Annotated in this window: 185 protein-coding genes, 7 tRNA genes, 3 rRNA genes and 8 pseudogenes (2 of these 203 cut by a window edge); 116 read left to right on the top strand and 87 right to left on the bottom strand. The window is 47.7% G+C overall.

Annotated elements, in window-relative coordinates:
- On the bottom strand, nt 1-989 hold the 5' portion of the coding sequence (gene pbpG / locus EJO50_RS09370; protein ID WP_125973596.1) for a D-alanyl-D-alanine endopeptidase. It extends 94 nt beyond the left edge of the window; only the first 989 of its 1,083 coding nucleotides appear in the window; its start codon is at nt 987-989; its stop codon lies beyond the left edge, outside the window.
- Between the two features lie 242 nt (nt 990-1,231).
- Here pbpG and EJO50_RS09365 point away from each other — a divergent pair, with 242 nt between their 5' ends.
- The 3 genes from EJO50_RS09365 to aceK all read left to right on the top strand — a co-directional run bounded on the left by EJO50_RS09365 (nt 1,232) and on the right by aceK (nt 6,289).
- Nucleotides 1,232-2,953 carry a PHA/PHB synthase family protein gene (locus EJO50_RS09365; RefSeq protein WP_125973594.1) on the top strand — a complete coding sequence of 574 codons (1,722 nt, stop codon included), beginning with the start codon at nt 1,232-1,234 and terminating at the stop codon, nt 2,951-2,953.
- A gap of 159 nt (nt 2,954-3,112) precedes the next feature.
- Nucleotides 3,113-4,294 carry an acetyl-CoA C-acetyltransferase gene (locus EJO50_RS09360; protein ID WP_125973592.1) on the top strand — a complete coding sequence of 394 codons (1,182 nt, stop codon included), beginning with the start codon at nt 3,113-3,115 and terminating at the stop codon, nt 4,292-4,294.
- A gap of 213 nt (nt 4,295-4,507) precedes the next feature.
- A complete protein-coding gene (gene aceK / locus EJO50_RS09355; protein ID WP_233702029.1) occupies nt 4,508-6,289 on the top strand; it encodes a bifunctional isocitrate dehydrogenase kinase/phosphatase in 1,782 nt (593 codons plus the stop codon).
- Nucleotides 6,290-6,362: 73 nt separating this feature from the next.
- Here aceK and EJO50_RS09350 read toward each other — a convergent pair whose 3' ends face one another.
- Nucleotides 6,363-6,788 carry an FKBP-type peptidyl-prolyl cis-trans isomerase gene (locus EJO50_RS09350; RefSeq protein WP_206434354.1) on the bottom strand — a complete coding sequence of 142 codons (426 nt, stop codon included), beginning with the start codon at nt 6,786-6,788 and terminating at the stop codon, nt 6,363-6,365.
- 319 nt (nt 6,789-7,107) lie between these two features.
- On the opposite strand from EJO50_RS09350, the gene EJO50_RS09345 reads away from it, so the two are divergent.
- The 3 genes from EJO50_RS09345 to EJO50_RS09335 are packed head-to-tail and all read left to right on the top strand — an operon-like array spanning nt 7,108 to nt 10,876.
- Nucleotides 7,108-8,382 (top strand): sensor domain-containing diguanylate cyclase, encoded by a 1,275-nt coding sequence (locus EJO50_RS09345; RefSeq protein WP_125973588.1) that lies wholly within the window; start codon nt 7,108-7,110, stop codon nt 8,380-8,382.
- Nucleotides 8,379-10,382 (top strand): TonB-dependent receptor plug domain-containing protein, encoded by a 2,004-nt coding sequence (locus tag EJO50_RS09340; RefSeq protein ID WP_125973586.1) that lies wholly within the window; start codon nt 8,379-8,381, stop codon nt 10,380-10,382. The genes EJO50_RS09345 and EJO50_RS09340 overlap by 4 nt, the downstream gene beginning before the upstream one ends.
- 2 nt (nt 10,383-10,384) lie before the next feature.
- Nucleotides 10,385-10,876, top strand: coding sequence for a YfiR family protein (locus EJO50_RS09335; RefSeq protein ID WP_125973584.1), 492 nt, complete (start codon nt 10,385-10,387; stop codon nt 10,874-10,876).
- Nucleotides 10,877-10,972: 96 nt separating this feature from the next.
- Here EJO50_RS09335 and hrpA read toward each other — a convergent pair whose 3' ends face one another.
- The 3 genes from hrpA to EJO50_RS09320 all read right to left on the bottom strand — a co-directional run bounded on the left by hrpA (nt 10,973) and on the right by EJO50_RS09320 (nt 19,773).
- Nucleotides 10,973-14,878 carry an ATP-dependent RNA helicase HrpA gene (gene hrpA, locus EJO50_RS09330; RefSeq protein ID WP_233702027.1) on the bottom strand — a complete coding sequence of 1,302 codons (3,906 nt, stop codon included), beginning with the start codon at nt 14,876-14,878 and terminating at the stop codon, nt 10,973-10,975.
- Between the two features lie 461 nt (nt 14,879-15,339).
- Entirely contained in the window at nt 15,340-17,793 is a 2,454-nt protein-coding gene (locus tag EJO50_RS09325; RefSeq protein WP_125973580.1) for an adenosylcobalamin-dependent ribonucleoside-diphosphate reductase, read from the bottom strand.
- A gap of 363 nt (nt 17,794-18,156) precedes the next feature.
- Entirely contained in the window at nt 18,157-19,773 is a 1,617-nt protein-coding gene (locus EJO50_RS09320; RefSeq protein WP_125973577.1) for a glycoside hydrolase family 19 protein, read from the bottom strand.
- Between the two features lie 497 nt (nt 19,774-20,270).
- On the opposite strand from EJO50_RS09320, the gene EJO50_RS09315 reads away from it, so the two are divergent.
- Together EJO50_RS09315 and EJO50_RS09310 are read left to right on the top strand one after the other, a co-directional pair.
- Nucleotides 20,271-20,675, top strand: coding sequence for a hypothetical protein (locus tag EJO50_RS09315; protein ID WP_125973575.1), 405 nt, complete (start codon nt 20,271-20,273; stop codon nt 20,673-20,675).
- Between the two features lie 161 nt (nt 20,676-20,836).
- A complete protein-coding gene (locus tag EJO50_RS09310) occupies nt 20,837-21,556 on the top strand; it encodes a substrate-binding periplasmic protein (RefSeq protein ID WP_164521469.1) in 720 nt (239 codons plus the stop codon).
- Nucleotides 21,557-21,690: 134 nt separating this feature from the next.
- Here EJO50_RS09310 and aroA read toward each other — a convergent pair whose 3' ends face one another.
- The 5 genes from aroA to EJO50_RS09285 all read right to left on the bottom strand — a co-directional run bounded on the left by aroA (nt 21,691) and on the right by EJO50_RS09285 (nt 26,054).
- A complete protein-coding gene (gene aroA, locus EJO50_RS09305) occupies nt 21,691-22,980 on the bottom strand; it encodes a 3-phosphoshikimate 1-carboxyvinyltransferase (RefSeq protein ID WP_125973571.1) in 1,290 nt (429 codons plus the stop codon).
- A 221-nt stretch (nt 22,981-23,201) separates the two neighbouring features.
- The gene (locus tag EJO50_RS09300) at nt 23,202-23,609 is read right to left on the bottom strand and encodes a hypothetical protein (protein ID WP_125973569.1); all 408 of its coding nucleotides are present in this window, start codon (nt 23,607-23,609) and stop codon (nt 23,202-23,204) included.
- 52 nt (nt 23,610-23,661) lie between these two features.
- The gene (waaF, locus tag EJO50_RS09295; protein ID WP_125973567.1) at nt 23,662-24,669 is read right to left on the bottom strand and encodes a lipopolysaccharide heptosyltransferase II; all 1,008 of its coding nucleotides are present in this window, start codon (nt 24,667-24,669) and stop codon (nt 23,662-23,664) included.
- Nucleotides 24,670-24,820: 151 nt separating this feature from the next.
- A complete protein-coding gene (locus tag EJO50_RS09290; protein ID WP_125973565.1) occupies nt 24,821-25,021 on the bottom strand; it encodes a zinc-finger domain-containing protein in 201 nt (66 codons plus the stop codon).
- Nucleotides 25,022-25,133: 112 nt separating this feature from the next.
- Entirely contained in the window at nt 25,134-26,054 is a 921-nt protein-coding gene (locus EJO50_RS09285) for a branched-chain amino acid transaminase (protein WP_125973563.1), read from the bottom strand.
- Between the two features lie 352 nt (nt 26,055-26,406).
- Between EJO50_RS09285 and EJO50_RS09280 the strand changes: the two genes are divergently transcribed.
- Both EJO50_RS09280 and EJO50_RS09275 read left to right on the top strand, forming a co-directional pair.
- Nucleotides 26,407-28,158, top strand: coding sequence for a DUF1800 domain-containing protein (locus tag EJO50_RS09280; protein WP_164521468.1), 1,752 nt, complete (start codon nt 26,407-26,409; stop codon nt 28,156-28,158).
- Between the two features lie 9 nt (nt 28,159-28,167).
- A complete protein-coding gene (locus EJO50_RS09275; protein WP_125973559.1) occupies nt 28,168-29,532 on the top strand; it encodes a DUF1501 domain-containing protein in 1,365 nt (454 codons plus the stop codon).
- Nucleotides 29,533-29,592: 60 nt separating this feature from the next.
- Here EJO50_RS09275 and EJO50_RS09270 read toward each other — a convergent pair whose 3' ends face one another.
- The 4 genes from EJO50_RS09270 to grxC all read right to left on the bottom strand — a co-directional run bounded on the left by EJO50_RS09270 (nt 29,593) and on the right by grxC (nt 31,841).
- Nucleotides 29,593-30,585: an NAD(P)H-dependent glycerol-3-phosphate dehydrogenase gene (locus EJO50_RS09270; RefSeq protein WP_125973557.1), complete on the bottom strand. Its 993-nt coding sequence runs from the start codon at nt 30,583-30,585 to the stop codon at nt 29,593-29,595.
- The gene (locus tag EJO50_RS09265) at nt 30,582-31,028 is read right to left on the bottom strand and encodes an SH3 domain-containing protein (protein WP_125973555.1); all 447 of its coding nucleotides are present in this window, start codon (nt 31,026-31,028) and stop codon (nt 30,582-30,584) included. The genes EJO50_RS09270 and EJO50_RS09265 overlap by 4 nt, the downstream gene beginning before the upstream one ends.
- Nucleotides 31,009-31,479, bottom strand: a complete 471-nt coding sequence (gene secB / locus EJO50_RS09260) for a protein-export chaperone SecB (protein ID WP_125973553.1) — start codon at nt 31,477-31,479, stop codon at nt 31,009-31,011. The genes EJO50_RS09265 and secB overlap by 20 nt, the downstream gene beginning before the upstream one ends.
- A gap of 104 nt (nt 31,480-31,583) precedes the next feature.
- Entirely contained in the window at nt 31,584-31,841 is a 258-nt protein-coding gene (gene grxC, locus EJO50_RS09255) for a glutaredoxin 3 (RefSeq protein WP_125973551.1), read from the bottom strand.
- Nucleotides 31,842-32,195: 354 nt separating this feature from the next.
- On the opposite strand from grxC, the gene EJO50_RS09250 reads away from it, so the two are divergent.
- From EJO50_RS09250 to EJO50_RS09220, 7 genes and pseudogenes are all read left to right on the top strand, one after another.
- Nucleotides 32,196-33,729, top strand: a 16S ribosomal RNA gene (locus EJO50_RS09250).
- 130 nt (nt 33,730-33,859) lie between these two features.
- Nucleotides 33,860-33,936: transfer RNA gene (locus tag EJO50_RS09245), tRNA-Ile, on the top strand.
- Between the two features lie 248 nt (nt 33,937-34,184).
- Nucleotides 34,185-34,260 (top strand) — tRNA-Ala (locus EJO50_RS09240).
- Nucleotides 34,261-34,546: 286 nt separating this feature from the next.
- A 23S ribosomal RNA gene (locus tag EJO50_RS09235) occupies nt 34,547-37,840 on the top strand.
- Nucleotides 37,841-37,973: 133 nt separating this feature from the next.
- Nucleotides 37,974-38,087: ribosomal RNA gene (gene rrf / locus EJO50_RS09230) — 5S ribosomal RNA — on the top strand.
- The 16S, 23S and 5S rRNA genes sit together here with 2 tRNA genes alongside, the layout of an rRNA operon.
- A gap of 390 nt (nt 38,088-38,477) precedes the next feature.
- Nucleotides 38,478-39,568: pseudogene (locus EJO50_RS09225) on the top strand (IS3 family transposase).
- Between the two features lie 91 nt (nt 39,569-39,659).
- Nucleotides 39,660-40,409 (top strand): IS5 family transposase, encoded by a 750-nt coding sequence (locus EJO50_RS09220; protein ID WP_125971449.1) that lies wholly within the window; start codon nt 39,660-39,662, stop codon nt 40,407-40,409.
- 77 nt (nt 40,410-40,486) lie between these two features.
- Here the strand turns inward: EJO50_RS09220 and EJO50_RS09215 are convergent, their stop codons facing one another.
- From EJO50_RS09215 to EJO50_RS09190, 6 genes are all read right to left on the bottom strand, one after another.
- Entirely contained in the window at nt 40,487-41,053 is a 567-nt protein-coding gene (locus EJO50_RS09215; RefSeq protein ID WP_125973549.1) for a YceI family protein, read from the bottom strand.
- Between the two features lie 27 nt (nt 41,054-41,080).
- Complete coding sequence (locus tag EJO50_RS09210; protein WP_233702025.1) at nt 41,081-41,641, bottom strand: YceI family protein; 561 nt, start codon at nt 41,639-41,641, stop codon at nt 41,081-41,083.
- Between the two features lie 51 nt (nt 41,642-41,692).
- Nucleotides 41,693-42,235 (bottom strand): cytochrome b, encoded by a 543-nt coding sequence (locus tag EJO50_RS09205; protein ID WP_125973547.1) that lies wholly within the window; start codon nt 42,233-42,235, stop codon nt 41,693-41,695.
- Between the two features lie 45 nt (nt 42,236-42,280).
- On the bottom strand, nt 42,281-42,703 hold the full coding sequence (locus EJO50_RS09200) for a MarR family winged helix-turn-helix transcriptional regulator (protein ID WP_125973545.1): 423 nt from the start codon (nt 42,701-42,703) through the stop codon (nt 42,281-42,283).
- Between the two features lie 202 nt (nt 42,704-42,905).
- Entirely contained in the window at nt 42,906-43,706 is an 801-nt protein-coding gene (locus EJO50_RS09195; protein ID WP_125973543.1) for a Cof-type HAD-IIB family hydrolase, read from the bottom strand.
- 87 nt (nt 43,707-43,793) lie between these two features.
- Entirely contained in the window at nt 43,794-44,351 is a 558-nt protein-coding gene (locus EJO50_RS09190; RefSeq protein ID WP_125973541.1) for a DUF924 family protein, read from the bottom strand.
- Nucleotides 44,352-44,422: 71 nt separating this feature from the next.
- Here EJO50_RS09190 and EJO50_RS09185 point away from each other — a divergent pair, with 71 nt between their 5' ends.
- Nucleotides 44,423-45,592, top strand: coding sequence for a BaiN/RdsA family NAD(P)/FAD-dependent oxidoreductase (locus EJO50_RS09185; RefSeq protein ID WP_125973538.1), 1,170 nt, complete (start codon nt 44,423-44,425; stop codon nt 45,590-45,592).
- A gap of 464 nt (nt 45,593-46,056) precedes the next feature.
- Here the strand turns inward: EJO50_RS09185 and ypfJ are convergent, their stop codons facing one another.
- The 3 genes from ypfJ to EJO50_RS09170 are packed head-to-tail and all read right to left on the bottom strand — an operon-like array spanning nt 46,057 to nt 48,172.
- The gene (gene ypfJ, locus EJO50_RS09180) at nt 46,057-46,929 is read right to left on the bottom strand and encodes a KPN_02809 family neutral zinc metallopeptidase (RefSeq protein WP_125973536.1); all 873 of its coding nucleotides are present in this window, start codon (nt 46,927-46,929) and stop codon (nt 46,057-46,059) included.
- Between the two features lie 21 nt (nt 46,930-46,950).
- A complete protein-coding gene (gene dapB, locus EJO50_RS09175) occupies nt 46,951-47,751 on the bottom strand; it encodes a 4-hydroxy-tetrahydrodipicolinate reductase (RefSeq protein WP_125973534.1) in 801 nt (266 codons plus the stop codon).
- 4 nt (nt 47,752-47,755) lie between these two features.
- Nucleotides 47,756-48,172 carry an outer membrane protein assembly factor BamE gene (locus EJO50_RS09170; RefSeq protein ID WP_125973532.1) on the bottom strand — a complete coding sequence of 139 codons (417 nt, stop codon included), beginning with the start codon at nt 48,170-48,172 and terminating at the stop codon, nt 47,756-47,758.
- A 106-nt stretch (nt 48,173-48,278) separates the two neighbouring features.
- Between EJO50_RS09170 and fur the strand changes: the two genes are divergently transcribed.
- From fur to EJO50_RS09145, 5 genes and pseudogenes are all read left to right on the top strand, one after another.
- Nucleotides 48,279-48,695 (top strand): ferric iron uptake transcriptional regulator, encoded by a 417-nt coding sequence (gene fur, locus EJO50_RS09165; RefSeq protein ID WP_125973530.1) that lies wholly within the window; start codon nt 48,279-48,281, stop codon nt 48,693-48,695.
- A 3-nt stretch (nt 48,696-48,698) separates the two neighbouring features.
- A pseudogene (gene aat / locus EJO50_RS09160) lies at nt 48,699-49,375 on the top strand (leucyl/phenylalanyl-tRNA--protein transferase).
- Nucleotides 49,376-49,389: 14 nt separating this feature from the next.
- Nucleotides 49,390-50,118 (top strand): arginyltransferase, encoded by a 729-nt coding sequence (locus tag EJO50_RS09155; RefSeq protein WP_125973528.1) that lies wholly within the window; start codon nt 49,390-49,392, stop codon nt 50,116-50,118.
- Between the two features lie 146 nt (nt 50,119-50,264).
- Nucleotides 50,265-51,032: a ParA family protein gene (locus tag EJO50_RS09150; protein ID WP_125973526.1), complete on the top strand. Its 768-nt coding sequence runs from the start codon at nt 50,265-50,267 to the stop codon at nt 51,030-51,032.
- A 190-nt stretch (nt 51,033-51,222) separates the two neighbouring features.
- Nucleotides 51,223-52,125, top strand: a complete 903-nt coding sequence (locus tag EJO50_RS09145; RefSeq protein WP_125973524.1) for a response regulator — start codon at nt 51,223-51,225, stop codon at nt 52,123-52,125.
- 213 nt (nt 52,126-52,338) lie between these two features.
- Here the strand turns inward: EJO50_RS09145 and EJO50_RS09140 are convergent, their stop codons facing one another.
- Entirely contained in the window at nt 52,339-53,124 is a 786-nt protein-coding gene (locus EJO50_RS09140; protein ID WP_125973522.1) for an MOSC domain-containing protein, read from the bottom strand.
- Nucleotides 53,125-53,189: 65 nt separating this feature from the next.
- Nucleotides 53,190-55,520 carry a DNA internalization-related competence protein ComEC/Rec2 gene (locus EJO50_RS09135; protein ID WP_125973520.1) on the bottom strand — a complete coding sequence of 777 codons (2,331 nt, stop codon included), beginning with the start codon at nt 55,518-55,520 and terminating at the stop codon, nt 53,190-53,192.
- Nucleotides 55,521-55,687: 167 nt separating this feature from the next.
- Here EJO50_RS09135 and EJO50_RS09130 point away from each other — a divergent pair, with 167 nt between their 5' ends.
- The 3 genes from EJO50_RS09130 (at nt 55,688) to EJO50_RS09120 (ending at nt 58,328) form a co-directional block, all read left to right on the top strand.
- Complete coding sequence (locus EJO50_RS09130; protein WP_125973518.1) at nt 55,688-56,344, top strand: glutathione S-transferase; 657 nt, start codon at nt 55,688-55,690, stop codon at nt 56,342-56,344.
- Between the two features lie 72 nt (nt 56,345-56,416).
- A complete protein-coding gene (locus EJO50_RS09125; RefSeq protein WP_125973516.1) occupies nt 56,417-57,592 on the top strand; it encodes a UbiH/UbiF family hydroxylase in 1,176 nt (391 codons plus the stop codon).
- Between the two features lie 7 nt (nt 57,593-57,599).
- Nucleotides 57,600-58,328, top strand: a complete 729-nt coding sequence (locus tag EJO50_RS09120; protein WP_125973514.1) for a DsbC family protein — start codon at nt 57,600-57,602, stop codon at nt 58,326-58,328.
- 58 nt (nt 58,329-58,386) lie between these two features.
- Here EJO50_RS09120 and EJO50_RS09115 read toward each other — a convergent pair whose 3' ends face one another.
- Entirely contained in the window at nt 58,387-59,166 is a 780-nt protein-coding gene (locus tag EJO50_RS09115) for a DUF3025 domain-containing protein (RefSeq protein ID WP_125973512.1), read from the bottom strand.
- A gap of 334 nt (nt 59,167-59,500) precedes the next feature.
- Here EJO50_RS09115 and EJO50_RS09110 point away from each other — a divergent pair, with 334 nt between their 5' ends.
- The 3 genes from EJO50_RS09110 to EJO50_RS09100 are packed head-to-tail and all read left to right on the top strand — an operon-like array spanning nt 59,501 to nt 62,516.
- On the top strand, nt 59,501-59,971 hold the full coding sequence (locus tag EJO50_RS09110; protein WP_206434353.1) for a DUF3302 domain-containing protein: 471 nt from the start codon (nt 59,501-59,503) through the stop codon (nt 59,969-59,971).
- Complete coding sequence (locus EJO50_RS09105) at nt 59,964-61,115, top strand: HlyD family secretion protein (RefSeq protein ID WP_164521467.1); 1,152 nt, start codon at nt 59,964-59,966, stop codon at nt 61,113-61,115. The genes EJO50_RS09110 and EJO50_RS09105 overlap by 8 nt, the downstream gene beginning before the upstream one ends.
- 12 nt (nt 61,116-61,127) lie before the next feature.
- Complete coding sequence (locus tag EJO50_RS09100) at nt 61,128-62,516, top strand: TolC family protein (RefSeq protein ID WP_164521466.1); 1,389 nt, start codon at nt 61,128-61,130, stop codon at nt 62,514-62,516.
- 157 nt (nt 62,517-62,673) lie between these two features.
- On the opposite strand, the gene tpx (EJO50_RS09095) is transcribed toward EJO50_RS09100, so the two are convergent.
- From tpx (EJO50_RS09095) to prmA, 4 genes are all read right to left on the bottom strand, one after another.
- A complete protein-coding gene (gene tpx, locus EJO50_RS09095) occupies nt 62,674-63,171 on the bottom strand; it encodes a thiol peroxidase (protein WP_125973504.1) in 498 nt (165 codons plus the stop codon).
- A 65-nt stretch (nt 63,172-63,236) separates the two neighbouring features.
- Nucleotides 63,237-63,818 (bottom strand): thiol peroxidase, encoded by a 582-nt coding sequence (tpx, locus tag EJO50_RS09090; protein ID WP_125973502.1) that lies wholly within the window; start codon nt 63,816-63,818, stop codon nt 63,237-63,239.
- A gap of 76 nt (nt 63,819-63,894) precedes the next feature.
- Complete coding sequence (locus EJO50_RS09085; protein WP_125976396.1) at nt 63,895-64,836, bottom strand: DUF3426 domain-containing protein; 942 nt, start codon at nt 64,834-64,836, stop codon at nt 63,895-63,897.
- A gap of 5 nt (nt 64,837-64,841) precedes the next feature.
- Nucleotides 64,842-65,729, bottom strand: a complete 888-nt coding sequence (gene prmA, locus EJO50_RS09080) for a 50S ribosomal protein L11 methyltransferase (RefSeq protein ID WP_125973500.1) — start codon at nt 65,727-65,729, stop codon at nt 64,842-64,844.
- Between the two features lie 259 nt (nt 65,730-65,988).
- On the opposite strand from prmA, the gene EJO50_RS09075 reads away from it, so the two are divergent.
- The 9 genes from EJO50_RS09075 (at nt 65,989) to EJO50_RS09035 (ending at nt 73,759) form a co-directional block, all read left to right on the top strand.
- A complete protein-coding gene (locus EJO50_RS09075) occupies nt 65,989-66,453 on the top strand; it encodes a bacteriohemerythrin (protein ID WP_125973498.1) in 465 nt (154 codons plus the stop codon).
- A 257-nt stretch (nt 66,454-66,710) separates the two neighbouring features.
- Complete coding sequence (gene yajC / locus EJO50_RS09070) at nt 66,711-67,037, top strand: preprotein translocase subunit YajC (RefSeq protein WP_125973496.1); 327 nt, start codon at nt 66,711-66,713, stop codon at nt 67,035-67,037.
- A gap of 68 nt (nt 67,038-67,105) precedes the next feature.
- Complete coding sequence (gene secD / locus EJO50_RS09065; RefSeq protein WP_125973494.1) at nt 67,106-68,917, top strand: protein translocase subunit SecD; 1,812 nt, start codon at nt 67,106-67,108, stop codon at nt 68,915-68,917.
- A 15-nt stretch (nt 68,918-68,932) separates the two neighbouring features.
- Nucleotides 68,933-69,868, top strand: a complete 936-nt coding sequence (gene secF, locus EJO50_RS09060; RefSeq protein ID WP_125976394.1) for a protein translocase subunit SecF — start codon at nt 68,933-68,935, stop codon at nt 69,866-69,868.
- Between the two features lie 203 nt (nt 69,869-70,071).
- A complete protein-coding gene (locus EJO50_RS09055) occupies nt 70,072-70,713 on the top strand; it encodes a DedA family protein (RefSeq protein ID WP_125973492.1) in 642 nt (213 codons plus the stop codon).
- An 82-nt stretch (nt 70,714-70,795) separates the two neighbouring features.
- Nucleotides 70,796-71,692 (top strand): malonyl-ACP O-methyltransferase BioC, encoded by an 897-nt coding sequence (bioC, locus tag EJO50_RS09050; RefSeq protein ID WP_125973490.1) that lies wholly within the window; start codon nt 70,796-70,798, stop codon nt 71,690-71,692.
- 8 nt (nt 71,693-71,700) lie between these two features.
- Nucleotides 71,701-72,420 (top strand): dethiobiotin synthase, encoded by a 720-nt coding sequence (gene bioD, locus EJO50_RS09045; protein ID WP_233702022.1) that lies wholly within the window; start codon nt 71,701-71,703, stop codon nt 72,418-72,420.
- Nucleotides 72,414-72,983, top strand: coding sequence for an SCO family protein (locus EJO50_RS09040; protein WP_125973486.1), 570 nt, complete (start codon nt 72,414-72,416; stop codon nt 72,981-72,983). Before bioD ends, EJO50_RS09040 begins: the two co-directional genes overlap by 7 nt.
- Nucleotides 72,984-73,003: 20 nt before the next feature.
- Complete coding sequence (locus tag EJO50_RS09035) at nt 73,004-73,759, top strand: flagellar brake protein (RefSeq protein WP_125973484.1); 756 nt, start codon at nt 73,004-73,006, stop codon at nt 73,757-73,759.
- 46 nt (nt 73,760-73,805) lie between these two features.
- Here EJO50_RS09035 and EJO50_RS09030 read toward each other — a convergent pair whose 3' ends face one another.
- Nucleotides 73,806-74,696 (bottom strand): NAD-dependent epimerase/dehydratase family protein, encoded by an 891-nt coding sequence (locus EJO50_RS09030; RefSeq protein ID WP_125973482.1) that lies wholly within the window; start codon nt 74,694-74,696, stop codon nt 73,806-73,808.
- 11 nt (nt 74,697-74,707) lie between these two features.
- Here EJO50_RS09030 and EJO50_RS09025 point away from each other — a divergent pair, with 11 nt between their 5' ends.
- The 4 genes from EJO50_RS09025 to EJO50_RS09010 all read left to right on the top strand — a co-directional run bounded on the left by EJO50_RS09025 (nt 74,708) and on the right by EJO50_RS09010 (nt 76,495).
- Nucleotides 74,708-75,730: a CDP-6-deoxy-delta-3,4-glucoseen reductase gene (locus EJO50_RS09025; protein ID WP_125973480.1), complete on the top strand. Its 1,023-nt coding sequence runs from the start codon at nt 74,708-74,710 to the stop codon at nt 75,728-75,730.
- Nucleotides 75,731-75,782: 52 nt separating this feature from the next.
- Nucleotides 75,783-75,858: transfer RNA gene (locus EJO50_RS09020), tRNA-Thr, on the top strand.
- A gap of 61 nt (nt 75,859-75,919) precedes the next feature.
- Nucleotides 75,920-75,995: transfer RNA gene (locus EJO50_RS09015), tRNA-Thr, on the top strand.
- Between the two features lie 308 nt (nt 75,996-76,303).
- Entirely contained in the window at nt 76,304-76,495 is a 192-nt protein-coding gene (locus EJO50_RS09010) for a helix-turn-helix transcriptional regulator (RefSeq protein WP_125973478.1), read from the top strand.
- Nucleotides 76,496-77,188: 693 nt separating this feature from the next.
- Here EJO50_RS09010 and EJO50_RS09005 read toward each other — a convergent pair.
- Both EJO50_RS09005 and EJO50_RS09000 read right to left on the bottom strand, forming a co-directional pair.
- Entirely contained in the window at nt 77,189-77,896 is a 708-nt protein-coding gene (locus tag EJO50_RS09005) for a hypothetical protein (protein ID WP_125973476.1), read from the bottom strand.
- A 1,608-nt stretch (nt 77,897-79,504) separates the two neighbouring features.
- Complete coding sequence (locus EJO50_RS09000; protein ID WP_125973474.1) at nt 79,505-80,389, bottom strand: MBL fold metallo-hydrolase; 885 nt, start codon at nt 80,387-80,389, stop codon at nt 79,505-79,507.
- A 123-nt stretch (nt 80,390-80,512) separates the two neighbouring features.
- On the opposite strand from EJO50_RS09000, the gene EJO50_RS08995 reads away from it, so the two are divergent.
- Nucleotides 80,513-81,484 carry a GlxA family transcriptional regulator gene (locus EJO50_RS08995; protein ID WP_206434352.1) on the top strand — a complete coding sequence of 324 codons (972 nt, stop codon included), beginning with the start codon at nt 80,513-80,515 and terminating at the stop codon, nt 81,482-81,484.
- A gap of 343 nt (nt 81,485-81,827) precedes the next feature.
- Here EJO50_RS08995 and EJO50_RS08990 read toward each other — a convergent pair whose 3' ends face one another.
- Nucleotides 81,828-84,065 carry a heavy metal translocating P-type ATPase gene (locus tag EJO50_RS08990; protein WP_206434351.1) on the bottom strand — a complete coding sequence of 746 codons (2,238 nt, stop codon included), beginning with the start codon at nt 84,063-84,065 and terminating at the stop codon, nt 81,828-81,830.
- Nucleotides 84,066-84,146: 81 nt separating this feature from the next.
- Between EJO50_RS08990 and cadR the strand changes: the two genes are divergently transcribed.
- The 3 genes from cadR to cueR all read left to right on the top strand — a co-directional run bounded on the left by cadR (nt 84,147) and on the right by cueR (nt 87,409).
- Nucleotides 84,147-84,581 carry a Cd(II)/Pb(II)-responsive transcriptional regulator gene (gene cadR, locus EJO50_RS08985; RefSeq protein ID WP_125973472.1) on the top strand — a complete coding sequence of 145 codons (435 nt, stop codon included), beginning with the start codon at nt 84,147-84,149 and terminating at the stop codon, nt 84,579-84,581.
- Nucleotides 84,582-84,780: 199 nt separating this feature from the next.
- Nucleotides 84,781-86,967, top strand: a complete 2,187-nt coding sequence (locus EJO50_RS08980; protein WP_206434350.1) for a heavy metal translocating P-type ATPase — start codon at nt 84,781-84,783, stop codon at nt 86,965-86,967.
- A gap of 49 nt (nt 86,968-87,016) precedes the next feature.
- Entirely contained in the window at nt 87,017-87,409 is a 393-nt protein-coding gene (cueR, locus tag EJO50_RS08975) for a Cu(I)-responsive transcriptional regulator (protein WP_125973468.1), read from the top strand.
- A 234-nt stretch (nt 87,410-87,643) separates the two neighbouring features.
- Here the strand turns inward: cueR and EJO50_RS08970 are convergent, their stop codons facing one another.
- Nucleotides 87,644-88,849, bottom strand: a complete 1,206-nt coding sequence (locus EJO50_RS08970) for a tyrosine-type recombinase/integrase (protein ID WP_125973466.1) — start codon at nt 88,847-88,849, stop codon at nt 87,644-87,646.
- 315 nt (nt 88,850-89,164) lie between these two features.
- On the opposite strand from EJO50_RS08970, the pseudogene EJO50_RS08965 reads away from it, so the two are divergent.
- Nucleotides 89,165-90,245: pseudogene (locus EJO50_RS08965) on the top strand (IS3 family transposase).
- A gap of 504 nt (nt 90,246-90,749) precedes the next feature.
- Here the strand turns inward: EJO50_RS08965 and EJO50_RS08960 are convergent.
- On the bottom strand, nt 90,750-91,172 hold the full coding sequence (locus EJO50_RS08960; RefSeq protein WP_125973464.1) for a hypothetical protein: 423 nt from the start codon (nt 91,170-91,172) through the stop codon (nt 90,750-90,752).
- A gap of 580 nt (nt 91,173-91,752) precedes the next feature.
- On the opposite strand from EJO50_RS08960, the gene def reads away from it, so the two are divergent.
- Together def and EJO50_RS08950 are read left to right on the top strand one after the other, a co-directional pair.
- Complete coding sequence (gene def, locus EJO50_RS08955) at nt 91,753-92,277, top strand: peptide deformylase (protein ID WP_125973462.1); 525 nt, start codon at nt 91,753-91,755, stop codon at nt 92,275-92,277.
- Nucleotides 92,278-92,305: 28 nt separating this feature from the next.
- Nucleotides 92,306-93,436, top strand: coding sequence for a hypothetical protein (locus EJO50_RS08950; protein ID WP_125973460.1), 1,131 nt, complete (start codon nt 92,306-92,308; stop codon nt 93,434-93,436).
- Nucleotides 93,437-93,516: 80 nt separating this feature from the next.
- On the opposite strand, the gene EJO50_RS08945 is transcribed toward EJO50_RS08950, so the two are convergent.
- On the bottom strand, nt 93,517-94,374 hold the full coding sequence (locus EJO50_RS08945; protein WP_125973458.1) for a DMT family transporter: 858 nt from the start codon (nt 94,372-94,374) through the stop codon (nt 93,517-93,519).
- 455 nt (nt 94,375-94,829) lie between these two features.
- Here EJO50_RS08945 and EJO50_RS17740 point away from each other — a divergent pair.
- Nucleotides 94,830-94,958: pseudogene (locus EJO50_RS17740) on the top strand (methyl-accepting chemotaxis protein); the annotation flags it as partial.
- Between the two features lie 20 nt (nt 94,959-94,978).
- Here EJO50_RS17740 and EJO50_RS08935 read toward each other — a convergent pair.
- Together EJO50_RS08935 and EJO50_RS08930 are read right to left on the bottom strand one after the other, a co-directional pair.
- On the bottom strand, nt 94,979-95,893 hold the full coding sequence (locus EJO50_RS08935; protein ID WP_125973456.1) for a 5'-nucleotidase: 915 nt from the start codon (nt 95,891-95,893) through the stop codon (nt 94,979-94,981).
- 352 nt (nt 95,894-96,245) lie between these two features.
- Nucleotides 96,246-97,190: a DegV family protein gene (locus EJO50_RS08930; RefSeq protein ID WP_125973454.1), complete on the bottom strand. Its 945-nt coding sequence runs from the start codon at nt 97,188-97,190 to the stop codon at nt 96,246-96,248.
- 317 nt (nt 97,191-97,507) lie between these two features.
- On the opposite strand from EJO50_RS08930, the gene argJ reads away from it, so the two are divergent.
- Nucleotides 97,508-98,737, top strand: a complete 1,230-nt coding sequence (gene argJ, locus EJO50_RS08925) for a bifunctional glutamate N-acetyltransferase/amino-acid acetyltransferase ArgJ (RefSeq protein WP_125973452.1) — start codon at nt 97,508-97,510, stop codon at nt 98,735-98,737.
- A gap of 68 nt (nt 98,738-98,805) precedes the next feature.
- On the opposite strand, the gene EJO50_RS08920 is transcribed toward argJ, so the two are convergent.
- The 6 genes from EJO50_RS08920 to EJO50_RS08895 form a co-directional block, all read right to left on the bottom strand.
- Nucleotides 98,806-99,147, bottom strand: a complete 342-nt coding sequence (locus EJO50_RS08920; RefSeq protein WP_125973450.1) for a zinc ribbon domain-containing protein YjdM — start codon at nt 99,145-99,147, stop codon at nt 98,806-98,808.
- Between the two features lie 52 nt (nt 99,148-99,199).
- On the bottom strand, nt 99,200-100,405 hold the full coding sequence (locus tag EJO50_RS08915; RefSeq protein ID WP_125973448.1) for a cupin domain-containing protein: 1,206 nt from the start codon (nt 100,403-100,405) through the stop codon (nt 99,200-99,202).
- Nucleotides 100,406-100,747: 342 nt separating this feature from the next.
- The gene (locus EJO50_RS08910; protein ID WP_125973446.1) at nt 100,748-101,521 is read right to left on the bottom strand and encodes a MetQ/NlpA family ABC transporter substrate-binding protein; all 774 of its coding nucleotides are present in this window, start codon (nt 101,519-101,521) and stop codon (nt 100,748-100,750) included.
- A gap of 83 nt (nt 101,522-101,604) precedes the next feature.
- Nucleotides 101,605-102,279: a methionine ABC transporter permease gene (locus EJO50_RS08905; RefSeq protein WP_125973444.1), complete on the bottom strand. Its 675-nt coding sequence runs from the start codon at nt 102,277-102,279 to the stop codon at nt 101,605-101,607.
- The gene (locus EJO50_RS08900; protein ID WP_125973442.1) at nt 102,279-103,286 is read right to left on the bottom strand and encodes a methionine ABC transporter ATP-binding protein; all 1,008 of its coding nucleotides are present in this window, start codon (nt 103,284-103,286) and stop codon (nt 102,279-102,281) included. Before EJO50_RS08900 ends, EJO50_RS08905 begins: the two co-directional genes overlap by 1 nt.
- Before the next feature lie 590 nt (nt 103,287-103,876).
- Nucleotides 103,877-105,751, bottom strand: coding sequence for a B12-binding domain-containing radical SAM protein (locus EJO50_RS08895; RefSeq protein ID WP_206434513.1), 1,875 nt, complete (start codon nt 105,749-105,751; stop codon nt 103,877-103,879).
- A gap of 470 nt (nt 105,752-106,221) precedes the next feature.
- Between EJO50_RS08895 and rarD the strand changes: the two genes are divergently transcribed.
- The 4 genes from rarD (at nt 106,222) to EJO50_RS08875 (ending at nt 111,820) form a co-directional block, all read left to right on the top strand.
- Complete coding sequence (gene rarD / locus EJO50_RS08890; RefSeq protein ID WP_125973440.1) at nt 106,222-107,130, top strand: EamA family transporter RarD; 909 nt, start codon at nt 106,222-106,224, stop codon at nt 107,128-107,130.
- A 347-nt stretch (nt 107,131-107,477) separates the two neighbouring features.
- Nucleotides 107,478-109,166, top strand: coding sequence for a sensor histidine kinase (locus EJO50_RS08885; protein WP_125973438.1), 1,689 nt, complete (start codon nt 107,478-107,480; stop codon nt 109,164-109,166).
- Nucleotides 109,167-109,180: 14 nt separating this feature from the next.
- Nucleotides 109,181-109,900, top strand: coding sequence for a two-component system response regulator BtsR (btsR, locus tag EJO50_RS08880; RefSeq protein ID WP_233702018.1), 720 nt, complete (start codon nt 109,181-109,183; stop codon nt 109,898-109,900).
- Nucleotides 109,901-110,026: 126 nt separating this feature from the next.
- The gene (locus EJO50_RS08875; protein ID WP_125973436.1) at nt 110,027-111,820 is read left to right on the top strand and encodes a carbon starvation CstA family protein; all 1,794 of its coding nucleotides are present in this window, start codon (nt 110,027-110,029) and stop codon (nt 111,818-111,820) included.
- Between the two features lie 33 nt (nt 111,821-111,853).
- Here the strand turns inward: EJO50_RS08875 and mutY are convergent, their stop codons facing one another.
- A complete protein-coding gene (mutY, locus tag EJO50_RS08870; protein WP_125973434.1) occupies nt 111,854-112,888 on the bottom strand; it encodes an A/G-specific adenine glycosylase in 1,035 nt (344 codons plus the stop codon).
- Nucleotides 112,885-115,206 carry an AsmA family protein gene (locus EJO50_RS08865; protein WP_164521465.1) on the bottom strand — a complete coding sequence of 774 codons (2,322 nt, stop codon included), beginning with the start codon at nt 115,204-115,206 and terminating at the stop codon, nt 112,885-112,887. Before EJO50_RS08865 ends, mutY begins: the two co-directional genes overlap by 4 nt.
- 75 nt (nt 115,207-115,281) lie before the next feature.
- Here EJO50_RS08865 and EJO50_RS08860 point away from each other — a divergent pair, with 75 nt between their 5' ends.
- From EJO50_RS08860 to EJO50_RS08850, 3 genes are all read left to right on the top strand, one after another.
- Nucleotides 115,282-115,689 carry an acyl-CoA thioesterase gene (locus EJO50_RS08860; protein WP_233702016.1) on the top strand — a complete coding sequence of 136 codons (408 nt, stop codon included), beginning with the start codon at nt 115,282-115,284 and terminating at the stop codon, nt 115,687-115,689.
- Nucleotides 115,682-116,134 carry an LEA/WHy family protein gene (locus tag EJO50_RS08855; RefSeq protein WP_125973428.1) on the top strand — a complete coding sequence of 151 codons (453 nt, stop codon included), beginning with the start codon at nt 115,682-115,684 and terminating at the stop codon, nt 116,132-116,134. The genes EJO50_RS08860 and EJO50_RS08855 overlap by 8 nt, the downstream gene beginning before the upstream one ends.
- A 107-nt stretch (nt 116,135-116,241) precedes the next feature.
- A complete protein-coding gene (locus EJO50_RS08850) occupies nt 116,242-116,820 on the top strand; it encodes a hypothetical protein (RefSeq protein WP_125973426.1) in 579 nt (192 codons plus the stop codon).
- 343 nt (nt 116,821-117,163) lie between these two features.
- On the opposite strand, the gene EJO50_RS08845 is transcribed toward EJO50_RS08850, so the two are convergent.
- Complete coding sequence (locus EJO50_RS08845; protein WP_125973425.1) at nt 117,164-117,631, bottom strand: NanQ anomerase/TabA/YiaL family protein; 468 nt, start codon at nt 117,629-117,631, stop codon at nt 117,164-117,166.
- A gap of 241 nt (nt 117,632-117,872) precedes the next feature.
- On the opposite strand from EJO50_RS08845, the gene EJO50_RS08840 reads away from it, so the two are divergent.
- The 7 genes from EJO50_RS08840 (at nt 117,873) to EJO50_RS08810 (ending at nt 127,265) form a co-directional block, all read left to right on the top strand.
- Nucleotides 117,873-118,721: a PA4780 family RIO1-like protein kinase gene (locus EJO50_RS08840; protein WP_125973423.1), complete on the top strand. Its 849-nt coding sequence runs from the start codon at nt 117,873-117,875 to the stop codon at nt 118,719-118,721.
- A 215-nt stretch (nt 118,722-118,936) separates the two neighbouring features.
- Nucleotides 118,937-119,935, top strand: coding sequence for a hypothetical protein (locus EJO50_RS08835; protein ID WP_125973421.1), 999 nt, complete (start codon nt 118,937-118,939; stop codon nt 119,933-119,935).
- A 353-nt stretch (nt 119,936-120,288) separates the two neighbouring features.
- Nucleotides 120,289-121,977, top strand: a complete 1,689-nt coding sequence (gene recJ / locus EJO50_RS08830) for a single-stranded-DNA-specific exonuclease RecJ (RefSeq protein ID WP_125973419.1) — start codon at nt 120,289-120,291, stop codon at nt 121,975-121,977.
- Between the two features lie 335 nt (nt 121,978-122,312).
- Nucleotides 122,313-123,413 (top strand): lamin tail domain-containing protein, encoded by a 1,101-nt coding sequence (locus EJO50_RS08825; RefSeq protein WP_125973417.1) that lies wholly within the window; start codon nt 122,313-122,315, stop codon nt 123,411-123,413.
- Entirely contained in the window at nt 123,410-124,285 is an 876-nt protein-coding gene (locus EJO50_RS08820) for a zinc-dependent metalloprotease family protein (RefSeq protein WP_125973415.1), read from the top strand. Before EJO50_RS08825 ends, EJO50_RS08820 begins: the two co-directional genes overlap by 4 nt.
- A gap of 519 nt (nt 124,286-124,804) precedes the next feature.
- Nucleotides 124,805-126,715 carry a lamin tail domain-containing protein gene (locus EJO50_RS08815; protein ID WP_125973413.1) on the top strand — a complete coding sequence of 637 codons (1,911 nt, stop codon included), beginning with the start codon at nt 124,805-124,807 and terminating at the stop codon, nt 126,713-126,715.
- The gene (locus EJO50_RS08810; protein ID WP_125973411.1) at nt 126,687-127,265 is read left to right on the top strand and encodes a hypothetical protein; all 579 of its coding nucleotides are present in this window, start codon (nt 126,687-126,689) and stop codon (nt 127,263-127,265) included. Before EJO50_RS08815 ends, EJO50_RS08810 begins: the two co-directional genes overlap by 29 nt.
- A 102-nt stretch (nt 127,266-127,367) precedes the next feature.
- Here EJO50_RS08810 and serB read toward each other — a convergent pair whose 3' ends face one another.
- From serB to mfd, 4 genes are all read right to left on the bottom strand, one after another.
- Nucleotides 127,368-128,207 (bottom strand): phosphoserine phosphatase SerB, encoded by an 840-nt coding sequence (serB, locus tag EJO50_RS08805; protein WP_125973409.1) that lies wholly within the window; start codon nt 128,205-128,207, stop codon nt 127,368-127,370.
- Between the two features lie 77 nt (nt 128,208-128,284).
- On the bottom strand, nt 128,285-128,980 hold the full coding sequence (locus tag EJO50_RS08800) for a YecA/YgfB family protein (RefSeq protein WP_125973407.1): 696 nt from the start codon (nt 128,978-128,980) through the stop codon (nt 128,285-128,287).
- Between the two features lie 53 nt (nt 128,981-129,033).
- Nucleotides 129,034-133,098: a DEAD/DEAH box helicase gene (locus tag EJO50_RS08795; protein ID WP_125973405.1), complete on the bottom strand. Its 4,065-nt coding sequence runs from the start codon at nt 133,096-133,098 to the stop codon at nt 129,034-129,036.
- Nucleotides 133,099-133,270: 172 nt separating this feature from the next.
- Nucleotides 133,271-136,672 (bottom strand): transcription-repair coupling factor, encoded by a 3,402-nt coding sequence (gene mfd / locus EJO50_RS08790; RefSeq protein WP_125973403.1) that lies wholly within the window; start codon nt 136,670-136,672, stop codon nt 133,271-133,273.
- A gap of 170 nt (nt 136,673-136,842) precedes the next feature.
- Here mfd and EJO50_RS08785 point away from each other — a divergent pair, with 170 nt between their 5' ends.
- Both EJO50_RS08785 and rlmB read left to right on the top strand, forming a co-directional pair.
- Nucleotides 136,843-139,347: a bifunctional diguanylate cyclase/phosphodiesterase gene (locus EJO50_RS08785; protein WP_125973401.1), complete on the top strand. Its 2,505-nt coding sequence runs from the start codon at nt 136,843-136,845 to the stop codon at nt 139,345-139,347.
- A gap of 85 nt (nt 139,348-139,432) precedes the next feature.
- Entirely contained in the window at nt 139,433-140,173 is a 741-nt protein-coding gene (gene rlmB / locus EJO50_RS08780) for a 23S rRNA (guanosine(2251)-2'-O)-methyltransferase RlmB (RefSeq protein WP_125973399.1), read from the top strand.
- Between the two features lie 451 nt (nt 140,174-140,624).
- Here rlmB and EJO50_RS08775 read toward each other — a convergent pair whose 3' ends face one another.
- From EJO50_RS08775 to hrcA, 4 genes are all read right to left on the bottom strand, one after another.
- On the bottom strand, nt 140,625-141,974 hold the full coding sequence (locus EJO50_RS08775) for a DUF3999 domain-containing protein (protein WP_125973397.1): 1,350 nt from the start codon (nt 141,972-141,974) through the stop codon (nt 140,625-140,627).
- Nucleotides 141,971-145,759, bottom strand: a complete 3,789-nt coding sequence (locus EJO50_RS08770) for a DUF2339 domain-containing protein (protein ID WP_125973395.1) — start codon at nt 145,757-145,759, stop codon at nt 141,971-141,973. The genes EJO50_RS08775 and EJO50_RS08770 overlap by 4 nt, the downstream gene beginning before the upstream one ends.
- 288 nt (nt 145,760-146,047) lie before the next feature.
- Complete coding sequence (mltB, locus tag EJO50_RS08765; RefSeq protein WP_125973393.1) at nt 146,048-147,094, bottom strand: lytic murein transglycosylase B; 1,047 nt, start codon at nt 147,092-147,094, stop codon at nt 146,048-146,050.
- 90 nt (nt 147,095-147,184) lie between these two features.
- The gene (gene hrcA, locus EJO50_RS08760; RefSeq protein ID WP_125973391.1) at nt 147,185-148,192 is read right to left on the bottom strand and encodes a heat-inducible transcriptional repressor HrcA; all 1,008 of its coding nucleotides are present in this window, start codon (nt 148,190-148,192) and stop codon (nt 147,185-147,187) included.
- A gap of 156 nt (nt 148,193-148,348) precedes the next feature.
- Here hrcA and EJO50_RS08755 point away from each other — a divergent pair, with 156 nt between their 5' ends.
- The 3 genes from EJO50_RS08755 to tadA all read left to right on the top strand — a co-directional run bounded on the left by EJO50_RS08755 (nt 148,349) and on the right by tadA (nt 151,760).
- A complete protein-coding gene (locus EJO50_RS08755; protein WP_125973389.1) occupies nt 148,349-149,224 on the top strand; it encodes an NAD kinase in 876 nt (291 codons plus the stop codon).
- A 176-nt stretch (nt 149,225-149,400) separates the two neighbouring features.
- Nucleotides 149,401-151,056, top strand: a complete 1,656-nt coding sequence (recN, locus tag EJO50_RS08750) for a DNA repair protein RecN (protein WP_125973387.1) — start codon at nt 149,401-149,403, stop codon at nt 151,054-151,056.
- Between the two features lie 224 nt (nt 151,057-151,280).
- Entirely contained in the window at nt 151,281-151,760 is a 480-nt protein-coding gene (tadA, locus tag EJO50_RS08745; protein ID WP_125973385.1) for a tRNA adenosine(34) deaminase TadA, read from the top strand.
- A 248-nt stretch (nt 151,761-152,008) separates the two neighbouring features.
- Here the strand turns inward: tadA and EJO50_RS08740 are convergent, their stop codons facing one another.
- Nucleotides 152,009-152,896, bottom strand: a complete 888-nt coding sequence (locus EJO50_RS08740; protein ID WP_125973383.1) for a LysR family transcriptional regulator — start codon at nt 152,894-152,896, stop codon at nt 152,009-152,011.
- A gap of 135 nt (nt 152,897-153,031) precedes the next feature.
- On the opposite strand from EJO50_RS08740, the gene EJO50_RS08735 reads away from it, so the two are divergent.
- A complete protein-coding gene (locus tag EJO50_RS08735) occupies nt 153,032-153,490 on the top strand; it encodes a lactoylglutathione lyase family protein (protein WP_206434348.1) in 459 nt (152 codons plus the stop codon).
- A 160-nt stretch (nt 153,491-153,650) separates the two neighbouring features.
- Here EJO50_RS08735 and EJO50_RS08730 read toward each other — a convergent pair whose 3' ends face one another.
- The 5 genes and pseudogenes from EJO50_RS08730 to gspL form a co-directional block, all read right to left on the bottom strand.
- Nucleotides 153,651-153,989 carry a P-II family nitrogen regulator gene (locus tag EJO50_RS08730; protein WP_125973379.1) on the bottom strand — a complete coding sequence of 113 codons (339 nt, stop codon included), beginning with the start codon at nt 153,987-153,989 and terminating at the stop codon, nt 153,651-153,653.
- 49 nt (nt 153,990-154,038) lie between these two features.
- On the bottom strand, nt 154,039-154,758 hold the full coding sequence (gspN, locus tag EJO50_RS08725) for a type II secretion system protein N (RefSeq protein ID WP_125973377.1): 720 nt from the start codon (nt 154,756-154,758) through the stop codon (nt 154,039-154,041).
- Nucleotides 154,755-155,066 (bottom strand): type II secretion system protein GspM, encoded by a 312-nt coding sequence (gene gspM / locus EJO50_RS08720; protein ID WP_505712051.1) that lies wholly within the window; start codon nt 155,064-155,066, stop codon nt 154,755-154,757. The genes gspN and gspM overlap by 4 nt, the downstream gene beginning before the upstream one ends.
- Before the next feature lie 9 nt (nt 155,067-155,075).
- Nucleotides 155,076-155,165 (bottom strand): annotated as a pseudogene (locus EJO50_RS17865) (hypothetical protein); the annotation flags it as partial.
- A 64-nt stretch (nt 155,166-155,229) separates the two neighbouring features.
- Entirely contained in the window at nt 155,230-156,285 is a 1,056-nt protein-coding gene (gene gspL, locus EJO50_RS08715; RefSeq protein WP_125973373.1) for a type II secretion system protein GspL, read from the bottom strand.
- Nucleotides 156,286-156,519: 234 nt separating this feature from the next.
- On the opposite strand from gspL, the gene EJO50_RS08710 reads away from it, so the two are divergent.
- From EJO50_RS08710 to EJO50_RS08675, 9 genes are all read left to right on the top strand, one after another.
- Nucleotides 156,520-156,604, top strand: a tRNA-Leu gene (locus EJO50_RS08710).
- A gap of 200 nt (nt 156,605-156,804) precedes the next feature.
- Nucleotides 156,805-156,969, top strand: a complete 165-nt coding sequence (locus EJO50_RS17155) for a hypothetical protein (protein ID WP_164521464.1) — start codon at nt 156,805-156,807, stop codon at nt 156,967-156,969.
- Nucleotides 156,970-157,011: 42 nt separating this feature from the next.
- The gene (gene tig / locus EJO50_RS08705; protein WP_125973371.1) at nt 157,012-158,319 is read left to right on the top strand and encodes a trigger factor; all 1,308 of its coding nucleotides are present in this window, start codon (nt 157,012-157,014) and stop codon (nt 158,317-158,319) included.
- A gap of 89 nt (nt 158,320-158,408) precedes the next feature.
- A complete protein-coding gene (gene clpP, locus EJO50_RS08700) occupies nt 158,409-159,041 on the top strand; it encodes an ATP-dependent Clp endopeptidase proteolytic subunit ClpP (RefSeq protein WP_125973369.1) in 633 nt (210 codons plus the stop codon).
- A gap of 127 nt (nt 159,042-159,168) precedes the next feature.
- A complete protein-coding gene (gene clpX, locus EJO50_RS08695) occupies nt 159,169-160,419 on the top strand; it encodes an ATP-dependent Clp protease ATP-binding subunit ClpX (protein ID WP_125973367.1) in 1,251 nt (416 codons plus the stop codon).
- 171 nt (nt 160,420-160,590) lie between these two features.
- Nucleotides 160,591-163,005 (top strand): endopeptidase La, encoded by a 2,415-nt coding sequence (gene lon, locus EJO50_RS08690; RefSeq protein ID WP_206434347.1) that lies wholly within the window; start codon nt 160,591-160,593, stop codon nt 163,003-163,005.
- An 85-nt stretch (nt 163,006-163,090) separates the two neighbouring features.
- Nucleotides 163,091-163,363, top strand: coding sequence for an HU family DNA-binding protein (locus EJO50_RS08685; protein WP_046352775.1), 273 nt, complete (start codon nt 163,091-163,093; stop codon nt 163,361-163,363).
- A 157-nt stretch (nt 163,364-163,520) separates the two neighbouring features.
- Nucleotides 163,521-163,596, top strand: a tRNA-Val gene (locus tag EJO50_RS08680).
- 31 nt (nt 163,597-163,627) lie between these two features.
- Nucleotides 163,628-163,704: transfer RNA gene (locus tag EJO50_RS08675), tRNA-Asp, on the top strand.
- Nucleotides 163,705-163,971: 267 nt separating this feature from the next.
- Here EJO50_RS08675 and EJO50_RS08670 read toward each other — a convergent pair.
- The 4 genes from EJO50_RS08670 to EJO50_RS08655 all read right to left on the bottom strand — a co-directional run bounded on the left by EJO50_RS08670 (nt 163,972) and on the right by EJO50_RS08655 (nt 167,302).
- Nucleotides 163,972-165,294, bottom strand: a complete 1,323-nt coding sequence (locus tag EJO50_RS08670; RefSeq protein WP_125973365.1) for an RCC1 domain-containing protein — start codon at nt 165,292-165,294, stop codon at nt 163,972-163,974.
- Nucleotides 165,295-165,371: 77 nt separating this feature from the next.
- A complete protein-coding gene (locus EJO50_RS08665) occupies nt 165,372-166,646 on the bottom strand; it encodes an Ig-like domain-containing protein (RefSeq protein WP_125973363.1) in 1,275 nt (424 codons plus the stop codon).
- 78 nt (nt 166,647-166,724) lie between these two features.
- Nucleotides 166,725-166,937 carry a hypothetical protein gene (locus EJO50_RS17735; protein ID WP_164521463.1) on the bottom strand — a complete coding sequence of 71 codons (213 nt, stop codon included), beginning with the start codon at nt 166,935-166,937 and terminating at the stop codon, nt 166,725-166,727.
- 185 nt (nt 166,938-167,122) lie between these two features.
- Complete coding sequence (locus tag EJO50_RS08655; protein ID WP_125973361.1) at nt 167,123-167,302, bottom strand: hypothetical protein; 180 nt, start codon at nt 167,300-167,302, stop codon at nt 167,123-167,125.
- A gap of 1,156 nt (nt 167,303-168,458) precedes the next feature.
- Here EJO50_RS08655 and EJO50_RS08650 point away from each other — a divergent pair.
- The 7 genes from EJO50_RS08650 (at nt 168,459) to EJO50_RS08620 (ending at nt 176,387) form a co-directional block, all read left to right on the top strand.
- A complete protein-coding gene (locus tag EJO50_RS08650; RefSeq protein ID WP_164521462.1) occupies nt 168,459-170,291 on the top strand; it encodes a SurA N-terminal domain-containing protein in 1,833 nt (610 codons plus the stop codon).
- 141 nt (nt 170,292-170,432) lie between these two features.
- Entirely contained in the window at nt 170,433-170,615 is a 183-nt protein-coding gene (locus EJO50_RS08645; protein WP_125973357.1) for a hypothetical protein, read from the top strand.
- Nucleotides 170,616-171,543: 928 nt separating this feature from the next.
- A complete protein-coding gene (locus EJO50_RS08640; RefSeq protein ID WP_125973355.1) occupies nt 171,544-172,413 on the top strand; it encodes a dienelactone hydrolase family protein in 870 nt (289 codons plus the stop codon).
- A gap of 181 nt (nt 172,414-172,594) precedes the next feature.
- Nucleotides 172,595-173,014: a MaoC family dehydratase gene (locus EJO50_RS08635; RefSeq protein ID WP_125973353.1), complete on the top strand. Its 420-nt coding sequence runs from the start codon at nt 172,595-172,597 to the stop codon at nt 173,012-173,014.
- 38 nt (nt 173,015-173,052) lie between these two features.
- The gene (locus EJO50_RS08630; RefSeq protein ID WP_125973351.1) at nt 173,053-173,952 is read left to right on the top strand and encodes a D-hexose-6-phosphate mutarotase; all 900 of its coding nucleotides are present in this window, start codon (nt 173,053-173,055) and stop codon (nt 173,950-173,952) included.
- A 25-nt stretch (nt 173,953-173,977) separates the two neighbouring features.
- Entirely contained in the window at nt 173,978-175,501 is a 1,524-nt protein-coding gene (ubiD, locus tag EJO50_RS08625) for a 4-hydroxy-3-polyprenylbenzoate decarboxylase (protein WP_125973349.1), read from the top strand.
- A 70-nt stretch (nt 175,502-175,571) separates the two neighbouring features.
- Entirely contained in the window at nt 175,572-176,387 is an 816-nt protein-coding gene (locus tag EJO50_RS08620) for a CheR family methyltransferase (RefSeq protein WP_125973347.1), read from the top strand.
- Between the two features lie 66 nt (nt 176,388-176,453).
- On the opposite strand, the gene EJO50_RS08615 is transcribed toward EJO50_RS08620, so the two are convergent.
- The 3 genes from EJO50_RS08615 to EJO50_RS08605 all read right to left on the bottom strand — a co-directional run bounded on the left by EJO50_RS08615 (nt 176,454) and on the right by EJO50_RS08605 (nt 178,687).
- Nucleotides 176,454-177,008, bottom strand: a complete 555-nt coding sequence (locus tag EJO50_RS08615; protein WP_125973345.1) for a DJ-1 family glyoxalase III — start codon at nt 177,006-177,008, stop codon at nt 176,454-176,456.
- Between the two features lie 145 nt (nt 177,009-177,153).
- Nucleotides 177,154-177,819 carry an HAD family hydrolase gene (locus tag EJO50_RS08610; protein ID WP_125973343.1) on the bottom strand — a complete coding sequence of 222 codons (666 nt, stop codon included), beginning with the start codon at nt 177,817-177,819 and terminating at the stop codon, nt 177,154-177,156.
- A 118-nt stretch (nt 177,820-177,937) separates the two neighbouring features.
- Complete coding sequence (locus tag EJO50_RS08605; RefSeq protein WP_125971449.1) at nt 177,938-178,687, bottom strand: IS5 family transposase; 750 nt, start codon at nt 178,685-178,687, stop codon at nt 177,938-177,940.
- Nucleotides 178,688-178,843: 156 nt separating this feature from the next.
- Here EJO50_RS08605 and EJO50_RS08600 point away from each other — a divergent pair, with 156 nt between their 5' ends.
- The 9 genes from EJO50_RS08600 (at nt 178,844) to EJO50_RS08560 (ending at nt 194,983) form a co-directional block, all read left to right on the top strand.
- Nucleotides 178,844-179,212, top strand: a complete 369-nt coding sequence (locus EJO50_RS08600) for a YchJ family protein (protein WP_125973341.1) — start codon at nt 178,844-178,846, stop codon at nt 179,210-179,212.
- A gap of 150 nt (nt 179,213-179,362) precedes the next feature.
- Entirely contained in the window at nt 179,363-180,010 is a 648-nt protein-coding gene (locus tag EJO50_RS08595) for a TetR/AcrR family transcriptional regulator (protein ID WP_125973339.1), read from the top strand.
- A 12-nt stretch (nt 180,011-180,022) separates the two neighbouring features.
- The gene (locus tag EJO50_RS08590) at nt 180,023-182,572 is read left to right on the top strand and encodes an acyl-CoA dehydrogenase (RefSeq protein WP_125973337.1); all 2,550 of its coding nucleotides are present in this window, start codon (nt 180,023-180,025) and stop codon (nt 182,570-182,572) included.
- Between the two features lie 234 nt (nt 182,573-182,806).
- On the top strand, nt 182,807-184,114 hold the full coding sequence (locus tag EJO50_RS08585; protein ID WP_125973335.1) for an OmpP1/FadL family transporter: 1,308 nt from the start codon (nt 182,807-182,809) through the stop codon (nt 184,112-184,114).
- Nucleotides 184,115-184,198: 84 nt separating this feature from the next.
- Nucleotides 184,199-186,568: a 3-hydroxyacyl-CoA dehydrogenase/enoyl-CoA hydratase family protein gene (locus EJO50_RS08580; RefSeq protein WP_125973333.1), complete on the top strand. Its 2,370-nt coding sequence runs from the start codon at nt 184,199-184,201 to the stop codon at nt 186,566-186,568.
- A 138-nt stretch (nt 186,569-186,706) separates the two neighbouring features.
- Complete coding sequence (locus tag EJO50_RS08575; RefSeq protein WP_125973331.1) at nt 186,707-187,912, top strand: acetyl-CoA C-acyltransferase; 1,206 nt, start codon at nt 186,707-186,709, stop codon at nt 187,910-187,912.
- A gap of 73 nt (nt 187,913-187,985) precedes the next feature.
- Nucleotides 187,986-188,549, top strand: a complete 564-nt coding sequence (locus tag EJO50_RS08570) for a chalcone isomerase family protein (protein WP_125973329.1) — start codon at nt 187,986-187,988, stop codon at nt 188,547-188,549.
- 796 nt (nt 188,550-189,345) lie between these two features.
- Nucleotides 189,346-191,097: an autotransporter assembly complex protein TamA gene (locus EJO50_RS08565; protein WP_164521461.1), complete on the top strand. Its 1,752-nt coding sequence runs from the start codon at nt 189,346-189,348 to the stop codon at nt 191,095-191,097.
- 1 nt (nt 191,098) lies between these two features.
- Nucleotides 191,099-194,983, top strand: a complete 3,885-nt coding sequence (locus tag EJO50_RS08560) for a translocation/assembly module TamB domain-containing protein (RefSeq protein ID WP_125973325.1) — start codon at nt 191,099-191,101, stop codon at nt 194,981-194,983.
- A gap of 178 nt (nt 194,984-195,161) precedes the next feature.
- Here EJO50_RS08560 and EJO50_RS08555 read toward each other — a convergent pair whose 3' ends face one another.
- Complete coding sequence (locus EJO50_RS08555) at nt 195,162-195,443, bottom strand: barstar family protein (RefSeq protein WP_125973323.1); 282 nt, start codon at nt 195,441-195,443, stop codon at nt 195,162-195,164.
- On the bottom strand, nt 195,434-195,865 hold the full coding sequence (locus tag EJO50_RS08550) for a ribonuclease domain-containing protein (protein WP_125973321.1): 432 nt from the start codon (nt 195,863-195,865) through the stop codon (nt 195,434-195,436). The genes EJO50_RS08555 and EJO50_RS08550 overlap by 10 nt, the downstream gene beginning before the upstream one ends.
- Nucleotides 195,866-196,003: 138 nt before the next feature.
- Between EJO50_RS08550 and leuC the strand changes: the two genes are divergently transcribed.
- The 6 genes from leuC to EJO50_RS08520 all read left to right on the top strand — a co-directional run bounded on the left by leuC (nt 196,004) and on the right by EJO50_RS08520 (nt 200,159).
- The gene (leuC, locus tag EJO50_RS08545) at nt 196,004-197,410 is read left to right on the top strand and encodes a 3-isopropylmalate dehydratase large subunit (protein ID WP_125973319.1); all 1,407 of its coding nucleotides are present in this window, start codon (nt 196,004-196,006) and stop codon (nt 197,408-197,410) included.
- A gap of 12 nt (nt 197,411-197,422) precedes the next feature.
- The gene (locus EJO50_RS08540; RefSeq protein WP_125973317.1) at nt 197,423-197,551 is read left to right on the top strand and encodes an entericidin A/B family lipoprotein; all 129 of its coding nucleotides are present in this window, start codon (nt 197,423-197,425) and stop codon (nt 197,549-197,551) included.
- A complete protein-coding gene (gene leuD / locus EJO50_RS08535) occupies nt 197,548-198,186 on the top strand; it encodes a 3-isopropylmalate dehydratase small subunit (RefSeq protein WP_125973315.1) in 639 nt (212 codons plus the stop codon). The genes EJO50_RS08540 and leuD overlap by 4 nt, the downstream gene beginning before the upstream one ends.
- A 94-nt stretch (nt 198,187-198,280) precedes the next feature.
- Nucleotides 198,281-199,015: a glucosamine-6-phosphate deaminase gene (nagB, locus tag EJO50_RS08530; protein ID WP_125973314.1), complete on the top strand. Its 735-nt coding sequence runs from the start codon at nt 198,281-198,283 to the stop codon at nt 199,013-199,015.
- A gap of 95 nt (nt 199,016-199,110) precedes the next feature.
- Complete coding sequence (locus EJO50_RS08525) at nt 199,111-199,632, top strand: GNAT family N-acetyltransferase (protein WP_125973312.1); 522 nt, start codon at nt 199,111-199,113, stop codon at nt 199,630-199,632.
- 26 nt (nt 199,633-199,658) lie between these two features.
- Entirely contained in the window at nt 199,659-200,159 is a 501-nt protein-coding gene (locus tag EJO50_RS08520; RefSeq protein ID WP_125973310.1) for a C40 family peptidase, read from the top strand.
- Here EJO50_RS08520 and EJO50_RS08515 read toward each other — a convergent pair.
- Together EJO50_RS08515 and flgM are read right to left on the bottom strand one after the other, a co-directional pair.
- Nucleotides 200,156-200,620 carry a flagella synthesis protein FlgN gene (locus EJO50_RS08515; RefSeq protein WP_125973308.1) on the bottom strand — a complete coding sequence of 155 codons (465 nt, stop codon included), beginning with the start codon at nt 200,618-200,620 and terminating at the stop codon, nt 200,156-200,158. The genes EJO50_RS08520 and EJO50_RS08515 overlap by 4 nt on opposite strands.
- A 1-nt stretch (nt 200,621) precedes the next feature.
- Nucleotides 200,622-200,906, bottom strand: a complete 285-nt coding sequence (flgM, locus tag EJO50_RS08510) for a flagellar biosynthesis anti-sigma factor FlgM (protein ID WP_125973306.1) — start codon at nt 200,904-200,906, stop codon at nt 200,622-200,624.
- Between the two features lie 327 nt (nt 200,907-201,233).
- On the opposite strand from flgM, the pseudogene EJO50_RS08505 reads away from it, so the two are divergent.
- The 8 genes and pseudogenes from EJO50_RS08505 to mltG form a co-directional block, all read left to right on the top strand.
- Nucleotides 201,234-202,011: pseudogene (locus tag EJO50_RS08505) on the top strand (IS3 family transposase); the annotation flags it as partial.
- Between the two features lie 247 nt (nt 202,012-202,258).
- Nucleotides 202,259-203,359: a chorismate synthase gene (aroC, locus tag EJO50_RS08500; RefSeq protein WP_125973304.1), complete on the top strand. Its 1,101-nt coding sequence runs from the start codon at nt 202,259-202,261 to the stop codon at nt 203,357-203,359.
- Nucleotides 203,360-203,361: 2 nt separating this feature from the next.
- Nucleotides 203,362-203,994, top strand: coding sequence for a DUF4136 domain-containing protein (locus EJO50_RS08495; RefSeq protein ID WP_125973302.1), 633 nt, complete (start codon nt 203,362-203,364; stop codon nt 203,992-203,994).
- Nucleotides 203,995-204,085: 91 nt separating this feature from the next.
- Entirely contained in the window at nt 204,086-204,922 is an 837-nt protein-coding gene (hpnD, locus tag EJO50_RS08490; RefSeq protein WP_125973300.1) for a presqualene diphosphate synthase HpnD, read from the top strand.
- Nucleotides 204,910-206,223, top strand: coding sequence for a hydroxysqualene dehydroxylase HpnE (hpnE, locus tag EJO50_RS08485; RefSeq protein ID WP_308418413.1), 1,314 nt, complete (start codon nt 204,910-204,912; stop codon nt 206,221-206,223). Before hpnD ends, hpnE begins: the two co-directional genes overlap by 13 nt.
- A gap of 22 nt (nt 206,224-206,245) precedes the next feature.
- Nucleotides 206,246-207,043 carry an SDR family NAD(P)-dependent oxidoreductase gene (locus EJO50_RS08480; protein ID WP_125973296.1) on the top strand — a complete coding sequence of 266 codons (798 nt, stop codon included), beginning with the start codon at nt 206,246-206,248 and terminating at the stop codon, nt 207,041-207,043.
- Nucleotides 207,044-207,198: 155 nt separating this feature from the next.
- The gene (yoaA, locus tag EJO50_RS08475; protein WP_125973294.1) at nt 207,199-209,175 is read left to right on the top strand and encodes a DNA repair helicase YoaA; all 1,977 of its coding nucleotides are present in this window, start codon (nt 207,199-207,201) and stop codon (nt 209,173-209,175) included.
- A 71-nt stretch (nt 209,176-209,246) separates the two neighbouring features.
- On the top strand, nt 209,247-210,263 hold the full coding sequence (gene mltG, locus EJO50_RS08470) for an endolytic transglycosylase MltG (protein ID WP_125973292.1): 1,017 nt from the start codon (nt 209,247-209,249) through the stop codon (nt 210,261-210,263).
- A gap of 153 nt (nt 210,264-210,416) precedes the next feature.
- Here the strand turns inward: mltG and EJO50_RS08465 are convergent, their stop codons facing one another.
- The 5 genes from EJO50_RS08465 to EJO50_RS08445 all read right to left on the bottom strand — a co-directional run bounded on the left by EJO50_RS08465 (nt 210,417) and on the right by EJO50_RS08445 (nt 215,057).
- Entirely contained in the window at nt 210,417-211,592 is a 1,176-nt protein-coding gene (locus EJO50_RS08465; RefSeq protein ID WP_164521460.1) for a porin, read from the bottom strand.
- A 228-nt stretch (nt 211,593-211,820) separates the two neighbouring features.
- Entirely contained in the window at nt 211,821-212,636 is an 816-nt protein-coding gene (gene trpC / locus EJO50_RS08460; protein ID WP_125973288.1) for an indole-3-glycerol phosphate synthase TrpC, read from the bottom strand.
- Between the two features lie 110 nt (nt 212,637-212,746).
- The gene (gene trpD, locus EJO50_RS08455) at nt 212,747-213,769 is read right to left on the bottom strand and encodes an anthranilate phosphoribosyltransferase (RefSeq protein ID WP_125973286.1); all 1,023 of its coding nucleotides are present in this window, start codon (nt 213,767-213,769) and stop codon (nt 212,747-212,749) included.
- Nucleotides 213,770-213,997: 228 nt separating this feature from the next.
- A complete protein-coding gene (locus EJO50_RS08450) occupies nt 213,998-214,393 on the bottom strand; it encodes a lysozyme inhibitor LprI family protein (RefSeq protein ID WP_164521459.1) in 396 nt (131 codons plus the stop codon).
- Between the two features lie 94 nt (nt 214,394-214,487).
- Nucleotides 214,488-215,057, bottom strand: a complete 570-nt coding sequence (locus EJO50_RS08445) for an aminodeoxychorismate/anthranilate synthase component II (RefSeq protein WP_125973282.1) — start codon at nt 215,055-215,057, stop codon at nt 214,488-214,490.
- A 549-nt stretch (nt 215,058-215,606) separates the two neighbouring features.
- Between EJO50_RS08445 and EJO50_RS08440 the strand changes: the two genes are divergently transcribed.
- Nucleotides 215,607-215,969, top strand: a complete 363-nt coding sequence (locus tag EJO50_RS08440) for a T6SS amidase immunity protein Tai4 family protein (protein ID WP_125973280.1) — start codon at nt 215,607-215,609, stop codon at nt 215,967-215,969.
- Between the two features lie 303 nt (nt 215,970-216,272).
- On the opposite strand, the gene EJO50_RS08435 is transcribed toward EJO50_RS08440, so the two are convergent.
- The 3 genes from EJO50_RS08435 to EJO50_RS08420 form a co-directional block, all read right to left on the bottom strand.
- The gene (locus EJO50_RS08435; protein WP_125973278.1) at nt 216,273-217,124 is read right to left on the bottom strand and encodes a hypothetical protein; all 852 of its coding nucleotides are present in this window, start codon (nt 217,122-217,124) and stop codon (nt 216,273-216,275) included.
- A 185-nt stretch (nt 217,125-217,309) separates the two neighbouring features.
- A protein-coding gene (locus EJO50_RS08430; protein ID WP_125973276.1) for an IS3 family transposase occupies nt 217,310-218,409 on the bottom strand; the annotation gives its coding sequence in 2 pieces (ribosomal slippage) (nt 217,310-218,157 and nt 218,157-218,409; 1,101 coding nt in all).
- A gap of 406 nt (nt 218,410-218,815) precedes the next feature.
- On the bottom strand, nt 218,816-219,280 hold the full coding sequence (locus tag EJO50_RS08420; RefSeq protein WP_125973274.1) for a hypothetical protein: 465 nt from the start codon (nt 219,278-219,280) through the stop codon (nt 218,816-218,818).
- A 300-nt stretch (nt 219,281-219,580) separates the two neighbouring features.
- Between EJO50_RS08420 and EJO50_RS08415 the strand changes: the two genes are divergently transcribed.
- From EJO50_RS08415 to EJO50_RS17835, 3 genes and pseudogenes are all read left to right on the top strand, one after another.
- Nucleotides 219,581-220,486 (top strand): LysR family transcriptional regulator, encoded by a 906-nt coding sequence (locus EJO50_RS08415; RefSeq protein ID WP_125973272.1) that lies wholly within the window; start codon nt 219,581-219,583, stop codon nt 220,484-220,486.
- Between the two features lie 128 nt (nt 220,487-220,614).
- Nucleotides 220,615-220,772, top strand: a pseudogene (locus EJO50_RS17840) (IS3 family transposase); the annotation flags it as partial.
- A gap of 162 nt (nt 220,773-220,934) precedes the next feature.
- Nucleotides 220,935-221,346 (top strand): annotated as a pseudogene (locus tag EJO50_RS17835) (integrase core domain-containing protein); the annotation flags it as partial.
- A gap of 294 nt (nt 221,347-221,640) precedes the next feature.
- On the opposite strand, the gene EJO50_RS08405 reads toward EJO50_RS17835, so the two are convergent.
- The 6 genes from EJO50_RS08405 to EJO50_RS08380 form a co-directional block, all read right to left on the bottom strand.
- Nucleotides 221,641-222,918, bottom strand: coding sequence for an SLC13 family permease (locus EJO50_RS08405; RefSeq protein ID WP_125973270.1), 1,278 nt, complete (start codon nt 222,916-222,918; stop codon nt 221,641-221,643).
- A 94-nt stretch (nt 222,919-223,012) separates the two neighbouring features.
- The gene (locus EJO50_RS08400; protein WP_125973268.1) at nt 223,013-224,146 is read right to left on the bottom strand and encodes a 2-methylaconitate cis-trans isomerase PrpF family protein; all 1,134 of its coding nucleotides are present in this window, start codon (nt 224,144-224,146) and stop codon (nt 223,013-223,015) included.
- A gap of 4 nt (nt 224,147-224,150) precedes the next feature.
- Nucleotides 224,151-224,636: a LeuD/DmdB family oxidoreductase small subunit gene (locus EJO50_RS08395; protein ID WP_125973266.1), complete on the bottom strand. Its 486-nt coding sequence runs from the start codon at nt 224,634-224,636 to the stop codon at nt 224,151-224,153.
- 3 nt (nt 224,637-224,639) lie between these two features.
- Nucleotides 224,640-225,899: a 3-isopropylmalate dehydratase large subunit gene (locus tag EJO50_RS08390; RefSeq protein ID WP_125973264.1), complete on the bottom strand. Its 1,260-nt coding sequence runs from the start codon at nt 225,897-225,899 to the stop codon at nt 224,640-224,642.
- Nucleotides 225,892-226,836: a hydroxymethylglutaryl-CoA lyase gene (locus tag EJO50_RS08385; RefSeq protein ID WP_125973262.1), complete on the bottom strand. Its 945-nt coding sequence runs from the start codon at nt 226,834-226,836 to the stop codon at nt 225,892-225,894. Before EJO50_RS08385 ends, EJO50_RS08390 begins: the two co-directional genes overlap by 8 nt.
- A gap of 4 nt (nt 226,837-226,840) precedes the next feature.
- Complete coding sequence (locus tag EJO50_RS08380; protein ID WP_125973260.1) at nt 226,841-228,028, bottom strand: CaiB/BaiF CoA transferase family protein; 1,188 nt, start codon at nt 228,026-228,028, stop codon at nt 226,841-226,843.
- A 788-nt stretch (nt 228,029-228,816) separates the two neighbouring features.
- On the opposite strand from EJO50_RS08380, the gene EJO50_RS17150 reads away from it, so the two are divergent.
- Together EJO50_RS17150 and EJO50_RS08370 are read left to right on the top strand one after the other, a co-directional pair.
- Nucleotides 228,817-228,963 (top strand): hypothetical protein, encoded by a 147-nt coding sequence (locus EJO50_RS17150; RefSeq protein WP_164521458.1) that lies wholly within the window; start codon nt 228,817-228,819, stop codon nt 228,961-228,963.
- A gap of 664 nt (nt 228,964-229,627) precedes the next feature.
- A protein-coding gene (locus tag EJO50_RS08370; RefSeq protein WP_125973258.1) for a type I restriction-modification system subunit M crosses the window boundary here: on the top strand, nt 229,628-230,686 show its 5' end (the start). Its footprint extends 1,278 nt past the window's final position; 1,059 of the gene's 2,337 nt are visible here — the first part of the coding sequence; the start codon lies at nt 229,628-229,630; its stop codon lies beyond the right edge, outside the window.

The raw sequence follows: 230,686 nt of genomic DNA, 5'->3' as shown, positions 1-230,686 counted from the left end.
AGTAATACAATCACTACAGGCGTGCCATTAATGGTGGCCTGCATGACTAGGCAGCGCCCGGCCTCGTTAATAAAGCCTGTTTTGGATACCCCAATATTCCAATCGACTTCTTTTACCAGCGGATTGGTGTTATGAAATGCCATATTTCTACCTGACTGATTAGAGATAAAGGTGTATTCGCTGCTGGTGGTGAAATCATGGATTTCAGGATAACGATGCGCCGCCTTCACCATTAAAGCTAATTCACGCGGTGTGGATATATTATTGGGGGTCAGGCCGGTTGAGTCATAAAAACGGCTATTTCTCATTCCTAAAGACTGTGCTTTTTCATTCATTTTGCGAATAAAAACGGCTTGGCCTGCCGGAAAAGTACGGGCCAATGCGGCAGCAGCGCGGTTTTCGGAAGCCATCAGTGCCAGCAGCAGCAGCTCGCCGCGAGTAAGCGTCGTGCCTACAGTAAGGCGAGAGCTGGTGTTTTTCAGTGTATCAACATCAGCCTGGCTGATGGTGAGTAGCTCATTCAATGGTAACTGCGCATCAAGGGTCACCATTGCCGTCATCAGTTTGGTGATCGACGCGATAGGGGTAAGGGTATCGGCATTTTTTTCATACATGATTTCGCCGTTTTGCTCATTAAGCACCAGTACGCCTACCGATTGCACACCAGGGTTATCCAGCGTGGTGGATAGGGCTAAAGTGCGCGAAATCGAGATATCTTTACGTGCATTGGCAATTGCACGGCTTGTTACCTGTTTGTTACCTGATTTGGCGACACTTGCAGATTTGCTGGGTGATCTGGAGGATTTGCTGGTTTTTGTTACTTTGGCGGTTTTAGTTTTTAGAGTACTTTTTTTGGATGCGCTGGCGGTGGATTTTTTTGCTGACGATTTTGTGACCGTTTTATGGTCAGCATGCGCCGCCGCAAAGGCTGGTGCTGTTAGGCCCAGCGCTGCAACAAGGGTGCAGCAGGAAAAAATGCGGTACAGCATGAGGTAGTGACTCCAAGGCTAGGGATGACCGATGCATAGCATCGTCATCCTTCATAATTGTGCTTTTATTTTACGCAATGATTTTTAAAATGTCATGTTAAATCAAATAGTACGGTACGATTTGATAGAAATGAGATTAGAGTATTTTTTACGCCTTTGATTTTTTGTTCTAGTTTGTTGTTGCGGTGCAGCAATAACTTGCTAGAATGGTGCCCCTTTCGAGTTGCTTTCAGAGAAAACCGATGTTTAATAACAAATCGATGGACGAATTTTTCCAGCAGCTTACTGAAACCAATCAGAAACTGTTGCAAAGCTGGGTCAATCTTTCCCAACCAGGTGAGCCTGTGGCAGATCTGGCCCCTATGCAGCAGTTGATGGCGGGTCTGACACAAAGTAATCCTTTTCTCGCACAACACAGCGATTTCTATCAGCAGCAGCTTGATCTGTGGCTGGGGCTGATTGGTGCTAAAGAAAAAGCACCTGTGGCTGTTCCTGAAAAAGGAGACCGCCGTTTTAATGCGCCGGAATGGGAGCAACCACTGTTTGATTATATCAAGCAAAATTATCTGGTGACTTCCCGCTGGCTGTTGCAGATGGTTGAGCAAGCCCATACCGATGATGCTGCTCGCGAAAAAATGAGTTTTTTTACCCGCCAGTATGTTGATGCGATGAGCCCGGCAAACTTTGCTTTTACTAATCCTGAAGTCATGAAACTGGCTTTAGAGACTAAAGGGGAAAGTCTGCAGGAAGGCATGAAGAAGTTAATGGCTGATATGCAGAAAGGCACTATCACCATGACTGACGAATCTCAGTTTGAAGTCGGAAAAAACCTGGGGATTAGCCCCGGGCAGGTTGTTTTCGAAAACGAGCTTTTTCAATTATTGCAATACACCCCTTCTACAGCCAAAGTTTACTCTCGGCCCCTCCTGATTGTGCCGCCATGTGTGAATAAGTACTACATCATGGATCTGCAGCCTGATAATTCCCTTGTCGCCTATGCTGTTAGCCAGGGTTTTAAAACCTTTTTGGTGTCATGGAAATCCGTGACGCCGGAAATGGGCCATTTGAAGTGGGATGATTATGTTGAAAACGGCGTCATTACCGCTTGCGATGTGGTGCGCAAGATTGGCAAGGCGGAAAAAATCAATGTGCTGTCCTTTTGTATTGGTGGAGAGCTGGTTTCTACTGCCATGCCGGTGATGCAGGCGCGTGGTTTGGATTGGATTGAATCGGTTACTTTAATGACCGTGATGATTGATCACACCGAGCCGGGTGATATCAAACACTTTATTGACTGGAATCTGATTCGTAAACGCGAAGCACTTTTGAATGAAGGAGGTGTGATTGGCGGTAAAGAATTATCACGTACTTTCTCGGCTTTGCGCTCGAATGATTTGATCTGGAATTATGTGGTCAATAATTATCTAAAGGGTAAAACGCCAGCACCCTTCGATTTACTTTATTGGAATAATGATTCGGCCAATTTGGCCTTGCCGATGCATACCTTCTTTTTGCGTAATATGTATCTGGAAAACAATCTTATTAAGCCCAATTCATTCAGCCTTTGCGGTGTGCCGATTGATTTAACAACGATCACTACGCCAACATATATCTTTGCAGCACGTGAAGATCATATTGTGCCATGGCAATCTGCTTATTTAAGTACGCGTATTTTCAAGGGGCCGCTACGTTATGTGCTGGGGGCTTCCGGGCATATTGCCGGTGCAATTAATCCGGTAAAAGCCAATAAGCGTAATTACTGGGTAAATGAAGATTTATCCGGCGATTCAGAAGCATGGTTTCACGGGGCTCAATCCCGCCCAGGCAGCTGGTGGCAGGACTGGAGCCAATGGCTTATTCCTTTTTCTGGAGAGGAAATTGCTGCGCCTAAAACGCATGGTAATGCTGCTTTTAAACCTATTGAGCCAGCGCCGGGTCGTTATGTTAAAGAGCGCTTGGATTAATGGATGATTGCTTCATTTTTGGCAAATGCCTAGTTCGTTAAAATAATGAAATAGCATATGTCTGCTGTTTATAGCCACCGGCAGGCACTGCCAGTGTATTGCTTAATCTGAGCTGCCGGGCGAGCGCCTGAACCAGCTTTCTAAAAAAGGAAATACCGCATGACTGAGATCGTGATTGTTGCTGCTGGTCGTACTGCACTGGGTAATTTTGGTGGCGGGCTGGCTAAGGTGCCGGCAGCAGAATTGGGAGCGACGGTAATTCGTGGCCTGCTGGCCAAAACCGGTGTAGCAGCAGAGCAAATCAGCGAAGTAATTTTAGGCAATGTACTTACTGCAGGCCTGGGTCAGAATCCGGCACGCCAGGCTTTGCGCCGTGCGGGTTTGCCAGATGCTATCCCTGCATTAACTATTAATCAGGTCTGTGGTTCGGGCCTGAAGGCTGTGGCTTTGGGTGTTCAGGCGATTTTGTCCGGTGAAAGCGAGATTGTGATTGCTGGCGGTCAGGAAAATATGTCAGCTTCAGCACATATTCTGCCGGGCAGCCGTGATGGCTTTCGCATGGGCAATACCGCTCTGGTTGACACCATGGTGTATGACGGTTTAACCGATGCTTATAACAATTACCATATGGGCGTAACTGCTGAAAATATTGCTAAAAAATATAGTATTAGCCGTGAAGAGCAGGATGCCCTGGCATTGTCTTCACAAATGAAAGCAGTTGCTGCCCAGAAATCTGGCCGTTTTGCAGAAGAAATTTTCCCTGTTGTTATTCCACAAAAGAAGGGCGAGCCTCTTGTGTTTGATAAAGATGAATTTATCAAACCCACCACAACCGCAGAATCTTTAGCTAAATTGCGAGCAGCTTTTGATAAGGAAGGCACCGTTACTGCAGGCAATGCATCGGGGATTAACGATGGTGCTGCGGCTGTGATGCTGATGAGTGCAGCAAAAGCCAAAGAGCTGGGTTTAACTCCACTGGCTACGATTCGCGCGGCCGCTTCTGCCGGTGTAGATCCAACCATTATGGGCATGGGCCCGGTGCCAGCAACGCAACGTGTGTTAGCGCGTTTAGGGTGGAGTGTTGAAGATCTGGATTTAATTGAAGCCAATGAGGCATTTGCTGCACAGGCCATTGGTGTGGCACGGGAAATGAAATGGGATGCAAATAAAGTAAATGTGAATGGTGGTGCAATTGCCCTTGGCCATCCAATTGGTGCATCTGGCTGTCGTGTCTTGGTTACCCTATTGCATGAAATGCAGCGCCGCGATGTTAAAAAAGGCCTGGCCACATTATGTATTGGTGGTGGTATGGGGGTTGCACTGGCAGTAGAGCGCTCTTAATTGATTTAATCCCCGGTTTAAGCCCCCGAATTATTTGGGGGCTTTTTTTGATTTAAAAATAGCAATGGTGAGTGAAAGTATAAATAATGTATGTTGTTTAAACATATTATTTTACTTAATAAGCCGGATAAAAGCATTTATTGTCTATAAATAAGTATGAGCCTGATGAATTTGCCACCAGTAAAATGATCTTCATTTCTAAGGGGTATATCGATGCCAATGAATAGCGTAAGACTAGAATCCAGCCTAGATAGCCCCAATCCTGATCACTGGGCTGTTGCTGCAATTGCTTTAGCTTTGCAAGAAGGTTTTGACCTGCATTATCGCTTATTCAGGGAATCCAGTCGTAGGGCCAAAATTCATTTTATAGATGGTGATTTTCATGCCCAGCGTGCAGAAGTGCGTGACCGGATTGCTTTTTATGATTTACGGGTAATAGAAACAGCAGATAGGCTAAAGCAGGACTTTAATGCAGATAGTCTGCCGGATGCAACCTGGTCAAAGGTTAAACTTTATTTTATTGGCTTATTAATTAATCATCATCAGCCGGAGCTTGCTGAAACTTTTTTTAATTCAGTATGTTGCCGTATTTTGCACCGTACTTATTTTCATAATGATTTTATTTTTTATCGCCCTGCCGTATCTACAGAATATATAGAATCTGAGCCACCAATTTATCGTAGTTATTACCCCATTCAGACAGGATTAAATACAACGTTAGCCTGCATGTTTACTGATTTTAATTTTGAGCTACCTTTTACCAATTTAGAACGTGATGTACGGCGCTTATTGCGGGCTTTACATAAATTCTTAGGCCGCTGGCCAGAGTTTGCACTTAATACCCAGATCCAGGTATTAGCGTCCCCTTTTTATCGCAATAAAGCGGTTTATATTATTGGCAAAGCGATTCATGAGGATTTAGAAATACCCTTTGCATTGCCGCTTTGCCGCGATGCGGAAGGAAAATTATTTCTGGATGCTGCTTTATTCGAGCCTTGGCAAATCAGCCATCTTTTTTCATTGTCCCGCGCTTATTTTTTAGTGGATATGGAGGTGCCATCAGCTTATGTGCGTTATTTGCAAAAATTAATGCCTGATAAATCACGGGCCGAACTTTATACCATGCTGGGCTTGGGTAAGCAGGGTAAAACTATGTTTTACCGCGAGCTATTTCATCATTTACGCCATTCTACAGATTCTTTTGTTTTTGCGCCTGGCACCAAGGGCATGGTGATGATTGTATTTACTCTGCCTTCATTTCCCTTTGTGTTTAAAATTATTAAAGATGTAATTGCGCCACCTAAAGAAGTAGATCGCTCCATTGTTAAAGCAAAATATTTACTGGTAAAGCAGCATGATCGGGTAGGGCGTATGGCAGATTCACTAGAGTTTTCCGATGTGGCATTGCCTCGGGAACGTTTTAATGAAGAGTTATTAGAGGAGATCCGTCAATTAGCACCTTCAATTTTAGAAGAGAGCGAAGACAAAGTGATCTTGCGTCATCTTTATATTGAAAGACGGATGATTCCATTGAATATTTTTATTGAAAAACGCCACGATGAAGAAATCGCCAGCGTTATTGAAGATTACGGAAATGCACTGCGTGAATTAGCGATTGCCAATATTTTTCCAGGCGATATGCTGTTTAAGAATTTTGGTGTTACCCGCGAAGGTCGGGTGGTTTTTTATGATTATGATGAAATCGAGTATATGAGTGATTGTGACTTTCGCCGCATTCCACCACCACCCGCCCCTGAGTTTGAAATGAGCAGTGACACATGGTTTAGTGGCAATCCGAATGAGGTGTATCCGGAGGAATTTGGCACTTTTTTGCTTGGAAGACCTGATGTTAAAAAAATATTTATGCAGCACCATGCTGATTTACTCACGGTACGTTTTTGGCAGCATGCAAAAGATCGAATTAAGCAGGGGTTTTTTGAGGATTTCTACCCTTATCCGCAAAGCGAGCGATTTGCAAAGCGTTATCCTGACTGATTAAAGTTATTGGTTAAACTAAATAAAAACCAGGGTAGCCATAATTGCTAGCCTGGTTTTTTTTATTAGAGTATTACTTTACGTCCAGTAGTTCAATATCAAATACCAGTGCTGCATTAGCTGGAATAACATTACCTGCGCCACGTGTACCGTAGGCTAATTCTGAAGGAATAATCAGAGTACGCTTGCCTCCTATTTTCATTCCTGTCACTCCTGTATCCCAGCCCTTAATGACGCGTTTTGCTCCAAGAGGAAAGTTAAAAGGGGATTTGCCTATTGAGCTATCAAATTGTGCGCCACGGTTTTTACTGGCCTTTGCATCAAAAAGCCAGCCGGTGTAATGCACGGTAACCGTGCTGCCTGCTATGGCTTCTTTACCACTTCCGGCTTTTACATCAATGATTTCAAGTTTGGTGATAGGGCTGGCGGGTGTTGTATCTGCCTGAGCATAAGCTACGCTGGCAAAACAAAGTGCAATTGCAAATAAACGGGTTTTCATTGTTATCATTCTCCTTACAGTGTTTTGACTATATCACGCACTTGTTACTTAATTTAAGTAATATGGTGGGTATATTTGTACACGCCGGATTTGTGTCTGTCAGTTGCAGGTAGAAGAAAAAATGGTGAAATTCAATTTGTTTGCTGGTATTTCACTAGATATAGTGGCAGTTACCAGAAAATGGCGCTCAGATTATTCAATATATTTTCAAAAACTGGATAGGATGAAGTTGCCTGTGCACTATATTTCAGCATTGATAGTCTCTTTGTGTGAAAATAAGCTGACCACAGTATGTTTTGGTACATCAATAAGGTTTTAAATGGAAAAGAGCAAAGTACAAAATCTACCACTTGCAAAAAAATTACTGCTGCTGAACGTGGTTGGTATAGCAACAACTTTGCTGGTATGCCTTGCGTTGTTTTCAATTTCTTATACTTATATTGCAGTGCAGCGTTTAAAAAGTGAGGCCATGGTCAATGCCAATATTCTGGCTGCTAATATTGCACCGATATTGGTCTTTAACGATCAGAAAGCCGCTAGAATTTTAGCCCACTCTTTTGTTGGCATGCCTGATCTTGTGTATCTAGGTATTGTGAATGCACAAAACCAGATCTTTACTGATTGGAGGTCTTTGCATCGAAAGTATCAGCTCTCTTCTGTGATTCATATTTCGAATCATCCACAGACTGACATGTATCTTGATCATATTACTGTGTGGGCGCCGGTATTGCTGGATGGCGAATTACTTGGTACGGTGCAATTACAAATTGGTTTTGACTCTGTTTACAGATCAACAATGCAATTCTTTTTGCTTGGCTTGGCGTTAATGGCTATTGCGATTATAATTGCTTCATTAATTTTGAACCGCTTACAGGTAAGGGCATTGGCCCCTATTTTTGAGTTGTCGTCGATTGCTGAAAATGTAGCATTACTACGTGATTATAGCCTGCGTTCTAGTTATATCAGCAATAATGAGCTGGGCAGATTGTCTTTTCATTTTAACCAAATGTTGGCAAAAATAGAAAAATGGGAAAATGATATTAAAGAAGAGTTGAATCAAAGTAAGGAATCGGAGCGTTATTTAGATCTGTTGGCAAATTATGATAATTTAACCCAGCTGGCAAATCGTCATTATTTTCATCAGGCCCTGGCTGCAACTATAGGGCGAACCATTTTGGAAAAACAATTTTCTGCATTGATATTCATTGATTTAGATAACTTTAAATATGTAAATGACCATTATGGGCATGAAGCGGGGGATTTAGTTTTGACTATTATTGCTCAGCGCTTAAAAGCTATTTTGCGTAGTACAGATATCCCCTGTCGTCTGGGGGGAGATGAGTTTGCCGCAATTTTGCCGCAGATTGCCGATGTAGAAGTTGCCAAAATGTTAGCAGGCAGATTGGTAGCAGGAGTGAAACAAGAGATTATTGTTCATGGTAAGGTCATGCCTGTGGGGGCAAGTATTGGAATTGCATGTTGTCCTTTGCATGCGGAAGATCCTAAAACATTGCTGCATTATGCGGATTTAGCGATGTATCAGGCTAAAAAGGCCGGCAAAAATACTTTTTGTGTTTATTCTGAAAAAAAATGAAATATCTATTCCTGTTTTTCTTTTTATCAAGCACGGCATGGGCGGAGTCTGATTCTGCAATTCTTAGCCTTGAGGATTTACTGGATTCACCATTAATTAATCCGCCAAATAATGTAGATGTGTCTACTGCATCTAAGTTTTCCCAGACAATTAAAAATGCGCCATCTGCCGTTCGTGTAATGAGCCGTGATGATATTCAGCTATTTGGTTATCGTACCTTGGGTGAAATATTGCGCAGTATGCCGGGCTTATTTACCAGCTATGATGGACAAAATACATTTTTAGGTGCTCGTGGCATCGCTATTCCGGGGGATTTTAATACCCGTGTGCTAATTTTAATTGATGGCATTCGTTTAAATAACAATGTATTTGATAGTGCCCTGGTAGGAAATGAGTTTCCTCTGGATGTGGATTTAATTGATAGAGTTGAATATGTACCTGGACCGGGATCGGCTATATATGGCAATAATGCTTTTTTAGGGGTGGTTAATGTATTAACGCGAGGTGCCGCGAGTTTACGCGGGGCTGAAGCCTCTCTTGAATATGGTAGTTTTAATACCAGTAAATTACGCGCCAGCATGGCAAGCCGTTTAGATAATGGAATGGAGTATTTGGTTTCGGCGACTCAGTTTCGCAGGGGTGGGCCTGATCACCCTGTTTATATGGACTATGCTATTGCTGCTCCGGAATTTAAGGGAAACCCTGCTACAGATAGCGATTTAAGCCGTTATCTTTTTGCTAAACTCTCTATGGGGGGGCTGCAGATGACAGGGGCATTTGCAAGTAGAGAAAAAGCAAATCCGGTTTTAATTGGTTCAGTTAATTCTGATGAAAGTGTTGCGGTGATGATAAAAAATGGGAAAACACTGAATGACAGCCTGCATTCTTTTATCGGCTTAACCTATGATTTTGAAGCATTTAGTGATTGGAATATGCAGGCGCGTCTGAATTATCATGAGGAAGAATATAAAGGCCATTTTCCTGAATATTTTTTCTCCGAAGATTTAAACACTGAAAAAATGATTGTATTTAAAGAAAATTATAAAGGCCGTTGGTGGGATGGCGAATTACACGCACTGTATAATCAGCTGCCTGAACATAAAATTCTGCTGGGTGTAGAAGGCAGAGTGAATGCAGAGCAATTCTGGCACAGTTATGCAGAAGGATTTAATACTGAAAAGCCGATGCAGCAGTCTAGCAGCTATTATGCATTTTTTGCCCAGGATGAATATAAGTTTGCAGATCATTTCACTTTAATTGCCGGTGCCAGGTACGATTATACCGAGTATGGTAATCACTTTAACCCCAGGCTGGGCTTGCTATGGGACCCGTTGGATAAAACATATATAAAATTGTTGTATGGTTCTGCATTTAGAAATCCTAATTTTTTTGAGCAGTCTCAAAATAAAGCGAGCAATTTTCGTGACGCAGGTGCAGAAAAAATAACAACGCTTGAATTGGTGGCAGAGCATTATTTAACACCTGCTGCCAAGTTAAATGGCTCTGTGTATCATTATAAAATGAATAATTTAATCGGGCAGTCATATATAGGGAATAATCTAATTTATACTAACTTACAGAAAATAAGGAGTACTGGTTTTGAAACCGAGTTTGAACAGTGGTTTGATTCTGGCATTCAGGCAAAATTAGCTTATTCATTACAAAAGACTACTATTGGTAATGGTACGGAGCTTTTTAATTCGCCACGCCATATGCTGAATTTTAAATTTTTGTTGCCATTTGCAGATTCTCGCTGGAAATTAGCAACCGAGCTGCGTTATCTCAGTAGCGTGGATATTTTTTATGGAATGTTGCCGAAGCAATGGCTGGCAGATATGGTGTTAAATGGTGATATAAATAAAAATTGTTCTTTATCACTTTCTATTCATAATCTTGCGGATACATCTTCTTTTGAAGCAACAAGGTATTTGAATTTTGATCGTTATTCAATAAAACAAGATGGCCGCGATATTCGGCTTAAAATAAATTTTAGGTATTAGCAATGGTTAAGCTGATATTTTTTTTGCTTTCTTTTATTTTTCCTTCCCATGTGTTTGCCGCTACAGATGAGGTGGAATTAAAAGCAAATTTTATTTTTCGCTTTGCCCAGTTTACAACCTGGCCACCGCCGCCAAATAAAGAAACCTTGCTCTGTGTTTTAGGTTCAAGAGGTATTTATGATGAACTGGATAAATTTAAAGATCGGAAAATTAATGGAAACTCGGTTAGGGTTCTTAATATTTCATCCATTAAATCAGTAGCAGATTGTCATGTACTCTTTGTTGGCGCACAGGAGCGGATTAATTTATCAATGGTGCTGGCTTTGCCTATTTTAGTGATTGGTGAAAGTGCTGAAGCATTTGACAAAAAAGTGATTATTGTACTGGTCACCGAACCTAATCGAATTAGCTTTAAAATCAACCGCTCACAGGCCAGTAATGTGGGCCTGGTGATGAGTGCTCAATTATTGAAACTGGCAAAAGAAGTACGGTGATCAAGCAGGAAAAGTCTTTATTATTAAAGCGCCACAAAAAAAGCACCGCATGACAGGCTGGCTGAATCGTATTAATGCATCAGCCGGCCTGTATTATTAATGCTTGGTCAAATCCTCGAATACCTTGGTCAGGCGCTTTACCGATACCGGATAAGGCGTTTTTAGCTCCTGGGCAAATAGCCCAACACGCAGCTCTTCAATCATCCAGCGAAATGGAGCCAGCGGCGTGGTGTCTCTGCCGTCTTTTTCCCATTTCAGCATCTCTGCTTCCCAGCGCTTATACAACTCGTTGATTTCTGCACCGCGCTGGCCGTCTCTTTGTGGATTGGCAACGCGTTTTTCGGCGCGAATGCGCATGGCTTTTACGTAGATGGGCAGGCGTGGCAATTGCTCCCACGGGGTATTATGTAAAAAGCCTTTGAATACCAGTTGGCCAAGCAGCTCTGTCATTGCATTGGCAAAGGGCGATGGTTTGGCGATCAGTTTATTTAGCGCTACGTATTCCTGGGCGAGCTCGGCCAGGATACGCATTACGGCATCGCGCACTGAGGGCAGGCGAACTTTGGCGCGGGATTTCTGGCCATCGAACTCTTTAGGCTTACGCGGCGCATCATCTTCGCCAATAAAGGCGCGATCGCAAATGCAGGCCACGATGTCATCCATCAGCTCGTCGCCATTGCATATACCGCGCAGCTGTAAAGCCAGCGGGTTAAAGGTGGGCAGTGATTTAGGCAGCTGTTTGACATGGTCTTTTAGCTCGAATTTCAGCAGGCAAATCACCCCGTCCCGATGCGCTCTGGCTGCAGCGTATTCGGTATCAAACAGGCGAATCGCAACCGCGTCTTCTTCAGGCACGAGGCCAGGGAAGCCAGTAATCGAGCGGCCCTGGCGTTTAAAGTTGATCTTGGCTGGCAGATCGCCGAAATCCCATTTCATAATGCCGGTTTTTTCGATGCTGACGCTGTCATCTGCAGCATCGCGGAAAGTTATTTGGGCCGCTTCACCCAGCTGGGCACGCAGCGCAATCAGGTCGCGGCCTTGCGCCAGCTCTTGGCCTGCGTCGTCCACAATTTTAAAGTTCATTTGCAGATGGGGTGGCAGATCCCTGGGGTTAAAAGCGTCGCTTGGTACAATCAGCCCCGCGCCACGGCCCACGGCTTGTGCCAGTTGCGGTAGTAGTGGTTCGGTTCTGGAGGCATTATCCAGCTCAACTAGCATCTTGGTGGCAAATTCCGGTACCGGCACGCAGATACGGCGGATTGCTTTGGGCAAAGACTTAATCAGCAGGGTAATTTTTTCACGGATCATGCCCGGCACCAGCCAGTCAAAAATAGCGTGATTCACACGATTTAAAAGATGCAGCGGCAGGGTGATGGTTACGCCATCGAGCGGGTGGGCTGGCTCAAAACGGTAAGAGAGCGGCAGCTTGGCATCGTTCAGGCGGAAAAATTCCGGGAATTGCTCTTCCGTCACCGCAGCTGCGCCGTGCTGCATTAAATCATCGCGGGCGAGGAACAGGTGCCGGGCGTTGTCTCGTTCTATCAGCTTACGCCATGCTTCAAAGCCTGCGCCATTCACAATATCGGCTGGAATTTTGGCGTCAAAAAACGCAAACAGCGCGTCATCATCCACCAGCACATCCTGACGACGGGCTTTATGTTCTAAATCCTGCACATCCAGAATCAGCGCCTTATTATGTTCAAAAAATTTGGCGCGGCTATTGTAATTAAAGTTGACCAAGGCTTCGCGAATAAAAATCTCGCGCGAGGCCACCGGATCAATCTTGCCAAAATGCACGCGGCGCTTGGGCACAATCGGCAGGCCGTACAGGGTAACGCGCTCGCTGGCATTCACTTGCGCCGAGGTTTTTTCCCAGTGTGGATCAAAATAATGGCGGTTCACCAAGTGGGCGGCGATGCGCTCCACCCATTCAGGCTCGATGGCAGCCACGCAGCGGCCGTAGATCTTGGTGGTTTCAACCACTTCAGCGGCGATAATCCACTTTGGCCGTGCTTTTTTCAGGCCAGAGCCGGGGAAAATATTAAATTTAATCCCGCGTGCGCCAAGGTATTCGTCGTTTTCTGGTTGTTTAAAGCCGATATTGCCAAGTAATCCCGTCATTAGCGCTTTTAAAATCTGCTCTGGCGTGCCCGGCGCAGTTTTCAAGTCATTGACTTGTAAATCGAGATCCTGACAGATTTCACTCAGCTGTCGATGCAAATCACGCCATTCACGTAAGCGCAGATAAGATAAGAAGTGCTCATGGCAGAGGTTAATCAGCTGACGATTGCTGGTTTTATTCTCCAGCGCTTCGCTAAAGAATTCCCACATGCGCAGGAAAGATAAAAAGTCGGATTTGTCATCCACAAACTTGGCTTGGGCACGGGCAGCGGCTTCTTTGGCGTCGAAAGGGCGCTCGCGCGGATCTTGCGCGGATAGAGCCGAGGCAATAATCAGAATCTCGGCTAAGCAATGCTCATCACGCCCGGCCAGCAACATGCGGCCTATGCGCGGGTCGACCGGCAGGCGGGCGAGTTGTTTACCAATGGGCGTGAGCTGATCTGCCACATCGACTGCACCCAGCTCACGCAGCTGCTGATAGCCGTCGCTGATTAAACGGCTGGATGGCGCTTCTAAGAAAGGGAAGTTGTCGATATGCCCCAGCTTGAGTGCTGCCATACGCAAGATCACCGCTGCTAAAGACGAGCGAACGATTTCCGGATCGGTAAACTCGGAGCGGTTATTAAAGTCAGCTTCATCATAAAGCCGCACGCAAATACCGGAAGCCACCCGGCCGCAACGGCCAGAGCGCTGGCGGGCCGATGCCTGGGAGATTTTCTCTACCAGTAATTGTTCGACTTTTGCGCGCGGCGAATAGCGTTTAATCCGTGCCTGGCCAGAATCCACCACATAGCGGATACCCGGCACGGTGAGCGAGGTTTCGGCCACGTTGGTGGCCAGTACAATACGGCGGCCACTGCTGGAGCTTCTAAAAATCCGCTGCTGATCTTCGTTCGACAAGCGTGCAAACAGCGGCAGAATTTCGGCGTCGCGCAGCTTGGCTTTGCGCAGCTCTTCTGCGGTTTCACGAATCTCGCGCTCACCAGGCAAAAACACCAGCACATCGCCACTGCCATCGTGTCGCCACAGATTTTCAATGGCCTGGACAATGGCTTCTTCCATTTCCAGCTCCTGATCGTCTTCATCTACGGCGTGCAGTGGCTGATAGCGCACTTCCACGGGGAAGGTGCGGCCAGAGACTTCCATGACAGGTGCACCGGCAAAATGCTGACTAAAGCGATCGGCATCGATGGTGGCGGAGGTAACGATGACTTTTAACTCGGGGCGCTTAGGCAGCAGCTGCTTGATATAGCCGAGTAAGAAATCAATATTCAGACTGCGCTCGTGCGCCTCGTCGATAATAATCGTGTCGTATTTCAGAAGGTAAGGGTCAGACAGCGTTTCAGCTAGCAAAATCCCGTCGGTCATCAGCTTGATATAGCTGGCGTCAGTGGTTTTATCGGTAAAGCGCACCTTAAAACCAACAGCGTTTTCGGATTTTAATTCTTGCCCGATACGTGTTGCGACCGATCTGGCGGCAAGGCGGCGCGGCTGGGTGTGGCCAATCAGGCCATGCACACCACGGCCCAATTCCAGACAAATTTTCGGTAGCTGCGTGGTTTTTCCCGAGCCGGTTTCACCGCAAACAATCACCACCTGATGCTTGGCAATCGCCTCGCTTAGCTCGTCTTTACGCTGATTTACTGGCAGATTTTCATCGAATTCCGGGCGGGGCAGGCGGCTTCTGCGCAGCTCGCTTTTGGCCAGTGATTTGGCAATGCCCGCTTCCAGCTCACGTAATTCTTTATCGCAAGGCTGCTGTTTGGCTTGCCGCTGATTCAGGCGATGCAGTAGGCGCTCCAGATTGCCTCTGTCGGCCAATTGTGTGTCGGCAATTTGCTGCAGATAGTTTTGCTCTGAGCTTGGAATGGGACTAGACACCGTGGGGTTCATCGCTGGGGGTAAGCTTGTACAGATAGGAAGGCGGTGATTTTACCATGCGGGCCCCATGATGCTAAGACGATAAATCAGGTAATGGATGATTAAAGCACCGGCTTGATATGAGCACCAATAGCTAAGGACACGCTTTCGGGATTCTTTCTTGGTATGTATTGCTGTTTTGTGAAAATAAGGCAGGGGCCGGTTGTTAAAGTGCGGGGGCGATCAGTGGGGCATGAGTGCGCTCCGTTGCTTATTTACTGCAAAGCACAGGGTGTGTTTCTTAAAAAGGCCTGTCTGTTTATTTTTGCTGGAGTTGTTTTAGTTGAATTTATCAAGCGCTTGGCCGAATCAGAGCCTGCCAGCGTATATGTTCTAGCATCGGCAAAGATGCAATTACTGTCATTTTCAGAGTAATTGCATCTTTGCCGAGGGATTAAAGCTGTGATGTAAGGGCAGGTAGATTAACCGCAAGCGCCTACATAGCCGCAGGATACGCAGCGGCTGCATCCGTCTATTTTCTGTAAGGCATAAGCGCCGCATTCTGGACATTTTTTACCGGTGGCGATATAGCTGATCGGGCTGTTATCTGCGCTGTGGCTCAAATCATCCATAGCATGATCCTGATACTTCTGTTTAAAGCGCCCGGCCAGTACCGGTGTGGGCACCTGATTGCCGGATGCATCCAAAAAGCCGCGTTTCATGAGTGTGCGCTGTAATGAGTAGGCGATGGCAGCCACTTCGGAGTCATGAAATAGCGGTGCCTGGCTGCCGTCATCTTTGGTGATCATGCCGCAGCGCACCGGGCCTTTATCCCAGACTACCTCGCGTAAATCAGCCAGAGCCTTGGCGATAGAGCCGCCGGAGCGGGCCGCCATGGATAACAGCCGCATGCTGGCGGTGATCCACTGCTGATCTTCGCTCTTTTGACCTGCTGGCATAAAGAATTCAAAGGGGCGCTCGATGGTGACTAACTCGCCGCCGACCATGCCGCTGATATGAATAAAGCTGACGGTGAGGTAAACAATTTTTTTGCCTTCGTAAGTCATGTACTGCACTTTGGAAGTAACCGATTCCAAGTCTCCGAGCGGGCGGCGGTCAAATTGCTTACGTAGTAAATCATCATCAGGCACAACGGTTTCAACAACCGCCGGCGCTTCGCTGGCCACCGACAACACACTGCCTAAAATGCTGTTCGGGCGGTAGGTTGCCAGGCCTTTTAGCCCTGCGCGCCATGCATCCATATATAAATTCTGGAAGTCGCTGTAAGGATAATCGGCAGGCACATTGACGGTTTTAGAAATGGCTGAATCTACAAAGGGCTGCACGACTTCCAGCATCTTCATGTGATCGCTGGCTGACATATTCAGGGCAGTGACAAAGGGCTCAGGCAATTTGCTGTCATCCGATACATCGTGCCCCATATGGCGATACAGGCGCCAGGCGTGATCGGCTACTTCATAAGTTTGCGTGGTGCCGTCCTGCATGCGTTTTTTGCGGTTATAAACCCAGGAGAAAGCTGGCTCGATTCCGTTGGAGGCATTGTCGGCAAAGGCCAGTGTAATGGTACCGGTGGGGGCAATCGATAGCAGATGAGAGTTGCGCAAACCATGCTTGGCAATTGCCGCACGAATTGCTTTTGGCAGGCGTTTGGCGAAGTTGCCTGCCAGATATTTATCACTGTCAAACAGGGTGAATGTGCCTTTTTCTTTGGCTAAATCCACTGATGCCAGGTAAGACGCATCGCGCATGACTTCAGAGATTTTTTTTGCCAGAGCGCGGCCCGCATCAGAATCGTAACGCAGACCCATCATCACCAGTGTGCTGCCCAGGCCTAAATAGCCCAGGCCAATCCGGCGCTTGGACATGGCCTCGGCTTTTTGCTGTGGCAGTGGCCAGGCGGTGGCTTCCAGTACGTTATCCAGCATGCGGATGGCGATGCTGACCACCTCCTGAAAGCCTTCAAAATCAAAATTCACATCGCAGGAAAACGGTGATTTTACAAAGCGGGTAAGGTTGATCGAGCCTAAGCAGCAGCAGCCGTAATCGGGCAAAGGTTGCTCGGCGCAAGGGTTGGTCGCTTCGATGGTTTCGCAGTAATACAGATTATTATCTGCATTCATGCGGGACAAAAACAGGATGCCCGGCTCGGCGTGATCGTAAGTGGATTTCATCACTTCTTCCCACAACTCACGGGCACGGATGGTCTGGTGTACCCACAGCCCGTCTTCGCGCTGATAAGCTCCTGCGGTAACTTTCTCTTCGCAAGGCTCGGCTTTGTGTACCAGGCAGAAGTCTTTATCGTTATTGACCGCTTCCATAAATTCGTCGGTGACACCGATCGAGATATTAAAATTGGTCAGTCCGCCCTGATCTTTAGAGCGGATAAATTCCAGAATATCCGGGTGGTCTCCGCGCAATACGCCCATCTGCGCGCCACGCCGTGCACCGGCAGATTCTACTGTCGAGCATGATGCATTAAACACCTGCATGAATGAAACCGGGCCGGACGCGCGTGAGCGTGTGCCGCGCACCAGCGAATCTTTGGGACGGATGGTCGAGAAGTCGTAGCCTACGCCGCCGCCACGGCGCATGGTTTCTGCTGCATCAGAGAGTGCGGTATAAATGCTTGGCTTACCGTCGGTGCTGCCGGAAACCGAATCGCCCACGGGCTGCACAAAGCAGTTAATCAGCGTGGCACGTAAATCCATTCCGGCTGCGGAGTTGATGCGGCCAGCCGGTACAAAACCATTTTGCTGTGCCCACAAAAATTTCTCTTGAAAGTAAGCTTTAAAATCGGGCTGCTCTACACTGGCCAAAGCGCTGGCGACGCGCGCCTGCACATCGGCAATGGAGGCTTCTTCGCCCTTGGCATACTTTTCCAGTAATACATCCAGAGAAATTTCTTGCGGAGCCATATGGGTATTTCCTAAATAATTGATCGTGTTCGGTATCGTGTGGCTGATGCATAAAGTGCACGGTGGGGTATTTTTAATTAATATCTGCTTCTGCTGGTCGAGGACGCTGGCCCTTTATTGGAGTCGCGCGCGCGAGAGGGCGAGATTTTAAGCGAAATGCGCTTATGCTGTGTGGAATTTAAAACATCTGGTAATAGTTTTGCTTTACCTTTGCATTACGCCGATAAAAAAACAGGAAGCTCGTTGCTTCCTGTTTTTTTATCGCCAGTGCCCTGGCCGCTTGCTTTATAAACTATGCCGAGCCCCGGGATTGCCGCCAGCGCAGCCATAAATCAGGCCTTGGCCGTCGCCAGAGTATTTTGTTTATTTCAGTTTTATATTCCAGTTTTTTTCCACGCACTTTACATAATTTCCTTCGATCAGTGCGTTATATGGTGTTTGGTAATCGACCAGCTGGCACTGATTATCCTGCCCCGCATTCCAGGTTTTTTCCCAGAAAATAGGGTAGGCGGCGGAGCTGCCTTTTTCGAAGCGCTGCATACTGGTGCAGATCATTGATTCTTGCTTGATATCCCAGCCTAAATCACGCGCAAACTCGGTGTAGTAGTCGATGCGGTTTTTAGCTGCGGGTTTGAGGGTGGCATCCTGGCATTCGGCGTTAATAATTTGAATGGTGGTTGGGAAATCATTGCCAAGGCCTCGTGCCTTATCCTGATCATTTGGCACCCAGCTGCCATCAATCACGTGCAGCATTGATGGTTTTGGGGGCTGTGGATACACAAAGAAGAATGTGGCGGAAGCCATATTTAACCAGCTTTCAGCAACCTGATCAGGGTCATTTAAAAGCTTGGTTTGATCTCCACTAAACATCACTTGCGAGAACGGGCCGTAATTGTAGTTGTAAGAAAGCTGCTTGGCGCCACGGCCAAAGTATTTTTTAAAGCTGCCGTCAGCGTTTTTGCCGCAGGTCCATACGCCGTTAAAGACCGGATCGGTGCATTCGGTGTTGTAGCCGCAGCCTGTGCCGGTTTCGGTGCAGCCCATTTCGCGGACATGCACCAGCGCCTGACGCCATTCATCAATGCCATACTGGGTGACGCTGTGGCCACCGGTTTCCTGGGCAAAGTGCGCAAACATCGTTGCCAGCGAGCGGCGGCAGATCTGGTCTGCATTGCGGCCATCGCTGTAGTCATCACAAATTCCCGGGAATTTGGCGATGGCTTGCAAGAAGCGCTGATAGGTGTAGCTTGGGTGACGCACCGAGAAATAGTATTGAAACTTTTGCTCGGGCACGAGCGCCTCAACCCGCTTTACATTTAGCGGGTTATCGCTTTTGCCGGGAGCAACGGCATCCACAATGGCATTGCTGGCTGTGCGTACCGATGCTTTTACTTTACGGAAAAAATCGTTATTGGTTAGCTCGGTTTCACGTGCCAGAGCCTGGCCGAGGGTTGGGGCGCTATCTGTAGGAGGCGGCGTTGTGCCGCCTGTGCTTGTGCCGCTGCAGGCATCGTTATCGGCCCAGGTTGCACTTTTGCCTGGTTCTTCGGCGGCATTTGCCCACCATTTGGCGGTGTAGTTACGGTTTGCATAGCTCACTACACTGCCACCGGCATAGCTGCTGCTCGATACCCATGCGGCTTTGCAGGCAATTGCTCCTGGAACTGGTGCGGCAGTAGGAGCAGGCGTTGAGGGGGCTGTTGGTGCGGGGGGTGGGGCGGGTGTTGGCACTTGAGTTGGAACGGGGCTTGGTGCGGCAGTAGGCACAGGCGTTGCGTCACTCACTAATTCCCAGGGGCCCCATTGCTCTGCCCCTGGCACATTGCCCTGAGTCCACCATTTTGCTCTCCAGCTCTGGCCTTTGTAGCTTGTGGTTACGCCTGCTGCATAGGAGTTGCTGGCACTCCAGTCTGCGGCCATCAGGGAAGCACTCATCAACATCGCGGCCAGCAAAGCCGTGATTCGGTTTTTTACTTTCATCTCTCTTGCTCCATCCAGAAATAAAGTCTGTTGGCTGATATCAAGGCATCAGCGCAGATCAGGTTTAGAAATGCAGGCTTTAGCCTGTCTGTTTTTGTATGAAGTGGTATCTTCATTTGTGATTGTAAGGTTTTTGGATAGTAGCATTTGTAGTTGCGGTGTCAATGACAACGGATCGATATCTGATTATTAATTCAGGCTTTGTTTCATTTTGATGGCAGGGCGCAATTTTACGCAATATTCTGCTGATTTTAATGAGTATTTTGTTTTTATAAAAAGGGTATTTAGCTGGGAAATATTACAAATATAAGCTTTGAGCTGGATGGCGATAATGATTTAAACAGGTAATTGCCCCCGGTTAAGGCAATAAATATGCTCATAATTGGTATTGCTAATTACTGTTTTCTGGTTGTTGCTTAATTGGTTTGGGCAGGCGTTGCTTAGGAGGGGAATCCGGTATACTTACCCCTGTTGATTTTTTTGCTGACGAGATGTTCATGCGTGTTTTTTTTCTGGTTTTATTCTTTGCCGCATTATTGCCTTTTTGTGTTTATGCCGAAGATGCTCCTCTGCCCTTTGATGTGCCATCTGCTGCACCTGTGATTCAACGTGCCCCCGCTGCGAACAAGGCTGTGCCATCTACAACAAAGCCTGCAGTAAAGGCGCATCGTAATCAGCGCTCTGCACGCACATCTGCTGGTAAAAAAACATCTGCCAGCGTGAGCAAAAAGCGTAATTCGACAACTGTTGCAGCTAAGAGTAAAGGAGTGCGCCCGCGTGAGGCGGTGAATAAAAAAAGGGGCGCACAGCAACGTAGGAAAGCCTCTTCGGCTAAACCCAAGGTGGCTAAACCCGGCAAGCCGCCTGCCCATAAGCAACAAGTTACACGCAAAAAACATTGAAATGATGTCATTTGGGCGCTGCCGTTCATAAATTGAAAGAGGGTATTTGACTACACCTTTGCTTTCGGGTCGATTCAGTAAATTATAAGTAAAGTGCTATGATTTAGCTTTGATGAGTTCTTCTTCAACTGATTTGCTCTGTCCTATGGTTGATGCCCCGTATGCTCCGCTGCCGCTTACTTTTTGCCCTGTTATTTTGCCCCCTTTCTTTGCTGCAAGCAGCCGAATTAAAAGTGCTGGTTTTAGATGGCGATGCCATGCCCTGGGCCGAGGTGAGGAATAATCAGCTGGTTGCCGGTTTGTATTTTGATCTTGGGCAGGCACTGGCTGCACAAATGGGGCGCAAAGCCCGCTTTGTGCTTTTACCTCGTAAGCGTCTGGTGCACTCTATAGAAAGTGGTGGCTCCGATGTCTTGTGCAATTATCTGCCTGCCTGGCTGCCAGGCAAATTTGATTGGAGCACGCCGTTTATTCCGAATGCAGAGTTATTGATTAGTGACCAGAGAGCCAGCAAGCCAGCTTCGCTGGATGGTTTTGCCAATGTTCGTATTGGTACGGTTTTAGGTTATGTTTATGCCGAGCTTGACCGGGTATTGGGAGAACGCTTTTTGCGTGATGATGCGCCAAGTATGCGCAATAATTTGCGCAAAATGATGGTTGGGCGGGTGCAGCATATGGTGACTAATCAGTTTGAGCTGGAGTATTTGCAAAGGCAGGGGCTGTTTAAAATGCCTTTACATCCCTTTACGATACTGCGAAGCTTTAAAGGGCAGTGTGCGGTTTCGCGTTCGGGGCAGGTGAGGGTTGCTGAAGTGGATCGGGCAATTGCCGCGTTGCAGGCTCAGTATACTTTGCGAAAAATACTGGAGCGCTATCGCTAGTCCGCCGATAGTTGATTTTTTGGCGGAGTCGCTGCCGTTTATTTTTAATGCGGCCCGGGTTGTCAGGCTGCAAAAAACAGAGAGGGCGCGGATTTCTTAAAGAAATACCGCGTCCTGTTGTTGATTGATACGTCTTATGCAGAAATCTTGGCCAGCTCTTCAAAGTAGGTCGGAAAGGTTTTTGCCGTGCATTGCGGATCGTTAATCTGTACTGCCACTCCTTTAATGGCAACCAGCGAGAAGCACATTGCCATGCGGTGATCATCGTAAGTATCAATCGCGGCATCTGCAATCAGTGATTCAGGTGGCGTGACGGTAATAAAGTCTTTCCCCTCAATCACACTTGCACCCACTTTACGCAGTTCGGTAGCCATGGCGCTAAGGCGGTCGGTTTCTTTCACGCGCCAGCTGGCGATATTTCTGAGTGTGGTCGGGCCTTTGGCAAAGAGTGCCACCACCGCGAGAGTCATGGCGGCATCGGGGATATGGTTCATGTCAGCATCAATGCCTGTCAGCTGGCCGTTCTTGGGCGGTGCTGCTTCAATAAAATGGCTGCCCCAGGTGATTTCTGCGCCCATTAAAGCCAGTGCTTCGGCAAAGCGTTTATCGCCCTGAATACTGTCGCTGCCCATGCCGGTCACACGTACTTTGCCTCCGCCTATTGCGCCTGCCGCTAAAAAGTAAGATGCAGATGAAGCATCGCCTTCTACTTCAATGGTTCCGGGGCTTTGGTAAGCTTGGCCTTTTGCAATGCTAAAGCTGCCCCAGCCTTTTTGCTCAACCTGCACGCCAAATTTCGCCATCAGCTTGAGGGTGATGTCGATATACGGCTTGGATATTAACTCGCCGATCACTTCGATGGTGACCGCCTGACCGGTAAGGGGCAGAGCCATTAAGAGCGCGGTCAAAAACTGGCTGGATACATTCCCTTTTACTTTGATGACCTGCCCGTTGAATGTGGCAGGTTGAATGGCCAGCGGCGGGTAGCCTTCTGTGCCGGTGCATGTAATATCTGCACCGGCTTCACGCAGAGCATTGACCAGATCACCAATTGGGCGCTCGTGCATGCGGGCCACGCCGCTCAGGGTGTAGTGCCCCTGGCAAAGTGCCAGCGCAGCAGTCAGCGGGCGAAACGCTGTGCCTGCATTGCCCAAGAATAATTCTGCGGTTTTAACCGGAAAAGCCCCTGCCGCGCCATGCACAATAAAATCACGGCTCTCCCCGGTTTGCTCCCACTTAATTTCTAGTGCTTTTAGGGCTTCCAGCATGTAGTGAATATCATCTGCGGCCAGCAGGCCTTTTACGGTTGTAGTGCCTTTTGCCAATGCGGCCAGCAGCAAAGTGCGGTTTGAAATGCTTTTGGAGCCGGGCAGCGCAACAGTGCCGTTGACGCGGGCGATAGGGGCAAGGGTGATGTGTTCCATAAGGCGTTCCGTGTTAAAGGTTTTTGGCAGGCCGGGGAAGGGACGTTTCAGTTTGTTTTTTTGTTTGAAAAATATCCAAGTCAGTAGGTCCATAATGAACCGTGCTGCCCAGCAGAAAGGCTGTGGCATACCATGGTGGCCGGTGCAAAAAATGGTCATTAAAATCATTTCCTGCCGCTGGTTGCCTATCAGTTTAGGAATGCTTTCAAGCTTAAAACGCTCTAGTTGTACTTATGCCCATGCCCTTTTCCATGCCCATGGTGTTTATTGTGATCTCGGTCGTTGTTACGATTTTCTTGATAACGAGGGACTACTTCCGAGTTGTACCAGCTTTCTTGGACAAAATAGACGGGGCGACTGCAGGCGTTATATCGGCTGCAGTGTTTGGACCAGTTTTTGGCATGGCCCGGTGGCACGATCAGATACACTGGAGGTTGGGTAACAGCAGGCCGTTGAATGATTTTTGGCTGGCGATAAATAAGCCGTGGCGGTTGAAAGTCGCCAATATTGAAGCTGCCATAAAAACCGGGCTGCCCAAATTGCACCGATATACCTACATCGGCCGCATGGGTGGCTGATGAGATCAGAAAGGCAAATAGCAGACTCGCTTTGCTGAAATGTTTTTTCATGATAATCCCTCTTCAGGCAAGGCCTTATATCTATGACTAAAGCATCGAAAAATTAAGCCAGTAGTTGATCCAAGGCGATCAGGACCTTATCAGGCTTAAGCAGGTTAAGGCAGTCCATGTGTTTGAGCGGGCAGAGGCGTTCAAAGCAAGGGCTGCATTCTAAGTCAAGAGTGACCACTTTGGCCCTGGCTGACAAGGGCGGGGTAAATTCGGGCGAGCTGGAGCCATAAATTGCCACCAGAGGGCGCTCCAGCGCAGCGGCTACATGCATCAGACCGGAGTCATTACTGACCACCGCCCGGGCGAGTGACATCATGTCAATAGCTTCAGCCAGCGAGGTTTTGCCACAGTAATCAATTGTGCCAGGTGCACCAGCCAGAATCTCGTCAGCTATTTCACGATCTTTATTCGAACCAAAAATGCATACCTGAAAGCTACGTTCCTGCATGCTCTGGGCAAGGGCTGCCATATGGCGGCCCGGCCAGCGCTTGGCGGGGCCGTATTCTGCCCCGGGGCAAAGTGCGATCATTGGTTTACTGGTATCAAAGCCTAATTTTGTGGCACTGGCTGCCCGGTCCTGATCGTTTACCACTAAATGTGGGAAGGGGACGGGACGCACGATGGCCTGATTGGCGTCTTCGGCCAGTGCAGCAAAGCGCTCGACCATTTGCGGTAAGGCCAGCGGATCAAGTATCCGGGTGTCATTTAAAAGTCCGTAGCGTGATTCGCCCACCCAGCCAGTGCGGGTTTTAATGCCACTAAAAAATGGCAGGAGTGCAGACTTAAGCGAGTTGGGTAGTACGATCACCTGATCATAGCCACGCTTTTTCATTTGCCGTGCTAATGTCCAGCGCGTGCCCAGCTTCAGCTCGCCATGGCCAAAAGGCGTATCAAAGGATTCGCTCACTTCGGGCATGCGGGCGTGGAGCGGGCGGGTCCAGGCGGGGGCGAGTACATCTAGAATCAGGCCGGGGTGGCGCTGATGCAGACGCCGGTAAAGAGGCTGAGCCATAATGGCGTCGCCAACCCATGCCGGGGCGATAATCAGAATTTTTTTCATAAGCTCAGAGGATCAACTGAGCAGGTGATGATTTCAGTGTTTGCGAGACCATACCTGCACAGCATCAATGACACGTTTTTATTTGCCAATAGTTGCAGCGGGTGAGACGGCGGGAATGCAATCAGCCCCAAGGGAGATGACTCACTATCTATTAGTGCCCTCTGGCTACTTCACCGGCCTTTAGGCGGTAGTGCGTGCCGCAGTAAGGGCAAAGTGCTTCGCCATTTTTGGCAACAGGCAGAAATACACGCGGGTGTGAATTCCAGCTTGGCATATTGGGCATCGGGCAATGCAGCGGTAAATCGCTTGCCAGCACTTCGATTTCACGCTGGGTATTTTCTTTGAGTTCCATGGGTTTTCTCTTTCATGCGTGGTGATTCAGTCACCATAGATCAAGGGAGTGGATGTGCTCCACCCCCTGCTTGAATATTTATATAGGGCTATCTGCAGCCGGATCCATATTCTTAAATCAGAGCCAGCCAGTCTTCATGTTTAGGATCTAAGCCTTTTACACAGTCAAAATAGCGCTTTTGCAGGCGTTCGGTAATCGGGCCGCGGCTGCCGGAGCCAATAGGGCGGTTGTCGAGTTCACGAATCGGCGTTACTTCGGCGGCGGTGCCGGTAAAGAATGCTTCATCTGCGGTATAGACTTCATCGCGGGTGATGCGTTTTTCGATGACTTCAATTCCTTCTTCTTTTGCCAGTGTGATGACGGTGTTGCGGGTAATACCATCAAGGCAGCTTGATACATCCGGGGTATAGAGCTTGCTTTTTTTAACAATGAATAAATTTTCGCCCGCGCCTTCGGATACATAGCCTTCGGTATCGAGCAGCATGGCTTCATCGTAGCCGTCGGCGGCGGCTTCCTGATGTGCCAGAATGGAGTTGACGTAATAGCCGCTGGCTTTGGCCCGCACCATGGATACATTTACATGATGGCGTGTGAAGCTGGAAATTTTTACACGGATGCCTTTTTCCAGGCCTTCCGTGCCTAGATAGGCACCCCATGGCCACGCAGCAACGATCACATTGATTGCGTTACCTGTTGCTGCGATACCCAGTTTTTCCGATCCTACAAAGGCTAGCGGGCGCAGGTAGCAGGAAGCCAGCTTGTTTTCACGCACCACCGTTTTTTGCGCTTCGAAGACTTCTTCAAAGCTGAACGGGATGTTCATCTGGAAAATTTTGGCTGAGTTAAATAAGCGCTCTGTGTGCTCGTGCAGCCGAAAGATCGCGGTGCCCTTTGGGGTTTCGTAAGCGCGTACACCTTCAAACACGCCCATGCCGTAGTGCAGGGTATGAGTTAAGACGTGTGTGGTCGCATCGCGCCACGGTACCAATTTACCGTCATACCAGATCAGGCCATCGCGGTCAGACATCGACATATTGCAAACTCCTACCCAAAGCATTGATGAAAAAAGTGAGTACTGATTGTAACTGAAAAAGAGGGGATTTTTGGCTGGGGGTTCAATGGCTTGTAAAAAAACAAGCGCTGATTTTATCCCCTGGTGATAAGGGGGGAAGGAGTGTGCCTTATTTACACCGTGGTGAATATGCCTTACATCTTAGGCTCACTTGCATGAAGGTTGCGTTTACGGGAAGTGAAATCTGGTTCCGTGATGCTGATGGGCTTAAAGCGCAAGATAATATGTCTATTTGATATTGTTGCCCGAATTTTTGTGAAATTTAGCCATGTGCATAAGAAAAGTCCAATATTTTAATAGAGTGAGAGGCGTTGTGAATACTGATGAAATTGCTGCATCTTCTAGGGAAAGTGCAGAGCTGGCGGCGGTGCTCGCCGCAAGTTTGGCTCTTGCTGCCTGTGGCGGTTCGCAAAAGGATCCTGCTCCCTCCAACAGGCAGGTGGCTGTACTTAAACCGCAGAGCGATGCAGAAGCCGCTCGCTTTCTGGCGCAAGCTGGCTTTGGTGGTCGTCAGATTGAAATAAATATGTTGAAAGAAATTGGTTACGAGGCATGGCTTACACAGCAGTTTAAGACATCACCACAGCCCTCCCGCTGGACCTATGCTAACGATTTGCGTGTCAAGGATTTAGCTGCTTACCAAAATTGGCAGGGTCTTCCCAATATTTTATGGCAAAGCATGTTTACGGGAAATGATGTATTGCAGCAGCGCATGACCTTGGCTTTGTCTGAAATTTTTGTGATCAGCTATGCAGGGGTTGATGTGCCGGAGACGATTAAGTCGCTGGTTATGGCTGATTTTATGGATATTTTGCAAAGAAATGCATTTGGCAATTTTTATAATTTGCTTCGTGAAGTGACGCTAAGTATCGCAATGGGGCGGATGCTGGGGACACTGGGTAATTTAAAGGAAGACAATAAAGGCCGGCGTCCAGATGAAAATTATGCTCGTGAAGTGATGCAGCTTTTTACGATCGGACTTTATGAATTAAATATAGACGGCTCGCTTAAGAAAGATGCTCAGGGCCAGGCGATTGAAACCTATAACCTTGATACGGTTTCAAATTTAGCCCGTGTTTTTACTGGCTGGAGTGCCCCTTTGCAATTTGGCGTTCCCAACCCAGATGTCGAATTATCAAGAAAGCCGATGACCTTGCAAAATGCCGATCACTCTGCTCTAGAAAAGAGTTTTCTGGGGGTGACCATTCCGGCTGGTACTGATGGGCATGCATCGTTGAAAACGGCATTGACAACTTTATTTAACCATCCCAATGTCGGGCCTTTTATTGGTAAACAATTAATTCAGCGTTTTGTATGCAGTAACCCGAGTCCTGCATATATAGCTAGGGTGGCTACTGCCTTTAATGGTGGCGGGGCAAGTAGCAGGGGCGACATGAAAAATGTGATCTCGGCTATTTTGATGGACCCTGAAGCCAGGCAGGCTCCCGACGGTAATGCATTTGCAGGTAAGCATCGTGAACCGATGATCCGTTTGGTTCAATTGATTAGAACGCTGGATTACAGAAGCCCGGATGGGGTATGGCGGCTGGGTAATACCACGGATCCGAGTACGCGTTTGGGCCAGGGGCCGTTGGGGGCCAGCAGCGTATTTAATTTTTTCAGGCCAGGCTACGTGCCGCCAGGCTCCGAGCTTGCGAAGCAGGGACTGGTCGCTCCTGAAATGCAGATCGTTTCGGAAATTTCAACCATTGTGCAGCTTAACTACTTGTATAGCTTGTTGACGGCTCCGGAAAACAGCACCTTGCGCACTTATAACGACAGCAATGGTAATAATCAGAACGATAGAAAAGAAACGGGGCTATCACTTTTTTTGCATGAGGAAAAAGCACTGGCTGATCAGCCCTTGCTCCTGGTTGAGCGCTTTAACCTTTTATTTGTTTGCGGTCAGCTTAGCGAGGCAGTGAAATCTGCGATCGTGGCTAGTGTCAGTAAATTGGCGATCGGTGACCCCAATCCTGCAAAGCTTGACATCCAAAAACAGAATCGTGTCTTTGCGGCATTGTTGATGATACTGAGTAACCCCGAATATCTGGTTTTAAAATAAGGAACTCCGATGGATAAGCATCTTTCACGTCGCGAGTTTTTGCGTCGCGCAGGAATATTGGCAGCCACGGGCGCTGCCGCTCCGATGGCATTTAACTTGTCATTAATGGGTGAAGCCGCAGCTGCGGCGATGCCGGGTGATTATAAGGCTTTGGTTTGTGTATTTTTGTCTGGCGGTAATGATCATCAAAATACGTTAATTCCTTATGATCTGGCTAATTACAATGCTTATGCTGCTATTCGACAATCATTAGCAATACCGCGAGCACAGCTGAGTGCTTTGCCCAATGCTTTGAGCGATGGCAGGCAAATGGCGTTGGCTCCGCAGCTGTCAGGATTGTCTTCCTTGTACACTGCCGGGCGTTTGGCTGTGGTTGCAAATATGGGGCCACTGATTCAGCCGACGACCAAATTGCAGTATCAAAATCGTAGTGTCCCTTTGCCACCCAAGTTGTTCTCGCATAATGATCAGCAGAGTTACTGGATGTCTTCCATGGCAGAGGGCGCTGATTCGGGCTGGGGAGGGCGGGTTGGGGATTTATTTTTAAATAGTAATGCCAGCGCAGCGCTTAGCTGTATTTCAGTTGGCGGAATTGGGCTTTATTTAAGTGGCAAGGAGGCGAGAAGTTTTTCGGTTGGCGTAAGTGGCAATCCTCAGCTTTTGTGGGGTTCTAATTATGTCTTCGGGCCTGATTTTATGACTGATTTAAAAACGATGATGACAAATAATAAAAGTAATCATCTTGAAAATGAGTATGTAAAAGTGACTCAGCGCGGTTTGAATACATCTTCAAAGCTTGATGCTGTTTTAAAAGCTGCACCTGCTTTAAATACGGTGTTCCCATGGGGGAATGCCCTGGCAGATTCACTGAAGATGGTGGCTAAGTTAATCAGCGTGAAGGGGCAGCTTGGTAATCAGCGGCAGGTTTTCATGGTGCAGCTGAGTGGTTTTGATTTGCATGATGGTTTGATTGCCAAGCACCCTGTGCTGCTTAAAATGCTGAATGATGCTTTGATGGCTTTTGATAGTGCACTCAGTGAGCTGGGTTTGCAGGATCAGGTTACTACATTTACCGGGTCGGAATTTGGCCGTACTCTGAGCAGTAATGGCGGCGGTTCGGATCACGGCTGGGCGAGTCATCATTTTGTGATGGGGGGGGCCGTGGCAGGCGGGCAGATTTATGGCCGCGTACCGATGCCTGTACTGGGGGGGAGTGACGATGTGGGGCAGGGGCGTCATATCCCTGACTTATCCGTTGAGCAGTTTGCCTGGCCTCTGGCTAAATGGTTTGGTGTAGCCGATGCTGATCGTTATCTGGTGCTGCCAACGTTGGCACGATTTGATGAAAATGTGCTCAACATAATGAAAGTCTAGTTCGAACTCTGGGCAGGTTTGTTGGCTTATTTGCTGACAAACCTGCTGTGATGGGCTTTGCTAGATCTCCGATTCCATTTTGGGGCTGCGCCCCATGAGCTCGGATAAAATATCTTGCACTGGCATTCGTTCAAACAGCATTTTGCACACGGCCGCTGTAATCGGCATTTCAATACCCAGCTCATTGGCCTGACGCAATACTTCACGGGCGGTTGGTACGCCTTCAGCGACGTGGCCTAGATTTTTTAGGATATCATCAAGGCTTAAGCCTTGTGCCAGTAGCAGGCCCACGCGGCGGTTACGTGATAAATCACCGGTTGCAGTCAGCATCAGGTCGCCAATCCCGGCAAGACCCATCATGGTTTCGGTTTTACCGCCCAGGGCCGCTGCAAAGCGCGCCATTTCGGCAAGGCCACGGGTGAGTAATGCGGCCCTTGCATTAAGCCCCAGATTTAGTCCGTCGCACACACCTGCAGCAATTGCAATCACGTTTTTAACTGCAGCGCCAATTTCTACTCCGATTAAATCATCACTGGCATAGAGGCGTAACACTGAGGTGTTCAGCTCTTCTACCGTGTGGCGGGCAAATTGTGCATCGCTTGCCGCAATAGTAACCGCAGCGGGCAGGCCTTTAGCTACTTCCTGGGCAAAGCTGGGCCCAGATAGCATACCGCGTGAGACATTGCCGACCATTTCCTGCTCGGCAATCTGGTGTGGCAGTAGCATTGTGCCGGCTTCCAGGCCTTTGCAGGCCCATAGCACGGCCGCTTTGCAATCTAAATCACGCAATGCTTTTAGTGAGGTGCGTAAACCTGACATCGGTGTCACAATCAGAACCAGTTCGGTATTAAGTACCGCGTTCGCAAGATCATGAGTGACTGTGAGTGAGGTCGGGAAAAGGGAGTCACTCAGATAGCGAGGATTGGCGCGGGCGAGTTGCATCTCTTTAACTTGCTCAATATCGCGTGACCAGAGGGTGACCTGATGGCGGTCAGCAAAACGAACGGCGAGCGCAGTGCCCCAAGAGCCTGCACCTAAGACAGCTAATTTCATATGCCCCATACTTCCTCAATACGAATAAACCCAGACACACCGTCACGATGCTTTACTTTTAGCCAGCCAGTGCGGGTGTTTTCTTGCAGATCAAGCAGTAAATCTTTGCCTGCACGGTAAAGAATGGCTGATTTAGCATCGGCTACTTTGTAGATTATCGCCTCTCTCAATACTTGTACGGTGTGTCTGGTACTGAGGTCTTTTTTTCTGAGCCAGGCTAAGCTGCCTGCTCTGTCTCTTACCCTGGCCCAGTCCCCCTGTTCGGCGAGTAGCTCAAGTGGTATGCCCTTACTCATCAAAAACAGCTTTTTAGCTTCATCGGCCGGTGCTTCAGATAAAACAACGCCATGGCGGGCGATGGATCGATATTCAAGGGCAAAAGCTGCGTTGACCAACAACGCCAACGCAGCGATTACACTCAGCTTAATGAGTGGTTTGTGCATTTGCGGCCTGCTCTTCTGCTTGCTGACGCTGTTGCAAGTAGATTGCTTCAAAATTGATCGGTTGCAACATCAGCGGCGGAAAGCCAGCACGTGTTGTCAAATCAGAAACTGCTTCACGCAGGTAAGGGAACAGAATGCTTGGGCAACCAATACCCAGGAGCGGATCCATTTCTTCTGCAGCTACGTTTTCGATATTGAATAAGCCATTCTGGGTTACTTCAACCAGAAAGATGGTGCGCTCTTCCACGGTGGCCTGTGCTGTAACAGTCAGAGATACTTCATAAAAACCATTATCAAAGCTACGGGCCTGATTGCGAAACTGAATATTAAATTCAGGCTCGGCTTGTTCCAGAAAGGCTTGCGGCGAGTTCGGGGACTCAAGAGAAATATCTTTTACATACAGTTTTTGAATGGCAAAAACGGGCTGGAGCTCTTGGTTCTGTTCGCTCATGGCAAATCCTTATTTTCTATTTTATATAGGTGGGTAAAACATGAAGGCGAAATCATCGCACGATTTATGCGTGAATGACTATCGTCTAGCTTTGTGTGATTGTATTACGGGGTCAATAAAGCATCTAGCTCGCCAGCATGATCTAGCGCAGCTAAATCATCAAAACCACCGACATGATGCTCGCCAATATAAATTTGCGGCACGGTGCGGCGGCCAGTGCGACTCATCATTTCATCGCGACGTTCAGGATTCAAATCAATACGTACTTTTTCAATCTCTGTGATGCCTTTCTTATTTAATAAACGTTCAGCCATCACGCAGTAAGGGCAGACCCCGGTGCTGTACATTAAAATATGGGCCATTTTTGGATCCTTGGAATTGTTATCAGATGTAGTTAGTAAGTGAGGGCAGTTTTTGATTCTACAAGGAGGAGAACTGCATGCTGGTTTGGATTTATATAAATCAATAACTTAGCTACTTTGCGGGGTTTTGCTACTAGCAGAGTATTGACCTGATGCGCTGAGATCGGTATATTTCGGCCTCTCGCTGCAGCACACACGGCAACACAGTGTTTGGGCAAGCGAAACGATCTTTAAAAAAATACAGTCGATGAGTGTGAGTGCTTGATTCGGAAGCGAAACAAGTGCTTGCATAGTAAGAGTCATTTTTCGGAATGGCTTGAGTTTTGTAAGCCAGTAAGTACTAGCTTAGCGATTAAACTAAAGAGTTTGATCCTGGCTCAGATTGAACGCTGGCGGCATGCTTTACACATGCAAGTCGAACGGTAACAGGCTGCTTGCAGCGCTGACGAGTGGCGAACGGGTGAGTAATATATCGGAACGTACCTAGTAATGGGGGATAACTATCCGAAAGGATAGCTAATACCGCATACGCCCTGAGGGGGAAAGAGGGGGATCGCAAGACCTCTCGTTATTAGAGCGGCCGATATCAGATTAGCTAGTTGGTGAGGTAAAGGCTCACCAAGGCGACGATCTGTAGCGGGTCTTAGAGGACGATCCGCCACACTGGAACTGAGACACGGTCCAGACTCCTACGGGAGGCAGCAGTGGGGAATCTTGGACAATGGGCGCAAGCCTGATCCAGCAATGCCGCGTGCGTGAAGAAGGCCTTCGGGTTGTAAAGCGCTTTTGTCCGGGAGGAAATCCTAAGAGCTAATATCTTTTGGGGATGACAGTACCGGAAGAATAAGGACCGGCTAACTACGTGCCAGCAGCCGCGGTAATACGTAGGGTCCAAGCGTTAATCGGAATTACTGGGCGTAAAGGGTGCGCAGGTGGTTGATTAAGTGTGATGTGAAAGCCCCGGGCTCAACCTGGGAATTGCATTGCAAACTGGTGAACTAGAGTATGGCAGAGGGGGGTGGAATTCCGCGTGTAGCAGTGAAATGCGTAGAGATGCGGAGGAACACCGATGGCGAAGGCAACCCCCTGGGCTAATACTGACACTCATGCACGAAAGCGTGGGGAGCAAACAGGATTAGATACCCTGGTAGTCCACGCCCTAAACGATGTCTACTAGTTGTTGGGGAATTCGTTCCTTAGTAACGCAGCTAACGCGTGAAGTAGACCGCCTGGGGAGTACGGCCGCAAGGCTAAAACTCAAAGGAATTGACGGGGGCCCGCACAAGCGGTGGATGATGTGGATTAATTCGATGCAACGCGAAAAACCTTACCTAGCCTTGACATGTCAAGAACCTCTGAGAGATTGGGGGGTGCCGCAAGGAACTTGAACACAGGTGCTGCATGGCTGTCGTCAGCTCGTGTCGTGAGATGTTGGGTTAAGTCCCGCAACGAGCGCAACCCTTGTCCTTAGTTGCCATCATTTGGTTGGGCACTTTAAGGAGACTGCCGGTGACAAACCGGAGGAAGGTGGGGATGACGTCAAGTCCTCATGGCCCTTATGGCTAGGGCTTCACACGTCATACAATGGTCGGTACAGAGGGTTGCCAAGCCGCGAGGTGGAGCTAATCTCATAAAACCGATCGTAGTCCGGATTGGAGTCTGCAACTCGACTCCATGAAGTCGGAATCGCTAGTAATCGCGGATCAGCATGTCGCGGTGAATACGTTCCCGGGCCTTGTACACACCGCCCGTCACACCATGGGAATGGGTTTCACCAGAAGTAGGTAGGCTAACCTTCGGGAGGCCGCTTACCACGGTGGGATTCATGACTGGGGTGAAGTCGTAACAAGGTAGCCGTAGGGGAACCTGCGGCTGGATCACCTCCTTTCAAGAGAAGACTTTTGGATTGAGTACTCACACTCATCGACTGTAGAAAAGAAGATACGAGAAGTTTTCGTAAAAATCAGATTGCTCAGTTGCTCAGGCGGCGTAGATTAGCTACCTGAATATTCTGAAATGGGTCAGTAGCTCAGTCGGTTAGAGCACCGTCTTGATAAGGCGGGGGTCACAGGTTCGATTCCTGTCTGACCCACCATTCTAATCCGCACTAGCCTGCGTGATGCGTCGTCATAAAATAATTTGTGTACTGAAACGTACACTGCGTTATTTTATTTCTAGCCTCACTTGACTATTGCGGCCAGAGAGGTGATTGCTTAATGAATTTATTGAGCAGGCAATTTGATTTTAAATTGCAATAATTTATTGCGAGCTAGACGAGAAATAAAATCTCGATGTTTACTAAGGTAAACGAGAGATTGAGTGACGAAGTATAGCGAAGTAACTGGGGGCTTAGCTCATCTGGTAGAGCACCTGCTTTGCAAGCAGGGGGTGAACGGTTCGAGTCCGTTAGCCTCCACCACTCCTTTGAGTGGTGGAATGAAGTAAGAAACTAGAAATAACATATTGTCTCAAGAGAGATTTAAAGCTTGGGACGATGTTTTATTTCTGATTTCTAAAATCAGCAATATGTATCTTTGATCTTTAAAAAAATAGAAGAAGTAATACTCAAGTTTAGAAATAAATAAGGGTAGATTGTATAAAAATCGATTATTCGAAGTCAGAACTGAATAATCGATGTCGCAAACAAAGCGAAATCAGATACTTCGAATTGTATTAACTTTGTTGATACGTGTTTGAGGTTATAGGATCAAGCGACTAAGTGCATCTGGTGGATGCCTTGGCGATGATAGGCGAAGAAGGACGCGTTAGCCTGCGAAAAGCGATGGGGAGCTGGCAAATAAGCTTTGATCCATCGATATCCGAATGGGGAAACCCGGCCCTTTTGGGTCACTCATCACTGAATACATAGGTGGTGTAGAGCGAACTCGGCGAACTGAAACATCTAAGTAGCCGAAGGAAAAGAAATCAACCGAGATTCCCAAAGTAGTGGCGAGCGAAATGGGAAGAGCCTGCATGTGATAGATCAAACTTTAGTGGAACAGTCTGGAAAGTCTGGCGATAGTGGGTGATAGCCCCGTACACGAAAGAGATTGGTTGGTACTAAGCATGCGAGAAGTAGGGCGGGACACGAGAAATCCTGTTTGAAGATGGGGGGACCATCCTCCAAGGCTAAATACTCATCATCGACCGATAGTGAACCAGTACCGTGAGGGAAAGGCGAAAAGAACCCCGGGAGGGGAGTGAAATAGAACCTGAAACCGGATGCATACAAACAGTGGGAGCCCTTGCAAAATGGGGTGACTGCGTACCTTTTGTATAATGGGTCAGCGACTTACGTTCAGTAGCGAGCTTAACCGAGTAGGGGAGGCGTAGGGAAACCGAGTCCGAATAGGGCGCATAGTTGCTGGGCGTAGACCCGAAACCAAGTGATCTATCCATGGCCAGGATGAAGCTGCGGTAATACGCAGTGGAGGTCCGAACCCACTAATGTTGCAAAATTAGGGGATGAGCTGTGGATAGGGGTGAAAGGCTAAACAAACTTGGAAATAGCTGGTTCTCCTCGAAAACTATTTAGGTAGTGCCTCATGTATCACTGACGGGGGTAAAGCACTGTTATGGCTAGGGGGTCATCGCGACTTACCAAACCATGGCAAACTCTGAATACCGTCAAGTGCGAGCATGGGAGACAGACTGTGGGTGCTAACGTCCATGGTCAAGAGGGAAACAACCCAGATCGCCGTCTAAGGTCCCAAATAATCAGTTAAGTGGAAAACGAGGTGGGAAGGCATAGACAGCCAGGATGTTGGCTTAGAAGCAGCCATCATTTAAAGAAAGCGTAATAGCTCACTGGTCGAGTCGTCCTGCGCGGAAGATGTAACGGGGCTCAAACTGATAACCGAAGACGCGAATTTAGGAGTCAGCTTTCAGGCTTCAGGAGTCAAACGATGGTTCAACGTGTAGAAGAATTGGACGTGTTTAAGAAAGCCTATGTGGTCTCCTTAGAGATTCATCGGATGAGCTTAAGCTTTCCAAAGATTGAACAATACGCGTTGGGTGATCAAATACGACGATCGAGTAAAAGCATTGTTGCAAATCTTGCAGAAGGATTTGGCAAACAAGGCTACTTGAAAGGAGAATTTTTACGCTTCATTTTTATTGCCTTAGGCAGTGCAGATGAAGTGCGAGTTTGGCTACGATATAGCATGGATTTAGGATACATCAGTGAAACAGACTGGCAACGTTGGCGCGATCAATATGAAGAGATCGCCAAGATGCTGCATGGTTTAGGCAAATCACTGAAACCCGAACCCTGAAAGCTGGCTCCTAAATGGTAGAGGAGCGTTCCGTAGGCCTGCGAAGGTGTCTTGAGAAGGATGCTGGAGGTATCGGAAGTGCGAATGCTGACATGAGTAGCGATAATGCGGGTGAAAAGCCCGCACACCGAAAACCCAAGGTTTCCTGCGCAACGTTCATCGGCGCAGGGTGAGTCGGCCCCTAAGGCGAGGCAGAAATGCGTAGTCGATGGACAACGGGTTAATATTCCCGTACCGATATGAAGTGCGATGGGGGGACGGAGAAAGGTAGGTCAGCCATCTGTTGGAATAGGTGGTTTAAGCGAGTAGGCGTGTGGCTTAGGCAAATCCGGGCTGCTTTAACGCTGAGACGTGATGACGAGGACTTCGGTCTGAAGTGATTGATCCTATGCTTCCAAGAAAAGCCTCTAAGCTTCAGCTTTATATTGACCGTACCGCAAACCGACACAGGTGGGTAGGAAGAGAATTCTAAGGTGCTTGAGAGAACTCAGGAGAAGGAACTCGGCAAATTATCACCGTAACTTCGGGAGAAGGTGAGCCCAGAGTATGTGAAGTTCTTCGCGAATGGAGCAGAAATGGGTCGCAGAGAAATGGGGGCTGCGACTGTTTATCAAAAACACAGCACTCTGCAAAGTCGAAAGACGACGTATAGGGTGTGACGCCTGCCCGGTGCTGGAAGATTAAATGATGGGGTGCAAGCTCTTGACTGAAGTCCCAGTAAACGGCGGCCGTAACTATAACGGTCCTAAGGTAGCGAAATTCCTTGTCGGGTAAGTTCCGACCCGCACGAATGGCGTAACGATGGCCCTACTGTCTCCTCCTGAGACTCAGCGAAGTTGAAATGTTTGTGAAGATGCAATCTCCCCGCTGCTAGACGGAAAGACCCCGTGAACCTTTACTGTAGCTTTGCATTGGACTTTGAAGTGGTTTGTGTAGGATAGGTGGGAGGCTATGAAGCGTGGACGCTAGTCTGCGTGGAGCCGACCTTGAAATACCACCCTGACCCCTTTGAGGTTCTAACCTTGGTCCGTTATCCGGATCGGGGACCGTGCATGGTAGGCAGTTTGACTGGGGCGGTCTCCTCCCAAATTGTAACGGAGGAGCTCGAAGGTCGCCTAGGTACGGTCGGACATCGTACTGATAGTGTAATGGCATAAGGCGGCTTAACTGCGAGACAGACAAGTCGAGCAGGTGCGAAAGCAGGACATAGTGATCCGGTGGTTCTGAATGGAAGGGCCATCGCTCAACGGATAAAAGGTACTCCGGGGATAACAGGCTGATTCCGCCCAAGAGTTCACATCGACGGCGGAGTTTGGCACCTCGATGTCGGCTCATCACATCCTGGGGCTGTAGCCGGTCCCAAGGGTATGGCTGTTCGCCATTTAAAGTGGTACGTGAGCTGGGTTCAAAACGTCGTGAGACAGTTTGGTCCCTATCTGCAGTGGGCGTTGGAAATTTGAGGGGGGCTGCTCCTAGTACGAGAGGACCGGAGTGGACAGATCTCTGGTGTACCGGTTGTCACGCCAGTGGCATCGCCGGGTAGCTAAATCTGGAAGAGATAAGCGCTGAAAGCATCTAAGCGCGAAACTCGCCTCAAGATGAGATTTCCCCAAGGCTTTAAGCCTTTTAAAGGGTCGTTCGAGACCAGGACGTTGATAGGTCGGGTGTGGAAGTGCAGTAATGCATTAAGCTAACCGATACTAATTGCCCGTAAGGCTTGATCCTATAACCTGAGACGCGTGTGTGCGACGGTATATAATCTACCCGGATTAAGAGTTAAGTTTGAGTATTGAATTACTTCTTCTATTGAACTGAACGCGTTGTGGAGCAATACACACGACGAGTTACCCCGTTAAAGTCTGGCGACCATAGCGAGGTGGTCCCACTCCTTCCCATCCCGAACAGGACAGTGAAACACCTTAGCGCCGATGATAGTGCAGATTACCTGTGTGAAAGTAGGTCATTGCCAGACACCTTTACTGAGCGAATCAAAGATTCGCACGTGATGTAAACAAGACCCCCGTACTCGAAAGAGGCGGGGGTTTTGCTTTGCGTGGAAGAAAATCAAGTATCAGTGCAATTGAGAAAATTTGGGCAGCGCAAGTAACTTCCTTACTTATTCGTGTTATTTCGTGGCAGTGCTGTGGAAATGAGTGATGCGATTATTATAAATATCGCAGAAATCCATAAATATGCTATGAGACTTTCTTGTTCCAGTAGTTATGGATAGTTGATAACTGCAATTTATTGGACTGTGTCCATGCAGGGAAAGTAGTATTACTAATACCTGAATGGGTAATCCCCCCACAAAACCAGCTCATTTTTAAGTAGAATTTTCTCGCAGTCTTTGAGCAGCTTCTACATGAAAGCAGCATGTTATTCTGATAGCCAGATTATGGCGATTTTAAAGCAAGCCGAAGCCGGTTCGACCGTTCCCGATCTGTGCCGCGAGCACGGCATGAGCGCCGCATCATTCTATAAGTGGCGCGCTAAGTTTGGTGGCGGTATGGACGTCTCGATGATGACGCGAATGAAAGAGCTGGAGGATGAAAATAAGGGCCTTAAAAAGATGTATATCGAAGCCCAAATGCAGGCGGACATCATCAAGGAAGCCATGTCAAAAAAGTGGTGAAGCCATCTCAGCGCCGCGAGATGGCTCACTGGGCCGTTGAAACCAGGGCCGTTTCTATTCGTACGGCTTGCGCTAGCTTTGCAATTAGCACGACTTGCTATCGCTATATTCGCAAACTAGATGCGGAAAATGCAAAAATTGCGGATTCGCTGATTCAGCTTACTGAGACGAATCTAAGCTGGGGCTTTGGCCTCTGCTTTTTGCATCTGCGCAACGTCAAGAAAAAACACTGGAGCCATAAACGCGTCTACAGAATTTACTGTGATTTAGAGTTAAATCTGAGGAATAAAGCAAAAAAGCGCTTAGAACGCGAAACGCCAGCGCCATTAGCCGTGCCGGCAGCAAAAAATGAAACGTGGTCGATGGATTTTATGCACGATCAATTAGCTAATAGCCGTAGCATTCGCTTATTTAACGTGATTGATGATTTTAATTGTGAAGGCTTGGGTATTGAAGTCGATTTCTCTTTGCCGGCAGAGCGCGTAATACGCAGCTTGAATCAAATCATCGAATAGCGCGGCAAGCCTAAGCGAATCAGGTCCGATAATGGCCCTGAATATATTAGCCATCTGCTAAAGAATTGGGCAGAGCAACAATCGATTGAATTGGCTTATATTCAGCCTGGCAATCCGCAGCAAAATGCATATATTGAGCGTTATAATCGTACCGTACGTTATGAATGGCTGGCCTGTGATGACTTTGAAAGCCTTGCCGAAGTGCAAGAAACTGCAACGCAATGGCTTTGGACTTACAATAACGAGCGCCCGCATATGGGATTGGGCGGCATCACCCCGAAACAAAAACTGGCATTACATGCCTAGGGTCTGTTGACGTTTCAAGCTAAAGTCATGCAATGATGGATGCAAACCCGCAGAATTCAGGTTCCTACACCATTTCCCCTGCAGGTTTGCGATGCCCCGATTAATGCTCAGTAACGAGCTTTGGTCGAAGCTAGAAAAGATTCTGCTTCAACACACCATTTACAACAAGCCTGATTTACGAATTACCGTCGAAGGAATGTTTTACCGCATGCGCGTTGGCTGCCCATGGCGGGATTTACCCAGCGCCTTTGGTGAATGGAATTCCGTCTATAAACGCTTTAATGCTTGGTCTGTAGCTGGGAAATGGCTCAATATTTTCAAAGCCTTACTGATCGACCCCGATTTTGAATGGGTATTCATTGATGGTAGCTATGCCAAGGCGCATCAACACAGCGCCGGGGCGGCCAGCGATCAATCTGAAGCGATTGGCAAAAGCCGTGCAGGGAACACCAGCAAAATTCATTTGGCGGTAGATGCTTATGGTTTGCCGATTGCCTTCGAAATTACCGGAGGCGAGATTAATGATTGTACTGCCGCCCCAGAACTGATTGCCCAACTGCCTTCAGCCGAAGTGATCATCGCAGATAAGGGGTACGATAGTGAGTACCTTCGAGGACTGATTTCTGCGCAGGGTGCGCGATCAGTGATTCCCAGAAAACGTAATTCAATCAAAGGGAATGTGGATCTAGATCGTGGGCTGTATTGCTATCGACATTTGGTCGAGAATGCTTTTGCGCGATTGAAGCATTACCGCGCAGTGGCATTCCGATATGACAAGTTGAAGCGAAATTATGAAAGTGTCATAGCCATGGCGTGCGCATTTTTATGGCTACCGATGTGAAACGTCAACAGACCCTAGGGTAGGCAAAAAAATGGCTTCCCAGGTAGGAAGCCATTTTTATTGAATATAATCTTTGTTTATTTCTGAACAGCTTCTACAGCAATGCTGAGTTTAACATCGTCACCGATATTGGGTACATAAGTGCTCATACCAAATTCACTACGTTTGATTGTTGCTGTTGCATTGGCACCGCAAGCTGGTTTTTTCATCATCGGATGCATATCACATTTGAAATTGCTGACTGCTAATGTGAGTGGTTTGGTTACACCTAAAAGGGTAAAGTTGCCATCAACAGCTACTAATTTTTCGCCTTCAAATACCAATTTATTGGATTTAAAAGTCATTGTTGGAAATTTTTCTGTATTAAAAAAATCGGGGCCTTTAACGTGGGCATCGCGTTTTTCCCAACCGCTATTTAAGCTGCGGGTATCAATGCTGATATCTACGCTACCGGTTTTCTTTTCTGCATCTAATGTAATGGTGCCACTTGATTTATCAAAGCGGCCATTTTGAATTGAAAAACCCAGGTGGCTTAATTCAAAGCTTGGGTAGGTGTGGGATGGATCTAACTGATATACAACGGGTGCGGCAAATGCAGTGCTGCTTAAGCCTGCTAATAATGCTGTGGCGATAAAACGCTTCATCTTCTGACTCCGGTGGGTGGGTGAAACTTATTTGCCAGCTGTGCCAGCGAGGGTGATTTTATATTTAATAGTAACTTGATCTGCAACGGTATCCGTATCCGCCCACATGCCATCACCTAATTTATATTGCAATCGTAAAATAGGGAGTGTGCCTTCAACGATCAAATTGCCTGCTTCTGGCTTGGCAGTGAGTTGAGTTGTTATATCTCGACTAATGCCTTTAATGGTTAATTTGCCTTTCGCCTCAAATTTATTATTACCTAGCGTTTTAATACTGCTGGCAATAAAGGTGGCCTTAGGAAAGCTGGCAACGTCAAACCAGGCTTTCTTTTTGGCTTCGGTATTACCATCGCTGCCCCCCACATCAATGCTAGCTAGATCGACGGTAATTTCAGCTTGGGCTTTTTCTGGCTTGGCTGGATCAAAATCTACTTTGGCGGCAAAGCTTTTAAAGCCACCATCAACCGACACGCCCATTTGTTTAAAAGTGAAATCAATTTTACTTTTTTGCGGAACGAGAGTCTGGGCGGCACTTGCCGAGAGGCTAAGTGCCGTGAGTAGTGTAGCGCTAAGAATATGACGAATCACTGTGTTCTCCAGTGGGAAAGCTAAACAAGCTTAGATGAGTGAATTTATACTTTATTTTTTACGTAAAAATGGCAGCATACGGGCAAGGATGGTGTCCTTATCAATAAAGTGATGTTTGAGTGCAGCAGCAGCGTGTAGGCCAATCAAGATTAATAGCGCAGTGGCAAACAGGCCGTGGCTATTACCAAAGAAATCAGCTTGTTCTGGATTTTTTGCAATAAGATCAGGTAATTTCCACAGGCCCAGGTAAACAACCGGGAAGCCTTTGGCCGAACTCATTAGCCAGCCGGAAATAGGCATGGCAAACATTAAAAGATAAAGCAGATGATGTACGCCGATTGATAGCCTACTTTGCCATGCTGGTAGGCCAGGATCAGCAGCGGGAGCACCTTTGATTTTTAACCAGATAAGACGAATAGCAACTAAACCAAGAACGGTGATACCTGCCCATTTATGCCATGAGATCATTTTGAATTTAGCGGGGGAAAGTGGCATATCCTCCATGGTCCATGCGAGACCAAAGGCGGCACAGATAAGAAGAGCCATTAGCCAGTGCAATAGAATCTGGACGCTATCGTATTGTGTTTTACTCATTTGATTCACTATTAGGTGTGTCTAAATCAACTAAATGATAATCACTTAGTCATTAAATTTGCTTCGAAGTTCAGCAAGCACACTGGTTATTTCAGCCAGTTTTTGCTCAGGCAGATCAGAAAAAAAGGGGCGGATGTATTCAAGATGCTGAATAAATGTATTTTCAAATAATGTTTCACCTTTGGGGCTTAGATAAACCCGAAAACTACGTCTGTCTTCATTGGTTGTTTCTCGGTTTATTATCCCGCGCATTTCCAGGCGATCTAGCACCCCAGTGAGTGTTCCTTTTGTGATGAGCGTTTTCTCCCCCAGCTCCCGGCAATTCATACCCTGTGTATTACCTAGTGTGGCGATAATGTCAAACTGGGCGGGTGTTAAATCCATGCTTCGAATATGCCGGTTGGATAGTTGCTCAAAAGCTTGGTAGCAGCGAACCAGTTCACGGATTGTGACTTGGAAGTTTTCCATGACGTATGGCTTTTATTGTTCGTGTTAGTACTATTTATATCAGATCAAAAAAAATGCTGCAAGCAAGGTGGATTACTTACTATGTGTCAAGATAAGCATTGATTGAAATATTTGTATTTCAGGCCTGGGATCAGAGAAACAGAAAACTGTCGACAAATCATTAGTAAGGGCTGCAAGCAGCCCTTTGTGATGGCTGAGTGGATTAATGCGCCATTTTAAATGCGGTGCGTAGATGCCTGGCCACACCGGATTCTTCATTACTACCAATTGTTAATACGCCTGGCAGGGCAGCTACAAGGCGCGGATTAGCATTACTCATTAGTCGTGGATGCCCTGCAGTTTGGAGTAATTCCAGATCATTTTGTCCGTCGCCAAAAGCAATACATTGCTCAGCCAAGAGGCCCAGGCGCGCTAAGACAACTTGCAGAGCGTGGCCTTTGGAAACGCCTGCTGCCATAACTTCCAGGCAATCTGGCATGGAAAAAGTGATATAGAGTGTGTCGCTAAAACGTTCACGCAGTTTTTTTTCTACATCTAGTAGATGTTCATGCTCGCCAATATAAAGTACTTTGGCGACGCCTTTTCCGTGATGGTTGGCAAGATCACTGATTTGATAGGTAAAGCCGGAATCCTGATGCATATCGAGTAAATACTGGCTGTGTTGATCAATTAGCCAGGCATCATCAAGATAAAAACTTAACAGGGTGCCTGTTGCAAATTCGGCTTGTGATAATTCCTGTACTGCAGATGCCGGAATATTCTCTGCATGGATGAGTTGATTTTCAGGGCTATGAATACGCGCGCCATTGGATGTAATCAGGTGAGCGCGGACACCTAATACATCACGAATGCCCATTACGTCTAAATAATGACGGCCCGTGGCAATGACAAATTGAACGCCACTTTTTTCTAGTTGCTGCAAGGTGTCTGCGGTATAGGCATCGACCATATGTGCATTATTGAGTAAGGTGCCATCAAGATCGGAGGCGATAAGTTGATACATCGTGGGCAATCCGGTTGATTTTGGGAGCCTTGATTCTAACTTCTATCATATGGGTTTTGTGCTTGTAAAAATGCCAAATAAAATAAATTAAAACCCTGCTCCCGGTAAAGAAAGATAGTTTAATTCTTCCATTGTCGAATTTCGGCCTAAAAGAGTATTGCGGTGAGGGAAGCGGCCAAAGCGCTGAATTACGGCGTGATGCTTGATTGCGTAATCATAAAAACCTTGTAGTTGCGGTTCATTTTGCCATTGCTTCATTAGGGAAAGTGTTAATTCTTGGTCGGCTAAATTTTCAGAATGTTCCAGGGGCAAATAGATAAATAGCTGCTCCAATGCATGAAACTGGGTATTAAATCCTGCATTAATTATATCTTTGGCTGCTTGTAAAGCCAGATGATCATAGGCAAAAGAGCGAGCGCTATTTCTAAAAATATTGCGGGGAAATTGGTCAAGTAAAATAATATAGGCCAGGCAGTGACGAGGAGTTTTTAGCCAGTGATTGAGCTTGCCTTGTGCTGCCATTTCAACAAAAGCTAGAAATTTTGTATTAATTTGAGCATCAAATTCCGCATCTTTATGAAACCATTGTGCACGGATTTCTAGCTGCTCGCCAAACCAAAAAGAGAGAACATCATCAGGATTCATTGTTGTACCGTAAGCGGTTTAGATAGTGGGCTACAATACGCCATTTTAGCCCAGCTTGTACGGGGAGTTTTATGCATAGTGTGGTCGATGTGATTGTAATTGGAGCTGGTGCAGCCGGGATGATGTGTGCAGCAACAGCCGGACAGAGGGGCCGCAGTGTTGTGCTGATTGATCATGCTGCTAAGCTTGCCGAGAAAATTCGTATCTCGGGTGGCGGGCGCTGTAATTTTACTAATTTGAATACATTGCCCAGCTGTTATCAATCGGAAAACCCACATTTCGTAAAATCAGCGCTTAAACAATACAGCCCATTTGATTTTATCAAGATGGTTGAGTCGTACGGCCTTGGCTATCACGAAAAGACATTAGGCCAGCTATTTTGCGATCAAGGCTCACAAGCCATTATTGATATGTTAAAAGCCGAAGTAGATTTGGGGGGGGCGATCTGGCGTATGGATACAGGTATTGTGGCCATTCAAAAAACCGACCTTGGTTTTGAGGTAGCAACAAGCAAAGAAACCTGGCTTTGTAGCTCCTTAGTCATAGCCTGTGGCGGCTTATCGATTCCACCTATTGGGGCAACGGGCTTGGGATACGAGATTGCGAAGCAATTTGATATCCCGGTACTGCCTTTAGCTGCCGCACTGGTGCCGCTCACTTTTCAGCCACAGGATTTATGGGCTGATTTAGCCGGGGTGGCGATCGAAGACACGATTGTGAGCTGTGGTGATATGCAGTTCAGAGAGGCAATCTTGCTCACTCATAAGGGTTTATCTGGTCCTGCCATTTTGCAAATATCCAGCTACTGGCGGGCAGGCGATACTCTGGAAATTGATCTGCTACCTGATGTTGACTTTGATGAAATTTGGGTGGCTGTAAATCGTGATGCTTTAATCAGCAATATTCTTTCCGAGTATTTGCCCAAGCGTCTGGTGCAGGCATGGCTCATGCAATGGGGTGAAATCAAGCCACTTAAGCAATATACGGCTAAAGAGCTGGCTGCTATTGAAGAGAGCTTGCATCACTGGTGCATTATGCCGTCCGGTACCGTCGGGTATAAAAAAGCGGAGGTGACACGCGGTGGTGTTGATACCCTGGCGTTATCGTCTAAAACTATGGAGTCACGCCAGGTTGCGGGTTTATTTTTTATTGGTGAGGTGGTGGATGTGACCGGCTGGCTGGGCGGATATAACTTTCAATGGGCTTGGTCATCAGGTTATGTTGCGGGATTAAATTCCTAGGTATATAACGAGATTTCCAGTAATGGCAAAAGGAGATTGAATGAATGGTTTCCAAGAAGTGCTGTTTGCGGAGATGAAGTCTGGCTCCGTTGCGACGCGCGATGTGTCGCTTTGCTGGTACCTGTAGTGGCAGTGATGGCGTGCAAGTCGTCACATGAAAGCCTTCAGGTATCGTTGTAAATGCCCTTTGCATTATGTTAGAAGTGAGTACTGTTAGGTTGTTTTAGCTGTAGATGTGGCCGTACTGTTTTGTACGTCTTTTCCCTGTAGCTGCTGTTGAAGTAACAGCTGTTTTTATAAACATTAACCTGCAGTTAACATTTCATCTGTTTTTTCGTTAGAAGCAACGGAGTGCATTTGCACTCCGTTGTTATTGCTTCTTTCTTTAAAAATTCTATAACGCACGGTTGTTTACGTGTCAGTCAAGATTATTTCAATTTGCATGCCGCAGTGCTACGCGTTACCTAAGATTTAAATGTATTACAGCTACTCACAGCGCCACTTTCCAGGCCTTGTTTAAACCAGTGCATGCGTTGTGCTGAGCTGCCGTGGGTGAATGCATCCGGTGTAATGGCTTGGCCCGCGCTGCGTTGTAATGTGTCGTCCCCAATGGCATTGGCTGCGGCCAAGCCTGCTTCGATATCCCCTGGCTCAAGTATTTTTTGCTGAGCGGCATAGTGGCCCCATACTCCAGCCAAGCAATCTGCCTGTAGCTCAAGCTTTACTGATAAAGCATTGCCTTGCTTTTTGGATAGCTGCTGCTGTTTTTGGTGTACTTTGCCAGAAATGCCCGCTAAGTTTTGCACATGATGGCCAATTTCATGGGCAAGTACGTAGGCATTAGCAAAATCACCCGGTGCACCAAAGCGTTTGGCTAGCTCATCATAAAAGCTGAGATCGATATAAACTTTTTGATCGGCGGAGCAATAAAATGGTCCCATTGCAGAAGATGCACTGCCGCAAGCAGATTTTACCTGCCCCCTGAATAAATAAAGTTTAGCGGGGGTATATTCTGTGCCAAACGCGGCAGGGTAGGCTTTGCCCCAGACTTCCTCTGTTGAGGCCAAGATTGCCCTGGAAAACTCGCTAGCAGGATCTTTTGCATGCTCGCGTTTACCGGGTGTTTGCTGTGCATTGGGTGTGCTAACACCGTGGTCTGGGATGAGTCCCAATACTTGCAGCGGGTTTTGCCCAAGCAACAGGCTGATGACGCCGACAATCATAACGCCACCAATTCCCAGCTGCCCTATGGGTAAGCGAGCCGAATGACCACTACTGGCATCATCATTACGATGATCTTCGACATTATCGCTACGTCTTAAATCTTGCCAGCGCATTGTAATCTCCGTTTTTGTGTTTTAGCTCAGTCCAAGCACGTCCTGCATATCAAACAGGCCTGGTTTTTGTCCCTTTAAAAAGCGGGCGGCACGAACCGAGCCTTGAGCGTAAATGTTACGGTTTGAGGCTTTATGTGAAATTTCGATGCGCTCGCCCATCCCCGCAAAAATTACGGTGTGATCTCCAATGACATCTCCGCCTCGCAGTGTGGCAAAACCGATGCTGGAAGGATCTCGTTCACCGGTAATGCCTTGCCTATCATAGATGGCACAATCTTTGAGCTGATGACCCAAGGCACCAGCAACGGCTTCACCCAGCATTAAGGCTGTTCCGGAAGGCGCATCGACTTTCATACGATGGTGCATTTCCAGAATTTCGATGTCATAACCGGTATTGAGTGTTTTTGCAGCGACTTCGAGTAGTTTTACCAGCAAATTTACGCCTGTACTCATATTGTAAGCATGAACAATAGCGATATGGTTTGCGGCGGCCCGAATGGCGGTCTTTCCAGCTTCTTCGAACCCTGTGGTGCCAATAATCATATTCACACCATATTGCTGGCAGGCCATCAGGTGTTGCAGCGTGCCCTCGGGGCGGGTGAAATCGATTAAAACATCAGCACCTGTCAGACTTTCAAAATTGGCACAAATGTTTACACCACAATTTTTACCAAGAAAAGCCGATGCATCCTGCCCGATTGCGGGGCTGTTTTCACGATCCAGAGCGGCAAAAAGCTGGCAATCACTCTGTGCAAGCACTGCTTCGATCAGCATACGGCCCATGCGGCCGCTGCTACCGGCAATGGCAATTTTGATGCTCATTGGCTTATTCCTTGCTGACCGGTACAGCAGTTATACTACCCGCAGCCGAAGCGGCTGCAGGTAGTTCTGTGGATTTGAATTTGGCTGGGGCTGGTAGTGTTTCACCGCTGAAGCTGGCCAGGCTGTCTCCTTCAAAAATAAGGACAAAGCTTTTCTTTTCTTTAAGCTCACCAGCACGAGCATCACTGTGAACGTAATCCCAGCGGTTGGCATGAAAGGGATCGTTCAGCAGGGGCGTGCCTAAAAGAAAGCGGACTTGGGAGCGTGTCATCCCTGTTTTGAGCTTAGCAACCTGATCTGCTGTAATCTCGTTTCCCTGAGGGATGTCGAGCTTATAAGGTGTAAGAAAATTTGCAACACTGCACGCCGAGGTCATCAGCGCGATAGGGAGCAACAAAATGAGTACTTTTGCCTTCAACATGAGCGATATTCTTCCAGAGCGGGTTGGAGTGACCAACTTAAACGCTATATCATAACCTGATCTGGCCGCTTGCCGAAGTACATAGCTTAAATCAGGGAGATTACATATGAGTAAAGCTAACGAATTAAAAGAAATGGGTCTGAAAGCAACAGGCCCACGCCTGAAAATCTTGAACTTGTTCGAGACTGGCGAGCAGCGGCATATGACAGCAGAAGATGTCTATCGTCTGCTGCTTGCTGATAATTTAGATATTGGCCTGGCCACGGTTTACCGGGTTCTGACTCAGTTCGAGCAGGCAGGGATTTTGGTTCGCCATCACTTTGAAACAGGTAAATCCGTGTTTGAGCTGAGCGCGGGTGGACATCATGATCACCTGGTCTGTGTGAAATGTGGTGAGGTTGAAGAGTTTTACGATTCGGAAATCGAAAAGCGCCAGGATGCGATTGCAAAAGAGCATCATTTTGAGATTCAGGATCATGAAATGTATTTGTATGGCATCTGTGCAAAATGTAAGGCCACATAGTTTGTGATTTCATGGCTGGATAACAGTTTGCAATTTCCCTCGCTTTCCAAGGCCTTGCGGGAGCCAAATGGTTTGTTGGCAGCTGGTGGTGATTTATCACCCCGGCGGGTGCTGGCTGCGTACGCGGAAGGTATTTTCCCCTGGTTTATGCCGGGTGAGCCTATTTTGTGGTGGAGCCCTGATCCGCGAATGGTGCTCTTTCCTGAAGAGCTGCATATTCCAAAGTCTTTGAATAAAGTTTTACGCAACCGTGCCTACGAAGTGCGTTTTGATACCGCTTTTAACCAGGTTATGCAGGGCTGTGCGGCACCTCGGGATGGGGAGCCTGCCACATGGATCAGCCACGAGGTCTGCGCCAGTTATGGGGCATTGCATCGGGCTGGCTGGGCACATTCTGCAGAGTGCTGGATTGATGGAGAATTAGCAGGTGGTTTATATGGAATCGCTATTGGTAAAATGTTCTACGGTGAATCCATGTTTGCAAGAAAACCGGATGCTTCTAAAATTGCTTTTGTACATTTGGTGCGCTATTTACATCAGCAGGGGTTTGGATTGATTGTCAGATGCGTACAGATCATTTGGCCCGTTTTGGCGCACGAGAAATTTTACGTGATGAATTTATGGCACAACTTAAGCTGCTGACTCAACAAGAGCATCTTGCCGGGCCTTGGTCTTATTAAAACAGGGTAGATAGATGAATGATTCGCTACGTACGCGCACCACACCATTGCAATTTTATACAACAGCCCCTTATGAATGCAGCTACCTGGAAAACCAGCTCGCCAGATCACAGGTTGCTGTGCCTGCCGAGCTGATTGACAGCCATGCGTACAGTCAGCTGGTGCAGCACGGATTTCGGCGTAGCGGCTCATTTGTATACCGCCCCTGGTGTGATTATTGCAAAGCATGCATACCGGTCAGATTACCTGTTGCCCAGTTTAAGCCCGACCGGGCCCAGCGCCGGGCACAAAAGCGACACGCGGGCTTGCAAGTACGGGTAATGGCTTTGGAATACAAAGAATCCCATTATTTGCTTTATCAGCGATATCAGCTTGCACGCCATGCAGGCGGTGGGATGGATAAGGATAATCGGGAGCAATATCAGAATTTTATTTTAAAAAGTAATGTTGGTAGTTTTCTGGCTGAATTTAGTCTGGATAATGAAATTCAGATGGTAAGCTTGATTGATCAGCTGGATGACGGCATTTCTTCTGTTTATACCTTTTATAATCCGGATCTGCCCAATAGCAGCCTGGGTGTGTTTAATATTCTTTGGCAAATTTCATTGGCTGCAGAAATGCAGTTATCTTATGTTTATCTGGGTTACTGGATTGATCAGTGTCGTAAAATGGCTTACAAAGCACGCTATAGGCCGATTGAGGGTTTATTTAATGGCTGCTGGCAATCTTTGCCAATTGAATGATAAATAGAAACAGCCGGTTTTTTTCTGCTATTACACCACAGCTTTAATCTTTAACATAATTGCCACATCTAATTGTGCGATGCAATACAAGTCGAATCAGAGCTGCTAACATCTATTGCATGATGATGCGGTGAAGAGACGAAAAAATGAAAATTAGAGTGGTGTTTAATCAGAAAGGCGGTGTAGGTAAATCAACAATTACTGTTAATTTAGCTGCAGCAGCTGCTAAGGCAGGTTGCCGTGTGCTGGTTGTTGATCTCGATCCACAGGGGAATTCAAGCCATTATCTATTGGGCTCTGGGCTTGATTTGGCTAAACCGGGTTTATTTGAGTTTTTTGATCAAGTGCTTAACTTCAGCATGTATGCCAAAGCGCCTCGGGAATTTGTTCACCCTACGCCTTTTGAGCTGCTGTCAATTATGCCCTCGGATCCTTTGATTGCAGAATTAGAATCAAAATTAGAATCAAGGCATAAAATTTATAAGTTACGCGAAGTACTTCATGAATTAACGGATGATTTTGATGAAGTTTGGCTGGATACACCTCCTGCATTAAACTTTTTTACACTTTCAGCATTGATTGCTGCTCAGGGATGTTTAATTCCATTTGATTGTGATGAGTTTTCCCGCCATGCCTTATTGGGCCTGATCGATCGGGTGGCTGAAATACGCAATGATCACAATGCTGATTTAGTAGTAGAAGGCATTATTGTGAACCAGTATCAGGCCCGCGCCAGCTTACCTGCACGTATGGTGGCAGAGCTGCAGGCGCAGGGCCTACCTGTGCTGGATGTTTTTCTGGGGGCTTCAGTTAAGGTGAGAGAATCTCATGAACGGGCGATACCCCTCTTATTACTTGATCCTGGCCATAAATTATCCCAGCAGTTTAGTGCGTTATACGCGCTGCTTCGCTGACGTTAGGCAGGCAAACGAGCGTAATGCGGGCTCCTGATTGTTTTTGTTTCTCTAATATAAGGATAAGTAAGATAAAGATATGATTAGCTGTGATTAAGTCCAGGTTTTACTTGTGTTACAGCAAGCATGCCAATGGGCTAGTTAGAAAGTTTGAGTAAAAACTTTATATACCGATAAGAAAGGAGACGTCATGCAAGAGCGGGCTAGGGTACTTATTGTCGATGATGAGCCCTTTAATCTGGAAATATTGTCCGAGCACTTATCTGACGCAGGTTACGAAGTGGTAATCGCCGAAGATGGCGAAGTTGCTTGGCAGATTTTGTCGCAGGACCGGGCTTTTAGCACGGTCCTGCTTGATCGCATGATGCCTCGTATGGACGGAATGTCGCTGCTTGCACGCCTGCGGCAGCAAGCAGAATTTGAGCACCTGCCCGTAATTATGCAAACTGCAGTAGGTGCTGCGGAGAATGTGCGTGAAGGCCTGGCTGCCGGTGCCTATTACTATCTGATTAAGCCATTTCAGCGCGATATGTTGCTGGCTATTGTGGCTGCAGCGGTTAATTTTCATCGGGAAAAAAGTCAGCTTGATGCGCAACTGGCCGCTCAGGCCAACTCCTATCATCTGTTGATGAAAGGGGAGTTTCATTTTCAAACGTTGGAAGAAGCCCGTCATCTTACTTTACTTTTATCTAACGCCTGTCCGGAGCCACAGCGCGTTGCACTGGGTCTGTCAGAATTGTTGGTGAATGCTGTAGAACATGGTAATTTAGCAATCAGTTACGCTGAAAAAACAAAGTTACTACAGCATGGTTGCTGGCAAGATGAAGTAGAAACTCGCTTAACTTTGCCTGAATATGAAAGTCGGAAAGTGAAAGTTGCTTTTTATCGGGAAGGTGCAGATATTATTTTCACTATCACAGATGAAGGCAAGGGGTTTGAGTGGCAACCGTTTTTAGAAATGTCGCCAGAGCGTGCTTTTGATCCGCATGGGCGGGGTATTTCTATGGCGAGGATGTTGTCGTTTCAATCGGTGGAATACAAAGGCTGTGGCAACCAGGTCATTGCGCGGGTGCGGTCAGTTATTATGGAGTAAGGATTTATCATCTAAAAAAATAAACTTGATAAAACTACTTTGTTTTGCTACTTAGCCCTCTAGTGCAGCACAAGTACCTGTGTTTGATCAGATTGCCTAAGTAGAAGTCGCTTATTTGCTTTAACCAGGAAATTTTCTGAGCATGGCTTGCAGCTGCAGGGCGGCTTGCTATACATCGTCAGAGGGTTAATGGCGAGCTTGCCCCTTAGGCGGTTATTCCAGTACCTCCACAGTCATTCCTTCGCTAATTATCCCGCTTTTCTCGACATTAATATTTTGGCCAAATAAAACACCTGCTGCAGTTTTACGGTATTGGGCCAAAGTGCGTAATGGTTCTTGATCATGTGATTTTTCACCGGTTTTAGGGTTTACCGTAGTAAAAGCACAGCGTTCACAGGGCTTTACAAAGTTAAAGATTGCTTCACCAATGCGGATTTTTTTCCAGCTATCTTCTACAAAAGCGCTGCCACCATCCACAATTAAATTAGGGCGAAAGCGTTGCATTGATAAGCTACGGCCAACACGCTCGCTAATATCCCCGAGAGACGCTTCACTGATTAGCAGTAAAGGATGACCATCCACAAAGGCAATGGGCACATTTGTGGTGCTGCGGCGGTTAAGCTCAAAGCCTGACCAAAGCAGGATGACTTGCTCCTCCAAATAGGCAGATAGCCACGCATCTGCATCGCTTGCACCATGATGGGCGGTGAAGTCGTTTTTCCATACGCTTGCAGGATGAGGCTGGCTAAATAGCGAAGTGGCAATAAATAGGGCAGGCATGCCGGGGGCATTCAAGGTTAATCCATCATGATCTGGTGTTGCAGATAGCAATACCAGTTTGGGAAACTCCCGGCCTGTGACGAGTCGTCCATTGGGCCGGGCTATCATCCAGGTGCGGTCAAAAGGCATACCACTACTAAGCAGCTCTGTTTGCTGCAAGCGTTGCCCCTGGCCGGATTTAATGGGGTAGCGATAAAGCCCCGTGAGCTGGGTTGGCATAGCGTAAGCCCTAGGAAATTACTTACGTTAACTGAATACAAGTTAATAAACAAATTATGTTTATCTTATCGGGGGGCCTGGGAAAGGGGCTTTATGCGGGGAGAGAGATAAGAGGCAATATCAGTTACCACTTTCGCATCCGTAGACCAGTAGTGCGGACTGTTTTGCCGCCAGCTGCTCAGCTTGATTTCTTGGCCTACGTCAAAAATTAGTGCGCCTGATTGATCTGTCCGTAAGTTTTGCGCCTGGGCCGCAGCGTAGCGCGCGATGATTTCTGGCTTGGGGTGGCCGAACCGGTTTAAATAACCTACTGAAAAAATGGCATATTGCGGCATAGTTTGCTCAACAAATTGCAGAGATGATGAGGTTTTGCTGCCATGGTGGGGTACCAGCAGAATATCGATTTTCCCTAAGCCCTGCTCGATCAGGCGGGCTTCTTCATGAACGCCAATATCAGCAGGGATGAGTAGTTTGTGCAGGCCATTATCGACCAGTAACACGCAGCCTTTTGCGTTATCAGTGTTGCCCCTAAATTGTGGATCGGGCCAAATCAAACTAAAGCGGACCTGATCCCAAAGCCAGGTTTTGCCCGTCTGGCAGGCTTGCCTGGGAAATTTGTCTGTGGGGTGCTGCTCCCAGAGCAGGTGTTTATCTGGCAGGCTATGCCAAATTATGTTTGTTGGTATATTGCTTAGTAGCGGTACGGCTGCGCCAATATGATCCTGATCGTTATGAGACAAAATCAGCCCGTCCAGCTGGTGAATCTGGCTGCTCCGCAGGGCGGGTAACAGAACGCGGTCTCCATTGGGAAGCTGGCCAGTATCAAACAGGAGTCGGTGGTTTGTGGTTTGCACAAGGACAGCCAGCCCCTGGCCTACATCCAGGACCGTAACGCGATACTGGCCCTGCAAAACAGAATTGGGACTGCTTATAAACAGAGGCAGGCAGCAGATGATGCCTAAATACCTTGCTGGCATGCCTCGGGGCAGAAGTAAAAGCATCACCCCAAAGGCCGCAGGCAGCAGTGTGAGTGTATTGGGCATATTGAAAGTAAGGCCTGGCAGCGTTGCACACCATTTCAACAGATAATCTGTTGCTGCAAATAAACGCTCTGCCCCGTAAAGTAAATAGCCGCTGGGGTCAAGCAAGCCAGCCAGGGCAAGTGGGGTAACGAAGATACTTACAATTGGTATTGCAAAGGCATTGGCTAGTGGGGAAACCAGCGGTAATTGGCCAAATATCACTAATAAAATCGGGGCAGAGGCTAAAGTTGCAGTGGTCTGTGCGCTGATCCATGTTTTCCATTTAGTTTCCATTCCAAGCTGATTGCTTCCGGCCCAGAGTAAAGCGCCCACTGTGAGATAGGAAAGCCAAAAGCCAATGGATAAAACGGCAAAAGGATCGATGATTACGGTGACTAATAGTGCGGTGGCCCAGATTGCACTGAGGGCACTGGGCTGGGTCCGCCATAAGCAGGCCGCAGTAATCGCTAGCATGAAGAGAGTGCGCTGTGTTGGCACAGCCATACCCGCCAGGAGGCAATAGCAAAAAGCAGTGATGACACCTGCAATCAAAGCAGCTCGTTGCGCAGCAAAGCGGGCAGCCAGATAGGGAAGGCGTCGCCAGATCCAGCTGCAGATTGCCGCAGCAATAGCTGCCAGCAAAGTAATATGAAGGCCGGAAATACTGATTAAGTGTGTAATACCTGTCGCCGCAAAGCGTTGCCATTGCTCTTGCAAAATTGCGCCTTGATCACCTACGGTCAGCGCAATCATCACCCCCCGATAAGGTGCATCGGGCAGGGCGTGCAGAATATGTGTTCGTAAATGAGCACGAATCCGATGTAGCCAAGCCCCTTGCCCTGGGAGGAGAGTGCCCGATTTTACTGTTCCTGTTGCACCTATGCCCTGCTGTAAAAACCAGCTTTCCAGATCAAAACTGCCGGGGTTACTCTGGCCGTGAACCTGTTTTAATTTTACTAAAAAATGCCAGCGCTCACCTGCATTAACCCGATCGGGTAAGCCATACCATTGCAATTGAATTTTGCGGGGTAGACGTTGCCGGGGTGCTGGGTCAGGGATAAACAAAAAGCGTGTACCGAAGCGTGTGCTTTGGGGTAAGTCGGTAATCAAGCCCTTGATTTCAATGACTTGCTGCTCCAGCTCAGGATTTAACCGATCAGCCATGCGGCTATGGGCATGCCAGCTGGCCCAGGAGAAACCGATGGTTAAAGCGATGAATACAGAAAGTATTTTTCTGAAATACCAATGGCTTAGTACAAAAAAACATATGGGCAGGCAAAGAGCAGGCCAAAGTGGTGGTAAAGCTGGCTGGCTTTGCAATAAGCACACACCGCATACAAAACCAGCAATTAAAAATAGGTAGGAAGTCAGCATAAATCAGCTTAGCACCTGATCCTGATCTTTTTTGTTAGTAGCTTACAAAAGTTACAGGTAGTTTTATAAGCAATTGCAAGTTTGGTTTGGCAATAAATAAGGTGATGGCATAGTCTGGTTGGGTAGGCGGCTTTGAGGTGCCGCCAGATATTTAAAGGAGTGTTGGGATGTATCAATTGCATATCGGGAGTAAAAACTATTCGTCATGGTCATTACGTCCCTGGATATTACTGAAACATTTTAATATTGAATTTTTAGAAAAAAATGCACCACTGGATGAGGAACAAGCTTATCGGGAATATATTGAAAATGGCCTGCTTCCTTGTCTTTATGATGAAGGCTTTAATGTCTGGGATAGCTTGGCAATTGCAGAATACTTAGCCGAAAAGTACCCTCAAATGTGGCCTGAAAATATCAAAGCCAGAGCACGCGCGCGTTGTATTTCGGCAGAAATGCATTCGGGTTTTTCAAATTTGCGCTGCACAATGCCGATGAATATCAAGTTGCGTGCTCAAGGGGGGGATTTGGCCTTTAGCGTTAAACAGGATATAGAGCGAATTTGTAGTATCTGGCGAGAAGCTCGCCAGTTTGCGGTAACAGGCCCCTATTTATTTGGGGCCTTTTCGATTGCTGATGCTATGTATGCGCCTGTGGTTTGGCGTTTGCACTGTTATAACGTACCACTGCCTGATGATGCAGCTATTTACCGTGATGTGATGCTAGCTCATCCTGCCATGCAGGAATGGGAGCAGGGGGCATTCACAGAGAAACTGGTTCTGTCGCAGGAAGATATGCTGCTTGAAGCATTTGGTGGGCGAAGGTAGTTTGGTAGCTTAAGTGCTTATAGAGGCTTTCTCGGGTTTCCAAAGCGTAAAGCAGCCTGATAAACTCTTGCTATGGAAAATTTTGACGCAGATGTCATCATCGTCGGTGGCGGTTTAGTTGGCAGTGCCTTGGCTTTGGCTCTGAAAGAAACAAATCTTTCGGTTTTGCTGATTGAAGGTCGCCGCCCTGTTTTTGAATGGCAGCAAGATTCCTGGGACCAGCGAATTTACGCTATTAGCCGTGCCAGTGGAAAAATGTTAAAGCGTATCGGTGCCTGGCAGCGTATGGATGCGGATCGTTTGCAGGCCACATCTGCCATGGAAATTTTTGGTGATGCTCATGGCACTGCTCTGCAATTTAACGCACTGGAAGCGGGTGTCGATGAACTGGCATTTATGCTGGAAAATCGTGAGCTGCAAAAAGCACTGTGGTGTGGTTTGCAAGAGGAAAAGCAGATTCGTATTCTGTCTCCTGCCAGCCCCGTCAGGCTGGTTACAGATCAAACAGGCGCAACGCTGACGCTTGCAGATGGCCAGACGCTCCGCGCCCGCTTGGTAGTTGGTGCTGATGGGGCAAACTCGTGGGTGCGCAGCCAGCTTGCGATCGAGCCACAGGTTATGCCCTATCAGCAGTTTGGTGTGGTCGCTAATTTTGAGATTGAAAAACCTCATTTAGGAGTGGCACATCAATGGTTTATGAGCGATGGTATTCTGGCCTGGCTGCCCCTGGCAGGTCATCGCATGTCAATGGTTTGGTCTTGCAATGACAAGGAACGTGCTGAGCTTATGGCTCTTTCACCAGAAAAACTGTGCGAATATGTTGTGGCAGCAGGTGGTGCCCGCTTAGGTGCATTGCAACTGATTACTGCTCCTGCCGCGTTTCCCTTGCGGTTGAACCATTTACCTGAAACGGTCAGAGATAAAGTGGTGCTGATCGGTGATGCTGCACATACTGTTCATCCTTTGGCCGGGCAGGGTGTCAATTTAGGTTTCGGGGATGTGATCGAGCTGGCGGCATTATTAACCAATACACCGGTTAAGCAAATCGGCGACTATTTGCTGTTACGTCGCTATGAGCGTAGTAGACGCGAAGCGGTGTATACCATGCAAGGCGTGTGTCATGGTCTGCAAAAGTTATTTAATAATTCAAACCCCCTGTTAAAAAACTTGAGAAATCTCGGTTTGGGGGCCACTAACCAATTACCATGGCTTAAAAGACAATTAATTCGCCATGCCATGGATGCTTGAGGTTGTTATGATTATGAAATCTATTTCCCGTGTTTTGATTGCAGCGGGCTTTATCGCGCTGACTGCTTGTTCTGCTTCTGCTGATAATTCAACTAATCAGCTTAAACAGAAGCTGGCCAAACAATTGCCGGATCGCGAAATTACTTCGATCAGTACCACGCCTATGAAGGGGATTTATGAAGTGGTCATCGGTAAACGTCAGATTGTTTATACCGATATTAAAGGTGAATATATTTTAGCCGGTGATATGATTGATCTGGCTAAAAAATCGAGTTTAACTGAGCAGCGTACTGCAGAATTACAAAAAACTGATTTCAGCAAACTACCGTTAGACCAGGCTATTAAAGATGTGCGTGGTGATGGTTCACGTGTTCTGGTTGTGTTTTCTGATCCGGATTGCCCTTATTGCAAACGCTTGGAGCGTGAAAGTTTAAACGGTATTAATAATGTCACCATTTATACTTTCCTGATGCCTCTAAGTATCCATCCCGATGCTGAGCGTAAGTCAAAAGTAATCTGGTGTGCTGCAGATAAGCACGCTGCCTGGAGCAATTTCATGCTTAAAGATCAGATGGCAGAAGGTGCCGGAACATGTGAAAATCCGATTGAAAAAAATATGAAACTGGCTGAAAGCCTGGGCATTAGCGGTACACCGGCTCTGATTTTTAAATCCGGTCAAATTGTGTCTGGTGCAATTCCTAAAGAGCAGATTGAGCAATTGCTTGCTGCTAAGTAATTAATCTGTATGAAAAAAGCCAGGCGATAAAAGCCTGGCTTTTTTTGTTTCTATATATTTATTTTTTTGGAATTATTTTTCTAACCGGTCTGAAATAGTCTGTATTTGAATAAAAGGCTTCATTTTGTTCTGGCCACCAGAGAGGAATTCCCAAATAAGGAAGTGGGGGGAGCTGGCGGGGTTTTTGCAATTGTTCGCTATCCAAAAAACAGGCAAGTTTATGATCAAGCAGCGCGCACTGCTCTATGATATTTTTTTCAAAAAAATCTGCTGTTACTTTAATGGGCAAGCATTTGCCTGTTAATCCCAAAAAGGGGGCTAATAAGTTTTCGTAATTTGCATGACCAAAGCAAATAGCACTTATTTTTACCCCCCAGTCATTTTTATGGGCCTGAAACAGGTTTTGCCATTGATGATCTACCAATAGCTGTAAAAGTGCATCATCGCAATAGGGCAGAATCAGTCCGCATTCATCGAATAATGTAGCTGCATCCCGCACTGGGCCGCGTGGGTGATCAGGGGTGTAGTGCCGCATATGTAAGGCGGTAATAGCCGCTTTACTGTGGGGAAAAGCACACCATACCAGCGCATTAAAGCAATCGTGCCAGTTGTTTGGGCGGGTGGCAACACGGCCTTTTCGGGCGATTTCTACTTCGTAATAATCACTGAGCGTTTCGGGCGCAACAAAGCGGATTGGCAAGCCTTGCTGATTATGGATTGAGCAGGCTTTTTCCCAATCAAGATGGCTGGGGAAGCGCTCAAATTGTCTGATCTGGCTAAGTAGGGGGGCGTAAGGTGCTTGCCGGGAAAAATAATCAAGTGGCCACATTGAAGTCATTATGTGCAATAGCAAAAAAATTGTTGGGCATTAAAACACAGACTCTCCGTGGCTGTGATCTTTTTTTGCAAAATACATTTGCTGCATGGCTTGCCGTAAATGCTTTTTAGTGCTGCTTACCACTTTTTGCAGGTTTTGCGCATCAGCTTGCCGTAATGTTATGTACAACTTCAATATTTCCAAGCCAGGCCCTTGGTGACAGCCAGATTTCAATTAAACCTATGCTTAAATTTAATTAGGCCTATGCTGGTATTTTAATCAGAACTGTAACGGGGAAGCCATAATGCAGCCACAACGATGGGGCTCCTTCATGGGGAGAGGGCTGGTTTTATGTTTGTTGCCCGGTTCCGTTTGGGCCATGGCAGGGATGGAAGAAGCGATTGCGGATGTAATGGTTTGGGTTGTGCTGCTTGTTATGCCCGTTGTGGCGCTGTATTTATTCTGGAAAGTCCACGTATTGCCCGAAGTTTTTGCCGAAAAATATAATCATCCTCAAAAGCACGCGATTCAGGTGCTCTGCCTGTTATCTCTTGCTGTTGGCGGTCTGCTTTGGCCGCTTGCCTGGCTATGGGCATTTACAAAACCAACCGCATACAAGCGGGCTTATGGTACAGATAAACATGATGATTTTTTCAGAAAACCCGATGGCGAACACAGTAATAAACCGATAGATCTGGCGATAGTGGATGATGAATTATTACTGTTAAAAGAAAAAATGGAAGGCCTAAGCCAGCAACGGGAATTAATTCTGGCTAAACGAGCCTCTGTCATCCTTCCGGCTACAGAGGAGGGTACCCGTGCTTGAAATTATCATTGGCGGCTATGCTTTTTTAGTTTGGTTATTTTGTATCAAACTTAAAATTATCCCCTGGAATATTAAAACTCAGGTAGGGGCAGTAACCGGTGCGATTGCCCTGGCTGCAACTATCATTTTTACAATTAATGTAGTGACTCCCTCATCAAGTGATGTGCGTGTGATTAATTATGTGGTTGAGGTTATTCCCCGCGTGCAGGGTATCGTTACCCGGGTGGCCATTGAGGGTAATCAGCTGATCAAAAAAGGAGATGTGCTGCTGGAAATTGACAACACGCCTTATCGGCTTAAAGTAAAGGAAATCGAAGCCAAACTGGCTGATGTTACGGCAAGCTCAAAAACCTTATGGCAAGATCTGGATAGTGCCAGGAGTAATATAATTGCAATGCAGGCGCATCTTGATTTGATGAATAAGCGGCTGATTGAGTCGCGTGAATTAGCTAAAAATGGGGCAGGCCCGCAGTTTGATGTTGAAAACTTTGTCGCCGAAGTGAAAAAAGCCGAGTCTGCTGTGGCGAGTGCCAAAATGGGCAAGGCCAAAATTCAGACTAGGCTGGAAGGCGTAGTTGGGCCTGATCTGGCCAGTGTGGCACAAATTAAGGCCCAGCTTGAAGCTGCTCTCTACGATCTGGAGTCAACTGTAGTGCGTGCACCGGCAGATGGTTATGCGGTGAATGTGTCAGTACGCCCCGGTAATTATCTGGTGAGTATGCCATTTAAGCCGGCACTTAGTTTTGTTGAGCATGAGCAGCGCGTTATGGCGTTTTTGGAGCAAAACGAGCTGCGATATATCAAGCCGGGTGATAGGGCTGAAATCGCTTTTAAAAGCCTGCCTGGGGATCTTGTGCATGCAAGGGTAGATTCTATTGTCTGGGCTAATGGCCAGGGGCAGCTTGTTCAGGCCGGGGTTGTTCCCAATACGCCAGCTGAGCATATACCAGCTCCTCTGGCACAAAAATATGCGGTAAAACTGACGATTGAGCACCGTGAGGGGGATGAGGCGCTGTTTATCCCGATGGGCGCACGTGGTGGCGCTGCGATTTACACCGATAAACTCGCTGCGCTGCATTTGCTGCGAATGGTGATGATTCGTGCGCAATCAAAGGTGAATTATCTTGTGCTGAAATTGCATTAAGGAATGCACCCGATGAGAAAAAAAATAGCCCGATTGAGCACCGGCATGATGTCAATGCTGATACTGGCATCCTGTACGATCCTGCCGGCTCCGGATCACGCCGTCCTCATGCAGGCGGCTTTATCACAGGTGAGGTTCCCGGCTAACTGGACGTATGCTCGAAGTGCCGGAGAGTTTGATGCCGCTACACTTGGTTTTGCGTTACCGCCTGAAGTACTGCTGCTGATTCATGAAGCGCAGGCTCATAACCCTGATTTGCACCTAGCCGCTTTACGTGTGGAGCAGTCCCACAGCGCAGTTAAAGCAGCAGGTGCAGCGCTGTATCCGACACTGGGGCTGGGCGGACAGACGGGAGATGCTGCAATTCCTACTTCGTCCCTGGCAATGAATGGCCTGGCAGTGGTTTCAAACTGGGAAGTTGATATTTGGGGTAAAGCACGCAGTAGTCAGGCGGCCAGTCGTGAGTTGTCACTGGCTGCTGAACTGGATGCGCTTTACGCGCGTCAGTCTATTGCTGCCACGGTGGTCAGAGGCTGGCTGGTTGCCATTGAAGCACAGCAGCAGATTAAGCAGGTGCAAGTGATGGCGGGGCTGGCTGAAAAACAACTGGCTCTGATTCAGAACTCCAGAAAAATAGGACGTAATACAAAGCAAGATGTGGTGATGAACCAGATTGTGCTGAAAAATTATCGCCTGCAGTTGCTGCAAAGTGAGCAAGCTTTCAACTCGGCACGGCGTGCACTGGAAATTTTGCTTGGCCGTTACCCGGCAGCAGAAGTGGCTGTTGCACACGCTTTACCTCGTGAGCTTCAGCCGATTCCAGCTGGATTGCCCTCGGCTCTGGCGGAGCGGCGGCCTGATTTGCGCGCTGCCGAAAATCGATTTCGTGCGGCTTTTTATCAAGTTGAAGTGGCTAAAAAAGCCAGACTTCCTTCTATTAGTTTAATGGCTGGTTTGGGGGTCGTGGATAACAGTCTGCTGATTTTACAAAAGGATCTGAGTAACCCTCTCTGGGGTGTTAATGGTCGCCTGCTTGCCCCGGTTTTTATGGGGGGGGTACTTGATGCACAGGTTGAAGTAAAAACAGCACAGCAGCAGGAAAGTGCGGTGGGTTATGCTAAGGCTGTACTTAATGCACTGGCCGAAATTGAAGGCGGACTTTATGCCGAGCTGAAGCTGGCAGAGTGCAGTACGCTCATAAATACACTTATTGCGGATCAGCAGCAGCTAATTGATTTGCAGCATGTGCTTATTAAAGTTGGCAAAGGTGATCAGTATCAGTTGCAGCAGCAGCAACTTAATCTGGCTGCTAGCCAGATGTCACTGTTTCGCTTGCAAAGTGAACGCTTGATTCAGCGTGTTAATCTTCATCTTGCCTTGGGGGGTATTTACCCTTTGTAAGTGCTTATTATCAGCGCATCATCTGGGGCCATGGCAACGGGGTGCTCAGAAGATAAAAAAAACACAAAGCCGCATCGTGCGGCTTTGTGTTTTTAATGCAGCTTTGTTGATGTTTGAATCAGTACGCTTATAGTTATGTAGATTTTGCAGCAGGAACTTATAGCGCGGCAAGCGCGGCTGTGTAGTCTGGCTCTTCCTTGATTTCGGAAACTAATTCCGCATGCAGAACCTGATTGTTTTCGTCCAAAACAACAACTGCCCTGGCCGATACTCCCGCCAGCGGGCCGCTGATAATTTCAACACCATAATGGCTTAAAAATTCACGGCCACGCATGGTAGATAAGCTCACTACATTTTCCAGGCCTTCGGCACCGCAAAAACGGCTTTGTGCAAATGGCAGGTCAGCTGAGATGCAAAGCACAACTGTATTTTTTAAGCTGGAAGCTGTTTCGTTAAAACGGCGAACCGAGGCAGCACATACGCCGGTATCAACGCTTGGGAAAATGTTCAGTATTTTTCTTTTACCCGCAAATGTGGCTAGCGTGGCATCGGATAAATCTTTTGCAACCAGGCTGAAATCCTGAGCCTTGTCGCCTACTTTAGGAAAAGTACCTTTGATTTGGATGGTGTTGCCGCCAAGCGTTACTGCAGACATAGGTAATCTCCGTTTTGTGGTCATTGATTTTTTAATTGCAATGCAAGGTGCTGAGTTGGCTTTGATCAGTTATCAGGAGTGTAGCGTTCCAGCTTGGTTATTTGTTCTGCATCGTCAACGATTTGTTCTGCTTCTTCCTCAACGGGCGGGAATAAACATTCTGCCATCGCGCCGTAATCTGGCTCAGAGCTTAAATCAGAAACCAGCTCGCTATAGGTAACAATATCGTAAGTGTTCAAGCCAATCAGCGCTGTGGCCATAAAGCCGGAAAGCGGTATATCGGTAATCATTACGCCATAGTCTTTATGAAAATCCCGGCCACGTAATGTGCACAGCAGCTGAACCCGGCGAAAGCGCTCTTGTTCCATTGCACGGCTCAGGGCATAAGGCGTGTCTACAGATACCACTAAAATGACACAATCCGGCCAGTCGGCAGATAGGCGATCTAGCTGGCGGGCAATCATCAGGCCGACTTCACTATCAATACTCGGAATGACTGCGATGACTTTGGGTTTACCGGCGAAACGCGAAAGCGGCACATCGATCATGCCTGAGTCGACTAATAAAAAACTATGAGCGTATTCGCCAACAACGGGGAACTGTCCCCCGACATTGATTTCAGTATGGTTTAAATAGACTGTAGCCATGACCGGTCCCGTATATTTATTGAGTTATACAGATTGGTTTTAAATGCGATGCCCTGTTATTTATACAGGACAATGGCTAGGGATAAAACCAATATATAGAGTAGGCAGTGGAGTGCAGCTCACCTAAATCGATTTGTAGAAAAGCCCGTAAATCATCTTGCGCATCAAACTTTAGCTGTTTTTTTTCATGTCCGTTCAGGTATTCAGCAGGTTTAAATATTTTTTTAAGCACCGTTCTTTCCTGATCATCTGTGAGCGTCACCTCAAGCATAGGCAGTGCCTGCTCGTACTGGGCAAGATTACGTAATGTGGCATTGAGCTGGATGATGTTTGGAAACTCGGGCACATAACTGAGTTCCGACCATTCGGAGCGCAGCATTTCTGTATTTTCGGGTAAGGGCATGCTGCAGCCAAGTGCCTGGCAGAGCGTAATAAGCTTGGGGCGCATCCAGGGGAATTCCATCGATATCTTGGTGCGCTGCTGATAAGCGAGCTGTGCGGCAAAGCTAAAAATCAGAATAAGGCAGGCGGCGATCCACAGCCCTTGCCAGCGCGAGCGGGCAGGAGTCGGCATTTCATCGACTTCGGCGTAGATAGGGCGATAGTTCTGACTCGTGTTTGCTGCCGAAGGCGCTTTGATCCGGTTTGGGCCTGGGGGCGTTGCAACCTTGGCTGTTTTGGGTTGTGCCACAAAGCTCGCTTCAGGTTCCGTGACAGGCGTATCTGGCACAATCAGCTTAGAGCGGGCACGCTCTGCTGGCTGAGGCTGAGGCTGAGGCTGAGGCTGAGGCTGAGCCGGGCTGGCCTTTGGTGTGGCAGGGGGCCTTACCCCAGAGACGGCTGGCGCAGGCGCTACCGTTAAAGTGATGGCAGGCTCTGTTTCGCTTTCCAGGCTCTTGGTCGCATTAAAAATAAAGGCGCAACGCCCGCAGCGAACCTTGCCCCGGTGGGCTTGCAACTGTGCTGCCGTTACACGAAAAGCGGTTTGGCAGTTTGGGCAACGGGTAATATCGTTCATGCGGTTTATTTACGAATACCTGATAAGCAAACCCAGCCCTCTTCGGCTTGCGGAGCGTTCATTGCAAACCATTGGCTGTAGATAGTGATCACATCATCAGCTTGCTCGGCCAGAATACCGGACAACGTAATGCGACCGTTCATTTTTACTTTAGCAGCCAGCATAGGGGCTAAAGCTTTGAGTGGATTGGTTAGAATATTGGCAATCACGACATCATAGGTCTCGGCGGGTTCTGCGTCTGGCAGATAAAACTGCACTTCAACTGTATTTTGTTCTGCATTCTGTCTGGATGCGGTCATGGCCTGTGGATCAATATCTACACCCGCTGCCGAGGCGGCACCGAGTTTCATGGCTGCAATGGCTAAAATTCCAGAGCCGCAGCCATAATCGAGTAAGGTTTCGCCCCTTGTAAGGTGATTATCCAGCCATTTCAGGCAAAGACGTGTTGTAGGATGACTACCCGTACCAAAAGCCAGACCTGGATCGAGCTGAATGCTGATCGCCCCGGTATTCGGGCACTCGTGCCAGGTCGGGGTGATCCAAAGCCGCTCGGAAATGGGGATGGGATTAAATTGTGATTGGGTGAGGCGAACCCAGTCCTGCTCTTCAACGCGCACCACATCGTGGGGTGGAATAGCTATCTTCAAAGTATTACTTGCTGCGGTGACAATCAGGCTGGTGTCGATATCTTCATCAAAAAGGGCGAGCACCACGCTGTTTTCCCACATTTGATCGACCGGCTCTCCCGGCTCACCAAAGATCGGCTTTTCTGCATCGGTCCCTGCTGCGGCATCTTCAACACTTACGGACAATGCGCCCAGCTCAAAAAGTGCGTCGGAAAGGCGTTCTGCCTGGGATGATTCAGTGGTGATACGTAGTTCTTGCCAGGGCATTTTTTCTTACCTAATGGGATTCTCCCCCGTATTGTCGCATTCTCGCCTTCTTTTGAGAATGCTTTTGCTGCCTGTGGTGGTTATTTAGCGGAATTTTTTGCTTGAAGGGTGCTTGGCTTTGAATCTTTGAGGTGGAATTATTGACTGAATAATTATTCAGGCTTTCCCTAGTCTTGCGTGAGGTTTGATGTGGGTCAATGTTACAATGGTACTTCGTTAAGTAATGTACCGCATACAGATAAACAAGGATAAACACGAAATGCCTGTCTTTTTTGAGTGGAGTGATGAGTTATCGGTCGGTATTCAGGAAATTGATGAGCAGCATAAAGTACTCATTGATCTGCTCAATGTATTGCACGATGCGATTCGTTTGCACCATGGCAGCGAGGCGTCGGGGCATATTTTAGGCAGGCTGGCCGATTACACCCGGTCTCATTTTATGGTGGAAGAAAGCTTAATGCGTATTTTGGGCTACCCCGATTACGATGAGCACAAGCGGTGTCACGAAGATTTAATAAAACAGATGAACGATTTACAGGCTCGTTTACTTGGTGGTGAGGCGATTACTTTTGAATTAATGCATTTCTTAAGAAACTGGCTGATCAATCATATTATGGAAGGTGACAAGCGCTACACCAAGCATTTTTTATCGTGCAGCGCGCAAGCGACGAGTCATAAAAAAAGCTGGATGGAGCGTTTCTGGGCCAAGCAGATGGCGTTCTGATTGGTATTTGATTGTGTGGCAAGCTTTTGCCCTTTCACCTTTGGGATTCCCGAAAATTTGCTGTTTTTTGGCCAGACTATTTTGCCAGGCGAAAGTTCCCTTTGCTTTTTACGAAATGCAAAGCCGTTCCGGTCAAAGAGCATATGATGCCGTTTTAAAGTCGCGTTGATGCTCAAGGCAACAAAACCGGGTAGATTTTGTGCGGTTCACCGGCTAGAATGGGGCGCTTTGCATTATTGACACGGAACCGACTCGATATGTTCATTGCACCCGCATTTGCTCAAGGTGCCGCACCGGCGGCAGGAATGGACTTTATGTCTTTTCTTCCCATGATCGTGATTTTTGTTTTGTTTTATTTTATGTTGATTCGTCCACAACAAAAACGCGCTAAAGAACAGCAAGCCATGCTGGCTGCCCTGGCTAAAGGCGATGAAGTTGTGACCAGTGGTGGCATGGCTGGCCGCATTGCCAAGGTGAATGAGCAGTATGTCACTCTTGAGCTGGCTGATGGCGTAGAAATCCTGTTCCAACGTGCTGCTGTTGCTGCGCGTCTGGAAAAAGGCACTATTAAAAATAACAAGTAAAGCCCAATTAGGCGGCAATGGTTGTGTTGAACAACTGTGCCGCCTTTTGTGCATTTCTGGGTCCTGCCATGAATCGCTACCCGATTTGGAAATACCTATTAATTATTCTGAGTGTTGCTTTGGCAGCGCTCTACACCTTGCCTAATCTGTTTGGTGAAAGCCCGGCAGTACAAATTGCCAGCGTTCGCGCTACGGTGAAGGTCGATGCCGCGCTTCAGCAAAATGCCGAGGCTGTTTTGAAGGGGGCTGGTATTAAAACCGAAGATGTCTTCTTTGATGGCACATCGGTAAAGTTTCGCTTTAAAGACACGGAAGTTCAGCTTAAGGCCAAAGATCTTTTACAGGCCAGGCTGGGTGATGATTACAGCGTGGCTTTAAATCTTTTGTCAGACACGCCGTCCTGGTTGACAAAACTGGGCGCTAAGCCCATGTCACTGGGTCTGGATTTACGTGGTGGTGTGCACTTTTTGCTTGAAGTGGATATGAAAGCGGCTGTTGATAAGGCGCTGGAAAAAACAGCAGGTGATGTTCGCCGTGAGCTCAAAGAAAAGAAAATTCGCTATGGCCGTATTGTGGCTACCCGTGACAGCGTTGAAGTTCAGCTGCGTGACGAGGAAACTACTCAGGCAGCTGCCAAGGCTTTACGCCAGGTCCTGCAACAGAGCCAGATTGATGTTCGCGAGAACAAAATTGTGATTTCGTATTCTGCTGTCGCATTGCAGCAGTTGAAAAACGATGCCGTGAAGCAAAATATCACCACCTTGCATAATCGTGTGAACGAGCTGGGCGTGGCTGAACCCGTGATTCAGCAGCAAGGCGAAGGCCGTATCGTGGTGCAATTGCCGGGCGTGCAGGATACCTCCAAGGCTAAAGATATTCTGGGCCGTACTGCCACACTGGAAGTACGGATGGTGGAAGATGATCAGGCCAAAATGTCCGAAGCACTCAATGGCAATGTGCCTGCGGGCTTTGAGCTATTAAGTGAGCGCGGTAGTGATGGTCAGAACCGTCCGATCTTGCTGAAAAAAGAAGTCGAGCTGACGGGGGATAATATCAATGATGCACAGGCGGGTTTTGATGATCAGAACTCGGCAGCGGTGCATATCAACCTTGATTCTACCGGTGCTGCCATTTTTAAAACGTTAACCAAAGAAAGTATTGGTAAGCGTATGGCGATGGTGCTGGTTGAAAAGGGCAAGGGCGAAGTAGTGACTGCGCCTGTGATTCGTTCTGAAATTGGCGGCGGCCGTGTACAGATTTCTGGCTCGATGGGCGTTGCCGAAGCCAACGATACCGCTCTGCTATTACGTGCTGGCTCCTTGGCTGCACCGATGAATATCGTGGAAGAGCGTACTATTGGCCCTAGCCTGGGCAAGGACAATATCAGCAAGGGTTTTAACTCGACGCTTTATGGTTTCTTTGCGATTGCCGTCTTTATGATGATCTATTACCGTGTATTCGGTGTGGTATCGGCGATTTCACTTGCGGGTAATTTATTATTCCTGCTGGCGATGCTGTCTTTACTTGGTGTGACATTAACACTGCCGGGTATTGCAGCGATTGCTTTAACGCTGGGTATGGCAATTGATGCCAATGTGCTGATTAATGAGCGTATTCGGGAAGAGCTACGTTTGGGCATGACACCCCAGGCTGCAATCAGTAATGGTTATGATCATGCTTTTGCGACGATTCTGGATTCCAACGTCACAACCTTGATTGCCGGTCTTGCACTGCTGATTTTTGGTTCGGGTGCAGTACGCGGTTTTGCATGGGTTCATTGCATCGGGATCCTAACGTCAATGTATAGCGCGGTGTTTGTTTCTCGCGGCGTTATTAACCTCATTTATGGCGGCCGTCGTGTTTCGACGCTGGCCGTGTAAGGGTGCATCGCAATGATTGAATTTTTTCATATAAAGCGTGATATCCCGTTTATGAGCTATGGCAAGCTCACAACGGCGATTTCTCTGGCAACCTTTGTTCTGGCTGTGGCGTTTTTGGTGATGAAAGGCCTGAATCTGGGCGTGGAATTTACCGGTGGTACGGTGATGGAGCTGCGTTATGCCCAGTCTGTCGATTTAAACCAGGTACGTGAAAAGGTAGACAGTTTAAAGTATGGCGAGGCCCAGGTTCAGTCACTGGGTACTACGCGCGATGTGATGGTGCGTTTGCCAAACATCAAGACCAAAACCAGTGCCCAGCTATCGAATGAAGTGCTGAATCTGCTTAAGGCGGACAACTCTGCTGTTGAGTTGCGTAAGGTTGAGTTTATCGGCCCATCAGTTGGCAGCGAGCTGGTTACCCATGGTGCAACGGCGATCTTGCTGGTATGCGTCGGGATTATTGCCTACCTGGCTGTTCGTTTTGAATGGCGTTTTGCGGTATCGGCTGTGATCGCCAATATGCACGATGTGATTATTATTCTGGGCTGCTTTGCATTGTTTCAATGGGAATTCAGCCTGACTGTGCTGGCGGGTATTCTGGCTGTGCTGGGGTATTCCGTGAATGAATCGGTGGTTGTGTTTGACCGGATCCGTGAGAATTTCCGCAAGCCCAATCTGCGTGGTAAAACGGTGCCGGAAGTGATTGATAATGCGATTACAGCAACGATTAGCCGTACAATCATTACCCACGGCTCGACCGAGTGCATGGTGTTATCGATGCTGATTTTCGGTGGGGCAGCCCTGCACGGTTTTGCTATGGCTCTTACGATTGGTATCGTGTTCGGTATCTATTCATCAGTTCTGGTGGCGTCCCCGCTTTTACTGATGCTGGGTGTTACACGTGAAAATATGATTAAGCCGGTCAGAATCAAAGAAGAAGCCGTAGTTTAAGTTTTTTACTCTGTGCTTAGCCCTAAGCCGACGAGCATCTCGTCGGCGTTTTTATGCTTGCTAGGTTGTTGAAAAATGGATTGCGCCGCAGGCTCTGGTTTAAATAAAAGGTTTTAAAGTATTTCGGGGTCATCCATCAATTGTGGGGCGGCTCACCCTTTTAATCTCGTAGTCTTTTTCAACAGCCTGTTTGGAGAGAAAAGATGGAATTTAATCCCATTGATGTGTTTTTACATCTTGATATGTATTTAGCCCAGATTATTGCCCAATATGGCAATTGGGTTTATGCACTTTTGTTTTCGGTGATTTTTGTAGAAACCGGCGTGGTGATCATGCCTTTTTTGCCGGGTGATTCATTATTGTTTGTGGCCGGTATGCTGGCAGGTGGCGGACATATGAATTTATATGTTCTGATGGGCTTGCTATTTACTGCTGCAGTTTTGGGAGATGCAGTTAATTACACGATTGGCCGTTATTTTGGTCATAAGCTTTTTGCCAATAAAGATTCCAAAATTTTTCGCCAGGATTATTTGCAAAAGACCCACGCTTTTTATGAAAGGCATGGTGGTAAAACCATTATTCTGGCGCGTTTTGTACCTATTGTGCGCACCTTTGCGCCTTTTGTGGCGGGTATGGCCGAGATGAGTTATCACCGCTTTTTAATGTTTAATCTGATTGGTGCTGCGGTCTGGGTGGTTTCCTTGCTTTACGCAGGTTATTTCCTTGGTGGTATTCCTTTTATTGCAAAAAATATTGGTTCAATTGCAATTGCACTGGTGTTGATTCCTGCTATGCCGGTGGTGATTGAATTTATTAAAATGAAGCTCGCTAAGGCTGAGGTATAAATCAGCTACTTTCGGTAAAGCATCACTCGGATGCCTTAAGGGCATTCGAGGCAATCTCGCTGGAGCAGGTTATTCCCTATCTATGAGTAAATCTTTTCATACCGAAAAGGCAGCCATGCGGGCTGCTTTTGATAAAGCAGCCACAAGCTATGATGCTGCGGCGATTTTGCAGCGCGAAGTGGCTGATCGTATGTTTGAGCGGCTGGATTACATCAAGGTTACTCCTGCTACCGTATTGGATGCGGGTTGTGGCACGGGTTATTGTGCGCCGCAATTAAAAATGCTTTACAAAAATGCCCGGTTGATTGAGCTGGATTTAGCGCCGGGCATGTTACAAGTGGCTAAGGCCAAAGAGGGCGGAGGCTTAAAAAAGCTGTGGGCAAATTTACGTGGCCAGGGTGCAGACTATCTTTGTGCTGATATCGAATCCTTGCCGCTGGCAAATGAATCGGTGGATGTAATCTGGTCCAGCCTTACCTTGCAATGGTGTAATGAGCCGGATGCTGTATTTGCAGAATTTAGCCGGGTTTTAAAGCCCGGCGGGCTATTGATGTTTTCTACTCTTGGCCCGGATACCTTAAAAGAGTTACGCGCATCATTTGCTGAGGTTGATGACAAAGAGCATGTAAACCGTTTTATCGATATGCATGATCTTGGTGATGCCTTACTCAAAAATGGTCTGAGTATGCCGGTGATGGATATGGAATACCTTACCATGACTTACGATAGTGCCAAAGCGATCATGCAGGATTTAAAAGACATCGGAGCGCACAATGTTGCGACAGGGCGATCGCGGGGCATGCTGGGTAAAGCCGCCTGGCAAAAGATGGTGGCAAAATACGAAACATTCAGGCGCGATGGTTTACTGCCATGCACCTATGAAGTGCTTTACGGTCATGCCTGGAAGCCTTTAACGCCGCCTGCCAGAAAGAATGCAGATGGCAGCCAGATTATTGAATTCAGGCCACGGCAAGCATGAGCGGGCAAATGTTTTTTATAACCGGCACGGATACCGATGTGGGCAAAACCATCGCCACAGCGCAGCTTTTGCGTGGTTTTGTGTCAGCGGGCCAATCAGCAGCAGGGATGAAGCCCGTTGCTGCGGGCTGTGAATGGCGGGACGGTAAGCTCTGGAATAGCGATGTGGCTGCGCATGCTGACGCGTCAAATGTCCCGGTACCGGCTCATCTGGCTTGCCCCTATTTGTTTGAAGCACCCATCTCACCCCATTTGGCTGCCAGAGATGCCGGGCAAGTTTTAGATTTGGATTTGATTGTCAATGCGGCTAAACAGCTGCAAACGCTGGCTGATGTGGTGCTGGTGGAAGGGGCGGGTGGCTGGTTTGCCCCTTTGTCAGAAGAGGCGTCCATGGCTGACTTGGCAAGGCGTCTGCAAGCTCCTGTGATCCTGGTGGTGGGGATGCGTTTAGGTTGCCTGAACCATGCCATGCTGAGTGCCGGGGCTATTTTAGCGGCAGGTTTGCCTCTGGCAGGGTGGATTGCTAACCAGCTTGATTCAGAAATGCCGCGCTATGCCGATAATGTGCAATATCTGCAAACACATTTGCCTGCACCATTACTGGCAGAAATAGCACATAACCCAGAGGCTCAGTATTTGGCTTTGCCTTCACAAACAATAGCAGTACTTGCTTGTGAAGCAGGAGCAAAGCAAACTATAAATAATCGAAGGGATAATTGCAGATGTTAAGAATCCTTTGTTTTGTTGTGTGTTTGGTTTTATTGACCTCTTGCTCTAAGCCTCAGTTTCAGGGTAGTGATATTAGTGGCGGTGCATTGGGCGGCGAATTTACTTTAAGCGATCACATGGGCAAAACCCGTTCTTTGGCTGATTTTAAAGACAAAATTGTAGTCATTTTTTTTGGCTATACCCATTGCCCTGATGTTTGCCCCACGACCATGATTGAATTAAAAAACGCAATGAAGCAATTGGGGAAAAAAGCGGATCAGGTGCAAGTATTATTTGTTTCGGTTGATCCAGAGAGAGATACTAAAGAGGTATTAAGCCAGTATGTACCTGTTTTTGATTCACGATTTTTAGGGCTGAGTGGTACGCCTGCGCAATTAGCAGAGGTGGCGGGGCGCTATAAAATTATTTACCAGAAACAAATAAGCGGTAGTGGTGATTACACGGTTGACCATAGCGCGGGTAGTTATTTGCTGGATAAAAATGGCAAGCCGCGTGTAATGGTAAGCTATGGTGCAGGTACAAGTGTATTTGTGCATGACTTAACACTTTTGCTTAATGAATAATTAATGAAGGCGAGAAATCTGTGGGTGAAAGCGAGCAAGTAAGTCCGATTTCGGACGGAGAGGATATTGAGGCTTACCGGATCACCGCACCGATGGAAATTGGTGCCGTGTTGCGCACGCTAGCTCAGCGCGGAACTTTTATTACTATTTATGTTAATGAAGGACGGGAGCTGATTTTATCCCGTATTTTGGACGTCGATATGAAGGGCAAAACCTTCATTTTTGATATTGGCGGGCATTCAGAAACTAATCAGGTTTTACTTAATTCTCCCCGATCTTTAGTGCTGGCCATTCCCGATGGTGTAAAAATACAATTTGCAATGGGCATCGTTCGTAATTGCAAACATGAAGATGGCCCGGCCTTAACTACAGCTTTTCCTGCTGATTTAATCAAATTGCAGCGCCGCGAATATTATCGTTTGCCAACACCTGTTGCCCGGCCTTATCGTTGTCAGATGGTCTTTGCAAATGGTGCACGCGAATGGGTGAATTTGCATGATATATCTTTAGGCGGAATTGGGGCGTGGATGCCTAATGAACTTAAACCCTTAATTGAAAAGGGAAGTGTTCATAACGAGATTTCTTTTGATTTTGGTCCTGCCGGAATCATGAAGCTTAATTTTGAAGTGCGCTCATTACGCCAGCTTGAGCAGCGCCCAGGGCAATTTGCCTGGATGATGGGGTGTCAGTTTGTTAATCTGCCAAGGCAAACTGAAGCAAATATTCAAAGATTAATGGCACAGCTAGAGGCGGAAAGAAAAGCACTCACCGGCTGATAGCCTGGATTAAAACAAAAGAGGGCGAAATTATTCGCCCCTCTTTTTATTTCTGTTTTAGAAAAAAATCAACACTAGGCCATTTTAGCTTTAGCCTTAATTCTTTTTTTAAACGTATATTTCTCAGCCGCCGTGATTCATTTAAAAAAGACATCAGGCTTGCCGATAACGCTGCCGGCGCATCCTGGCGGCTAATTCTGGGTGGATGGGGCTGGCCAATAAAATCTGCTACCTGGTCAAAATAATCGCCCATTTTATGCGGCTGATCGTCCACTACATTAATCGCCCTTAATGGCTTTCCGCGAAATAGAGCAATGCTCACGGCTTTAGCTAAATCATCGGCATGAATATGATTTGACCAGCTGTCTTCATTACTGATTAATGCAGGTGTGGCTTGCATAATACGCTGCACGGGTAAGCGTTCACGCGCGTAAATCCCCGGGGCGCGTAAAATAGCCAGCTTGATTTTTTGTGATCTGGCCCACGCTTTCAAGCTGTTTTCTGCCGCAACCCTGCGAATGGCTCTGGCCGATTGTGCAAAGAGGGGCCGGGTTTCTGCCACCCATTCACCCTTGCAATCGCCATAAACGCCACTGGTGCTGATGTAAGCCAGGTGACGAGGTGTTAGAATCGCTGACTTATCAAAGCCCGTGTAGCGCTCCATTTTGGCGATAAAGCGCTTGCAGCGTATATCATCATTACCCTCGCCTGCTGGCGGCGCACTATAAATAATCCAGCGGGCAAGGCCGGATAAACGGTGCAGGCTCGCGGCCTGATCCAGGTCGCACAGTACAGGGATAAGTCCAAGCTTACGCAGCTTGCCTGCCGCTTCAGCGCTACGTGCGGTGGCATAGACTTTGAAACGTTGAGTTAACCAAGGCAGGGCGCGGATAACAACATCGCCGCACCCTATAATAAGTAATCGATTTTTTCGCATAGCGGATCGCAATGAGCAAGCAACTTACTATTCTACCAAGTGGCCAGCAAATCGCCATGAATGATAATGAAACTATTTTAGACGCGGCTATGCGTGGTGGTTTTAATATGGCTTACGGCTGTAAAAACGGCGCGTGTGGCTCGTGTAAAGGCCGGGTGATTACTGGTGAGGTCACTCACGGCGATTACGCTGAAAGTGCTTTATCCGAGATGGAGCGGGAAAACGGCTATGCGTTGTTTTGCTGCGCCAGTACCGATGCAGACATCACGATTGAATGCAAAGAAGTCACCGCCAGCAAAGATATTCAAATTAAAACCCTGCCATGCCGTGTGCAGACCATGGACAAAGTTTCGCATGACGTGGTTGTGTTATCGCTTAAATTGCCAAGCAGCGAAAAACTGGCTTTTCTAGCGGGGCAATATATTGATATTCATACCAAAAATGGTAAAAAACGCTCGTTCTCGATCGCCAATGCACCGCACGATGCCGAATACCTGCAATTGCATATTCGTCATGTAGCAGGTGGCGAGTTTTCTGATTATGTCTGGAACAGCATGAAAGAGCGCGAAATCATGCGCTTTACCGGCCCGCTGGGCTCGTTCTTTTTGCGTGAAGACAGTGATAAGCCGATTTTGCTGATTGCTACCGGTACCGGCTTTGCGCCGATCAAGGGGATTTTAGAGTACGCCTTTAATAAGGGCATTGAGCGCGAAATTGTTTTGTACTGGGGGGCACGCACTTTGGCCGACATTTATATGCCTGAGCTGCCGTCCCAATGGCAGCAAGCACACCCCAACTTCACCTTTATCCCTGTTTTGTCTGAGCCAAGCGATGCGGATGCCTGGAGTGGCCGCACAGGGCTGGTGCATGAAGCGGTGATGAATGACTTTACTAACCTTGCCGGCTACCAGGTTTATGCCTGCGGTGCGCCCGTAATGGTGGAGGCGGCCTACACCCATTGTGTTTCTCGCGGTTTGCCAAATGATGAATTTTTCTCTGATGCCTTCTTTACTTCCAAGGACTTAGCGAAATAGTTGAGATAAAGGCTTGCCTTAATAAGCCCGATGAATTATTCTGCGTGCCGTTGCCGATGTAGCTCAGTTGGTAGAGCACCTGACTTGTAATCAGGGGGTCGCGAGTTCGATTCCTGCCGTCGGCACCAGAAAATATTTAAGGGTAGGCCTCGCTTACCTGGCAGCAAGATGTGGTTTGTAAAGTTTTACGCCGATGTAGCTCAGTTGGTAGAGCACCTGACTTGTAATCAGGGGGTCGCGAGTTCGATTCCTGCCGTCGGCACCAAACAGAAGAAAAAAGCCCTTGATTTTCAAGGGCTTTTTTCTTTTCTGCTGCAGTATCCCCCCACATTTCTACCCCACATCTCAATGGGTTTTGCGACCGCTACTTTTTAAAGTCGCTCATCTTAAAATCAAAATATTTCCAGCGAAACTGAAATTTCGGTCATTCATGGACCTTCTGGCTCCCTATACTACTGCAGGCATCAATTGATGCCACCGGATGCTGGCGTTTCCCCACGCTTAGCAAAGTATAGAAGATTGAAAGATTGAGGACACATTGCCGGACTTCTTCATGGGGAATGGAGCTCTGCAATGATTTACACGGATACGCTTTTGCGTTTACCCGAAGTACTGCAAATTATCCCTGTATCGCGCGCAACATGGTACGCCGGCATTAAAACAGGCCGTTACCCCGCGCAGGTCAAACTTGGCCCACGTATCGTCGCTTGGCGTCGTAGTGACATCGTCAATCTGCTGGCATCGCTAAGCAATGAAAGCGACTGATTATGAGGCAAGCTTGCGGCGCGAGCATTGCCAAGAGGAATCGCAATAGCTTATAGTCGCCTCGCCGCTGTCAATCCAGCGGCCGGGCGTAGGAACCCGGTTTGGACAAAGGCGCATTTGCGCCGCTTTGCGTTTGCTTGGCGGTTAGATGCGTCAGCATGACTTCGCCTATGGGTGGGTCGTGTGGGCAGCCTTGTGCTGGCCGGTCCCTTTGTCCCGGTATTCCTACCCCGCACGTTCCTGCCCACCTTCCGTAGGAAGAAGGTTTGCGGGTTGCTTAAACTGACAAAGGTAACACCAGCATGTCCACCCCATCACATCATTTACCGTATTTATCACCAGAGCTGGCTAGAAGTATCAAGCGACTGCCTTCGATTGAAATGCAGACCCAAGCGTTTTTTCTGCAAGCGAAGCAAATCGGCGCGCAGTACCAATCCATAAATCTCCAATGGAATGGTTTTCGAGTCCGGCTGAGCTATTGGCGACATCAACATGCCGAATATACGCAGCATAACTTAGCGATTGACGATGCGTATGTCCCATACCAATATCGCAACCGAGGTTGGTTTACGCAGTACAGCCATTTTTGCGCTAATTTGACTCGGCCACTCGTTCATATTTCGTACGAATAAATCAATGCAAAGCAACAGGCATGTCAGGCACATGCCTTTGCTTGCTATGCACTTAAAGCATTCATAAAGCCACCTCACACAGAGCACTCAGCGTTTTAGCTGGCTCAGTATAAATACTCATACGCGTCATATAGGGCAGCGTCGGCACGGCGACCTCTCCCTGTTTGAATTTCAGGCCAAGTTTTTTAGTTTCAGCAAACAACTTGAGCACTTGCCCACGCACCCCACTAAATTGCGGCATCGCAGCCAGAGCTGTCAATTCTGTATTGAGGCCATCCATATCCCGCTGTCGGATAAGCTGCACGATAAATGCCTCATGCTCTTTGACGCGTTGCGGCGCAATGCGCCAAGTCCATGTGGTATCGCGAACTTGCTTGATGCGTTTTTCTGCATGCAGCAACTCATAGTGCTTGAAACGCAAATGCTGGCCTGCCAGACGCGAATCGTAAATCGTGCCGATGTCTGCTTGCTCCGGGTCGATTAAACCGCCTTTCCCCGCTGTGCCGACAAGAAACCAAAGCAACTCATCGTCACCTTGTTCGAACACGACAAGGTGCGTAGACGCCAAACCTTTTGCTTTGTCATACGCTCGCCCTGGGGCATCTCGCGTAATCCGAAATGCGTTCAATTTGGCAACCAAGCGATGCAGTTTAGTCCGCGCGACAACCCCACTTATCCAATAGTAATGGCCAGATTGCATATACAACTGCAGCAGCTGCATTGCAGCAGTTTGATTTTTTGGGATTTTGATATTGCGAGCGGCAAGCATAGCGTCACACATGAGTTTAGATTTCTTGTATAGCGCTAAACCCAATGGAGATGCATGCGATTAGAAAGGGGCTCAGTGAATAAATGAACTGGGAATTTAGAAGCAAAAAATCAAATTTCCGCGCAACGATCAGCAATGCGGCGCTATACCGAGCGTGGACAAACCAAAAGTAATCTGTAGCGAAGATGCGCCAACATCGAACACCGTTCGACGAGGGGCGCGCCAACGCCCCCGTCAATCATCTCTGGCTGTGCCAGAATCCGCTTGCCAGCGGAGAGTCTTGTGGCGCCGAATGCTCGTAATGGAGCTTGTTCGGTGCGAGGCGGAGGACAAAGACTAATCCAAGCCACGGCTTGAGTAACCCTTTGTCTTTATGCCATGGCCAGTCAGCAGCCTCATGCTGACGAACAGGTGCGAACACGAAACGGGTCTGGGGAGCAAATGCCCCAGTGTCCCTGACTATTTGAAAATCGGGTGAGAGTCCCGACCGGTTTGCCGCAAGTAATTGCGGAAGTCGTGCTGAACAGGATGGCTGCGAAATCGCATACAGTGATGTATGCCTCGAACCGACAAAGCAAGTGCGTTGGACGGTTCGGGCCAGCGGGCAAGTCACTCAGAGTAGCGTCTGAGAAGCTGCCAGCGGCGCTGAGAGCTTAAACCTGTAACGGCGCCCATCGGGGTGCTGTTCAGAAAGTGCAAGTGCAATCTAGGGCCTACAGTGCCTGCGAAAATGGTGGAAACAACAAGGGTACAAATCGATTAAAGAGTAAGGCAGGGGCTTCTCCCGGTTCGCCCGCCCAAACACGGTATCCAGCCCGTTTCGATTTGCTTGCTTGTGAGCCAGTTGCGTACTGCATGAACGTAAGAAGATAGTCTAAGTGGTGCGAAATGCGCTCGGAAGTACGGTACGGTTGGCCCTGTATCGTAACGGAAGTAACGACTCCGCAAACCTCGAGAGCGTATGAGCGTGTCTTTTCGGCCATGATGCCTGATCGAAAGTCAGGAGGAGCTGTGAAGACGACAAGACGCAAAGATGATGCAATAAACGGTGGAATGGCGATGTGCGTTGGCGCGTACATCGCATGGGGAAATCAGTTTGGCGACTGAAATCCTCCGGACGCCCGCATGTGGGCGAATCATTATCGGTACTGACTGTGTCAGTGCCACAAAATAAGGAACAATAAATAGGGAAACCACGAGTGGCGTGCAAACTCCAAGGTCATTCGGCACGCCGACTAGGCAATCAACGAGGTAATCATAGAACTCAGCCCCCTTCGTTTGAAGGGGGCTGTCACGGCTAACTGCTAACCATAAGGTAACCACCAACATCATTTGAGCATCGTGCCCGAGCTGCACAAGCATGCCCCACGAATACTAAAGGCCGCAAACTAATGGTTAGCCGCCACTCTTTTTTAACCGTATACATCAACACATCGGCCTTAGCGGACTCTCCAAACCTCTTTGCTAGAGCCAAAAAGGAGTGAAGATGCCCAAATTTAGTAGCCAACCTCAAAACCGTGTCGGTGCGAACAGCAGTAGTCTAGATACCATTTTGTGAAATGCTGAATGGATTGCTCAATAGCTATTCTGAGGATAGACAGTTCTAAGTTAAAAACTCAGCGTTTCGCCATCCGCAGGAATGCGAACGCGATCCTGAATGCCATGTTCTTGGACAAAAGCTCGTAACATTTTCCGGCTGAGCGTCATATGATTAATCGCATCCATATGTGTGGCGATAATGGTAGCCGTTGGCGCGGCTTGGTAGGCGCGTAATACATCCTCTTCGCCCATAATAATTGTCCCGGCGAGTCCCACCATGCGCGCTGCACCGGTATTAATAACGATTACCTCTGGATTAAATTTGGCCAAAGTTTGATCCACCTCGCTGCGCCATAGGGTGTCACCAACGACATAGACGGATTTCGAGCCTGTCGCCTGGAATACCACGCCCATCGCCTCGCCTAAAACTGCTGCTAACTGGCTATTAGCGTACATTTCATCTGTACCATGCTGTCCGCCGGTTTTCGTTAAGCGCACGCCATTAAACTTCGTGTTTTCTCCCAAAATGCGAACATCGGTGAAGCCCTGCGCTCGAATTATTTTGGCATCAGCTTCATGCTGCGCAAACAAAGGGATATTCCGTGGAATTATCTGCTCTTTGTCACCATCCCAATGGTCAAGATGCGTATGAGTGACGATTATCGCATCGACTCCTTTGATGACCTCATTAGCCGGCATTGGTAGTTCGACTAGGGGGTTGCGTAGATTACTATGAAACGTACCCTCAAAGCCTGGATAGCTGCCTTTCTTAACTAAAAATGGATCAAGCAAGAAAGTCTGCCCTGCATAGCTAATTTTGGCTGTGGCATTGCGAATTTGCTGTATGTGTACTGCCGAATCAGACGGCGCTGGATTTGTTGCGTGGGCCGGAACGCCGATGACGAGAAGACTCAAAGAGAGGGTGATAGCGCGTAAGGTGGCGATTTGCTTCATTGTACAACTCCAAAACGATGTTGAATGGGAAGCGACTATTGTGAACGCAGTACAGATTAGATAAAATTGACCCGAAAGCCATATATCGAAAGATTTAGGCCAAACAATCAAAGAGTTCGCATCATGACAATCCTGCCTCCGGTCGTGGTTTTACTAACCTACCCGCATTTCAGCCCGTTTCACTTTTCAGTACCCTATATGGTGTTCAATAGTACGCTAGCAGGGCTGCCGCTATTTGATCTTAAGATTATCTCGTCGGATGCTCAGTCAATGATGGCGGAACGTGCCTTGACGGTCATTCCGGACGGGGGGCTAGAACTTGCTGACACCGCCGACATTGTGGTAGTTCCGGGCTGGCATGATTTGAGTTTGCCGCCCAGCGCTAATTTAATCATGACATTAATTCGTGCTCATGCTCGGGGCGCGCATGTGGTGGGACTATGTTATGGCGCCTATGTCCTCGCTTATGCGGGGTTGCTTGATGGTAAGCGTGCTTCAACACATTGGATGGCCGAACAGGATTTCTGCTTGCGCTTTCCGAGCGTCCAGCTTGATATGAATGCGCTATATGTTGAAGAAGAACGGCTGATTACCTCCGCGGGGACAGGTGCGGGGCTAGACTGTTGCTTATATATCGTTCGTAAGTATTACGGTGCGCAAATCGCGAACAAAGTCGCACGAACCATGGTCATAGCTCCGCATCGTGAGGGCGGTCAAGCGCAATACATAGAACAGCCAATGCCCGTATCCACCAAGGATGCGCAAATTAATCGGCTGTTAGATTACTTGCGAGAACATATTGCCGAACAACACACTATTGACGCACTAGCCGCACGAACCTTGATGAGTCGGCGAACCTTCACGCGCCATTTCTATAAGGCAACAGGCATGACAGTGATCGATTGGCTGATCAATGAACGGTTACGAAGAAGCCGCGAGTTACTTGAAACCACCACGCTGTCGATAGACCGAATCGCAGAGTGCGCAGGGTTTCAAACCCCAGTGTCATTTCGGCAGCATTTCAAGCAACGCTTTCAAGTTAGTCCACGCGATTGGCGCCGCACGTTTGGACAAGATGCCACGGATTCTGCTTAACATCACTTAAATTGATTCGTTTGCTCGCCTCATTGAGGTTGAACAAACGGCTTATTCTGACCAAAACAAAAAGAACTGCGGCGTACCGACGTTTGTTGACACAAAAAAGCATTTTCACCGCCATGTAACTCTGCCGTGTGTTATTGAAGTACCGCAGAGCGATTATGATCTGTGTGAAGTGCTGAAATATCTAGGCGATCTGGTTTTGTGCCAGCATCGACGAGCAGCAGGCGTTGGTTGATACATTTCGCTATGACGCTCGGACGACAGAGCAAAAAGTAGCGCATCAATTGTTTGCACTGCAGAGTACGCTACTCCTCCATAAAATGGATTTTGCATTGATCTATCGGCGCAATAAACGCAAACCATTCGCAACAACCAGTAAGCTAGCGCCGACATCGGCAAAGACTGCCATCCACATCGTGCCATAGCCCGTAAGAGTGAGAACTAAAAAGAACAGCTTAATGCCTAAAGCCAGCGCAATGTTTTGCAACAATATGGCGTGAGTTTGTCGCGATAAACGAATAAAGCGCGGTATTTTGCGCAGGTCATCATCCATCAGTGCCACATCTGCCGTTTCAATTGCCGTGCCAGTGCCCGCAGCCCCCATTGCAAAACCAATATCAGCGCGTGCTAAAGCCGGTGCATCATTTATGCCATCGCCCACCATGCCGACTTTGCCATCTGCACTGGCCAGCTTATCTTCAATTAATTGCAATTTATCCATCGGCAACAAATCGCCGCGGGCTTCGTCAATGCCCACCTGATTTGCAATTGCAAGTGCAGTATGAACATTATCCCCCGTTAACATCATGGTTTTGAGACCCAAAGCATGTAGCTCAGCAATCGCCTGACGGCTACTGTCTTTGATTGTATCGGCCACGGCAAACATGGCCATTACGCCCTCGTCATTGGCGAGCAAAACCACTGTTTTCCCTTGCTGCTCTAGCGCAAATAACTGCGCTTCTAGTTCGGGAGAACACCAACCTAGTTCATGGACTAAGCGATGATTACCAAGATAATATTGCTTACCGTTAATAAGCCCCTTGGTACCGCGCCCAGGTAGCGCCTCAAAATCATTGACGGGTTGAACTACGGAATCGTTTTTTGCTGTGGCCACAGCACGTGAAACGGGATGGTCTGAGCGGCTAGCAAGACTGATGGCAAGGCGGTATGCTTCGGTTTGGTTGTGTGAACCCCACACAATAAAATCGGTTTGCACTGGTTTGCCATGCGTAATCGTGCCGGTTTTATCGAGCGCCAAGCAAGTTAATTTGCGACCTAATTCTAGATGCACGCCGCCTTTGACCAAAATTCCTTGGCGCGCAGCTTTAGCAAGGCCGCTAACAATGGTCACTGGTGTTGAAATTACCAACGCGCATGGGCAAGCGATGACCAACAAGACCAGCGCTTTATAAATCCACGCCAACCATTCACCACCGAAAAATAACGGTGGCAGCACGGCAATCGCAAGTGCAATTGCAAACACAATCGGGGTATATATCCGAGCAAATTGATCAACGAAACGTTGCGTGGGTGCGCGCGCACCTTGCGCAGCTTCAATCGCATGAATAATCCGCGCCAACGTGCTGTCACTGGCTACCGCCGTAACGGTATATTCAAACGAGCCTGATTCATTGATCGTGCCAGCAAATACCGCATCGCCAATGGTTTTCTCAACCGGCAAGCTCTCACCGGTAATCGGCGCTTGATTGATACTCGATTGCCCGCTCACGATGACGCCATCGAGCGCAATCTTTTCGCCCGGTTTGATCCGCACACGCGCTTGTATCGCCACTGACTTTGCGTCGACTTCCTGCCAGCGGCCATCGGGCAGCTGCACCGTCGCTCTTTCGGGGGTTAATTGCACCAACTCCGAGATCGCATTACGCGCACGATCAAGGGATTTGGCCTCAATCAGCTCGGCAATCGTAAACAGCACCATCACCATCGCCGCTTCAGGCCACTGGCCGATCAAAAAAGCGCCAGTTACGGCGATACTCATCAAGGCATTGATATTTAAATTGCCATTACGGACAGCGACCCAGCCCTTTTTATAGGTGGTGATGCCACAAGCCAAGACCGCAACAATGGCCAATGCAGCAATACTCCACTGGGGTAGTCCAATCCAGTGCGCTATTTCAGAAGAGATGGCAGCAATACCCGCCAAGGCTAATGGCCACCAAGGTTTACTGACCTCAGCTGCGGGCGCTGTATCGTTCGCGAGTTCAGGTGTAAAGCCCAAAGATCGAATTGCATCCATCACCACACCTAGCTGGCCTGGCTGATGGGTGACTGTTAGCACGCGCTGCATTAAATTAAACTCCATGCCACTCACACTGGGCATGCTGCCGAGTTTTTTGCGCAGCAAACCTTCTTCGGTTGGGCAATCCATTTGCATGATTCTAATCGGCGTATTAATGCCATTTTGATCGATTTTCGCTACTCCGAGCGGAGCTAAATCGGCGCTAAAATCTTTACTTTCGTGCGGGTGTGTGTGTCCACCACAACAAGTGGTCACGTGTGGTTTTTCATTGAAATGGAACTGTGGTGCGTGTTGAGAACGCTGATACTTGGACATTGTTGATACCTAGGGTTATGATGTCCGGACATTAAAAACCCTGAAGTAACTATAGAGTCAAGCCTATTTTAGGAGTGCACAATGAAAATCGGTGAATTAGCCCGTATCGCGCAATGCTCGGTTGAAACCATCCGATTCTATGAAAAAGAAGCCTTATTAGCTGCGCCGGCTCGTACCTCGGGAAATTTTCGCCATTACAACGCCGAGCATGTTGAACGGCTGCGCTTTATTCGAAACTGTCGTGCGCTCGATATGAGTCATGAAGAGATTCATACATTGATACGATTAGCGGATCAACCAATTGATAGCTGTAATGCTATCAATTCGGTTTTTGATCAACACATTCAACATGTTGAGACACGAATTCAGCAGTTGGAGCAACTCAAACAGCAATTAGCTCATTTACGCCAACAGTGCCAAATTGAGCATGCTGTCGACCCTTGCGGCATCCTACAAGGCCTTGCCGGCATGCCGTTTGAAGCGAAGCTGGACAAGGCAAAAACACATTTGGGTTAGCCATTTAATCAATAAATACATGCTTCTGCTCGCATAACTTTGTTATGTACCGTGACTTGTCTTGTCTTTCATTTGATTGGCCCCTCGAATCTTCTTGAAGCCTAGGCCAAAACCCAAAGATCCCAAACAGAGAGACTTGAGCTTCCCATAATGGGAAGGCTCAGACTGCATGCATCGACAACAAATATGGAGCCTCCATATGATGAGCTCTACTTTAGTGTTAAATGCAGATCGGGAATTTCAACTCAACATTGTTGGCATGAGCTGCGCAAGTTGCGTAGGGCGGATTGAAAGCACTTTGCTCGCTACAAGCGGTGTGGTTTCAGCCTCAGTGAATTTAGCCACTGAAACCGCCCAAGTCGTACTTCAATCAGGCGTTGATCCTGTCGTACTGCTTGAGGCCGTCGCGGGAGCGGGCTATGAAGCCAGTTTGATTTCAGCAGATACAGAAAAGACACAATCACACGCGAAGTCTTCTCCTTTATGGCCGATCGCTGTAGGTGCTTTACTGTCATTGCCAATGGTTTTACCGATGTTGGCCGAGCCTTTTGGTGTGCATTGGATGTTGCCGGCATGGGTGCAGTTCTTGCTCGCTACCCCTGTTCAATTCTGGCTAGGCGCACGCTTTTATCGCTCAGCCTGGCTGGCTGTACGCAATCTGCGCGGTAATATGGATTTGCTGGTATCAATCGGTACTAGTGCTGCATATGGTTTGTCGTTATACCACTGGTTGTTTGATGCTAGCCAAGGTGCATTGTACTTCGAAGCGGGGGCGGTGATCGTCACGCTGGTGTTACTCGGTAAATGGTTGGAGGCCCGTGCCAAACAGGCAACTACGGCGGCGATTAAGGCCTTGCAGGCATTGCGCCCTTCGGTTGCACGAGTGCGTAAAAACGGACGTGATATTGAAGTACCGCTTGAACATGTACAGTTGGGTGATCTGGTTGTAATCCTGCCTGGTGAACAAGTGCCTGTCGATGGCGTGGTGCTTAAAGGTGAAAGCCAACACGACGAATCGATGCTCACAGGTGAAAGTGTACTGGTCACCAAGGAAGTTGGCAGCAAAGTAACCGGTGGTGCGATTAACCATGATGGCGTGTTAGTGGTTGAGACCAGTGCTTTAAGTGGTGAAAGTACGCTATCTCGCATTATTCGCATGGTAGAAGATGCACAAGCCGGTAAAGCAGCAATTCAGCGTCTGGTCGATCAAGTTAGCGCGGTCTTTGTACCCGTTGTGTTAGTGATTGCGCTGTTGACTTTACTAGGCTGGTGGTATTGGACTGGTAGTGTTGAAAGCGGCATCTTGTATGCAGTGGCGGTACTGGTGATTGCATGTCCTTGCGCGTTGGGTTTGGCAACGCCGACAGCGATTATGGCAGGTACGGGAGTGGCAGCCAAATTCGGGATCTTGATTAAAGACGCCGAAGCACTGGAACTAGCTCATAAAGTACAAGTGGTGGTGTTTGATAAAACGGGTACTTTGACCGAGGGTAAACCTCACCTCGCTGAACTTATTGCTCAAGATGGCGAGCAGGCTGAAATGCTGGAATTGGCCGCCGCGTTGCAACGAGGTAGTCAGCACCCATTGGCCAAAGCCGTGTTTGCCAATGCCGATGCCGCTCAACCACACCAAGCCGATAATCTGCAAGCATTGCCTGGACGCGGCATTGCAGGTGATATTGCTGGTACACACTACTTACTGGGCAATCAGCGCCTGATGCAAGAAAAAGGGGTTGATTTGAGCATCATGCAAACCGCTCATGATCAGGCACTGAGCAATGGTTATACCGTGTCATGGTTGGCGCGTGAACACGATTTGGCCTTGATCGGGATGCTGGCCTTTAGTGATGGCATCAAAGCCACAGCCAAAGAAGCAATTTCGCAACTGCGGGCCTTGGGGGTGAAAACGGTGATGCTGTCGGGGGATAATCGCGCTGCTGCACAACGGGTTGCTGAGCAATTGAACCTTGATGAAGTGATTGCCGAAGTTTTGCCAAATGAAAAAGCCGCGCACATCGAAGCGATTCGTGCGCAAGGTAAAGTGGTAGCAATGGTCGGCGATGGTGTGAATGATGCGCCTGCACTGGCAGCAGCCGATGTCGGGATTGCAATGGGTACCGGTGCCGATGTGGCGATGCATGTAGCAGGTGTCACGCTGATGCGAGGAGATCCGCAACTGGTGAGTCAAACGATTGAAATATCACGTTTGACTTACCGTAAAATTCGCCAAAATCTGTTTTGGGCATTCATCTTTAATGTAATCGGTATTCCTCTGGCTGCGTTTGGATTGCTCAATCCGATGATTGCAGGTGGGGCGATGGCATTCTCAAGTGTGAGCGTGGTATCCAATGCCTTATTATTAAGGAACTGGAAACCCAAAGCCTAAGGAGAACAGAAAGGTGGCTTAGCCACCTTTTTTATGTAAAGGATTTGCAATGAATATCGGGCAAGCCGCCCAGCTCAGTGGGCTTAGCAGCAAAATGATTAGGCACTATGAAAGTCTTGGCCTCATCAAACCCCAAGGTCGTAGTTCCGCAGGGTACCGGATGTTTAGCGACTTTGATCTTAGCCAGCTTAAATTTATCCACCAGTCGCGCGTTTTGGGGTTCTCACTCGAACAAATCGGCCAATTAATGCAGCTATGGAAACAGGAAGATCGCGCCAGTATTGACGTGAAAATGCTTGCAGAGTTGCACATCAAAGAACTTAACGCCAAAATTGAATCAATGCAGCAAATGAAACAAACCTTAGAGCAATTAATCGATATCTGCCCAGGGAGCGAAGATCCGAACTGCCCGATTTTAAAGTCACTATCGGCTTCACGATAATGACCACAATTTCAAAGCACGCAAAATAACCGCGATGTTTTGAAATTCAGAGCCTAGCCAAATGTCTGCTAAGGCCGAATTGCTGACTCACAAGCACGACGCAGCAAAGGCTGCTATCCAACGGATTGCAGTCTTTGCTAAGTGCAAAATGAAAGGGCATTTTCACTTTCCTTTCATTCTATTTATTTGGGCTTTTCGATGAGGACGGTCGGGGTTTGGGCAGCCCTAATACGTTTACACCTTTTGCATCACAAAATCTGACCATTTTTGCATTAGTTTTCTGCGCAAATTCAGTTGTGACGTTCTTGCATATGCACGTCGAACACGACTGCCAACTGCGTGGCCTAGTGCGGCTTCGCTAAGTTCATCGGCATAATCAGTTTCTTCGAGCGCCCAGTCTTTAAAACTCGACCTGAACCCATGCAGCGTAGCAACGCGTCCTGCAACATCACTGGGCGCTTTGCGTGCCCTCAGAAAGGACGTCGTGCTCATATCGGATAGCGCGACCTCTTTACGCGGGCTTGGAAAAATCAAAACAGGGTGTGCGCCACGCATAAGTTCAAGTAGCGATAAAGCATGAGAGCTCAAGGGGACTTCAAGCGCTGCGCCCTCATTTTTTTTCGATTTCATCGCCGTCGCCGGTATCGTCCAGACCTTGCGCTTAAAATCGACTTGCTCCCAGGTGGCAAGTCTCGCGTTGGCAGACCGTACCGCCGTCAGAATGACAAACAAGATGAGGTGTTGCGTGACGCTGTCGGCGGGGTACAGGTGCTCTTCGACAAAAGCGGGGATATGCGAGTAGGGCATGGCTGGCTGGTGCACCGTCGCCACAGTGCAGACATCGCCCAGTTGCTTTAATGCCTTAGGCATTGGAGAGGCTTTGATATAGTCATGCGCCTCTGACCAATCCAAAATCTGTGCAATTGCAGTCTTCAGTTTCCGCGCTGTGTCAGGTTGCGTTACCCAAATCGGCTGGAGTACCGCTTTGATATGCTCCGGTTCAATGTCATGAACCTGCATCGCTAATAATGCCGAGGCGTGTTTCAGAATTCTGCCGCGCCAGCGCACCGCAGCTGAGGCTTCATTTTTCCAAGTTACACGCCGAACCTTGAGTGTCGCATCCATGGCCTGCTCAAAGGTCGGAGATTCTTTTTTGGTCACCAGCGCGGTTTTGGCTTCTTCAAGTGGATCGCCGCCCAAAGCAATGCACTCGCGCATCGCTTCGGCTTTGTCTCTTGCTTCTGCTAGGCCAACGGCAGGGTAACTGCCCAGACCCGCATCCCGACGTTTGCCGGTTACCGGCGAAACGAATCGCAATTCCCAGCGACCCTGTCCTTTCGTTTTCGATGGCATCAAGCGCAAACCAGGTACCCCGCCATGAGCGACTGGCTTGTCGGTGGGTTTGATATTTCGTGCCTTTGCATCAGTCAGAATTGCCATGTTTACCCCACATGCTACCCCACATGTACAGTCGGAACACCCCACACGTAACTAGACGTGGTTATACAACACGTTAGCATGAAACATAGATAAATAAAGGATTTCTGAATTCTGCTGAATGTCATTGGACGCTATATTAGTGCCTGCCGTCGGCACCAAAAAAGATAAGGGTTCCAGCTTTTAGCTGGAACCCTTTTCCGTTGGCGCTCGAAAAAAGCCGTTTTATGGTTACACTTGGCGAAGGCTAGGGTAATCCCCCACAAAACCAGCTCATTTTTAAGTAGAATTTTCTCGCAGTCTTTGAGGAGCTTCTACATGAAAGCAGCACGTTATTCTGATAGCCAGATTATGGCGATTTTAAAGCAAGCCGAAGCCGGCTCGACCGTCCCCGATCTGTGCCGCGAGCACGGCATGAGTTCGGCCTCTTTTTATAAATGGCGCGCTAAATTTGGCCGTATGGACGCCTTGATGATGACGCGAATGAAAGAGTTGGAGGATGAAAATAAACGCCTTAAAAAGATGTATATCGAAGCCCAAATGCAGGCGGACATCATCAAGGAAGCCATAATCCTCTGAAACATCTCAGCGCCGCGAGATGGCTCACTGGGCCGTTGAAACCAGGGCCGTTTCTATTCGTACGGCTTGTGCCAGTTTTGTAATCAGCACGACATGCTATCGTTACGTGGCCAAGCTGGATGCAGAAAATGCTCAAATCGCTGATTCATTGCTCCAGCTCACGGAAACTCATCGCAACTGGGGCTTTGGCCTTTGTTTTTTACATCTGCGCAACGTCAAGAAAAAACACTGGAACCATAAACGCGTCTACAGAATTTACTGTGATTTAGAGTTAAATCTGCGGATTAAACCTAAAAAGCGCTTAGAACGCGAAACGCCAGCGCCATTAGCAGTGCCGGCAGCAAAAAATGAAACGTGGTCGATGGATTTTATGCATGATCAATTAGCCGATGGACGTAGTATTCGCTTATTCAATGTGATTGATGATTTTAATCGAGAAGGATTAGGCATTGAAGTTGATTTCTCTTTGCCGGCAGAGCGTGTAATACGCAGCCTGAATCAAATCATTGAATGGCGCGGCAAGCCTAAGCGAATCAGGTCCGATAATGGCCCTGAATATATTAGTCATCTGCTAAAGAATTGGGCAGAGCAACAATCGATTGAATTGGCTTATATTCAGCCTGGCAATCCACAGCAAAATGCATATATTGAGCGCTATAATCGCACCGTACGTTATGAATGGCTGGCCTGTGATGATTTTGAAAGCCTTGCCGAAGTGCAAGAAACTGCAACGCAATGGCTTTGGACATACAATAACGAGCGCCCGCATATGGGATTGGGCGGCATCACCCCGAAGCAAAAACTGGCATTACATGCCTAGCCTCTACTTTTAAGTGAGCTTAAAAACGGGGGGATTACCGAACGGCCACTACAGCCTTGATTGTAAATCTGTGCCGTATCGAAGAAAATATCTTCTCTGCACACCCGTATCTGGCCGCCGGTAGGGTGTTCGATTTTTGCAGTCGGCGCCAAATATATATAAGGGTTCCAGCTTTTAGCTGGAACCCTTTTCCATTCTATTTGAAAAACATTGTTTTAAGGCCCATTTTGCCGGAAAAGTAATGGGCTGGGTGGCCTGATCAAGCCTTAGGCGGGGTCTATATATTGAAGGTCGATAGAATATTGGCATTCATTGCATGATGGTAAAATAACGCCTTTTTTTATCGCATGGTTATTTGTGCTGGCACAGCCAAACAAAATAAGTACACAGATAAAAACTGCAATTTTCAGCATAAAATAGTGCCTATAGTTGCCAATCATTGTTTCTTAAAAGGATTGTAACTATTCCAATTTTCAAGAGAGATTAACCATCATTTTTTTGATACTAATGAATGCTTACTTGTATAACATAGCTAAATTTTTCGCCTCTGCGCGCAAAAGCTCTTGGCTGTAAAATACGAATTTGATAAGCACCGGAATGAGGTAAAACATAATTGCCATTGGTATCCAAGGATAATGAGCCAGTGCTTAAATCTACAGAGTCAGGTAATTCTTTATTAAATAGATAAACGCCCATATTCTTGCTGGCACTGGTTGCCGTTATTTTTAACAACTGGCCTTTTTTAGCTTTTAAATGATATTGATCATAACCATAGCCAGAGATTTTTCCCTTGTATGTTGCACTATATGCGTTCTGTTTAAATTGAACATTGATGTTTTTTACTTCGGAGCTACTTGTCTTTGCGATTGCAGAAACACTGAAAATGCCTAAACTTAAGGCGAATACTATAGATTTTAAGTAGTTCATAAAATTTGCCTCTGTATTCTGTTTATAATAAATTGATCTTACCTGATTGTGTGAATTTAATGTAGGTGCTTTTTAATCTTTTACATTTTTAATGGATAATTTAAGTAAATTATTTAATGCTTATTAATTATGTCCAGCAGGAAGCCTATAAAATATCGCTGAATTGGCAATTATTCCATTTTGAAGTAAGGGTTCAGTAAAATCTTGGTTTGCTAAAGATACTTCAATAGACTTGATGGGGGGATATAAGGGCTTTATGATCGAAGCTGGAGCTACTTTTAATATATATAAATTACCTTATTAACTCATTCTAAGGAGATTAATTTTTGTTCTGCTCTGGTTGACGTAACTCATATATTCAGGGGCATTGATTTAAAATCATTAGAGTCATGCGTGTGATGGTGCGCGGCCTTATGTGGAATAGCCTTAAAGGCGTAGGAAAATTATGCTTAAAAATATGCTGGCCTTGTGGGGAATTACTCCGGGGTATTTTTTTTACGCTGATCTAAAGTTTGGACAGCAAGCTGGCTAGGGATAGAATTGATTTATTCCAAATTTAATTAAATAAGAGAAGAAAAAAATGGCTATACGCACGGTAATTAAAATGGGTGACCCGCTGCTGCTGGAGAAAGCCAGCCCGGTGCAGGCTTTCGGTACGCCAGAGCTGCAAAGTTTGCTTGTTGATATGTATGACACCATGCAGGCCATAGGGGGTGTAGGGATTGCTGCGCCGCAAATTGGTGTAAGCCTGCAGGTGGTAATTTTTGGCTTTGATGTCAGTGATCGTTATCCCGAGGCCGAAGCCGTACCGGTGACGGTGCTGATTAATCCGGTGCTTACGACACTTGGTGATGAAATGGTCGATGGCTGGGAAGGCTGCTTGTCTGTGCCCGGTTTGCGTGGTGAAGTGCCGCGCTATACCCGGCTGCGCTATCAGGGCTTTGATGCCGAAGGGCAGCTGATTGATCGCAGTGTCAGCGGCTTTCATGCGCGGGTGGTGCAGCATGAGTGCGATCATTTAAACGGTATTTTATATCCGCAACGCATCAGGGATTTGCGGCGCTTTGGTTATACCGACACGATGTTCCCTGAGCTGGCCAAATAAGTAATTTTTTGAAAATTTGAAAGGATGAATGATGCGTTTTCTCTTTCTTTTATTATTATGCACCCATGCCCTGGCTGGCCCTTTGCAGCTTGAATCCCGTACGATGACAAGCAATACGCTAAAACAAGCACCTGCTTACACTTCTGCTCCGGCAGAGGGAGCTATTACAATGCCGTATGTTGCTGGCGGGAGCGATGTAGCAAGCAGGATCAATGATGCTTTGTATTTAGCGGTGATCGGCATCGCCACGCCACTTAAATCCGGAAAAACCTTTCCCCTTACTGAAGGTAGTGGCGAGCTGAATGGCATGGCATCACTGGATTTTAACGTGCAGCGCAATGATGGACGTATCCTCTCGCTGGATATTGAGGCGGAAGGCTGTGGTGCTTATTGCGAAGCCTATGTGCGCAGCTACAGCTTTGATGCCGCAACGGGCAGAGCACTGAGTGCCATCGACTTGTTTACTCCAGGTGGTTTATCTGTGGTGGCAAAAGAGGTGCTGGTAGAGCGTAAGCGCAGCTATTCAGAGGAAATTAAATCCTTAAAGCGGCAACAGGCGGAGTTAAAGCGTAAAAAAGCTAAGGCCGATGATTTAGCCGATATCGATGAGCGAATTGATTTTAATAAGCGCTGTCTTGAGAGGGAAAAAGAAAATCAACAAAGCAGCCCTCAGCAAGATGTGCTTTCTTATGCACGTTTTTCTTTGCCGCAGAATAAAGCCGTATTTACGACAGGGCGCTGTAGCGCACATGTAAACCGTGCTTTAGACGATGTGGGTGACATTAGCCTGGCGATTTTGCCCAAGGATTTAACTGCCTTGCTTAACCCCTATGGCAAGTTTCTTTTGCTGGGACAGGCTGCTGCAGTACCCGCAGATTCGCTATTTGCTCAGGTTTTACATGGAAAAATAGGCAGTGCAGCGATTACGATGCGGCTTGAAATTCCTAATGGTGACGGCTCTTTTTCAGGCGTCTATTTTTATGATAAATACCGTAAAGTGATTGCTTTACGTGGGATGAAAAAAGGTGCAACGCTAGAGCTGATCGAGCAGGTCGCAGAGAAAGATCAGGCAAAACTTAGTTTAAATATCAAAGGGAATCAGCTTGTCGGGCAGTGGCAGGGCAATAGTAAGCAAATACCTGCAATATTAGGCTGGTAAACAGGGCCGTTTATTTGATGCCATGCGGGGTGATGTGATTCTGAATAAGCATTCAGCCGGCATGGCGCGCTGGCATTATTTTAATTTTTTATTTGCCATGCCGGTTTATTAATCAATAGCGCCAGCAGCATAATTCCCCCGCCAATGATCAAACGTGGTATATCCTGCGCTTGATGCCAGAAGATTAAATTAATTATCAGCCCTGCCGGAATATGCATATTATTCATTGCACCTAAAGTACCGGCATCTACTAAACAAGCGCCTTTATTCCACCAGTAAAAGCCTAAGGCTGATGAGGCAAGGCCTAAAAAGGCTAATACGGCGAATTCCTCTATATGCTGAGGTAATTTGCTGATATTGCCAAAAATTAAAAATGAAGGCAGAGCAACAAGCAGTGCACCTAAAAAGAAATAGCCGAAGCTTGCTGATTGCGGTTGTTGATCCGGATGATACTTATTTAAATAGCGATAGCCAACCTGGCCTGCGGCAAAGGTGATATTGGCCAGTTGTAATAATAAAAAACCATTCAAAGCATTACTGTCAATCTGGTTATAGCGAATTACTAAAGAGCCCAATACGGCAATAAGGGCCGCAGCTAAGGCACGGGGATTAAAATGCTTTTGCAATAAATCATCAAGCAAGGTGATATAAATGGGCGTGAAAATAGTAAATAATAAAACTTCGGCCACACTTAAAAACTGGAATGACCGGTAGAGGCATAAATAGGTTACGCCAAATTGCAGCGCACCTGCAGCCATTGTGCCCAATTTGCGCGCCTTGCTGATACCTGTCCAGCGGGTAAAAGGTAGGAAAACCAGTCCTGCAATCGCAACGCGGCTAAGTACGGCAAAATCGCTGTCTACATGGCCTGCTAAAAATACGCCAATAAGATTAAATGATAATGCCCAGACAACAGTGATAAAGGCGAGATAGGGCAAGAATTATATCCTTTTAAATAAAGGCGCAGATTTTAACTGTTTATGAGTATGTAAGCTGTATTATCATGATTTTTTACACTCGATGATTCAGTAATAGCGACTATCATCGGTAAAGTGATGCGCATGCTGCTTCTTGGTTTTTTAATCGCCAAGTGCTTAAAGTCACCTGCTTAACCAGTTGTTTGTCTATTATAGTGAATAATAAAATTTCCTATATTTTAAAAGAGTTTAATTGTTTTTTTATAAACTATGCAGATTGCGATTGGTAAAGTAAAAAGTAACTTGGTGTTAGTAAAATAAAATACGGTATTGATTTTAAATGTGGCAAACCAGACTTCAGGGCGCTTGCAAGTACCGCTGTAATCATCACCATCATAAAAAACAGAGCAGTGTGGTTTGGGTTCTCTATTCTATAAAATGGCTGGTGAAATAAATAATATGAGCAGGCAACTAATGAATTCGCTAAATTAAGCCAGAATATTGAATTCATTCTATCGGTTGAAATCAGTATTTCGGATCAGGTAAATACACTGGCTTTAAATGTAGCCTTGGCAGCGGCCCGCACCGGGAAAGCGGGGCGATGAAGTGCGTAAATTGGCATCATCTAGCTGCCTGCGGTGGATTTTGTGTTAGAAATCCCCGCTGCCACATGGGCAGTTGGTGCAACGCTGGCTGCTGAGTCGCAATGGCCGGTTTGATCGTCAAAAAATAAATCAGGTGCGAATACTTTAAGAAAAGGGCCTTTTTCTAAGCCGCCTAAAAAGTAAGCTTCATCAACCTGAATATTCCAGCTCATCAGGGTGCGAATCGCCCGCTCATGCGCAGGTGCGCTGCGGGCTGTTACAAGGGCTGTGCGGATTTTCATCGGTGCGTCGCCAGCATCTTGCTGCAAGCGGTGCAAGGCTTGTAAAAAGGATTTAAACGGGCCGGGTGGCAAAGGCTGCTGAACTTTGGCGCTTTCGTGTGCCTGAAAAGCATGCAGGCCATCCTGCTGGTAAACACGTTCGGCTTCATCCGAAAACAGCACGGCATCACCATCAAAAGCGATGCGAATTTCATCTGGGTGCTGCTCGGTACTGGCCGATTTTGGATAAACCCGTGCCGCAGCAAAATCAGCTGTCAGTGCATCGCGCACATCGGCCTCGTTTGCAGAAAGAAATAAATTAGCCTGCAATGGCTCTAAAAAAGACCAGGCAGGGCGCCCACGGGTAAACACACCGCGCAGTAATGGCAGGCCGTGGGCATAGCAGGATTTAAATACCCGCAAGCCGCTGACCGGATCATTACGGGAAAGAATCACTACTTCTACCCGTTGATGCGCCGGGCTATTAAAGGCCAGCAGTTTTTTGACCAGTGAATAGGCCATGCCGGGCACAGCGGGCTCATCAATCTTTTCAAGTTGCAAAGCCATATAGGGTAGATCGTCAGCTTTATTAAAAATTTGATTTTCGGCTTCAAAATCAAACAGGGCACGGGACGAAATGGCAATAACTAACTGGCCGTCTAACGATGCTGGCATGGGTTTTCTTTTTGGGAGGAGGGATTGAACTTAGGCAAAAATGTAAGTGCTACGATTATTTTTTGCAAGTTAGCTATGAGGCTTGGGTAGTCGGAATTGTTTGCGATAGCGTGCGGGAGAGAGGCCTTTTAGCTCGGTAAATTTACGGCAAAACTGGCTAAGGCCAAAATCGACTCTTCGTTATTGAGCAAAGTTCTGTGATTGATTACTTTTGAAGAGCGCCAGCAGGTGCCGCCAGCGCTGCAGTGCAGATTGGCAAGGTGTTGCCATGGAGGTTGATTATGGCTGCGTATTTCTGAGCCTTTCGAGAATGGGTGCTTTGAATTAGCCGGGTTTTTCCGCATCAAACACTCTAATCCAGCACCGCTTCAATCTCGGATGCAAAGGCAAGACCCACTCCGCCAGGGCCAATATTCACCCCTGCGGTGGTGCCCATTTCGCCAAGCAGTAATTGCACATCATGGTTTTTACAGGCCTGTTTTAATTTTTGATAGGCAGGCATGTTTTCTACGACAGCGGGATCGCCGCCGTAGCTGACGCAAATGGTGGGGGCAAAGAGGCCCCGTTCCAGCTGGGCTTGGGCAAACAAAAAGAGCTTTTCTACGCCGTTATGAAAGCCATGAATACGTGCAACTGATGTGGTTTCGCCGCGATAAACCCGTACAACCGGCTTAATATCTAGTGCACTGCCCAGGGCATAGGATAAAAAGCCGACACTTTTATCGCCTTTACGCCTTGCCTGATGACGCAATTGGCTTAAATCGGCAGGCATTAAAAAGCCCTGTGTAGTCTGTGTTAAGCGTTCAATGTACTTGGTGATTTCCGAGTTGGAAGCCTGCTGGCTAATTAAACGGGCAACTTCAGCCACAACTAATCCCTGGGCCGCAAAAATATTGGCACTATCAAAAACGCGCAATGTAAAGGGCTTGGTTAGATTAGCCTGCTCACGAATGGGGCGGTATTCGGTAATAATCGCTCTGGCAGCCTGAGTGCAGTGATTAAAAATTTGGCTGCGAGATTGCATTACTGTCAGGCAGAATACTGAATCAAATTCTAAAACAAGGCGGGATAAAAACAATTCACGGATTTGCTCTACCGAGAAAGGTTCTGATTCAAAATTAGTGACACCTGCTTCTGCTTGGTGGCGATAAAAATTGCGCGTGGCAACGGGGTCCCGGCTATCAATAAACGTGCCGTCATAGCCATGAATAGTAATTGGCAAAATGACAATCTGATGTTGATCTAAAAAATCACGGGGCAAATCGCAGCATGAATCCGTTACTAAGCCAATACGCATTATTATCTTCTCAAGGACATGATTTAGAATGACCGTCTTATGTGGCCTTTGTTCAAAATAAGGCAGAGTATTTTAAAAACATGATTTATAAATGTTTGCACATGATTATATCACCATAATCTTAATATCTATTGCAGGGATAAACCCGTATAGAGATCAGCTATTTGTAAGTACTTTTTTGTAGTATATGGGTTTTGAATTTTCTTTTTAAATCAAGGCCAATTCACCTGCGCTAAATTTAGTCCCTATATTTTCTCCAGTAGCAATGCGCAGGTGATTTACAATAACCGCTTTTGCACCGCACGGAGATTCCTGTCATGCCCGTTAATCTGCCTACACTTGATCCCAGCCAGCTTTTCCCTGTTGCCGGGGTAGAGCTTGGTATTGCCTCTGCAGGCGTTAAAACTGCAGGCCGTAAAGATGTGCTGGTGATGCGGTTAGCTAAGGGCAGCCGTGCTGCCGGGGTGTTTACGCTGAATAAATTTTGCGCGGCGCCTGTGCGCATCTGTCGCAGCCATCTTGCTGACATGGGTGAGATTCGTGCTTTGGTGGTGAATACCGGCAATGCCAATGCAGGTACAGGCCTGGATGGCTATGAGCGCGCTAAAGAAATCTGTTTTGCTCTGGCCGAACGTCTGGATATCAGCCCGGCGCAAGTGCTGCCGTTTTCTACCGGCGTAATTTTAGAGCCGTTGCCTGCTGCTAAGATTATTAGTGCGCTGGATGCGGCTATTGGCGATCTAAAACCGGCTAACTGGTTTGAGGCAGCCAATGCCATCATGACTACGGATGTGGCACCCAAAGCTGCGAGTAAGAAAATTGTGCTTGACGGTAAAACCGTAACCCTGACTGGTATCAGCAAGGGTGCGGGCATGATCCACCCGAATATGGCAACGATGCTGGGCTATCTGGCAACGGACGCTGCCGTATCGCAAACCGTGCTGCAAGAGTTAGTCAGCTGGTCTGCAGATCGTTCGTTTAATTCGATTACGGTGGATGGCGACACCAGCACCAATGACAGCTTTATTCTGATGGCCACAGGGCAAGCGGGTAACACCGAAGTGGCTGATACCGGCAGTGCAGATTTTATAATTCTGCGCGATGCTATTTTAGAAATCAGCCAGACGCTGGCTAAAGCGATTATTCGTGATGGCGAAGGCGCAACTAAATTTATTACGATTAATGTGGAAGGCGGTATTGATCGCGCAGAATGTAAAGCCGTTGGCTATGCCATTGGCAGATCGCCACTGGTTAAAACGGCCTTCTTTGCCTCTGATCCAAACTTGGGCCGTATTCTTTGTGCAATTGGTTATTCGCAGGTTGAAAATCTGGACGTGGATAAGCTGGAAGTGTGGCTGGATGACGTGCTGGTGGCCAAAGACGGTGGTCGCTATGCGGGATACAAGGAAGAAAACGGTCAGCGCGTGCTGAAGCAATCTGAAATCAGTATCACTGTAAAATTAAACCGTGGGAATGAATCTGCAACGATCTGGACTTGTGATTTTTCTTATGATTACGTAAAAATTAATGCGGATTATCGTAGTTAAAAGCCTGGGAGTGGGGACTCGGGAGCAGGGGCAGGCTTTCCGATTCCCCACTCCCTATCTCCCCCGTATTAAGCCTTCTTCAAAAAACAAGCCTTCAGCATAAAGTTGCCTGCATCCATGCGGCAATCTACTTCATGATCTCCGCCGGATACCAGACGAATACTCTTCACTTTAGAGCCTTGTTTCAGCACGGTGGATGTGCCTTTTACTTTTAAATCTTTAATTAATACAACCGCATCGCCATCAACCAGCACAGTGCCGTTGGCGTCTTTAACGATGCTGTCGTCACCGTCATCACTGGCCGTTTCTTGCATAGGCCATTCAAAACCACAGTCTGCACAGATGTAGTTTTCTGCATCCGGATAGGTGTTTTCTAATGTGCATTGCGGGCAAGCCGGAATATGAGCCATGATATTTTTTCTACAGAGTTGATTCAGATTGGCCGGATTATAACAGCTGCCATCATTTAAGGCCTTGCAAGGGAGCTTGCTCCTCTTTTGCCGTGCCTGCAGACTTTTGCCACTCTTCACGAATTTTTGCTTTAAAGTCTAGATAGTTCCAGTCAGAATCAGGGTCAAACTGCTTAATCTGCCCATCTTCAATGTAATCAAAGTATTCATAGTGCTGGGTATTATTGGCTTCGTAGCGATATGACTGGATTGTTGCGCAAAATTGATCTCCCCTGGGTTTGGGGTTAAATAATTGATGAACCTGATAATAATCCGGCGTCAGAAAGGTGACTTCTTCAGTTTGAACAATGACAGTTCCCCATGGTGTTAAAAGCTGCGGGCTGAGGGTAGCAAACCAGGATACCTGAATTTGCCCGTATAGCACTTTGATCACCGCACATGCATCGCCATGATCATGAATGGGAGAGCCATTGCCGGCTGGCCATATTTCCAATACATAGGGCTGGCCGGGGGAATCTCCCCGGTTGGTGTCAATAGTGACGCGCAAATAACCAAACTCACCTGATTTTTCGGCCAGTTTTTTGTAGCAAATGCAACCGGGCGTCAGGATGGAATGCTGGATCGCTTCGGGGAAGTCCGGGAAGTCGGCTGGGCGCAAGTTGATATTTTTGCCGGCAATATTTGAATAAAGGCGCTGGCAGGCTTCGGGCAGATCGGAAATGACGCTGATTTTGTTTTCAGCCAGTAGTTCCAGCGTGACAGAATCCATCGCTGCGATATGCGGGGATGGATCAAGGTTGACAGGGATAGAGTGAAGCTGCAGCTTGCTCGGCCCGGCGCTTTGGATCTCAATAATATGGATTTCTGCGGTATCGAGCTGCTGGTCTGATGCTTTTTCCCAGCTGTATTCAAATAGCATGAGTGTGCGCAGCATTTCACCCTTGCCGTAGCGAATCCGTTGGTTATTGCTATCCAGGCTGAGCCAATGGGGCTGGATCTCTTCCTCCGGGTTGAGCCCTATGTTTGATTCTCTGGCAATCTTTGCGCCGTTATAAAGAAGACAAATCTCGTAGGTTTTAATCTCAAGGCAGATGATATGGCCATTGTCACTTTTGAGCTCAATGGAAAATGGATCGGGCGTGCCGGGCAGAACAGATATGGTTCCCTGTCCTTTTACTGGAAACCTGGCTGTATTACTGCCTTCAAACGAGCTATGGATCTGATGCTGTACCTGCTGATGTGCATTAGCGAGCTTCATTTTAATCTCTCAAATGTTATTTTCACTTAGAGCTTAAGTGTGGAGTAGTTTTAAGTTTTTTTAAAAAGTGAGAAATTTAGCTGATATTTTATTTTTTTGAAAGATACAGTTAACTATTGGTAAGTATTTGTGTTAAATATTTACAAAAAACTTACTTTTTGTGGGCTTGATCTGCGTTTGCTGAAATGAGGGGCAGATTTCGGGCACGGCAAGCCGATTCAAGCCGATTGATTCTTGATTTGTAGCCAGGCCTGGTTTAAGGGCAGATCGTTTTTAAAAAAGGGCGTAAAAAAACCCCAGGCTTTGTAGCTTGGGGTTTTGTCAGGGAATGCTATTTGAGCATTAAAACGCTGGAACAATCGCTCCTTTGTATTTTTCTGTAATAAATGCTTTGACAGATGGGCTATTTAAGGCTGCGATGAGTTTTTTCATGGCCGGGCTGGCTGCGTTATCCGGGCGGGCTACGAGGATATTGGCGTAAGGTGATTGCGCTCCCTCGATAGCCAGTGCATCTTTGCTTGGATTAAGGTTGGCAGCAAGGGCGTAGTTGGTATTGATCAGGGCTAAATCAACCTGAGTTAGTACGCGTGGCAGGGTGGCAGCTTCCAGTTCGCGAAATTTGAGCTTCTTGCGATTTTCTACGATATCGCGGGTGGTAGAGAGGATATTTTTGCTGTCTTTTAGCTTGATAATACCTGCTTTTTCCAGCAGCAAGAGTGCCCGGCCGCTATTGGTGGCATCGTTAGGAATGGTGACGGTTGCGCCTTCGCTCAGATCTTTCAGCGATTTTATTTTGCTTGAATAAGCGCCAAACGGCTCTACATGAACCAGTGCCACGCTTTGCAGGTGAGTGCCTTTACCTTTATTGAATTCATCCAGGTAAGGTTTGTGCTGGAAAAAATTAGCATCCAGGCGCTTTTCTGCCAATTGCATATTAGGCTGCACGTAATCGGTAAATACTTTGATTTTCAGTTCTACGCCTTCTTTTGCCAGCTGTGGTTTTACAAATTCCAGCAGCTCGGCATGAGGAACGGCGGTTGCGCCAACTGTGAGCTTGTCTGCGGCTTGGGAGTTGAAAGCTAAGGCCGCAGCCAGTAGTGCAATTATCTTTTTCATAAAGGTTTTTTCCCTGAAAAGGTAAACACGGAAAAAGCAGCCCGTGTTTTAAGGTTTGAAGGTATTGTTAAGTTGTTCTGGGTTTATTTACGGCTGAAGTGCGCTACTAAATGATCACCTGTCATTTGTAAAATCTGTACCAGGATCAGCAGCAAGACTACCGTGACTACCATTACATCGGTTTGAAAGCGCTGATAGCCAAAGCGAATTGCCAGATCACCCAGGCCGCCGCCACCGATAACACCTGACATGGCAGCATAGGAAACAAGGGTAATCGCTGTTACCGTAATGGCCGCTAAAATACCCGGAAGTGCTTCAGGCAGTAAGGCGCCAAATACAATTTGTCTGGTGTTGGCTCCCATGGACTGGGTAGCTTCGATAATGCCACGGTCTACTTCGCGCAGTGCAGTTTCAACCAGGCGGGCGAAGAAAGGGGTTGCGCCGACGACCAAAGGCGGAATCGCTCCGCCTACACCAAGTGAGGTACCTGCAATCAGTACGGTAAACGGGATCATGATAATCAGTAAGATCACAAATGGCACGGAGCGTAGTACATTTACAACAAAGGATAAAATCCCGTAAACCGCAGGCTGATCGAGGAGCTGGCGTTTACCGGTTAAAAACAGCAACACCCCCAGCGGCAGGCCAAGCACCAGCGTAAAGGCTAAGGAGCCTGCTAGCATTAGCAACGTGTCTTGCCCGGCCAGCCAGATTTCTGCCCAGTCGATATTGGCGGTCAGTTGATTAAAGAATTCCATTAACGTAATACCTCTATATCGATTCCTGTCGCGGCAAAGCGTGCCAGGGCAGCATCTACATCACGGCCGCTTAGAGCAAGGGTAAGCTGGCCACAGGGGGTATCTTTAATGCGTTCGATACGGCCAGCCAAAATACTGAAATCTACCGCGCAATCACGAGCCACAGAGCCAAGAATGGGCTGATAGGTTGATTCACCAATAAAGGTGAGGCGCACGATTTTGCCTTCTACATGCTGGTAGTCATCGTACTGCGTGTTTTCATCAATATGCTCGGCTTCGAATACAAAGCGGCGGGTAGTGGGGTGCTTGGGGTGCAAGAAGACTTGTGTCACAGGGCCTTCTTCTACAATCGAGCCGCCATCAATCACCGCCACACGATCGCAAATGCTGCGGATCACGTCCATTTCATGGGTAATCAGAACAATCGTCAGGCCAAGCTGCTTATTAATATCGAGCAATAATTGCAACACAGATTGTGTTGTTTGCGGGTCAAGCGCGCTGGTGGCTTCGTCGCAAAGCAGTACTTTAGGCCGATTAGCCAGTGCACGGGCAATACCAACACGCTGTTTTTGCCCACCTGATAATTGCGCCGGGTACTTATCGCGATGATCAGAAAGGCCAACAAGCGCCAGCAGCTCACTAACACGCTGTGCGATTTGTGCTTTGTTGAGTACGCCGGCAATTTTTAGCGGGAAAGCTACGTTTTCAGCAACGGTTTTGGAGCCCAGCAAATTAAAGTGCTGGAAAATCATGCCCACCTGCTGGCGCAGACCACGCAGGCCCGAAGCAGTAAGCCCGGTAACATCGTCACCATCAAGCAAAATACGCCCGCCAGTGGGGCGCTCTAAAAGGTTGATCAGGCGGATAAGGGTTGATTTACCCGCACCGGAGTGACCAATAATACCAAATACAGAGCCTGCTGTAATCGATAACGACACACCAGCAAGAGCGGGAATATCCTGTCCATCGACCCGATATGCCTTGCTGACATTTTCAAGTTTAATCACGGTATTGCAAACCTTGTGGGTCAGCAGCCTGCTGGACTGAAGATTGATTTGCTGCGGAAAAGCTAGTCTTTTTCCTCTGTAATCACTTAAGTGCAAACTGGCTGGCAGATTTAAAAAAATAGCAGGGGATTTTAAAGCCCAAACATATAATCCCAAAAGCTTTAATCAGCTAAGTTAAGTCTTATAAAGTATTAAACGGCCAGACAGGGCGCTGTCGAGCCGTTTAATCAGTATCTTTGGTCTGGGCGATTCCAGTGTTTTAGCGTGGTAAACCGGCAGATTAATATCACAACAAACCAATCACCCAGACCGAAGGATTATACCTGTTTCTTCGCCTTTCTCCGCCATGGAATTTACCTTCCTTACGCAGGGCTAAAACCGGGTTTGATTAGAAAGGATACGGCCTTGGTATATGTATATGGCTTAAGTCAATACGCCTTCTCGAACCGGACAAGTAATATTGAGAAATGCTTGTAAACGGGGGGAGTGCATATGCGTAATCGCTGAAAGCATTACACCGCATGCAGTGCAAAGATCGTATTCTGAAAATTGAACCATCACACTTAATTATCTGCGGCTAATTGGCCCTACTAGCCTTTAGCCGCTAATGCCCTGGCAATCTTGTTTCTTGGCACGGTGGTGCGTGGTACCTTTTGAATAAGTCCGCTGAACCACACCCGCACATCGTCATCCAGGCCAATGCCGTGCATATAGTTGTATAGCGCTTTATTCAGGGCTACGCCAAGGGCGTCGTGGTCGACGCCCGTTGGGTCGATAAATCCCACATCATTTTTAGCAAACGTCACTTCGGGTAGTGGCAGCAGCTCGATGCCGTATTCTTCCGGCTTCTGGCCCACTGGCGAGTGCACGGTGCAGGCGAAGCGGTGAAAAAAGCCCGATTGAATACAGCCTTCGGCAAAGAGCTGACGCACGTATTCCAGTGCATCGACGGTATCTTGCACGGTTTGCGTGGGAAAGCCATACATCAGGTAAGCGTGCACCAGAATACCGGCGTCGGTAAACGAGCGGGTGACGCGGGCGACCTGATCAATTGATACGCCTTTTTTCATGAGCGTCAGCAATCGATCCGAGGCGACTTCCAGCCCGCCAGAGATGGCGATACAGCCGCTATCGGCCAGCGATTGGCATAGCTCGGGGCTGAATGATTTTTCAAAGCGGATATTGCCCCACCAGGAAATCGCCAGATTGCGTTTTTGTAATTCTGCCGCCAGTGTTTTCAGTGTTTTGGGCGGGGCGGCTTCGTCAACAAAGTGAAAGCCGGTCTGGCCGGTCTCCAGAATGATTTCTTCGATGCGATCGACCAAGGTCGCCGCCGATGCGCCGTCGTAGCGCGAGATGTAATCGAGGCTGACATCGCAAAAGCTGCATTTTTTCCAGTAGCAACCATGGGCCACCGTCAGCTTATTCCAGCGCCCGTCTGACCACAGCCTGTGCATGGGGTTCAGCATATCTAAGAGCGACAGGTAGCGATCAATCGGCAAGCCATCCCAGGTTGGGGTTCCGACTTCGGCAAAGGCGATATCAGGCTCTACAAAGTTGATATATTTGACCAACCCGTCGTTTCGGACAAAGGTGCGCACCAGGCGCTGCTGGCTGCGTTTGCCTGCCAGATGGTCGAGCAGGGCAAGAAGCGGGCGCTCGCCATCGTCCAGCGTTACATAATCAAAATAATCAAATACGCGCGGGTCAGACATTTCGCGCAGCTCGGTATTTACAAAGCCACCGCCCAGTGCCAGCACTATGTCTGGAAACTCTGCCTTAATCGCCTGGGCAATTCTGAATGCCGCGTACACCGCGCCGGGGAAAGGCACGGATACCAAGACGATGGTGGGTTGGTGTTTTTTAACCGAGGCCAGGGTGAGCTCCAGCAGCGTGGCATCAACCAGATTCAGCGGCTCGCTTAAGGCTTTAGCTAGCGGATCAAAGCTTGGCTGGCTGGATGCCAGCGATTCGGCGTAGCGCACAAATTCAAAACGCGGGTCGACCGCATCGCGCAATACATCAGAAATATCGTTTAGATACAGCGTTGCCAGATGCCGTGCTCTATCTTGCATACCCAGCGCGCCAAAGGCCCAGGCCAGCGGGTCGCCCCCTTCGTCGTCCACATACACGTCTAAGGATTCAAAGCGCGAACCTTCAGGCAGAAACTGGCGCGAGCAAATTCGGTGGCCCACGGTGGAATCTCGGCCTTGCAAAAAGGCAATGGCGGGGCCGATGGTGGCGAGGTAGAGATCAAATTGCTCATAAAAAGCCTGCACCTGATAGCTGCGATGACGCACCGGCAGGGTTTCGATACAGTTTTTAACCTCCAGTAAACCCTGCTTGGAAAACAGCCTCAACACCAGCGCCAGCGCCAGGTCTTCCTGCACCGCATCGATATTTCTGGAGCGCAAAAAACCGGTGATATAGGCGGTGGAAGGGTAGGGAGTATTGAGCTGGGTCATTGGCGGGATAACAGACAGCACGCGGGGCGTAGGCATAGCAATATCCAGATAGGGTAAATCGGTTGCCAGCACAGACTGACAGCCGCAACCTGCCATTGTAACCCGCCTGCGGCTTGCTATCGATAGTGATAGCTAAGGGCAAAAAAGCTCTGCAGAGACAGAGCTCAATAAGAGCACAGAGAAAAACTAAACCATGGGTGCTTATTTCATTTTGCGAGCATCCTTTTTTTATAGCCGCCAGGGCAGAGGAGGGAAAAGTTAGTGGCTGAGCTAATTAATCTTTGAATGGCACAAGCTTGCTTTAGGTTTTTTTGAGTGATCTATGTTCTTATTGATTACTGCACCTGCAGATTTTAGGGGGCTAATCTTTTAAAGCTACAGTTTGTTGCGTAATTATGCTTGAGTACGCAATCTGCTATCCATTAAAGTAGCTCTTTGCTGCAGTTCCGGCGCTTTCTTCTGGTTTTTCTATGTCTACCCCCAATACATCACGTGGCGTTTTGTTTACTGTGCTGGCCTTTATTATCTGGGGCTTGTTTCCACTGTATTGGAAATCTTTGCATGGCATTGATGCTTTGCAAATTATCTCGCACCGTATTGTCTGGTCTGGTGTTTTTGTGGCGGTGATTTTAATGCTGCAAAAAAACTGGAGCTGGCTCCTGCCCAGTATTAAAAATCCTCGTGTGCTGGGTGTATTTGCGTTGTCGTCACTGCTGCTGTCACTTAACTGGCTGTTGTATATCTGGGCGGTGAATGAAAACCGCGTGGTGGATGCCAGCCTGGGCTATTTTATCAATCCGCTGATTAATGTCTTGCTGGGTAGGCTGTTTCTGGGCGAGCAGCTTAAGCGCTCGCAAAGTTTTGCTGTGGGGCTGGCGGCCTTGGGTGTGCTGTGGATTACCATTGCCGCAGGTACTTTGCCGTGGATTGCACTTTGTTTAGGCCTGAGTTTTGGGGTATATGGCTTACTGCGTAAAAGGGCCAGCCTGCCTTCCTTGGAAGGACTTGCTCTAGAGACGTTTCTAATGGCCCCATTTGCGCTGTCTGCCCTATTATGGTTTCAGTTTCATGGGCAGGGCGCGCTGGGGAATATCAGCTGGCGTATTGATGCTTTATTGATGGGTGCAGGTGTTGTAACAGCCCTGCCACTTTTGATGTTTGCCTCGGGGGCCAGAACACTGAAGCTCGCTACTGTGGGAGTCATCCAGTATATCGGTCCTAGTTTGCAATTATTACTGGGGGTATGGCTGTATCGGGAGCCTTTTGGAACGGATCGTATGATCGGCTTTTCACTGATCTGGACGGCTCTGATTATTTATTCTGCAGCGGGTCTGATCAACTATTGGAAGTCGGGCCGTTTGGCGGATCAGGCGGTTTAGAATATATATAGCGTGGGCATATGCCGGGTTTATACGTATTAGGCAAATTAAAAAAAACTTATGTGTGTTGTCAATTAAAAGCTAATCAGCCTCTATAGACAGCGCCATGCTGGTGCTGATAAGTGTGTTTTATTTTTTATAAAACAGAGTTAATCGCGTATTCTGACATTTGTTTAATCTTATATTTATATACTGTGTAATTTAAATCTGTTTATGATTTATTTAAAATAAACCATAAAAGTAATTAATCTGATAATTGTTTTTTATCAGATTACAGTCAAAAGTTGGCCAAAATTGCAATTGGATTAGCGCTATAATCCATTTTTTGCATAAGCCAAGCCTGCACCATGCTTACCGAGCAGTTAAATCTGATTTTATTGTTGTTGCAGCAAATGTGCGTGTATTTGCTGATCGCCTATTTATTGTCGAAAACTCCCCTGTTTACCCCCTTAATGCAGGTCACTATTCGCTTACCGCATAAGCTGACCTGCTATGCAGTTTTTTCTATATTTTGTGTGCTTGGCACTTATTTAGGGCTGAATATATTAGGCTCGATTGCCAATACCAGGGCGATTGGTGCGGTGTTAGGTGGCTTACTTGGTGGGCCTGCGGTGGGGCTGGCGATTGGCTTTACCGGTGGTTTGCACCGCTATTTGCTGGGCGGGCCAACAGCGCTGGCTTGCATGATTTCTACTATCAGCGAAGGGCTGTTAAGTGGCATGGTACATCGCTACTTAATGAAACGAGGGCGGGTCGATTTATTATTCAAGCCTTTTCTGGTGGCATCGGTTGCGCTGATTGCAGAAATCATGCAGATGCTGATTATCCTCGCGGTGGCCCAGCCTTTTTCTAAATCGCTTGCCCTGGTAGAAAATATCGGCATTCCCATGATGATTGCCAATACGCTGGGCTCGGCGATGTTTATGCGTATATTACTGGACAGGCGCGAGATGCTTGAGAAGTACTCGAACGCATTTTCCGCCAAAGTGCTACAGATTGCCGCCAGAAGTGAGGGGGCTTTACGTGCCGGATTTGATGAAGACAACACTCTTAAAGTGGCAAAGATCATCTTGGAAGAGCTGAGTGTCAGTGCCGTTTCAATTACCGATCGAAATAAAGTTTTGGCTTTTATTGGTAGTGGTGCTGATCATCATTTGCCAGGCTCTCCTATTACTTCGGAGCATACTTTTGCGGCTATCCGCGATAATCGGGTGGTATATGCCGATGGTAATGAAGTGCCCTATATTTGCTCGATTAGCCCACGCTGTCCGTTGGGCTCTACCTTGGTGATTCCTTTATGGGGCGAGGATGGGCAGGTGATTGGAACAATTAAATTATATGAAAATAGTGGTAAGTTGTTTTTAAGATTAAATCGTACTTTGGGTGAGGGTATTGCACGTTTATTGTCTACGCAGATTTTATCCGGCCGGATAGAGGCCCAGCAGCTGTTGTTAGCGCAAACAGAAGTAAAGCTGTTACATGCACAGGTTAATCCTCATTTTTTATTTAACGCGCTTAATACCATTAGTGCGGTGATCCGAAATGATCCGGACAGAGCCAGAAAACTGATCCAGTATCTGTCCGTTTTTTTCCGTAAAAACCTGAAGCGCTCGCTAGATGAAGTTACGCTGGCGGATGAAATTGAGCATGTGAATGCCTATCTGCAAATTGAACTTGCACGTTTTTCCGATCATTTAAAGGTAGATATTGATCTGAGCGAAGCGATTTTACAGGCTAAATTACCGGCTTTCTCTTTGCAGCCTGTGGTGGAAAACGCCATAAAACACGGTACATCTCAATTATTTGATCAGGGTCATATTCGCATTTATGCAGAACAAAACAGGGAGGAATTGGCATTGCATATTGAGGATAATGCAGGGCTTTATCCCGCTGAAATTCATTCAGAAGGATTAGGAATGAAGCTGGTTGACCGGCGAATTAAAGCTATTTATGGTGCAGAATATGGCGTTTCCGTGCATTGTGTTTTTGAAAAATACACTCGGATTAGCCTGCACTTACCGGTGCATAATGTTTAACTTGGTCTGAAATTATGATGTTAACTGCCCTGATTATTGATGATGAACCTTTAGCCAGAGATGAGTTGCGTGCTTTGCTGGCAGCAGATACCCAGATTGAGATTGTTGGCGAAGCGGCTAATGCCATTGATGCCATGGCAGGCATTCATCGCTGGCATCCGGATATTATTTTTCTGGATATTCAGATGCCAAAGATTAATGGCCTGGAACTGGTGGCTATGCTGGACCCCGAGTGCTTGCCGCATATTGTTTTTGTGACTGCATTTGATGAGTTTGCGCTGAGGGCATTTGAAGAGCACGCCTTTGATTATTTACTTAAGCCGGTTGAAGCCGCACGTTTGAGCAAAACTCTGGAGCGGTTGCATAAAGTGCGTTTACCGCAAAATATTGCGGCACTTACGCCGGTATTAAATCAGCTACCTTGCCACGGGCATAATCGGATTTGTCTGATGCCCACTGCGGAAGTGGAATATGCATGCTCGAAATTAAGCGGTGTTTATCTGGTTGGGCAGGACGCTCAGGAGCATTTTACTGTGCTCACGCTGAAAACATTGGAACTTAAAACAGTTTTATTGCGCTGCCACCGCCAGTACTTGGTGAACCCAGAGCGAATTTCAGAAATTGTATTTTCTGAAAATGGAGCTGCCGAAATTCTTACTCGATCCCAACAGCGTATTCCGGTAAGCCGGCGCTATCTGAAAGTACTAAAAGATGCCCTGGGGATTGATAGCTAGGCTGTCACCGCTTAACTCTTCTGCCTTACCGCTTACAACGGCAGGCTGCCGCTTAATGACAATAGCAAGCCGTATACAGGTGCGGTTCCGTACAGTGATGGAATTCTTTCCAGGAGCGGTACTGTTATGGATCATGCACTCACTTTTGTGATTAGCACACTCTGTATTCTGATGATTTGCTATCGGTTTTACGGTGTATTTTTTGTACGTAAAGTACTTAATATCAATGATGAAGATACGACACCCGCGCATGAGTTTAAAGACGGGAAAGATTATTTGCCGACCAAAAAATGGGTCACATTTGGCGGGCATTTTGCAGCAATTGCTGCTGCCGGGCCGCTGGTAGGGCCGGTACTGGCTGCTCAGTATGGCTATTTACCAGGCTTTTTATGGCTGCTGATAGGCTGTGTAATTGGTGGCGCGGTGCATGATACGGTGGTGCTGTTTGCTTCGATGTCGCATCAGGGTAAATCACTGTCTGAAGTCGCTAAGGAAGAGCTTGGGCCGGTAGCTGGCTGGTGTACGGGCCTTGCTATGATGTTTATTATCACCATTACCATGGCCGGTTTATCGATGGTGGTGGTGCATGCTCTGGAGCGTAATCCCTGGGGTGCATTTGCGGTCTTTATGACCATTCCCATCGCGATTTGTATTGGCTTATGGGAGCGCGTTACGGGGAATATGAAAAATGCCTCTTATCTTGGCGTGGTTGCCATTATGGCCTGTGTATTTGCAGGCCCCTATATTCAGAATACATTTCTGGGTGAATGGTTTTCACTGAATGCTAAAACCGTTTCTTTGGTTTTACCGGTATATGCCTTTTTTGCAACCGCGCTGCCTGTGTGGCTGCTGCTTACGCCCAGAGCCGCTTTATCCAGCTTTATGAAGATTGGTGTATTTGGCTTACTTATTGTGGGTGTGGTGTTTGTTAATCCACAAATTCAGTTCCCAGCCGTAACCGAATTTATTCATGGCGGTGGCCCCGTATTGGCCGGACCAGTGTGGCCATTTATTTCAATTACAATTGCCTGTGGTGCAATATCAGGCTTTCATGCCTTTATTGGCTCAGGTACGACACCTAAGCAAATTGATAAATGGAGTGATATTCTGCCGGTCGGTTTTGGCGCTATGCTGGCCGAATGTATGATTGGGGTGATGGCTTTAATTGCTGCAACTTCATTACATCCTGCCGATTATTTTGCTATTAACTCCAGCCCTGAGGTATTCAAGACTTTGGGTATGGATGTCATTAATTTACCGGCTTTAAGCTCTGCCATTGGTCTTGATTTGCACGGGCGTACCGGTGGAGCTGTTACTCTGGCTGTTGGGATGACTGATATTTTTACCCGTATTCCTTTACTAAATAAGCTGGCTTCCTATTTCTTTCAATTTATGGTGATGTTTGAAGCTGTATTTATTCTGACTGCGATTGATTCTGGCACCCGTGTTGCCCGTTATTTATTACAGGATTTCCTGGGTGACTTCTGGACGCCATTAAAACGGACAGATTGGATGCCCGGTGCAATTGGTACATCGATTGTAGCTTGTTCGCTGTGGGGCTATTTATTGAATTCAGGCGATATTAATTCGGTATGGGCGTTGTTTGGTGTATCTAATCAATTGATGGCATCTATTGGATTGATTATTGGTGCAACAATTATTTTACGTTTAAGTAAAAATCGTAGCTATATGCTGACTTGTTTGATTCCTTTGGCATATTTATTTGTAACCGTTAATTATGCGGGCTACTGGATGATAGAACATGTGTATTTTAACCCTGTATCTAAAGGATATAATATTTTTAATGGCCTGATTTCCATTGCAATGATGTGTCTTGGTGTAGCGATATTGATTTCTGCACTGATCAAATGGAAAGAAATGCTAGGCAGTCTTCGCCGTTTAGAGTTAAAAACAGCGTAAATTAAATAAGAAAAAAAGCCCGGCATGCCGGGCTTAGCCACGTCTGGAAGCGATCAGCTTTCGTATTGGGGTGGGCAGGCCTAGCTGAAGGGCTTCTGCTTGGCTAAACCAGCCCAAATGATCTTCATGGGCGAGGGCTGTCTGGCTGATGACGCTGCCGGGCAGGGGAGTGATGGTGAGGCGAAAATGGGTGAAAACATGGACAAAATCTTCCTCTGCATTATCAAACTCTACATTTAAGCCAAAGCGCTGTTGGCAGGCCTGGCTGGCCTCTAGCGTGGAGGAGGCTTCCGGCAGGCTCCACAAGCCTCCCCAGATACCACTGGGCGGGCGGCGCTCCAGCAGGATTTTGCCGCTCTTCTCCACCATCATCAGCACGGTTTGTCGCTCTGGTGATACTTTTCTTGGCTTAGGCGTGGGCAGCTCGGCTTGCCGGCCTTGCTGGCGGGCGATGCAATCAGCCTGCACCGGGCAAGCCATGCAGGCTGGTTTTTTGGGCGTGCAAATGGTGGCGCCTAAATCCATCAGGCTCTGGGTGTAGCGCTCAATGCCATGATCGGGCAGCAGGTTTGTTGCGAGTTGCCACAGCTCTCTTTCAATTACCTTGGTGCCTGGATAGCCGTTAATGCCAGCCCATCGGGCCAGTACGCGTTTTACATTGCCATCTAAAATGGCGGCTTGCTCACCAAAGCTAAATGCTGCAATGGCCGCTGCCGTAGATGGCCCCACGCCGGGTAGCTCGGCCAGCAGTGTCGGCGTGCGTGGAAACTGGCCATTAAAGCGCTCCATCACCATTTTTGCGGCTTTATGCAGATTGCGGGCGCGGCTGTAGTAGCCAAGGCCGCTCCATCGGGCCAGTACATCGTCCGGGCTGGCTGCGGCCAGGCTGGCTACATCGGGGAAATGCCCCAGAAACTGCTGGTAATAAGGGATGACGGTGGTGACCTGCGTTTGCTGCAGCATAATTTCGCTCAGCCAGACGCGGTAAGGATCAGACACCTGCCAGGGCAGATTGTGGCGGCCATGTATGGCTTGCCAAGCGATTAAACGCCGGGAAAAATCGCTCATTTATGGGGTTTTTCTGCCTTTGGGGAGGTGGTTTTTTTAGCCGTGGCTTTTGTGCCTGCGGCAGCTTTGAGCCCTGCAGCTTTGCGGGGCTGCGCTGCTTTTTGTGCCGGTGCTTTACTTACGGGAGCCTGGGCTTCAGATGCGGTCTTTTGCTTGAGCAGAATCTGCTCTTTCAGGCTGGCGTAATCGATATGGTATTCGGGGGCGCTTAGGGCACCGGTCAGCTTGATAGGTAAGCTGAGGCCTGATAAACCCTTGAGCGCAGGTACCTTAGGGTTTGCGCTGGCATTCATATTGTAATCAATGGCATTGCTGTTTAAATCCAGAGTACCACCACCAGTAAGTCTAAGTATGCCTGCGGTAACAGCCAGATCACTATTGCTGGCGACACCATGCTTCAGCGTGAGCGTGGAGCGCAGCTCGCTAAAAGAGGTTTTTGCATCAAGATTGAGTGAAGGGCTGGTTTCACCATTCATCAGGCTGATCTGGCGGCTGGCGGTGCGCAGCAAGGCTTCCAGGTCAATCCCCCTGACCGCTCCCTGATTCAGTAGCAATCTGACATTACCGCCTGCAGTCCGGCGTAAATGGCTGAGCTGGTTTCCTACCGCGGCCACATCTAAATCCAGATGGCCACGGCCCTCAAAGCGGCTGTTATCGATAACATCGGTAAGCAGTGCATTGATATTCATATTGGCAAGTTTTTGCTGTATACGGAACGAGGGCGTTTTTTTGCTGGCATCCACCTTCAGGCTGCCTGTAAGCTGGCCTCCGTAGAGTGTTGCAGCTAAAGGCTCCAGGTTAAGCTTGCGGTTTTTTGCGGCAAATTCCAGCGATATATTGTTAATATGCAGTTTTTGCATTGCCAGCTCGCCAATTTTAAGCTTGCCGCTGGCATCCAGATTATCAAGCCACCAGAAATCAAAAGGCTTATCCGGATTAACTGTTTTTGCTCCTGCAGCAACTACAGGCAGATAGGGCGATAAATCAAGCTTATTAAGGTCAACATCCACCGCGTAATGGGGGCGCACAAAGTCTGTTACTTCGATTTGTGCTTTTACCGGTGATTTATCCAGCTGCCCTTGGCTGCTCAGGCTTAGTGATTCTGCTTGTAAATTGAGCGCCCCTGCGCCATTCAGATCCAGGCCAATCGCGCCCCTTGGTAAATTGCGGTTGGTGTAGGTTCCGGTAAGGCGATAAGCAGGTAACCTTGCAATACTGCCATTGAGTAATTCCAGCGGGCTGGCAAAAGTGAGTGCCAGGTTTTGTTCCGGACTATGAAGTTTTACTTCGAAGCTGGCTGTTTCGGTGCGCAGCAGACCCTGTTTCAGGCCTGTAAGATTCGGGATCGTCGCTTTTGCACTCAGTTGCCCGCTGGGGCTTTGCATATCTACATTTAATTTCAAATGGTTCAAATTAACTGCTTCTTTGGATAGCAGAATTTCAGGCACATCCAGCTCGCCCTTCCAGTGCTGTCCTGCGCGCTGTCCGGATATATTGAGTTTAAGCTCACCACCTTTAAAACGTAGCGGCTGCCAGCCATAGACCAGATTACCCACCGTGCTTACCTTTACATTCTGTAAGCGCAGCTCGGGCGAGCTGCCTCCTTTTTGCTCTAATTCCAGTAGTAAGTCAGCGACCAGCAAACGATGGTCTGCCTCATGGTAGCGCATGGCTGCGCTGGCACTGAGTGCGCCCTGCCATTGCACCGGCCTGCCGTTGTCACCAATCAGCAGCATGCCATCCAGATCAAGATGCCCGGCTTTGGGGTCGGATAAGTTTTTCATGGTGAGATTAAGCCGTGACAGACGCAGGCTCTCACCTAAAAATTCATCGGAAAGCTTAAACGAAGCTTCGGTAAAATGAACGGTGTCGAGCGAGAAACTTAGCTCTTTGGTATGTGATTTTGGAGTAAGCAAGTCTTCAAAATTATATGTACCATCTTCGCGGCGTATGACATTGAGTGCGGGTTTTTCAAAATCGAGTGCTTTGATTTTTCCCTTACCAATAAGTAATGGCCATGGGCTCAATTCAATTCGCACACGATCTGCATGCGAGAAAATTGTTGTTTCGCCAGGCTCGGTCAGCGTGACATCATCTAAAAGTAGTGCGGGTTGAGGCAACAGGACAAAACGGGCATCTCCACGTATGCTGAGCTGCCGTTTGGTGTCTTTTTCCAGCATGATGGAAAGCCCGCTTTTGATCAGATCAAAAGAAATAAAATAGGGTACCGTGCCAAGCAACGCCACAAGCATGACGAGCAAAAGCAGGCAAATACGGAAGGGGCGAGAGTGTCGCCAATCTATAGTAGGACGATGCATGCGGGGATTATCCCGAAGACATGGATTAATTTCAAAGTTAAGATTGTTAAAAATTTTCACACACGGGAGAAAAACATGGCTCAAGCCACTGAAATCAAGGTTCGCGGCTATCATCTGGATTTATACGGTCATGTTAATAACGCGCGTTATTTAGAATTTTTAGAAGAAGCTCGTTGGGCTTTGGTGGATGAGAGCGGGGGCTTGGAGTGGTTTACCCGCGAAAAGCTGGCCTTAGTGATTAGTCGAATTGATATTCGCTATAAGCGTCCTGCCACGATGGGTGATGTATTAAAAATAGAAACCCGTATGGTTCATTTGACTGAAAAAGAGGGAATTATTCATCAGCGCATTGTGCGGGCCGATAATGCAAAACTGGTGGCAGAAGCCGATGTAACCATTGCCGTGATCCATGCCGGCACGCCCGGTGCAATGCCTTTAAATGGTGAGTTGGGCTGCCGTTTGCAAGAGATGATGAATGTATAAATGGGCAGGAAGGATTTTACTATTACTGGGTATTTTGCTTGCCGGCTGCTCCAGTTTGTATAACTCTTTTGAAAAACCAAGTGTAAGTCTTGCCGGTTTGAGTGTGGCTGAAATAGGCTTGCTGGAGCAGCGTTTTGTACTGAGCCTGCGCCTTACTAATCCAAATAATGTATCGCTGGATATTAAGGGGGTGCAGTTAAGTATGGATGTAAACGGCAAGCATTTTGCCGAAGGGGTTTCCAGCGAAGTAGTTACTTTGCCCAAGTTAGGATCAGCTCTGATAAAGCTTCATATCACCACATCTCTAAGTATATTTATGCAGCAATTTAATGCCATGCAAGCAAGTGGCAAGCCAATCGCCTATCGTATAATAGGTAAGCTTTTTCTGCCATTACGTCCTGATGGTGTAAGCTTTGAGCGACAGGGAGAAGTAAATTTACCCTGAATAGTGTTGATTAAATTATTATTTCTGGGTGTGTGTCGGGGCTCTTTTATCAATGCCGGATTCCCGTCCGCGTAGAAATGATGAAACCGGATAATGGAAATAATACAATGAGCGATCATGCTGCAGCACATGCCAGTTCTCATGTTGAGGATGAACTTCACGGCTCACCCAGCCCTTCTTTTATGCAAAAAAACCGCTTAAAGCTAATTATTGCAGGTGGTTTTTTTGGTTTTCTGCTTGTGCTGATTATTGGCATTGCTATTGGTATGACTAAGCGTAATTTTGAAAGGGCTCAATATATAGAGCAAATTGCGCGTTTAAAAATTTCTTTTGAAGAAACCATTGAAACGCGTAAAGAGTTGGAAGAAAAAATATCCGAGCTGAAAAAAGAAGTAAAAGAAAAAAAAATTGAGGTAGAAGAACTTGAAGTGAAAGTTGAGGATCTGGAGCGCCGTGGTGGTGCCAGGGCTGGTGGAGGTAGCGAACCTGCTGCTCATGGTGACGCATCTAAAGAAGGCGCAGATATTAAGCCTGCCGGTGGGGGCTATGTAAAGTTTGGTGGCGGTGATTGTGTCTTGCCTGCAGGGGGTGGAAAAGGAAGCACCGCCTGGAAAGAATGCATCAAGCAAAATAGTAACGCAGGCAAACCCGAGGCCCCTTCCGCCAAAGAGCCAAGCGGGCATTAAGCCTGTGCATAGAGCATCATGACGGTTTCTAACTCTGCTGGTGTTGCGCCGTGATGCAAGCAGGCGGCCGCACCACTGGCAATACTGACCGCCATCAGCACGGATCATATCGGTGAGCGCTTCACCGGCAGCAATAAAAACTGGCAAAGTGTGGGCAGTAGCTGATGGTATGTGCTGGCCTTTCATCATTAGATATTATGGTTGGGTGTAGTAACGAGCAGGTTTGATTCTTTAAAGCTAACCGTTTGATTTATATCTGGTTGCTGGATTGTCTTTAAAAGAATGAATCTGTGAGCAGAGCGTGAATACAGATAGTTTACGCTCCGTCTGGAGCTTCTGACCGTTAATCGCTGATAAGCGTTTTAGCAATCTTGATAACTACTTTTTTGATAATCATTGGCTGATTACTTGCCCGGCAGGGCTTATGTAATTCGCCGGGGTAAAAAATGGCAAACATGCCGGGGGTGAGATAAAGCCTGGATTCGCCGGTTATAGGGGCTACAAAGGCAATATCTCTTTCTTTTAGCTGATCATGGGTTTTTAACAGAGTCTTATTGGGCGGGGCATAGCCGATCAGCTCTTCGCCTTCAAACAAATACTGGATATCAATGTAGCGGGAATGGAACTCGGGCTTGCCACTTTCCCATGCCTGGGTCTGTGGTGTTTGTATCAGTGCAAACATCAGATCACCATTGATCGGATAGCGGCCGCTCTCCATACCGGAAAAATCCGTAACGCGCAGATAATCCAGGGCTGTTTCTATGGCTGCGGGCAGGGGTAGATTGGCTTGGTGCAAATAACCCAGATACATGGTGTTCTCGTTGTTTTATTGGATATTTACATTATATCCGAGCGCCCCGAGCCCAAATAGGAATATGGTTGATTGCAAGCGTGCTGAACGCTGGCATAATCTTTTAGCTGCTGTATGTTTTGTGTCAACTCATTGTTGGATATGTGCTTCATTAAAAAACCTTTTTAGCCCCGATCTTTGCGCTAAAAGCAAATTTATGGCATAAGGCACACTGCTGTTTGCTTATACCGGACTTTGGAAAATGAAAACCCCAAAAAGATTAGAACCGCTTGTTCAGAATGGACTTGTTGATGAAGTACTCCGCCAGCTGATGAGTGGCAAAGAAGCCGTGGTTTACGTAGTGCGCTGTGGTGACGATGTTCGCTGCGCCAAGGTTTACAAAGAAGCGAATCAGCGTAGCTTTAAACAGAATGCGGCTTATCAGGAAGGCCGTAAAGTTCGTGGCTCGCGCGATGCCCGTGCCATGGAAAAAGGCAGCCGTTATGGCCGAAAAATGGCAGAAGAAGTGTGGCAAACGGCCGAAGTAGACGCTTTGCACCGTTTAGCCGCAGCAGGCGTGCGTGTGCCTCAGCCTTATAACTGCTTTGAAGGCGTGCTCTTAATGGAGCTGGTGACTGATGCTGCAGGCCACGCTGCCCCACGATTAAATGATGTTGTGCTAAGCCCCGAAGTTGCTTTGAAATTTCACGCCATGCTGATTAAACAGGTGGTATTAATGCTTTGCGCCGGTGTGATTCATGGTGATTTATCCGAATACAATATCCTGGTCGATGCCGATGGCCCGGTGATTATCGACTTGCCACAGGCTGTGGATGCTGCAGGCAACAACAGTGCGTTTAGCATGCTGGAGCGCGATGTGGGTAATCTGGCCACTTATTTTGGCCAGTTTGCGCCGGAGTTACTGAATACCGATTACGCTTTCGAGATCTGGAGCCACTACGAAAAAGGCGAGCTGCACCCGGATGTGGTGCTGACTGGCCGCGCCCGCCGTAGCGAGAAAAAAGCCGATGTACGTGGCTTGATGCGTGAAATCGATAGTGTGAAAGAAGAAGAGCTCAACCGCCGCCGCTTTCAGCTGGAAGAAGACTAATCTAAAGCTGCTGTCTTTAAATATCCAGTCAATAAATGCAGGGCAGGTACGGGTTTTATTGTGCCCACAGAAGGTAGTAATCAATGCCTGGGCGTAAAAGTATGCCCAGACTGTGTTTTCCCCGGGCTGAAGTTTCTTTGTAGTTGCGACGCCTGGCTAGATGAAGCAACCTCTGTTTTTACGTCTTATGCAAACTCTCCTGTAAAATTTTCTCTATGTCACTTCATTTACTTGTTTCTTATGCCGACTGGCCCGATGCTGACCAGTGCCGGTTTATCACTACGGGCTTAGCTTTGCCTGCTCTGGCTCTGCTTTGCGGGCGCGGAAAGCGGGCACCTGCGCACACGCAAAGCGTGGAGTCCTGGCTGGCCGGGTGTCTGGGTATGGATACGTTGCCGGCAGCAGCTTTAAGTTTGGGAGTGGATTTTCCGGTGGCACAGGCCGGTTTTTGGCTGCGTGCCGATCCGGTGCATCTTAAAATCGAGCGGGATGGCTTATTACTGTTTGATGCACAGCATTTTCAAATTAGCCAGGCAGAGGCTGAGGCGCTGGTAGCGGGTTTAAATAGTGTGTTTGGCGAAGACGGCATGCAGTTTGTAGTGGCCAGTCCTACGCGCTGGTATCTGCGCCTGCCATGCGATCCTCAGCTGACATGGACATCACTTGATGCAGCCATTGGCCGAGATATCAATACGCTTTTGCCTAAGGGCACGGATGAGCTGAAGTGGCATCGAGTGCTCAATGAAATTCAGATGTACCTCTATACCCATGCTGTGAATGACAAGCGTCCGGATGCGCAAACGATCAACAGCCTCTGGCTTTGGGGGGGGTCCTATTATCCTGTTACAGATACACCTGTTGTGCCGGAAATTCCTGTTTATACAAATGATTTGTTGCTGCGCGGCAGCATGCAGCTTGGCGGCTCGGACGCGCTGCCTCTACCCGCAAATGCGGATGGCTTGCCTGTTGGTGATGCGCTGGTGATGCTTGATCATCTGCGCCTCGGGGCTTGCTACGGTAATGCTCATGATTGGCGGGAGGGCTGGCTGGCTTTGGAAAAAAACTGGTTTGCACCTCTCTTGGCAGACCTAAAATCCGGCAAGCGTCAATCGCTGGCGATCACTTTCCCGGATTTGGGCCTCGCCCTGCAAACCAACCGATCTTTACGCTGGAAAATCTGGCAAAAACCGAAGCTGCCTTGGGATTTTTTGTAGCGCTAAAAAGATCTGTAGGCACAAAGCACATGAAGAGCACACAGAGAAAATCGTAAGGGTTTAAGTATTTGTCACTACTCATGTATGCACAAAAACCCAAATCTTGAACCACTTCGACCCCAGAGGGCGCAGAGTTACACGGAGAGAAACTTAGGGATTTACTATCGATTCCTTTTTGTGTCCTGGTTTGACTCTCAAAAAGTTAAAGTTGTCATTTTTGATAAACACACTCGGGGATGACGCCGTGGTTCAGTTCAAAAAGCACCGTGGTATACCCTTCGCTTTTCCTCTACTTTTTCTGTGTCCACAGAAGTTTGTTTTAGAAGTTTTATATTTGTCACTTTGAGTCAGCCATGACCATTATTTCCCCCCGAATTGTTCCGTCTGCCGCCGAATCTTTGCTTTGCGAGCAAGGCTTATCCCCGCTAGAAGCCCGTTTGTACGCGGCTCGCGGCATTGCTAGCCGCTCCGAGCTAGAGCACGAATTGGCCCACCTGCTGCCTTTTCATGGTTTAAAAAACATCATTGAGGCAGGCAAGCGCCTGGCAGATGCGATTGCCGCCAAAGAGCGTATTCTGATCGTGGCTGATTACGATGCCGATGGTGCAACGGCTTGCGCGGTGGGGATGCGGGGCCTGGCGATGCTGGGCGCGGTGGTTGATTTTGTGGTGCCTAATCGCTTTGAATATGGCTATGGCTTAACCCCGGAAATCGTTGAGCTGGCAGCGCAGAAATCACCCGATTTAATTTTAACTGTGGATAACGGCATTGCCAGCGTGGCGGGCGTGGCTGCAGCGCAGGCTCTCGGTATTGATGTGCTGATTACCGATCACCATCTGCCGGGGGACGAGCTGCCCGCCACGTTGATTGTGAACCCCAATCAGCCGGGCTGTACCTTTGCCAGTAAAAATCTGGCCGGTGTGGGGGTGATGTTTTATGTGCTGATGGCGCTGCGGGCCGAGCTGCGCGAGCGGCAGGTTTTTGCAGGTATCAAAGAGCCAAATCTGGCCACGCTGCTGGATTTGGTGGCGCTGGGCACGGTGGCCGATGTGGTGCGCCTCGATGGCAATAATCGCATTCTGGTGGAGCAGGGCTTAAAGCGCATGCGGGCAGGGCGGGCCAGTGCCGGTGTGCTGGCTTTGTTTACAGCTGCGGGGCGTTTGCCTTACAAAGCATCCTGTTTTGATCTGGGCTTTACGCTGGGGCCAAGGCTGAATGCGGCGGGGCGTCTGGACGATATGAGCTTAGGGATTGCCTGCCTGTTGGCCGATTCAGAAGCGGCCGCCACGCCACTGGCTAAAGAGCTGGATGGCATGAACCGCGAGCGGCGCGAGATTGAAGTGGGCATGCGCGCCGAGGCCGAAGCCATTCTGGCAGACATTGCTGTGGAAGACGCTTACAGCATCAGCCTGTATCAGGGTGACTGGCATCAGGGCGTGGTGGGAATTGTAGCCTCCAGAATGAAAGATCGCTTTCATCGCCCAACCATCGTGTTTGCTGATGGCAACGATGATGAAATCAAAGGCTCGGGCCGCTCTATCCCCGGCTTGCATCTGCGCGATGCGCTGGATTTGGCATCCAAACGCCACCCCGATTTAATCCTCAAATTTGGCGGCCACGCGATGGCGGCGGGCCTAAGCCTGCGCCAAGCCGACTTTGCGCGCTTTAAAACTGCGTTCGAGTTGGTGTGTCATGAGCTGATGGATGCGGGTACGCTGGAGCGAAAAATTGAAACCGATGGCGAGTTGTCTACCGAGCTTTTTGCGCTGGAAGTGGCCGAAAAGCTGGATACGCAAGTCTGGGGCCAAGGCTTTCCCGCGCCGGTGTTTCAGGGCGAATTCACCGTGGTCGAGCAGCGGCTGGTGGGCGAGCGCCACTTAAAACTGAAACTCGCCAATCCGCACGGCCTGGTGCTGGATGCCATGCGCTTTGGTCATGCCGATCCGCTGCCGCCCAAAATCATGGCCGTGTATCGTATCGGCGTAAACGAATTTCGTGGCAACCGCGTAGTGCAGCTGCAAATCGAGCATGTGAGCGGGTAGCGGTTCGGTATTGAACTAGTAAGCGATGCCAGTGAAGTAATATCCCACACCAAACTCCAAATCTTAAGCCATGAAAGAGAAGAAAGAATGCGAAGGGGCATGGAAAAAATACAATGAGGTTTTTTCCGTAAAACTTCGTGTGCTCTGCTGTTTCTGTATTTCAAGGTTGGAGGGTTATTCGGTCAGCCGCCAGTCGCCTTGCAGGGGCTGGTTTTTATGCTTATGCGCTGATTGCTACCCTTCAATGATTCCCTGCCGGGAAACTGTCTGTTTGCTATGGTAAAAAGAGGGCGCAGGCTTGCGCTGATATTTATCACGGGAAAAGGGCCGCTTTAATGAAAGCAACTATGTATGTGTCTATCTTGTTGCTTACAGTTGTATTAACAGCCTGTGGCGGCGGCGGGGCGGGAGAATCCACAACCGCTGTAAGCCAATCTCCCATTACTGTACCGACCTTAGCGCCACTGGCTACGGCTGTGCCTAGCTTTTTACCTAGCTCCAGCCCTAGCCCCTCTTTGATTCCTACCTTAGTACCTATCCCTGTGCCTAGTCCTGCCCCTGTCCCCGAGTCGGTGACAGCAGCCAGTGCCGGCCTATTAATTAGTGAAGTTTCAAGTAATGATTCGACCAATGCAGGGGCTTGGCTGGAAATCCATAACCCAGGTAGCCGCGCTGTGTCGCTTAGTGGAGTAAGCCTGCGTACCCGTTCTGGTTTACGCTCCTGGCCATTTACGGTGTCCAGTACGCCAGTCAGTTTTAGTCTGCCTGCCGTCACACTGGCAGCCGGGGGCTATTTTGTGGTGATCGCCAAAATCGACGATAGCGTGAGTAATAACAGCCAGGTGGCTTATCTCAGCAATGGTGAGGCAGTGCCTTTTTGGGATTCCAATGGTGCTGTAGAGCTTACTTTTGCAGGGGCAACTTTGGATTTTATCCGCTTTGGCAATAGCAGCCAGGCACCGCTTAGCAGCAGCGTGTGGCAAGGCTTGAATGTAGCTGCCATGCCAGCGACTTCGTATAGTCAGTCTCTTGTCAGGCCTTTTCCACTGCAAGCGAATAGTGGCAGCGCAGCAGACTGGTTGCAGGTTCCTTTTGCCACTCCTGGCGGGCGCAATGATGTGCCCGCTACAGCGGCAGATAGCGATAACGATGGTATTCCAGATACGGCAGAAGTAGCGGGAGGCACATTTGCAGGGCTGGATCTATTTGCGATGGGTGCCAGAGTCAGGCAACGCGATATCTTTGTGCAGGTTGATCATATGCTTTCCAGCGATGCCGGTATCACCCCGCGCAAAGAAGCTTTGCAAAAAGTAGTCGATATATTTGCCAGCCGGGGCTTTAGCATTCATTTTGATACCGGCAGTCTTTATGCTGCAAATTTTAATCCTGCTTTGTTTAATCTGGGCGGCGGGCTTGGGGGGGAGCTAATGCAGTGAGCTATGCCAGATGTTTGACTTTAGATAGCAAAACAGGCTGCGCTTCTTTATATAGTTATAAATCAGCAAGTTTGGATATCCGGCGTAAAACGATATTTCACTATTTACTTATGGCTAATTCACAGGAGTCAGATGGCTCTGCCGGATCTTCAGGTTTGGCAGAAATCAATGGCAATGATTCAATGGTGACATTAGGGAGCTGGGGCTTATCCAGTAGATCAGGCAGTAATGCTAATTTGCTGCTTAATTATCAGGCCAGCACCATTATGCATGAGCTAGGCCACAATTTTAGCCTAGAACATGGTGGTAATGAACCCAGTAATTATAAGCCTAATTATTACAGCATAATGAATTACCTCTATCAATTACCGGGGTTGGGGTCTGATCCAAAAACAAATAGTGCAGCACAGCGTTATTATCTTAATAATAATGCACTGGGTTTTAGCTGGGGAAATATATGTAATATTGATGCCAGTCCCTGTAGTACAAATTATAAAATGGATTACTCCGATGGCAGTGGTATTAGTTTAAATGAAAGCAGCTTGCTTGAATCTGCCATTATTGGCCGGGGAAGTAATAATGGATCTTACGCAGACTGGAATACCAATGGTGCACAAAATGCCAGTGTTTATATAAAGGATATTAATCAAGATTCCAGTTTTTCGATATTAAGCGATTATAACGACTGGGCAAATCTCTACCTGCCTTTTGCGCGGCAGAACACAGGCAATAATGGTGTTAGCTTATTATCAAGACGCGTTTTTTTACCCTCTCATGTGCTTAGTCAGGACAGGCAACCGGCCGCAATTGAGCAGCCTCCTTCTTTAGGGCTGATTCAATTGATTGGTAGTCTTAAAGGACACGCAAAGTAATTTAAATAAAAGCACTTGGATGGCGTGCATGCTTTAACGTTGCAGATTAAGTTAGAATTTTATTAGCTTAATACTTAATAAAAGATAGATTATGCAATATTGAAGAGTAATATTTTTTACATATAATTTGGTATTTTTATGTGGGATATGAATATTTTCTTTGTGTCGGTGTTGGTTTAAAGTTGTTTTTTGTTTGATTTGAAAAACGAACTGGCCATCAAAGCTTTATCTTTTTATAAATATCCAGTAATCAAATGTAAGATATTTGATTTGTTATAAGCGGGCTGCGGGTAGACAGAGAAACTTTGTCATTATCAGGAGCATTGAGCTGTGCATATTTTTTTACTTTAAATAAGAGATATTTATTTTTAATCAATTTTTAGCAATTTTAATACAAAAAAATATTGGTTAGATAATGACGTTGGTGTAAATTGCGCAAATTTTAGTAAATCCTCAAACTTGGCATAATGCTTGGGGAAAGTGCGTTTTTTTGACTAAGTCATTCTCTTGAGAAAGTAAATGAATAATGATCATTTTCAGCAGTACGGTGCGCGTTTGGCATGCTTAAGTTTGAGCGTCATATTAGTGGCTTGTGGCGGAGGTGGTGGGGGAGATACGGGTAGCCCTGTTGCGACGTCTGTACCTACATTAACTCCCACATCGGTGCCGACGACTGTTCCAACCCCTGCGCCTACTTTACCGCCCATCCCGACACCCACCCCGGAGCCTGTTTTGGATTCAGCATTACTCATCAGCGAAGTATCGAGTAATTATGGTTCTGCTAAAGGCGCTTGGTTAGAGATTTATAATAACGGTGCCCAGGATGTATCTCTCGATGGGGTCAGTTTACGTACCTCGCTTTGGTCAAACTGGACATCGTTTGATTTACCAAAAACAGTCGTGATCAAGCCGGGAGCATATTTTATTGTGGCCGGAAAAAGCGATGATGCCATGCAGAGCGCAAATCAAATCGCTTACGTGAATAATCTGTTCAGCGTGCCTGATTGGGGAAGTAGCGGTGCTGTTGAATTAGTTAAAGGTGGTGTAACGCTTGATTTTGTTCGCTTTGGCAATAACCAGGCTCAGCCGTTGACTGCAGGCGCTTGGGAAGGGGTAAGTGCTGTAAGCATTCCTTCTTTTGTTTGGGACTATGGCCATTCTTTGGTGCGTCTGGGGCCGCTTAAAGCGAATACGCGTAGTGCACAGGATTGGACAGTGGTACCGTTTTCTACCCCGGGTGGCCCTAATGATGTGCCCGAAAATGCCGTAGATAATGATAAGGATGGTATTCCTGATTATGCCGAAGTGGCAGGTGGTACATTTGGGGGGATTGATTATTATGCGATGGGGGCCAGGGCGAATCAGCCAGATATTTTTATCCAAATTGATCATATGAAATCGACAGATTTGGGGATTATTCCAACGAAAGAAGCACTGCAAAAAGTAGTAGATGCTTTTAAATTAAATCATGTTGCGGTGCATTTTGATGCGGGTAATTTATACAATGTAAAATTTAACCCTGCAGACTTTAATCTGGGTGGCAGCCGTTTAAATTCAAGGAATGAAGTAGCTTATCAAGCTTGTTTAGGAATAGAGTCATTAGCAGATTGTGCATCCATTTATGATTATAAAAATCTGAGTATGGATATTCGTCGTAAGCAGGTTTTTCATTACTTATTGATGGGTAATTCACAAGAACTTGATGGCAAAGCGAGTTATTCGGGTTATGCCGAAATTGCGGGCAATGATATTATTGTTACCTTAGGTAATTGGGGTTTGAATGCAGATTCACCAGAGGAAATGAATCAATTAATTAATTATCAGGCAAGCACTATTATGCATGAACTGGGGCATAACCTAGGATTGAAGCATGGTGGTAATGAAGATATTAATAATAAGCCTAACTATTATAGTGTAATGAATTATCTTTACCAGTTAAACGGTTTGGGTTCAACACCAAAATCAATATCGGGTATGGAGCGTTATTTCTTTGCCAAAGAAGCTAATGGTTTTGATTGGGGCTCATTATGTAAGCTTGAAGGTGGCCCATGCGATAGTCGTTTCCGTATTGATTATTCTGATGGTAGTGGTAGTTTCCTTGATGAAAATAGTTTGAATGAGGCTAATCTAATTGGCCGGGGTAGGTTGGCAGGAGTATATGCAGATTGGAATTTAGATAATAAGCAGAACACTGTTAATTATGCTTTAGATATTAACGATGATGGTAACAAGCAGGTTTTGCGTGACCATAATGACTGGGCTAATTTAAACCTGGCTTTTGCCCGGGTGGAGAGTGGTAATAGCGGTGCATCAATGCAAAGGAGTGCAAAAGTGGCGATTAATCCAATTTTGAATGATAAGCAGCGCTGGTCGGTAGAGGCCAAACCTTCTGCTGCCTTCTTTGCTGCGATACGCCGCCGTGCGCGCTAAGGGGGGGGGGGCACTGCTGTGTTTGGCAGGGGTTGCCCAAGGGGCCGTGCTGCAGATTAGTGGGGCAAGCGCGATAAAACCCCTTTCTGGTGAAGTGGAATCGGCCAGGCTCAAAGAGGGGGTGGCGTATTTTAAGCTGGCAGAGGGCGAAGCCGTGGTGTCGCCCTGGCCACTGGCATGGCGCGCCCTGCCTAAAGGCACGCAACTGGTGACAGAGCGTGCGCCACACCCAGCCGGGCCGGTCAGTCGTTTGCGCTTACTGAAGGGAGATCGGCTGTGGCTGGAGTTGATTGCAGGTGGTTATGCGGGGACGGCGGTGCATGAAGGCTGGCGGCTGGGTTTTAAAGACGGTAAGGCTTTATTGGTGCAGGGTGATGAAAGCCAGCCATTTACGGGCAAAATGCGGATAAAAGATCAGGCAGGGGCACGCTGGTGCTTGCGCCTGCTGGCAACGCGTGATGCATCTAAAGTGGTATCTGGCATGGCGCAAGAAGCGCAAATCAAGGCCGACTGGTTGCGTTATTTGCCGCGCAAGGGGCGGTGTGAGTGAGCTGATGGCTGGCGCCGATATAGCGTGGGCAAAGTAAAACGCTTTGCCCATTCTATATCTATCCTATATGTTTAAGGGCCTGGGTTCGGGTCTATCAGGTCTTTAAATAAAGTAATTCAGCACGCCGTCTAATCCCACTTGATTAATACAATATGGCGCTTCGCGTTGCACAAGCGGTTTGGCATGGCAGGCTACGCCAAAGCCTGCTTCTTTTAGCATTGGTAAATCGTTGGCCCCGTCTCCCATTGCAACAACCTGATCAACACGCAAGCCAAGCTTGGTGCGGTATTTGATCAGCTCGGTTTTTTTGCGCTCTGCATCCACAATATTGCCGATCACTTTGCCTGTCAGTTTGCCATTTTCAATTTCTAAAATATTGGCAATGGTACGTGTAAGTCCCAGCCTGGCTTGCAGTTTTTCGGTAAAAAAAGTGAATCCGCCAGAAATCAAAAGTGTTTTGGCTCCTGCATCATGAAAGCCTTTGAGCATGGCTTCTGCGCCTGCCATGAGTTTAAGCCGCTCGGAATAAACGCGCTCTAATGCGCTTTCATCAAGGCCTGCCAAAAGTGCTACGCGGCGGCTAAGGCTTTCCTTGAAATCGATTTCGCCGCGCATGGCGCTGGCGGTAATGGCCGATATGTCTGCTTTAATGCCCTGCATATCGGCAATTTCATCGATGCATTCAATGGTAATCAGTGTGGAATCCATATCCATGACTACAAGGCCAATATCCTGTACGCGGGTGTCTTCCGGGATAAACGCAAAATCAAGCTGATTGGATTCGCAAAAGTCGGCAACAGCTTCTTCATTTGCAATATCAGCGCCTTGTAAACGAAACGCCTGCTGGTGAATGGCTTCAATACTGTGTGCGCCAGATAGACGGGCCAGTTGCTTCAGGTTTTGTGTGGCGACTTCCGGGGCTTGGATAATCAGACGATACATATTGGGTCTCGGCGGTTGAGTCGTGAGTCGTGAGTGGAGGGGGATTAAACTCCCCACTCCCGACTCCCTGTATTAAATTAAGCCCCGCAGCACTTTTTAAACTTTTTATCACTGCCGCAGCTGCAAGGATCATTACGGCCAATTTTCGGGCCGTCATTCACAATGGTTTCTACCTTGCCAAATTGCTGATTCAGCCACCAGTGCAATACGTCTTCGATCAGCCATGGCAATTCGTCGATCAGTTGATCGCGGGCTTTAATGCTCAGTACCAGCTCTTCGTCATCCGGATGATGGCCAAGCTCTAAGGTCAGAATTTTGGCTACGATTTCATACAGATCTTCGTTTTCATCCAGCGTGTCCTGCCATAAATCTTCGCGCAGTAATACACCGGCTCTGAAGCCTGAAGCCCAATAAGCGCCCAGTGTTTCACGCCATTTTTCATCTATGCCTTCGTCTTGCAAAACGATAGGCACGTACAAAGGCTCTTCAGTTTCTTTATTACGCGCCTTGAGTGAAAACGCGGCTTGAATGGCGGCGTGATGGCGGCGGATTAATTCGATAATCTCGTCTTTTTCTGCCGCATCTTTGAATTCGGGCGCTTGCCCTTCAAAGATATGCGGCAGCCATTCTTCTTCCGGCGCTTGCTCTGGGCTGATCGCCAGCGCAACAAAGAAACCATCGATCATTTCCAGATCCATGGTTTCTGCGCCAGTGGCTTCAGACATTAAAAACGCATCAAGGCGTTCTAGTTCGGCTTGTTTTAGTGCAGACATACGGTATTTCCAATTCGATTAAAAAAGTTAGCTTGCGATTTAAACCCAAATCTTTATTGCCCACCTCGTAGCAATCCCAATAACGCTGCCGTATCCATCTTGCCGGTGGCGTCGCCGCCTTCGAGCAGGCTGTCGGCGAGATCGCGTTTTTCTGCGTGCAAGGACAGAATTTGCTCTTCGATGGTGTCTTGCGCCACTAGGCGGTAAATTGTGACCGGTCTTTGCTGTCCCATGCGGTGCGCCCGATCGGACGCTTGATCTTCAACGGCGGGGTTCCACCATGGGTCAAGGTGGATCACATAATCGGCGGCGGTCAGGTTTAAGCCCGTGCCACCGGCTTTTAAGCTGATCAAAAACACATCGCCAATGCCGGCCTGAAAAGCATCGACGCGTTTTTTGCGCTCCAGCACCGGCGTGCTGCCATCCAGATACTGGTAGCTGATGCCTTTTTCTTCCAGCCATTTACGCACAATGGCCAGATGATCTACAAACTGGCTAAACACCAGTGCCTTGTGATTGTTTTCCAGCAGTTCTTCGGTGATTTCGCTAAAGGCGGCGAGTTTACTGCCTTCCAGCGTTGAATTGGGAAGCGTGAGCTTAGGGTTACAGCAAAAGCGGCGTAAACGGGTGATTTCGGCCAGCACCCGCATGGCGCGGTTTTCATCTGTGCCTGCGGTATCGAGTTTTTCTACCGCTTCTTGGCGTAATGCTTCGTATAAATGGCGCTCGTCTTTGGATAATTCGACTTTAAGCGTGATCTCGGTGCGCGGCGGTAATTCGCTGAGTACTTGGGTCTTGGTGCGGCGCAGGATAAACGGTTGGATCAGTTTTTTCAAATATTGTCTGGCGGTTTTGTCTCCGCGCTCGATGGGGCCGCTAAATTTTGCGGCAAAACGCTCTTTTGATCCCAAGAGGCCAGGGTTGATAAAGCGGAACAGATTCCATAGCTCGCCCAGGTGGTTTTCAACCGGCGTGCCGCTGGCAATGATTTTGAAATCGGCATTGAGTGCCATCGCCGCCTGGCTGCGTTTGGTGGCGGAATTCTTAATCGCCTGCGCCTCATCCAGCACCACGGTGTGCCAGTGCTGGGCCGCAAACGCTTCGCCATCCTGTTGCAACATGCCGTAGCTGGCGACCACTAAATCAAACGGCCCAAGATCAGTAAGGCTGCGATTATTGTGGTAAGTTTGTACTCTTAGCGTAGGCGCAAAGCGCAGTGCTTCGGCTTGCCAGTTGAGCGCCACCGACAGCGGCGCAATCACCAGCGCCGGGCCTTGCGGCGCGCGAGTTAAGAGCAGCGCCAGTGCTTGTACGGTTTTGCCCAGCCCCATATCGTCTGCCAGGCACGCGCCCACGCCCCAGCAGGCGAGGCGGGACAGCCATTGAAAGCCTTCCAGCTGATAATCACGCAATGTGGCTTGCAGGGTGGAGGGCACTTTGGGCTGAAAATCGGCTAGTGAATCCAGCTTGGCTACCTGTTCTTGCCAGGCAGCATCGCTTTGTAAATCGCCTACTTCAGCAGCCAGCTCGGCTAAAAGCGGCGCGGTGAGGGCGCTGACACGCAGGCCGTCTTTATTGACTTCGGCCAGTACACGTAATTCGTCGAGGCGTTTTTTAAAGGCAGCGGTGAGTGCTAAATAATCGCCGTCACCTAGTGGCAGAAAGCGCCCTTCGGCCTTGTCCATCATTTGCAGCAATTCTCTTAGCGCCAGCACCCGGCCATCATCCAACGTTAACTCGCCGCCTGCTACAAACCACTCGCCCTGTCTTTTGACGCTAAGGGACATTTGTGCGAGGCCACGCGTGCTGTTTAAGCGAAAGCGCTCGCCTTCGGGCCAGACCAGTTGCAGTGTGTCGTCACCAAAGGTTTTAAGCTCGGCCAGCAGCTCCAAGCAAAGCTCGGGGTGGAACAGCTCCCACTCAATGCCATTTTGCTCGGCCTGGCTGAGGGTCGGTGAGCCATCGACCACGCGCTTCAGACGTTTCCTTTCTGCTGCCAGATCACGGGCGGCTTGCACCGCCTTGCCGTCGATTTCCCCTAGCACATTTACGCTGCCCTTGGCGGGCGTCATCCAGCAGCCACTCGCTAGCGGGCGCACCAATAGCTGCATGCGCAGGCCTTCTTGCAGCGGTAACAGATGCGCGTAAAGCGTGGCGTTGGCGGGCACGCTGTCCACATGGGCGGCCAGCTCGGGCAGATCGGAATGAATGGCAATATGCGGTGCAATGGCGGTAATGACATCCACCAGCTGCGCTTTGGCAGCCACCGGTACGGCCAGGCCTGAGCCTAAAATGCCGGCGATTTGCTTGATTTCGGCGCTGGAGCTGTAAATCACCAAGCGGGTAGGGGTTTCTTTTTTCCATACCAGTGCTGCATTGCTATCCATATTGGGATCAAGCTGCAGGGTGATCTGGCCTTGTTTTTCTTTGAGCAGCAGCGCCACTTCGCCCTTGGCAATATCAATGCGCACATCGGGAGCATCAAACCAGAACAGCGCCGGGTGGCCGATTAAATGACCGAGGGCGGCTTCGGCATCCAGCTCGTAATCACTGCCGCCGTAATAGTTGTTGTAGGATTTTCTGATGCAGCTGGCGACGCGTTTGTCCTGATCGGATAAGCCCGGCAAGGTGTCTTGTTCTTGCAGCAGGCGGCGCAGTGCTACCGCCCGGCCCTTGCTCCAAATGCCTTTGGTGCTTTTCTTTTGCTCGCGCGGCTCAATGCGGATCTCGCCGTGATCCTCGTCGATCAGCCAGGCAATTCGCACATCGCTGCTGTTGGCTGGCGCGCCTGCCTTGAGCTGGCTAAGGGCAACAAGCGCGCGTTGCCAGCCTTCTTCCCGCTTAATGGCCGAGATTAATGGCGTAAGTTGCTGCTGGGCATGCCATCCGGGGTAGAGCAGTGCCTGGCCAAACTGCTGAAACAGCAGCACATCCAGCTCGGCAGCAACCCATTGGTAGCCATTTTTGCTGGCCTTTGTTCTGGCGGTAATAAGTTTCTGACACCAGCCATCGTCAACCGTTGCGTCCTGCCAGAATAAAGCCAGTGCTTCAAACAGGCCATCGCAATCATTGGGTTGATGAATGTAGCTGGGGCGGGTGCTGACCAGCGGTGTGCCTTGCGCCAGGTGATCCACCAGTGGATGCAAGGCAAAATAGCAATAAGCGTGTTTTTGCTTATAACCATCATCGACTTGCGCTTTGGCCAGCTTCAGGCTGACAGGGGTGTTCAGCCCCAGCAGGGCCACGGTATAGAGCAGGCCATTGGCTGCGCTTAAAAAGTATTTGCGCTTGCCGCTGGCCTGTTTCAGCGCTTTAAGCAGGGTGTCGTAGATTTCTACCGCAATGCTGTATTCGCCACGCAGGGTGGCGAGCGCGGCCAGATTTTCGGCCAAGAATTGCGCAGGGGTTTTTTGCTGGATCAGCTTGAGCTGGGCCAGATCCCCGCGCAGCAGGGCATGGGCGGCAAGTTGTGCGGACAGCTGTGGCCATTCATAAAAGCTTTGCTCGAACAAGCTGACGGTGTACTGGTAAATGGCGCTGCAATCGGCCAGATGCCATGCACTGCTTTGTAACGCATCATGTAAAAGCTGGCTTTGGATTTCTTCATCGAGCAGGCCAAATAAAACTTGGCCGCTGTCGCTGGCAAAAAAGCGCTGCGCAATACCATCGTCCAGGCTAAGGCGCTGCCGCCATTCATTGATGATTTCAAACTGCCCGCAAAAGGCGGAAAACATAATTTCGCGCTGGCAGAAGTCTTCCGGATAGTTTTTCCATGGCGAATATTCGTGCTGCTGGGTCAGCAGATCACGCGCACTGCCTACCCAGCTGGGCAGCCAGCCGCTTTGTTTCAGCTTTAACAGGGCAGGAAAAATAAACTCATCCTCGATGACATAGCCCATGCCGGTTTGCAGGGTGACCATTTTTTGTAGCATCAGCCGCGCGAGGCTCGCTTTAACCCCCGGCTGATCATAAGCACCGCCACTGGTCATTTTTTCTTTACGCAGCTGCATCAGCGTGATCAGCCGCACCTGGGGTATCGGCTCTTGCAGCAGTGCCATGGCGTAGATCAGCGGCAGGTCATCGGGATGAAGGGCTTCGAGTTTTTTAGTCAGTGGCATAGGAGCTTGATAATGAGCATTAGTAAAGTGAAGGCCAGAGCGTCTTACATTTCGAATTTATTGATGCTTTTTAATCGTGATTCATGAAAAAACCTGACCAACCGGACTCGTTATATCCTGTTTAGCGGTTTTTTCCGTGGTTCAGGGTTTGGGTTATGCGCCGGATTTGGGATCAATGGCTTAACTCATGCAGCAGCTCTTTCACTCTCACCACACGCAGTGTGCTTTCCGGCCAGTTGCCTTCTATACGCAATTTATCCTGGCCGCTCATTTTGTAATTCTTTTTGTTCTGGATAAGCTTGATGATTTTCATCGGCTCAATTACCGTATTGGTGGTGAAGCTTAAGACGATGGCGTTGTCGGCTGCGTCGATTTTAGCAATACCAAGTGTGCCTGCAATCATGCGCAGGCGGTGGCAATCGAGCAGCACTTTGGCAGGCGCGGGCAAAAGGCCGAAGCGATCGATCAATTCCTGCATCAGGTCGTCCAGATCCTCATTGCTTTCACAATGGGCGAGGCGTTTATAGAGGCTAAGCCGCTCGTTTACATCAGGGCAGTATTCCGCGGGCAGCAGGGCCGGGGCACGCAGATTGATTTCGGTGGTGACGCCCAGTGGCTGGGATAAATCAGGCTCGATCCCTTTTTTGAGCGATTTAACCGCTTCTTTGAGCATCTGGCTATAAAGCGAGAAGCCGATTTCCTGCATCTCCCCCGATTGTGAATCGCCTAGTACTTCACCCGCACCGCGGATTTCCAGATCATGCATTGCCAGATAAAAACCTGCGCCCAATTCATCCATCATTTGAATCGCTTCAAGGCGTTTTTTAGCGTCGCCTGTTAAGGCTTCCGGCTCGGGCACCAGCAGGTAGGCGTAGGCCTGGTGGTGGCTGCGGCCCACGCGGCCACGCATCTGGTGTAATTGTGCCAGGCCAAATTTATCGGCGCGGTTCATCAGAATGGTATTGGCATTGGGGATGTCGATTCCCGTTTCGATAATGGTGGTGCAGAGCAAAATATTAAAACGCTGCTGGGCAAAGTCGCGCATCACATGTTCAAGGTCACGTTCGCGCATCTGGCCGTGTGCCACGCCCACGCGGGCTTCGGGTAAGAGCGCCGTGAGTTTTTCGCGCATATTGTCGATGGTATCGACTTCATTATGTAAAAAGAATACCTGCCCGCCGCGCTTTAGCTCGCGCAGTACCGCCTCGCGGATAATGCCGTCGCTGAATTTGGCGAGGAAAGTTTTAACCGCCAGGCGTTTATTCGGCGCGGTGGCAATCACGGAAAAGTCACGCAAGCCTTCCAGGCTCATCGCCAGCGTGCGCGGAATCGGTGTGGCGGTCAGGGTAAGTACATCCACGTCGGCACGCAGCGCTTTGAGCTGCTCTTTTTGCCGCACGCCAAAGCGGTGCTCTTCATCGATAATCACGAGCCCCAGCTTGCTAAATTCCACATCTGGCTGCACCAGTTTATGCGTGCCAATCACAATATCAACCGTGCCTTCTGCCATGCCTTTCATGGTAGTAGCGGCTTCCTTGGCGCTTCTAAAGCGCGAGATTTCAGCCACTTTAATCGGCCAGTCAGAAAAACGGTCGCTAAATGTCTGGAAATGCTGTTCGGCCAGTAGCGTGGTCGGCACCAGCACGGCCACCTGCTTGCCACCCGCTACGGCGGCAAAGGCTGCGCGCAGTGCTACTTCGGTTTTACCAAAGCCCACATCGCCGCACACCAACCTGTCCATGGGCTTATCGACTCGCATATCAATCAGAACGGCTTCAATCGCTGCAGCCTGATCGGCGGTTTCATCAAAGCCAAAACCTGCGGCAAAGGCGGCGTAGTCGTGAAAATCCCATTCAAAAGCGTGGCCTTTACGCGCGGCGCGCCGGGCGTAAAGATTAAGCAGCTCGGCTGCGGTGTCCCTGACTTGTTCGGCGGCTTTACGCTTGGATTTATCCCAGTTGCCGCTGCCCAGTTTATGTAAGGGGGCTGCATCTGCGCTGCCACCAGAATAACGGCTGATGACATGCAGCTGGCTAACAGGCACGTAGAGCTTATCACTGCCTGCGTATTCAATCACCACCAGCTCGGTTTCACCCTCGCCCAAATCCATGCTGGTGAGCCCGCAATAGCGGCCAATCCCGTGGCCTTCGTGCACCACGGCATCGCCAATTTTTAGTTCTGATAAATCGCGCAGCATGGCATCTGTATTGCTACGTTTTTGCTGACGCTTGCCACGGCTTTGCGCCACTATCTCATACAGATTGGCTTCGGTGATAATGGCTAAAGAGTCATTAGTTAAAATAAAGCCGTTATAAAACGGTGCCGCAGTCAGGAGTACTTTATCTGTTTTACTTTCTTGAATGCTGGCCCAGCTTTCGATCAGCTTAGGTTTTAAGGCATATTCGGCAAAAAACTGCGCCATAGTTTCACGGCGGCCCAGGCTTTCTGCACAGAGCAGAATCTGCCCGCTGTAGCTGGCTATAAAATCAGTGAGTTTGCTGATTGGGTTGTCGCTGCGCCGGTCCACATTCAAAGCGGGTAAAGCTGCAGTGAAGGCTGAGTCACCGGTAATAAACTCGATACGGCGGTGTTTTTTCAGGCCGCTAAATAGGGCATCGGGTGTGAGATAGAGATCTTTGGGAGCAAGAATCGGCCGTTCTTTATCGCCGGATAAATTGCGGTAACGGTCTGAGGTTTCTGCCCAGAATTGCTCGGCCGCTTGCAATAACTCGCCGTGCTGCACCAAAACTGCGTCTTTGGGCAGGTAATCAAATAGCGTGGCGGTCTGCTCAAAAAACAGCGGTAAATAGTATTCAATCCCAGCAGGCGTGCCGCCATTACCCATCTCTTTGTAGATACGGGCTTTACTCGGGTCGCCTTCAAAGATTTCTCTGAAGCGCTGCCTGAACTGATTGCGGCCTTTTTCATCCAGTGGAAACTCGCGTGCAGGCAGTAGGCGGATTTCGGGCACAGGGTAGAGGCTGCGCTGGGTATCTACATCAAAGGTGCGGATAGTTTCGATGGTCTCGTCAAATAAATCGATCCGAAACGGCAGGGTAGAGCCCATGGGGAATAAATCAATCAGCCCGCCACGGATAGAAAACTCACCCGGCCCATACACCTGTGTTACGTGGCTGTAGCCTGCAAATGCCATATCAGCACGCAGCTGATCTGCATCAAGCTTTTCGCCTTTCTTAAGAAAAAAAGTGTAGGCGGCAAGATACTCTACCGGGGGTAAGACACCCATTGCTGTCTGTACCGGCACAATCACCACATCCGCCTGGTTTTGACGGATTTGCCACAACGCCGCTAAGCGCTCTGAAATCAAATCATGATGCGGGCTAAAGTGATCGTAAGCCAGTGTTTCCCAGTCTGGGAAAAGGACAATATTTTTTTGCGGCGCTAAAAAAGCCAGCTCCTCTTTTAAGCGGCTGGCCACCTGCGCATTGGACGTAAACACCACTAAAGGATGTGAAATATTGGCGTAATGGCTTAAAACCCATGCATCTCCGGAGCCGTGTAAGGCATTGATTTGGGTACGTTGGCTGTTAAGGGGGAGTGCAGGTAGTGTCATGGCTGATGGCGTTTTTAGAAAGCGTAGTGGCAGATTATACCCGTCCTGCCCGATCTGTTTGAGAAAGCTGGGACTTGATTTTTTTGGGTAACTATCTAATGATGCTTCCCAAATATTAGATTTGCCTTATTGGGCACTAAAAAATAATTAGTTTGGGGAGAGCAATATTAATGCGTAGGCCATGGCTACAGCAGCTTCTTATTGCTTCAGTGTATAGCCTGTCTAGTTTTCTTAGCTGGAAGTTATCATCGGGACAGCACTTATTTAACCTGCATACCGGTGTCGGTGTTGCAGCCTTACTACTATGCGGGCCTCGTACTTTATTAACGATAATATTGGTTTCATGGCAATTGCCAGTCTTGCAAGGTTACCCTTTCTGGGGTGTGGTTCAGCTCTCTTTACTTGGTGTACTGCAGCCTTTGGTGGTTGTGTCTTTGTTGCCCCGGTTTGTACTGGATGGCGAGCTGAGGGTGAAAGATAGCTTACGATTAATTCTGGCGGGCCCTCTGGTGGGGGCGTTCTTTGGAGCCAGCTGTGGTGTTTTGATTCAAAGTGTTTTCTTTCCTGTTTTGGCTGCTACCCTTTTTTCTGACTGGGTTTCCTGGTGGCTGGTGGACGCCTTGTTTATTCTGATTGTGGTTCCTTTGAGCCTGGGCTTATTACATCAGCGCGCTACAGTTTGGCCTTCCCGCCTGCCGGAGATGGTACTGATTGTGGGCATGGCCAGCTTTGGTGCCATTTTATTGAGCCAGTTTCATGGTTATCAGGAGCTACTGTTTTTATTGTTTCCGCTGATGATCTGGTCTGCTCTGCGCTTAGGGCATGTTGGCAACGGGCTGCTGGGGATTGTGGTCGGCTTACTGGTTATTCTTTCTCATTCTGATCCGGTCTGGTCGGGTAATTTGTTATCAAATTTATTGTTACTGCTGTCCGTGGTGGTTACGGGGGTGCTACTGGCTGCTTCAAATCAGGAAGAATTTGTGGCGGCAAAGAGTACACGGCTTGCCGCACAGGTATTTGGCAATGCCAGTGAAGGCATTTTGATTACAGATGCCAGTGCTAAAATTGTGGCGGTTAACCCCGCATTTAGCCGGATCACAGGTTTTGATTCTACAGATGCAATTGGGCGAATTTCCCGAATGTTCAATCAGCGTGGCTATGGGCGGGAAGTGAATAAGGCCATGCTCTCCGAGTTGCAGACTTATGGACATTGGCAGGGAGAAATGGAAGACCGGCGTAAAAATGGCGAAATGTACCCGGCCTGGCTTTCCATTAGCGCTGTGCGTGATGATCGGGGAAGTATGAGTAATTATGTTGGTGTTTTTTCTGATTACACCCATAGAAAAGAAGCAGAGCAGCGTTTGTTTTACCTGGCCAATCACGATCCGCTGACCGGTCTGTATAACCGTATGGCTTTGCAAGAGCAGCTGCATAGCGCCGTACAGCGAGCAAAAGAGAGTGAGTTTGCCGTACTGTTTATTGATTTGGATCGTTTTAAAACGATTAATGACACGCTGGGTCATGAAGTGGGGGATGCACTGCTGGTGATTGTGGCGCAGCGCCTACAAAATGCATTAAGTGAGGGCGATGTGCTGGCTCGTATTGGCGGCGACGAGTTTACTATTTTGCTGGAAAACACAGATTGTCTTGAACAGGTGGGGCAGGTGGCTGAACGTTTGCGTCAGGCCTTGATTCAACCCAGTTTGATTAATGGTCAGGAATTATTTGTTAGTTGTTCGATCGGGATCAGTGTTTACCCGAGCGATGGCAGAACACCTGCTGCACTGCTTAAAAATGCGGATGTGGCGATGTACCGCGCCAAAGAAACCGGCAAAAATAATGTGCAGTTTTTTGCTGCCAATATGAACGAGATGGCATTCGAGCATCTGATGATGGAAAACGGCCTGCGGCACGCTCTGGAGCGCAAGCAGTTTTGTTTGCATTATCAGCCCAAAATTGATTTGGGCAATGGGCAGTTAAGTGGTTTGGAAAGCCTGATCCGCTGGAACCACCCCAGTCTGGGATTGGTGCCCCCGGCGAGTTTTATTCCGCTGGCTGAAGAAAACGGCTTGATTGTTGCAATTGGCGAGTGGGTTCTGTTCGAGGCGTGCAGACAGATGCGTACCTGGCTGGATGCAGGGTTTAGCATCCCTCATGTGGCTGTGAACTTATCTCCCCGGCAATTTCAAAAGGCTAATCTGGTTCAACAGGTGAAAGATGCTCTGGCTAGCTCCGGCCTGGCTGCTGTGTACTTGGAACTTGAAATTACCGAAAGTATGATCATGCAAGATCCGCAGCGTGCGGTGCAGACTTTAAATGAGCTGAAAGCCATGGGCGTGATGCTGGCTATTGATGATTTCGGAACGGGTTATTCGTCGCTTTCAAATCTGAAGCATTTTCCGATTGATAGTCTAAAAATTGACCGCTCATTTGTTGATGGCTTGCCGGAGGACACCGATAACGCTGCAATTACCGAGGCAATTATTGCCATGGCTCGTAAATTACGCCTTTCTGTGGTCGGTGAAGGGGTTGAAACGACTCAACAAATGTTATTCTTGCGCAAAAGTGGCTGCCACAGCGTGCAGGGGTATTTATATTCGCGTGCATTAGCGGCAGACGATCTCGAGATTTACCTGGCCCGGCAAGGGTTGGTAACAGCAGGTTCCGTTTTATAAATCATCGCTTCATTTCCTTGCAAAATGGGACTTGCTGGTGGTGATCTATAAAAATAATCGGCGATTTATGTAGGTATAGAAACAAATGCAAAAAAAATTAATTCATGGCTTTCATGCCGTAGCTTCGCGCATTAAGCGTTTTCCTGACAGTGTTTTAGAGTTGTTTTTTAATGGCAACCGCAATGATCCACGCGCAAAAGAGCTGCTGAAATTAGCCGAGCAGCAGGGCGTGCATGTGATTATGGTCGATGCCGCGCGCCTGGATGGCATGACAGGCCACGCCCGCCACCAGGGGGTCGCCGCCATGATTGACGCGGGTAAATCCTATGTGGTGCTGGAAGACGTGCTGGAAGACCTGAACGAGCCGCCATTTTTACTGATTCTGGATGGCATTACTGACCCGCATAATCTGGGGGCTTGCCTGCGCGTGGCCGATGCCATGGGCGTACATGCCGTGATTGCGCCTAAAGATAAATCGGTCAGCATTAACGCTACCGTATCCAAAGTGGCTTGCGGCGCAGCAGAAGTGATCCCTTACATTATGGTCACTAACCTCGCGCGCACTTTACGCGACTTAAAAGACCAGAATGTATGGATTGTGGGCACCGATGCCGATGCCAAAACCGATTTGCACCATTTCAACCAGACCGGCCCGCTGGCCTGGGTATTGGGTAATGAGGGCGAGGGCATGCGCCGCCTGACCCGTGAATCTTGCGATACATTGGTATCTATTCCGATGTTCGGTTCGGTAGAAAGCCTGAATGTATCGGTTGCCAGCGGAATTATCCTTGCTGAAAGCCGTCGTCAGCGGGAGATGAATAAGTAATCGTAGCAACTCAGGCTAGCGAACAAACTAAAATCTTGAGTCTCAGAGAGCACGGAGAACACAGAGTTTCACGGAGAAAACCGTGAAAAATGATCTGTTTTTTTGTGCTCTTCGTGCCTGCGTTTTAGCACCTTTGAATTAGGCATTTATTATTAGCTATCGCTTTATCATGGTTTTCTTCAGCTAAATATCACCATACCATTTCTTGATTTGCATCGCTTTCTTTTGAAAAACTTCTTCTTTTGCACTTTTGGCTGTGGATGAAGAGGAGGATCACCTTCGGGGTAAAAACTGCTTCATCCAATACTTTATATTTGCGTATTTAGTAGTTGAAATCGGGATAGGCTGCCGGACGGAGACGGTGTGCAGGTGCTTTTGCCGATATTGCATGAGTAAATGGCCTTCTCCACCCCTCCCTCAAAACGGGAGGCTTTAAAGTATGCCAACTACGTTATGAAGAGATTTCACTCTCTTCTGCCTTTTCGGGAGAGGGGCTGGGGGTGCGGGTCAGTTTGTACGCCATCGCCCCTAATACGCCAACGGCCAAAACGAGCGCTGTCCATAGCCCGTAGCTGCGCGCAGATGATGGCTCACTGGCGATGGCCGGTGCCGGAGGGGCTGCTTTATTGAGCAAAGCGCCCGCCACAGCCGATGCCACGGTATTGCCGATAATCAAATCCGCCGAATTAATTGCTGCACTATTTACCCGCGCATGGCCAAAAGCCAGTGTAAACGGCGCTTGCCCGCGGGCGACGAAGGCGATTTGCTGGGGTGTCCAGCCCGCTTTCAGTTGAGGTAGACCCTCGCCTAGTCCACCACTATTTTGATTGACACTTAAACGCCAGTAGCGATGGTTGTTTGGCGGGATGATCAGCGCTGGGCTGCGGCTCTCAGCGGTTTTGCCTTGCAGGCGATAGAGCACGCCGCTTTGTTTATTTTGCCAGGGCTCGGCAGGCGCAGCCCGGCTTGATAGCGATGCTTGTACCACCGTATTGAGCTGTGGCAAGGTGAGCTCCAGCCTGTCGACAGGAGCATGCACGCCAAGATCAAACAGATATTCGCCCTTGCCGAGCGGTGTCGTCACCGGAGTCAGCCAGACTCTTTTTGTAGGGCTGGGGTGTGCTATGGAGGATTGTAAGCGCACTTCTTTAAGTGTGAGCGGGGTGTCGCTCGTGATGCGCAGGTATTTGGCTCGAATGCTGCCCAAATCTACTTTGGGCTGGCTGAGTGTTTGCCCCTGATAATCCAGCTGGATGATCTCTGTGCTGCCCAGTGATTGCCATTGTTGTAAGTCGTCGCTGGCGGCCAGCCTGATCTGGGAGTTGCCTTCCTGCCAGGCGAGCGTAAGGGATTCGAGCTGCCCCTTGATTTGCGAGGCGTCAACAATATAGCTGCTTTGCTGTTGCTTGCTGACGGTGTGGCTTTGTGCGCTCAGTTGCCCATCGCTGCTGATCTGGACTGAAACATCACGCTGCTCATTACTGGTTTTTTCGGCATAAGGGAAAAATCGCAGCGCAGTCTGGCTGAGCTGATGTGCTGCTGCACTTGTTTCCAGCGCATAGGGCACCAGCTCGCCTGCTCCGTTAAAGACCCGCAAATCGCTTAAATCGGCTCGCTGGCTAAATTGGTACACGGTAACAGGCACATCCAGCCGGTAAAAGGGCGACGATTCACTGAGTAACAAAGCTTGCTGATGGCTGAAAATCGCTGGCGTCAGTGGTGATGGCAGCGGCGCTGGTGTCGGTTTTTTTGCCCATATCAGGGGGCTGACACATAAGATCAGCAGGCAGATTAATCTCATGGCTCTTCCTTTCTGGGGGGCAGCGGTGATAAATAGCCAATGATAAGCAGTAAGACGCCTACGCCAATAAAGCTGATGATGCGCTCTATGCCGCTGATTCTGGACAGATCAAGCATAAACAGCTTGCCGACCACGATGACGAGTAGTGCCGCGCCGCTAAACCAGAGCGATCGGTCGGTTTTTCGCGTGGCAAACAGCATTAAGCCAAAGGCGAGCAGGGTCCAGAATATCGATAGCGAAGCTTGCACCAGTGTCGATTGCAAAAGTGGCCCCAGCTGATAGGGTACATCGCCCCAGTGATGCAAAGTGCGCAGCAATACGCCATTTAGCCAGACAAACAGCGTGGCACCGGCGCCGATCTTAAGCCATTGCACCGGCAGCCCGCCACGCAGTTTATCCACGCGATAGAGCCAGAGTGCCAGCAGGGCAAAGATGCCGATCTGGATTAAATCCAGCGGATTGATCAGCGGCCAGCGGTTGCCGACCTCGCTGAAGTTGGCGTAGAAAGTCCAGAGCCACATCACTAGCATCACAGGCGCGCAGGCTATGGCCAGCAGGCGCAGCATGCTGTTCCGCTTGGTGCATTGCAGCGCCGCCAGTGAAAACAGCCCCCATGCCAGCATTAATATTTGCTGCAGGCTGCTGGAATGAATCGCTTCGAGTAAGGAAAAAGGAAAGGCCAGCAGATGATGCAAGCCGCGTAATAAGGCCCCGTTAAACCAGATAAATAGTGTGGCGAGGGCGGCGTAGGCCAGCCAGTTGGGCAGTTCGGCATCGGCGGATGCCGATTTGAAATCACGCCAGGCCAGATACAGCGCGCCAAGCACCGCCAGTTGCGCCAGCTCCAGCAAATTAAGCAGCGGCAGATAGCGGACATTAAGCAAGCTGCCATCATTAAAATTAGCCGCCAATAGCCATGCCCAAAGCACCAGCAGCAAGCCGCGCAGCGCCTGGCGGGTTGCCACCGAGGCATAAGACTCCTCTGTGGCAAAGCGTTTCAGTGCAATGACCACCAAAGCAGAAACGCCGCTCCAGAACAGCGCAAACACCGCCTGTATCCTGAGCGAATCAATAAGCGTGTTCAGGCTGTAAGCCTCATTCCCCCAATGGTGGAAGACTCTGAGTAGCTCGGCGTTCAGCCATAAAAATCCCAGCGCCAGCAGAACAGGGGCAGTCCATTTGGATAGATCAAGCAGCTGCAGGCTCAGTAATTTGCGCTTCCAGGCCAGGAGCGCCACCACGCCTGATCCAAGGGCAATATCGAGCGGGTTAATGAGTGGTAGATAAGGCAGCGGATCAGGATTGCCATCGCTGCCAAGTGCAAAAAATGCCCAGAGCAGTAAGCCCGCAGCCAGTGGTGCAGCCCCGTTAACAAAATAGGCCTGCGGGTAGCGGGCAATTGGCCAGCGTATTTTGTTGCCATAGCTTGCCAGCAGCCAGAGCACTGCAGCGCAGAGGATAGGCCATGCGGTTGTACGCCATATGCCTTCCGGCACGGCCTGGGTAATGAGCCAGGCCAGCTCGGCGGCAATCAAAAGACTGCTCAGCCAGACACCAACGCTGTGCAGGATGGGCAGTTCTTTTTGGTCTTCGTTTTTATGCCGCCACAATAAATAAAGTGCCAGTGGCAGAGCAAGTGGCCAGGCGAGTAAGCCCCATCCTGCCAGTGGATGTAATTTTGTGGCAAATACCGGCATGCTGATCAGGGCCAATACAGGAAACAGTGCCAGCGCAGGCAGGCGCAGCAGCGGCCATTGCCACTTTTTGCAGGCCAGGCTGGCGAGTAGTGCGCTAAAGCCTGCAAACAGAGCGGTGGCGGCAGATTGCTCGCTAGGCAGAATAAATTGCCGGATTTCATTGAGCCCTGCTCCCGTCCACCACAGTAATCCCCAGGCTGCGAGCAGGGCTGAAATAATTTTTCCGGGCTTAAACCACGTCAGGGCGGCCTCTTTTTGCATTAAATAGCCGCTAAAAAATCCTGACAGCGCCAGCATCAGGCCACCGATATAGCCGCTATTGAGGATGGCTAAGGCATCATCTGGCTGGGGCCCTGCATGGCTTAGGAAGGCGATACCGGCAATGATTTGCAAAGCTAAGGCGCAGCAGAGCGAGCGTAAACGCTGCTGACGCAGACTGACCCAGATAATCGCTGCGGCTTCAACTGCCCAGCTGGCTGCGGTGGTGCGGGCATCAAAGGCCAGCGGGATGGCCAGCGTGGCAAACAGCACACCCAGTGCAAGCAGCGCCTCAAACAGTAAACGCAGCTCGTCGCGTTTTTTTGCTCTTAAAAACCAGGCAATTAAAAGATAAAAAGCGGAGAGCACCGCAGCACTGCCAGCGAGTGCAAATTCAATATCGTGCACGAGTGATGTCTGCAGGCCAAACGCGGCGAGCGGTGTACCAAAAATCAGTGTTCCATCCACATAGTTTTTAAGTGCAACTTGCTGGCGCAAGGCGTAGAGCAGGGCTATGCCAACATAAAACAGAAAAAACAAAATTAAAAATGGCTCGGTGCTGGCGAGTAGCTCTGGTTTGTATTTAAGCGCGCCCCAAGTCGATGCAATCCCGAAGGTAAACACAAAGCCCAGTAAATTAAGCGGCCGCCATGTTTTATACCAAGCCATTGCAAAAATACCGGCGTTAAGCAGGGCAAAATAGCTAAATAGGGCGATATGGCTGCCGTGGCCGGTAGAGGTGAGAATTGGTGCTAAAAAGCCACCGGTAATGCCCATCACTGCCAGCGATCTGGCATCTTGCTTGATGGCTAAAATAGCCGAAAACACGCCGACCAGCACTAAAAATGGAAAAGCAAATTCGGCCGGAATCACTGCAAATTTCAAAGCGGTAAAGGCGGTGAGATACAGCACGCCCACACCACCGCCCTGCATAATCAAAGCATATTCGCGGCGCTGGTCACGCAATCGCCAACCAATCACCAGCAGCACAATTGCGCCGATGGCGGTGCCTGCGAAGCGCAACTCCACCGGCAGCATGCTGTTGTCGGCCGCAAATTTCAGTAAAAACGCTACGCCAAAAAAGAGAATCAGTATTCCGACCCGCACCACGGTATTACCGCCCAATAGCCAGTCTTTGCCCACTTTAAAAGCCTTGGCAAATTGCTCGCTCAGCCAGTCTGGCTGGGCTGGCGAAATGGGAATTGGGGGCACAGGGCGCGCTGGTATGGCGGGATGCCCGGGTGTGCTTGTTGCCGCGATACCAATAGTGCTGTCAACAGCAGAGGGCCCGGTTGAGGATGTGGCTGCCGTCATATCAATCGCGCTGGAGTCAGAAGGCGTGATTGCGGATAAATTGTTTACTTCTGTCTCAGCAGATTCAATGCTGATCTCAGGTGCGATTTTGGTTTGATAGGTTGTTGTCTGGCTGATTGCTGCAGCCGCCCAGTCGCTGTTTTCTATCGGGTGTGCCGCAGAGACAGGTGTGATGCCAGTAGCGTTAAAAACCGGATTGATCGGGCTGCTGTTGCTGTCTTGTGTTTTAAGTTGCTGGATTTCGTCTTGCAAGGCCGCCAGTGATTGCTCAAGCTGCAAAACTCTTTGCTCAAGGCTGAGGTGAGCGTGCCGGTTCGGTGTATGGCCGGTGGAAGAGGGGGCAGATGAATGAGCGCCATGAGGCGGGGATTCAGAGTCCTCTTCAGGAGAATATTTTTTTTTGCTCAAGAAAATGTAGCCAATAAAAGCCAGCAGCCCGGCACCTAAAGCGCCGTCAGTGCCAAATTGCAGCCCACCCCAAATCATTGCAATCAGGATAATGATGCTTACTTTCATATTGTCCTCGGAGTTGGGCTTGTTTAGCGTGCTGTTTCAGTACCAGGGAAAGCTATTTTTGGGGTGACTAACTCTCATAGTAAGATTTTGAGCATAGCTGCAAATTAATACTAAACAGTGTGCCCGGATTCTGTTGGTGCTTTAAGCAGGTGCGTAAAACCAAATACTGCATAGGCAAGCGCACCATTGGGGTTTGTGTGGGGAAGGAGTAAAAGACGCTTGTGTGCTGCATTGCGTCTTTTACCTGCTTCACAAGCTATAGCTATATAGCTATAGCTGTCGTAAATCTTACCGCCATCCCCCCTGTTTTTTAACCGTTTTTGCGGGTTTTGCAGGGGTTCTGGCCGGTTTTAAATCATCACCTTCCCGATAACTTTTTAAAATGCTTTCAGAAAGCTGTAATACCGCTGTCGCATAAAGCGTGCTTTTGTTGTAGCGGGTAATGACATAAAAATTATTAAAGCCCAGATAGTGGCTGGTAAAGCCCGGCTCGGTTTCCAGTGAAAACAGGACCGCTTTTTGCTGGACATCGAGCTCACTCATTGGCACTACGCCTTTTTGCATCAGTTCGGACACGGTGTAGTGCAAATTAAATTTATCAGCAAATACATCGCTCATATCCGTATTGATATTGACTGCGGTATAGGCCTGCTGGCCTTTTTCCCAGCCATGCGCTTTTAAGTAATTTGCCACACTGGCAATCGCGTCATCGGGGTGATTCCAGATGTCGCGATGGCCGTTCTGATCGTAATCAACGGCATACTGGCGAAATGATGAAGGCATAAATTGTGGCCAGCCCATGGCACCCGCGTAGGAGCCGGTAAAGTCCATCGGGTCTTCATTTTCTTCACGGGCAAGCAGTAGAAATTCGGTGAGTTCTTTTTGAAAGAATTCAGCACGGCGCGGGTAATCAAAGGCAATGGTGCTCAGTACGTCAAGAATATGAAAGCTTCCGGTATTTTTACCGTAATTGGTCTCGGCTCCCAGGATAGCCACAATGATTTCTGGCTCTACCCCGTAGCGCTCGCTAATTTCTTTGATGGCAATCGCGTGCTCGCGCCAGAATTTGGCGCCTGCCAGGCTGCGGGCGGGATTTACAAAGTTAACGCGAAAGGTATACCAGGGGCGGGCGGTAGAAGGCCGGTCCAGAATATCCAGAACATTACTTTTAAGCGTGGCCCGGCTAAGTGTTTGCGTCAGTTCTTCTTCAGTAAACTGGTGCTTTTCTGCCGTTGCCTTGATATAAGCCTGCACATCTTCACGGGCAACCAAAGCTTCATCGGCATGTGCCATGCCCAGCAGGCTAACCAGTAATAGGGGGATAAGTTTACGCATAGTTTTCGCTTTTCTATAAAGTGGTTTGCATTGTCAATGAAAGGCGGTGCAATGATATGGGAATATTGGCAGCAAGCAAGGGTTGAAAAGTCACAAAGAGAGCGCTGTGGACAAAAGCTGGGCGGTGATGTCGACAATAGGAATTACTCTTTCATAATCCATCCGGGTGGGGCCAATCACGCCTAGTGTGCCAACAATTTCACCATTAACGCGATAGGGCGCTGTGATTACAGAGCATTCATCCAGTGGAGCCAAGCCTGATTCACCCCCGATATAAATTTTTATACCATCGGCGTGGTTGCCTAAATCCAGCAGTTGCAGCAGGGCCGTTTTTTGCTCGAAGAGAGCAAATAGCTGGCGCATTCTGGCTACATTGGAGGATAAATCCCCCACACCCAGCAACTGGTGTTCACCTGCAATTACTACAGAATCACTGCGGTTACTTAATTCTGCACCTACAGCAACGGCAGCATTCATCAGGCTGACAATATCACTTTTTAAGCTGACTAATTCTTTTTGCACAATATGGCTCAGGGCCGCCAGTGTTTTGCCAGAGCAGTATTCATTTAGGAAATGAGCGGCTTCTGTGAGCTCGCTGGCACTATAAATACGCTCGGTCTGTAAAATACGGTTTTGCACATCACCATCACTGGTGACTAGAATCAGCAAAACACGGCGCTCAGACAGCTGCATAAATTCGATTTGCTTAAGCAAAAGATCGTGGCGCTTAGGGCTTTGCACAAGGCCGGCAAACTGGGTGAGCTGCGATAAAATCTGTGAGGCTGCGGTGACACTGCGCTGCGGGCTGTCAACAGGGAGCTGTAATTCGCTTAAGGTGGGCGAATCTAAAGTTTGCACTGTGAGTAAGGAGTCTACAAAAAGCCGGTAGCCCAGCACGGTAGGAATGCGGCCGGCTGAGGTATGCGGGCTTGCGACAAAGCCTAGTGCTTCCAGATCAACCATGGTATTTCGGATTGTTGCAGAGCTGATATCCAGCCCTGAAAAATGCTGCAGGGCTTTGGAGCCAACAGGCTGGCCTTCAGCAATGTAGCGCTCGACGAGGGTTTTAAGTAGAATTTGAGAACGATCGTTCAGCATATTGGGCGGCGACGGTGGGCTATGTTGCAAATTTTACTTCGTTTTACAAGGAGTTTTACTTTGGGGCAAGCACCCGCCTGGAGAAAACACGGGCAAAGTACTTTAAATTAACTGACTGCTGCTGTTATTTTTTTAAAAATCGGGTCTAATGAGCTTATGCGTAGTTTATTGTTCAAAACCATCGCCGTAGTGGGGCGCACGGGCACCCCTACTTTGGGAGAGCCTATCCGCCGTCTTGCTGCTCTGCTTGCAGGGGCGGGGGTAAAAGTCCTGCTCGATCAGGCGAGCGCCGCAGAGCATGGCATAAGCGAACATCAGGATGTCAGCCGCGATAATATCGGCAAAGTGGCTGATCTGGTTATCGTGCTCGGCGGTGATGGCACTATGCTCGGAGTGGCGCGTCTGCTGGCACCTTATCGCATTCCACTTGTGGGAATCAACCAAGGCCGCCTGGGTTTTATGACCGATATATCGGTTGATGAGATGGATGAGCTGGTGATGGACATGCTGTACGGGGAGTTTATTCCCGAAGAGCGCATCTTGCTTGAAACCACGGTGGTGCGTGATGGTCATGAAATTGACAACGCCTTAGCGTTTAATGACGTGGTTTTTAGCCGTGGCAGCACGGGGGCCATGATCGAGTTTGAAATTTTTATTGATGGCCGTTTTGTTTATAGCCAGCGCTCAGATGGCCTGATTATTTCAACACCAACCGGCTCCACAGCCTATGCGCTGGCGTCCGGCGGTCCGATTTTACATCCCAGCTTACCGGCAATTGCACTGGTGCCCATTTGCCCGCAATCATTATCGAATCGCCCGATTGTGGTGAATGATACCTGCGCGGTTGAGTTTTTACTGACCCGTGCCCAGGATGCCCGTGTTTATTTTGACAATCAGTCGCACTGTGATTTACAAGAAAAAGATCGCGTACTGATTAGCCGCTACCGCAATACCCTCAGGGTGTTGCACCCAAACAGTTATCATTATTACGACACCCTGCGCGAAAAACTACGCTGGGGCGAGCGTTTGTAAGTGATCACTCAATTTAATTCAAAACCCAAATCTTGAACCACAGAGAGCACGGAGGACGCAGAGCTACACGGAGTAAAACTATTGAAATTAAGTTTTACTCCGTGTTCTCCTTTACTCTATGTTTTAAGATTTGGGTTTGTTTCGTGGCAACCGTAACCAAGGTGTAAAAACACGCCATGCTGCTTTCTATTTCGCTTAAATCCTTTGTCATCGTGCAAGAGCTGTCGCTTGACTTTCGCTCAGGCTTAACGACCTTGACCGGTGAAACGGGGGCGGGTAAATCGATTGTGATCGACGCACTGGGTTTGCTCCTGGGGGGGCGGGCAGAAAGTACAGTGGTGCGTCATGGTGCCGAAAAAGCTGACTTGCAGGCACGGTTTGCTCCGCCTAAAAACGTACAGGCCTGGCTGGAAGAAGAAGCTTTGCTGGGGGACGAGCCAGAAGAGTTGTTGATTCGCCGCAGCATTGACAGCAGTGGCAAATCCCGCGCCTGGATTAATGGCATTGCTGCAACGCTGACACAGCTTAAATCGCTGGGCGAGCAGCTGGTAGATATCCACGGTCAGCATGCGCCACAATCCTTGCTGCGCTCCGAGGTGCAGCGCGAATTGGTTGACGGCTATGCAGAATGCACAGGCCTTGCAAAAGACGTGGCGGGTTTATTTAAAGATTGGAAAAACGTTGTTGATGAGCTGGCGGTTGCCGAGAATAACGCCGAAGCCTTTGATGCGGAACGTGAACGCCTGCAATGGCAGGTGGATGAAGTGGCCGCCCTGCAATTTACCGCTGCAGAATGGCCGGAGCTGCAAGCCGAGCATAAGCGCTTGCATCATGCTGCCAGCCTGATTGAAGGCGTGCAAAGTGGTTTATTGATGCTCGCTGATGGCGATGAAAACTGCCAGTCCTGGCTGGGATCGGTAGCGGGGCGTTTATCTGCTTTGGCTGATTTTGATGCGGGTATCTCCGAAACACTGGAGCTTTTGGCCAGTGCTGAAGCGCAGCTGACTGAATCCGTGTATGCATTGCGCCGCTATGCCGATCACTTAGAGCTAGATCCGGCCCGCCTTGCCGATGTGGAAAGTCGCCTGGATGCGATCTTTCGCATGGCACGTAAATATCGGGTAGAGCCTGCCGAGCTGCCGGAAAAACTGGCCGCCTGGCAGCAGCGCCTTGCCGAGTTAGGCGGTAGTGCGGGCCTGGATGCGGTGCGCCGCCGTGTTCAGAAATTAGAAGCTGATTATCGTAAAGCAGCCAGACAATTATCGGTTAGCCGTAAGGTCGCTGCCGATAAGCTCTCGAAAATGGTGACTAAAGAATTGCAACTGCTGGCGCTGGTGGGCAGCCGATTTGAAATTGTACTGCATGCCCATGAGGCTCCTGCGAGTTTTGGTTTGGAAACGGTGGAGTTTATGGTGGCCAATCATCCGACGACCCCGGCAAGAGCAATGGCCAAGGTGGCATCGGGTGGCGAGCTATCCCGTATCAGCCTGGCTCTGCAAGTGATTACCAGCCAGGTGGCGAATGTGCCTACACTGATTTTTGACGAGGTGGATGTGGGTATTGGCGGCCGGGTGGCCGAAATTGTTGGCCGCATGCTGGCGGATCTGGGCGCGGCGCGGCAAGTGCTGTGTATTACCCACCTGCCGCAGGTTGCCGCCTGTGGGTTCCAGCAGCTGCAGGTGAGCAAAACACAATCGAAATCCGGCGTATTAAGCACCATTCATATGCTGAGCGTGGAAGAGCGCATCGAAGAAATTGCCCGCATGCTGGGTGGCGTGGAAATTACCAGTACTACCCGCCAGCACGCGGCAGAAATGCTGGGCGTGGCTTAAAAAATTGCAAAAAATCTGTAAACACAGAGCGCAGGGAGAACAGAGAGAAAAAACACCTACCTAACTATGATGATTAACTAGTACGTTTATTACAGCAGGTCGCACGCGAAGACCATTATGCTGGTGGAAAAATTGAGCAAAGAGTATGACCAGGGATGCTGGCAGTGTGATTTCTCATGGTTTTTTCTGTGTCTACAGAATTTTTTTGATTAAGTAGTATGTTGATGAATGATTTAGATTTTATGCAGCAAGCCTTGCTGGGGGCTGAGCGGGCGAAAGAGCTGGGTGAAGTGCCGGTAGGGGCAATTGTCACTTATCGCGGGGAGATTATTGGCCGCGGTTGCAATCAGCCCATTTTGCGTCACGATCCCAGTGCCCATGCAGAGATGATGGCGATCCGGCAGGCGGCGCGCCATTTGGGTAACTATCGCCTGCCCGAGTGCGAGCTGTATGTCACGCTTGAGCCTTGTATTATGTGCGCCGGGGCCATTTTGCACTCCCGTATTAGCCGGGTTGTTTATGCGGCAAAAGATCCTAAAACCGGTGCAGCAGGCAGTGTGATCAACCCTTTTGCAGATTGCCGTTTAAATCATCAAACGCAGCTGGTGGATGGGGTGATGGCAGATGAATCTTCGGCTTTGCTTAAGGTGTTTTTCCGTGAGCGGCGCCAAGCTGAAAAAGAGCGCAAGAAAACTGCCGTATAAATTTCACTTTAATGTTACATAGTTACAGCTGCCGACGGTAATTAATCTTTGATGTGATCTGGTTTTATAAAAAAATATATTATTAGATATTGTGTATTTTAATGCTTTGTAAAATACAGGTTTTTATTGGTTTGAAATTAATTAGTAATTTTAAAGATTTATTAATTAATAAAATATTCTGAGATTGCCCGGGCTATTTTCTATATTTGGTTCGGGGCGGTAAAGTTATATGGCGAGGTAGAGCGCTTTTAATTGTTGTTTGATTTTAGATATGCGCTTATTTCTTCCAGAACATACAATCCTGCTGCAGAAACCGGCCACTCAGCCCGGTGAATCAACCATAAAGTATCATTGACCTGAATTTCGTTATTGGCAATACGGATTTGCTCTGGTTTGTTAAATGCATTGACTGCAAATCGGGGCAAAACGGTAAAGCCCAGCCCGCGCGCCACTGGCTCTAAAATCAGGCTGATCTGATTGGAGAAACCACGAACTGGTAGCTGGCTCACCCGCTGCCCGGGGTGGGTACGGGCAAAGAGGCGTGAGGCCATATCCATTCCGTCGGGGTGATTGATTAATCCCAATTCGCATAACTCTTCCCATTTTTCCCCTGCCCAGCTCATGGGCAAAACAAGGCAAAGTGCTTCCTGTGTCAGCTTACTGCTGCAAAGGCGTTCATCGCTGACGCTGCGGGCTACAATGCCCAGCTCGCATCGCCTGGTTAATACCGCAGCAATGATGTCATCAGTTGGCGCGATGCGGTGCGTTACGGTGAGTTGCAGGTGTTGCTGCTGTAGTGTCAGAAGCTGCGGATACAGCGCCAGGCCCACACTGCCGGGCGTTGCGATCGAGATCTCGCCACAATAAGGGTTGTGATTGCTTAGATTGTTGTGCAGCCGGGTGTGGGCCGTTTCGATTTCGTTTGCATATTCGAGCAGTATTTTTCCTGCCGGAGTCAGCTCGATTTGTCGCGGGCGGCGAATCAGTAAAGTGCCTAGCTGGCTTTCCAGCCGCTGCAAATGCTGGCTGACTGCTGCTTGAGTGATATTCAGGCTATCGGCCGCCCGTGTAAAACTACCCTGCTGGTTTACCGCCAGAAATGAGCGTATCCATAGTGGATTGATCCAGTTTTGCATAATGAATATTTATCAAACCTATAACTTTGCATCGATTTTAATTATCGCATGTGAAGCTTAAACTGGCATCACTACTTAAAACATGCGAGGCAGTAAATGACTTATCCACGGAATTTTTCTCATATTGGAATCAGTGTGACGGACCTGGACGCGGCGGTGAAGTTTTATACCGAGGTGCTGGGCTGGTATTTGATTATGCCGCCGACAACCATTACCGAAGATGATTCGGCTATTGGCCAGATGTGCACCGATGTATTTGGTGCAAACTGGCAGTCCTTCCGGATAGCCCATCTGTCTACCGGGGACAGGATTGGGGTTGAGCTATTCCAGTTTGTTAATGCCGAGCAGCGAGAAAACAATTTTGAATACTGGAAGAGTGGAGTGTTTCATTTTTGCGTGCAAGACCCGGATGTAGAAGGACTGGCTGCAAAAATTGTTGCCGCGGGGGGAAAGCAGCGCATGCCGGTTCGCGAATATTATCCTGGTAAGAAGCCGTTTCGCATGGTGTATATGGAAGATCCATTCGGTAATATTCTGGAAATCTACAGTCATAGCTATGAATTAACTTACTCGGCCGGAGCCTATCAAAAGTAAGCCTGATTGCTTGAGCACAGCGGTTCTGCGGGTATCGCAAAAGTTGAGGGTAAATATTTTGTGGTGATTATGCAGAGACATAAATTAACTACACATTTAATACAAAATGCGGCCATTCAAGCCGCATTTTGTATTTTGAAAACGATGAAACGGGTACTTTTTAGATAGCCTGCTCGTTTATTTCACCGGTGCGAATCCGTACAACATATTCAACCGGGCTGACAAAAATTTTGCCATCGCCAATTTTACCGGTATTGGCGGCTTTTACGATTGCTTCGATGGCCGTTTCCACTTTATCGTCCTCAAGCACGACTTCAATTTTGGCTTTGGGCAAAAAATCGACCACATATTCAGCGCCGCGGTAAAGCTCGGTATGGCCTTTCTGGCGGCCAAAGCCTTTAACTTCTGTCACGGTGAGGCCGGAGATACCCAACTCTGACAGGGCTTCACGGACTTCGTCCAGTTTAAAAGGCTTGATAATAGCTTCGATCTTTTTCATTTTTTTTCCTTGTCTCGGTGGCTTTCTGCTGGAGTATAGGGCGGAGTGTTTATGTGCCAAGTCTGAGTTCGTGTTGCTCGCCGTTTAACGGCATGCGATCAAGTAGCGGAGCAAAAAGGCCCTCTTTGCCACTGGCAGGTTTAAGCTGGAGCGAGCCCTGAGGGCCACGCCGGGGATCTATTTTTCCCTGCCCTGAAATAGCCAGTGCGGCCCCGCTTTGAGTGCTGATGGTCCAGCTTAAATCAGGCTGCAATTTAATCTGATAGCTGCCAAAGGGATTGGCCTGCACAGAAACGAGCGAGCTGGCATTTTGCCAGAGTAAATTGATTTCACCGGACAGAGAGGGACTTATCTGTTGGGCTTCCAGTATCAGCTGGCCACCCAGCTGGAAAGGGGCCAGTTTTTTGTCGATGGCAAACAAAGGCGCTGCGGGCAGGGTGAGCCTGACTGACTCCAGGCGTTTACCACCGGCACCCAGTATTAGATAAGCTTTGCCTGGCTGGCTGCCGTAACGGGTATCCAGTTGCCAGCTTAGTTGTCCTTTAAACAGTTTAAGGGGCTGCCACTGCCAGCGCACTTCATCCAAAAGTTGCTGGCCGCCGATGCCCAGCGGGGTCAGTCTGCCTGACCAGATCGTACCGCTGACCCCGCCCGCTTGCATGGGGGCAGGGAGGTATTTGAGAATAAATGAAGCTGGAAATTGCAGAATCAAAAATAAAATCAGCAGAGGGATCAGCCATTTACTGCGATGATAAATATATTGCTTCATTGGCGTTCTACCTCTGCACTTAGCTGCACAATGCCATTGTGCTCGGCACTACTGATTTGCAGGCGATTAATCTGCGAGCCCGTTTCGCTGCGAAGTGCCGCAAGCAGGGGGAGTGCATCGGCAAAACGGATTTGTGCAACTTTAATCTGCAGTTTGTCTGTGGCCAATGCCTGAATATCCGCGCTGGTATTTCTGGCGTCCAGGCTGGCTTGTACTGCTGTGCGAAAATCACCATTTTGGCCAGGCCCTGCCGGTGTTGATTTGATCTGAGCAAGCTGTCTTTGTAGCTCTGCAAGCTGCATCTGCATCTGGGGAACCTGCTTGCCCAGCTGTATTCGGGACGCGTTAACGGGCTGCCAAATGCCAGCATATAAAATTGCAAAAAAAGCAAACGCACCGCATGCCATCAAGTAAAGTCGCTCACGGGGTTTACATTGTTGCCAGAATTCTTTCAGTTTATTCATAAGGGGCTCACTTTACGGCCTGGGGGCGAATCAGAACTTTTGTCTGCCCTGTTGCAGCAGGCTGAGTCTCTGCAGAGAGTCCTGCTCCTTTAAGTTGTGATTGCAAGCTGCTTGCCTGGGAGTCCGGCAGCTCCATAATGAGCTGTCCATTACTGTAATCGAGTTGCACCAATTGCAGGCCGTTGCCAGCGATACTGGCTACGCGCAGGAGTAAATCCAGTCCGTCGTCATTGCCGTTACTCAGCCCGCCGCGTTCACGTAGCTTGCTTTGCAGCTGTAAAACAGGATCAAACACAGGCTCGCCAGGAAATGCTGCTGCATAGGTCTGGCGCATTTCGCGTTGTAAGGCCAGTTTGCTGCTGCGTAATTGCCACCAGTCTCCTATTTGTCCGGCCAAAACAAGTGCAAAAATAGCACCGAGCAGCAGTCCCGGCGTCTGCAGAATTTTCCAGTCAAAGCGCCACTGACTGCGCTGGGCAAAATCACCTTGCAGTAAATTGGTGCCTGGTACGGTGTTTTGTATCAAATCAGCCAGAGTTGCGTCTTGCCGTACGGCTTCTCCGATCAGTGCATCGACAATATCAGGCTCATCAAACTGGCTGTATTGTCCTTCCGGGCTGCGGACAATACGAGTCTGTTGATCCTTGGCTACGCACCAGCTCGTACTGTCAGGCAGAAAGTCGTAAAGACTCCATGCTGCAGAAGGGTTTATACGATGCTCGGCGAGTAAGCCAAGATAATGAGTCAGCCACTGGCGATCTACGGCAATGATTTTATTATTCTGGTCATTTAGCCCAAAATGAAGTGAAGCAGCAGGACTTAGCAGGCGATCTTCTAAAAGATGGGGCAACAGCTTTTGCCGCTTTGCCAGTGATTGTCTTGGCAGCTCGGCACGATAAACATTGGAGAGTGCTGCAGGGATGATTAGTTCGGTGCGCTGGGAGCGCGGAAGTTTGTCGAGCGATGCCGAGCCGGATTGCTGGCCGGCAAACCAGCGAACCTCTGCCGTAGCAGAGTCGCAAGGGGGAAGAATACGCAGGAGTGTATGTATATGATCGTTCACGGAAGGGGTGAAGTAAGAGTGTATAGGATGGAAAGCTGTGCGGAGTATGACATAAACTTTTTGTAGGCTGTATCAGATTGCGATTATCTTACTGGCATATTAAAGATTTTTTTTGTTTGTTGTGGACATAAGCTTAAGCTACTTTAAAATATTTTTAGAGAAGTACTTGGCAAAGTTAGATCCTTCATCTAGAATGCGGGTCTTCATTCGGTGCTAGGCGCAGCGATGTGAAGTGGGGGGTTGGCGGAATTGGTAGACGCACTGGATTTAGGTTCCAGCGCCGTAAGGTGTAAGAGTTCGAGTCTCTTATCCCCCACCAGATATTTTGAAAAAAGCCGTAAGAGCAGTGCTCTTGCGGCTTTTTTGTGTCCGGAAATTCTGGACTAGTAAAATCTGTTCACATTGAAAATACAGCAGTGCATCTTCACTTTTTTATTGGCTCAGGCTTGCTGCCCAGGCCTTGCGGCTACTATGTTTTTTGCTGTACGGGGTCTGGTTAATAATTCTGTTTGGATTTGCATGCTGTTGTGCGCTAAACTCACCGACTTTGCTGGTAAATCGCGGTGGGCGCTGCGTGCTGATCTGGTTTTTCTGCTTAAAGTTATGAAGAAAAACAAGGGAGGCAAAGATCGGTTGATTTGCCGCGTCGCTGCTGCTGAGCTGGCTTTATCCCCTATTTATTAAGATGCGTGTACGCGCGTTGATCCCTCATAGGAATGGTTTGAAATGCAAGTACAACTAGAAACCCTGAATCAACTCGAGCGTCGCCTGTCTATTTCCGTGCCTCGGGAAGAAATTACCGAACAAGTTAACGCGCGTTTGAAGCACGTTGCTAAAACAGCAAAAATTGCTGGTTTCCGTCCGGGCAAAGCGCCGATGAAAATCGTTGCACAAAACTACGGCTTCCGTATCCAGGAAGAAGTACTGGGTGAAACGGTTGAAGTAAGTTTTGGTCAGGCCGTACAAGAGCAAAAGCTGCGCGTAGCAGGTTACCCACGTTTTGAGCCAAAAGATGCGGCGGAAGAAACGGGCGATTTTCAGTTCTCGGCTACTTTTGAAGTGTACCCGGAAGTGGTGATTGGCGATTTAGCTGCTGCTCAAATTGAAAAGCCGGTGCTGGAATTATCAGATGCTGAAGTAGATAAAACAGTTGATATTCTGCGCCGCCAGCGCACCCGTTTTGAGCGTGTAGAACGCGCAGCTGCCGATGGCGATCGCGTGATTGTTGATTTCAAAGGCTCAATCGACGGCGTATTGTTCGATGGTGGCACTGCTGAAAACCACGCTTTCCTGCTGGGCAAGGGGCAAATGTTGCCAGGCTTTGAAGCTGGTGTGATCGGCATGAAAGAAGACGAAACCAAATCGGTAAGCGTTGATTTTCCTGCGGATTATCACGGCGCTGATGTTGCGGGCAAAACTGCAGTATTCGAAATCACGGTTAAGAACGTAGCTGCTGCAATCTTGCCGGAAGTGGATGCAGAGTTTGCAAAAAGCCTTGGCATTGTTGATGGCGATGTAGAGAAAATGCGCGCTGAAGTGCGTGGCAATCTGGAGCGCGAAGTGCGTTTCCGTCTGAAAGCCCGTGCCAAAGAAAACGTCATGACTGCGTTGATTGCTGCAGCGCCGCTTGATCTGCCTAAGGCTTTAGTGCAGTTGGAAATCGGTCGTCTGGCTGAAGGTGCACTGGCAGACTTGAAAGCACGCGGTATCGACCCAAAGTATGTGCCGTTCTCGCCAGAAATGTTCGAAGCGCAAGCTCAGCGCCGTGTTCACCTGGGTTTAGCTTTGGCTGAGCTGGTGAAAGGCAGTGGTTTGGAAGCGAAAGCAGAACAGGTAAAAGCGGTTATTGAAGATTTGGCGCAGAATTACGAAGATCCAAGCGAAGTCGTCGCCTGGTATTTTGAAGATCGTGAGCGTTTGGCAGGCCCGGAATCAATGGCATTGGAAGACAATGTGGTTGAGTTTGTGCTGGCTAAGGCACAGGTAACTGAAAAAGGCGTGTCCTTTGAAGAACTGATGGGCCAGCAGGGCTAATCATTCTCGGTTATCAGAGGTGCTACGATAAGGTGTCATCAAGGTGACACCTTATCGTTTGAATGACCATAAATTTCTGAGAGAAAAAGATGTCGAGACAAGAGTTTGATCCGCAAAACCTTGGGTATATCCCAATGGTCGTTGAGCAAAGTGGTCGTGGCGAGCGTTCTTATGATATCTACTCGCGCCTCTTAAAAGAGCGTGTTATTTTCTTGGTTGGCCCGGTAAACGATCAAAGCGCAAATCTGATTATTGCGCAGATGCTGTTTTTGGAATCCGAGAATCCAGATAAAGATATTCATCTGTATATCAACTCCCCGGGTGGCTCGGTCACTGCAGGTCTGGCTATCTACGACACTATGAATTTTATCAAGCCGGATGTGTCAACGATGTGCGTAGGGATGGCTGCCAGCATGGGTGCATTTTTGCTTTCCAGTGGTGCCAGGGGCAAGCGTTATGCTTTGCCTAATTCACGGATTATGATTCATCAGCCTTTGATTGGCGGCTTGTCCGGTCAGGCATCCGATGTTGAAATCCATGCGCGTGAACTCATTAAAACCAAGCGCTCCTTAAACGAAATGCTTGCGAAACACACGGGTCAAAGTATCGAAGCCGTTGAGCGTGATACAGACAGAGATAATTTTATGAGTGCTGCAGAATCGAAGGATTACGGTCTGATCGATGATGTATTGCAATCTCGTAGCACGGCAGCAGCCAAATAAGGCTGCGTCCAAGCGTGACAATGCCGCCAGCGTGCCTGGCGGTTTTTTATTCTAGTGGCCTGTCGGCTTGGTGGATTTAAATAAGACAGGCTGCAATGGCCCGTTTTTTTGGGGTGTAGGTTAAGCGATGTCAGAAAAACTCCTTTATTGTTCTTTTTGCGGTAAAAGCCAGCACGAAGTGGTTAAGCTGATTGCCGGCCCGCAAGTTTTTATCTGCAATGAATGCATTGAGCTTTGTCGTGATGTACTGAAAGACGAAGCAGCGGCTGTGATTGGCGAGGCTGAACAGGTTACAGATGGTAAGCGTGTGCCTACGCCGATGGAAATTCGGACCACGCTCGATTCTTATGTTATCGGGCAAGAGCGTGCTAAAAAGATTTTGGCAGTTGCGGTTTACAATCATTACAAGCGTCTGACCAGCAATAAGGCGAGTGATAATGATGTGGAATTAGCCAAGTCCAATATTCTTCTGATTGGGCCAACTGGCTCGGGCAAGACCTTACTTGCGCAGACCATGGCCAAGCTTCTGGACGTGCCATTTGTCATTGCAGATGCTACAACGTTAACCGAAGCGGGTTATGTGGGTGAAGACGTCGAGCACATTATTGCTAAACTATTGGCCCAGTGTGATTACGATGTAGAAAAAGCACAGCGCGGTATTATCTATATCGATGAGATAGATAAAATTGCCCGCAAATCCGAAAACCCTTCGATTACCCGTGACGTGTCCGGTGAAGGTGTACAGCAGGCACTCTTGAAGCTGGTTGAGGGCACTGTTGCCTCGGTTCCGCCTCAGGGGGGGCGCAAGCACCCAAACCAAGATATGCCGCAAGTTGACACCACTAATATTCTGTTTATCTGTGGTGGTGCATTTGAAGGCCTGGATAAGATTATTCGTAATCGCTCTGTAAAAAGTGGCATTGGTTTTGGTGCTGAAGTTATGAGCAAAGACGAAAACACTAGTGTTGGTAAAATGCTACACACGGTTGAGCCGGATGATTTGATCCGCTTCGGGCTGATTCCCGAGTTTGTTGGCCGTTTACCGGTGACAGCTACGCTGGAAGAGTTGGATGAAGCCGCGCTGGTTTCTATTCTGACCGAGCCAAAAAATGCGCTGATCAAGCAATATCAGAAGCTGTTCTCGCTGGAAGGGGTTGAGCTGGAAGTGGGTAAAGAGGCCTTGGCTTCGATTGCACACAAGGCCATGGAGCGTAAAATCGGTGCGCGGGGTTTGCGCTCGATTGTTGAATCATCTCTTTTGGATATCATGTACGAGCTGCCTTCATTAAAAGGGGTAGAGCGTGTAGTGGTGGATGAAACCGTGATCAAGAACTCAACCGCACCAACAATTGTGTATGCAGATCCGGCTGCAGCTTAAGCAGGAACAATGCTTGTGTGCAAGCTGAATGAGTGTTTTTAGATTCTGAATATTTCATGTGATTTCGGGTTATGTGAAATATTCAGGTCAGATTTTATTCTAGGGCATTGTATTTCCTTGCTCTCACCCCCATGATCTGGGGGATAAATTCATTATTGAGGACCCTTGTTGATGTCCCAAACTGTTGCGTTTGCTGACGATGTCCATTTGCCGCTGCTACCACTACGAGATGTGGTGGTGTTTCCGCATATGGTTATCCCGCTATTTGTGGGTCGCCCAAAGTCGATTCGCGCGCTTGAAGCCGCGATGGAAGATGGCCGCCATATTCTGCTGGTTGCGCAAAAAAACGCCCAGAAAGATGAGCCTGGCTTGGCCGATATTTATCCTGTAGGAACGATTGCCAGTATCTTGCAGATGCTGAAATTGCCCGATGGCACGGTAAAAGTGCTGGTAGAGGGTGGACAGCGTGCCGAGGTAACTGATATTGATGAAGAGGCGGGCTTTTATAGTGCTATCGCTCATCCGGTTGATGCCAGTGCTGAGCAGGGGCACGAAGTAGAGGCAATGCGCCGTGCTTTACTGACCCAGTTTGATCAGTTTGTTAAGCTCAATAAAAAAATTCCGCCAGAAATTCTTACCTCTCTGGCTGGCATTGAAGATGCGCATCGTCTCGCTGATACCATTGCCGCACATCTGCCTTTGAAGCTGGAGCAAAAGCAATCTATTCTGGAGATGTTCGATCTGCGTCGCCGCATGGAGCAGTTGTTAAAACAGCTTGAATCCGAGCTGGATATCTTGCAGGTAGAAAAACGCATTCGTGGCCGCGTGAAGCGCCAGATGGAAAAAAGCCAGCGTGAGTACTATCTGAATGAGCAGGTTAAAGCTATTCAGAAAGAGCTGGGTGAATTAGACGAAAATGCTGATATCGACGAGCTTGATAAAAAAATCAAAAACGCCGGTATGAGTAAAGAAGCAAAGGATAAAGCTGAATCCGAGCTTAAAAAATTACGCATGATGTCACCCATGTCAGCAGAAGCGACTGTGGTGCGTAATTACATCGATACACTGCTTGATTTGCCGTGGAAAAAGAAAACCAAAATCAGCAAGGAATTGCCCGCTGCAGAATTGGTGCTTGATACCGATCACTATGGCCTTGAAAAGGTGAAAGAGCGCATTGTCGAGTACCTGGCGGTACAAAGCCGTGTTGAAAAGCTTAAAGCGCCGATTTTGTGCCTTGTAGGGCCTCCTGGGGTGGGTAAGACCTCCCTGGGGGAATCGATTGCACGCGCAACTAACCGCAAGTTTGTGCGCATGGCTTTAGGTGGTGTGCGTGATGAATCCGAGATTCGCGGACATCGTCGTACTTATATCGGTTCGATGCCGGGCAAAATTTTACAATCGATGACTAAAATTGGCGTGAAAAACCCGCTATTTTTACTCGACGAAGTCGATAAGATGGGTGCGGATTTCCGTGGTGATCCTTCTTCTGCCTTGCTGGAAGTGTTGGATCCAGAACAGAACCATGCATTTAGTGATCATTATCTGGAAGTTGATTTTGATTTGTCAGATGTAATGTTTGTTGCCACTGCAAATTCACTAAACATTCCTCCTGCCTTACTGGATCGGATGGAAGTTATCCGTTTGTCGGGCTATACCGAAGATGAAAAAGTAAATATTGCCCTTAAGTACTTAGTGCCAAAACAAATTAAAGCTAATGGTGTACAAGAAGGCGAGTTGGTGATTTCAGATACCGCTGTGCGTGATGTGGTGCGTTACTACACGCGTGAGGCCGGCGTGCGTAGCTTGGATCGGGAAATTGCCCGGATCTGCCGTAAGGTGGTGAAAAGTCTTTTGATGAAACCAAGCGACAAAAAGATTACTGTTACCCCGAAAAATTTGGAAAAGTACCTGGGTGTGCATCGTTTTGACTACGGTATGGCCGAGCAAACTAACCAGGTTGGCCAGGTTACTGGCCTTGCATGGACTGAAGTGGGGGGGGAGTTGCTCACCATTGAAGCGGTAAAATTCCCGGGTAAGGGAAAAATGATTCAAACCGGAAAGCTTGGCGATGTGATGCAGGAGTCTATCCAGGCCGCTTTATCGGTGGTACGCAGTCGTGCAAAGGCGCTGGGGATTGACCCTGATTTCTATCAGAAAATTGATATGCATATCCATTTTCCCGAAGGGGCAACACCCAAAGATGGCCCATCCGCAGGGATTGGTATTGCCACTGCGATGGTATCGGTGTTGTCGGGTATTCCGGTTCGTTGCGACGTTGCAATGACAGGAGAGATCACGTTGCGTGGCGAAGTATTGCCAATTGGCGGTTTAAAGGAGAAACTGCTTGCGGCTCACCGTGGTGGGATCAAGCAGGTGTTAATTCCTGAGGGCAATGTTAAGGATCTTGCCGAGATCCCTGACAATGTGAAGCGCGGACTTACCATTCACCCAGTTAAGTGGATCGACCAGGTGTTGGGGTTTGCCTTGGAGCGTTTGCCGGAGATTTTGCCGGAAGAAGTTGTGAGTGTGGAGCCCGTTCTGCCGCAAGCTGGGGTGGAAGTGACCGGACAGCTTACAAAACATTAGTTGACACAAGATTTTGTGGCTTGCTATAAAGCTGTAGTCGATAGTTTAATCGTATCAATCCAATCAGAATTGTAAGGGGACGTAAGTGAATAAATCGGAACTCATCAACGCCATCGCAGAATCCGCTGGTCTCTCCAAGGCTGATGCAGGTAAAGCTCTGGATGCAACAGTAGAAGCCGTAACTAACGCATTGAAGGGCGGCGACGAAGTAACACTAGTCGGCTTTGGTTCTTTCTATGTGTCTGAGCGTGCTGAGCGCAGCGGTCGCAATCCACGCACTGGTGAGACCATTGCGATTGCTGCAGCAAAACAGCCTAAATTTAGGGCTGGCAAGTCTCTGAAAGATGCAGTACAATAATTAGCCTTACTTTCCTGACTATTTCTTTTTTAGTTTGGTAATGTGGCCTTAAGGTAATTTCTCGGTTTTTATGGGTTTTTACTTTTGCGCAAAACGATGTAGCGCCTGCATTTTATTTAGCTTAGGTAAGCGCGGTTTTTTTGTGTGAGACGGCAATGGGTGATTAGCTCAGTTGGTAGAGCGTCTGCCTTACACGCAGAATGTCGGCGGTTCGACCCCGTCATCACCCACCATTATTTCTATATAAAGGCATAGCGGTTTTGTGGAGTGGTAGTTCAGTTGGTTAGAATACCGGCCTGTCACGCCGGGGGTCGCGGGTTCGAGTCCCGTCCGCTCCGCCAGTAAAAAAGCCCAATCGATTGATTCGATTTGGGCTTTTTTCTTGTCCGAAATTTGAACATGCACAATGTGTTGGGTACTATCAGATTGGCTTTACTCTTAAGCCTTTACCATCACCACAGCTATTTACCGCGTTGTAGCTAAATGCCTCCGATTTACCCATAAATCCTTTATTTATCGTATTGATTTAAAATAAATGATTGAGATTGGATTGCCGTATTTTCAATTGATTTCATTAAAGCCTCATTGATTTGGGTGGTAGAGCAATATCAAGGACCAATCAGTGCCGCAAAGGCGCCGTTGCCACTAAAAATGGTTTGCACATTAGTCAGCTGTGCCTGCACTGCACTGCCATCACCGCCTAGGGATACAGAACCCCAGGTAACTACTGTGCCATCTTGTTTTAATGCTGCAAAAGCAGCGGATGTACTGAAGATTGCCCGCACATTAGTCAGCCGTGCCTGCACCGCAGTGGTATCGCCGCCTTGGGATGCAGTGCCCCAGGTCACCACTGTGCCGTCCTGCTTCAGTGCTGCAAAGGCGAGGTTGCTGCTGGAAATAGTCTGCACACTGGTTAACTGTGCTTGTACTGCACTACTATTACCACCAGCAGGATCTCCACTTGGGGCTCTTCCCCATGTAACTACGGTACCATCGGACTTTAGCGCCGCAAAAGTATAGCGATTGTTGAAAATAGCCCGCACATTGGTCAATTGAGTTTGTACGGCACTGCTATTGCCACCTTGCAGTGCAGTGCCCCAGGTCACCACGGTGCCGTCTTGCTTCAGTGCTGCAAAGGCCCAGGAGTTACTGCTAATAGTCTGCACATTGGTCAGTAGTGGTTGTACTGCACTACTATCGCCGCCTTGGGAAGCGGTGCCCCAAGTCACCACGGTGCCATCTTGCTTTAATGCCGCAAAAGAAGTTGATGCGCTGAAAACCGTCTGCATATTGCTGAAGATTGTTCGTACATTGGTTAGCAGAGGCTGCACTGCACTGCTATCGCCGCCCTGGGAGGCTGTGCCCCAGGTCACTACGGTGCCATCTTGTTTTAGTGCCGCAAAAGCAGTAGAGGTACTGAAGATAGACTGCACATTAACCAATAGTGGCTGTACCGCACTACTATCACCGCCTTGGGAAGCGGTGCCCCAGGTCACCACGGTGCCATCTTGTTTTAATGCCGCAAAAGCAGTTGAGGTACTGAAAATAGACTGCACATTAGTTAATAGTGGTTGCACTGCATTGCTGTCGCCACCTTGGGAGGCGGTGCCCCAGGTCACCACGGTACCATCTAGCTTTAATGCCGCAAAAGCATCCATCGTACTGAAGATTGTCCGTACATTGGTTAACAGTGGCTGCTCTGCATTGCTATTACCGCCCGAAGATTCTGCTCCCCAGCTCACTACTGTGCCATCTAGCTTTAATGCCGCAAAAGCAGTTGATGTACTGAATATCGTCCGCACATTGGTTAATAGTGGTTGCACTGCATTGCTATCTCCACCCTGGAGCACACTGCCCCAGGTGATTGCAGTGCCTTGATTTGTCACGGTTAGGTTTGCACTGGCACTTTGGCCATCCAGGGTGGCGGTCACAGAGGCATTTCCTTTGCTTATCCCTGTTGCCAGGCCACTGGCATTAATGCTGGCGGGCTCATTGCTGCTCCACGCAACTAGGGGGTTACATCCAGCGCTGCACCATCGCTGTAGCTGCCTTGTACCTTATAGCCCTGGGTTGTGCCTTTGGGAATGGTGGCATTTAGCGGTGTGATTGTCAGCCCTGTCAGGATTGCACTCGTTACGGTTAGGTTTGCGCTGATACTTTGGCCATCCAGGGCGGCCGTCACCGTGGCATTTCCTTCGTTTATAGCTGTCGCCAGACCGCTGGTATTGATGCTGGTGACGGTGGGCGCACTGCTGCTCCACGCAACCAGGGTGGTTACATCCAGGGTAGTACCGTCGCTGTAGTTGCCTTGCGCGCTGTAGTGCTGGGGTATGCCCTTGGGAATGGTGGTATCTGCCGGAGTGACTGTTAGCCCCACCAGAGTTGCACTTGTCACGGTCAGGTTTGCGCTGGTGTTTTGGCCATCCAGGGTGGCCGTCACCGTGGCATTTCCTTCGCTTAGGCCTGCTGCCAGACCACTGGCATTGATGGCAGTGACGACGGGGGTACTGCTACTCCACGTAGCCAGGGCAGTTACATCCAGGGCAGTGCCATCGCTGTAGTTGCCCTGTGCGTTATAGTGCTGGGTCATGCCCTTGGGGATAGTGGCATTTGGTGGCGTAATCGTTAGTTCTGTCAGGGTTGCATTGGTCACTGTCAGGCTTGTACTGGCACTTTGACCATCCAGAGTGGCCGTCACCGTGGTATGTCCTACGGTTAAACCTGTTGCCAGACCACTGGCATTGATGCCTGTGACGGCGGGCTCACTGCTGCTCCACGTAACCAGGGTAGTCACATCCAGGGTAGTGCCGTCGCTGTAGTTGCCCTGTGCGCTATAGTGCTGGGCCATGCCCTTGGGAATAGCAGTATTTGGTGGTGAGACGGTTAGCCTCGTCAGAGTGACACCTGAAATTTGCAGGGTACGTTTGCTGATCAGCTGGTCTAAAGTTGCGGTGATCTCTACGCTGCCAGCGCTTACTGTAGATGCCAAACCACTGGCCGAGATAGCTGCATGTTCATTAGATACGGCCCAGGTGACATCTTCAGTGGTCACTCGCGTCGTTCCATCGCAGTAGATCAGCGTTGCTTCATATTGAGCGTCAACCCCTATCGGTAACTGATCTATGCTGACACCTTGAGACAGGTGTTTTTGTGGAGCAACTTGGATTGATACTACTCTCTCGCAGGTGTTTGGCTGAGAAGGCAAACCAGTGCTTTCACCACCACATCCAGATAATAAGAGTGTGCTCATCATCGTAAACAATAAACCTAGTGTTATTTTCATGGTTTACTCATTGTTATAATATCGATAATAAATGGCTGTCTCAATGTTTTAGCTATATGGTAAGAAATGCAGCTGATTTTACCAGTGATAACTAAGTCTGGCATGAATTGTGTTCAAACTGCTGCCTTCCGTAGTATCACTACCAATTTTATTAATCCATTGATATTCAAGCATTGTCTTCCATGTTTTTGAAAGTTTATATTCAAAGTCAGCAGCAAGTAGTGGTGCTAATCCTGTATTATAGATTATATATTGAAAGGACTTTTTTATCCTTTTGTATCTGCCCGCCAAGCTAATCCACCTACCTTACTAAATAGATTGACGCGATTTGTGAGCACTATAGCTGATTTTATTGCCATGGAGACTTTTTGTATCTTGCCTTGATAAGGAGCATCACGGTGAGGTGTTCCATAGATGGATATATTGCTTTTATTTTCCCAAAATAATCATAACCGGCTTCAAATGCTAACCAAGGCTTAGCCTGCTAATAGCCCTATACCAAGCTCATTATTTTTACACTGACGATAATGGGATTCACATGCGTTATGAACATAAACCCATCCTGGCTTTATTTCCGTATAGAATTGGTTCTTTGTTGCATATGCTTGTTGCACAGGTGTGCTTAAAAACAGGCTTACTAAAATTTTATTATTCATAATATTTTCTTTGCAAACTCTTGGCGAAATAACTTTTTCTATTGATTGATGAGCTTTATATTAAATCGTGTTTATTTGTGGGTATCAGTGTTAAATTTTTTGATAGTCAATTGCATAAAGATGAAGAAAATACAGTTTTAGTAACAGATATACCGAGCTCTATTAGCTTGATTATTAACTTTTGGCTGTGGTCTTGCCCTGCTGGATGTTGTGGGCGTTATCAGGATGTACCACCTTTCACCACAGCGGGTTGGCCCTCTTTTTTAGTTCATTTAAAAGTAAAGGCCGGATATGCAATACCAATTGTTACCTTGGACTGATGCCGCACGATTTTATTTTAGGCATATGTTGCCGTAAGTTTAAAGCCACACTATGTTGTATTTTATCCATCTTTTTAAAAATACCATAAGTTAGCTATTTATAGTATGCATGTATGATTATAAAAATTAATATATGTCAATTTGATCTATTGTTGTTTTTCTCGGTTGTTTGATATGTGAGTGACATGGTTGTTGTCATGTTTGATTGATTTTTGCTTGCTGTGCCATTTGGTAATTGACTTAAGCTGTGTATTGCATACTTTTCAGATAAAAATGAATTAATTTAATAGCTAATTGTCTCTGATTTAAATTTTTATTATTTTGTTAGGTGTTTGTGAGTTAATTGCTGTATTTGTTGGTGACATTTTTTTTGTTGCATATATACATAAAAAGCCAAAATAATTTGTGATAGGTTTCAGTTGGTTGAGCTAGTGCACTAGTGATTTTGGTATTCAGTTTGCCAATATAGCGATAGTAAGCCGGGCTGATTGTAAAGCTGATGCAGGCCGCACGAAATAGGTATCACATCAGGGAGAAATGCCGTTACAGGCATTTAGTAAAGGCACTGTATGATAGGCAGTATGTCATTTTGTGTTGGTCTGAGTCAGATCGGGCGGGAATAAACTGTGAAATGCCTTAAAAATACTGATGTTGTGCTGCTGGATGGATTTTGTTGGCATGTATTGAGCCATTTTGATCGCGGTCATCCTTTTTGCCACTAAATGATCACAACAAAAAGCTAAGCAGAAATGTTTGGCTTTTGCCTGCCTGAGGAAGACAGACAGGCGTCAATCTGGCATTATATGCCGCGAATCACTCGCGGAGTTGCCTGTCTCATGTTTTCCTTTGTTGAAAAGAACAAAATCGCCGTTCAGGTGGTGCTTGGCCTCGTATCGTTAGGTCTTGTTGTTGGTGTCGGCTTAACTGGCTACAGCGCCATGGAAGATGGTGAATCTTATTTGGCCAAAGTGGGTAAAATTAAAATTACCCCTCATGAGCTTGCTCAAGCTATTGGTAATCGGGCTGTGCCCGATGAGATGAGGCCTATGGTGCTCGAACAGCTGGTTAGGAAGCAGCTGTTGCTGGAGCAAGCGGGTCTACTGCATCTTAATGTGTCTGATGATCAGGTTCGTAACGCCATTGCGGCTATTCCTGATTTCCAGGAAAACGGTAAATTCAGTGCGCAGCGCTATAAAGATCTACTTGCTGCTCAGCAAATGGCACCGCTTGATTTTCAAAAACGTGTACGTGACGATATTGCGAGTAGCTATTTGCTGGCAGGTTTCTCTAGTGGTATTCAATCGGCTGCAGTTACTCAGCATATGGCGGCTTTGTTAGGAGAGAAGCGTGATGTGGCCATGCTGCAAATCTTACCTGCTGCATTTTTGTCGCAGGTAACAGTGTCTGATGCTGAAATTAAAAAATATTATGATGCCCATGCTTCCGAATTTAAACTGCCCGAAATGGCCCGTTTAGAATATGTGGTTTTTTCGCAGCAAGAACTAGCCAAGAGTATTTCGGTAAATTCTGCTGACGTTAAAAAGTATTTTGAGGCTCATCAAGCCGAGTTGGCAGGTGAAGAGCGTAAGGCCAGTCATATTTTGATTACTCTGGCTAAGGACGCAAAGCCCGAGGCAAGGAAAGCTGCGCAGCTTAAAGCTGAGGCTATTTTACTTGAGCTAAAAGCAAATCCTGCACGCTTTGCTGAAATCGCTAAAAAAGAATCACAAGATCCAGGTTCGGCTGCTAATGGGGGGGATCTGGGATTTTTTGCTCGCGGGGCAATGGTGAAGCCGTTTGATGAAGCGGCCTTTAAATTGAAAAAAGGTGAAATCAGTGGTGTTGTGACCAGTGATTTTGGTTTGCATATTATTCGTGTCGATGATGTTCGTAGTAAAACGTTTGCAGATGTTCAGCCAGCAGTTGAACAGAAATTAAAGCTTGAAAAAGTAAGCCTGGCATTTCAGTCTCAGGCAGAAAAATTCAATGAGCTGATTTATCAGCAGGCAGATAGCCTGAAGCCTGCGGCAGAAGCCTTTAAGCTGTCTGTTCAGCAAAGTGACTGGCTTACTCGCGTCGGGGCTAAGGAAGAGTTGCTAAATAATGAAAAGCTTCGTGAAGCGGTCTTTAGTGATGATGTGTTGAAAAAGAAACACAACTCTGAAGCGATCGAAGTTGCCTCGGGCACACTGGTATCCGCCCGTGTTATTGAATCTAAACCAGCACAAGCACAAAAGCTTGAAGTGGTTCGTGAAGGAATTATCGCCAAGCTTAAGCAAGAAAAAGCACTGAAGTTAGCAGTTGAGGAGGGGAGCAAAAAATTGGCCGAGCTGAAAAAAGGTGGAGCGGATACTCTACCTTGGGCTGCAGCTCAGTCAATGGCCCGGATGGGGCAATCTGCTGTAGCTGAAGAGCAGGTAAAAGAGATTTTCCGTACTGCAGCGGATAAATTTCCAGCTTATGCCGGTGCAGAAATCAAAGGCCAGGGTTTTGCTTTGTTTAAGGTGTTAAAGTCAGTTCCGGCACCTGCGATGGATGATGTGATGCGCCGCCAGTTGGGTGACAATATGGCGCAAATGTATGGCCAGGTTGAGGTGGGTAGTTACTTACAGGCATTAAAGTCACAAATTAAAGTAGACTATAAGCTAAAGGCAATTGCAGCTGAATAAGCTTTGATCTGGTAATGAAAAATGGCAAGGAGCTGTGCCTTGCCATTTTTTATTTCAGCGATTGAATTTTCTTACTGCTATGCCGATATTAAGAATAAGCAGAGACGCTAGATTTCTGTTTTAGCCCGAGGAGATATTGCCATGATGACCGTATTCAATATGGATGGAAGCATTGAGCAGGAGAGTATGGATATCCTCGCAAGTGTGAATGATGTTTTTTCATACTATCCTTTTCCACGTTTACAGTTGCTAACCGTTGCCGAGTCGCAGCTCGTCAGCCGTTCGGCAGAGTTTCAGCGTCGTTTGGTACTACCACAGCGCTGACGTGGCAGGGGGCTTGCAGACAGCGGCTCCCTTATATACTTCTTCGTGAGCTTTGGTAGGGCGATATGGTATGCAATGTCGGGAGTTATAGCATCGCAGGCCGTGATCAGTGATAAGCCGCCTGGCAGCAGTCAGAGTATGTGGGCTGTGCCAGCTGATCCGGGACCTGATGACTCGTCATCGCTTTATCGGGTACTCTGCTCGTCGATCCAGCTGGTGTGTTTAAAGTGCTCAACAATTAGCATAAAGCAGCGGGTTGCGCTGATGCCCATTCGTTATGCCCTTGATCCGAAATCATGTGTTACTACTGCTGCCAGGCCCCGGCAGGCACTATTCCCACCTTTTCTCCTAAAGCGGTTTTGCCTGCTGGCAATTATTGGCACGGACAAGAGCTATAAAATAGTATGAGCTAGCTTAACTTTGGGGTACTTTCAATTATGTTTAAGTTGGGAGGCATAGCGCGTCCAGCTTAAGCTTGTGCTGCTGCTGCTGCTGCTGCTGCTGCTGCTGGTGATTCGGAGGCGTGGGCCAGGCCAAGGCAGAGGGCGTGGCAGTATGCCTTTTGTAGCTTAATGAGACTGCTGCTTGGTGTGAAATTAAAACGAGGCCATAGAGGAGTATTGTGAGAGTTCGTAAGCTAGTTTAGTAAGACTCTGTGCTGTATGTTAGAGTGCGTGCCTTCTCCGGCTTGATGGAGTATGCGGGAGACATTATTTATATTTTGAGTTTGGAAAGTTTGTTGTAATATTGCCAAGTGGAAAATCTGGACCCTTTTATTGTTGTTATCGAAAATGGCATAGATTCAAGAGTCTGCTTGATGCACTCAGATGTGTTTAATTTGTGTTGCTGGGGGTTTTGTACTTGCCTGTGAGGACAACAGGAAAAACAAGACTTATCGTTTTGTTCCACGTTTAATTTATCAGATGCGATGCGAATTATTTACTGGTTTTACCTGCTCTGTGTGATTGCTCTGCCTGCCAGGGCTGAGCGTGTCCTGATTCCCGGAGCAGAGATCGTTTTATCTGCAAAATACTTTGCCCCTCCTTTTCCTGAAGCAGGGCCTGCTGCAGCCGTGCTGCTGTTACACGGGTGCAATGGTTTACACAGTGATGGAATTAATCCCCGCCCTGATCGCATGGCAAGTCTCTTGCAGGAAAAAGGTTATGCAGTGCTGATGCTGGATAGTTTTGGCGCGCGTGATCTACAGGAAATATGCAGTGTGCCTCTAAGTAAACGCACGCTAAGCCCTAGAATGCGTGCAGAAGATGCCCGACATGCACTGGAGTGGTTGAAAACACGTAAAGAAATTGATGGTGACCGGCTGGGGGTGATAGGCTGGTCACATGGTGCAACTTCGGTGCTGGCTTTGCTGGGGCAAAAACAGCCCTCGGTAAGGGTTGGCGTCGGTTTTTTCCCTTCTTGCAGCTCTTACCTACTTAAAGATAAATATCAGGTTACCGCGCCTCTTCTGTTGCTTGTTGGTGAGGATGATGACTGGACGCCGGCTGAACCGTGCCGTGCTCTGGTTGCACGGGCGGATCAACCAACTTTTCGATTGATTACCTATCCTGATACTTTGCATGATTTTGATAATGCGGCTTTAAAATCGGGTGAAATCACGCGTCTAACGATGGGTACATCAAGTGTTTCTGTTGCATTTAATCCTGAAGCAAGCTCTGATGCATATCGGCGCACTTTCAAGTGGTTGTCGCCTTGGCTGGATTTAAATCGCATTCCTATTGCTCCGCCATCTTCTCGTCATGGTGGTCTGGGTATGGTTAAAAATACAGGCTCTTAACGGGTTTGTTTGTTCGTGATATTCCTTTTCATGAAATTGCAACGTTTTTAGTGGTTTGCATTATCCGTGCTTACGCTACTCGTGTTTGCTCCTTTTTGACTAATCTATTTGTATCCGCTTTTTTAATTAAAAGCGGAGCCTGAAAATTAAATTTATTTAACATGTCAATGGAGCGCAATCAATGAGCTATTTCATTGAAGACTTACAGCCGGGTCAAATTGCTGAATATCGTAAAACGTTGACCGAAGCGGATATCGTTTTATTTGCCGGTGTCTCAGGTGACAATAATCCTATGCATATCGATGAGGAATTCGCCTCAACGACAAAATTTGGCGGGCGGATTGCACATGGCATGTTGAGTGCCAGTCTGATCTCTACTGTTGTCGGTACAAAATTACCGGGAGCAGGGGCCATTTATATGAGCCAGAATCTAAAGTTTTTAAAACCCGTTAGAATTGGTCATACCGTTACGGCCCGGGTGACGGTGAGCGAGGTGCTATCGGATAAGCAGCGTGTTCGCTTACTGACCGAATGTTGGGTAAAAGACGAAAAAGTAATTGATGGAGATGCCTTGGTCTGGGTGCCACGGCGTCCAACTTGAAGCTATCTTTAAGAATGACAAGTTGAAGGAGTTTATCTATGCAAGCAAGCCTTGCCACTTTGCTGGCAACCATCCCTGAGATTAGCCTGTGCTCATCTGTTGATCTTTATGGCGGAACAGGACCTGGTTTGCCTTTATTGCAAATTCAGGGGGAATCAGGGAGTGCCACACTGGCTTTGCAAGGCGCGCATTTGCTGTCTTTTGTGCCAAAGGGCGGGCGTGAGTTATTGTGGCTGTCACCCAAGGCTGTTTTTGCTGCGGGTAAGGCGATTCGTGGAGGGATTCCCCTTTGTATGCCTTGGTTTGGCCGCCGCCCAGAGGAAGGTCTACCAGCTCATGGCTTTGCCCGCAGCTCCAACTGGGATGTGAGCGAGGTAGAGATGCTGAGTAATGGTGATATCAAGGTTGTACTTGAGTTGCATGACTCAGCCGCAACACAGGCATTATGGCCTCATGGTTTTGTTTTTCGCTTAGCGCTGACGGTAGGCCGTGAGTTGAGCCTGGATCTGAGCGTTGAAAATTTAAGTGGTGCAGCCGCGCCATTTTCTCATGCTTTCCACACTTATTTTGCGGTGCCTGATGTCAAAGAGGTCGCAATTAGTGGTCTGGATGGCTGCACTTATATAAATAGCTCGCTGGAAGGAAAGCCCCGTCAATTGCAAGTAGGTGATCTGCAGGTGCAGGCACTTACTGATCGTGTTTATTTGAATGTGCCTGCCGAGCAAATTATCAAGCATGGTGCGGGACAAATTAAAGTGAGCAGCGATACGCATTGTGCAATTGTCTGGAATCCGTGGGAGGGTGCTGCAAAGATGGCCGACATGGGGCAGGATAACTATTCGGGTTTTGTGTGCCTGGAGCGTGGTGATGCATTTGATCATGCGGTATCGGTTGTTGCAGGTGGCGTTTACCGTGCCTGCATGAGTTTGTCCGAGTAATCGTCATTTTGCCTGAGTCCTATCTATGCAATATCGTGATTTACGTGATTTTATTGAGCAGCTGGAAACGCGGGGTGAGTTAAAGCGGGTGAGTGTACCTGTCTCGCCCTATCTTGAAATGACCGAAATTTGTGATCGTACTTTGCGTAGCGAAGGGCCTGCAATTTTGTTTGAAAATGTACCGGGCCATAGCATGCCGGTGCTGGCTAATTTGTTTGGCACGCCAACAAGGGTTGCTAATGGCATGGGTGCAGCAGAAATCAGCGCATTGCGTGAGATTGGCAAGACGCTGGCCTATTTAAAAGAGCCGGAGCCGCCCAAAGGCTTGCGGGATGCCTGGGATAAATTGCCGCTGCTCAAGCAAATCCTGAATATGGCGCCCAAAGAAGTTAAAAGTGGTCCTTGCCAGGAAGTGATTTGGGAGGGAGATGCGGTTGATTTGGCTCGTATTCCGATTCAGCACTGCTGGCCGGAGGACGCTGCACCGCTGATTACCTGGGGTTTGGTAGTGACGCGCGGACCTAATAAAAAACGTCAAAATTTAGGTATTTACCGCCAGCAGGTAATTAGCCGCAATCAGGTGATTATGCGCTGGCTGGCGCATCGTGGCGGCGCTTTGGATTTTAGAGAGCACGCGCTGCAAAAGCCCGGACAGCCTTTCCCGATTGCTGTCGTTCTTGGGTGTGACCCTGCCACCATTCTGGGGGCGGTGACGCCTGTTCCAGATACTTTATCCGAATATCAGTTTGCAGGCTTATTGCGTGGTTCTAAAACCGAGCTGGTGAAATGCCTGGGCTCTGATTTACAAGTACCTGCCCGCGCCGAGATTGTCCTTGAAGGGCATATTCAGCCAGCTGAGGCGGGCTTTACCGGTGTAAGTGAAGCGGGGATTTCGCTTAAAGAAGTGGGCGGCTATCTTTATGCCCTGGAAGGCCCATATGGTGACCACACTGGCTATTACAACGAAAAAGACTGGTTCCCGGTATTTACGCTGGAGCGTGTTACCACGCGTAAAGATCCGATCTACCACAGCACCTATACCGGCAAGCCACCAGATGAGCCCGCCGTGCTTGGTGTGGCGTTAAATGAAGTTTTTGTACCTATTTTACAAAAGCAATTTAGCGAAATTAGCGATTTTTATTTGCCGCCAGAGGGCTGCAGCTACCGGATGGCAATTGTTTCTATCAAAAAATCCTATCCGGGCCATGCCAAGCGGGTGATGTTTGGTGTATGGTCGTTTTTGCGTCAGTTTATGTACACCAAATTTATTGTGGTGGTTGATGACGACATTAATATTCGTGATTGGAAAGAAGTTATCTGGGCGATTACTACCCGTATGGACCCGGTAAGAGATACCACCTTGGTAGAGAGCACACCGATTGATTATCTGGATTTTGCTTCACCGATCAGTGGGCTGGGTGGCAAGATGGGGCTGGATGCTACCAATAAATGGCCGGGCGAAACCAACCGTGAATGGGGCAGAACCATTAAGATGGATGATGCAGTAACAGCGCGTGTAGATGCTATTTGGTCTGATTTGGGGCTATAACACAGACAGACAAAACTTTATTTTTTTGCACATCCCGTTTAGTTTCTGAGAAATTGATTAAAGGACTACTATGCTGCCAACGCCTTCTCGCGAATTTCAATTTACCGAGCAAGACTTTGAAAAGGTGCGTAAGTTGATTTACAACTACGCGGGTATTGCACTCTCTCCTGCCAAGCAAGATATGGTTTATGGCCGCTTAGCCAAGCGTTTGCGCGCTTTGGGTTTGCAATCATTTAATGATTATTTGCAATTTTTAGAACGGGGCAATAGCAAAGAATTTGAATTGTTTACCAATTCATTAACGACCAATCTCACTTCATTTTTTCGCGAGGCGCACCATTTTCCTATTTTGTCGGAACATTTATTGGCCCATCGTAGTGCCGGGACATTAAATGTTTGGTCATCCGCTTCCAGTACGGGTGAGGAGCCTTACAGTATTGCGATGACGGCTTGCGAAGCCTTTGATAGCATGCGCCCACCGGTTAAGGTGACTGCAACCGATCTAGATACCAATGTGCTGGAGACAGGGCGTACCGGTATTTATGCCGGGGAAGAGGTCGAGCGTATGGGGCCGCAAAGGGTAAAGCGTTTCTTTGATAAGCTGTCCGACGGGCGCTATCAGGCTAAGCAAGAGCTGCGCGACATGATTAGTTTTAAACGACTTAATCTGGTGGACACTACATGGACGATCCGTGGCCCGTTTGATGTGGTTTTTTGCCGCAATGTGATGATTTATTTTGATAAGCCAACACAGCTTAAAATTCTCGAGCGTTTTGCGCCACAGATGAAGTCTTCCGCTCTATTAATAGTGGGCCATTCGGAGAATCTTTATCATGCGGCAGAGCTGTTTAAATTGCGTGGTAAAACGGTTTATGAATTAGTTTGAATTCGTGTATTTACTTCCAAAAGCCTGCATTTTTTTATGCGGGTTTTTTTATGGGCAGGCAGGTATTCAGGCAAAGAGCATTTCTTTGATAAGTTTTTGTGAGATAGCTTCTCCTTTTAGCTGGCGAACCAGTTCAAAAGCGAATGCTGCCGCTGTGGCAGGGCCGCGGGAGGTAGTAATCAGGCCGTCCACCACCACATCATCAGATTGTATGTTTGCACCGGCCTTGATCAAAGCTTCTTCACAGCCCGGATAGCAAACTGCATTAATTCCATGCAGCAGGTTTGCTTTTGCCAGAATCATCGGTGCTGCACAGATGGCGGCAACAGGTTTACCTGCGGCAAGGTGTTGCTGTAAACGCTGGTGTAATGCTGTGCACGCGATCATAGCCTGTGTGCCTGCTCCGCCACCGGGAAGTACCAGCATCTGCGTGTGGCTACTGTCGGCTGTGGGCAGATCAATGTCGGCCTTAATCGTGATGTGGTGTGCTCCTGTAACAGCCAGTTTACTATCAATGGAAACAAGGCGAGTGCGAATATCAGCCCGGCGTAAAATATCTGCTACCGTGACAAGTTCTATTTCTTCAAAACCGGATGCTAGAAAGAGGTCAACCTGATTCATGCATTCTTCCCTTAAGATGGATTGTATTTTGGGCAACCGATTTTGAGCGGTCATTAAGGATTCTATTTTTTTATTTTGAGTTTGCAAAAAGAAATGGCCTGAATGAATCAGGCTTTTTTTTGGGTTTTTTTTTAAGTATGGTGGATTAAACCGTCAGTATGAGTAAATCTCTGGCCTCTGATAGCGAACCCAGGATCGGGATGTTGAGGGCCAGAGAATGGAGTGATGGCGGGCGCAGATCCGGAATCATAATAATTTTGCATCCTGCCTGATGAGCTGCCTGTACGCCAAAATCAGAATCTTCCAGCACGATGCAAGCTTCCGGTGGCAGATGAAAGGCTGCCGCTGCTTTTTGATAGATTTCGGGAGCTGGTTTGGGGTGGGTGACTTCATCACCACAAATGGCAAATTCGAAACGGGACCAGATACCTGCTGCCCGTAAATGATGTTCGGCAATACTGCGGCGGGTAGAAGTACAGACCGCTTTGGGAATGTGCTGAGCTTCCAGCCAGTCCAGGATCTCCGTGAGGCCAGGGCGATGCGCAATGGGTTCTTGGGTACGCTCCATATAAAGGGTATGGCAGGCAGCGCGCAGTTCTGCAATGGGGGCATGGCTGCCTAGGTGTTCCTGCAGATAAATATCTGTTTTTCCAGAGTGCATGCCGATCATGCCGATGATCAAAGCCCGGGGCATGTCTATGTCCAGTGAAGCTGCCGCGATGGCCCAGCATTCAACACCGATGCTTTCGCTGTCCAGCATCAGTCCGTCCATATCAAACAAGGCTGCCTGGGGTTTGGATGTCAGATACATAGAAGGGCTCTCTGCGTAAAAAAGGAGTCTATGTTACGCCAGAGTACAGTCTGCGGGGCTATGTATTATTACGGCAACATTTGAAGATAGAGCTTATTGCCTAGGGTCTGTTGACGTTTCACATCGGTAGCCATAAAAATGCGCACGCCATGGCTATGACACTTTCATAATTTCGCTTCAACTTGTCATATCGGAATGCCACTGCGCGGTAATGCTTCAATCGCGCAAAAGCATTCTCGACCAAATGTCGATAGCAATACAGCCCACGATCTAGATCCACATTCCCTTTGATTGAATTACGTTTTCTGGGAATCACTGATCGCGCACCCTGCGCAGAAATCAGTCCTCGAAGGTACTCACTATCGTACCCCTTATCTGCGATGATCACTTCGGCTGAAGGCAGTTGGGCAATCAGCTCTGGGGCGGCAGTACAATCATTAATCTCGCCTCCGGTAATTTCGAAGGCAATCGGCAAACCATAAGCATCTACCGCCAAATGAATTTTGCTGGTGTTCCCTGCACGGCTTTTGCCAATCGCTTCAGATTGATCGCTGGCCGCCCCGGCGCTGTGTTGATGCGCCTTGGCATAGCTACCATCAATGAATACCCATTCAAAATCGGGGTCGATCAGTAAGGCTTTGAAAATATTGAGCCATTTCCCAGCTACAGACCAAGCATTAAAGCGTTTATAGACTGAATTCCATTCACCAAAGGCGCTGGGTAAATCCCGCCACGGGCAGCCAACGCGCATGCGGTAAAACATTCCTTCGACGGTAATTCGTAAATCAGGCTTGTTGTAAATGGTGTGTTGAAGCAGAATCTTTTCTAGCTTCGACCAAAGCTCGTTACTGAGCATTAATCGGGGCATCGCAAACCTGTAGGGGAAATGGTGTAGGAACCTGAATTCTGCGGGTTTGCATCCGTCATTGCATGACTTTAGCTTGAAACGTCAACAGACCCTAGTATGATGCGCCAATATTTTTTCGTATGAGTATTTTGGACGGGAGTTGTGAAGGTGAAAGATGTGAATTGCCCCTGTGATAGCGGGCGGGTTTATGCCAAGTGTTGCGGGCCTTTTCATCAGGGGCTTGCTGCAGAGACTGCTGAGCAATTAATGCGCTCACGCTATAGCGCGTTTGTGCTGAATTTGTACGATTACCTGATGAAAACATGGCATACCTCTACCAGGCCTGTAAGCCTTGCCGATGAAGAGCCGGTGCGCTGGCTGGGCTTGAAAGTTAAAAACACTCAGTCCGATCTTTTACACGCTGAAGTAGAGTTTATTGCGCGTTATAAAATTGCTGGAAAAGCTTGGAAATTACATGAAAAGAGTTGTTTTGTTTTTGAAGATAACTCTTGGTATTACGTTGATGGTGATATTTTAGAAAGTTAAAAGAAAGTAATGTGTTGTATTGATAGATCGAAACGCTAGGGGTTTTCCATTATTTTTGTGTCTTGGCTTGACATAGACCTCAACTTCTTATAATTTCAAACGGTCGTTTGAAATTGTCCTAAATCAACTACACCCAGCAGGAGTTGTAACGTGGTCGAATCGGTCAAGGCACAAGATACAGCAAACCGCATTTTAGATGCAGCCGAGCCTCTTTTTGTTGAGCATGGCTTTGATGCCACGTCCATGCGCATGATTACACAATCGGCCCGGGTCAATATTGCCGCGGTTAATTACTATTACCACTCTAAAGACGGTTTATTTCGTGCGGTATTTGAACGCCGGGCCGAGCCATTTGCCCGGTTGTTATTGGGTAAACTCGAAGAATTAGAGCAAAACATTGCAATTCCAACTGCAGATCAAATTGCAGAAGCATTTGTAATGGCCTCTTTAGAAATGGGAAGAAATCCACAATACGGCGGTTTATTATTTGTACGCCTGGTGGCTCGTACTTTTGTCGAGCCTCACCCGGAATTAAAAGCAACAATGCCACAACGATATGGTGAATTAACCCGGCGGTATTTAGCAGCATTAGGGCGGGCTTTACCACATTTATCTGAATTAGAAGTGCAATGGCGTTTTCATTTTTTATCCAGTGCTATGTTTAATGCATTCGCTGGTAATAATGTTTTACGTTTATTTACCGAAAGCTCACTCGTCAATGCCCGAGATCCCGCATTGGTGGTTCGAATGTTAATGCCTTTTATCTGTGCTGGCTTGAATGCGCCAGCTGCCCAATAACTGGAGACGGTCATGACTAACGTATTGCTACATCTATTACCAATTTTTGGTGCGTTTTTGCTCCTTGCGTACTGGCGCGCTCCACTTTGGCTTAGTTCCCTATTGTTTTTAGCGGCGACTGCTATAGGGGTTAAAACTTCGGCGATGTCGGTCAGCATTTTAATTGTTGTTGCTGTGGTGCTGGCACTGATCAACATTAAATTGATCCGCCGCGCTGTTTTAACCGGCCCGATGTTTAGTGTGTTTCGTAAGATTACACCAGCCATGTCACAAACCGAGCAAGAAGCGGTTGATGCCGGTACGGTATGGTGGGATCGTGATCTGTTTTCGGGTAAGCCAGATTTCGATCGCCTGCATGCGATTCCGCAAGCTGTTTTAACACCAGAAGAGCAGGCTTTCCTTGAAGGCCCGACCGAGCAGCTTTGTGCGATGCTGGATGACTGGAAAATCTCTACCCAGCATAAAGATCTGCCGCCTGAAACATGGCAGTTTATTAAAGACCAGGGTTTCCTGGGTATGATCATCAAGAAAAAGTACGGCGGTAAAGAGTTTAGTAACACCGCACACGCCCGTGTCGTTACCAAGATTGCTACGCGCTCCGGTTCTGCAGCTGTGTCGGTGATGGTGCCAAACTCACTAGGGCCTGGCGAGCTGCTTCAGCACTATGGCACGGATGAGCAAAAAAACTATTACTTACCTCGTCTGGCCAAAGGAATAGATATTCCCTGCTTTGCATTAACGAGCCCTGATGCAGGATCGGATGCAGGTGGTATTCCGGACTTTGGTAAGGTCTGCCGCGGTAGCTATACCGATCCGCGTACCGGTATTCATCATGATAATGTGCTGGGTATTCGCTTAACCTGGGAAAAGCGTTATATCACACTGGGTCCGATCGCAACGGTGCTCGGTATGGCATTCAAGCTTTACGATCCCGAGCATCTTTTGAGTGATAAAGAAGACATCGGCATCACCTGTGCGCTGATTCCTACCGAGCATGAAGGTGTGCATATCGGCCGCCGGCATTATCCGGGTACGGCTGTGTTCCAAAATGGTCCGAACTGGGGTAAGGATGTATTTATTCCGCTGGACTGGGTAATCGGTGGCAAGGATTACGTTGGCCAGGGCTGGCGCATGCTGGTTGAATGTTTATCGGTAGGCCGCTGTATTTCTCTGCCTGCAATGTCGGTAGCGTCCGGCATGGTGTCCTCGTACACCACCGGTGCTTACTCGCGTATCCGTAATCAGTTTGGTTTATCGATCGGCCGCTTTGAAGGTGTGGATGAAGCACTGGGCCGTATCGGTGGTATGACTTACCAGATGGATGCTGCACAGCGTCTGGCTTTGTCTGGCCTGGACATGGGCGAAAAACCATCTGTATTGTCCGGTATCCTGAAATATCACAATACCGAGCGCATGCGTAAGGTGATTAATGATGCAATGGATGTGCATGGTGGTAAGGCCGTTTGTACCGGCCCGCGTAACTATCTGGCCGGTGCTTATGGTGCGATTCCGGTGGCTATCACGGTTGAAGGTGCAAACATCTTAACCCGCAGCATGATTATCTTTGGTCAGGGCGCAATTCGTTGCCATCCTTTTGTACTGACTGAATTACGCGCGGCAATGAATAAAGATTTGCCTGCGTTTGATACTGCAGTGATTGGCCATATTGGCTTTGCCGTATCCAATGCGGTGCGTGCTTTTGTAATGGGCTTAACCGGCGCCAAATTGGTAGGCTCGCCAAAATCCGGCGCAATGGCTCAGCGTTATCGCAATGTGGTTCGTTTCTCTTCTGCCTTTGCATTTCTGGCTGATATGGGGATGGCCTCATTGGGTGGCAGTCTGAAGTTCCGCGAAAAACTATCGGCGCGTTTGGGCGATATGTTGTCGGGCCTTTACATTGCGACTGCAGCGTTAAAGAAATTTAACGATGACGGCGCACCTAAAGAAGACTTGCCACTTGTGGCTTGGGCCGTTGATTCGGCACTTTATGATTGCCAGGTTGCAATGGATGGCTTTATGGCCAATCACCCAAGCCGTGCACTGGCGTTTTTGATGCGCAGCTTGGTGTTCCCGCTGGGCCTGAGCTTGAAAGCTGCAACAGATCGTGATGGGACTAAGATTGCCCGTTTGCTGATGGAGCCATCAGCAGCGCGCGATCGCCTGACCCAGTATATGTATCGCTCTAAAGACGAGAGTGATTCTGTAGGGGTGCTGGAGCATGCTCTGAAAGCGGTGATTGATACTGAAGCGCTGGAAGGGAAACTGCGTAATGCACAGCGTAAAGGCAGTCTAAAGAGCATCACTGCTTCTGAACGCCTTCTGGAAGCACAAAGCACTGGTTTGATTTCTGCAGCGGAGTTTGCTGAGGTAGAGCGAGCCCGCCGCCTGCGCCGTGAAGTGATTATGGTGGATGATTTTGATTCAACCTTAAGCACTTCTGATGACAATGCTATTCATCGCGATATTTTGAATCAGGCTTTCGTCAGTAATTACGCGGCATCAGCTAAGCCCGTTAGTCAAGAAAGTGTAAAAATAGCAACAGAAATACCTTCAGTATCGTAAAAAAGCAGGGGGATTTCATCTTCTGATGAAATCCCTAATGCGCCAAAACAGACGTTTGAATAAAAATAAGTTTGCGTTATTATTTGAAACCTAAGTTAAAACGGCTCCGGAACTACAGGTATAAGTAGGGGGAGTTTACCTTTTGTGAAAGTACCAATAAAGTACTTGGGGTTTGTTGCAGATTGACTACTTAGGATTAAACCACAGGCCACTGGCCACAGTAGGAGATAGACGATGTCTGGAACTATTCGTATGGCAATTCGTACTTTAGGTGTGGCAAGCTTATTTTTAGCCGGCAATGGGCTGGCATCCGGTTATCACTTTGGCACTCAAAGTGTTAGCGCACAAGGTGTTGCTATTTCAAATGCTGCAGAGGCAGAAGACGCTACCGTATTGTTTTACAATCCTGCCGGGATGACTAATTTACCGGGGACCAATATTTCTGGTGCTCTGATTGTGGTCGATCCACATATCAGCTTCTCAAATATGAATGCGACTAACAGTCGTGGCAAGACTGTTACTGGTAATGATGGTGGTACGGCGACCGGGCCTGTTGTCGTGCCACAAACATATATCACTCATCAGGTGAATGAACAGTTGTTTGTGGGCTTGGCGATGTTTGTGCCTTTTGGGGATAAAACCAATTTTGATGACAAATGGATTGGTCGCTATAACGGCACCGATCTGGAGTTAATGACTTTGGCGATTAACCCTTCGGTGGCTTACAAAATTAACGAGCAGTTTTCTGTGGGTGCAGGCGTGACGGCCCAGTATATGAAAGCTCGTTATAAAAAGATGATCGATTTAGGTGGTAAGGCCACTGTTGGTGGTTTTTCCAGCCCGGCGCTCGATGGTTCCATGGATTACGAAGGCGATGACTGGTCTTACGGCTTTAATTTGGGCGCAACCTGGAAGGTAGACGACACATTGCGCTTTGGTGCTGCATACCGCTCTAGCCTGAGTCATACCCTGGAGGGCGATGCTAAGTTTACTGTGCCTGGTGTGTTTCCTCCCGGCGTCGCTGTGGGGGCCAAACTGTTAAATTCAAATGGCACGGTTGATTTAGAAACACCGGATTCATTTTCGCTTAATTTTTATAAAAAATTAAATAGCCAATTCGCACTAACCGGCGATTGGACACATACCTGGCATTCCAAGTTTCAGGATTTAATTCTTAAAACAGATGCAGGATTTATGGCTGATGTAGAACAAAAATGGCGCGATACGGATCGCTTCTCTTTGGGCTTGAGCTATCAATATAGTGATCCATTAAAATTACGCTTTGGTTTGGCTTTTGATCAATCACCGGCCGATCAGGCTAAATATCGTATTGCCAATTTGCCAGATAGCGATCGTATTTGGTTCTCTACCGGGTTTAATTATGTGATCGACAAGAATATGTCTGTGGATGTAGCTTATGCCTATGTAGATTTTAAAAATACAAGTATGGCTAATAAAGATGGAAGCAATAGCGTAATGACTAATGCTGATGTGTCTGCATACGCCAATGTATTTGGTGCACAATTGAATTACCGCTTCTAATTCGTTTTATCCCTCCCTTTGGGGAGGGTTTCGTGACTCCGGGCGGCTTTCGCCGCCCTTTCTTTCCTTTTAGCGAGGCTAAACATGGCCAATACCGTGCATATCCGTCAGGTTGCCGTTCTCGGCGCGGGCGTTATGGGAGCGCAAATTGCTGCCCATCTTGCCAATGCGGGAATTAAAACCGTTTTATTTGATTTGCCAGCCAAAGAAGGTGATGCAAATGGCATTGCAACAAAGGCAATTGCAAATCTTAAAAAAATGAAACCGTCGCCTTTAGCGTCGCTTATGCGCGCGGACCATATTGAGCCCGCTAATTACGGTTCTGATTTGGAAAAATTAAAAGGTTGCGATTTAATTATCGAGGCGATTGCTGAACGCCTGGATTGGAAACTCGATTTATATGCCAAGATTGCCCCGTTTGTAGCACCGCACGCTATTCTGGCATCCAATACTTCCGGCTTATCGATTAATTCGCTGGCGGGCGGTGTGCCTGAGCAATTGCGTAGTCGTTTCTGTGGTATTCATTTTTTTAATCCGCCACGCTATATGTATCTGGTTGAGTTGATTGCCGACTCCCAGACTAACCCTGCCATGATGGACGCGCTGGAAAGCTTTCTTGTTACCCGTATGGGCAAGGGCGTAGTACGCGCTAAAGACACGCCTAACTTTGTTGCCAACCGCATTGGTGTGTTCTCCATGCTGGCAACGATTTATCACGCCGAACGCCTCGGCATCCGTTTTGATGTGGTTGATGATCTGACCGGCCCACGCCTGGGTCGTCCGAAATCAGCTACTTTCCGTACTGCCGACGTAGTTGGCCTGGATACCTTTGCTCATGTGGTTAAAACCATGACCGAGCAACTGGCATCCGATCCTTGGCACAAATACTTTACCGTTCCGGCCTGGATGCAAAAGCTGATTGAAAACGGCGCTTTGGGCCAAAAAACCAAGGCTGGCGTATTCAAGAAAGTAGGCCGTGATGTACTGATGCTTGATCCGTCTACCGGCGAATACATTGCTGGCGGACAAAAAGGTAGCGATGAAGTGAAAGCGTTGCTGAAAATCACTGATCCGGCTGCACGCTTTAAAGCGCTGCGCGAATCCACTCACCCAGAAGCGCAATTCCTCTGGGCCTGCATGCGCGATGTATGGCATTACATCAGCTATCACCTCGATACCATTGCAGACAATGCCCGTGATGTGGATTTTGCAATTCGCTGGGGTTTCGGCTGGAATCAAGGCCCGTTTGAGCAGTGGCAAGCTGCTGGCTGGAAAGAGATTACAGCGGCCATTGCGGCGGACTTAGCAGCCGGCCAGGTTATGGGTGATGTGGCACTGCCTGCCTGGGTGGCGGCGCGTGATGCTGTGCATACACCAGAAGGCTCGTACAGCGCGGCAGATAATGCGCTGAAACAACGCTCTAACTTGCCAGTTTATAAGCGTCAGCTTTACCCGCCAACCGTGGTGGGTGATGCTGCACCTCTTTATGGCGAAACCATTTTTGAAAATGACGGCGTTCGCCTCTGGGCGCAGGCTGGCGAAGATGTGGTTGTTTTGAGCTTTAAAACCAAGGCGCATTGTATTGGCCCGGATGTATTGGCCGGGGTAAATCAGGCGATTACGATCGCTGAAGAGCGTTACGCAGGTTTGGTGGTCTGGCATCCGGAAGCGCCATTCTCGGTTGGTGCAGATTTGATGAGCATGGGCCCCGCCTTTATGACGGGTGACTTTGCTTCGATCGAAAATATGGTGGCCGAATTCCAAAAAGCCAGCATGCGTCTTAAATATGCGGCTGTGCCAGTGGTTGGCGCGGCTCAGGGCTATGCCTTCGGTGGTGGTTGCGAATTCCTGATGCACTGCTCACGCGTTGTGGCCTGCCTTGAAACCTATATCGGCTTGGTTGAAGTGGGTGTGGGTCTCTTGCCTGCTGGTGGCGGTTGTAAAGAATTTGCACTGCGTGCCTCAATCGAGGCGAAGGGCGATATTGTTGCCGCACTGAAAGATTACTACCTGTCGGTAGCGATGGCGAAAGTGGGTACCAGTGCAGAAGAAGGCCAGCAAATCGGCTATCTGCGCAGCTCCGACATTATTGTGTTTAACCCGAATGAATTGCTCTATGTGGCCAAAGCGCAAGTCCGCGCCATGAGCGAATCAGGCTACAAAGCGCCGGTTAAACCAAAAGCATTTGCTGTAGCGGGCCGTGCAGGCGCTGCCACTATCAAAGGCCAGCTGATCAATATGCTGGAAGGCGGCTTTATCTCCAAGCACGACTACCTGATTGCCGGCCATATCGCCGAAATCATGACCGGTGGTGATGTAGATGCAGGCACTCTGGTGGATGAAGAATGGATCCTGAAGCTGGAGCGTGAGCGTTTTATGAAGCTACTCAAAACCGGCAAAACGCAAGAGCGCATCATGTATATGCTGGAAAACAACAAGCCGCTGCGTAACTAAAAAATTGTTGATGAATTAGATGTAGGGCGGGTGAAACCCGCGAGCGATGCTGAATAAATACGCGGGTCTTACCCGCCCTACAAAATCGATCACTGATTACGTGTTGCTTTAGCGAATACCCCTATTTAGGAGCTCAAAATGAGCAGACAGATTCAAGAAGCTTATATCGTTGCTGCCACGCGCAGCCCGGTTGGTAAAGCACCGCGCGGTATGCTGCGCAATGTTCGCCCGGATGATTTGCTGGCCCATGTATTAAAGAGTGCGATGGCTCAAGTGCCTCAGCTTGATCCTAAGCTGATCGAAGACGTGATTGTTGGTTGCGCCATGCCAGAAGCCGAGCAGGGGATGAATATTGCCCGCATGGCTGTGCTGCTGGCGGGTTTGCCAGATACGGTCGGTGGTGTAACCATCAATCGTTTCTGCTCCTCGGGCGTGAATGCCATTGCTATGGCTGCGGATAAGATTCGCTTGGGCGAAGCCGATGTGATGATCGCGGCAGGTACAGAAAGCATGTCGCAAGTGCCAATGATGGGAAATAAAATCTCCCTCAATCCTGAAATTTTCACTAAAAACGAAAATCTGGGCATTGCCTTCGGGATGGGCCTGACGGCAGAAAAAGTAGCCGAGCAGTGGAATGTATCCCGTGAAGATCAGGATGCATTTGCGGTGGAATCCAATCGCCGTGCCCTGCATGCGATTGCCACAGGCGAATTCAAAGACGAAATCAGCCCGCTGGAAGTATTTGCACGCACGCCTAATCTGGCAACTGGCGAAGTTGAAGTCACCAGCAAAATTTGCGATACCGACGAAGGCCCACGCGCTGGCACTACCATGGAAGGCCTGGCTAAGCTCAAAACCGTATTCGCAGCTAAAGGCTCAGTCACAGCGGGTAACAGCTCGCAAATGTCCGATGGCGCCGGTGCGGTGATTCTGGTTTCTGAGCGCATTCTGAAGCAATTTAACCTTGTGCCTTTGGCGCGTTATGTAACCTTTGCCGTAAAAGGTGTGCCTGCGCACATTATGGGGATTGGCCCGAAAGAAGCCATTCCGGCTGCACTGAAGTTAGCTGGCCTGACGCTGGATGATCTGGGTTGGATCGAGCTGAACGAAGCCTTTGCCGCGCAAGCGCTGGCTGTTGCACGTGATCTTAACCTGGATATGAGCAAGGTGAATCCACTGGGCGGCGCGATTGCTTTAGGCCACCCGCTGGGTGCAACCGGCGCGATTCGTGCGGCAACTATCGTGCATGGTATGCGCCGTCACGGTATGGCTGGCAAATACGGCATGATTTCCATGTGTATCGGTACCGGTATGGGCGCGGCAGGGATTATTCAATCCTTGTAATATTTCGCTCGCAGATCAAGGCTTTTGCCCACGGATTTAAAATCCGTGGGTTTTTTTTCCAGGAAATGAAAAAATGAAAAAATTACTGATTGGAGCTTCCTTTGTGCTGGCGGCACAAAGCAGCATGGCTCTGGAAGTGGCAGGGGTAAATCTGGCTGATCGTGCCGAGCTGGCCAGCCAGTCGCTGGCATTAAATGGTGCGGGAGTACGCAAAAAAGTATTTTTTGATGTTTATCTGGCGGCCTTATATGTGCCGGTTAAAACACAAAATGCAAGTGCGGTTGTTAATTCGTCGGTGCCGCGCCGCATGGAACTACGCATGCTGCGTGAAGTTTCTGCACCTGCGATGCATGAAGGTTTTGTTGAGGGCTTGAAGGCGAATCAGAGCGAGGCGGCACTGGCGGCGCTGGCACCAAAAATTACTGAGCTGGAACAAGTATTCAAACAAGTTAAAACAGCAGCAAAAGGGGACGTGATTGTGCTCGACTTTATGCCCGGCCAGGGGACACGGGTTACTGTGCGCGGTAAAACATTTGCCACGATTGCCGGCGATGATTTTGCGGCAGCAATGTTGTCGATCTGGCTGGGTAAAGCGCCGGTTAATGATTCATTAAAGGCTGCTTTACTAGGTAAGTGATATATCACATTAGGTATAAATAACCTTTCCGGGGTAAGCGGGGCGGTGTACGGGGTGCTTGTTTTCCTCTGTGCGTCGCCTTTTTTATTTCTTGATATTTACAGTATACCTTTCGCTTTTCTTTTTAAACTTTTCTTCTGTTTAAGCATTGCTGCACCCTGTTTAATTTGATGTGAAGAGCGGGTGCAGTGTAGTTGGCTTATGCTATTTTTTCTTTCGTTTCCCAGTGCCTGTGACAGGCTTTCTGTTTGCTTTTTTATATGTAGTTAAATTACATTATGCACCTGTTGTTTTTCATTGTTAATACATTGCATATCTTTGTATTTATTGTATTTTTTATAAAAAAATGTAGTTTTTTGTGTAGATTGATGTATTTGTGTTGGTAGTTTTATTACAAAAATGCTTGCGATTAATTTATGGTTTTGCTAAAGTAGCGTCACTGCTTGATTGGGAACAGATCTCTGACCCAAGCCTTTAAACAGGTGCCAATGAGTGCTCTGCAAGTCCTTTTTAAGAGCCCCGAATCTGCCTAAAACTTGCTTTTGAAATGATGAGGTTTTATCGCAATTCGTTGATCTGCCGGTTTAGTTGTTTGTAAGTGTGGTAGGTAGTAAGTTGTTGTGTGTGTAGTATGTTTTGACTCTTCATCTGGTCTTTCTTGTTGCCCGGTTCTGTGTACTGCATTTTTTGATGCATACTCAGACCGGGTTCTTTTTTGGTCGCTATGCTCTGCTTGAGGTAGAGTAGCAACTTTGTCTCTTCTAAAATCATCCTTATGATTGTCCGGTCATTCCTTTTGTTGGTTTTGGTCCTTCCTGTATTGGTTAGGGCTGAAGAGCCGCCTGCTACAGAAACTGAGCAGAGTGTCTATTTTCCTTATGTATTAAACATTGAAGCGCCTGATGAATTGCAGGGCCTTTTAGAAAAACATCTGGATCTGTCCCGCTTAAAAACAGAAAAAAGGATGACCAGAGAGCAGCTTACCCGCATGATTGATAATGCATCGGAAGCGGTTGCCGGCCTGCTTGCTACCGAAGGATATTTTTCGCCCACGGTTAAAACCAAACTGGATGAATCTGTCGTGCCTGCCATTGTCTCCCTGGAGGTTGACGCAGGTAAGCCAACTTTAGTGCGCAGCGTGGATGTGAATTATCTCGGTGATATTATTCCTGACGAGGTACGCATGAAGCGTTTGGAAGAGCGTCAGGAGCAAACCTGGCCTTTACCCAAAGGCAGTGTATTTCGTCAAAGCGCCTGGGATAGCGGCAAGCGTGGTGCAGTTAGTCTTTTACTTAATCGCCGTTATCCTGCTGCTAAATTAGTGCGCACCGAGGCTAATGTTGACCCCGAGGCGCATGCGGTTGATTTGGTCGTTGATGTGGAGAGCGGCCCAGCTTACTTTTATGGACCGGTCAGTATCACGGGATTATCACGTTATCCGGAGAAACTGGTTCGTAATAATGTTAAGTTTGCAGAAGGGGCAGAGTATCGTCGTAATGATTTATTGGAATTACAGACCTATTTGCAAAATTTACCGCATTTTTCCCTGGTATTGGTTGATGTTGATTTACCGGCAAAGCCGCCATTTATTGCACCGGTAAAAGTCACATTGCAAGAAGCGCCCATGAGTAAAATCAGTACGGGCCTGGGCTTTAGCAGTAATACCGGTGCGCGGGGCTCGTTTGATTATCGCTACCTAAATTTAATGGATCGTGGTTGGGTGCTAGACAGTGGTTTGAGTCTTGAGCAAAAAGAGCAGTCATTTAATACCGGCATTACTTTCCCGCGTTTTGCTTCCGGTTACGAGCACCGGGTTTATGGCAGCTTTGTGCGTGAAGACATTCAGGGGCTGACGACCAGCACCTGGAAAACGGGTGTATCCCGTAGTAGTACAGAAAAAAATATTGATCGATTAATCGCTATTGAATATCAGATGGAACGCCGCGAGTTAAATGATGGCTCTATTTCCGATCCTCAGTCTTTAACTGCAAAATACCAGTGGGTCCGGCGTGATGTGGACCGTATCCGAAACCCCCGCTCGGGAAATGTCATTACCCTGGAAGGGGGGGGAGCGCTTAAAGGGTTGTTGTCCGATGAAAGCTTTGTTCGCCTTTACGGAAGAGGTGTGCAGTTCTGGCCTGTTGGTGAAAAAAGTGTCGTGGTTGGCCGCTTAGAGCTGGGAGATACCTTCACTAAAGAATCTTTTAACGTGCCAACTGACTGGCTGTTCCGGACCGGTGGCTCATCTTCTGTCCGGGGGTACGATTATCAAAGCCTGGGTTTGTCGCTAGGGGGCTCGGTTATTCCAGGTCGTGTTATGGCGGTGAGCTCCATAGAGTTTCAGACGCCCGTTTATAAAGACTGGCTGGGAGCGGTGTTTGTTGATCATGGCGGGGTGGGGGATCAGTGGAAAGACTGGCGTGGCTCGACCGGTGCCGGGCTGGGTACACGTTGGGTGAGTCCTGTCGGGGTGATTGGTCTGGATGTGGCAAGAGGCGTGGAAGCAAAACAGTTTCGTGTTCACTTCTCTATGGGAGTGACATTTTAAAATGCAGAATCATCTTCAACCTGCTGCGGCAGATCCTCAGGCTGTAAAGCCTGTTCCTCGTTATTCCCGCTTGCGCCGCCTGATCGGTGGCTTACTGTTTTTGCTGGTATTCCCCATTTTTTTGCTGACTATTGCGCTGGCTTTTTTTGACTCGCATACGGGTCGTGACTGGCTTGTAAAACAAGTCAATCAAAGTGGGGTAGCCAAGCTGCGGGCGATTGATGGCACTTTATGGTCTGATTTCTCCCTGCATGGCCTTGTGGTCAACACCGCCGATGTCCGGATTGCCGTGAATAAAATGAGCCTTGCATGGAGTCCGTACAGCCTTCTGGCGCGGGATTTATCGCTTGATGAATTAAGTATCGGGCATTTAGAAATTGAGATTAAGCCAGGTCCTCCTGATAAACCACCCTCACCTGCGCCAACAAGCCTTACATTGCCAATCGGCCTGCATATTGATCAGGCACGGGTGCGTCGTTTGAGCATAAAAAATTCACCTGATATTCATGATGTTCGTTTCAAACTGGCAAGTAATGGCCGTTTTCATCAAATAACTTTAGATCAGCTGCAGGTAAAACTGCCTGAGGTTGATATGGGTTTAAAGGGGCAGCTGGCACTTGTAGGAGTACAGCCCTTTGTTACATCGGGTCAGCTAGCTTTGTCGGGCAAGGTTGAGGGCCAGCCTTTGCAATCGCAAATCAAGCTCGATGGCGAGCTGCGCAAATTGCAGCTAAAAGGCGATGTTAAAAGCAATCAGCTTAATGCAATGATTAATGCCCGCCTGGATCTGTTTGCACCCTACACCTATCAGTTATTGAGCGAAGGTCAGATTAAGCTGCAACAGCTGAATCCTGCCGCGCTGATGAAAGGTTTACCCAAGGCACTGATTGATGTGTCCTTATCGATTGTACCTCTTGGTGAAAATGCAGCCAGCGGCTCACTGGATATTCGCAATGCAATGCCTCTGACTGTGGATCAGGGAGGCTTACCGTTTACGCAAATCAGCAGCCAGCTTGGGTACTTAAAGGAAACCGTGACATTAAAAACAATGTCGCTGGATTTGCTGGGGCAGGGGCAGATAAAAGGGACAGGGCAACTGGATAAGGGGCAGCTTAAACTGCAGCTGGATCTGGCTAAAATTGATCCTGCAAAATTGTTTTCGCAGCAGCCACCCGCTTCTCTGGGCGGGATAATTACGCTGAAAGGCCCGTGGTTAGCTCCTGATGTTCTGGCTAAGCTGACTGATGCTCAGCGTAATGTGTCGCTGGACCTGGATATGGGCTGGTTAAATCCTAAACATGAGCGGCGCATTGCCTTGCGTGAAGCCCGCTTATCTCGGGCAAACAGCAGCGTGTCTTTGCAAGGCGAGTTTGGCCTGCTTGACGCAAAGGGTGTCGCTAAAAATGATTTTAAACTGGCAGGGGAATTTGCAGGGCTAAATCCTGCCGAATTTGTGGCAAGCCCGAAAGGATCTCTCACAGGGCAATTTAAATTGGCGGGGGCTTTGCAGCCTGCATTAAAAGCCAGTGTGGATTACAGCCTGGGCGACAGTCGTTTCAATGGTGAAGTACTCAGTGGCAAGGGGCAGCTTAATATAGAGGAATCACGTATTTCTAATGCGGGTCTGTGGCTTGCCCTGGGCGGAAATCGTATTGATGCCAATGGGGCTTTGGGCCTTGCGGGTGATATTTTGAAACTTAAAATCAGCTTGCCCCAGCTGCAACAGATTGGCCCTGGTTTTGCAGGAAAAATTAGCGGCGATGCACAATTGAAAGGGGCAATGCTTAGCCCGCAAATTGCAACGCAGCTGACTGTGGCAGGTTTGCAAACACCATTGGGTGTATCGGTGAATCAAGCTATTTTAGAGGCAGAATTGCAACCTGATTTAAAAGGCCCGCTGCATATTCGTGCTGATATTAATGATGCAAAAGCAGCAGGGGTACAGATCCAGAGCCTCAATTTTAAAGCCGATGGCAGCCGGGCCAAGCATAGCGCCAGTTTGCAGCTTAAGGGCCAGCAGGATGAGCGTTTGATTGACGTAAGCTCGCGTTTTGAAGGGGGTTTAAGCGAGCAGTGGATCTGGCGGGGCAGCGTGCAGGGCCTGCAGGTAAATCAGCCTGTTGCTTTGAATCTGGCCGCGCCGCTGGCGCTGGAAGCCGGGGCGAATTTGGTTCGGGTGGGAGATGCGCGTCTTTTAATGGGTGACACGCGGGTGCATATTGAAAGGTTGAACTGGCAGGATGGTAACCTGGATACCGCTGGCGAGCTGGAACAGGTTTCAGTTGGGCAATGGCTTACTTTGCTAGGGCAAAAAGAAGTTAGTGGTAATTTAATGCTGGGTGGCCGCTGGGCGTTCAAATCAGCAGGACACCTGGACGGACGGCTGGACATTCATCGGCAATCGGGTGATTTAAGGTATGTCACGCACAGTACTGCGCCGCAGAGGTTTGATTTGCAGGATTTCAAACTGCAAGTACTGGCCAGGCAATCTGCATTGAGTTTTAGCGGTAATCTGGGCTCTGGCCGGTTTGGCCAGATGCAGGCCAGCGGTACCACTTTGCTTGATGCCGTGAACTGGCGCCTGGCAGAGCGTGCGCCGCTGGATGTGCTGGTCAAGGGGGAAGTCCCCAAGCTATCCATGTTTGGCCCGTTGCTGGCCCCTGATTTAACGCTGGCTGGTAGCGGACGCTTTGAGGTTCGCCACTCGGGCTTACCTAAAGACAATAACTGGACCGGCTTTATCTATGGTGATGGTGTGTCGGTGCGGGATGCGGCTACGGGTCTGGCTTTACAAGAGGGCAAAGTGAAAGTCACGCTGGATAAGCAGCAAATTAATGTGCAGCAATTTCAGTTTAAAGGAGGGCAGGGTACTCTGGATGCAAAGGGTACTTTTGATTTAGGGGGGGCTACTCCAAGTGCTACGGCGCAGGTAACTGCCAGTAAGCTGACTTTGATCAGCAAGGCAGATATGCTAGTGGTGATGTCGGGTCAGGGTAATATCACGCTCAGGGATAAAGCTCTGAGTGTGAGCGGGCAGCTGAAAGCAGATGAAGGGGATATTCGTTTTCAATCCAGGGATGTGCCAAAACTCTCCGATGATGTCGTGATCAAGGGGCGTGCCAAACCACCGGTTGATATAGGGCCACAGTTATCTTTACAGATGGATATTGATCTGGGTAAAAACTTCCGCTTTCGCGGCTATGGCCTGGATGCCCGTCTGGTGGGGTTGCTGCGTTTACGTGCACAGGCCAATCAGGCACCCACTGCCCACGGTGTGGTGCAGGTTGCTGAAAATGAAGGGAATGCCCGCAGTACTTACAGTGCTTATGGGCAGAAGCTGGATATTGAGCGGGGCGTGCTGGCGTTTCAGGGGCCGATCGATAACCCGGGGCTGGATGTGCTGGCTATGCGCCGCGGGCAGCAGGTGGAAGCAGGGGTGCAGGTAACGGGTACGGCTTTACGGCCCAAAGTGCTGCTTTATTCTGAGCCTAGTGTGCCGGATAGTGAAAAGCTTAGCTGGCTCTTGTTTGGTCATGGCTCGGACAGTATGGAAAAATCCGATAGCGCCCTGATGCTGCAGGTTGCCAATGCACTGCTTACGTCAGAAGACAGTGGTAGTGGCTTTAGCGAGGGTCTTCTGGATAAATTAGGTCTGGATGATGTGGGTTTTAGCAGTCAAAAAGAAAAAGACGGCACCTCCACCCAGGTCGTTTCGGTGGGTAAGCAGCTAAGCAAAAATATCCGGGTCTCTCTTGAGAAAAGCGTCAATGGTTTGCGCGACGCGGTGAAGTTTACCTGGCAGCTTACTAAAGGCTGGTCTCTGGTTTCACGAATTGGCACAGATGAAATGACCGGGGATGCCTATTACACTTTCTCTTTTGATTGATCCAAAAAAACGCCGCCCTTAAAAAGAGCGGCGTTTTTTTTTGCCGGATGATTTGCGTTTAAAAAAGTAAATTGAGTTAAATTACGTGATATCTGTAGCGGCCCTGGATATTTTTCCTGCCAGATTTGTTTGTTATTCCCAGGCAAAAGACAGGCAATTTAAACAGGGGTAACCGTATTCAGGGCTTAAGGATAAGGCTTAAATCATCACGCTCTGAGATGGCATCATTAAATACAGCAAGTAAGGATGCATAGTCTTTCTTGCCCAGCTTGGCCTGCGCTTCCCTGGCGTTTTCCCATGTGATCTGGATGGGGCCTTCCAGATTGGCGCTCAATTCGTCATAAAGTGCATCAAGGTTGTTAATAAAATCGCTGGAAAAATCCAGCTGTTCTGTCAGTTGCTGATAGACATCACTAAGCTTGTGGATATGCCGGAGTACGGCGTGCTGGCTTATTGACATGCTGCCACCTCGGTGAAAGTCTGATAATGATCAACGGTGATAAAACGTGAGCCACCTTTGCTAAAGACAATTCGTTTTGCCCCGCGTTTTCCACCCTGGTAGTCTAGATCTGCCTCCTGGTACTGGCCCCGGGGCAGACGGTTTTCACGGTTGCTAAAGCGATCGCCACCAATGGATTTGCCAGGCATGCTTTGCCAGAGACTACTGCCAGGGCGCCATCCTGCAGCCTGAGCTTCGCGCTTGGTGACAAATTTGGCAGGCAGGCGAGCTTGTTGATTGAGGCTGGAAAGTATTTCTGTCAGCTCGCTTGTACTGGTGCCGGGGTGTAGCTGACGGTTTAATCCTTCTGCCACACTTTGGCAGGATGCGGCTTGAACCCATCCGCTTGCAAGAAGCATCAGGGCGAGGAATGATCGGTGCATTTAGATATCCTTTCCTATGAGATAAAGCAGGGTGTAATTTTTTATTTAAACCATATCGGTATAAGTCTTGCTTACGCGGTTGTGGCAAAAGGCCTTCTATGCTAGTTTCGAAGGCCCTGACTTTTCCAGACTATCGCCATGGCCCAGACACTTTATGACAAACTTTGGCACTCCCACGTTGTTCGTACCGAGGACGATGGCACCTGCCTGATTTATATTGATCGTCACCTGGTGCATGAAGTCACCAGTCCGCAAGCTTTTGAAGGCCTGAAGCTGGCGGGCAGAGCGTTATGGCGCAAATCTTCTGTTGTTTCAACTGCCGACCATAATACGCCAACTAATGATTGGGATAAGGGAATTCAAGACCCTATCTCACGCCTGCAGGTTGAAACGCTGGATGCCAATATCAAAGAGTTTGGGGCACTGGCTTATTATCCTTTTAAAGATCAAAAGCAAGGCATTGTGCACGTAGTTGGCCCGGAAAACGGCGCAACTTTGCCAGGTATGACGGTTGTCTGTGGCGACAGCCACACTTCAACACACGGCGCATTTGCTGCGCTGGCTCATGGAATTGGTACATCGGAAGTCGAACATGTGATGGCTACGCAAACGCTGGTTGCCAAAAAATCCAAAGCGATGCTGATTCGTGTGGATGGCGTTTTGGGTCGAGGGGTGACGGCTAAAGACGTAGCACTGGCGATTATTGGTAAAGTAGGCACGGCAGGCGGCACGGGCTATGCGATTGAGTTTGGTGGTGAAGCAATTCGTTCTTTGTCGGTGGAAGGACGTATGACGCTGTGTAATATGGCGATTGAAGCGGGGGCCCGCGCAGGTATGGTGGCCGTAGATGAAAAAACCATTGATTACCTGAAAGATCGCCCGTATTCACCCAATGTGGCTCAATGGGATGCTGCAGTAGCTCACTGGAAAACACTGGTCTCCGATGACGGCGCGGTATTTGATGCGCTGGTAACACTGGATGCCGCAGAAATCGAGCCTCAGCTCACCTGGGGTACTTCACCAGAGCAGGTATTGGGTATTTCTGGCTCGGTGCCAGACCCAGCCTCCGAGGCGGATTTAGTTAAGCGTGGTAGCTATGAGCGGGCTTTGCAATATATGGGCTTAACCGCGAATACCCCGTTGACCGATATCCAGATTGATAAAGTATTTATCGGCTCCTGTACTAACTCTCGTATTGAAGATTTGCGCGCCGCCGCTGGCATTGCCAAGGGTAAAACCAAGGCTGCTAATGTGAAGCTGGTGCTGGTGGTGCCAGGCTCTGGCCTTGTTAAAGCACAGGCGGAAGCTGAAGGCTTAGATAAGATTTTTGTTGCTGCAGGTTTTGAGTGGCGCGAGCCGGGCTGCTCTATGTGTCTGGCAATGAATGCGGATCGCTTAGAGCCGGGTGAGCGCTGTGCTTCAACCAGTAACCGAAATTTTGAAGGCCGCCAGGGCCAGGGCGGACGCACGCATTTACTTAGCCCGGAAATGGCAGCTGCTGCGGCAATTGCCGGCCACTTTGTTGATGTGCGCCAGTTCGCTTAAGGAGATCCAGGGATGAAAAAAATTGCAACGCTGACGTTGATGTTTTTGATGCTGGGGCTTCCGGCATGCAATACCGTATCGGGCATGGGCAAAGATATTAAAAAGGGTGGCGAAGCCATCGAAAAGGCGGCCAATAAATGAAAGCATTTACTCAATTAAACGGCTTGGTATGCCCATTGGATCGCGCCAATGTGGATACCGATGCCATTATTCCTAAGCAGTTTTTAAAATCGATTAAGCGCTCAGGTTTTGGCCCAAATCTGTTTGATGAATGGCGCTACCTAGATCATGGCGAGCCGGGCATGGATAACAGTCAGCGCAAGCCTAATCCTGATTTTGTGCTGAATTTCCCGCGCTATCGGGGGGCTGAAGTACTCTTGGCCAGAGACAATTTTGGCTGCGGCTCCAGCCGTGAACACGCGCCGTGGGCAATTGGTGATTACGGCTTTCGCGTGGTAATTGCGCCCAGTTTTGCAGATATCTTTTTTAATAATTGTTATAAAAATGGCTTATTGCCCATTGTGCTGGATGCGGCAAGCGTGGAGCTGCTGTTTGCGGAAAGCGAGGCTAATGAAGGCTATTGCCTGAGTGTGGATTTGCCTGCGCAAACAGTAACAACGCCTTCTGGTAAGGTATTTAGTTTTGATATCACAGGGCATCGCAAGCATTGTTTATTAAATGGTCTGGATGAAATTGGTTTGACTTTACATCACGCAGCAGAAATTAAAGCTTTTGAAGCACAGCGAAAAATCGAACAACCCTGGTTATTTTCCTGATTTTTTTGCATGATGTGTGGTTTGCATCAACAAATCTTACTTAGTTGACGTATAGTATGTAGGCCGTTTTACTTATTTTGGAATTTACATAATCATGATTTTACATAAATTCAAAGATCAAAATGAACTGAATCGTGTTGGTGCTGATTTATTGCTGTCTATTGTCCGTACTAAGCCCAATGCAATCCTGGGTATGGCAACAGGTAGTACCCCTGTTGGTATTTATCAGGAAATAGTAAAAACATATCAGCAGGGGCTGGTTAGTTTTAAAGAAGTAACAACATTTAATCTGGATGAATATGCTGGCTTGTCGGTGACTCATCCGGAATCATATCGTAGTTTTATGAATAGTCATTTGTTTAACCATATTGATATTCTTGCAGAAAATACCTATGTGCCTAATGGTAATGCAGATGATTTGGATGAAGAAGGCCGCCGTTATGATGAGCTGATTTATCAGAAAGGCCTGGTAGATATGCAGATTCTGGGTATCGGGCATAATGGGCATATCGGCTTTAATGAGCCTGATGAAGCATTATCCCGTTTTACACATAAAGTGACTTTAAAGCCGGAAACCCGTGAAGCAAATAAACGCTTTTTTAATAGTATTGATGAAGTACCAACCCATGCATTAACAATGGGCATGGGTTCTATTTTGCATGCGAAATCAATTTTGCTGGTTGTTAAAGGTGCAGAAAAAGCTGAAATTCTTGATCGCACTTTAAATGGCCCGATTACGACTCAGGTGCCAGCATCATTTTTGCAAACACATCCGCGTGTGATTGTGCTGACAGATTGCGATGTAGATTATAAACGCTCGCATTCCTAAGGTCATTTTTTGTTTAAGTGGCTTTTGAAAAAACACCGAGGGATTGATCCCGAGGTGTTTTTTTTTGATTTAACAGATGGAGCTAAGAGTAAATAATGCAGATTGTTTCTTGTACTTATGCACGGCATGCTGAACAGATTCTTTTTATATTTAATGAAGCAATTGCAAACTCCACTGCTCTTTATGATTATAGCCTTCGCCCTTTAGCCAGTATGGTGGATTGGTTTGCTGATAAAGAAGCAAATAATTTGCCGGTGCTGGGAATTGAAAATGAAGCGGGTATCTTATTGGGCTTTGCATCTTATGGTGCATTTCGTGTACGGCCTGCCTATAAATACTCGATTGAACATTCGATTTATATTCAACCTGATTATCGTGGGCAGGGTTTGGGTAAGAAACTATTACTGCTTATTATTGAAAAAGCCCAGCAGCAGGGCTATCACACCTTAATTGGCGGAATTGATGCAGAAAATATAGCGAGTATTGCTTTGCATCAGCAGCTTGGGTTTAGCCATGCAGGTACGATTAAACAATCAGGATTCAAATTTGGCCGCTGGCTGGATTTAGTTTTTTATCAGCTGATTCTGGCAACCCCGGCAAATCCGGTGGATGGTTAATTGTTTGTATTTAAAAAGGATTCGGATTGAAAAAGATTTTATTGCTGAGCGTTCTGGTTTTAAGTGCGTGCAGCTCACCGCCAATACGCAGCAAAGCCTCTTACCCGGTATCCAAATCTTTAAGTCATATTCAGGCCGAAGGTGCAGGTCGAGAAATCGTGATGTATGCGCTGGGCTTACTGGATGTTAGCTATCAGTTTGGCGGTAATAACCCGGAAGCTGGCCTGGATTGCAGCGGAATGGTGAGCTTTATTTACAAAAATGCAGTAGGCGCGGTATTGCCTCATAATGCCGCACAGATTGCCAGCCTGGCCCGCCCGGTGGCAAGTGAGCAGTTGCGAGCAGGTGATCTTGTATTTTTTAACACCCTGGGGCGCTCGTTCTCACATATGGGGATTTATTTGGGTGACGGACGCTTTATTCATGCGCCTTCGTCTAAAGGAAAAATAAGAGTGGAATCATTATCCAGCCCTTATTTTGCACAGCGCTTTGAGGGTGGGCGCAGCCTTCTGGCCCAAAACCCTTAAGCCAGGTCGCGTTTTTGGCCTTGCGGCAGCGAAGTGAGTTTGCCGTCAGGAGCGTAGAGTGGCCGGTTGTGGCTGGAATCTAAAATTTGCTGCATAAAACCATTGATCAGCTGCTGGCGGGTTTCAATAAGCTGGCCGTTGCTGCTATTAAAGGCTGCAGCTTGGCGGGTGATTTCCAGCAGTGCCTGCCACTGGCCCAGCGCATCCGGGTGCTGCTCTGTAAACCATCTGCTGACATCATTTTGCGGATCACCCCCCTGAGCCGCAAAAAACTGGCTAAGTGCCTGCCCGGCTTGCTCTGCATCGACTGCCATCGCTTGTTTTTCTGTGGTGAGTACAAGCAGAGGGTCCAGCTGATTGGCTACCAGATAATTTTGCTCTTTTTTAAGTAAGCCAAGTAATGCTTGCATACTGCTGATGGCCTGGGTGAGCAGGCCATCCAAAGGCGAGTTTATGGTCATTTCACTTGCCTAGAAGTTCTTGTGCGCTTTGGATGATTTTTCCGGCGATGGCTTCTGTGCGAACAGTAAAGCGGCCTTCGCTAATGGCTTTTTTGAGTGATTCGACACGTCCGGCATCAAAAGTGGGTTTTGGGCTTTGTTCGATCTGACTTAGCTTAGCCGCCAGCGGATTGATGGTGACGTTATCCGTATTCGAACGCTCTGTGCCTGCTGTCGGGGTGCTCGTCGTACGCTCGCTGTTGCGGCTGGGAGTTGTATTCAGAGGCTTGTTTTGATCGATTTTCATGGTAAGTCATCCTTCGTCACCGGCCAGTGTGACTTTCTGTACAGTCATTATGCCAAGTATCGACCTGATTCGTAAAAACTTTAGTGCTTCACTTCAATTAAATTAATGTTATGAGCGTTTTTTTATCATCGATTATCAACTTTCTTTCAAATACGGACAGCGCTAAGGCATTATATGTCATGGATTACTGTTCACTTATATTACTGGTTGTTTAAATTGACTAAGCGGCCTTTGCCTATTAATGGGGTTAGACATGAAGGGTAATCCCCCCACAAAACCAGCTCATTTTTAAGTAGAATTTTCTCGCAGTCTTTGAGCAGCTTCTACATGAAAGCCGTGGGTAATTTATATTGCCAGATTATGGCGATTTTAAAGCAAGCCGAAGCCGGTTCGACCGTCCCCGATCTGTGCCGCGAGCACGGCATGAGTTCGGCCTCTTTCTATAAGTGGCGCGCTAAGTTTGGTGGCATGGACGTTTCCATGATGACGAGAATGAAGGAGCTGGAGGACGAAAACAAGCGCCTTAAAAAGATGTATATCGAAGCCCAGATGCAGGCGGATATCATTAAGGAAGCCATGTCAGAAATCCTCTGAAACATCTCAGCGTCGCGAGATGGCTCACTGGGCCGTTGAAACCAAATCCGTGTCCATTCGTGCGGCTTGCGCTAGTTTTGCGATTAGCACAACTTGCTATCGCTATATTCGTAAGTTGGATGCCGAAAAGGCTCAAATTGCTGATTCATTGGTCCAGCTCACGGAAACGCATCGTAACTGGGGCTTTGGCCTCTGCTTTTTGCATTTGCGCAACGTCAAGAAAAAACACTGGAATCATAAACGGGTCTACAGAATTTACTGCGATTTAGAATTAAATCTGCGGATTAAACCTAAAAAGCGCTTAGAACGCGAAACGCCAGCGCCATTAGCAGTGCCGGCAGCAAAAAATGAAACGTGGTCGATGGATTTTATGCATGATCAATTAGCCGATGGACGTAGTATTCGCTTATTCAATGTGATTGATGATTTTAATCGAGAAGGATTAGGCATTGAAGTTGATTTCTCTTTGCCGGCAGAGCGTGTAATACGCAGCTTGAATCAAATCATCGAATAGCGCGGCAAGCCTAAGCGAATCAGGTCCGATAATGGCCCTGAATATATACTTTTAAGTGCGCTTAAAAACGGGGGGATTACCGAGCCCCGCTAGATTTGCTTTCAAATGATGGTACGCAAAAATCAATCTTCTAGGTACTATCTGTAAAAAATACACGATCTGATGCTTGCTTGTAAGCCTAGATAGGTAGCTGTCCATGTTAGAATTCAGAATACCTGTCTGCTACTGGCTCTGAGGATTTGGAATGTCTGGGAACACGCTCGGTTTATTGTTTACGGTAACTTCATTTGGTGAAAGCCATGGGGCAGGGATTGGCTGTGTAGTGGATGGCTGCCCGCCTGGAATGGATTTGAGTACTGAAGATATTCAGGCTGAATTAGATCGCCGTAAACCTGGAACTTCGCGGCATGTCACTCAGCGTAAAGAGCCGGATACGGTAGAGATTTTGTCCGGTATTTATGAAGGTAAAACTACAGGCACGCCGATTGCGCTGCTGATTCGTAATCAGGATCAGCGCAGTCAGGATTACGGTAAAATTGTAGAAACATTTCGTCCAGGGCATGCTGATTATACTTACTGGCATAAATACGGGATTCGCGATCCACGTGGTGGCGGGCGTTCATCCGCACGAGAAACGGCTGTGCGTGTAGCCGCCGGGGCGATTGCCAAAAAATGGTTGCATGAGAAATATGGGATTCAGATCCGCGGCTATATGAGCCAGCTGGGTGAAATGATAATTCCATTTAAAAGCTGGGATGAAGTGGGCGGGAATGTTTTTTTTGCGCCTAATGCCGAAATCGTACCGCAGCTTGAAGATTATATGGATGCCGTTCGTAAAGAGCGTGACTCCGTTGGTGCAAAAATTACAGTAGTTGCAGAAAATGTGCCTGTTGGTTTGGGCGAGCCTGTATATGATCGTTTGGACGCAGAAATTGCTTACGCAATGATGAATATTAATGCGGTGAAAGGTGTTGAAATTGGCGCGGGTTTTGAAAGCATTGTACAAAAAGGCTCGGTGCATTGTGATGAGCTGAGCCCAACGGGCTTCGCCAGTAATCATGCAGGCGGTATTTTGGGCGGGATTTCTACCGGTCAGGATATTGTGGTGAATTTGGCGGTCAAACCGACATCAAGCATTGCACAAGAGCGTCATTCGATCGATAAAGAAGGCAATCCGGTGCTAATGTCTACAACCGGACGTCATGATCCCTGTGTGGGAATCAGAGCTACGCCGATTGCCGAAGCCATGTTGGCCTTAGTCTTGATTGACCATGCTTTGCGCCATCGGGCTCAGTGCGGCGATGTAAACGTAGATACACCCCGTATCCCAGCTAAAAGGAGTTAATTATGGGTAAGCTCATTGCTCTGGTTGTGGTGTTTCTGACAGGTTGCGCTTCGCCACAGTTTTTGGCGACGGTTAGTGTGCGGCATACCCTGGCGAGTGAGCCTGCGGCCCAGCGCTTTACTTTTGAAAGAGATGCTTCGCAAGTGCAGAGCCTGGCTCAGCGTGATTTTGAAGAGGATGTAAGTGCCGAGCTGATGCGAAAAGGCTATGTTTATGTGCCAAATATGAGTGCGGCAGATTGGCTGGTGCGATTGCAATACCAGGTTGATGCTGGCAAAACGGTCACGACACAGGAGCCCATCTGGGGGACCGTAGGATTTAGTACTTATTATCGCCGGGTTTCTACTTCAGGTGGTGTGGTTTTACTGCCTTATACCCGAACAGAAAATGGTATTGTGGGGAGCCGTCCTGTCAGTGACACCGTCTACAACAGACAGCTCAATCTGGATATTTTGAATAAAAAGGATTTGGCTACAGGGCGTTTTGCCAAATTATTTGAAGGTAAAGCGGTTAATCGCAGCACGGATAATGCTATCGAGCCTGCTGTGCCCTGGTTAATTCGCGCTCTGTTTGAGCAGTTTCCCGGCGTTTCAGGTTCCAGCCGTGAAGTTAAGATTATTTTGCCTGAGCAGTAATGGTTGGAGGCTGCAGCATTTTTATAGTGACTTTAAGAAAATGCTGCGGTTTTAATGTGGTTTTATGCTAATTATTCAAACGGAATGACCCGTGACCCCTGAGCAATATTGTGAAGATAAAGCGGCTAAAAGCGGCTCCAGTTTTTATTACAGTTTTCGTTTTTTACCTTTAGGGCAAAGAAAAGCGATTACGGCCTTATACGCATTTTGTCGTGAAGTTGATGATGTGGTTGATGAATGCCATGAAGAAAGTGTGGCAAGAACTAAATTGGCCTGGTGGCGTAGTGAAATTGATCAGCTATTTGCTGGCTCACCTCAGCACCCGGTGACCCAGGCTTTATTACCTTCTCTTAAAAAATACGATTTACAACGCGAGCTATTTATAGAAATCATCGATGGAATGGAGATGGATCTGGATATGGCTCGTTATAATAGCTTTAAAGATTTGCAATTATATTGCTATCGTGTGGCATCGGTTGTCGGGCAAATGGCCGCGCAAATTTTTGGCTTTACAGATCGCGGCACACTTAAATATGCACATGATCTGGGTTTGGCATTTCAATTAACCAATATTATTCGTGATGTTGGAGAAGATGCCCGCCGCGGCCGGATTTATTTGCCGGTGACTGAATTGCAGCAATTTAATGTACCTGCCGCAGATATTCTGGCTTGCCGTGAAACGCCTGAATTTAGAGTATTAATGGATTTTCAAATTAAGCGCGCGGAGCAATATTATGCGCAGGCCATTGACGCATTGCCTGCCGTAGATAAAAAACAGCAGCGCACAGGCTTGGTAATGGCGGCAATTTATCGGGCGACATTGAAAGAAATTGAAAAAGATGGTGTAGGTAAAGTGTTAAATCAGCGGATTTCTTTAACACCTATTCGTAAATTATGGCTGGCGTGGAAAACGTGGTGGCTGTGTTAAACAACTATTCGGTAGCTGTACTGGGCGGGGGCTATGCCGGCATTACTGCAGCGGCAGAGTTGGCTGCTGCAGGCATTAAAGTCAGCGTATTTGAAGCGGGTAAGGTCTTGGGTGGCCGCGCCAGAAAGGTCTGGCTAGAAGGTAAATCCTTGGATAATGGTCAGCATCTTGTGATTGGTGCTTACACCGGCTTGCTTAGTATGATGGCCAAGGTGGGTGTTGATGGTAAAGTAGTTTTTTTGCGCCGCCCGATGGAGCTAGTGGTCGAGCCGGGTTTCAGGCTGGCCTGTCCTTCTCTTCCTGCTCCTTTGCACTTGGCTTTGGGCTTGCTGTTTGCACAGGGTTTATCCTGGTCTGAGCGCTTTGCCCTGGTTCGTGCGATGCATGTTGCACAAGCTGCAAAATGGCAGTTGGCACGGGATATTACGGTTAGTCGCTGGCTTGAAGATCAGCGTCAGCCAAGTGGTTTAATTGGCCGTTTTTGGCAACCTTTGACGGTGGCGGCACTAAATACCCCGCTTGAACTTGCGTCTGCCCAGGTGCTGCTAAATGTGTTGCGAGATAGCCTTGGGGGAGCACGGTCGGCTTCTGATTTATTATTGCCCTGCCGTGATTTTTCGGCCTTGTATCCTGATGTGGCGGCTCAGTTTATCGAGCAAAGAGGCGGACATATTTATCGCTCCAGGCGCGTCAGGCGTGTTGGGAAAATACAGCAGGGCTGGCAGCTTAATGATGATCCAGAAATTTTTGATGCGGTAATCTGTGCTTTGCCGCCACATGGGTTGGCTGCCTTGCAAGTGTCCGTGCCTGATGTATTGCCAGCACAGTTGGGGCGCTGGACATATCAGCCGATTGTGACGGTGTATTTACAATATGATCATACAGTTAAGCTGGCTAAGCCTATGCTGGGCCTGAGTAATTCTTTGGCGCAATGGGTGTTTGATCGCGGCTTTACCCACCAAACGGATGGTTTGATTGCTGTGGTGATCTCTGCTGAGGGGCTGCATCAGACTTTAGCCCAAGATGAGCTGGCACAGGCTGTTGTGCTAGAGCTTCATCAGCGCCTGGACCTGCCGATAGATGTGAGCTGGCAACGTGTGATTACTGAAAAACGAGCTACTTTTGCCTGCACACCCGGTCTTGAACGCCCAGCAAATCAAACGAGCGAAGCCGGGTTTTGGCTGGCGGGGGATTACACGGCAGGCTTGGCGGGTAAGGGAGATTATCCGGCAACTTTAGAGGGCGCGGTCAGAAGTGGTATGGCGGCTGCGCAAGGTGTGCTAAAAGAATTGGATCAATAAGTTCAGATAAAAGGAATAAAAAATGAACGAAGTAATCGGTGATTGGAACAACTATCAAGCGCCAGCTGGTGCGTTTCGCAGTCGTGTAATTTTAGTGACGGGTGCCGGGCAGGGGATTGGTGAAGCAGGCGCGATGGCTTTGGCTGAACATGGTGCAACTGTGATTTTGTTGGGCCGTAATGAAAAAAAACTCGCTAAAGTTTATGACGCAATTGAAGCTGCAGGTTATCCGCAGCCCGCCGCGATTCCTTTTGATCTGGCAAAATCAGGTGAGGCAGAAATTGCCCAGATGGCGGTGCTGATTCAAAAAGAATTTGGCCGCCTGGATGGTATTTTGCATTGTGCTAATGGCTTTAGTCATTTGTCCCCGCTTGCCAATCAGAAAATGGATGAATGGATGGAGATGTTCAAAGTGAACGTTGCCGCTCCATTTGTGCTGAACCGTGCTTTGTTTCCGCTTTTAAAAGATGCACCGGACGCCAGTATCTTGCTTCTGGGTGAGCATCATGCCTTTGCGCCTAATGCGTACTGGGGCGGTTATAGCGTGAGCAAAGTAGGGCAAAAGAATTTAGTCGAGATTGCTGCGGCCGAGTGGGAAAACATGGAGCATTTACGGATTAATCTCTTAGTGCCTGGGCCAATTCAATCTCCGTTCCGTCTGAAAACACATCCGGGTGAAACGCGTGAAAGCTTGCCTCCAACAAGCTCGATTGTTCCGGCTATTTTGTACTGGATGGGGGATGCCAGCCGTGGGCAAAGTGGTAAAACACTGACAGTAAATAAAATTGAGGGTGGCGGGAACTTGTTGGTCGAGGGCTAATCCTAGTCAGGGTACTAATGAGTGTTAGTGCTTGCTTCGTCCCCTTATGGCCCCACCGCTGGTGGGGCTTTTTTTGTTCATTTTATTCAGTAATCATTTAGAGAGAAGTGCTCTCATCTTGTTACAATCCTGTCTTTGCTTTTTGGCCTACGTTTATGACACTTAATGCGATTTTTGCCGACGACGGCCCCTTTGCCGATGCGTTTCCCGGCTATAAATTGCGTGTGCAGCAATTGGAGATGGCGCAAGCTGTTGAAGCTGCAATCAATAAGCAGGGCCAGCTGATTGCCGAAGCGGGTACAGGGACGGGTAAAACCTTTGCCTATCTTGTGCCAGCTCTCCTGTCCGGCGGCAAAGTGATTGTTTCAACCGGAACAAAAACGCTGCAGGATCAGCTTTTTGCCCGTGATATTCCTACCGTGCGCAAAGTACTACAGGTGCCGGTGACCATCGCGCTGCTTAAGGGGCGTTCTAATTATGTTTGTCACTATCATCTGGCACGTACCGAACAAGAAGGGCGCTTTATGCGCAAAGAAGACGTTGCTGATTTGGTAAAAGTGCAGCGTTATGCCAAAACAACAATTTCAGGCGATAAAGCCGCCTGCCCTGGTGTGCCGGAAAACGCGCCGATCTGGGGACACGTGACTTCGACCCGGGATAATTGCCTGGGACAGGATTGCCCGAGCCATCAGGATTGCTTTGTGCTAAAAGCGCGCAAAGATGCACAGGATGCCGATGTGGTGGTGGTGAATCACCATCTGTTTTTTGCCGATGTGTGGCTCAAAGACGAAGGCGCAGGGGAGCTGTTGCCTGCCTGTAATACCGTTATTTTTGATGAAGCACATCAGTTACCCGAAGTGGCCAGTCTTTTTTTTGGTGAAACGCTTACCTCGGGGCAACTGATTGATCTGGCGCATGATTCGCGAGCCGAAGCGCTGGTTGTGGCCAAAGATTTTATTATGTTGCCCGCTGCTGCCGAAGCACTGGAAAAAGCCGTGAAAGATTTGCGGCTGGTGTTTAAATCGGATGCAACGCGTTTTCCGCTGCACCAGCTTGAGCAGCAAAACCCGGAGTTTATTCCTGCTCTGGATGTCGTTGCCGAAAAGCTGGGAGCGCTGTGTGATTTGCTTGGTAAACAGGCTGAGCGGGCTGAAGGCCTGGAAAATTGCCAGGTCCGCGCACTGGAGTGCGTGGATATTCTGAAGCGATGGAAAGCCGGGGATGATGAAGAAAGTGTGCACTGGGTTGATGTGCTGTCGCATGGGCTGATTTTGCATGCAACGCCGCTTAATATCGCCCAGTTATTTCAAAAGCAATTAAAATCACACCCGCGAGCCTGGGTGTTTGCCTCGGCAACTCTGGCAGTAAACGGGCATTTCAACCATTTTAAGCATGAGCTGGGCCTGTGGGATTCGGTTGAAGCGACGTGGGAAAGCCCTTTTGATTACAAGCAACAGGCGGTCTTGTACGTGCCCCAAGACATGCCCGAACCCAATGCGCCAGACTTCACCGGGCAGGTGATAGAAAAAGCCTGGCCGCTGCTAAAAACTACGCAGGGCCATGCCTTTTTGCTGTTTACCAGCTTGCGGGCAATGCGTGAGGCGCATGAGCTGGTGCAGGAAAAGCTTAAAGCTGCAGGGCTGGAGTGGCCGGTGTTCTTGCAGGGGCAAGGCTCGCGTACCGAATTGCTGGATAAATTTCGCCTGGCTCCGAATGCCATTCTGGTGGCGAGTCAAACCTTCTGGGAAGGGATTGATGTGAAGGGCGAGCAGTTGTCTCTGGTCGTGATCGATAAACTGCCCTTTAGTCCTCCTGATGATCCTGTTTTGTCGGCGCGAATCGAGCAGATTAATAAATCAGGCCGCAGTGCATTTATGGATTATCAGGTGCCGCATGCTGCTATTACCCTCAAACAGGGCGCAGGGCGTTTGATTCGGGATGAAACTGATATTGGTATTTTGATGATTGCTGATAAGCGTCTGGTGGAAAAACAATATGGCAAAATGATCTGGAAAAGTCTGCCGCCGATGTTTCGCTCAAGAGAGCTTGCCACGGTACAGCGCTTTTTTGAAGTCAAGCGCCAGAAGCAGCAAGAGACAAAGACAGAGCCGGATCAGGCCATTATTGAATAGAGGACAGATGCTCATTTTTGCATGCTAAATGGTTTGAATTTTTAACGATTATTTAAGGTAAGTAGCCCAGTATGGCTAAGAAACTACAAAATAAATCTATATTTGGGCGCGTGCTCGGGCGCTTGTTTTTCCTGGTTATTGCCTTGGTCGCCGTGTTCGCGATCTGGTTTTATCAATATGCCAGCACGCCTATTGATCATGTGGTACAGGATTTTGTGGTGGAATCAGGTGGTGTAAAAAAAGTGGCAGATCAACTGCTTAAACAGGGTGTGATTGATCAGACGCTGCCTTTTTTACTGTTGGCACGGGTAACGGGTAAACATAAATTATTAAAGGCGGGTAGCTACACTATTAGCTCGGCACTGAGCCCCCGGCAGTTATTGGAAAAGCTAAGCAATGGTGACACCAGTACGCTGACTTTTACTTTGATTGAGGGCTGGAAGTGGACTGATTTTCGTAAGGCTTTAAATAGTAATTCTCATTTACGTCACGATAGCGCCTTGATGTCGGATGATGAGCTATTGGCCGAGTTGGGCATCAGTGCGCTGACGCCTGAAGGTCTGTTTTTCCCGGATACTTATCATGTTGATAAAGGGAGCTCCGATTTAAAATTGCTGGCGCGAGCCCATCAGCGTATGCAAAGCAAGCTTGATAAAGCATGGGCCGAGCGCTCGCAAAATGTGCAATTAAAAACGCCTTATGAGGCGCTGATATTGGCTTCTTTAGTTGAAAAAGAAACCGGCCTTGCGGCTGATCGTCCGATGATTGCTGGTGTGTTTGCCAATCGTTTGCGAGTTGGTATGCGTTTACAAACCGACCCTGCGGTAATGTACGGGCTGGGGGAATCACTGGATGGGCGTTTGCGTAAAATAGATCTGCTGACCGATACGCCATACAACACTTATACCCGTAGTGGTTTACCGCCTACGCCTATCGCCATGGTGGGCGATGCCGCATTAAAAGCGGTGCTGCATCCCTCGTCCACCACTGCCTTGTATTTCGTGGCAAAGGGCGACGGCAGCTCGGTGTTTTCAAATAATCTGGATGAGCATAACAGTGCCGTGCGGAAGTATATTTTAAGGAAGTAACTTTACGTGTTTATCTGGAGCCTGATTGCCATGATGAATGTCTACAGGAGGCCGTGTGGCGAACCCTGATGATGAAAATCAGGCAAAGTGATTAAAGAAAAGCCTCCCTTATGGGAGGCCTTTCAAATTACCAATTAGCCAGGCAGATGCGTCTTAGAATTTACCAACCAGACCCAGTGCAAACTGGCTCATGCCGTTGCCTTTATCCAGACCGAAGCCTGAAGCTGAGGTGAAGTTAGCATTGCGATCGTTGTCCACTTTTGTAAAGGAAGCAACTGCCTGCACATATTTATGCAGGTTGTAGCCAACAGAGATACTGGCTTGCTGGCCGCCAGTGTCAGCCAGTGTCGAGCCATCTACATCACTTGCTTTTGCGTACTGAACTTGTATTTCCAGTGCGTCTTTCTTGTAGCCGCCGATCAGACCAAACACATTTTGGTGTTGATCAAAGTTGCCTGCAGTCAGGCCGCTCAGGCTGGATGATGTGCGTTCAAATATGGCGCCTGCACTGAAGTCCATATAATTTACCTGACCGCCAAACTGGTAAGCATCAAGTTTTTGCGAGCCAGCCAGATTTTTAGCACTTGCCCCGCTGCTACCGTCTAGTTTCCATGCTGCGTTGCTGATAGTTGTGTAACCAAAGCCAACATTGAACATGCTGTGTTTATAGGCGATGCCAATTGCTGTCTGGCCCATTAGATCTGTTGCTACTGTGTTGCTTGGAGCACCGGCAGAACCCGCTGAAATTGAATTTGTAGAGTCTTTACCGAAGTTGTAGCTTAAGTTGCCAGAGAACCCCATCAAATCTGGTGATTCGTAAGCAATCATATCGCCTTGACGACCACCAAGGCGGTTCAGTATTTGTTTGGAGCCGTAAGTTGCAGATGCTTCGTTCAGATTGCCGTACAGGGTAGGAACGATTTGTTTCAGTGACAATTTATAAGCATTGTCGTAACGACCTAAACGCAAAGTACCTGCTTGCTTACTTCCAATGCCAACGAATGTGTTGCGGCTACCAATCTCAGCCTTGTCATCCGTATTGTCACCGTTGTTGCCAAGGTAGAAGCGGCTTTCAACCTGAGCAAGGGCAAAGAAGTCATCGCCCAGATCGTACTTAGCTTTGAAACCCAGTTTGGAGCTTTGGTCCATTAAACGGGTCTGGCTGTCTTTGGTCGGTAGTAAAGGCTTGCCTGTATTGTTGTCTACAGAAATAATTTCAACTGCAGTGGCCGCTGTACCATAAATGCTGAATGGGCCAAGTTCTACATCGGCGAATGCTGCAGGAGCCGTAAAAGCAGCAGAGATGGCAAGAGCGATAATCTTTTTCATAATCTGTACTACTCCCAAAAAACAAGTGAATGAAAAGGTAAGGTGTTTGCTATTTTTGCTTTTCAGTGAGCCAGGTTTTTTCAAAGCCGGCTCATTAAAAAGGCAAAGATTCATGAGTCACTCATACAGGCATTTAAAAAGTAGTTGTGTGTTTGTAGCAACAAACTACTCTCGGACAGCGCCAAGTTTAGGGGAGTTTTATTAAGAGCATATGACAAAAATATGAGATTAAGCTTGTATAAAGTTTTTGTAAGCTAGTCGAAACGTAGCATCTATGCAGCTTCCAGGGGATTTGGCGCGCATAAAGGTTTCGCCGACCAGAAAATTGTTGACGTTATTTTGTTGCATTAAAACAACGTCATCGGGGGAGACAATCCCACTCTCGGTGATCACGATCCGATCGCCCGTGATCATTGGAAGTAGTTTTAGCGTGTTTTGTAGTGAAACTTCAAAGCTGCGTAAATCCCGGTTGTTAATTCCTAGTAATGGTGTTTTAAGTTGCAGTGCCAGCTCTAATTCTGCTTTGTTATGCACTTCTACCAGTACCGCCATGCCTAAGCTTGCTGCAATCGCTTCAAAATCTTGCAACTGGCTAAGTGTTAGTTCAGCTGCAATTAGTAAAATGCAATCAGCGCTCCAGGCGCGCGCTTCAAAAATCTGATACTCACCCACCATAAAATCTTTACGCAGAACAGGCAGATGGCAGGCTGATCTGGCGGCTTTCAGGTAATCCGGGTGGCCTTGAAAGTAAGGAATATCGGTAAGAACAGACAGGCAGGCAGCACCATGGGCGGCGTAATCCTGTGCATGAGCAGCGGGCTGGAAATCAGCACGAATCACGCCTTTGGATGGGCTGGCTTTTTTGATCTCTGCGATAATGCCCGGATGGCCAAGTGCATTTTTGCTGCGTAATGCAGCGGTAAAATCACGTAAGTCTGCATTGGCTTCGGCTTGCCTGCGAATTTCGCTTAAAGGGATCAGCTTGCTGGCCGCTGCTACTTCTTCGTGCTTGGTAGCCCAGATTTTTTTTAAGATGTCGGACATGGTTGGCTCTGTTGTTAAGGCATGGCAAGCCGCTGTACTGTAAATAATCTGCGTGGCGGCGCTTTAAAAAAGGCGGGCAGTGTACCCGCACTGCAAAATAAATTTATTATTTAAATACTTTGAGTAAATTGCACCAAGGCAGTGAGTTTGGCGCGGGCACTGCCGTCTGCCAGTACCTGGCCGGCCCGGTTAATTCCTGCGGCCAGTGATTCTGCCTTGCCTGCAGCATAAATGGCGGCTCCGGCGTTGAGCTGCACAATATCGCGGCATGGGCTGGCCTGATTGGCGAGCACCTGCTCAATGATATGTTTGGATTGCTGTGCATCGTTTGCGTGCAATGTTTTGATGTCGGCCAGCTTGAAGCCAAAATCACGCGGATTGATTTCAAACTCGCTGATCTGCTCATTTTTAAGCTCGGCCACAAGAGTCGGTCCGGAAATCGATATCTCGTCCATGCCATCTTTGCCGTGCACAATCAGCACATGCTTGCTGCCCAGCTGCTTGAGCACGCGGGCTTGAATGCCGACCAGATCCGGGTGGAATACGCCCATCAGCTGGTTTTCTGCACCAGCTGGATTGGTCAGCGGCCCCAGAATATTGAATATGGTGCGAACGCCAAGCTCTTTGCGGATCGGGGCGACGTATTTCATCGCACTGTGATGATTGGGGGCAAACATAAAACCAAGGCCAATTTCATCAATCGAGCGGCCAACCTGCTCTGCGTTGAGGTTTAAGTTAATGCCAAAGGCCTCTAGCACATCGGCAGAACCTGAGCTAGATGAAACAGATCGGCCCCCATGTTTGGCGACTTTAGCACCCGCGGCGGCAACGACAAAAGCGGCGCAGGTTGAAATATTAAAGGTGTGCGCACCATCGCCACCCGTGCCGCAGGTATCAATTAAGTAGTTACGGTCTTGTACCTCTACTTTGCTGGACAGCTCGCGCATTACGGTGGCCGAGGCGGCAATTTCAGATACGCTTTCAACTTTGGTACGTAAGCCTATCAAGAGGGCTGCAGTCTGCACGGAGGACATTTCCCCCGTCATGATTTGCCGCATGAGATACAGCATTTCGTCGTAAAATAATTCGTTGTTATCGATCAGGCGATTGAGTGCGGCTTGAATGGTAATCATGAATGCTCCTTGGCTTGGGGCGGGTGATCGGGCGGCAGGCAGGTGGCATTCACAGCGTGGCTGGGTGATTTGCAAGCCGTGTTGCTGCTCGATACTGAGGTTCTTGTAAGTTTTGTTTTAATCAGTGTGAAGTGTTTTATTTTTTACCTACTTTTCTAGGCAGGGGCTCAAGGCATTGAGCCTGGCCTGTCATAAAGCTGCATCAGGCCCTGCTATGTATATTTCTTATTACTGTACATAAAAGCGTGAAAGCTCATTAGCTCGGGCATGGTCTAGATCTATCTGACAAGAAAGCTCGGCAATCCCAGCCCCGCTGCCACCGGCAAAGCTTTTTCCTATCCAGGCACAATGTGCCTGCCGATATGCTTCGTAGGTTCGGGTGCTTTGTTTGAATGCGGCGAATGCTTCGGGGCGGCCTGTGGCTCGGTCCAGGTTTTTCATCATGGCACGCGTAGCAGTTTGCGCGCTTTTTCGATCTTGTATAGCTTGCGGGGCCAGCTTGGTTAAGCAGGCTTTAATCAGAATTTGATTTGCTTCATCGCATTCCACCTGTGCAGGGGGCGATGGTTGGGCTTGGGCTGTTATGGCAAACAAGATGGAAGTAAGGGCGAAGATAAAACGCATAATTTTTCCGGGTAAAAGCATGACTTGATCGGCGGCAATGGTGCACTAGCAGATAGCCGGAGGCGTATATGCCTTTAGCTACCTTATGTGTTTATCAGGCCCACTCTTTTAAAAAATTATTCAGCATGGCATGGCCGTGCTCGGTGAGGATTGATTCAGGGTGAAACTGCACGCCTTCGATAGGGAGCGTTTTATGCCGAACGCCCATGATTTCTCCATCTTCTGCCCATGCTGTAATTTCCAGGCAGCCCGGCAGACTGGCCCGCTCAATGGCGAGTGAGTGGTAGCGGGTGACGGTAAGGGGGGATGGCAGGTTTTTAAACACGCCAATATTGCTGTGCTTTATCTGTGACACTTTGCCGTGCATTAGTGTTTGTGCGTGGATTACTTTGCCACCAAAAGCCTGGCCAATAGCCTGATGGCCAAGGCACACGCCTAAAATGGGTAATTTTCCTGCAAAGTGGTGAATCGCCGCCAGAGAAATACCTGCTTCGGAAGGGGAGCAGGGGCCAGGGGAAACAACCAGGTATTTGGATTTTAACGCTTCAATTTCTTTGATAGTAATTTCATCATTGCGATGAACCAATACTTCCTGCCCCAGTTCACCAAAGTACTGAACTAAGTTATATGTAAATGAGTCGTAATTATCGAGCATAAGCAGCATAGTTGAGTTAAATCCTTGGTTTTTAAGGGTGAGTAGGAATGCTGCTTGTCTCTTATCTGGTTTTTGTAAGTCACTGGGCGGCCAGAAATATCCCTGTGCTTTAAATTATCGCAGTAGAGGGGCGGGGCGTCTAGCGTATAGGGAAAGAGGCTTACTTTATATGAGTTATTGAGTCAGTATTGTGCTGGGCATTGAGATCATGGGTTGCCTTCCTCTACGAAGGCAAATAGAAAATTTTGCTGGGATGAACCTGCCAGTTGAGTTTTGTTATTTTTACACAAGAAAAAGCCCTCTTCATAAAAAAGGGGGGGTAATTCGTGTTTTTTACTAATTAGCGACTAGCCGCACTGCCATTGCATCAAGGTACACGGCATCAAACGCACAGTAAGCGCCCATTATCGCCTGCTTTTCCGGTATCACGCTGGTGATATTGCGGTGTACCGCTTTGATAACGCTTTGGAATGGCTCTGCTTGTGGGGATCATTGCTATTTTACTCACCCAACTCAACCCAATACACAAACAATCGAAGTGCTCTTTTGGGAGTTGAAATGATTAAGAAGCTGATAGTTATCGTCTTATTTACTTACCCGGCAATAGCTATTTCAGGCAATAAAGTGACAGAGACTCGCAGTATTCTTAAAAAATGGGGATTTGCATATTGCCTAAGTTCTAATGAAAAATTAAAAAATGAGGCTGGCCTTGCTATGGGCGGTTACTTCCAACAAAGTAGCCATGATGCTGAAGCTGCTTATGTAAAAGTACGTGGTTATTTTGATTTATATCTGAAGCAAAATAAGCTGGTTGGGCAACAAACAGGACAAGAGATTACCGTTATGAAATGTTTGGATGCTTATGAAAGGGCAGACTATGAGCGCCTTATTAGAGAGCAAGATCGTTACATAAGCCAGTAGCCCGTAATAAGCCCGCAATCCGCGGGCTTTTTTACACCTGGATTTTGAGAAAAATCTACCACCAGCCCTCAGCGCGCGCCACACCTGCCCACTTAACACTCTAATTTTTATGCACCTGCATGATTCCTCGCAAAGCCGCGCCAGATATGGGCCTGAACGAAAAAAAACATCCCAATGAAAGCTTGCAGTATTTGCGTATTGCTTGCTTGTTATTGCAGGGTCCGCAATACCTACTATCAAACTACTAAGAGGGGCGTAATCCACTTTTACCTAGTGTTATTTTGAGGGAGGACGACCATTTCGCTACCGTACCATTTTAAATGGGAGGCTGATATTTTGTGGCATTTCGACAATGACGGCATTGCTAACAATTGCGCCACTATCGTAGTAAACGCGGCCGCCCAAAGCTATAACGTCATGTAGGCTACAAATAATGGACTTGGCTTTGCTGTCGCCATATCCATTATGAATCTTCTTCTTATCTGAAACAATAAAGTTCACGCCCCCGTGCGGAAGCAGACTGGCTTCTATGTTTGAAGACAGGATCTTTTTACCAAAGCTATGCTCATAAAATCGGTCCTCTTTGAACTCGAGTCTGTGGCTATCAACGATGGTTGCTATCGCGCGTGGGTTGTTTGAGGTTGTTTTATGCTTAAGATCCAGAAACTGTGCATCGCAATTACGGTGTAGGAAGACTTGATCCAGAGGAACTTCTTTTCCTAATGCTCGATGGATGGCTGCCACAGAAGACAAATCATCAACGCCCCATTTCTTGGCTAGCGTAACGCTGGCTTCGCCATGTCTGGCCTGATTTTTTTTATCAACAGCCTCCGCCAATTCCTTTTTAAATGGAGTACCTCCTAATGGCTTGTTTAACATATCTGCTAATTTGTCAGAAAAGCGCCCAGAGAATGGCTTTATAAATGCTCGTTTTAGTAAATTTTCTTGGGACCAATCTCGTTTTACAATATATTTGCCATCGTGATCTACACGGATAAAATATGTTTTTTCTCGTATATCAAATGAAGCAAACCCTTTCTTCTTGTTTTCATGGCATTTCTGAGAGACTTCATTTTTTATCGCGTTCAGGGTGTGAGAGTCTGTGATGACTTCTTGGTGTTTCCTGCTCCAAGATATTCCGCTTGTGATTTGCATACGCTGAATCGATCCGCCAGTATTTATGAAGGCATTATCCTAATGCTCTTCGCCAAATATTTTCTTTCAGAAAACGATCATTTTCTTGCAGAAACTGATAGCGCGCGGTGGAGAGTTGGTGGAGCAGTTGCGTGTAGCGGCCCGATAATATAAACGTCTGGTAATCCCTCCATTTTTAAGTTCACTTAAAAGCAGAGACCAGGCATGTAATGCCAGTTTTTTTTCGGGGTGATACCGCTCAATCCCATATGCGGGCGCTCGTTATTGTAAGTCCAAAGCCATTGCGTTGCAGTTTCTTGCACTTCGGCAAGGCTTTCAAAGTTATCGCAAGCCAGCCATTCATAACGTACGGTGCGATTATAGCGCTCAATATATGCATTTTGCTGCGGATTGCCAGGCTGAATATAAGCCAATTCAATCGATTGTTGCTCTGCCCAATTCTTTAGCAGATGGCTAATATATTCAGGGCCATTATCGGACCTGATTCGCTTAGGCTTGCCGCGCCATTCAATGATTTGATTCAAGCTGCGTATTACACGCTCTGCCGGCAAAGAGAAATCAACTTCAATGCCTAATCCTTCCCGATTAAAATCATCAATCACATTGAATAAGCGAATACTACGTCCATCGGCTAATTGATCATGCATAAAATCCATCGACCACGTTTCATTTTTTGCCTCTGGCACTGCTAATGGCTCCGGCGTTTCGCGATCTAAACGTTTTTTAGGCTTAATTCGCAGATTTAATTCTAAATCGCAGTAAATTCTGTAGACCCGTTTATGATTCCAGTGCTTTTTCCTGACGTTGCGCAAATGCAAAAAGCAGAGGCCAAAGCCCCAGCTTCGATTCGTTTCAGTAAGCTGAATCAGCGAATCCGCAATTTTTGCGTTTTCCGCATCTAGTTTGCGAATATAGCGATAGCAAGTCGTGCTAATTGCAAAGCTAGCGCAAGCCGTACGAATAGAAACGGCCCTGGTTTCAACGGCCCAGTGAGCCATCTCGCGGCGCTGAGATGGCTTCACCACTTTTTTGACATGGCTTCCTTGATGATGTCCGCCTGCATTTGGGCTTCAATATACATCTTTTTAAGGCGCTTATTTTCATCCTCCAGCTCTTTCATTCGCGTCATCATCGAGACGTCCATACCGCCAAACTTAGCGCGCCACTTATAGAATGATGCGGCGCTCATGCCGTGTTCGCGGCAGAGATCGGGAACGGTCGAGCCGGCTTCGGCCTGCTTTAAAATCGCCATAATCTGGCTATCAGAATAACGTGCTGCTTTCATGTAGAAGCTCCTCAAAGACTGCGAGAAAATTCTACTTAAAAATGAGCTGGTTTTGTGGGGGGATTACCGCAGGAGTTGCTTCTCCAGATCCACCGCCAGAAACCTCGGGCTGGTGTCGATTGGTTTGTAGCGGGCCATTGCCGTCTCCTGAACTCGTCTTCAGGTTTGAACCTTGTTATTCCATATGGTTCACGGCACGATGGCGGGATGAATACCATTTTTCTACAGCGTCGTTAGACTGGCCGATCACCCGAAGCTGGGGCTGCCAGGAAAGATTCAAGGAACCCGCGAGCTAATCCCACATGAATGCTATTGCTTGGTGTACGAAATCAGCGGCGAACCCGTGTGGATGCTGGCCTTGGTTCACACTGCGTGCCAGTGGGCATTGCTTCGTAATTGAGTGGGTTTAATGAAAACTTCGAATCAGCAACGCTGCCGCCTCCGCCACTGCCTTATCTTTACGCAGGATTTCCCGTTCCAGCTGCTTGTTTTGCTTCCGCAGCACTTTGTTTTCCTGCGCCTGTTCCGGCATGCTGATTTCAGCCAGGCCCTGCGCCTGAATGGAGAGATCGCGCCACTGTTTAACTTGCTCCGGGAATAAACCCTTGGCACGACAATATTCACTCAGCTCGATTTCTGACATGGCAATGGTTTCAACGACCACGGCAAAGCGGGTTTGAGCAGACCAGTTTTCACTGCTGCGATGGTGTTCTGGCACGGGGCGACCTTCCTGGCGAACTTGATTTCGCCAATTGTACAGTGTGGCTTCGGAGAGGTTTTCTTGCAATGCCAACTGCCGGATGCTGATCGGATAAGGAGCAAGCATTTTGCTTAAAATGGCATCTTTACGAGCCTTGGGAATCTGCGACATGATAAGTAACCAGCCCCCTGGATTAGTTGGAATCCCTGAAAAGGGAGTATCTCAACTATCCTGACACAGGGGGTAGGTATTCTACTGTTATCAGGACAGGTCAAAAACGGATTACCCGATCCCTGAAGAATTGGGGATATCAAGCTCCACTGGGCGAATGCATACTACGGAAGCAGGGAATCTGGTATCGTATCCCTTTAGTCTTAGGATCAGCTATTTAGCAATGTATATTTAATTTTTAAAGTGCTCAATATGGAATATATGATTCATATGTTACATCTTGCAATGTTGGAATAATTTATGAAAAACTCATTATTATCAATAAACTTCAAGAATTTAGAGGTCCTATCCGTTACCGTCGATACATTATCATTTACTCAAACGGCAAACTTACTGAATACATCTCCAAGCGCAATAAGTAAGCAAATTCAAAAGCTTGAATCTATATTAAATATGAAGTTATTTATCCGGAATGACAATGAAAAGCTATGTTTAACTAAAGAAGGACTAGAAGTTTATTCTCATGTTATACCATTGTTAAGCCATATGGAGTTTCTTGAAAATAGTATAATAGATATCCATTCATCATTAACTATTAAAATAGGAGTTAATATTTCTTCATTTCTTAATTTCCCAAAAGATATTCTACATTACCTAGATGATGAAAACATTAAATTCAAAATATTTCAATATGAATCAAAAACAATAGCTAAACTGCTGTCTGAAAATAAGTTAGATATTGGTATACATTGCCTAGAATCTGTTCCAAAATGTGAAACAAAAAAATTCAAAGATCTAAGTCTTGCGCTATATACGCCAATTCACCACCCTTTATCTATTCATAGTAGCTTATATTTAAAAGAAGCACTAAATTATAAGTTTGCCACATTCACCGAGGACAGCTTTATTTATAAATTAATTTACGATGAGGCAAAAGCGAATAATATAAAATTAAAGGTTATCGCCTTGAGCATGGATTCAAACTTGATTTTTCAAGCGATAAAAAATAAAATTGCGATCGGTGTCCTCCCTATTAGTTATGTTTTTTCAGCACCAGATGAAATAGTTTCAATTCCATTAAATGACGAATGGGCACAAAGAGATCTTTATATTTCGGTCTCTGCTCATGCCAATAGCGATGAAAAAATAATCAAAATATATAATAAATTTGCCGAATTTGATGATAATCCATCATTGGGTGCCTGAATTTGGTTTTTTATAGTACTTGACTTGGCAATCACCTCACAAAACCAGCTCATTTTATAAGTAGAATTTTCTCGCCGTCTGTGATGCGTTCTACATGAAAGCCGAGATCAATTTTATGTCACCAGGTTATGGCGATTTTAAAGCAGGCCGAAGTCAGTTCGGCCGTTCCTGATCTGCGCAGTGAGCACGGCATGAGATCTGCCTTTTTCTATGGTGCGCTAATAAGTTTGGCGGTATGGACGTTTTGATGATGGTGCGTATGAAAGAGTTTGAAGATGAAAACCGGTGCCTCAAAAAAAAAATATATATAGGGGCATAGATGGAAGCTGACGTTATCAAGGATTAAATCTGCGAATTAAATCAAAAAAACGTTTAAATCGTGAAATGCAGCGTCATTAGTGGTGCCAGTGGAAAAAAATGAAACCTGGTTGATAGCTGCAGCGGTCTCTTATTTAATGTGATTGATGGTTTTAATCGGGAAGGATTAGGTATTGAGGTCAATTTCTCTTTGCTTGTAGAGCGAGTGGTGCACAGCCTGAATCAAATTATTGAATGGAGTGGAAAGCCAAAACGAATCAGATTTGATAATGGCTCTGAATGCATTAGTCACATATTAAAGAATTGGGCAGAACAACAATCGATTGAATTAGCCTATATTCAGCCCGGCAACCCGCAGCAGAATGCTTATTGAACATTATAATCGCACTATTCGATATGAATGGCTGGCTTATGATGATTTTGAAAGCATTGCTGAAGTACAAGAAATTGCAATACAATGGCTTTGGAGTTAGAATGACAAACGCTCGAATATCGGATTGGGCGGCATCACTTCAAAACAGAAATTGACATTGCATGCCTAGCCTTTACTTTTAAGTGAGTTTAAAAACGAGGGATCAGCACTTGATTTTGGTGAGCGAGGAGGGGCTGTTTAAATTAGCCTGCCTTTTAAGCAGGAGTTGTACTTCGAACTTGAATCCACCCTTATGCAAAAAATAATTTTGAAAGGGATTTTTTATATCATACTTGATGATTAGGAGTTTCAATCCTAACCATCAAGTGATGTGATTAATGGTTATTAATAAATAATGACCATTCGGATAGCCAACGTTAGTATTACATTCAATCTTGTTTATAAAATATCAATACATGAATGGTTAATAAATAAACCCATTTAGCATAATAAGCAAGCACGCACCCCCAAAGGTTGCAAATGGTAGGATGATTAATTTTATAAATAATGACCTTCTCTCTTCTTCATTGGTCACTCCTGCTAAGACTAGCGCACCACCACTACTTACTGGTGAATATCCAGTTAATGTTGCGAAGATAGCAATTAAAGAGAAAAGTAAGCCCTCACCACCAACAGCCGCTATTTTTGGAACAATCGGATACATTGTCGGCATTACTACACCCATTGAAGATGAGAATAACGACATAAATGCTGACGTGCCCGCTACTAAATAGGGTAGCAATGTTATTGATGTACTATTTTTAATCCAAAGAGCAATTTGTTCGATAATACCTACTTGCGCTGAAAGCGAAATAAGCATACCTAAACCGCAGATCATGAAAATAATATTCCAGGGTATATTTCCGACCACCTTATTAGTATCAGACAAGTTTAGCAATGTTGCAATACAAATACCTATGAACGATAGTAATGTTGGCTCCATGATTTTAGAGAAATATTTTAGTGAGGTACTTTCAGGAAAAAACGAATAAAGTAATGATGGAATAATAACTGATGCAAATATTAAAAAGATTAATGCTAATGTTTGCTTTTGTTTTTTATTTAATGCTTTTTCTTCGTGTTCTTTAATGTGCGAAACGTTATATCCTTTGAATAAAAAGTAGCAAACAATAAATAATCCAATATGAACAATGGACATATTATAAAAAACAACAGTTGTAATTTTAAAAGAAGATTCAACAAGTCCTGTAGCAATGACTAATTGTTCAGTTACACGACCTCCAAGTGAGAATGGATTAAAGCTGCCAACACAAGCGCCACTATAAATAATAATAGCTGCAAGTATCTTATTCATTTTTATTTTTTCAGCAATTGACATAATCAGAGGTGACATAAACGCAAAGGCTGCATAGTGACCAGGGCCAACTCCTGCAAAAACAATAACTAAAACAAATAATGCAATTGGAATCATCCATTCCTTTTTAATTGAAGCGACAACTCTTTCAGAAATAATGGTTAAAGTACCATTGGTAATTGCGAATCCATAAAAATAGGTAATGCTGAATAAGATAAAAAACAATTTCATTGGCCATAGTAATAAAATATCACTAGCACTATACCCATTGAAATAAGAAAGAATATAGCTAAAGACGATAGCTAATAAGCCAATATTAATATTGGAAATAAAACCAATAGCAATCGACAAAATCAACGCGCCAAGTATTAATAAATTAATATCCATAATATACACCTATAATATATCCATAATGTCGGAATAATGAATTATTCCGACATTATGTTTATTAATATTTAAAGGATTAAGATAATTTAAGAGGTTATAGATATACAATGCCATCTAAAATAATTCTGGCAGTACGTCCAATATTGCTTTTTGTTAATTTAATATCACAGCCCTGCATTATAGTTTCTGAAGCTATATTGATTATTCCGCTGGGATGCCCAATATTAATTGAGTTATTACCAGTAAATTCATCAGACAAGAGGGCATTAACAACCGTACCTTGAATTGTGCTTGCTGCTCCAAAAGCTACAGTACCTGTAACAGGGTGAGCTTTATGAATACCTTGCATAAAAATAAGTCTCGAAAGAATATCTATCTCATTCGACAAAATATCTCTACCTGAGATTGTTTTGTAGTTCTTGGCTTTACTTACAATAGAAAAAAATGGGGTGTATGGACTCTCTTTAACCGAATTTTTATAGTTACTAACCAAACCTAGTTTTTCTGCTACTCGCCCTCTGATTTCTTCAATTTTATCCATTAAACCATCTTTAGATTGAATTTCTGATGGTGATTCGATACCGGATAGTCCGAGTTGTTCTGCATTGATAAAGATAGTCACATTACCAGCATCAATAACACTCACTTCATAATCACGATCATCACAAGAAACTAGATCACGAATGTGAGAGGTTGGTAGTAGTTTTCCTGTAGTCTCACCACCACAATCAGCCCAGTTAATGTCAATTTTAGCGTGGCTACCTGGAACGCCAGCAATTTCATAATCGCCTTCTCTGGCAAGTTTGCCTTTATTTACAGGTACGGTAGCAACAAGAATACGCCCTGTATTGACCATATGAATTCTTACATCTTGCTCTGTTGCTAACGGGTCTACTTTTACATAGCCTTTTTCAATAGCATAAGCTGCAACTCCAGCGGAGATGTTGCCACAGTTACCTTTATAATCAACGACAGGCTCAACAATACTGACCTGACCAAAAGTGTAATCAATATCCACACCTTCAATGCTTGGTTTACCAATAATAGCAAGCTTACTAGTTAAAATGTCTGCACCGCCTAATCCATCAATTTGACGAAGATCTGGACTGCCAAAGACACGTAAAATAACGGCATCGCGCTCTTTTACATTTACAGGAAGGTATTTATCCTCAACAAAAATACCTTTGCTTGTGCCGCCACGAACTATTGAGATAGGTAGTTGTGTCATAATGCTAAACTCCTTGCAAAAAGTTAATTAAGCCGCCGCATTTTATGATTTCATAAACGTTGCTTGGGATTTTTGAGCACGAATAAATCTCGCCTGAAGTCTGATTGGTGATAATTCCATTTTCAATATCAATAGAGATGATATCGTCTTGATTGATTTTTTTTACTTCGGCACATTCAATGACAGGTATGCCAACATTAATGCAATTTCGATAAAAAATTCGAGCAAAACTTTCTGCAACGACAGCTTTAATACCTAAGTGTTTTAATGTTAAAGGTGAGGTTTCACGACTAGATCCAGAACCTAGGTTTTTATAAGCAATAAAAATATCTCCTTCTTTACACTCTTTCGCAAATACTTTATTTACAGCTGTCATAGAGTAAGCACTTGCTTCTTCAATAGACAGATCCATATATTGTGGAGGTGAAATAATATCAGTGTTGATATTGTCACCAAAAATCCACGTTTTTTTTCCATTAATAATATTCATGTTTTATTCCTTAATATCGCAAGGATCGGCGATGATTCCTTTAAGTGCACTTGCTGCGACAGTCGCTGGTGACGCAAGATAAATTTCAGCTTCAGTGCTACCCATTCGGCCGATGAAATTGCGGTTGCTAGTTGATAGGCAACGTTCTTTTGCGGCTAACAAACCTGAGTGTAGGCCGACACATACACCACACGTTGGTGCTAAAATCGTGGCACCGCTTTTGGCAAGCGTCCCTAATACCCCTGATTGAGAGGCTTTTTCCCAAATTGACTGAGAGGCTGGAGAAACTAAGAAACGAACACCCTTAGCAATTTTTTTGCCTTTGACAATATTAGCTGCGATTTCTAAATCGCTATAACGACCGCCAGTGCAACTGCCAAGATAGAATTGATCTATTGCTTTATCTTTTATCGCTCTTACATCATGAACATTATCAACTTCATGTGGACAGGCAACTTGAGGGGATAATGATGAAGCATCAAACCTTAATACTTGGCAATAGGTTGCATCAGGATCAGAATAGAAGGCTTCATAGGAGAAAATACCTTTGTCTTGCAAATACATTTCTACCTTTTCATCTACTCGCATCAAGCCAACTTTTGCCCCCATCTCTACCGCCATATTGGTGATTGCCATCCGCTGATCAACGGATAATGCATCTATTGCATCACCAATAAATTCAATGGCTTTATAAGTTGCCCCTGCATGCCCAATATGTTTTATGGTATGCAACACCATATCTTTTGCCATCACATATTGAGGTAACGATCCCGCCCACTCGACAAGAATTGTTTCTGGCACTTTTAGCCAGGTTTTACCTTGTGATATAATTCCTAACATCTCTGTTGAGCCAACACCTGAGGCAAATGCCCCTAAAGCTCCTCCCATACAGGTATGTGAGTCTGTGCCAAGCACCACTGTCCCAGGAACAACGTGTCCTTCTTCTGCCATCACTTGGTGACAAGGGCCTTTAAATTCGTAATAGTTTTGAATGCCGTACTCTTTTGACCAGTCACGGGTGAATTTCACGATTTCAGCTTGTTTTACCGTGGCCGGTGGTGTGTAGTGATCTGAAATTACCACCACATTATCAACATTCTTAATGCCTGTAGATAACTTAGGTAAGTGTTCAGCAATTTGTACGCGTGGACCTAAGATATCATCTAGCATCGCTTTATCGACCGAGACCCATGCAATATCACCCGCTTTTAAATCTAATCCTGATTTGGCAGATAATATTTTTTCAGACATAGTTTTACCCATTGTTACTCTCCTGGTAAAAGTTAAACTCTGAATAGCTTCTTGCTTTAAATAATTGGCTATTAATTTTATTTGGGATGATGTTGTTTATACTTTTCAATATTGTCAGCAACTTTCCAAGTTCAATACCCGTGTTTAATCCCATACGATGAAGCATATTAACAACATCTTCAGTTGCCACATTACCTGCAGCCCCTGGAGCAAATGGGCAACCACCTAGCCCTCCGATAGCAGTTTCAAAGCGTTTAATGCCAGAGATAATACCTTGATGGATATTGGCCAGTGCCATGCCGTGAGTATTGTGCATGTGTAAACTAAGCTCAAAATTACTAGGCAAGCTCATGATGTCATTTAAAATAGACTTTACTTGATGTGGGTTAGCTACCCCAATTGTGTCGCATAAAGTCACATTGCTAATACCAAATGCACTTGCTTTATTTAGAATGTCAATTGTCAGATCAGTAGGTATATAACCTGAAAATGGGCAGCCAAATACAGTAGCAAGGACTAATCTTATATTTAAATCAGGAAGTGAGTCTTTAATATATTTTAAATCATCAATAGACTGGCGCACTGTTCTATTAATATTTTTTAAATTATGGGTCTCACTTACCGATATCACATAATTCATATTACGCAAACCAGAATCATAGAGGTTTTTAGCCCCAATATAATTTGGAGCTAATGCAGAGACTGAAATGTTATAATCTTCAGCCAGCTCTAATGAGTAATTAGCAATTTCCTTAGAATCATAAAATTGGTGCATTAGTTTAGGATTAACAAAAGATGTCACCTCAATATCTTTCATGCCAATATCAACCAGGCCTTTGATGAAGTTTTTTTTATCTTCTGTGGTGATAAGCTGTTCTAAGTTTTGAATGCCATCTCTTGGGAAAACATCACTAATAATGATATGATTATTTTTTTGATGTGCTTTCATTTTATTATATTACTCCATTTGATTTTAGATCATTTATTTCACTTTTAGAAAGGTTGAGATATTTAATTAAAATCTCTGAATTATGTTCACCAAGTAAAGGAGATGATTCTGGTTGCTTATAACGATCATCACTCATTTTTATTGGGTTACCAGTGATTTTGAGTTTACCTGCAATTGGATGAACCATATCGACAAACATTTCACGACTATCGGCAATATGCGGATCGGAAACCACTCTGTCGATAGTATTAATTGGGCCGGCAGGAATGCCTTTATCCAGAAGCATATCGATTAACTCATCCATGGTGTAATTAATTGACCATGTTTCAATTATGTTTTTTAGTATGCTGCAGTTTTTAATTCTAAGAGGATTATGAGTGAAACGCTCATCTGAAATTAATTCAGGTGCATTCATGAGGTGGCATAGGGTATGGTATAGCTTATCATTACCCGCCCCAATAACAATATTGCCATCGCTACATTTGAAAGAGTCATAAGGGTAAATTGATTCATAGCGATTACCATTACGACCAGGGATAACACCTTCAGTAAGGTAAATTTGGTTGATGATTTCCATACCAGCAACCACTGAGTCAACCAATGCAACGTCTACTTTTTGACCAATGCCTGTTATTTCCGCTTTGCGCTGCGCAGAGAGCACACCGATAGTGGCAAATAACCCAGCTAAGACATCCGAGATCGCAGTACCGCAGCGAGTTGGTTCGCCATCAGGCCAACCCGTTGTACTCATCATGCCACCAACTGCCTGGCCGATAATATCGTAACCTGCACGATTTGAATAAGGTCCATAGTGACCAAATCCAGAAATACAACCGTAGATAATTTTAGGATTAATTTCTTTTAGTTGTTCATAACCAAGGCCTAGTTTTTCCATTGTACCTGGCCGGTAGTTTTCTAAAACAATATCAGCTTTTTTAACAAGCTCAGTAAATAATTTCTTACCTTCTTTACATTTTAGGTTAATAGTCATGCCTTTTTTATTTCGATTTAAATTCATGTAATAGGCACTTTCTCCATTAACGAAAGGTGCAAATGAGCGACTATCATCGCCAATCTCAGGCATTTCAATTTTAATAACTTCTGCGCCCATATCTGCAAGTAGCATGCTACTAAATGGCCCAGCCAATACACGAGTTAAGTCTAAAACGACTAAATTATTTAATGCTGCCATAACAACCTCATTGTTTTGATGTTTATTATTTAAGTTTAATTAAAGAAACAGGAGTCATAATATCTATGCACCAAGGTAAAGAAAGCGAAACTTTTTACAGAGTCCATTCCAAAATGGAACAAGCCATTGGTAATGCCCCTTAGGGAACCTCTGCACGAATAAAATCTTCAGAAAAAAAAGAAAATTACCCGCCGGGAGTGTTTTTGGGTTCAGCTGGAGCAGATTTTTCCCTGGCACGATTTCCTTCTATTGATTGAGCCACACTGTCCAAGCTGTGGTCGCTGAGGTCAGCAATCGCTTGACCTTGCCTGGCTGATCTCAGCTTCCACTTCAACCAAGAATGCAAAAGGTGAGCGTGATTCGGAAATGCATCAAAGTAAGAAAGCTAGTGAGTGGCACTTTGGCGCCAAAGTGCACATCGGCGTGGATGGCTAAACAGGGCTTACCCACATCCTGACACTCACTCTGCTGGCAACGCCGAGGACTTAAAGCTGCTGTGCGGGGAGGAACAAGTGTTGAGTGGCGATGCGGGTCTCGCGAGCTCGCTGCTCAGCTGCGTGATTGAGCGGGGGCTGGCTAAAAATCTGAGTCGGTTTGTCTGTTTAGCCGCATTATCGAATATGCTTCGTGGCGAGAGTTATTTGTGCCGCAAGGGGCAAGTTGCATGCTAAAAAAGCAAAGTTTGGAAAACCAGGCATTGCAGCGCTTATCAAAGCAAAAAGGACTGAAAATCCGACTCGAGCAGGGTGAAATGGTTTAAAGCGGCGATTCGTGCAGAGGTTCTCTAATTGTTTAACAAATCAAGTGCAAATAAAAAATATCAACTTATCAAAGGAATTGTCAGTGATTTGCAAATCAGTCATGGTTATGAAGATTTGGTTTTTATTGATAGCATAAAAAATACAGCAGGGCTGCTGCGTCTGCAGCTGCTTTAATTGGGCAGCTATTTAATACTGGCTCTTTAGCAACGGTATCAGGTGATGCCGAAATCAGCGTGTAGTTTTTTACCTGCAAGTTAGATGAAAAAGAGTTGCAGGTCGTTTTTATAATGTAGTTTTTAAAGGTGGCGAAGAAATTGAATTTTCCGTTGAGAAAGATAGTGATATTTACGTAGTTTTAGTTGAAAGAAGTACAAATCAGCGATTGATTTGGATGCTGCCTTAACATTTGCGTGGAGAAGAGGTTTATCTAAAAATCGATATTAAATGGGGTATAATTACTGCAATTATTGAGGCTGTTTTATATGGTATTTTTCTTTATCCATCAGGAGTGAATGATGATTTATTATCACCTTTGTGGAGTGAAGTATTTAATTGGTGCCTGCCATTTAGCGTAAGTGGTCTAGATATGGTACAGCCCCTTTGCCAACAATGATATTGTGGATGTGGTTGGCGAATGGCGGGATGATTATTTTGAATTAGTCGCCATTGCCCGCCCTGTTGATTGAAGCATACCCCTTTACCCTTATTGCTCACGCGGCAGGCGTGTATATATAAAAAATGTATTTAATGCTGATCGATATTTGTTTTTGCGCCGCCTGATATCGCACGAAGCGTTAGAATATCGCCCATCAAGTATTTTTAACCTGGTTGAAAGCACATGTCACAAATTTCCAATAATCTGGCTGCATATATCTGGTCTCTTGCTGATTTACTGCGTGGGGATTTTAAGCAGAGCCAGTATGGCCGCATTATTTTGCCGTTTACACTTTTGCGTCGTCTGGAATGTGTGCTTGCTGATTCCAAAGCTGCCGTACTTAAACAGGTCGAAATTGTTGAAATGATGAATCTGCCCGAGGAAGGGCAGGAAAAATTTTTGCTGCGGGCAACGGACAGCGGTCAAGGCCCTTTGTCTTTTTACAATACCTCTCTGATGGATTTGTCTACTTTGGGTGAGTCGGGTATTAAAGCTAATCTGGAGAAATATCTGCAGTCTTTTTCCAAAGATGCCCGTGAGATTTTTGATCATTTTAAATTTGCCGAACTGATTGCTCTGCTGGATGACGCCAACTTATTGTACAAAATTGTGCAAAAAGTACGGCTAAGCAATCTTAGTCCTGCTGCGATTTCCAATTATGAAATGGGTTTGGTGTTTGAAGAGCTGATTCGCCGCTTTGCAGAAAGCTCGAATGAAACTGCGGGGGAGCACTTTACCCCGCGCGATATTGTCCGCCTGACTACATCGCTGGTGTTTATGGAGGATGACGAAGCACTGATCAAGCCTGGCATCATCCGTACGATTTATGACCCAACAGCAGGTACTGGCGGCTTTTTGTCGGCGGGGATGGAGTACGTTCATGAGCTGAACCGGGACGCCAGAATGGTTGCCTACGGGCAAGAGCTAAACCCTGAAAGCTACGCTATTTGTAAAGCCGATATGCTGATCAAGGGGCAGGAAGTCAGTAATATCAAACTGGGTAATACACTTTCCAATGATCGCCTTTATGCTAATAAATTTGATTACATGCTTTCAAATCCGCCTTTTGGCGTGGACTGGAAGAAGATCGAAGGCAGTATCAAAGATGAGCACATGCTTAAAGGTTTTGACGGGCGTTTTGGCACAGGCCTGCCGCGTGTCTCGGATGGCTCGCTGCTGTTTCTGTTACACCTGATCAGCAAAATGCGCGACAGGCAGGATGGTGGCTCGCGTGTCGGCATT

The organism is Iodobacter ciconiae (assembly GCF_003952345.1).
In the GTDB taxonomy this organism is placed as follows: Bacteria; Pseudomonadota; Gammaproteobacteria; order Burkholderiales; family Chitinibacteraceae; genus Iodobacter; species Iodobacter ciconiae.
This window is presented reverse-complemented; position numbering and strand designations above follow the sequence as displayed.

What these genes read in the sequence shown, in the direction of transcription:
- EJO50_RS09365 (WP_125973594.1), top strand. Translation starts at nt 1,232, where the DNA reads ATGTTTAATAACAAATCGATGGACGAATTTTTCCAGCAGCTTACTGAA.
- EJO50_RS09360 (WP_125973592.1), top strand. Translation starts at nt 3,113, where the DNA reads ATGACTGAGATCGTGATTGTTGCTGCTGGTCGTACTGCACTGGGTAAT.
- aceK (WP_233702029.1), top strand. Translation starts at nt 4,508, where the DNA reads ATGCCAATGAATAGCGTAAGACTAGAATCCAGCCTAGATAGCCCCAAT.
- EJO50_RS09350 (WP_206434354.1), bottom strand. Translation starts at nt 6,788, where the DNA reads ATGAAAACCCGTTTATTTGCAATTGCACTTTGTTTTGCCAGCGTAGCT.
- EJO50_RS09345 (WP_125973588.1), top strand. Translation starts at nt 7,108, where the DNA reads ATGGAAAAGAGCAAAGTACAAAATCTACCACTTGCAAAAAAATTACTG.
- EJO50_RS09340 (WP_125973586.1), top strand. Translation starts at nt 8,379, where the DNA reads ATGAAATATCTATTCCTGTTTTTCTTTTTATCAAGCACGGCATGGGCG.
- EJO50_RS09335 (WP_125973584.1), top strand. Translation starts at nt 10,385, where the DNA reads ATGGTTAAGCTGATATTTTTTTTGCTTTCTTTTATTTTTCCTTCCCAT.
- EJO50_RS09325 (WP_125973580.1), bottom strand. Translation starts at nt 17,793, where the DNA reads ATGGCTCCGCAAGAAATTTCTCTGGATGTATTACTGGAAAAGTATGCC.
- EJO50_RS09320 (WP_125973577.1), bottom strand. Translation starts at nt 19,773, where the DNA reads ATGAAAGTAAAAAACCGAATCACGGCTTTGCTGGCCGCGATGTTGATG.
- EJO50_RS09315 (WP_125973575.1), top strand. Translation starts at nt 20,271, where the DNA reads ATGCGTGTTTTTTTTCTGGTTTTATTCTTTGCCGCATTATTGCCTTTT.
- EJO50_RS09310 (WP_164521469.1), top strand. Translation starts at nt 20,837, where the DNA reads ATGCTCCGCTGCCGCTTACTTTTTGCCCTGTTATTTTGCCCCCTTTCT.
- aroA (WP_125973571.1), bottom strand. Translation starts at nt 22,980, where the DNA reads ATGGAACACATCACCCTTGCCCCTATCGCCCGCGTCAACGGCACTGTT.
- EJO50_RS09300 (WP_125973569.1), bottom strand. Translation starts at nt 23,609, where the DNA reads ATGAAAAAACATTTCAGCAAAGCGAGTCTGCTATTTGCCTTTCTGATC.
- waaF (WP_125973567.1), bottom strand. Translation starts at nt 24,669, where the DNA reads ATGAAAAAAATTCTGATTATCGCCCCGGCATGGGTTGGCGACGCCATT.
- EJO50_RS09290 (WP_125973565.1), bottom strand. Translation starts at nt 25,021, where the DNA reads ATGGAACTCAAAGAAAATACCCAGCGTGAAATCGAAGTGCTGGCAAGC.
- EJO50_RS09285 (WP_125973563.1), bottom strand. Translation starts at nt 26,054, where the DNA reads ATGTCGATGTCTGACCGCGATGGCCTGATCTGGTATGACGGTAAATTG.
- EJO50_RS09275 (WP_125973559.1), top strand. Translation starts at nt 28,168, where the DNA reads ATGGATAAGCATCTTTCACGTCGCGAGTTTTTGCGTCGCGCAGGAATA.
- EJO50_RS09270 (WP_125973557.1), bottom strand. Translation starts at nt 30,585, where the DNA reads ATGAAATTAGCTGTCTTAGGTGCAGGCTCTTGGGGCACTGCGCTCGCC.
- EJO50_RS09265 (WP_125973555.1), bottom strand. Translation starts at nt 31,028, where the DNA reads ATGCACAAACCACTCATTAAGCTGAGTGTAATCGCTGCGTTGGCGTTG.
- secB (WP_125973553.1), bottom strand. Translation starts at nt 31,479, where the DNA reads ATGAGCGAACAGAACCAAGAGCTCCAGCCCGTTTTTGCCATTCAAAAA.
- grxC (WP_125973551.1), bottom strand. Translation starts at nt 31,841, where the DNA reads ATGGCCCATATTTTAATGTACAGCACCGGGGTCTGCCCTTACTGCGTG.
- EJO50_RS09220 (WP_125971449.1), top strand. Translation starts at nt 39,660, where the DNA reads ATGCCCCGATTAATGCTCAGTAACGAGCTTTGGTCGAAGCTAGAAAAG.
- EJO50_RS09215 (WP_125973549.1), bottom strand. Translation starts at nt 41,053, where the DNA reads ATGAAGCGTTTTATCGCCACAGCATTATTAGCAGGCTTAAGCAGCACT.
- EJO50_RS09205 (WP_125973547.1), bottom strand. Translation starts at nt 42,235, where the DNA reads ATGAGTAAAACACAATACGATAGCGTCCAGATTCTATTGCACTGGCTA.
- EJO50_RS09200 (WP_125973545.1), bottom strand. Translation starts at nt 42,703, where the DNA reads ATGGAAAACTTCCAAGTCACAATCCGTGAACTGGTTCGCTGCTACCAA.
- EJO50_RS09195 (WP_125973543.1), bottom strand. Translation starts at nt 43,706, where the DNA reads ATGTATCAACTTATCGCCTCCGATCTTGATGGCACCTTACTCAATAAT.
- EJO50_RS09190 (WP_125973541.1), bottom strand. Translation starts at nt 44,351, where the DNA reads ATGAATCCTGATGATGTTCTCTCTTTTTGGTTTGGCGAGCAGCTAGAA.
- EJO50_RS09185 (WP_125973538.1), top strand. Translation starts at nt 44,423, where the DNA reads ATGCATAGTGTGGTCGATGTGATTGTAATTGGAGCTGGTGCAGCCGGG.
- ypfJ (WP_125973536.1), bottom strand. Translation starts at nt 46,929, where the DNA reads ATGCGCTGGCAAGATTTAAGACGTAGCGATAATGTCGAAGATCATCGT.
- dapB (WP_125973534.1), bottom strand. Translation starts at nt 47,751, where the DNA reads ATGAGCATCAAAATTGCCATTGCCGGTAGCAGCGGCCGCATGGGCCGT.
- EJO50_RS09170 (WP_125973532.1), bottom strand. Translation starts at nt 48,172, where the DNA reads ATGTTGAAGGCAAAAGTACTCATTTTGTTGCTCCCTATCGCGCTGATG.
- fur (WP_125973530.1), top strand. Translation starts at nt 48,279, where the DNA reads ATGAGTAAAGCTAACGAATTAAAAGAAATGGGTCTGAAAGCAACAGGC.
- EJO50_RS09155 (WP_125973528.1), top strand. Translation starts at nt 49,390, where the DNA reads ATGAATGATTCGCTACGTACGCGCACCACACCATTGCAATTTTATACA.
- EJO50_RS09150 (WP_125973526.1), top strand. Translation starts at nt 50,265, where the DNA reads ATGAAAATTAGAGTGGTGTTTAATCAGAAAGGCGGTGTAGGTAAATCA.
- EJO50_RS09145 (WP_125973524.1), top strand. Translation starts at nt 51,223, where the DNA reads ATGCAAGAGCGGGCTAGGGTACTTATTGTCGATGATGAGCCCTTTAAT.
- EJO50_RS09140 (WP_125973522.1), bottom strand. Translation starts at nt 53,124, where the DNA reads ATGCCAACCCAGCTCACGGGGCTTTATCGCTACCCCATTAAATCCGGC.
- EJO50_RS09135 (WP_125973520.1), bottom strand. Translation starts at nt 55,520, where the DNA reads ATGCTGACTTCCTACCTATTTTTAATTGCTGGTTTTGTATGCGGTGTG.
- EJO50_RS09130 (WP_125973518.1), top strand. Translation starts at nt 55,688, where the DNA reads ATGTATCAATTGCATATCGGGAGTAAAAACTATTCGTCATGGTCATTA.
- EJO50_RS09125 (WP_125973516.1), top strand. Translation starts at nt 56,417, where the DNA reads ATGGAAAATTTTGACGCAGATGTCATCATCGTCGGTGGCGGTTTAGTT.
- EJO50_RS09120 (WP_125973514.1), top strand. Translation starts at nt 57,600, where the DNA reads ATGATTATGAAATCTATTTCCCGTGTTTTGATTGCAGCGGGCTTTATC.
- EJO50_RS09115 (WP_125973512.1), bottom strand. Translation starts at nt 59,166, where the DNA reads ATGACTTCAATGTGGCCACTTGATTATTTTTCCCGGCAAGCACCTTAC.
- EJO50_RS09100 (WP_164521466.1), top strand. Translation starts at nt 61,128, where the DNA reads ATGAGAAAAAAAATAGCCCGATTGAGCACCGGCATGATGTCAATGCTG.
- tpx (WP_125973504.1), bottom strand. Translation starts at nt 63,171, where the DNA reads ATGTCTGCAGTAACGCTTGGCGGCAACACCATCCAAATCAAAGGTACT.
- tpx (WP_125973502.1), bottom strand. Translation starts at nt 63,818, where the DNA reads ATGGCTACAGTCTATTTAAACCATACTGAAATCAATGTCGGGGGACAG.
- EJO50_RS09085 (WP_125976396.1), bottom strand. Translation starts at nt 64,836, where the DNA reads ATGAACGATATTACCCGTTGCCCAAACTGCCAAACCGCTTTTCGTGTA.
- prmA (WP_125973500.1), bottom strand. Translation starts at nt 65,729, where the DNA reads ATGCCCTGGCAAGAACTACGTATCACCACTGAATCATCCCAGGCAGAA.
- EJO50_RS09075 (WP_125973498.1), top strand. Translation starts at nt 65,989, where the DNA reads ATGCCTGTCTTTTTTGAGTGGAGTGATGAGTTATCGGTCGGTATTCAG.
- yajC (WP_125973496.1), top strand. Translation starts at nt 66,711, where the DNA reads ATGTTCATTGCACCCGCATTTGCTCAAGGTGCCGCACCGGCGGCAGGA.
- secD (WP_125973494.1), top strand. Translation starts at nt 67,106, where the DNA reads ATGAATCGCTACCCGATTTGGAAATACCTATTAATTATTCTGAGTGTT.
- EJO50_RS09055 (WP_125973492.1), top strand. Translation starts at nt 70,072, where the DNA reads ATGGAATTTAATCCCATTGATGTGTTTTTACATCTTGATATGTATTTA.
- bioC (WP_125973490.1), top strand. Translation starts at nt 70,796, where the DNA reads ATGAGTAAATCTTTTCATACCGAAAAGGCAGCCATGCGGGCTGCTTTT.
- bioD (WP_233702022.1), top strand. Translation starts at nt 71,701, where the DNA reads ATGTTTTTTATAACCGGCACGGATACCGATGTGGGCAAAACCATCGCC.
- EJO50_RS09040 (WP_125973486.1), top strand. Translation starts at nt 72,414, where the DNA reads ATGTTAAGAATCCTTTGTTTTGTTGTGTGTTTGGTTTTATTGACCTCT.
- EJO50_RS09030 (WP_125973482.1), bottom strand. Translation starts at nt 74,696, where the DNA reads ATGCGAAAAAATCGATTACTTATTATAGGGTGCGGCGATGTTGTTATC.
- EJO50_RS09025 (WP_125973480.1), top strand. Translation starts at nt 74,708, where the DNA reads ATGAGCAAGCAACTTACTATTCTACCAAGTGGCCAGCAAATCGCCATG.
- EJO50_RS09010 (WP_125973478.1), top strand. Translation starts at nt 76,304, where the DNA reads ATGATTTACACGGATACGCTTTTGCGTTTACCCGAAGTACTGCAAATT.
- EJO50_RS09005 (WP_125973476.1), bottom strand. Translation starts at nt 77,896, where the DNA reads ATGCTTGCCGCTCGCAATATCAAAATCCCAAAAAATCAAACTGCTGCA.
- EJO50_RS09000 (WP_125973474.1), bottom strand. Translation starts at nt 80,389, where the DNA reads ATGAAGCAAATCGCCACCTTACGCGCTATCACCCTCTCTTTGAGTCTT.
- EJO50_RS08995 (WP_206434352.1), top strand. Translation starts at nt 80,513, where the DNA reads ATGACAATCCTGCCTCCGGTCGTGGTTTTACTAACCTACCCGCATTTC.
- EJO50_RS08990 (WP_206434351.1), bottom strand. Translation starts at nt 84,065, where the DNA reads ATGTCCAAGTATCAGCGTTCTCAACACGCACCACAGTTCCATTTCAAT.
- cadR (WP_125973472.1), top strand. Translation starts at nt 84,147, where the DNA reads ATGAAAATCGGTGAATTAGCCCGTATCGCGCAATGCTCGGTTGAAACC.
- EJO50_RS08980 (WP_206434350.1), top strand. Translation starts at nt 84,781, where the DNA reads ATGATGAGCTCTACTTTAGTGTTAAATGCAGATCGGGAATTTCAACTC.
- cueR (WP_125973468.1), top strand. Translation starts at nt 87,017, where the DNA reads ATGAATATCGGGCAAGCCGCCCAGCTCAGTGGGCTTAGCAGCAAAATG.
- EJO50_RS08970 (WP_125973466.1), bottom strand. Translation starts at nt 88,849, where the DNA reads ATGGCAATTCTGACTGATGCAAAGGCACGAAATATCAAACCCACCGAC.
- EJO50_RS08960 (WP_125973464.1), bottom strand. Translation starts at nt 91,172, where the DNA reads ATGAACTACTTAAAATCTATAGTATTCGCCTTAAGTTTAGGCATTTTC.
- def (WP_125973462.1), top strand. Translation starts at nt 91,753, where the DNA reads ATGGCTATACGCACGGTAATTAAAATGGGTGACCCGCTGCTGCTGGAG.
- EJO50_RS08950 (WP_125973460.1), top strand. Translation starts at nt 92,306, where the DNA reads ATGATGCGTTTTCTCTTTCTTTTATTATTATGCACCCATGCCCTGGCT.
- EJO50_RS08935 (WP_125973456.1), bottom strand. Translation starts at nt 95,893, where the DNA reads ATGCCAGCATCGTTAGACGGCCAGTTAGTTATTGCCATTTCGTCCCGT.
- EJO50_RS08930 (WP_125973454.1), bottom strand. Translation starts at nt 97,190, where the DNA reads ATGCGTATTGGCTTAGTAACGGATTCATGCTGCGATTTGCCCCGTGAT.
- argJ (WP_125973452.1), top strand. Translation starts at nt 97,508, where the DNA reads ATGCCCGTTAATCTGCCTACACTTGATCCCAGCCAGCTTTTCCCTGTT.
- EJO50_RS08920 (WP_125973450.1), bottom strand. Translation starts at nt 99,147, where the DNA reads ATGGCTCATATTCCGGCTTGCCCGCAATGCACATTAGAAAACACCTAT.
- EJO50_RS08915 (WP_125973448.1), bottom strand. Translation starts at nt 100,405, where the DNA reads ATGAAGCTCGCTAATGCACATCAGCAGGTACAGCATCAGATCCATAGC.
- EJO50_RS08910 (WP_125973446.1), bottom strand. Translation starts at nt 101,521, where the DNA reads ATGAAAAAGATAATTGCACTACTGGCTGCGGCCTTAGCTTTCAACTCC.
- EJO50_RS08905 (WP_125973444.1), bottom strand. Translation starts at nt 102,279, where the DNA reads ATGGAATTCTTTAATCAACTGACCGCCAATATCGACTGGGCAGAAATC.
- EJO50_RS08895 (WP_206434513.1), bottom strand. Translation starts at nt 105,751, where the DNA reads ATGACCCAGCTCAATACTCCCTACCCTTCCACCGCCTATATCACCGGT.
- rarD (WP_125973440.1), top strand. Translation starts at nt 106,222, where the DNA reads ATGTCTACCCCCAATACATCACGTGGCGTTTTGTTTACTGTGCTGGCC.
- EJO50_RS08885 (WP_125973438.1), top strand. Translation starts at nt 107,478, where the DNA reads ATGCTTACCGAGCAGTTAAATCTGATTTTATTGTTGTTGCAGCAAATG.
- btsR (WP_233702018.1), top strand. Translation starts at nt 109,181, where the DNA reads ATGATGTTAACTGCCCTGATTATTGATGATGAACCTTTAGCCAGAGAT.
- EJO50_RS08875 (WP_125973436.1), top strand. Translation starts at nt 110,027, where the DNA reads ATGGATCATGCACTCACTTTTGTGATTAGCACACTCTGTATTCTGATG.
- mutY (WP_125973434.1), bottom strand. Translation starts at nt 112,888, where the DNA reads ATGAGCGATTTTTCCCGGCGTTTAATCGCTTGGCAAGCCATACATGGC.
- EJO50_RS08865 (WP_164521465.1), bottom strand. Translation starts at nt 115,206, where the DNA reads ATGCATCGTCCTACTATAGATTGGCGACACTCTCGCCCCTTCCGTATT.
- EJO50_RS08860 (WP_233702016.1), top strand. Translation starts at nt 115,282, where the DNA reads ATGGCTCAAGCCACTGAAATCAAGGTTCGCGGCTATCATCTGGATTTA.
- EJO50_RS08855 (WP_125973428.1), top strand. Translation starts at nt 115,682, where the DNA reads ATGTATAAATGGGCAGGAAGGATTTTACTATTACTGGGTATTTTGCTT.
- EJO50_RS08850 (WP_125973426.1), top strand. Translation starts at nt 116,242, where the DNA reads ATGAGCGATCATGCTGCAGCACATGCCAGTTCTCATGTTGAGGATGAA.
- EJO50_RS08845 (WP_125973425.1), bottom strand. Translation starts at nt 117,631, where the DNA reads ATGTATCTGGGTTATTTGCACCAAGCCAATCTACCCCTGCCCGCAGCC.
- EJO50_RS08840 (WP_125973423.1), top strand. Translation starts at nt 117,873, where the DNA reads ATGAAAACCCCAAAAAGATTAGAACCGCTTGTTCAGAATGGACTTGTT.
- EJO50_RS08835 (WP_125973421.1), top strand. Translation starts at nt 118,937, where the DNA reads ATGTCACTTCATTTACTTGTTTCTTATGCCGACTGGCCCGATGCTGAC.
- recJ (WP_125973419.1), top strand. Translation starts at nt 120,289, where the DNA reads ATGACCATTATTTCCCCCCGAATTGTTCCGTCTGCCGCCGAATCTTTG.
- EJO50_RS08825 (WP_125973417.1), top strand. Translation starts at nt 122,313, where the DNA reads ATGAAAGCAACTATGTATGTGTCTATCTTGTTGCTTACAGTTGTATTA.
- EJO50_RS08815 (WP_125973413.1), top strand. Translation starts at nt 124,805, where the DNA reads ATGAATAATGATCATTTTCAGCAGTACGGTGCGCGTTTGGCATGCTTA.
- serB (WP_125973409.1), bottom strand. Translation starts at nt 128,207, where the DNA reads ATGTATCGTCTGATTATCCAAGCCCCGGAAGTCGCCACACAAAACCTG.
- EJO50_RS08800 (WP_125973407.1), bottom strand. Translation starts at nt 128,980, where the DNA reads ATGTCTGCACTAAAACAAGCCGAACTAGAACGCCTTGATGCGTTTTTA.
- EJO50_RS08795 (WP_125973405.1), bottom strand. Translation starts at nt 133,098, where the DNA reads ATGCCACTGACTAAAAAACTCGAAGCCCTTCATCCCGATGACCTGCCG.
- mfd (WP_125973403.1), bottom strand. Translation starts at nt 136,672, where the DNA reads ATGACACTACCTGCACTCCCCCTTAACAGCCAACGTACCCAAATCAAT.
- EJO50_RS08785 (WP_125973401.1), top strand. Translation starts at nt 136,843, where the DNA reads ATGCGTAGGCCATGGCTACAGCAGCTTCTTATTGCTTCAGTGTATAGC.
- rlmB (WP_125973399.1), top strand. Translation starts at nt 139,433, where the DNA reads ATGCAAAAAAAATTAATTCATGGCTTTCATGCCGTAGCTTCGCGCATT.
- EJO50_RS08775 (WP_125973397.1), bottom strand. Translation starts at nt 141,974, where the DNA reads ATGAGATTAATCTGCCTGCTGATCTTATGTGTCAGCCCCCTGATATGG.
- EJO50_RS08770 (WP_125973395.1), bottom strand. Translation starts at nt 145,759, where the DNA reads ATGAAAGTAAGCATCATTATCCTGATTGCAATGATTTGGGGTGGGCTG.
- mltB (WP_125973393.1), bottom strand. Translation starts at nt 147,094, where the DNA reads ATGCGTAAACTTATCCCCCTATTACTGGTTAGCCTGCTGGGCATGGCA.
- hrcA (WP_125973391.1), bottom strand. Translation starts at nt 148,192, where the DNA reads ATGCTGAACGATCGTTCTCAAATTCTACTTAAAACCCTCGTCGAGCGC.
- EJO50_RS08755 (WP_125973389.1), top strand. Translation starts at nt 148,349, where the DNA reads ATGCGTAGTTTATTGTTCAAAACCATCGCCGTAGTGGGGCGCACGGGC.
- recN (WP_125973387.1), top strand. Translation starts at nt 149,401, where the DNA reads ATGCTGCTTTCTATTTCGCTTAAATCCTTTGTCATCGTGCAAGAGCTG.
- tadA (WP_125973385.1), top strand. Translation starts at nt 151,281, where the DNA reads ATGAATGATTTAGATTTTATGCAGCAAGCCTTGCTGGGGGCTGAGCGG.
- EJO50_RS08740 (WP_125973383.1), bottom strand. Translation starts at nt 152,896, where the DNA reads ATGCAAAACTGGATCAATCCACTATGGATACGCTCATTTCTGGCGGTA.
- EJO50_RS08730 (WP_125973379.1), bottom strand. Translation starts at nt 153,989, where the DNA reads ATGAAAAAGATCGAAGCTATTATCAAGCCTTTTAAACTGGACGAAGTC.
- gspN (WP_125973377.1), bottom strand. Translation starts at nt 154,758, where the DNA reads ATGAAGCAATATATTTATCATCGCAGTAAATGGCTGATCCCTCTGCTG.
- gspM (WP_505712051.1), bottom strand. Translation starts at nt 155,066, where the DNA reads ATGCAGATGCAGCTTGCAGAGCTACAAAGACAGCTTGCTCAGATCAAA.
- EJO50_RS17155 (WP_164521464.1), top strand. Translation starts at nt 156,805, where the DNA reads ATGCTGTTGTGCGCTAAACTCACCGACTTTGCTGGTAAATCGCGGTGG.
- tig (WP_125973371.1), top strand. Translation starts at nt 157,012, where the DNA reads ATGCAAGTACAACTAGAAACCCTGAATCAACTCGAGCGTCGCCTGTCT.
- clpP (WP_125973369.1), top strand. Translation starts at nt 158,409, where the DNA reads ATGTCGAGACAAGAGTTTGATCCGCAAAACCTTGGGTATATCCCAATG.
- clpX (WP_125973367.1), top strand. Translation starts at nt 159,169, where the DNA reads ATGTCAGAAAAACTCCTTTATTGTTCTTTTTGCGGTAAAAGCCAGCAC.
- lon (WP_206434347.1), top strand. Translation starts at nt 160,591, where the DNA reads ATGTCCCAAACTGTTGCGTTTGCTGACGATGTCCATTTGCCGCTGCTA.
- EJO50_RS08665 (WP_125973363.1), bottom strand. Translation starts at nt 166,646, where the DNA reads ATGAAAATAACACTAGGTTTATTGTTTACGATGATGAGCACACTCTTA.
- EJO50_RS08655 (WP_125973361.1), bottom strand. Translation starts at nt 167,302, where the DNA reads ATGAATAATAAAATTTTAGTAAGCCTGTTTTTAAGCACACCTGTGCAA.
- EJO50_RS08650 (WP_164521462.1), top strand. Translation starts at nt 168,459, where the DNA reads ATGTTTTCCTTTGTTGAAAAGAACAAAATCGCCGTTCAGGTGGTGCTT.
- EJO50_RS08645 (WP_125973357.1), top strand. Translation starts at nt 170,433, where the DNA reads ATGATGACCGTATTCAATATGGATGGAAGCATTGAGCAGGAGAGTATG.
- EJO50_RS08640 (WP_125973355.1), top strand. Translation starts at nt 171,544, where the DNA reads ATGCGAATTATTTACTGGTTTTACCTGCTCTGTGTGATTGCTCTGCCT.
- EJO50_RS08635 (WP_125973353.1), top strand. Translation starts at nt 172,595, where the DNA reads ATGAGCTATTTCATTGAAGACTTACAGCCGGGTCAAATTGCTGAATAT.
- EJO50_RS08630 (WP_125973351.1), top strand. Translation starts at nt 173,053, where the DNA reads ATGCAAGCAAGCCTTGCCACTTTGCTGGCAACCATCCCTGAGATTAGC.
- ubiD (WP_125973349.1), top strand. Translation starts at nt 173,978, where the DNA reads ATGCAATATCGTGATTTACGTGATTTTATTGAGCAGCTGGAAACGCGG.
- EJO50_RS08620 (WP_125973347.1), top strand. Translation starts at nt 175,572, where the DNA reads ATGCTGCCAACGCCTTCTCGCGAATTTCAATTTACCGAGCAAGACTTT.
- EJO50_RS08615 (WP_125973345.1), bottom strand. Translation starts at nt 177,008, where the DNA reads ATGAATCAGGTTGACCTCTTTCTAGCATCCGGTTTTGAAGAAATAGAA.
- EJO50_RS08610 (WP_125973343.1), bottom strand. Translation starts at nt 177,819, where the DNA reads ATGTATCTGACATCCAAACCCCAGGCAGCCTTGTTTGATATGGACGGA.
- EJO50_RS08605 (WP_125971449.1), bottom strand. Translation starts at nt 178,687, where the DNA reads ATGCCCCGATTAATGCTCAGTAACGAGCTTTGGTCGAAGCTAGAAAAG.
- EJO50_RS08590 (WP_125973337.1), top strand. Translation starts at nt 180,023, where the DNA reads ATGACTAACGTATTGCTACATCTATTACCAATTTTTGGTGCGTTTTTG.
- EJO50_RS08585 (WP_125973335.1), top strand. Translation starts at nt 182,807, where the DNA reads ATGTCTGGAACTATTCGTATGGCAATTCGTACTTTAGGTGTGGCAAGC.
- EJO50_RS08580 (WP_125973333.1), top strand. Translation starts at nt 184,199, where the DNA reads ATGGCCAATACCGTGCATATCCGTCAGGTTGCCGTTCTCGGCGCGGGC.
- EJO50_RS08575 (WP_125973331.1), top strand. Translation starts at nt 186,707, where the DNA reads ATGAGCAGACAGATTCAAGAAGCTTATATCGTTGCTGCCACGCGCAGC.
- EJO50_RS08570 (WP_125973329.1), top strand. Translation starts at nt 187,986, where the DNA reads ATGAAAAAATTACTGATTGGAGCTTCCTTTGTGCTGGCGGCACAAAGC.
- EJO50_RS08560 (WP_125973325.1), top strand. Translation starts at nt 191,099, where the DNA reads ATGCAGAATCATCTTCAACCTGCTGCGGCAGATCCTCAGGCTGTAAAG.
- EJO50_RS08555 (WP_125973323.1), bottom strand. Translation starts at nt 195,443, where the DNA reads ATGTCAATAAGCCAGCACGCCGTACTCCGGCATATCCACAAGCTTAGT.
- EJO50_RS08550 (WP_125973321.1), bottom strand. Translation starts at nt 195,865, where the DNA reads ATGCACCGATCATTCCTCGCCCTGATGCTTCTTGCAAGCGGATGGGTT.
- leuC (WP_125973319.1), top strand. Translation starts at nt 196,004, where the DNA reads ATGGCCCAGACACTTTATGACAAACTTTGGCACTCCCACGTTGTTCGT.
- EJO50_RS08540 (WP_125973317.1), top strand. Translation starts at nt 197,423, where the DNA reads ATGAAAAAAATTGCAACGCTGACGTTGATGTTTTTGATGCTGGGGCTT.
- leuD (WP_125973315.1), top strand. Translation starts at nt 197,548, where the DNA reads ATGAAAGCATTTACTCAATTAAACGGCTTGGTATGCCCATTGGATCGC.
- nagB (WP_125973314.1), top strand. Translation starts at nt 198,281, where the DNA reads ATGATTTTACATAAATTCAAAGATCAAAATGAACTGAATCGTGTTGGT.
- EJO50_RS08525 (WP_125973312.1), top strand. Translation starts at nt 199,111, where the DNA reads ATGCAGATTGTTTCTTGTACTTATGCACGGCATGCTGAACAGATTCTT.
- EJO50_RS08515 (WP_125973308.1), bottom strand. Translation starts at nt 200,620, where the DNA reads ATGACCATAAACTCGCCTTTGGATGGCCTGCTCACCCAGGCCATCAGC.
- flgM (WP_125973306.1), bottom strand. Translation starts at nt 200,906, where the DNA reads ATGAAAATCGATCAAAACAAGCCTCTGAATACAACTCCCAGCCGCAAC.
- aroC (WP_125973304.1), top strand. Translation starts at nt 202,259, where the DNA reads ATGTCTGGGAACACGCTCGGTTTATTGTTTACGGTAACTTCATTTGGT.
- EJO50_RS08495 (WP_125973302.1), top strand. Translation starts at nt 203,362, where the DNA reads ATGGGTAAGCTCATTGCTCTGGTTGTGGTGTTTCTGACAGGTTGCGCT.
- EJO50_RS08480 (WP_125973296.1), top strand. Translation starts at nt 206,246, where the DNA reads ATGAACGAAGTAATCGGTGATTGGAACAACTATCAAGCGCCAGCTGGT.
- yoaA (WP_125973294.1), top strand. Translation starts at nt 207,199, where the DNA reads ATGACACTTAATGCGATTTTTGCCGACGACGGCCCCTTTGCCGATGCG.
- mltG (WP_125973292.1), top strand. Translation starts at nt 209,247, where the DNA reads ATGGCTAAGAAACTACAAAATAAATCTATATTTGGGCGCGTGCTCGGG.
- EJO50_RS08465 (WP_164521460.1), bottom strand. Translation starts at nt 211,592, where the DNA reads ATGAAAAAGATTATCGCTCTTGCCATCTCTGCTGCTTTTACGGCTCCT.
- trpC (WP_125973288.1), bottom strand. Translation starts at nt 212,636, where the DNA reads ATGTCCGACATCTTAAAAAAAATCTGGGCTACCAAGCACGAAGAAGTA.
- trpD (WP_125973286.1), bottom strand. Translation starts at nt 213,769, where the DNA reads ATGATTACCATTCAAGCCGCACTCAATCGCCTGATCGATAACAACGAA.
- EJO50_RS08450 (WP_164521459.1), bottom strand. Translation starts at nt 214,393, where the DNA reads ATGCGTTTTATCTTCGCCCTTACTTCCATCTTGTTTGCCATAACAGCC.
- EJO50_RS08445 (WP_125973282.1), bottom strand. Translation starts at nt 215,057, where the DNA reads ATGCTGCTTATGCTCGATAATTACGACTCATTTACATATAACTTAGTT.
- EJO50_RS08440 (WP_125973280.1), top strand. Translation starts at nt 215,607, where the DNA reads ATGATTAAGAAGCTGATAGTTATCGTCTTATTTACTTACCCGGCAATA.
- EJO50_RS08435 (WP_125973278.1), bottom strand. Translation starts at nt 217,124, where the DNA reads ATGCAAATCACAAGCGGAATATCTTGGAGCAGGAAACACCAAGAAGTC.
- EJO50_RS08420 (WP_125973274.1), bottom strand. Translation starts at nt 219,280, where the DNA reads ATGTCGCAGATTCCCAAGGCTCGTAAAGATGCCATTTTAAGCAAAATG.
- EJO50_RS08415 (WP_125973272.1), top strand. Translation starts at nt 219,581, where the DNA reads ATGAAAAACTCATTATTATCAATAAACTTCAAGAATTTAGAGGTCCTA.
- EJO50_RS08405 (WP_125973270.1), bottom strand. Translation starts at nt 222,918, where the DNA reads ATGGATATTAATTTATTAATACTTGGCGCGTTGATTTTGTCGATTGCT.
- EJO50_RS08400 (WP_125973268.1), bottom strand. Translation starts at nt 224,146, where the DNA reads ATGACACAACTACCTATCTCAATAGTTCGTGGCGGCACAAGCAAAGGT.
- EJO50_RS08395 (WP_125973266.1), bottom strand. Translation starts at nt 224,636, where the DNA reads ATGAATATTATTAATGGAAAAAAAACGTGGATTTTTGGTGACAATATC.
- EJO50_RS08390 (WP_125973264.1), bottom strand. Translation starts at nt 225,899, where the DNA reads ATGGGTAAAACTATGTCTGAAAAAATATTATCTGCCAAATCAGGATTA.
- EJO50_RS08385 (WP_125973262.1), bottom strand. Translation starts at nt 226,836, where the DNA reads ATGAAAGCACATCAAAAAAATAATCATATCATTATTAGTGATGTTTTC.
- EJO50_RS08380 (WP_125973260.1), bottom strand. Translation starts at nt 228,028, where the DNA reads ATGGCAGCATTAAATAATTTAGTCGTTTTAGACTTAACTCGTGTATTG.